Source organism: Neisseria zalophi, assembly GCF_008807015.1.
GTDB lineage: Bacteria > Pseudomonadota > Gammaproteobacteria > Burkholderiales > Neisseriaceae > Neisseria > Neisseria zalophi.
In genome coordinates, this window is sequence record NZ_CP031700.1 from 1,902,373 (window position 1) to 2,133,058 (window position 230,686).

Below are 230,686 nucleotides of genomic sequence, written 5' to 3' on the forward strand. Positions count from 1 at the left end.
GACGGCCTCACACGCAACCGCAACGCCCTACCGATTCCCGCCCTGCGCGGTGCCTATCAACTCGGTAATGCCGCCTGTGCCTTAGCCGCTATCGAATGCTTGAACGACAAACTGCCCATCGATATCGGTTCCATCAAACGCGGGCTACTGCTCACCAGCAATCCCGGCCGTTTTCAAGTATTGCCCGGGCGACCTTTAGTCATTCTTGATGTCGGCCACAATCCTCATGCAGCCAAAGCATTAAAACAAGGCTTAATTACTCTGCCTTTCGCCGCAAAACGTACAGCTGTTTTCAGCATGTTGGCCGACAAAGATATCGATAGCGTATTAGACATTGTTAAAGACCAATTCGACCAATGGTATATTGCTCCCCTAAATCTGCCGCGCGGCATGAATAATAATCAACTGGAACAAAAACTATCGGCACACGGTATCGAAAATGTGACGACTTTTGACAATATTCAAAATGCTTACCAAGCCGCTTTGGCGGCATCTTCTGAAAATGATAGAATTACCGTTTTCGGTTCATTCCATACCGTTGCCGAAGTGATGGCAACGCTGTAATAAGGCTTTCAATTTAATATGGCAAACCACCGCAACCGCTTTCAAAGTTTAAGCGAATACGAACAATTAAAACGTAAAAACCGCCGCAGGCTCGTTGGTGCCTCCGTCTTGGTGATATGTGCAGGCTTTCTGCTGGCCAAAGTATTAAACCAAAGCAGCGATAATACCGCCGCAGAAACCATCAGTATCCATAAAGCGGACGGTTCCGTTCAGACGGCCTCATCACCCGAAACACAACAAATTGCTATTACCAACCGTGCCGCATCTGCCGACGACGCATCCGATTTATCCCCCGCCGCTGTTTTAGAACCTGCACCGGAAGATACCCAAAGCATCGAATTGGATAACCCGCTCCTTAACCCGACCCCGGCACCTAAACCATTAAAAAACGAAACCGTATCTGCTTTAGAAACCAAGCCCGCATCGGCAATCGACACCAGCGCTTCCCATGAAAAAGACAGTATTGTAAAAGCAGCAAAACCCATTCCGAGAACCGATTCCACTGCGTCTGAAACACGTCAAACCGAAACAAAAACAGCAGTAAAAAAAGCAGATACTCCCCCACCTGAAGAAACCGTCCCGCCGCCTGTTGTCGTCATCAACAATAAAGTCGAACCCGAATCTGAAGCCGAACGCAAAGCCGCCGCACAAAAAGCACAACAGGAAAAGGCAGAAAACGAACGTTTGAAACAACAGGCCATACAACGCCAACAAGCAGAAAAACAAAAAGCCGAACAATTATTGCAAAAGCAACAAGTACAAAAAGTCGAAGCCGAAAAAGAACGGCAAGCGACAGAAGCTAAAAAACAGGCTGAAAAACGTCAGGCCGAACAAAAAGCGCAGCGATTAAAAGCTGAAAAACAGGCGAAAGAAAAAGCAGCCGCACAAAAACGTGAAGCAGAAGCGGCACGCAAAAAACAAGAGGCAGCTAACCGGAAAGCAGCTGAAGATGCCTTAAATAATAAATCGGCTGGTATTGCCGATAAAGTTGATCCACAGTCTATTTTAGAAGCCAAACCTTCAACCAAAGCCAGTATTCAACTAGGAGCGTACAGTAGCCGTCAGCAAGCCCAGCAAATGCAGCAAAAACTGGCTGATGAAGGTATCAGCACCCATATCAGTGAAGCCGATACGGGTAAAGGTAAAACTTTCCGTGTCCGTACCGGCAGTTACCCTTCCAGAGAAGCAGCAGATAAAGCCTTAGATAATATCCATAAAAAAGGCCTTGACGGCATTATTATCGGACAACCCTAATGGCCATGTTTGATATTTTGGCTTTCGGCCTCATTTTGATATCGGCCATCATTTCCATGATGCGCGGAATGATTGCCGAAATCACCTCGTTACTGATTTGGATTGTGGCATTTATTGTTGCCAAACTTTATGCCGCACCTTTTTCGGAAATGGCCTTTTCAACCGTCGAACCACAGGCATTTGGTGTCGCCATCGCTTTTATCGTTCTTTTTATTGCAGCATGGCTGGTACAACATTTATTACGTTCGCTGCTCACTTCGGCTGTTAAAGCAGTCGGACTGGGCGGCATTAACCGTTTGCTCGGCGGTGTCGTCGGGGCGCTGAAAGGTATTATATTGGTTACCTTGGCCGTTATTGTTTGCTTATTTACCGATCTTCCCCAAAGCGAAGGTTGGCAACAATCTTTTAGCGCAGTTTATTTTGAAGCATTGGCCAGAGTGGCCGTTCCCTATTTATCGTCTGTACTCACGGACCAAATACACTATCCAACCCCTTAAATCCCGGAGAATAAATAATGTGTGGCGTATTAGGTATGGTAGCCTCCCAACCCGTTAATCAAAGCCTCTACGACGGCTTACAAATGCTGCAACACCGCGGCCAAGATGCCGCCGGTATCGTAACCGTAGAAGGTAGCGTGTTCCACATGCACAAAGGCAAAGGCATGGTGCGTGATGTTTTCCGCACTCGCAATATGCGCAGCCTGCCCGGACACGCCGGAATCGCCCATGTCCGCTATCCGACTGCCGGCGATGCTGGCAGCACAGCAGAAGCCCAGCCTTTTTATGTCAGCTCACCTTTCGGGATTGTTTTAGCCCACAACGGCAACCTAACCAATACAACCGAATTATACGAAAACGTATGCAACAAACACTTGCGCCATATCAATACCCGCTCCGACTCGGAAGTATTACTAAACGTATTGGCTCATGAATTGCGCCGTGAAGTGACCGATAACGATTCGTTCCTACTTAGCGTAGACAATATTTTCAATGCGGTTTCCCAACTACACGAACGGGTACGTGGCGCCTATGGAGTTGTGGCCATGATTGCCGGATATGGCCTGTTGGCATTCCGTGATCCTTTCGGCATTCGCCCGTTGGTTTTAGGTTCGCAAACCGATGAAAACGGCCATAAATCCTATGCTGTTGCTTCCGAATCGGTTGCGTTCAATGGTATTGCCTATGATCTTGAGCGCGATATTGCACCGGGTGAAGCGGTATTTATCAGTCTTGATGGCCAATTCTTCTCCCGCAAGTGCGGCGGCAACGACCAGCCCAGCCCCTGCCTGTTTGAATATGTTTATTTTGCTCGTCCAGACTCCGTTATCGACAACGTATCTGTATATCAGTCTCGCCTCAATATGGGCATTACTTTGGCGGAAAAAGTGAAACGCGAGCTGCCTATCGACGATATCGATGTGGTAATGCCGATTCCCGACACCAGCCGCCCCAGCGCCATGGAACTGGCACACCATCTGGGCAAACCTTACCGCGAAGGCTTAATCAAAAACCGTTATATCGGCCGCACCTTTATTATGCCCGGCCAGGCCACACGTAAAAAATCGGTACGTCAGAAACTTAGTCCGATGGAAACCGAATTCAAAGGAAAAAGCGTGTTATTGGTTGACGATTCCATTGTACGCGGCACAACGAGCCGTGAAATTGTCGAAATGGTACGCGCATCGGGCGCACGCAAAGTTTATTTTGCCTCCGCCGCTCCCGAAGTTCGCTTTCCCAATGTTTACGGTATCGACATGCCGACCCGTGAAGAATTAATCGCCAATAACCGCACCACCGAAGAAATTGCTCAAGAAATTGGTGCCGACGGCTGCGTATTCCAAGAATTATCGGAATTAGAACAAGTAATTAAAGATCTGAATCCGAATATCACTACTTTTGATACCTCTTGCTTCAGCGGCATTTATCTCACCGGTGATATTGATGAAGCCTACCTGCAAAAACTATCTGCTGATAAAGCTTCCCTACATCAAGTTACCGCAGGTCAAATTCATATGTCTATCGGCATTGACAACAATTCTGAAGATGATGACTAAATACGAATCAACCTAAAGCAATAAAACCGGATAATGTCCTATTATCCGGTTTTATTATGTGAAGGCCGTCTGAAAAAGTAATATAGCGTTTTATCGGTTATGATTATCCAACCAAATAATACTGGCCATACGTCCTGTTGCTTTATCACGGCGGTAGGAAAAAAAGGTATCACGCCCCAATACGGTACAGTCCTCACCGCCATAAATCATGGTTACACCTTCACGCTGTAGACTCATTCTCGCCAAAGCATAAATATCGGCCAGATATTTGCCACCGCCTATCGGTTCGAACGCATTGGCCATCGAGGGGTTTTGTGCATAAAAAATATCATATACATCCTGCCCCACTTCAAAAGCTTCCGGGCCAATCGCCGGACCAAGATAAACCATAATGTCTTCCGGCGGCACTGCCATAGCGGTAATGGTATTTTTCAACACCCCGCCTGCCAAACCGCGCCAACCGGCATGAGCGGCCGCCACCACGCTGCCGCCACGATCACAAAATAACACTGGTAAGCAGTCTGCCGTTAACACCGCACAAGCTGCAGTAGCGGTTCTGTCTACAGATGCATCGGCATCCGGCACGGTTCCGATATGAGACGCTGCCTCAACCACAACCGTACCATGTACCTGATTAAGATATACCACAGGCAGGTTGATTTGCTGCTGAATAATCATACGGTTTTGGCGCACATGTTCGGGGTTATCACCCACATGCACACCAAGGTTCAAACTGCGATAGCTGCCTTCACTCACCCCACCTTGGCGGGTCGTGATTAATGTTTTCACATTTGCCGGAGCCGGCCATTCGGCATGGAAGAACGGCACCTGCCGATTTTTAATCCCTGCAGCAGCATTCAAATCAAACAAATGATTCATCTTTCATTCTTCCTTTATGCTTTCAGACGGCCTCTTATTAAATGATACTTATTTTATCGATAGAAGCTTCTATTAATAAGCTTCTATTATTAAGCCTTCCCGCAGCAGGTTTTATATTTTTTACCGCTGCCGCATGGACAAGGATCATTGCGCCCGACTTTTTCTTCTGTTCTACGTACCGTAGTCGGTTTGTTTTTAATGCTGTGCCAATAATAATAAATATCCAGCAATACATGCGGCAATTCGGATTCAAGCTGAGTTAGCTCTTTATCGGTCAGGTGCAGCAATATTTCACCGTTTTCTTCTTCATCGTAAATACCGCCCAATGCCATAATCGGGTAAAACAAATCTTCAAACTCTTCATCATTAACCGCTTCAAACCAATCGGTCGGCACCACATCCAAAGCATAAAGATAGGCATTACACCATGTATGGAAATCGGGATGCTCCGCCTCATCTTCATAAAGCCATAAATCGGGCAACATGCGTTCTGAAAATTTTTCCCGCATATCCATCACCAAAGCCAGCACCAACGATTCAATTTCTTTTTGTTCTGCTGGCTTAAATAGTTTTTCATCCCCCATCACTTCTGGCAACCATTCCCCCGTTTTTAATTCATCGGGGCCGGTTAGCAAAGCCATCATATAGGCTTGTACTTCATCGCAACGCATGGCGGCAGTGGTTTCGGCCTTGTTATCCAACAATGCCGATAGTCGCTGACGGGAAGATTCGTCAAACATAGATATTCCTTTTCAACAGAGCATATAAAGTCATCATTATTTTACAGCTTGACATAATATGCCAATATATTTTTTGCTATTTATTTTCCGGTTGTGATGCAGAAGCCCACTGCTGTTTGGCCTTTAAACTCACCGCATTACCCTGATTAACTAGCCATTTATCTTCAACCCGCCATTTACCATCGGCATCCTCTACCCGTACATACCAATGCTGGGTCGGCGGCAGGGTTTTAAAAACCGCCTTGTATTCGGTTTTATCGCCCGAATTCGGCATCTCCGAATCCGCTATCAATTTGACGGTTTGATCGTATGACTGTTTAGCCGGATGCATAAAAACCAGATTTAAGCTTTCATCACGGTTAAAATCACCGCTCACAAAAACTTTAGCGGCATTTTTATCAGGATTAATTAAAACCTGTGCATTGATATCTCTTTTTACTGCTTCTTCATCACGATGCAGTTCAATGTTGATATGCTTGCCATCCTTATAATAATCATCACTTACCAAATCTACCGAATTGGTTTGGGCAAGATAATAAGTATAAATGGCCGCAACCACCACAATTGCGGGGCCGGCCATTAGAAACCAAGGCCATGGTTCTTTATACCAAGCTTTGGATTTTTTAGAACGGGTCAATTTTATTCTCCGATAAATGATGCTTTTTCAACAATCGTATTGGTTTCATTACTATCTGCTTCCCGATAAGTAAAACGAAACTCAATCGGATGGCTGCCCTTATCTGCGTATTCGGGAATCGTCGATACTTGAACCGGAATGGTTATTGTTTCTCTAGCCGGAACCTTCAAGCCTTCTGAGGGCAGGCCGGTTAACATGATTTCATCAAAACCACTCACTTCGGCCGTCAATACCTGTTCTCGTTCGCTATCATTGATAATGCGCAGATTATAGGCATTTTCCAACCAGCCGCGGTTATTTTCGCGCAACATCACACCACGGTCTTTAATAATATCGACTTCCAATGTCTGCCGAAATGCAATACTGGTAATCATCGCAATCACAGCCACCAGCAATACCGCACCATAACCTAACACACGCGGACGCAATAAACGTTTTTTAATATCCGCATCGGTATATTCGTGCTCCAACACACTTTCCGTAGTATAACGGATAAGGCCGCGCGGATAGTTCATTTTATCCATGATTTCATCACAGGCATCAATACAGGCGGCACAACCAATACATTGATATTGCAAACCATCGCGGATATCGATACCGACCGGGCAAACCTGTACACACATCGTGCAATTGATACAGTCACCCAGCGGAAGGTCTTCTTTTTTGGCATTTTTCTTACGCGCACCACGTGGCTCGCCACGCTCTTCATCATAAGAAATAATCAAGGTATCCTTATCAAACATAGCACTTTGGAAACGTGCATAAGGACACATATATTTACACACTTGCTCGCGCATTTGGTGTGCCATCAACCAGGTCATAAAACCATAAAACGCCGCTGCGAATAATGAGCCGCCACCGGCTTGGAAGGTAAACAATGCCGGCACAAACTCACGAATCGGCGTAAACCAACCGGCAAAAGTAATCCCCGTCCATGCGCAAACTGCAAAAATAATCAGATATTTAGTAAACTTAATACGGATTTTACGGAAATTCCAAGGCTCTTTATCCAACTTCAAGCGCTTATTGCGATCCCCTTCTACAAAATGGTCGATCCACAACATAATCTCGGTATAAATTGTTTGCGGACAAGAATATCCGCACCACAAACGTCCCGCTATGGTTGTCCACCAAAACAAACCGAACGCCGAAATAATCAGCAGCATAGTTAAATAAATCAAATCACCCGCACCAAGCGACAATCCGAAAATATAAAAATGCCGCTCGGGAATATCAAACAAAACCGCCTGCCGCCCACTCCAGTTAAACCAAGGAATCACATAAAAAACAAACTGTGTCGCCAAAATAGCCAATATCCTAAGATTGGCAAAACGGCCTTTTGCCATCTTCGGATGAATACGTTTGGCACCTTGGTAAAGTTGGATAACCTGCTCTTTAGGCTGCTTTGATGTTTTGTCCTTCTTATCGTTAGACATCACAGTGTTCCTTACTTAATATTTATAATTTTTGATAGCGAATAATTATAACAGCTTCACGGTTTTCAGACGGCCTTATCTATTTAAAAACAAGGCCGTCTGAAATATTTACCACATCATTTATTTTATCCATTCTGCTTTTGAATCAGAATATTAGATTTATTCAAAATACACATAACAATTAAATGCCTTCAGAAAACTCAACTTGTTTTGAAGCCTTCTTCAACATTGTTTTATTGTGAAGCACAAAAGCAAAATACTATATGGCAAGGCTTGCCAATTATTATAAAATCCATTAAATTATTTGCATTAGTACAAAATGGACTTTGTATTGTGGAATTAAAACCTAAAGGCAGCACAGCTGTCAATATTGCCCAATCTATCAGTAGCCTGATACGCGAAGAAGTGTGGCCTGCAGGCCACCGACTGCCAACTGTACGCCATCTGGCATCAGAACTTGGCGTCAATCCCAATACGGTATCTGCCGCATATAAACAACTACGCGATGCCGGCATCATCGCCACCGATGGTAGACGAGGCAGTTTCGTCCCTGAAAAAACCGAAATTCTACATACCGAAAGCGCCATACCTCAGGGGCTAACCGATCTGGCTTCAGGTAATGTAGACAAACGTCTGCTACCCGAACTACTACCTGATTTACTAGACGGATACCACCTTGCCGCCGATGTCGGCAATCATGGTGACAATCCCGAACTCATGGCTTTTATCCGAAACTGGTTGGCAGAGAATATCGGTATTCGCGATAAAGACGTTATGCTGCTTTCCGGTAGCCTAGATATTATCGAGCGGGCGCTCAACCAACGCTGTATGCCAGGCGACCGCGTGCTGGTAGAAACCCCGTGTTGGCTGCCGCTTTTGGCTTTATTGGAAAACCTGCGTTTAGAAGCCGTACCCGTGGAAATGGATGAAGACGGCGCCATTATTGCAAGCCAAGTTGATTTCAGTCGCATTGCCGCCGCCGTACTCACCGCACGCGCACACAGCCCGACCGGAATTTGCTACAGCAAAACCCGCTGGCAGGCATGGCAACGAACCCTTTCACCCCACAACACTCTATTGATTGTCGATGATCACTGGGGACCGCTCAGCCGTCACCCGTTTCACGGAATGGACGGCTTTCAAAACGAATGGATTTACAGCACCTCCACCAGTAAATTTCTAGGCACAGATGCCCGTATCGCCATTGCTACGGGAAACGGCAACACTCTGAAAGCCATGAAAAAGCGCTTCTCACTCGGCCCCCGCTGGATAAGCAAACTATTGCAACACATCACCCTAAAACTCTGGCGGCAACTCGGTTCAGACGGCCTCAATGCTATATCGGAAAGCTATCAAGCCCGACGGGACCACCTAATCAACTGCCTGCTACAACACGGCATCCATATTCCTGGCAAACACGGCGAAGGCCAGCATATTTGGCTGCCTGTTCGCAACGAATCACAAGCTGTTCAGTTTTTAGCCGCTCGCGGCTGGGCTGTTCAAAGCGGCGCCTCTTTCAACCTTACCAAACAACCGGCTGTACGGATTACTATCGGCAACCTTGACTTTGAAGACTGTGCTGTCTTGGCCGACGATATTGCCTACACATTAAACGCAGTCGGCAAAACCTTTTATTAAGGCTTATATCCCATATTATGCCATTTGCACAAACACCTTACTGCAACAGCAGAATTAAATAATATCAAGCCGCTTATTTTTTGATAAAATAACCGCTTTAATGAATGGAATAATCGGTAACGGAGATTTTGCACCTCACACTATTATTCCCAAACCTGACAGTTCGGCTGTTTGACAGGCCGTCTGAAAACTTAAGGAGTTTACATGTCAAACAAATTGATTTTAGTATTAAACTGCGGCAGTTCATCTTTAAAAGGCGCCGTTTTAGATAACGACAGCGGCGATGTATTGTTGAGCTGCCTCGCAGAAAAACTGAGTCTTTCAGATGCTTATATTACTTTTAAAGTAAATGGCGAAAAACATAAAGTCGAACTGGCCGACAATCCTAACCATACAGGTGCCGTAGCCGCCTTGATGGAAGAGTTGAAAAAACACGGCTTAGACAGCCGTATCGGCGCTATCGGACACCGTGTCGTCAGCGGCGGCGAATTGTATAGCGACTCTATCGTGATTACCGAAGAAGTGGTTGCCGGTATTGAAAAATGTATTCCTTTGGCACCGTTGCACAACCCTGCCAACCTGCTCGGTATCCGTGCCGCACAAGATATTTTCAAAGGCCTGCCCAATGTAGCCGTATTCGACACCGCATTCCACCACAGTCTGCCCCAACATGCCTATACTTATGCCCTGCCGCGCGAGCTTTACCGTAAATACGGCTTGCGCCGCTACGGTTTCCACGGCACCAGCTACCGTTATGTAGCCGATGAAGCCGCCCGCTTCTTAGGCAAAGACAAAAACCAATTGCGTATGGTGATTGCCCACTTGGGTAACGGCGCCTCAATCGCCGCCGTAGCCAACGGCAAATGCCAAGACACCAGCATGGGCCTAACCCCGCTTGAAGGCTTGGTGATGGGTACCCGCAGCGGTGACGTCGACCCCAGCGTATTCTCATTCTTGGCTGAAAATGCCGGCATGGATATCAAACAAGTGACCGACATGCTGAATAAAAAATCAGGTCTGCTGGGTATTTCCGAATTATCCAGCGACTGCCGCGTTATCGAAGAAGAAGCAGGCAAAGGCCATGAAGGTGCCAAACTGGCGCTGGAAGTATTTGCTTACCGCTTGGCCAAATATGTCGGCTCTATGGCCGTCGCCGCCGGCGGCTTGGATGTTTTGGCCTTCACCGGCGGTATCGGTGAAAACTCCAATGTTATCCGTAGCAAGGTATTGGGCTATCTGAATTTCTTGGGCCTGAAAGAAGATGCGAAAGCCAATGAAGATGCGCGTTTCGGCAATTCAGGTGTGATTACTACTGCAGACAGCTCTGCCCAAGCGGTTGTAATCCCGACCAATGAAGAATTGATGATTGCACACGACACTGCCAAACTGAGCGGTCTATAATCACTGTTTGATTAAAAAGTATTAGCACAAAGGCAGCCTAAGGCTGCCTTTTATAATTTTCGGTTCACTACACAACCTTACCCAGCCACTATTCGACACTGATAAACGGTTTTATAAATGTTTATCCCTCTATACATTTAATCTATATACCACAAATACTTATCAGGCAGACAGATGACAGCCCCGTTTATGCGCGGTAACATCTTCGCTTTCATTCATTTGCTTTGTGATTTTTTCTTTTATGACGACCCCCAACATACTCGCCTCTGTCGACTTAGGCTCCAACAGTTTCCGCCTGCAAATTTGCGAAGTTCACCCAAACAGCCAGCTTAAAGTAATCGATTCATTCAAAGAAATGGTTCGATTCGCCGGCGGCTTGGATGAGCAGAAAAATCTCGATGAAGCCTCACAGAAACGGGCATTGGAATGTTTGGCCAGATTTGGCGAACGGTTGAAAGGTTTTCAGCCCGAACAAGTACGCGCGGTTGCCACCAATACTTTCCGTGTAGCCAAGAATATTACTGATTTTGTTCCCCGTGCCGAAGCCGCTTTGGGGTTTCCTATCGAAATCATTGCCGGCCGCGAAGAAGCTCGTTTGATCTATACCGGTGTCGTACATACCCTGCCGCCCAAAGGCGACAAAATGTTAGTTATCGATATCGGCGGTGGTTCAACCGAATTTGTTATCGGTTCAGAACTACAGCCCGCACTCACCGAAAGCCTACCCCTAGGTTGCGTTACCTACAGCATGCGCTTTTTCTCAAATAAAATCAGCCAAAAAGATTTTCAGGCGGCCATCACGGCCGCGCGCAACGAAATCCAGCGTATCGGTAAAATGATGAAGCGCAGCGGCTGGGATATTGCCATCGGCACTTCCGGCTCGGCGAAAGCCATCCGCGACGTACTTGCTGCCGAAAATCCGCAAACACACGATATTACCTATGAGGGTATGAAAAAGATTGCTGATAAAATTATTCAGGCAGGCAGCGTAAAAAAAGCACGTTTTTCCGGCATGAAATCCGACCGTATTGAAGTATTCGCCGGCGGACTGTCAGTGATGATGGCAGCCTTTGAAGAGCTCGGTATCGAAAAAATGACCGTCACCGATGCAGCACTGCGCGATGGCGTATTTTATGATTTAATCGGCCGTCAAATTAATGAAGATATGCGCGATCAGACTACCAAAGAATTTCAACAGCGCTATCACGCAAGCCCCAATCAGGGTAAACGTGTTGCTGCCGCAGCGCAAAAATTTATGGAAAGCATCTGCCATGCACTGAATGCGCCGGTACAAGAATTATCCTATTGGCAGCAATATATTAACTGGGCAGGCATGTTGCACGAAATCGGCATTGATATCGCCCACACCGGCTATCACAAACATTCCGCCTATATTCTCGAGCATGCCGATATGCCCGGATTCTCGCGCAAAGAACAGCATACTTTATCTCTATTGGTACTCGGCCACCGTGGTGATATCCGAAAAATGGTGGATTTGGTAGACGATCAAATGATGTGGTTTGCCATTTTATCCTTACGCCTCGCCACTTTATTCTGCCGTGCCCGTATGCCCCTAGAATTGCCACCTTATACCCAACTGCGGAGTGACAATGGCAACGGCTTTATTCTGCGTATCAGCCAAAATTGGCTCAACGAACACCCACTGATTAACGGCGCACTCGGTTATGAAAGCGAACAGTGGCAAAAAGTCGATATTCCCTTTAGCGTACAACCGCAATAAATTCTAATTGGTTTCCAATGCTTATACAGCGATTTCCGTAACTGAAAGATATTTCTTCATTTCATTAACCATTAAGGCCGCCTGAACACTTTCAGACGGCCTTAAATCTTGCTATGCTTAATATATACATATTCATTTATCTACCTTATCACAAGCTAGGAATTGGTTATGGACTTACACGATATTCGCGAAGATTACAGCAAACAGGAATTATCAGAAGCCGAATGCGATGCCGACCCCATTATTCAATTCGAGCGCTGGCTGAATGAAGCCATCCGCTCCGAAGTAAACGAGCCAACTGCAGTAAACGTGGCTACAGTCAATTCAGATGGCCGCCCTGAAAACCGGCAAGTGCTATTGAAAGAAGTGAATCGGCAGGGTTTTGTGTTTTTCACCAATTATAAAAGCCGAAAAGGACGCGCATTAGCGGCTGTACCTTTTGCTGCCCTTACTTTCTTTTGGCCGGAATTGGAGCGGCAGGTACGAATAGAAGGCAGAGTTGAAAAACTTGATGAAACTGCCTCCGACGAATATTTTGAAAGCCGCCCTTACACCAGCCGTATCGGTGCATGGGCAAGCGAACAAAGCGAAGTGATCAGCAGCAAAGCGGTATTGGTTACCCGTGCTGCAGCAATCGGCCTCAAGCACCCGTTACATGTTCCCCGCCCACCGCATTGGGGCGGCTATGTAGTGATACCCGACAGAATAGAGTTTTGGCAGGGCAGACCCAGCCGCCTGCATGACCGCATCCAATACCGTCTGGATGGCAACCAATGGATTAAAGAGCGGCTTTCACCTTAAAATATTTGGGGCTATCCTAGATAACTAGAGTTGTTCATAAGCATATAAAATAATTCTTATGAAGAAAAGCTGTTTAGGCCAGTATGAGCAATACAAACTAATCGAACTGTTTGTTGCAGGCGTAACCACCAGAACAGCAGCACAATTCGGCGTTCATAGAAATACTGCAGCTTGAGACCTTGGCAAAATAGTCTTTTAACAGAAAGCCGAACTTTAAGCACAAGATTTCGGCTATTTGGGAAAGTGCTATTCAGCAAAAGCCTCAGGCCGTCTGAATATTTCAGACGGCCTTCCTTTATATTTTAAGAAACAACTTAGTATGGTTTAAACACTAAACCTATGTACCAATTTTTTTACACTTACCCTGAGTAGTATATCTTTTAGCAGAAGCGGCATCTTCACACTTATAAGCATCACCTGTGCTATTCATCCATACCGCCATTTTATAACCTGATGACGATTTGGGTATTGCAGTCAAGTTGTAACCAATACTATTTTTAGCATCAGGCATTGCTATAGAAATAACATATTTTGATGAAACATCAGGATCTATATTAAAATTTTTTAAAAACTCTGTCAGCTCTGCCTCACTCCTTAATTTTGAAGGCTCTTTAATACGTTTGAGTTTAATTAAATTATTAATATCAACCAGCTCGATATGTGCATTCATTAAATGACCGCGCTCAATATAATGCATATACGATGGATATGCGATAGTTGCCAAAATCCCGATAATAGCTACCACAATCATCATTTCTAACAAAGAGAAGCCTTTTTGTTTTAAAGATATTTCCATTAAAGTACCTTCTTAGTTTGCTGAAACATAAGATTGAAGTGTTACCGTTGTATTGGCATTTTTCCCCCAGGCCTTAGCTGTTACACGATATATCATTGAACTATCTTCCTGCGTGTTGATATATTCAATAATATAACGTGGTTTTTTCCTAACACCCGAATTATTTAACTCTTTACCATTCAATTCCAAACATGTTTGCTTATCACACAATCGGTGCCAAGCCACTTCTCCGGTAGAATCGGCTTCTATACGAACGTCACCAACGTTTTTTTGCGTAGCATTTGCCGAAGAACAAAGCCCTTCTTCACAGTTTTGCTTAAATGTAATGATATTTCCATAAAAGCCGGCAATTCTACGCTCTCCGGCACGCAATGCTGCCTCTGCCAACGCAGAAGCAAACTTATGGTCGGCATCATTGGTACTGATACGCTGTTCGGTATTATAAGACTGGGTAACGCTTACCACGAAAAATGCAACCACAATCATCACCATCAACACAATAAAGAGTGAAAACCCTTGTTGTGATGATTTATGCATAAAATTTAAAGAGTACGGTTTGCGCATGCATTGCCTCCCCTTACAGCCGCATCAATAGTATAAATTTGATTTGCATCCTGAACACCACCACTTAAAGTCATTCGTATCAATGTCGGCACTCTAGATAAACTATCGGAATATTGAAATTTCTCAAAGTCATCCGAACTCTCAGGTACTACAACTTCAGGACAGTCATTAATATAGAGGTACTTCAATTTAGCATCAGTGATACCTTTTACCAAAAGCTGTGGATTGCCCCACTTATTATCACTGGTTAACTGAAAGCGATATAAGCCCTGCTGCCCACCAATATTACCAACAACATAAGCATTAACTATATAATTCATTACTGTTATTTCATTATCGTCAGAGGAGGTTCCCAATGCATTTCTCACTGTTTCGTTTGTCGGCATTGTGTCATCAGCCGGTCGAACCAAAGTATCACAAGAACTAAAAATTAAAGGTGCGCCATTATCAACTTCATTACTCACTCCTCCAATACGCCCATTGCCTGTGCCATACATAAAAATCAGCGCATCCGATCCGGTATTAAAGTCTGAAGGTTTAAAATTACCACGAGAAATAGAACGGATAGCAAGCAAATTATCACTGTCATTGATCAACTTAAATGCATCTGAGACAGCGGTAGCAGAATTATTATCTTTAATTTTCCGCCCCCCTACTTTAGCTTGAACGGTGGCCATAGTTTTCCCACCAATTGTTTTTTGTACAATCTCAGTTTCTGCTGTCATATTAAAGCAACCGAAGTTTCCGGCCATCCGGGCATCACGGACAATCATATTGGCAGCATTACGCAAATCTTGTTGTACAGTAAGTCTTTCATTAGCCGCCGTATTCAATTGACGTGCAGTAAAATACCCCTTGCTCACTGCCATCAATACAATCATACTAAGCAAACTGGCTACGGCAAACTCTATCAGACTAAAGCCTTTAGGCTTGGATGCCGCCGTAATGTAAAAATTATTGTTATTTGTTTTCATCATTATTCCGTCAATTGTGCTTGATAGGTATAAGTAATTTTCTGTTTATTTTTCTGATTGGTTTGTAAAGAAGAAGTATTCTTTTCTGCTTTTTCAACATCCATTTCCCAAATTACTTTGATTACCATTGGATCATCTCCCCTTGTGCCTGAACAGTTTCCATCGGCAGTTGTCATATCGCGCCCGGTATTATCCACACAAATAATATAATAGATATCGGTATTTGGCAGTGCGGCCAACAGGGTATTTTCAAACCTACCCAACTGGTCTTCCAATATTTCCCGTTTATTCAATACTGTTCCATCACTGTCAGACTTAGACCAATTTTTAATTCCCCCACCTGCTTTTACAGGCTTACTTAAAAAATAACTGACCGCTTTGCCCACAATAATATTGTTATTATCATAGCTTTTAATCACCCATCCTTCAGGAGTATTGTCTTTTACCGTATCTGCACACTCTTTTCTATCCTTATCATCTTTACTGCACAAAGTCGGGTTGATCATCATGCCTTCAGTCAAATTTTGAACAGCTTGGGCAACAATGGTTTGGCTCTCTGCTTCACGAACACTCGCTACCGTTCTGAGTTGTGTAGCTAATAAAGCCAACACGCCCACCGCTAACACAAACATCGCAACCAAAACTTCCAACAAAGTCATCCCGCTTTGCCTTGCTATCAAACCGCCCCGACGGTTATGAATCGTTTTAAATACTTTCATTTTTCAATCTTTTTTATTAATTAACCAAGTAAGCTAACAGTATCTGATTTTATTAGCTTTTATTCAGCTGTTTTATATTCACACAAAGTAGCAGCCATACTATTTTCATTATCATCTTTAACGATTGAATCGCCCGAACACTCGTTTACCCTGCCACTACTGTCTAACCAAACAATACGGGAACGCGATTTTTTAGTACGCTCATCTCTGGCTACACTGTCCGTTAAAGAAATCTTAACGAACCCGCTGGCAATACTCAGCTTATCACCTGCATTTTTGGCGTGACCAAACATACCGTTGGGCAAGAATCCCCATACTTTATTGTTCCCTGTTTTGGTATATTTAAAATCATAAGTTTCAAATTGATAGCTAACCCGTTTCTGATCCTGCATATTCAAGATCACCGTACGTAAATTAGTATCATTATTACGTGTATAGCTACCATCTTTGTTGTTATCGGCAAATGCGGCAAGACCTTCACCTGCATAGCTATGATCACAATATTTATCCGGATTGCCGTCTTTTCTAATAGCAACCGGACAAACATAAACGGGAACATTCAAACGAACTGCTTCACTACGCGCGAAGCGTAAAAGATTAACGACCTGCTCGGCCTGACTCGCTGTACGGCGGGAGGCTATCCAGTCGCTCATATTAGGGAGGGCGATAGTTGCCATAATCGCTACAATAGCGATGACAATCAACAATTCAGTTAATGTAAAACCTTGATTTTTTAAACGCATGAGTTTGCCTGATAACGTTATTCGGGTAATGTGCTTCCGAGCGTTTCAGACGGCCTGCCCTATAAGGACACTCGCCCGAAATACGGTATTTTTACTGCCTGATATTTGGCAATTTTGTTTAATTTGGTTTTATATTGTAAACGATAACGCGATGGCATACCTAATAAAATATGAAGAAGGCTTATAAATCAACAATAATCTGTATCAATCTTCCATCATTGCAGCATCGGGAATATAGGCTGCATTTTCAAATTTGGTAAATTGCCCGATAAAGGTTAAGAAGACTTTTCCAGTCGGGCCGTTACGGTGTTTACCGATAATACATTCGGCCAACCCTTTAAACTGGGTTTCGGCATTATAGTATTCATCTCGATACATAAACATAATTAAATCAGCATCTTGCTCGATCGCCCCTGACTCACGCAAGTCAGACATCATTGGGCGTTTGTCCGTACGCTGCTCTACGGTACGGCTCAATTGTGATAAAGCAATCACCGGTACCTGCAACTCTTTAGCCAGTGCTTTAAGCGAACGTGAAATTTCACCCAATTCAGAGGCACGGTTGTCGCTGCGTCCCGAACCGGACATTAATTGCAAATAGTCAATCACAATCAAGCCCAACTTACCACCAAACTGACGGGCAAGGCGGCGGGCGCGGGCGCGCAGTTCGAGTGCAGTCAGCCCCGGTGTTTCATCGATAAACATCGGCGCATCGGATAATTTGACCACTGCCTCGTTCAGACGGCCCCAATGTTCATCTTCCAGACGGCCCGTTTTTAAAATATGCTGATCCAAACGCCCCACCGACCCAAGCATACGCATCACCAGTTGTGCGCCACCCATTTCCATAGAAAAAACGGCAACCGGTAGCTTAGACTCAATCGCTACATGCTCGGCAATATTAATCGAAAAAGCAGTTTTACCCATCGAAGGCCGACCTGCTACGATAATCAGATCACCAGGCTGTAAGCCTGAAGTTTTCTTATCCAAATCGATAAAACCGGTAGCGATGCCCGTTACCTCATCAGGGTTATCGCGCGAATAAAGCATATCAATACGCTCTACCACTTCTTTTAATAAAACCGGCATTTCCAAAAAGCCCTGCTTTGATTTAGCCGTACTCTCTGCGATTTGGAATACTTTGTTTTCCGCTTCGTCCAATAATTGCCCCGCATCACGCCCTTGCGGGTTATAAGCACTGCGGGCAATGTCCGTACCTACCTCGGCCAATTGCCGCATAATCGAGCGTTCACGTACAATTTCCGCGTATCGCCGTATATTGGCTGCGGAAGGCGTATTTTGCGCCAATGTAATCAAATAATTGAATCCGCCTGCGGCTTCAAGTTCTTCATTTCGCTCCAAAGCTTCTTGCACGGTAATCACATCAGCAGGACGGCTTTCATTAATCAGCGCCGAAATACTGCGAAAAATCACACGGTGCTCATGACGGTAGAAATCTTCCGTGCCGACCACATCTGCGATTCTGTCCCATGCGGCATTTTCAAGTAAAAGCCCACCCAATACCGACTGCTCCGCCTCCATAGAGTGCGGCGGCAGTGACAATGCACTGATTTCACGGTCTTCAGACGGCATCATATCGGTATAATCATTCATGGAATATCTTTCTTGGCAGGCTTTTTCTTACAGAGCAGGCATTATAGCCGAATAAGTTTTATTGGTCTTTTAAAAGAGGAAAGGGTAAAATTGTATAACGCATCTTAAAATTTTAGTCTTGAATTTGTAGGATGCTTCCGCCCCGTATAGCAGAAAAACAGTGAAAAATCAGCAATACGGTTAAACCATTACCATTAACCAAAAAACACAACAGGAGCACTTTAATGGAACACAAACTACCTCAACTGCCTTATGAATTAAATGGTCTGGAACCACATATTTCTAAAGAAACTTTAGAATATCACTACGGCAAACACCATCAAACCTACATCAACAACTTAAACAACCAAATCAAAGATACCGAATTTGAAAATGCTTCTTTAGAAGATATCGTGAAAAAATCTTCAGGCGGCCTTTTTAACAATGCAGCTCAAACATGGAACCATACCTTTTATTGGATGGGTTTCACACCCAAAGGCCAAGGCAAGCCTTCAGGCGAACTGGCCGCTGCCATTGATGCCAAATGGGGCAGCTTTGAGAAGTTCCAAGAAGCCTTTAACGCTTGCGCTGCCGGTACTTTCGGTTCAGGTTGGGCTTGGTTGGTAAAAACACCTGCCGGCGAATTGGATCTGGTATCCACTTCTAATGCGGGAACACCTTTAACCACCGAGAACACACCTTTGTTAACTTGCGACGTATGGGAACACGCTTATTACATCGACTACCGTAACAGCCGCCCCAACTACCTGAAAGGTTTCTGGGAAATCGTTAACTGGGACGAAGTTGCCAAACGTTTTGCAGCTTAATGACACAATCAGGTCATCATGGCCTGATATCACAAAACAGCACTTTCTTTTTTGAGAATGTGCTGTTTTTTTATATTTTACCCATCCGGCTCATCAACCAGCTTAATCATCTGTTATTTTCCCCGCTATTTGCTGTAAAATTGCCGACACCGAGCCTAAAGGATAAAAAGAGTATGAGCAAACTAACCGCCCCTGCCGAACTGCCCGACGAAGCCGATTTACGCGCCGTACTGGCCTACAATATGCGCTTATTCCGTGTCAACAAAGGATGGTCGCAAGAAGAACTCGCCCGTCAATGCGGTCTGGATCGGACTTATGTTTCCGCGGTAGAGCGCAAACGTTGGAATATCGCTTTATCCAATATTGAGAAAATGGCTTCAGCACTGGGTATACCGGCTTATCAGCTTTTACTTCCCCCGCAAGCGCGTTTGGCCATGAGCGTTTCGTAAAAACCATCTTGCTAATATACGAATTTATCAAAGGCCGTCTGAAAACCATTTCAGACGGCCTTATTCATACCTTATCAATAAAACAACCGATAGATATTTTATGGATTTGCCGGATCCACCAGCAATACCCTGGCATTTTGCGATGACCACAATAATTTTGCCGTTTGACGCAAACGCGTTTGGATAATGGTACGGTGCAGTTGTGGCAAACGGCTTAAATAACGTGCATCGCCATAATGTTTATGGCTGGCCGCTAACCGTTCTAACCATACTTCAGGATCTTTCTGACGTTTGGCTTCCTGCTCGATAAAAAGTCTTTGCAGGTTATCGGCTTCGGCTTTAGTAATATTTTCAGGTAGGTGTTGTAATATTTGCTGTGCCTGTTCCCAAGCTTCCGATGCTTTTTCAGGGGCGGTACTGAAAAATAAATTACTTTCCACCCGGTTATAAGACTGCTTGGGCATGGCAGTAAATTTTACGCTGTATGTGCTCTGACTGCGACGGCGTAAAGCCTCTTTTAAACGAGCATTGGCCAGATTCACCAAAAGCGGAATTTGCTCCGACGTATCCGGCGTCCAATCGTAAAAAGGCTGCCACGACCATGCGTTAATGTCAGTACTATGGGTATCGTTAATCGCCGCACGGCGTAATGTGGTACCCTCCAGTAAATTTCTATAGCTATTGCCGATATTTTGACGCGGTATATCGGCAAGATATTGCACCAGTAACGGTTTGATTTTTTCAGACGGCATATTGCTAACAATATAATAGCGCACCGGCTTAGACACCAACTGTCGCCATTGTTTGATAAAATCTTGTTCTGTTAACGCACGGATGTCGTTACTACTCTGCGCCCTACTCTCCGGCTTACCATAACGCAGAAGTTCTAATTCCAACTCTTGTTTGCCGGGTACCGAACGTAAATAAATCGGCAACCGTACCGCTGCTCTTTCCACGGCGTCGCGCCAGTGTTTGGCCGTCGGTGCCGTTTGTTGTTGTCGATATAGCTGTAACAATGAAGCCAGTTCGGCTTGTGCGACACGGGCATCGGTTATCTGGCTATCGTGTGTCAAATGATAGCGGTATTCGATACCATGCTGCCGCTGCCATCGCTGAAAATCTGCATCGCTCGCACCTTCGGGCGCCGAAACGGAAACCACCTTTCCTGCCAATTGCGCCTGCCATGCAGCATCACCGGCCTGTAAATAACCCGTATCCGATACGGCTTTAAAATAAACCTGCCCACGTGCCACATCTTTTTGTAATAACACAATTTGGTCGCCGTTATTTAAATTCAAATAAGCAACTTTATTTTCGTTATCATAGTTTTCCGAAACGACTGTCCCTGTTCCATTATGGATAGGAAAAGCAAATGCCTGCATAGCAGATTGTACTGTTTTGGGTTTCTTAACATCATGTTCTACCAATACGGGCATGGTTTTCTTGCTTGGGTTTTGTCCCTTAGGCATCACGGATTGTTCGGTAAGATGGTTAGTAGGTAATTTTTCAGGTAAGTCTTCGGGTACTTGGATAATCACTAAGCTATCGGCAGCCGCCAGCCACTCCGAAATACGTTTATTGACCGCGGCCGCATCAATACGGTAAAGCTGACTGCGTTCGGCTGCACGCACTTCTTTAGTCGGTGCCGGTTTGTCTGCCAAAACCGACTCTTCCGCCAATTTAACCGTTGCAATCAAATCGTCCGGTAAATCACTAACAGCAAGCAAATGGTTATAAAGCGTTTTACGGTAAGCTGCCGTTTCCTCAGCTGTTACCGGCTGTTGTTTTAATGTTGCCACTAAGTTTTTTAGCCGCTTTAAGCCTGCTTCATCATCACCAGGTACAAAATCGGTATGTAAACTCAATGACCCGGTACGACTACCGATATTCCCTGCTTTCAACGATACGGCCTCACCGCTGGCTTGAATACGTTGATGCAGCATATACGCTGCGAAGTTATCCAATAAGCGGTGATAATGCCCTTGCACACCATTGCTTTGAGACAAAGCATTATCAAAACGATAAACCAATGCCAGCTTACTGTCGGCATTGTCTTTATCCTTTACATAACCCGTATGCTCGCCGGCAGACAGTTTAGGCTCATATTCTGCCAGATTCCGTTGCGGCAAAACCACCGGATTCAGACGGCCTAAAGCCTCTTCAATCGTGGCTGCTGTTTTTTTAAGATTAAGATCGCCGATAACAACTAAAACGGCGTTATTACTGCCATACCATTTATGATGGAAACGGTTGGCCGTATCCGCCTTAGCCCGTTCGATAGCGGCTAATCGGCCAATCGGCGCATAACGGGCACTGCGTGCACCTTGATGCAGCAAAGCATCGTATTGCCTGTTGAGGCGGTCTTGTAATGTCTGTTGCTGCCGCCATTCGGCAAAAATAACCTGCCGCTCTTGCGCCCAATCACGCTCTGAAAAGTTTTGCGGTGAAAGTATTTGCCGATAAACGGCCAATGCTTCATCCAACTGCCTGCGCCCTCTGGGCGGAATCAGTAAATAGCGCGTGTAGCGGTAGCCTGTTTGGGCATTAAAATGGCGCCCCATTTGCCAACCGTCCGCACTTAAATGACTGCTCAAGCCTTGAGGAAAGGTGGCAGAACTTTGAAAGACCATATGTTCGGTGATATGCGCTATGCCCTCTTCGCTGTCTTCTTCATCTGCCGCACCGACATTCACCTGCAAACGCAATACCAACTGCCGACCGGCAGAAGGTACGTTAAAGATATGATAGACCAAGCCATTATCTAGCCTGCCTTCAAAGTACTCAGGCCGGCCGGCTTGTACGGCAATAGAAAAAAGCAGGGCGATGCCAAGCAATAAGAAGCGTATTAATAACATAAAGGAGTAATGTGTTTGGTAATATTCTGCCCGTTCAAATAAAACAAGATAAACGGTCTTTTTTTTAATTCAACTGGTATTATGCCTGCTTTTACGCCGAATGAATATAGTCTTTATATTGAATAATGAATTTTGTGATTAAATAGACAATAATAATTTTTAATGCATATTAAATAAGAAGCAGCTTGAAAAATAATGAGCCGTCTGAAATATTCAGACGGCTCATTATTTTAAATTAATACATACTTATTATTAACGAGTAAACGAAAAATGCCTGCTACGTTTATTGCTACAAGATGCGGCCAATCGTACCGGCGTACCAGTTTTACCCGTCGCCTCCAAGCATCTGCCGTTTAATCTGCTGCGTATGGTTTGGCCTTCACGATACCATTGTTGTGCCACACTAGGTCTACACTGCTGTACCGATAATCGGCGCCCTTTGTTTTTACCGGTTCCGCTGGTTGTAAGGCACATACCCTCAATGCGGATATCATTACCCGATATGGCAAACCGTTGGCTACTTTTATCACCACAATTTGCCGTAACGATTTGTTGACGATTATCTCTCAACTCAAGACACTTTCCAGCTGCCGTACGGATATGGTAATCATAAGATATTGCTTGAGAACCTTTAGCAGAAGACTGAGTTTGATTCATATCTGACGCGCAACCACCAAGAATAAAGGCGGGAATAAGCAGAAAAATAGCTGCCGGTTTCATAATTACTCCTTTTCATCTATAAAGAATATAACGTTCATAAATAAGCTCCTTATCCAAACAAACCATCAAAAATCATATAACACCCGAGATAACTTGCGACAACGACACAATGCCAAGCCACATGATATAAGCTGTTTAAATTAACGATATTAGTATTGGTTGTATTGGTATCGGTAAATAGGTACTACTGGCTGTGCTTCCTGGTAAATAACCGTTGTTCCCGGAGGAGCATTAATGGTAATGTTTTTATTAGTAGTTGTATGCGATTGAGCTGGTAAGTCGATAGTAACTATTCTCCCATCCGGTGTTTCCGCATAAAAACAACCACCCAACAACAGTATATTTAGCATAAAAAATGCATTTTTCATTATAATTTCTCTCGAGCGGCATAAAACAGAAGTAAACGGCAACATAATAATTATCTATATTCAAATAGTTATTTATTATAAAATTCCATATAAATATTTATAATAATGTTATTTTTTAAACTTAATACCATGTTATTTCCCAGCATTGATGGATTTTTTTATTACGGAAATCTTCAGGCACCGATTGTTTAGAAATATCTTTTACCGCAAACTTATCCATCAATTCAGCATCCAATTCGAAGCTGCGCAAATTATTGGAAAAAAACATCAGGCCGTCTGAAGCCAGCAAACGCATCGCACCATTTATTAATTTACCGTGATCGCGCTGAATATCTAAAATATCCGGCATTTTTTTACTATTAGAAAAGCTCGGCGGATCCATCACAATCAAATCAAACTGTTTACCTTCCGAATAGGCCGTCTGAAGATATTGGAACACATCGGCACGAATAATTTCGTGCTTGGCCTCATCAATATGATTCAATGCAAAATTACGCCGCGCCCAATCCAAATAGGTATTCGATAAATCCACCGTTTCACTGCTTACTGCACCACCGGTTGCCGCATATACGGTGAAGCTGCCGGTATAAGAAAATAGATTTAAGAAACGCTTACCGGCTGCTATCTCACCCACTTTACGGCGTGTGTTGCGGTGATCGAGAAAAAGGCCGGTATCCAGATATTTATCCAGATTAATCCAAAATTTCCGCCCATTTTCAGTGATTGTAAAATCCGCTCCCACTTTGCCCGTTTTCAAATATTGCTTCGTGCCTTTTTGGCGCTCGCGGCGTTTGAAATGGATATGATCCGGCGGGAAACCGGTCACAAACGAAATAGCCTCCAAAACTTCTGCCAGCCATGCTTCATATTCTTCAGGCTGCATCTGCCAACCGGTATCATATTCCTGCAAGTGGATATGGCTGCCATATACATCGATAGCGAAAGGAAATTGCGGAATATCACGGTCATACATACGCCATGCCTCTATATTCTGACGGCGTGCCCATTTCAGATAATGTTTGATATTTTTGCCCAACCGGTTGGCAAAAGAAGTAATGTCGGTCATATTCAGCTTTCAGACGGCCTTTAGGCTTATTTTTTCAACGTAAATAGAAAAAGACTTTGTAATAGATAGGGTAATTTTACCGTAAAGCTTCCCCCTTTGCTTTGAATAAAAATATTTTTAATATATTTCAAATGGTTAATATTTAAATTTCATGCCACAAAAAATACCATCCATCAATAATCACTATCGCCCCAACATTTTTATTAATTGAAATTTAAGCTATAATAGCAAGCTATATATCTGTTTTCCTATACATCAAATGCAACTTACCGCAGTCGGTCTCAACCATCAAACCGCTCCCCTCAGCATACGCGAAAAGCTGGCGTTTACCGCCGACGGCCTTCCGAATGCCGTGAGCGCATTGGTTGACGGTCAAAATGTTCAAGAAGCAGTTATTCTCTCCACCTGCAACCGCACCGAAGTTTATGGCGTGGGTGATGCGGAAAATATTATCAAATGGCTTGCTGATTATCACAAACTCAATATCGAAGAAATCCGCCCTTATCTTTATACACTCGACAGCAATGATGCCGTACGCCATGCTTTCCGAGTTGCCTGTGGTTTGGACTCTATGGTCTTGGGCGAACCGCAAATTCTCGGCCAAATTAAAGATGCTGTACGTGTTGCGCAAGAGCAGCATACGATAGATACTTGGTTAAATGCCTTATTTCAAAAAACCTTTTCCGTGGCCAAAGAAGTGCGTACCGGCACGGCCGTTGGTGAAAACTCCGTTTCTATGGCGGCTGCATCCGTTAAAATGGCGGAACAGATTTTTCCCTCTATTGCTGATTTGAATGTTTTATTTATCGGTGCCGGCGAAATGATTGAATTGGTTGCGACCTATTTTGCTGCCAAAAACCCCCGCCTTATCGGCGTGGCCAATCGAACTTTACCGCGTGCGCAAGAATTATGCGAAAAACTCGGTGTTAATGCGGAACCACATCTTTTATCCGAGTTACCCGATATTCTTTACGAATATGATGTTATCGTTTCTTCAACCGCCAGCCAACTGCCTATTGTGGGGAAAGGCATGGTAGAACGTGCACTCAAACAACGCCAAAATATGCCGGTATTTATGCTTGATTTGGCTGTTCCACGCGACATTGAAGCAGAAGTTAGCCAGCTGAACGATGCCTATCTTTATAGTGTAGATGATATTGCCAATATTGTTCAAAGCGGCCAGCAAGCGCGTAAAAAAGCAGCTCTTGAAGCTGAAACCATGGTCGAGCAGAAAGTTTCCGAATTTGCCGAATGGCAACGCAGCCGACAAAGTGTTCCGCTTATCCGCGCTTTACGTGATGAGGGTGAACGGGCACGCCGTTATGTTTTGGAAAATGCCATGAAACAACTGGCCAAAGGTGCGCCGCCGGAAGAAGTATTAGAACGTTTGTCGGTTCAACTCACCAACAAACTATTACACTCGCCAACGCGAACACTCAACAAAGCCGGTGCTAAAAGCAGCGAGTTAGTCGAAGCAGTTGCACAAATATATGCTTTAGAACAACCTAAACAAAATAAATAATCATCCTCCACTCCGCCATAAATAATACGGCCGTCTGAAAACTTTCAGACGGCCGTATATTGATTTTCCTAGGCCAGCAGCTTATTGATCAACGAATGCACGTTCAATCAAATAATCACCACGCTGCCCCATTTTCGGAGAAACGGTTAAACCAAACTCATTCAATACTTCGCTGGTATCTTTCAACATGACAGGGCTGCCACACAACATAGCGCGGTCATGTTCGGGATTCATCATCGGCAGCCCGATATCTTCAAATAATTTACCACTGCGCATCAAATCAGTAATGTGGCCACGGTGAATAAATTCTTCACGCGAAACTACCGGATAATAAATCAATTTTTCTTTAACGATTTCACCCAAATATTCGTGTTCGGGTAATTCTTTAGTAAAGCGGTCGTAGTAGGCCAAGTCGTTTTTGTAGCGCACGCCGTGTACTAAAATTACTTTCTCGAACTGCTCATAAACTTCTGGATCTTTGGTAATACTTAAGAAAGGGGCGATACCGGTACCGGTAGACAGCAAATACAGGTTTTTACCCGGATTCAAATCACCGCAAATCAACGTACCGGTAGGTTTTTTACTGATCAACACTTCATCGCCTACTTTCAAGTGCTGCAAACGGCTGGTCAAAGGGCCGTCTTGTACTTTAATACTAAAAAACTCCAAATGTTCTTCCCAGTTGGCACTGGCGACGCTGTATGCACGCATCAGCGGTTTACCGTCCACCATCAAACCAACCATGACAAACTGGCCGTTTTCAAAGCGTAGCGACTCATCGCGTGTGCAAGTAAAAGTGAAGTAAGCGTCCGTCCAGTGGTGTACGGATAAAACTTTCTGAGTATTGAATGCTGCCATTATCGGTTCCTAACATAATTGGAAATAGAAAGGCCGTCTGAACAAGCAGAAAGCCGTCTGAAAACATGAATCAGGTGGCCGCTGCCGTTGCCGCACGGTCGGGATCTTCCTGATCAAAAGCAAATTGTAAATTGTGCAAATCGGCATAGCGCCCGCCTTTAGCCAGTAATTCGGCATGAGTACCCTGCTCGATAATACGCCCTTCATGCATCACCACGATATTATCGGCTTTTTCTATAGTAGAAAGGCGGTGTGCAATCACAATAGTGGTGCGGTTATGCATCAGATTTTCCAATGCAGCCTGCACCAAACGTTCGGATTCATTGTCCAAAGCACTGGTTGCTTCATCCAAAATCAATACCGGTGCATCTTTTAAAATCGCCCGTGCAATCGCCAAGCGCTGACGTTGGCCGCCGGAAAGCTTCAAACCGTTTTCACCAATTTCTGTTTGTAAGCCTTCAGGCATATCTTGGATAAAAGACCAAGCATTGGCCGCTTTTGCCGCTCGGATAATATCGGCTTCGCTGGCCTTATTTATTCTGCCATAAGCAATATTGCTGGCAACCGTGCCGTTAAACAGTACAACATCCTGACTCACCAAAGCCATCTGCTCGCGCAGGCTGTCAACAGTAAACTCCCGTATATCGGTGCCCCCGATACGGATTTGCCCCTCGGTAGGATCAAAAAAGCGCGGCAACATATTGGCCAGAGTGGTTTTACCGCTACCGGATGCCCCGACCAATGCCACTACTTTACCTGTCGGCACAGTCAAATTAATACCGTTGAGACTATAGCGCTCGGCACCTTCATATTGATAGACAACATTATCAAATTCTATATTTGCAGGCTTTTCTGTTAACACCTGCAAACCACTATCGGTTTCTTCAGGTTCATCCAAAAACGCAAATACACTTTCTGCTGCAGCCATACCACGTTGAAGCGACTGCACAACGCCGGTCATCCGTTTGATGGGATCAAACAACATAATCATGCTGGATAAAAATGCCATAAAATCACCGGCACTAAAACTTGAAGATGCTGCCTGCTTTGCAGCTATATAGATAATCAGAGCCAGTGCAACCGAAGCCATCAACTGGGTAAAACCTGTGCCGATGGCGCTGGCTGCGGCCTGTTTGACACTGTTTCGGCGCACACTGGAAGAAGTATTTTGAAAACGTATGGTTTCATACTGTTTACCGCCGTACACCTTCACCACCCGCACACCATTGATGGTTTCATTGAGCACCTGCATCATTTTGCCCAAATAAGTCTGATTTATTTGAGAAAGATGACGCAAGCGGCGGCTGACCAAGCGGATACTAACAGCCAATATCGGTAGAATTGCAAACGTAATTAATGTCAGCTTCCAATCCAAATAAAATAACAGGCCAAGCAGGCCGAGCACACTGACGCCGTCTTTTGCAATTACCGTAATCACATTAAAGCCGGCTTCAGTAATCAAACCCGCATCATTTAAAATACGCGATAAAATCCGCCCGCTACTGTGACTGCTGAAATAATTTGACGGCAGATGCATCATCTTCTCAAACATTTCACTGCGGATGCGGTGTACTAAATGCCCGGAAAGATAGGTTGTACAATACTCGTTCACAAAATTAAATATGCCGCGAACCAAAAACAGGCCGACAATCGCCAGCGGCAGCCAGGTCATCCTCTGCATGTTTTTATCAACAAAGCCTTCATTAATCAAAGGCTTGAGAAGATAACCAAACGCAGGCATCGTTGCAGCCACAATCAACATGGACACAACGGCAATTGCGAAAATTTTTAAATAATCTTTAAGATAGCCGAGCAAACGCTTATAAAGCATCCAATTCGTTTTATCTTGTGATGGGTTTTGCATATTATTCCGCAAATGAGCGTAAACGTGCGATTGTAAACAAAAATACTTCTCATCACAATGTTTACAGAAAACGACAAACCATAAAAGGCCGTCTGAATATTTTTCAGACGGCCTAATATACCTTTTATTTCTCTAGAGTTTCACGAATAAGCAATTTGACAACATCTGCATTATTCGGCACAACATTAACCCGCTGAGGCAATGTTTCCAGACTTTCCAAAGAGGCCGGACGCGGTATATTGACCTCGCCAACGGCTTCCTTGATAGTATTTTCAAACTTGGCGGCTAATGCCGTTTCCAAACAAACAATCAATTCCCCCGGCTGGCGCACCTCACGGGCTACTTTTACACTGTCCGCAGTATGCGGGTCGATTAATTCATTATCGGCAGCATACACATCGGCAATCATTTGCAAACGGTCTGCATGCAGGCTTTTACCGGATATAAAGCCATATTGCTCGTGTATTTTCTCTAACAACAAGCTTAAATCGAAACCGTTACCGGCCGCCACTTCCGCCCATAGAACCCTAATCTGATCAGTATCTCTATCGGTAACATCAAAAATAAAACGCTCGAAATTGGAGGCTTTGGAAATATCCATCGACGGGCTGGACGTAACCATCGTGTGCTCGGCCGTACGCGGGCGGTATATACCTGTTTTGAAAAACTCATCTAATACATCGTTTTCATTGGTTGCCACAATCAGGCGGTGAATAGGCAGCCCCATCATCCGTGCAATATGGCCGGCACAAACATTACCGAAATTACCGCTGGGTACACAGAAACTGATTTTCTGTTCATTGTGTTCCGTCGCACGGAAATAGCCGGCGAAGTAATACACCACTTGTGCCACAATGCGCCCCCAGTTGATGGAATTCACAGTGCCGATATGATATTGCTCTTTAAAAGACATATCACTCTGTACGGCTTTCACAATATCCTGACAGTCATCAAACATGCCTTTTACCGCAATATTGTGAATATTTTCATCTTGCAGGCTATACATCTGCGCACGCTGAAACGCACTCATTTTGCCTTCGGGCGACAGCATAAACACCTGAATACCTTTTTTGCCGCGTAAAGCATATTCAGCCGCCGAACCGGTATCGCCGCTGGTGGCACCGAGAATGTTCAACTGTTTACCTTCTTTACCCAACACATATTCAAACATATTGCCCAAAAACTGCATCGCCATATCTTTAAAGGCCAAAGTCGGGCCGTTGGACAAGGCTTGGATTTTGAGGCCGTCTGAAAGTGTACGCACCGGTGTGATATCGGCACTACCGAATACTTCTGCTGTATAAGTGCGATTAATAATATCGCGCAAATCATCGGCCGGAATATCGCTGATAAACAAGCTCATAATTTCAAAGGCCAACTCCGGATAACTCAGGCCGCGCCATTGTGCCAACGTTTCCCCGCTGATTTGCGGATAACTTTCCGGCAGCATCAAACCACCGTCGGGTGCCAAGCCCATCAACAAAACTTCGCTAAATGTTTTATGTGCGGTCGCGCCGCGTGTGCTGATATATTTCATGGTTATTCTTCTTAATACTTAATAAGTTGTTCGGATAATATTTTCAGACGGCCTGTTATCAACACAGGCCGTCTGAAAGAAAATCAATTAAATAAACGCTTCACGCAAGCATTCACGGTTTTTGTTGTCACAGAAGCGACTGCCTGAGGGCGTGTGGCCGGGTTCAATGCTTGCAACAATTCGTTGGCGGTTACCTGATTAGGTACTTCCTCGCTGGCACAACCGCAAATTTTATTTTCCCAATCGCGCTGTTGCTCCGCCGACATAGCCAAAGCGGCCAAACGCCATTCGTTGCGGTTATTCAACTCCGTACGGCATTGGTTATCAACCGCCGCTTTAATCAGCGACTGCCCCATTCCGCCGGCACCCGTATTCAAGCCGCCATCGGCCGCACATGCTGCCAATAATAACGTTAAAGCAGCTGTTGTCATTTTTTTCATATTCTATTTCATCCTTTAATAAACACAATAAAAAATGTGTATTCGGCATCTTCGTGACATTGCTATCTACCCGAGAGGCCGTCTGAAACAAGTGGGTATCATTGTACAACATAACCCCCAACTGACACATTATCATCAATAAACTTCTTTAACCTTATCATCTAAACAAAAAACACCATATTCGGCAATACGATATATACCGACGATTCATTCACTATATAATATAGGCCGTCTGAAACGAAAGCCACCGCCATGCCTGATTTGTTTACCCGCGAACCCGACGCACCACTGGCCGAACGCCTGCGCCCCCACACGCTTGATGAAGTGGTCGGACAACAGCATTTAATCGGCGCAGGCAAGCCGCTGCGTGTTGCCGTTGACGGCGGCAAACCCCATTCCATGCTGTTGTGGGGGCCGCCGGGCGTTGGCAAAACCACCTTGGCAAGAATTCTTGCCCAAAGTTTCAATGCCCAATTCCTGCCCGTTTCCGCTGTTTTTTCAGGCGTGAAAGATATTCGTGAAGCAGTTGATAAAGCCCAAATCGCCTTACAACAGGGGCGCGCCACGATTTTATTTGTCGATGAAGTCCACCGTTTCAACAAAGCGCAACAAGATGCGTTCTTACCCTATGTTGAAAGCGGCCTGCTCACCTTTATCGGCGCCACCACCGAAAACCCTTCGTTTGAAGTCAATCCCGCCCTACTCAGCCGTGCCCAAGTTTATGTTTTACAACCCTTAAGCAACGAAGACCTAAAAACGCTGATAAACAAAGTATTCGCCCTACCCGAATACAACGGCTTCAGCCTGACCGACGACGCGCAAACACTACTCATCAATACCGCCGATGGCGATGCCCGCCGCCTGTTGAACCTGCTTGAACAATTATTGCGTGCGGCCGACACCCAAAACACAAAAACACTTACCCCCGAATTTTTAGCCGAAAGCCTAGGCACCCAAATCCGCCGTTTCGATAAGGGTGGCGAAAGTTTTTACAACCAGATTTCCGCGCTGCACAAATCCGTTCGCGGCTCCCATCCCAATGCCGCCTTATACTGGCTCTGCCGCATGCTCGACGGCGGCGCCGATCCGCATTATCTTTCCCGCCGTATCGTACGCATGGCTTGGGAAGACATCGGCTTGGCCGACCCCCGTGCCATGCAAATCGCCAACGATGCCGCCACCACATACGAACGCCTCGGTTCACCCGAAGGCGAGCTGGCACTCGCCCAAGCCGTGCTTTATCTAGCTGCGGCAGCAAAATCCAATGCCGGATACCGTGCCTACAATGAAATGCGTGCATTTGTTAAAGAACACGCCAGCGACGAAGTGCCCGTACATTTACGCAACGCCCCCACCAAACTCATGAAAGAATTGGGCTATGGCAAAGCCTATCGCTATGCCCATGACGAGCCCAACGCCTATGCCGCCGGCGAAACCTATATGCCGGACGGTCTGCCCGAACCCGATTTTTACCGGCCCGTTCCACGCGGCTTAGAAATCAAAATCGGTGAAAAACTGGCATGGCTGAAACAGCTTGATGATGAATCGTCAACATCGTAAATCACACAAAGCCGTCTGAAAAACTTTCAGACGGCCTCATAGATTATATTCACTATTCAACACTTTAAAATGATTTCAATAAAATATCCCAATCTATTCGGCCTTGCCAAACCACGCACGGCAAACTAAAGTAATCATATTCCCAACATTCCACCAATCAACCGATATGTTATTTATTCTATCCCCCGCCAAAAACCTCAACGAAAAAGACCCCGCACCTGTTTCCGAATACACTCTGCCCGATTTACTCGATCAAGCGGAAAAGCTGATGGAAGAAGTGCGTTTATTATCGCCGCAGCAGCTTGCCGAGCTTATGCACGTTTCCGATAAAATCGCCCTACTCAATGCCGAACGCAATGCCGTCTGGCATACGCCTTTCACACCGGAAAATGCCAAACAGGCGGTGTATATGTTTAACGGCGATGTTTACGAAGGCTTGGATGCGCCCTCATTAAACCAGCAGGCTGTAAACTATCTACAAACCCATGTGCGCCTGCTTTCCGGCCTCTACGGCCTACTCCGCCCGCTAGATCTGATGCAGCCCTACCGCTTGGAAATGGGCACCGCTTTTGCCAATGCCCGCGGTAAAAACCTGTATGAATTTTGGGATAACCGCATCACCGATCTGCTGAATAAAACCTTAGCCGATTTAGGGGACAACACATTAATCAACCTGGCTTCCCAAGAATATTTTAAAGCCGTCCGCCCCAATAAACTCAATGCCCGTTTGATTACCCCTGTTTTCAAAGATGAAAAAAACGGCAAATATAAAATTATCAGCTTTTATGCCAAAAGAGCGCGCGGCCTGATGGTGCGTTATGCTGCCGAACACAATATTAGCGAAGCCGAACAGCTCAAAGATTTTGATTATGAAGGTTATGTTTTTAACGATGCAGCATCCAATGAAAACGAATGGGTATTTTTACGTCAAGAACAATCCAAGTAAAAACAAAAAATTAATCTGCCAATCTGCTAAAAAGCTTGGCAATCGGCTATTTTTCCGTTACTATCCCCGCTTTCAAGAAACGGAAGCGTGGCAGAGCGGTTTAATGCAACGGTCTTGAAAACCGTCGAGGGTTGATAGCCCTCCGTGAGTTCGAATCTCACCGCTTCCGCCAATCTTGATTGCTGTTATTTTATGTTATGGAAGCGTGGCAGAGCGGTTTAATGCAACGGTCTTGAAAACCGTCGAGGGTTGATAGCCCTCCGTGAGTTCGAATCTCACCGCTTCCGCCAGATATCAAAAAATCCCAAGAAATTAAATCTTGGGATTTTTCTTTCCTGCTTAAAATTTTCAAAATCAATGCTTTTCCTATAAAAAGCAGCCGGACTGCTATATAAACGCCCGGCTGTTTTAATATAAATATTAGCGTTTTCCGCAAGAAACAAAGTGGCGGACTTTCGGCGGCGTATCGCCACGATGAAAACGCTTAACCGCTTCTTGAATATCCGCATCACTTTTCGAAACGCGATGATGCTGGCGCATATGCTCCGCCCAAGATTCAACCAAAAACCATTCCAACATTAAGGAAGTATCGGAAGTATCCTCGCTCACACCCCATTGGTATGCACCATCACGACGACGCTCCGCAGAAAGCATTTTAATCGTTTCCAAAAATGCTTCCCGCTCTTCAGGATCAATACGGTATTCGATTTGAACGAGCACGGGGCCGCGGTCATGAGCCACCGGAGTAACAGTCAAAGGTATATCCCAATGATTGGAAGGAGAAAGGTCATCTTCACCTTTCGGCAATTTAACACGATGTGCCATCAATGCCACTACAATTAATAATACGGCACCGACAATCAACGTCATCGAAATACCGATAAAAGAAGCCACACTGCCCCACACCAAGCTGCCTATAGTCATCGCACCATTAAAAACGGTTAAATAAACAGCCAGCGATCGCCCCCGCACCCAATTGGGCAGAATACTTTGTGCTACGCTGTTTAAAGTTGTTAGGGCTGTAATCCAAGCCACACCTAAAGCCAATGATGCAACAATGCCAACCCATTGTGGTGGATATACCGCAAACACAACCATAGTCAATGAAACAATAACCGCCGATGCAACCATCAGGCCGTCTGAATCCAAACGACGACGAATATGAGGCATAATAACGGCACCGATAATGGCACCAACACCAATGGCACCCAACACAATACCGTAGAAACCTGCACCACCATTCAAAAGCTCTTTTGCTATCAAAGGCAATAACGACCATCCCGAACTGACAATCGCAAAAAATATAAATGTTCTAAACAATACAATATGAAGTTCACGGCTGGCACGAACATACCGCAACCCTGCTCTAAATGCACCGCCAAACTGCTCCGACAACTCATCCCGTTCAACTTTCGGCCGCTTCCACCATAACAAAGCACTGATTACAAAAACATAACTTAATACATCAGCACCATAAGCAAAAGCAGCGCCCGCTCCTGCCAAAATCAAACCACCAAGCGCAGGGCCGATAGCACGCGCAATATTAATACCGAGTGAATTTAATGCAACAGCTCCCTTTAAATCTTTTCTATCCACCAATTCGGGAACAATAGCCTGCCATGTCGGGCCCATTAATGCTGCACCGATACCACCTAAAAAAGTAAATAAAATTAATGAGGTGACTGACTGCATACCACTGGCTGAGAGCAACATCAAACTAACGCTGACGCCTGCCAACAATAATTGGATACCGATTAAAAATTTACGGCGATCCAAAATATCCGAAAGTACGCCTGCGGGAATAGCGAGCAAAAATATCGGTAAAGTTGCGGCAGCCTGCACCATGGCTACTGCCGCAGGTGAGGGAGAAAGGTCTGTCATTAACCATGAGCTGGCCACATCACGGATAAAACTACCGGTATTCCCCATAATGGTAGCTATCCACAAGACAAGAAACAGCTTTTGCCGTAACGGCGCAAAACTACCTACATTTTTATTTTGAGATGTATTTTCAGTCATAAGTTTGAGATTAAAAATAATTTATTGAAAGACGCCTATATCATTAAGCTTAAGCTGCAATATGTTAAATGCTAAAAATACATTTCTTATTGATACATTGATTAATTTCAAGCCGTCTGAAAAGTTTGAATATAGTGTGCGTATATAAAATATTTAAAATAATATTTACTTATTCATCAAGCAAATATAGTTTTCATATAATGAACCGCTAAAAATTTTAGCGGTTCATATTAGTCTAATATTATGATCGTAAAGAATCAGGTGCTTCGGGTGAAACCAAACGTGTTAATGGAGTACCTGTTAAGTCGATATCGCCAAAGCGCGGATGTTTATTATTCCAATCGGCAACCCCTTTTCTTAAAGACTCAGGGTTGTCACCGATAAAATTCCACCAGAATATCGTTTTATGAGGCAATGGCTCGCCACCAATTAAAATAATATGCGAACCAGCTTCAGCCTGAATACGAATCACATCACCCTCTTGGGTTTCACTAAATACCAATAATTCTTCAGGGGCTACTTGCTCATCATTACCTTGAACCTGCCCTTTAATCACGAAAATGCCATATTCCCAACCGGAGTGAACAGGCACTTCGATGGTTTGAGCATCATTAAAATTAATATCCACCCCAACCAACGGGCTATGCTGTTTCGTAGGTGCGGTATGACCGTCAAAAGTACCGGTTGTCACAATATAATCGACACCATCTTTGCTCCACTGCGGCAATTCCTCATAATGATCGAAGCCCGGCTCAATTTCTTTATTCAGCGGCAAAGCAATCCAAAATTGCACCGCATGCATTGATTTTTCACCTTCAACAGATTGTTCGGTATGGCTGATGCCCCGATTGTCGCCGGTTCCGGCAGTCATCAGGCTAACCTGTTTTGGCGATACCATCTGACGGTGACCCAAACTGTCCTGATGCCACTGATGACCATCTAACATCCAAGTAAATGTTTGCAGGTTGATATGTGGGTGCGCGCCTACTTGCATACCTGCATCATCGGGACCGAATTCGGCAGGGCCGATATGGTCAAGAAAACACCAAGCGCCAACAGTACGGCGACTTCTTTGTGGTAGCAAACGAGTAACCGGAATACCACCGACATCTTTTACCTGAGCAGCAAATTTTTCAATATTCATGATTTGAATTCCTTATTATTTATTATTAATAATTAAAAGTATTAATGAGTTATCGGGTTTATAAAGGCCGCTTGAACATACATTCAGACGGCCGCTGAACATTATCCTATAAGCTTTTACACGGCCCAGCAAGAACAGCCTAAAGCACCAAAAAATCCTTGTAAATCAGATACCGGTGCATTAGAAGCCCAAGCACGAGCATGGTCATGGCCGTGTAATCCGCATGCACTGGCACAGCCACAAGAGGCAATCGCCTGCTGACGCATCGGCGCAAGTGAGTTTTTACCTGCACCTTTAGGATCGCCCCAAGCAGCATACCCACGGTATTTATTAACCGGAGACCAGTCAGGCATAGCAGGTGGCAACGGCGTATCAAAGTCGGCAAAAATACCGGCCCCGTATACAATACGACCGCCAACCACTGTTAAATCCGAAGTCATGAAAGGAATTTCATCTTCCGGAACGCTGAAAAAGTCTTTATTCGGCACAATCATATCTGCCAAATGTCCGACCTCAATACGGCCGCGGCTACCTTCTTCATTTGAGAACCAGGTTACATTCTCAGTCCACATACGTAAAGCAGTTTCACGGTCAAGCAGATTGGCTTGCGGATAAAGCTTCATCCCGCCCACGGTTTTACCGCTAATCAACCATGCCAAGGATACCCACGGATTATAGGAAGCTACACGTGTCGCATCCGTACCGGCAGAAACTTTTACACCACTCTCTAAAATTCGTTTCACGGGCGGCGTATTGGCTGCAGCGGCAGTACCATAACGCTCAGCAAAATATTCACCTTGATAAGCCATACGGTGCTGAACCGCAACGCCGCCACCTAAAGCGGCAATACGGTCAATCGATTTTTGCGAAATGGTTTCCGCATGGTCAAAGAACCAGTTAATACCTTCCAACGGAATATCACGGTTAACTTTTTCAAACACATCCAATGAGCGGCTAATGGTTTCATCATAAGTGGCATGTAAACGCCAAGGCCATTTATTTTCCGCCAGAATACGGACAACCTCTTCCAACTCACCTTCCATTTGCGGCGGCATTTCAGGACGCGGTTGGCGGAAATCTTCAAAATCGGCAGCAGAATACACCAACATTTCACCGGCACCGTTATGTCTGAAATAATCATCGCCTTGTTTATACTTAACCGAAGAAGTCCAATTTAGAAAATCCTCTTTCTCTTCTTTTGGTTTTTGTGTAAACAAGTTATAAGCAATGCGCACGGTTAATTGATTTTCATCGGCCAATTTTTGAATCACTTCATAATCATCCGGGTAGTTTTGAGAACCACCACCCGCATCAATAATACCCGTCACACCCAAGCGGTTTAACTCCCGCATGAAATGACGGGTTGAATTCACCTGATAGTCAAACGGTAGTTTCGGGCCTTTGGCCAAAGTTGCATATAAAATAGAAGCATTTGGTTTGGCCAACAATAAACCTATCGGGTTGCCGTTGCTATCCCGTTTAATCTCACCGCCCGGAGGTTCGGGGGTATCTTTCGTGTAGCCGACCACACGTAAAGCAGCAGCATTCAATAAGGCACGATCATACAAATGGAGGATAAAAACCGGTGTATCCGGAGCAATCGCATTGATTTCTTCCAATGTAGGCAATCGTTTCTCAATAAACTGATGCTCAGTAAAACCGCCGACGACACGAACCCATTGCGGTGCAGGTGTCATATCCACTTGCGCTTTGAGCATAGCCATTGCATCCGCCAAAGAGCGCACGCCATCCCAACGCAATTCCATATTATAGTTAAGACCACCCCGAATAACATGGGTATGGTTATCAAACAAACCAGGTAAAACACTGCGACCTTGTAGGTTTACAATACGCGTCGCATCTCCGGCTAAAGGCAAAATATCCTGATCGGTGCCAACAGCAGTAAAACGGCCGTCTTTAATAGCAACTGCCGTAGCCGTAGGCTGACCGCGGTTTAATGTTGTGATATCAGCATTATGAAAAATAATATCGGGCGCTGTCATAAATATTCCTTTCTAGTCTGAACGACTTTAACAATGGTAGCGGCCATGGTTAAATAACTTACATCAATATCTAGACACCACAGCCCTAGCAGTCTATTACCTATAAATAATAGGCAAAATCCAAACCCATTTATATTTAATGCTCTTCGGTAGATTGAGCTTTATTTTGTTCTTGACCACTCTCTACCATAGTTCCACTAACTACAGCAGTAGTCTCTTGCTTAGAAAACAATTGTTTTGCAAAAGGAACAGCCTGTTCACCAATCAACATACCCAAAAGCCCAATCAATGCTACTACCGGTGGTGCAGGTGAACGTACATTCAATAATCCGTAAAGTATGCCTGCCAATATGCCGACAGCCAGTGAAACCAAATAGAGTTTCATAATCTTTCCTACTCATTGAAATGTGTAATATTTAAATTATTTTTTAATAAAATTAAAATATTATCGTTTCAATTACAAACCTCAAAATTACAGATTGGCAATATCCGAAATATAAACTTTATTAAAAAATAAACCCAACCGCCTATTTAACTTTATATAGGTAAGTTAAATCATGCCAAGTTGGGTTTATCACTATATGCTAATTTTTACAGCTTATTTATTGGCAGGATTCGGGCCAATTCGTTCTCCATGTTGTACACGTTCCGGTGCTTTATGTACCATAGTATAAGCATAGTCCACACCCATACCGTATGCACCTGAATGTTCTCTTACAACATCCATGACTGCATCATAAGTGCCTTTACGCGCCCAGTCACGTTGCCATTCGAGCAATACTTGTTGCCAAGTAACTGGAACAACACCCGCTTGAACCATACGGTCCATTGCATATTTGTGTGCTTCTACAGAAGTGCCGCCTGATGCATCAGCAACCATATAAATTTCATAGTCACCTTCCAACATTGCGCACAACGCAAAAGAAAGATTACATACTTCAGTCCATAAACCGGCAACAACTACTTTTTTGCGGCCATTTTTTGCTAAAGCATCGCGTACATTTTGATCATCCCAAGAATTCATTGAAGTACGCTCAAGAATTTTGTGCTCAGGGAAAACAGCAAGCAATTCAGGATAAGTATGGCCTGAGAAGCCTTCTGTTTCTACGGTAGTGATGGTAGTCGGAATATTGAAAATTTTAGCTGATTTCGCCAAAGCAACCACATTATTTTTCAATACCTGACGATCGATGGATTGAACACCAAATGCCATTTGAGGTTGATGATCAATAATGATCAATTGACTGTTTTCTGGTGTTAAAAGCTCTAGATATTTTTTTGACATTATAAAACTCCTTAATATGATGTGAGCATAAGTATTAAAAACAAAAACAGCAATAATAATGTAAGCTTAGTTACTCCTTAACATATATTATTGCTGTTTTGGCCGGACCGCCTTATGTCAGCCCTAATATAAAAAATAGATTACAGACCGTAAACTTTTAAACGTTCTTCTACAGGAGCAAATGCTTTTTCACCTGCAGGGGCACTAATACCACCGAATACCAGTTGTGCACGTAATGTCCAGTTTGCAGGAACATTCCAAGCTTTAGCTACTTCTTCATCGATTACCGGATTGTAGTGTTGCAAGTTACCACCGATATTAGCAGCAGCTAATGTTGACCATACGGCATATTGATGCATTGCATTGGTATGCTCAGACCAAATCGGGAAGTTGGCAGCATAAGCAGCAAATTGTTCTTGCAAGCCTTCAACAACGTTTTTATCTTCGAAAAATAATACGCTACCGGCAGCAGCCTTAAACATATTCAATTTATCTTCAGTAGGTTGAAAGTTTTCAGCAGGTACGATTTTACGCAATTCTGAAATAGCGATATCCCATAGCTTTTCATGTTCTGCACCAAACAATACGACAACACGAGTTGATTGTGAGTTGAAAGCAGAAGGTGTATGTTTTACTGCATGCTCAATAACTTGTGCTACCTCTTGCTTGCTTACAGGCAAGTTTTTATTCAAAGCATAAACGGAGCGACGAGTTTCTGCAGCTTGTTGTAATGTTTGTACTAAAGACATCTTTGTTTCCTTTATTTCAGTTGTTTCAGGTTGAGTAGAATTTTGTCCGAGATTTCTCAGACAGTTTAAAATTTTTGAAAACATTTTATTTCATAATTCCTATTGTAAATTTAATTACTTGTTTTCTTTTTAATGATAATGGTAAAAATATCAACACCATTACCTACATAATTTCGAGTCATAACATTTTTGATTGTTATCTAAATTTTAATAAATTAGATTGACCATGGGTTGCATTATAAATATGTTTTACCACCCGTCAAAGCGCAAACAAGAAAATCAGTATCAACTACAACGAAATAATGATGATAAATTATAACAAATTATAAAACAGGAATTGAAACAAGTAACTACCCTACTCTAAATTAGGGTAGTTAGAAATTATTAAAGTAGTTAGACATTCTTATAAAAGCAGAACATCAGTTTATAATATTTATAAATTTTTTTGAAAAATCATATAGTAAACAAATTTTGATCATTAATACCCCAAATAAGTAAAAAATTATAGGGATAAAAAATTAATATATTTAACAAACAGTTAAACTATATTCTAATCAAATAAGAAAATAGTATATATTAGGTCATCAGCCAAATCTAACGTGCAAAAAGCATCCAAGCTACTTTATTAGCAGTCTCCAAATCTAGGGCAAACGTTCTTTGTCCATGACTATGCGTGCCTTGCCAAGCATCTAACTGCTCAGTGCAGGAGAAAAAATGCATCAGATTGCAGCAACTGCAAGACCAATCATGATTATTTTCCAAATCTGTATGTAATACATGAATATCACTACCACCTTCTAATACTTCAACACATCCAGCATGCATAGAAAGTACTATTTTATCGCCACATGATTCACATTCGCTTTCAATACGGATATCTTCACCAAAAGCATAATGAAATCCTAAAGCATCAATTGCACACATAGCATAAGCTTCACGACCATCGGAAAAAATAACCCTTTTGTTAGTAGCAAGCCCAGAAACCGGATAAGCTGCTACCACAGAATCATTAGATAAAGCCAATATATTACGTGCAGCCAAATTATGAAGTATTTCACGATCAGGTGCATTGGCAAGCGGATAGGCATTGCGGCTGGCAATCATCGCCTGCATCACGTTTTCCCGCACAATATTTTCTTCTGCCGATAATCGTACCACCATAGGACGCGTAAAATAGTCACGGATAGAAACAGCTTGTTGCATCATAACCCTCTAAAAATGAAATGTTATAACAATAACACTATTATATTTCATTGAGGTATCAAAATAAACAATATTATTTGCACTAACTATTTTAAAAACAATGCTATATCTATTTTAGTTAAGTTCAACTTTTCATCCTTCTCCATCTTTTTCCTTGTTTTTTGCTGTTTTGGAAGGTTTTTTCATCTCGTATTTCCATTTTTTCTTTTTTATAAGTTTTATTTTTTAATAGTACTAGTAGGGTTAATTAAATCAATAATCTCGCTTGTATACGAACCAACATCATATAATAAAGATCCATCATCTATATTTTCACCTATACCAAAACAGTCTCGTATAGCTTTTGTTGTTCCTATAAACATATTATCACTTAGAGCCGCACCATAATTGATAATATCCTCCCTGACTTATCCATCAATTAAACAACCTCACATAAATTCTGAAAAGGTATCATCATTACCTCTAGGTAAATTAGGTAAATCAAATAACCCTAAAACATCAGTATAACCATTTATATTAAATATAAATTGATAAAAATTATTCCCCCATTTAATTTACCAAACCACAATAAATTCCCGTCTTTATTAGTCATCTCGCACAGAATACCGATTTGATTGCAGTGGAAGTAGTTAATATCTTGGTAGCTTTCTCCTTCTTCGTTTGTCTAATTGCGGATTTGTGCTAAGGGCTCGTAAGAATTTTAGTCGGTGTAGACATAGGTATAGCTTCCGTTTGCGTCAACTTTCTGTAATAGGTGACTGCCATCCCAAATAAATTCGGTTTTCAGACAGGCATTATTTTCGGTATGCCTGTCTGAGACGTCCGCCCGCTCTTTGCCAATTCTTTTACCAAGGCGTCGTAGCTATAAACCCAAGTCTCTTTTTCCTGTTTGGGTTTGAAGATTTCCACTTTCACCAGTTGGTCATGCAGATCATAGAAATAGTCCTATATTTCGCTGTCGGCTAGTTCGTGCTGGATTAGATTATCTAAGTCGTCGTAGTAATAGCTGATGCCGTTGTAGGTTTTGAGGCGGTTGTCGGTAATCTTATCTTTGAGGCCGTCAAAGGATATTGTGGGTAGGGTCGAAAGCAAAAGTTTCTTTGTCGGCTTAGGTGATTCGGCCGAGTCGGTCGTATTCGAATTGTGTTACGCCGCTTCTTTGGTCGCTGCTATGAATGAGGCTGCCGGTTTTATCATAGCCGTAACTGCGTTGGACGGCAGTATGACCCGCAGCGGTTTTTCCTTTGCCTTTGGGTCGGGTAACGGCATTTAATTCGGCGATTTGTTTTTTCAGACGGCCGGATGAGTGCTAAGAAAAGCGTACGTGCCATTTGGGCGCGTACGCTACTCTTTGGATAGATATTTCTATGTAGGCTACGGCTTATTACTTAGTTAGCTTCTGCTTTATTTTTTAAAACCGGAAAATACTTTGTATTCCAATAAAATATAACAATATCATCAGTATTGACAGATCTCCCCATCATAATAATAACCCCGTTATTCTTAAATAAGGCTATTTCATTTTTATGCTTTTCCATAAATTCCCTTTGATTTTCAAAGGTAGTTTTTCCATTATTCAAAGCTTCAAATTCAGCCAGATCAAATGCTTCATAAGGTGAATAGTGACTATTCAACTCTTTCTTTATTTGATCAAATAAATCATATTTCAGCCCGAAAATCGAAACATTTTGCAGAATATCGGTTGAATCATCAAACTGTAAAGCAGCTATTAACTTATTAGGCAAATTTAATGCATATGCATTAGGCATTTGTACTACTTTATTGCCATAAGTAATATAAGAACTCTCTGCCTTTATTAATTCAGGGTATTTGGATAATGCTTCTTTGACAGTAGCTTTGCCTATAACCAATCCAAAAGGGGCGACTTCTTCCTGAGAAGACCGGATAACATCTGCCAAAATCGCACGAGCTTTAGCTCCGGCTATATTAGCTTCTGCTTTATTTTTTAAAACCGGAAAATACTTTGTATTCCTATAAGAAATAATAATATCATCAGTATTGACAGATTTCCCAATTATAATAATAACCCCATTATTCTTAAATAATGCTATTTCATTTTTATGCTTTTCCAGAAATTCCCTTTGGTTTTCAAAAGTAGTTTCTTCATTACCTAAAGCTTCAAATTCAGCCAGATTAAATGTTTTATAAGGTAAATATTGACTATTCAATTCTTTCTTTATTTGATCAAATGAATCATATTTCAGCCCGAAAATCGAAACATTTTGTAGAATATCGGTTGAATCATCAAACTGTAAAGCAGCTATTAACTTATCAGAAAGGCGTAATGCATATGTGTTAGGCATTTGTACTACTTCATTGCCATAAGTAACATAAGAACTCTCTGCTTTTATTAATTCAGGGTGTTTGGATAATGCTTCTTTGACAGTAGCTTTGCCTATAACCAATCCAAAAGGGGTGACTTCTTCCTGAGAAGACCGGATAACATCTGCTAAAATCGCACGATCTTTATTAGCTCCGGCTATCATTTTGGTATCTATATTGCCATCTGTAGGCTGACAAGCCATTGTTGTCAATAACAACGTTAAAGCCATTAACTTTTTTGTGTAGATATAAATCATCAAACCCATTTCTTTCTTTGTTACAAACAGAATATGTTGCACACCGTCCCAAGCTAACTCCACCACCGCCACCAATTAAACCATTTACATTATAGGTATTACTTGCCTTTATATTTTTGGTTGATGTGGCAATTCATTTTTTATACGGCCTAATGAGTGCCAAGGAAAGCGTATATACCCAAAAGATATGATACCCTACGCATTGAATAAATATTTTTATGTAGACTACAGCTTGCTAAGTATATATTCTTTAAAAAAGATATATATCTCAGCTAAAATTAACAACCAAAAAGAAAATCTTAATGAATATAAGATAAAATCTTTTTCTGGTTTATATTTTGTTGGTAAGCAAAATAAAACACTAATAGAATAAATAATAAATTCATAATTTATTTTAATAAAATTACCAGATACTTTATTTTTATCATAGAAAAAATAAAGTAATATCAAATATGCAATTACTGCTTCAAATAATCTGATTGTTTTCTCATCCATATTAATATTTCTTGTTATGCTTTTTATTTTGCCTTCTGTGAGTATTATTCTTTTTATTTAAGTCAAGTTGAATATGTAAAATAAAAGAGGCCAATAGTAAAGATTCAAAGATGATATTGAAAATTAAGTACATAAATCTACCAATACCAAACTCTTCAATAAAAATATCTCTTTTCCAACCACAATTACCATTAATTAAGCAATCGTAAGAATCATAGAAATTCCATAAAGTCCCTACAATGAATATGATAGTTTCTTTAGTTAATAAAAATTTAAGCATATATATCTCTTTATTTGATCCCAATAAACTAGTTTGCTTCATGGAGCATATAATCGATTGCTTTATCTCTGACCTTACCTTTGGTAAGATTTTTAGTTTCTTGGGATATAACTTTCTTAAGATTAGCTTTTGATTTTTTAACCCTTTGAGCCCTTGTCTTCTTAGTTGTTTTTGATAATTTTTTCATCTTAAATTTCAAATATTTAGCTTTTTATACACATTTATAAGCAGTAGAAACTTTTTTGCGAGGATTATTAATTAAGTCGGACATTTCTTCTAATTAGTGCCGACGTCATAAGCAGTGGACTTAGTCACACCTCCATCAATATGAAAAAAGAATGTGTTTTTTTAGTCATCTCCAGTGAAATATTGTTACTAAATCCAGCGGCATCATCTACTAGCCATTATGGTAAAGAATTTTTCTGATACTTTATTCGATAATATTGAGTTCGCTCTTTTTTAGATTACTTATAAAAAATAGTGGTTTAATGTATACATATTTTATATGAAATATATAAAAATATATTAAGAATCCAAAAACCTAATAAAAAATAATTTACAAATATGTATGTAAATATAAGTTTAAATTCCAAACCATTAAAACCGTTGATTAAAAAAACTATTAAATAAGAAACAAGAAATAAAGCAAAAGGATATATATATAAATATATTTTTTTATTTCCTATAAAAACTACCCTCGTTAACCAAAATAATATGGTGAATAATCCATAAAGCATATAAAAACTTGAGTGAGATACTGTTTTAGAATATAAATTAAACCAACCGGGATATGCGTATAGTATAATAAAAATAATATAAAAAATTAAATCATACTTAGTTTGTTTGTTAAAAAATCTCATTATTTTTTTCTTAACTTTATCAAGGAATTTCCTAAAGATTTAGGATTGTAATAAGTATAAATATTTAAATATACCAGTTAATCTTCTTAATACATTACTTGCACTAATAATACATAAATTTCCCATGGTACCTCCTATATTTATCATTATTCTTCCTGCTTCACTATCAGACAGAGGAAATCGATGTAAAATACCTTAGAACCAATCCAAGAGGATCAATAAACTTCATTGGTTGGGTTGTATAGTTATATAAAGCAATCCCTCCCTGCCAACCCAATCGGATCCTGATGCACAAACTGCCCACAATCCAGCTCATAATACCTAAAAAAGTTGTAATATAACTCCGTTTCAGTATCACAATACTGATTCTGTAGTCTAAACGGTTGATGGATATTAATGATATTGGTTTCGCTCTTCAACTTACCCAAACCGTAATAATCACCAAATCAAAGCAATCTGCCGTCTTTATCTGTCATCTCTCGCGAAATACTGATTTGGTCTCAATGGAACCAGTTGATTTCTTGGTTTGGTAGCTTTTCCCCTTTTTCATTTGTCCAATTGCAGATTTGTGCCAAGGACCCATAGCTGTCCATATCAGTAAGATATAAGTATAGGTATAGGCCTTCCCTTTGCATAAACTTTCTGTATCAGTCAGCTGCAGTCCCAAATAAAGTCGGTTTTATCTTCGAAGCCGTCTGAAAGAATATTGTGGTACTACTTCGTTGGTCACTGCTGTAAATGAGATTACCGGTTTTGTCTTAGCCGTAGCTGCGTTTAACAGCAGTATAACCCGCATCAGTTTTGTTTTTACCTTTAGGTTGGGTAACAGCATCTAATTCGGTGATTTGTTTTTTTCAGACGGCCTAGGAGCCAAGTTCATAAAGCCTGATGAGCTTGCCCTATTTGATATTAGTTTGAAAGATGGCAGATAAAATTTTCTTAAATCATCATAACTTACCATTATTTTTTCATGACTAGCAATAAATGATTTTAGTTAATTAGATATTATGGCGCATTATAGTTTCTGTACATTCTACTCCAGAATCTATAGAACTTCTTATGAATATATATTTTATGGTATTTTTGTTATATGTTTTATAAACCAAATAGTGATTACCTTCTTTATCAAAAAAACAAAATATCTTTATATTCTTATCATTTACCTTAATTTTTAATGGTATTTTGTATTTAAAAAAATTATTTCTTCCCAATTCTGTTGTATTGAATAATGGATATATATTTTTATTGGTCTCAAATATTAATATCATCTCATTAGTTTCCACATTGGTTATTAATTTTATATTATGACTATCAATTGGCAATTCATCAAAAAACCATGAGAATGCTTCTGAGTTCTCAAAATCATGAAATGATGAAAATTGATAATCTTTAGTTGATGAAAAATTTAAAAATAAAATGGAACCAAACAAAATAAATATAAACAATAAAATAATTTTTGAATATTTCACAGATATCCTTTTTTCTTAAGAAACTTTTTTATTTCAATATGTTTTGGACTTAAAAATCTTTCACATCTCCGTGCATATGTCTGATTACTAAGATATTTAAAGCCATACTCATTAACAGCTAAATATTTTTCTGAATCAGCTTTCATATCTGATATTGATAATTTTTTTACTCTATATAATCCAATAATTCAAATATATTTTTTTGAAGTATCTCCATACTCTTTTCTTTTTCCCGAATCTATAATTTTTATTTAGTTAGTCTTATTTTATTAATTAGCAATGCAATTAATTCATCTAGATTATTATTATTTTTATCTACATTTAAACCTGAATTAATACAAAAATTCATAAGCAATTTAGAAATATAATCTTTTTTATTGACAATAGGGAAATGCAACGATATTTCTACTGTTTCTTGTATGTATGGAAAATAGAAAAAAAACTTTTTTATTTTTTTTCTATTTAATTTTAATAACCTCCCACTAGCATCAAATGCCTCATATGAATCAATATCGTCTGGTTCCAAATATGATTCCGCATCAGAAACATTCGCAAAAAAACTAATATCACCATTATCATTTATAATAATTGGTACTTTCATCAAAACCTATCCCTCCAAGTTTTATCTGTTATTTTTTCTCCCAAAGACGGGCGCGATCTATTCTTTGCCTCAGACGTGCCTGGCCATTAGATTGAATACCACCCCTATGATAATGAGGAAATTTTCCTATCGGATGTTTCTTCATTACAATACTGGTTTTGCAATCTAAACGGCTGATGTACTCCGGCAATATTGGTTTCACTCTTTAGCTTACCCCAACCGTAATAATCCCCAAACCAAAGCAGCTTGCCGCCTTTATCTGTCATCTCATGAGGAATGCCGATTTGGTCGCAGTGGAAATAGTTGGTTTCTTGGTGGCTTTCCCCTTCTTCGTTTGTCCAATTACGGATTTGAGCCAAAGGTTCATAAGCATCTTTGTCGGTATAGATATAGGTGTACAGGCCGTCTGAACGGGTTTCCTGTATTAGATGACTGCCGTCCCAAGTGAAGTCGGTTTTATCTTCTAAGCCGTCTGAAACTTCGCCTTTGTTTTTCAGACGGCCTTTGCCAACTCTTCTGCCTAGTGCGTCGTAGTTATAAGCCCAAGTCTTTTTTTCCTGTTCGGGTTTAAAGATTTCCACTTTAACCAGTTGGTCGTGCAAATCATAGAAATAGTTCGGCACTTCGCCGTCGGTCAGTTCCCTATGAATCAGATTGCCTAAGTCGTCGTAATAGCTGATGCCGTTATAGGTTTTAAGGCGGTTGTCGGTTACAGGGGTGAAGCCATCTGAAACGGTTTGGCCATTGGTGGACAGGATATTGTTCGCAGGGTCGAAAGCGAACAGTTCGTTGCCCTTGTCAGATTTTCCTCTTTTATTTATTTTGCTTAAAATATTTTTGGTTTAAAATTTTCATATATTTTTCTCCATAAATACACTTTATAGATTTGTTGGGGTTTAATTTTATTTATACTTTATATATTTTAAAATATATTATTTTATTTCTTTATTTTTTCTAGTTCATTTTCTAAAAACTTTTTACTATTGGGAGATAAGTCATAATATTCTAAAGCCAATTTAATCATTTTTTCTTTTTCAATATTATTGAAACTATTTAAATATGAATATGCTTTTCAGGAGAATCTATATTAAATTTTTATCTAAATATATTTCAAATAACATTTTTTTTGATTTAGGGAAAATGCCTTTATATTTTCTAATTTATTAATTGAATTTTCAATGTTTCCATATTTTAACTCAACGATAGCCTGTTCATATTTATTATTTAAACAAATTAAAAGCCGGTTAAAATATAAAACATATAATCAAAAGAAAAGAAATGATTAATAAAATCTTTTTCATTATTCTATAACCTTTAAAATATTATCATAACCTGAAGCGATTTCTTGATTCAAAAAATTTATCATATTATTAAATTGATTTTGGCACTTTCCTTCATCTTTAGCTACTGTTATACAGCCATGAGAAACCGTTCTTAAATGCAAATTTGCCCACGCTCTTTTAATACCTAAATAATGAGCCAAAGAATCTAATTTACTCCAATTAAGTTCTTGAAATGCATACCATCCAGGTCTATTATCATTAGGTTTCATGGTAAATATTCCCGGCCAAATAGGTCCGTAATCTTGGACATCGGCTGAAGCGGGGTTATTCTTATGTTCATTGCGCCCAGAATGAATACAATCGGCATCAATAAAATTACTAAGATTGGGTGTATTCGAACTTTGTTACGCCGCTTCTTTGATCGCTGCTGTGAATCAGATTGCGGGTTTTATCATAGCCGTAGCTGCGTTGGACGGCGATTTGGACAGATGTATAACCCACCCCTACTTTTTTACCTTTGGGCTGAGTAACAGCATCTAATTCGGCGATTTGATTTTTCAGACGGCCTGATGAGTGCAAAAAAAGCGTGCGTGCCCAAAAGGCACACACCTCACGCTTTGAATAGAAATTCCATCAAAATACAATTATTTAATTTTCGTTATATAAAAAGAAAAATCTTTTAATTTTAGAGCCAAATTGGTCAGTCCAACTTTCAAGGTAAACATCCATAATTTGAATGAGATTTAAATCCGTTAGCGTTTTTTTTATGATAGGATAGTTTTCCAAATTAATAATAGCTTTCTTTTTAATTTTATTTTTAATGTCAAATTGCTTCTCTTTTCTTGTAACCCAAAAAGATGGCATATAAAAACCAAACTCACTTACACCTGAATATACCTCATCATTTTCATCGTCAGTATAAGTTAAACAAATAAAAAAATTAGCAAACTCTTCCGGGGTTAGTTTATTTTTTGCATATAACACCACACTGTTTAAATGTGCCAAAGCCAAATTAAATAAAAAAGTATTTAAATCTTCTCTATTTATATTATTTTTTAATATTTTTTTTACTGTAGGGTATCCGTGTATCAAAGGTGGTTCTTCAAATGTCTCATAATCAAAAAGAAGTTCTTCAAACTGAATGGATGAATCTTTAAAAATTTTCGCAATTTTTTTGGTTAACATTTATTTCACTTTCTATATATTTCAATTACTTACCATCTATGTATTCCAGCCATGACAAAATAAAAAATCTTTTAGCCTAACTTGTTTGCTAATCTACGTCAGCCCCTAAAAGATAAATACTAATATTTACTAATCTACATCACTCCCAAATAATTTTAGCTATCAAACCAAATACAAACATATGTAATATAAAATAATGTAATCCATATTTTACTACATAAAATCGAAAATCTTTTTCTATATTTATAGTAGATTTATTACTTATAATCCCCCAAAGAAACTTGTTTACTTCTTTCTTTTTAAAAATGAAAAAATCTGTAATAGAATTAATAATTTTATACTTTTTACAAAGATAAAAAGCACAATACCAATTAAAAAATACATAGGGCATATAAGACCAATATATTATGTTATCTATTAACGTAAAATCTTTTATATTCATATAATTATTCTGTAAATTAAACTTATGCAATTTGATTATTGGTGTTTTTCTGTATGTTGTAAAGCAGAACCCATAAGATCAAAAGTTTTTTGATATCCAATATTGGCAGTTACCCCTCCGCCCAAACCGCCTCCTATTTTTGTCGTAGTATAAGGTTTTTGATTTTTCTTTAAAGTGGAGCCAAAACATGCTCCACCCGATCCAAAGAACTTGGCTGTCCCACATACTTCGCTGTAGAAACCGTCATCTTTTTTACCCGCTAAAGGTACAGATTTACTAACTCCAATTTCAGCTCCCGCTCCTGCTGTTAGCGCAATACTACAGCTTAATTTTCCTTCCCCTGCATATTCTAAACTACCATTAAAACCAAATCCCAGAGCTATAGTTCCTTCTACATTTATTCCTGCAAATTTTTCATCCAATTTTTGGAGGAAAATTTTACCCTCTAAGCCTAATGGGTCTGTCCAAGTTTGTATTGCATACCCTAGTCTGTATACATTATTTCCACCCCATAACCCAATCGGATCCTGATTCACAAACCGACCACAGTCCGGCTCTTAATACCTAAAGAAGTTATAATGCAACCCCGTTTCGGTATCGCAATACTGGTTTTGCAACCTAAACGGCTGATGCGTTCCGGTAATATTGGTTTCACTCTTTAGCTTACCCCAACCAAAGTAATCACCAAACCACAATAAATTCCCGTCTTTATCGGTCATCTCACGTGGAATGCCGATTTGGTCGCAGTGGAAATAATTGGTTTCTTGGTGGCTTTCCCCTTCTTCGTTTGTCCAATTACGAATCTGTGCCAAAGGTTCGTAAGAATCTTTATCGGTATAGATATAAGTGTACAGGCCGTCTGAACGGGTTTCCTGTATCAGGTGGCTGCCGTCCCAAATAAAGTCGGTTTTATCTTCTAAGCCGTCTGAAACTTCTTGGCCGTTTTTCAGACGGCCTTTGCCGGTTCTTCTGCCTAGTGCGTCATAGCTATAAACCCAAGTCTCTTTTTCCGGTTCGCGGTGAATCAGGTTGCCTAAGTCGTCGTAGTAATAGCTGATGCCGTTGTAGGTTTTGAGGCGGTTGCCGGCAACCTTATCTGTTTGGCCGTCCGAAAGAATATTGTGAACGGGGGTCGAAGGCAAAGGTTTCTTTGTCGGCTGGGGTGATTCGACCGAGTCGATCGTATTCGAATTGTGTTACGCCGCTTCTTTGGTCGCTGCTGTGAATCAGATTACTGGTTTTGTCATAGCCGTAACTGCGTTTGACGGCGGTATAACCAGCAGCGGTTTTGTTTTTGCCTTACAGAAAATACAGAGTTTGGGCGGTAACCGCTTTTTAAACTTGCCGTTCATATGGAACATATCGCCAGTACGGATAATATAGCGCTTGCGGATTTTAACCGAAGAAGAATGTATCATCGGCCAGGCTGTTTTGCGGACGGTGCGGGAAACAACACCTTTACGGATACCGGGCCGGTCGCCGTAGGTATTAGGAGGCTTTGCTAGTATTGAAAACAAAAGTGGGTTTACGGTTGATTTTAACGTCTTTAGTAATGGTTTTATCTCAGCCCAAATCGGCAATATCGGCAGCCAAACGTGCTGTTACTTCCAGTACAAAATATTCAAGCAGTTTTCTTTGGATACTCTTTATCTAATTTACAGCAGATTATCTTCATTTTAGAAGTCTATTATGACTGCTAACTCTATATTATTTTCTAAATTTGTATTTAAGATGTTGTGGAACTCACTTTGCAACTAGGGTTTCTTACTAGGTTATTGTGTTATTTATGTTTTTTTCTTTTAAAATTATTTAGTAGTTTTACTATCATATCTTTATTTTCACTTGATGAGTTAATTGCAATTTTAATGGCATTTTCTCCAAATTCATTTTGGATATTTTTGTTAGCGCCATTATCAAGGAGTAATCTCACCATTTCTATATTTCCAAACATGCATGCATAATGTAGTGGCGTATATCCTAAATCACCCTTAATATCAATCAATGCTCCATTTTGAAGAAATATAAGAGCATCGTTTAAATAATTATTTCTGGCTGCAATATGTAAGACTGTGTCATCCATGCCTCCTACTTGATTGATATCTTCAATAGATACACCCAAAAAATCAGGATGTATTTCATATCTTTTTAAAATATTTGATAGTTCTTTTTCCATTTATAGCACCTATAACTGTAAATTTATAAATTGAATATTTTAGATTTTATTTCTTACTAGTGGCGCAATTTTTCTTATGCTCATTTTTTAGATTATTTAATCTGTTTTTATATTCTTGTATTTTTTGAGTATGCCTACCAGGTAGCCATTTTTTATCCCATTCTTCATAAAGATTAATACATTTTTTCGCATGTTCAATTTGATTGTGCAAAAAGGATATTGTGAGCGGAGTCAAAGGTTTCTTTGTCGGCTTTGGTGATTCGGCCGAGTTTGTCGTATTCGAATTGTGTTATGTCGCTTCTTTAGTCTCTGCTGTGAATGAGGTTACCGGTTTTATCGTAGCCGTAGCTGCGTTTGACGGCGGTTTGGGCGGATGTATAACCCGTCCAAACTGTTTTGCCTTTGGGTTGGGCAACGGCATTTAATGCAGCGATTTGTTTTTTCAGACGGCCGGATGAATGCTAAGAAAAGCATGCGTACCCAAAGGGCACAACACCCTACACTTGAATAGATATATTTATGCAGGTTACGGCTTGCTTTAAAGTTTATTGAAAAATAATTTAATATTCTCTTGTATTGAACTTGGTAATCTTTTAAATTCATTACTATTTTGATAACTTAATAGGGCAAAATATATCATATCCATACATTTATCATTTGATATATTTTTTGTAAGTATATTTTTTTCTAAACTTTCTATAAAATGTAAACGTTCATCTTTATTTATTAATAAATGATTAATAATAAATCTTCCTACTTCACAAGCTGGAGAAATATGGTAATCATTAATACTTGAGAGAATAATATTTACTAATTCATTTCTTTTAGTTTTATGTATATTTGAAAAATCTAGTTCTGATACTTCTAGATTTAGTATGAAATCAAAAAATCCTTTATTTTTTATAAAAAATTTATTATTAAACATATTTCTTATAAAGGAAAAAGATTTACTATTCACTAAATAAGGAAGTTTTTCTGTAGTTAAATTAACTGCAACATATTCAAGTAAACTTTCTAAGTCATCTAAATGTTGCTCTAAATATTCAATAATAACATCATCACTTAGTTTATTGAATGATATAACATCAAGTTTTTTAATATCTTGCATTATATTCTCCGTAACAAAATAATATTTTCTAATTTACTAGCATTAATTTTTTAATTTTACATATAAGTCATATAATTACATTGCAGCTGCTCCAGCCAAGCCTCCGCCACCAAGCTCAACACTACACAACCCTGCAGTTGCATATATGCAGACCCCCAACTAATGCAGCGGTACCAACTACTCCTATAACCATTAGTGTATTAAATGAATTTGAATTATTTGAACACTTTGTATTAGGCAAAGGTGGGGGTGGCGGTTGATCTTCACAATTATCTTGAAGCCACTTTTGATGCTTCTGTAATGCTAGTTTAATATCTTCAATTGCTTTCAAGTGCCCTTCTACTGATTCTCTGTGAGCCATTCCAGGCTCATGCTTAAAAGGCAAATTCTGTCTATTAATTCTAACCTCATCTAGTTTTCCTTTTAATTCTCTTTTTACCGAATTAAATTTTCTTCTTTTTTGAACACACACTTGATGATTATAAGGTAATTTCTTTTTTGCTAATCCGAATAAATCAACCCATCTCATAACATTCAAAGCAAATTGATAGAAATTATTTCTCCCACTTAATTTAATCGGATCCTAATTCAAAAGTCGCCCAAAATTCGGTTCATAATAATGGAAGAAATTTTAATGCAAGTCCCTTTCAGTAGCACAATACTGGTTTTGCAACCTAAACGGCTGATGAGCATTAGTGATATTGGTCTCTTCCTCATATGTATAAACCCAAGTCTCTTTTTCCTGTTCGGGTTTAAAGATTTCCACTTTAACCAATTGATCATACAGATCATAGAAATAGTTCTGTATTTCGCTGTCGGTCAGTTTGCGCTGGATCAGGTTGCCTAAGTCGTCGTAGTAATAGCTGATACTGTTGTTGGCAGGTATTACCAAAGAGACAACCGTTTATGCGGATAAAGGTTACGACAGTGCGGAAAACAGAAAACATTTGGAAGAACATGAGTAGAACAGAGTTTCGGTACGCTGCACCGTAAATTCCGCTATGCCCGGACAGCTTACTTCGGGCTGGATAAAGTAGCGCAAAGCCATCTGAAAGCGATATGTCTGAACTTATTGAAAGCGGCCAACAGGCTACGTGCGCCTATTGCTGCCTAAAAGGCGGCCGGATGCCTATTAATTAGGCATCTGAGGAGTAATAAAGGGGATATTGCGGTTTAAAACAGTCGAAATCTTGTGTTTGGAGTTCGGCTTTCTGTTAAAGGACTATTTCACAAAGGCCTCTTACTGTTTTGCCTTTAATACGGTTTAACTCTACCCAAGCATCTCTAGGACAATCGTTATACATATGTTTTAAATTTTCCCATTGTTCTACATTGCACCTTCCTGTTTCAAAATATTTGCTTGCTTCTATATGAAATGCCATATTGGTGCGAATGGATACCAAAAACGAACAAGATGGGCGGATATCTAATCCACCCCTACACTTTAAATCATTATGCTATACAGATTCCGGTTTGATTTTACTAAAACGATAAATAATTTTGATGAATAACCATGCCAATAAGAACTCTCCTACCTGAATTATCCAATAAGGCCATTCGGGGTAGACATGAGCTAAGCATACTTCAACAAAAAAATGATAAAATATCACTATCAATATAGATAATATTGAGAAGAATTTAATAAAGAAACCTTTTTGCTCATAAAAAATACTATTGACCTTATATGTATAAATAAGTGGTACCAATCCGGGGGATAAAATAAGAAAAATAATGAGTTGTAAAATCAAGGGTACTTTTTGATTAGATAAGTTAGTATCGAAATAAGCTGATGCAGACATTATTAAAAAAAAAGTATAAACAATCAATGCCGATAAAAATGGCATCCATCTGATAGAATATTTTATTTTGATATGCATTGTCTAAAAAAACTCTTTGGAAACATTTATCGGTGTATAATCTTTAGGAACGGGGTTAGGCAATTTTTCTTGAGGCCGTAAATTACCCTAGGTCGGGCAAAGGTCTCATTCTTTGAAAAAGATATATCTCTCAGCTAAAATTAATAACCAAAAAGAAAATCTTAATGAATATAAAATAAATTTTTTCATATGGATATTTTGTTGGGAGGCCAAGTAATACTTTAATAGAATAAATAATAAATTCATAATTTATTTTAACAAAACTACCAAGTAATTTATTTGTATCATAGAAAAAAATAAAGTTATATTGGATATAATATAATTACTCCAAATAGTTCAGTTATTTTTTGTATTTATCCATATTAATTTTTCATATTTTTGTTTTCATATTTTTGTTTTCTTATATTTATTTTTTTATGAATATTTTTGTTTTCCTCTAAGTCATATTTTATATGAATAATAAAAAAAGTTAAAAGCATAGCTTGAAAAATAATATTAAAAATAAAATACATTAATCTTAAAATATTAAATTCTTCAATATAAATCTCTCTCCTCCAACCACAGTTACCATTAATCAAGCAATCATAAGAATCATATAAATTCCATAAAGTCCCTAAAATAAACATGATTGTTTCTTTGGTTAGTAAAAATTTAAGCATATATACCTTATTAGGTGGCTGCCGTCCCAAATAAAGTCGGTTTTATTCTCTAGGCCGTCTGAAACTTCTTGGCTATCTGAAAATTCGCCATTGTTTTTCAGGCGGCCTTTGCCGATTCTTTTTTTGTATATGAAGCCTGTTAATCCAATATTAATTCTTCTTCGACTTCTTCACCCAATAAAATACGTCTGACACCATCAATCGCTATATGAACGAGGTTTTCTAATGCCGTATTGGTATGAAAAGCCACATGCGGAGAATAAAGAATCCGATTATGTTTCAGCAGTCTCAAAAACACCTTATCAGTAATATCTTCAAGTGCTACTTTTTTATTGATATACGGACCTTCAAACTCGTAAGTGTCAATCGCTGCTGCCCTGATTTGATTGTTATCAAGGGCATCTAATAAGGCTTCCGTATCTACCAAACTTCCTCTCGCTGTATTGATTAAAATAAGATTATTTTTAGCCCGTTCAAATAATGCTTTGTTAAACAAATGATAATTTTCTTCTGTTGCCGGAGCATGAAGGGAAATAATATCTGATTGTTCCACTAATTCTTCAACGCTTGAAACGTAAGTTAAAATATTTTCTGCTTCCTTATTGGGGTATAAATCATAACCGATCACGTTAGCGCCCGTATTTTTGAATAACTGGGCGGTTTGACGGCCTATATGGCCTGTCCCGATAATACCGACTGTTTTATCTCTAATTTCTGTACTGGTAATAGATTTTTTTAGAACAAAGTCTCCTTCTTTAACATTGTTTTGAATAATATCGATATCTCTTGAAAAATACATACTGCTGGCAAAAGCAAATTCCGAAATAGCAAACGGGGAATAAACGGGCACTCTGACAAAGCGAATGCCTAATTCTTTTAACAACTTCAAGTTATACATATCAAAACCGGCCGAGCGTGTGGCAAAAACTTTAATGCCCTCCTCTTTCATTAAACGATAAGCTGCTTCGGGAATCTCTGCCACTTGGACAACGATAATACCGTCATAGCCCTCTTTGATATAGGACATGGTTTCTTCCGTTATATCATCATTATAGATATCCAATTCGATTTCCGGATGTTGCTTTTGATAGGAGGCAATCGCTTCTTTTTCATCTTCTCTTGCATTAAATAAAATAAATTTCATTTCATTACTCCTTTTTATTATTTACATTAGGAAACTTTCTGATTGCTACCAACCAAGCCCTCTAAAATCGGGCATTCGGGGCAGCCGTCGCCCTTGCAGGCATCGTGCCAGCGTTGTAGTTCGAGTACCATATTCTGTAAACTCTGAATCTGTGTATTCAAGGCTTCGATATGCTTGGCGGTGAGGGCTTTCACTTCACTGCTGTTACGGTGCGGATTGTCTTGCAGTTTTAATAATTCCGCCGTTTGTTGCAGTGAAAAACCGACTTCGCGGGCATGGCGGATAAACTTTAACCGTATCAGATCATTTTCGTTATAGTGGCGGTAGCCGTTGTTGTGGCGTTGGGCGGGGGCAAGTAATCCGTGTTTTTCATAATCGCGGATTTGTTTGGCGGAAAGCCCGGTTTGGCGGGCGGCTTCACTGATATTCATCACGGCTTGACCTTAACCTATGGTAAAGGTTTATAGTAATGTTTAATAGGCCAAACCGGCAAGCAGCCGATCGTTTTTATGCCTCATTCGAAATCGTATTTGTATTTATATTTAAGGGGATAGCCCCCATTTAAACCGATAGAAAGCAGCAAACAATAGAAAGGAAAATATTATGGAAACCGTTAAAATCAATGTCGGCGGTATGACTTGCGGCGGCTGCGTGAAAAGCGTCACCACTGTTTTGGAACAATTAGAAGGCGTGAATAAAGCCGATGTCGATTTAGACTCTGCCTCTGCCAAAGTCACTTTCGACCCGGCAAAAGTACAAACGGCTGCTTTATTGGAAGCAGTTGAAGATGCCGGTTTTGATGCTTCTTTGTGATGGCATCAAAATATGGATGAGCTAAAAAAACTAAAACGTATTCTGCCGTTAACGCCGTGGTCTGCTCGTTCATTTTGGTCGTTTGAAACCAAACCGATATTGGTGCTGTGTATTTCCCTGATGTTTTTCGGCATTGGTGACGGCATGTTGGTTACGGCGGGTCTCGGCTCGGCACCGTGGACGGTTTTGGCGCAAGGTATTTCCCTACAAAGCGGCCTGAATATCGGCATGGTTACTTTTCTGATTAGTGCGGTGTTGTTGGTATTGTGGATACCTTTGCGGCAGCGGTTCGGATTGGGTACGGTGCTGAATATGCTGGTGATTGCCGTTGTATTGGGGCTGTATGTACGCTATATGCCGCATCCTACCCACATTGCCATACGGATATTGCTGTGTATCGGCGGTATTCTCGTTATCGGTACGGCTTCAGCATTTTATCTGACCTGCCATTTGGGTGCCGGTGCCCGTGATGGTTTGATGGTGGGTTTGTGCAGCCTGAGCGGTTGGCGTATTGGTTGGGTTCGCACCGCCCTTGAAGGCAGCGTCTGCCTTGCCGGTTGGTTATTAGGGGGAACGGTCGGTATCGGCACTTTATTGTTTGCGTTCGGTGTCGGCTGGGTGGTTCAAACTGCCTTAGGACTAATAGAAAAACTACCGGTTCGGCAGGCCGTCTGAAATCTTGGCAACATGGCAGCAATGCCAAGCTTGCTTCACTGATATTTTCTCTGCCGCCCACATGCTTTGGAGGAATAAAGATTATGCAACAAAAAGCCCGTTTCCAAATCGAAGGCATGACTTGCCAAGCTTGTGCCAGCCGTATTGAAAAAGTGTTGAACAAAAAAGACTTTGTTGCTGAAGCCGGGGTTAACTTTGCCGGCGAAGAGGCGCAAGTGGTATTTGACGACAGCCAAACCGATATAGAAAGCCTGATTCGAATTATTGAAAAAGCAGGTTTTAAAGCAGCATTAAAAACCGACGATTTTTCCATGCCCGACAGCGAAGTGCACATTGGTTGGCGGCTGTGGCTGCTGTTGGTTTTGAATATCCCGTTTATTATCGGCATGGCCGGCATGATGGTGGGGCGGCATAATTGGATGATGCCGCCGATATGGCAGTTTGTCTTGGCCAGCATTGTGCAACTGTGGCTCGCCATACCTTTTTATAAAAGCGCGTGGGCGAGCATTAAAGGCGGGCTGGCGAATATGGATGTATTGGTGACTATCGGTACGGTATCCATTTATCTTTATTCGGTTTTTATGCTGTTTTTCCACCAACATACCGCGCATGACGGCATGGTACATGTGTATTTTGAAGCGGGCGTGATGGTGATCGGCTTTGTGAGCTTGGGCAAATTTCTCGAACACCGTACCAAACGCAGCAGCCTCAACAGTCTCGGCTTGCTGCTCAAACTCACCCCGCAGCAAGTCAATGTACAGCGCGACGGACAATGGCAGCGCCTCCCGCTGGATCAAATCCGAATCGGTGATATCATCCGCGCCAGCCATGGCGAACGCATCGCGGCAGACGGCACAGTAGAAAGTGGCGACGGTTGGGCAGATGAAAGCCACCTTACCGGCGAATCCAATCCAGAAACCAAAACGGCGGGCAGTAAAGTATTGGCCGGTGCGTTAATGACCGACGGCAGCATCGTTTATCGTGCCGAACAGCTCGGCAGCCATACCCTATTGGGCGACATGATGGCAGCCTTATCGGAAGCTCAGGGCAGCAAAGCACCGATTGCGCGGATTGCCGACAAAGCGGCAAGTATTTTTGTGCCGGTAGTCGTCAGCATCGCCCTGCTTACATTCTTCATTACTTGGTATGTAAAAGCCGACTGGGTTTCCGCACTCATTAATGCCGTTGCCGTATTGGTGATTGCCTGCCCTTGTGCGCTCGGCTTGGCGACACCGGCCGCGATTATGGTCGGCATGGGCAAAGCGGTTAAACACGGCATTTGGTTTAAAGATGCCGCCGCAATGGAAGAAGCCGCCCATGTGGATGCGGTGGTGCTTGATAAAACCGGCACCCTCACCGAAGGCAGGCCGCAAGTTGCCGCCGCGCATATTGCCGCCGAGAGCGGTTTTAGCGAAGACGATTTATACCGTATCACCGCCGCCGTCGAACAACATGCCACCCACCCGCTGGCCACCGCCATTGTTCAGACGGCCTCAGCACGCGGCCTGACCATTCCCGAAGCCGCCGACGTACAATCGGAAGTCGGTGCCGGGGTTGCAGCTGAAATCGACGGTATCGGCACAGTAAAAGTCGGCAAACCCGATTATGCCGGCTGGACCATGCCCGAACAGATGGCGAAAGTATGGCGCATTGCCAGCATTGTTGCCGTGGCGGTTAACGGCAAAGCCATCGGTGCGTTTGCACTGGCCGACACCCTGAAAACCGATACTCAGGAAGCCATAGGCCGTCTGAAAGCGCACGGTATCGATGTTTATATTATGAGCGGCGACAATCAGAATGTGGTCGGTTATATTGCCGATAAGCTCGGCATCACCCATGCATACGGCAATATGAACCCGCGCGATAAAGCCGCCGAAGTGCAAAAACTGAAAGACAGCGGTAAAGTGGTTGCCATGGTGGGCGACGGCGTGAACGATGCCCCCGCCCTTGCCGCCGCCAATATGAGTTTTGCCATGAAAGGCGGGGCGGATGTGGCGGAACACACCGCTTCGGCCACCCTGATGCAGCACTCCGTCAATCAAATGGTTGATGCGCTGTTGGTATCCCGCGCCACGCTGAAAAATATCAAGCAAAACCTATTCTTTGCGCTGATTTATAATACTTTGGGTATCCCGTTGGCCGCATTGGGTTTTCTAAGCCCCGTACTCGCCGGTGCGGCCATGGCGTTAAGCTCGATTTCGGTATTGAGTAACGCTTTGCGGTTAAAACGGGTGAGCATCCAATAAAACTTTTCCGCGTGATAATGCATGATAAACAAAGCCGTCTGAACAAATCTTTTCAGACGGCCTTTTACTATTCACCTTTAAATCTGGGCTTTACCCACCATATTAAAACAACATTCTTTTAAAACAAACTGATTAAACAGCAAACCTACTTCACCACCAATATGTAGGATAGCGCCTATCTTTTCCGATATTATTGTGAATAAGTGCTATAAGAACGACGACAATTGATCCCAATAATGTTGGCGTAATAAGGAAATCCCAATGAGCTCCCGCCATCATAACTATAAATGGATTAGACCCCGCAGGAGCATGAGGAACACGAAGAATCAGCATTAGAGCAATGGCAGTTGCTACAGCTGCCGCCATACTCCACCAATAAACGCCTATAAAATTTAGGAATACCAATCCGGTTAAGCTTGCAACAAAATGTCCGCCTATAACATTTCTTGGCTGTGATAGTGGGCTATTAGGGTACGCAAAAATCAATAAACAACTTGCTCCAAAGGATCCAACTATCATCGGAAATCCCGATAAGTCCTGAGTGATACCAAGCATTGCAGCCGCGAAAAATCCACCTAACCATGCCCAATAAATATTTTTCCAAGGGAGGCGAGGAGGGAGGGAGTCCGTTGGCTTAGGCCATTTGCTTCTTGTCTCTGTATTCATTGAAACTTCCTTTCTGATATAATTTGGATCACTTTGATTAGAAAGGTAAACATGTCCAGCCCGATCCAAGCTGATTACAATAGTATACCGTTCATGAACACAATAGTATACCGACCGGTATACTTTTTCAAGAGAAAATAATTTATGTCTATCAAGCAAGATATTTTGGTTTCGGCATATACAGATTTCTACAAATACGGTTTTAACGCGTGTGGCGTAGAATTTTTGGCAAAACAAGCAGGAGTTACTAAGAGAACGTTATATGCACATTTTGGTAATAAGGAAGAATTGATCAAATCGGTTCTTGAATATAGGGATCAGCAATTCATTCAAAAATTAGAAGCTTTTTTTCTAGAAAACAAAGATCTACCCGTTATCCATTCTTATTTGATGTTTATCTCAAATTGGATTACCGAAGAAGATTTCCACGGATGCTTATTTATTAATGCAAGTGCCGAATTTCACAATGAATTAAAAAGTCTGGAAAAACAAATTACCGACCATAAAACTAAAATTAGGCTTATTCTCCTTGAAAAAATGAAACAAGAAGGTATAGAAAACGCTGAATTTTTATCCAACTTCCTATTTCTGGTTGGTGAAGGAATGATAGTTTCACAACAAACAGGACAAAGCGATATCAGCAAAATCTGGAATAAAATTTCTGACTATATAAGCCTTTTTGAAACGAAAGCATGAAAACCAAAATAAACGAAATGGATTAGACATATTACTGAACATCGAGCAGTAATACCCAATAATACAAACGGCCGTCGCCTGATTTTTTTAGGCCGTCTGAAAAAATATCTGCTATAAATATAAAATAGAACCATACGACACATACACAACAAAGGCACAAGCATTATCAAGGTTTGCAAGGCCGAAAGGCAGCCCAAACTTCCGCTACCTGCCCGACCGGACTTTTAACCCGATACCGAACTTATGAATCTTTTTAAACGCACTTCTTTCCGTAAAAAACTGCCCAAACGCGAACAGATTTTTGCATCCCGTTTTACCAAACCGTTTGCACCGATGTTCGACAAGCATTATTTTTGGACACTCAACCGCCGCCAAGCAGCCGTTTCCGCTTCTGTCGGCTTATTCTGCGGCCTCATGCCCGGCCCGACCCAAATGCTCAGCGCGCTGATTGTCGCCTATTTCCTGCGCACCAACCTACCGGTCGCCCTGTTTACCACGCTCTACACCAACCCGCTCACCTACATGCCGCTTTATTACCTCGCCTATAAAATCGGCGCCTTAATACTCGGCCTTGATCAAAATGCCGCTTTGGTTTTTCCATCGTGGGACGGCGGTCATTTCTTATCCGAATCATGGACATGGCTGGTCGGTGCGGGCAAACCCCTGCTGGTCGGCGTGCCCGTTTTAGGCACGATACTCGCCGTTGCCGGCTATTTTGCCGTACTCGGTTTATGGCGCCTGCGGACAACCCGTTTATGGCATAAACGCAAGGCCGACCGTGCGCAATAGCCCCACATACCGCCGCTTAAGCACGGCAGAAACCGCCATCGCCCGTCGGATATTTTCAGACGGCCTCGACTATACCCGCATTAAAATTTACCGCGGCATCCCCTACCTGCCCACCCTCAAAGCCGCCGTTTCGCCCAACGGCCATATTTACTTTCCCCGCAACAACTGCCCGCACGACTTCACCGAATGCCCGCAACACTACCAAATATGGCTGATACACGAACTCACACACGTTTGGCAATATCAACACGGCTATCAAACATGGTACGGCGGCCTACTGCTCGGCGCCTGCGGCGGCTATATCGGCCGTAGTGCCTATGCCTATCCGCCGCTAGCCGAAATTGCCCACTTCGGCAGCTTGAATATGGAACAACAGGCCGACTTATTGGCACACTACTACGCCGCCCGTTATTTAAACCACTCTGCCTATAAAAACGATTTGCCCTTGTTTGAAAAAATCCTCCAACCCTTTTTCAACAACCCGCACGATAAATCGCTACTGCCCAAATACCGCAACCATCTCAAAGCGTTTTACCCAATCGGCAACAAACAACCAAGCAGGTAAAAGCATTTGAAAAGGCCGTCTGAAAGCAATATTTCAGACGGCCTTAAGTTTGAATAGCCGGCTTTAGATAATAAATACCTGTTTTATTTATGAGCAAACGCCAATTTTTTGGTTTTCAATGTGTAATAGTCTATCCAGTCTTGCAAATATTCATACGGATACGACAAATCATATTGCTTCATAAAATCAAACATATCCTGATATTCGCTTTCCGGCAGCGGGTCGTACACAATCAAATCACGCGGGGCGATTTCATGATCGATACCCAAATCAAAACCGTGCATAGAAGCAATCTTGGCATACATCACTATTTGCGGCTGAAGAAAGAAATCGAAATAAGTTATAGTTTCCTTAGCTGCCGCACGGGCATTTTTTTTAATAAATAATGGTGCTAATGCCTGTTTCATGGCTTCGATATCCTGCTCGGCAAAAGCAAGGAAAAAGTGGTAGTCATCCACCCGCTTTTGCATCCATTTGGTAGGCGTAGAATACTCTAATACTTTTAAGCTACGCTCTTTTAATCTTGCCAATTGTTTGCCTTCTATCATCAGCAAGGTGTTGTAAATCATATGTCGGTTGAGGTCATAGCTATCAATAAATTGCTCGGTATCATTAGCAATAGTGTCCATATTGCGTACCAAAAACTCCCGTAATTGGGGGCTGTCGCTCATAATCATCGGGAATAACAACCTACTAACATTCAACATATTAGCTGGCAAAAAGAATGGGGGCGGATCTTCGTAATAACCCATACTGCCAATAATAACCAACTTGCCGTGTACATAAGCATATTGTTTGAATTTTTTTAGATTGTGTTCAAACAAATAGGCATGAGCGGTTGCAGCATAAACATCTCTTATAATATTACCTATCGCCCCAAAGGGGGAGCCTTTCCTTTTATTAATATATTCTAGGTCATCACGACCTTTTTCCCTGTTAAATCGTTCAGTGGTTCCAATGATTACATTGGTAATATGTTCATACCATTTCGGCGTTGTCATCATATTGGCAGCCATTTTTATTCTCCAAGCATCAATTTTTATTTGGCAAACGGTAATTTATCGATTTTCAATGTGTAATAGTCTACCCAGTCTTGCAAATATTCATACGGATACGACAAATCATATTGCTTCATAAAATCAAATATATCCTGATATTCGCTTTCCGGCAGTGGGTCGTACACAATCAAATCACGCGGGGCGATTTCGTGGTCGATACCCAAATCAAAACCGTGCATAGAAGCAATTTTGGCATACATCACTATTTGCGGCTGAAGAAAGAAATCGAAATAAGGCACAGTTTCCTTAGCTGCCGCACGGGCATTTTTCTTAATAAACAACGGTGCTAATGCCTGTTTCATTGCTTCGATATCCTGCTCGGCAAAAGCAAGGAAAAAGCGGTAATCATCCACCCGCTTTTTTATCCATTTGGTAGGCGTGGGATATTCCAATACTTTTAAGCTACGCTCTTTTAATCTTGCCAATTGTTTGCCTTCTATCATCAATAGAGTGTTGTAAATCATATGGCGTTGAAGGTCATAGCAGTCAACAAATTGCTCCGTGTCGTTAGCAATATTATCAATATTGCGTATTAAAAAATCCCGTAATTGAGGACTGTCGCTCATAATCATATGAAACATAGGATCTTGTATATTCAACATCTCACACGAGAAAAAAAATGGTTGGGGCGCAGACCATCCCATACTCTCTAGTATGGCAAGTTTGCCTTGTATATAAGCATATTGCTTAAATTTCTTAAGATTATGTTCAAAAAAATAAGCATGAGCAGAAACTGCATTAATAGAAATAGCAATACTAACCATCGCTCCGAAAGGAGACCCCTCTCTTGTATTAATATACTTTAATGCATAAGAAGCTTTTTCCCTGTTAAATCGTTCAGTGGTTCCAATAATTACATTGGTAATATGTTCATACCATTTCGGCGTTGTCATCATATTGGCAGCCATTTTTATTCTCCAAGCATCAATTTTTATTTGGCAAACGGTAATTTATCGATTTTCAATGTGTAATAGTCTATCCAGTCTTGTAAATATTCATACGGATACGACAAATCATATTGCTTCATAAAATCAAACATATCCTGATATTCGCTTTCCGGCAGTGGGTCGTACACAATCAAATCACGCGGGGCGATTTCGTGGTCGATACCCAAATCAAAACCGTGCATAGAAGCAATTTTGGCATACATCACTATTTGCGGTTGAAGAAAGGAATCATAATAGTCAACCGTTTGCTTAGCCGCCGCGCGGGCATTCTTTTTAATAAATAATGGCGCTAATGCCTGTTTCATGGCTTCGATATCCTGTTCGGCAAAGGCAAGGAAGAAGTGGTAGTCATCCACCCGCTTTTGCATCCATTTGGTAGGCGTAGGATATTCCAATACTTTTAAGCTACGCTCTTTTAATCTTGCCAATTGTTTGCCTTCTATCATCAACAAGGTGTTGTAAACCATATGGCGATTAAGGTCATAGCGGTCAACAAATTGCTCAGTATCGTTAGCAATAGTATCCATATTGCGTACTAAAAACTCCCGTAGTTGAGAGCTGTCACTCATAAGTATCGGAAATAACAACCAACTAACATTCAGTTCAGTGCTCGGCAAAAAGAAAGGCAGTGGCTTACTAGAAAGACCCATACAGCCAATAATAACCAATTTACCGTGTACATAAGCATATTGTTTGAATTTTTTTATATTATGTTCAAATAGATAGGCATGAGCGGTTGCAGCGTAAACATCCATTATAATATTACTCATCGCCCCAAAGGGAGAGCCTTTCCTTTCATCAATATATTCTAGGTCATCACGACCTTTTTCCCTGTTAAATCGTTCAGTGGTTCCAATGATTACATTGGTAATATGTTCATACCATTTCGGCGTTGTCATCATATTGGCAGCCATTTTTATCTCCTTATTCGTCATAGCTCATGCCCAATTGTTGCTATTAAGCCAATCCGTGAATCAGCTCCAACGGATTGGCTTAAAGGCCGTCTGAAACAGCAACCTGCTTAAAATGTATAACCGGTTTCCAATTCTTCATCACCCACCAAGTCCACCAATAAGGCATAAAGCGGTGCCAAATCAATGTAGCGGCGGCTGGCGCGGCGCAGGTAGTTTAAAAAGCGCGGAATTTCTGGGCGGTATTTGTCTTTGCCGTCGCGGTAGTAGAGCCGTGCAAAAATACCGGCCACTTTCAGATGGCGCTGAACGCCCATCCATTCAAACCAGCGGTAAAAGTCATCAAACTGCTCCGGCACGGGCAATCCGGCGGCGCGGGCTTTTTCCCAATAACGAACCACCAAATCCAAGACAAATTCTTCTTCCCACTCGATAAAGGCATCGCGCAACAGGGAAACCAAATCGTAAGAAATCGGGCCGTATAGTGCGTCTTGGAAATCCAACACGCCGGGGCGGCCTTCGGCCAACATCAAATTGCGTACAATAAAATCACGGTGCACATACACTTGCGGCTGTGCCAGCAGCGGCGGCAATAAGGTGGCAACGGTTTGATCCCATAGCTGGCGTTGTTTGAAATTTAGCGGCTTGCCCAATTCTTTGGCGACAAACCATTCGGGAAACAGGTTGATTTCTCGTAACATTACTTCGCGGTTATATTCGGGCAACACATCTGGGCGGCTGTTTTGCTGCAAAATAATCAGTTCGTCAATCGCTTCCAGCAAGAGCACTTTATGGGCGGCTTCGGTTTGCTCGTGCTGCATGGCGGTTAAAAATGTGGTATTACCCAAATCGTTTAAAACGATAAAACCCTGTTCGCGATTAACGTGCAATACTTGCGGCACGTTGACCATATTGAATATTTGCTGAACCTTCAGATAAGGTTCGATACTCATTTTTTCAGGCGGCGCATCCATACAGATAACGGTGTGGCCGTCTGAAAAAATCGCGCGGAAATAACGGCGGAAATCCGCATCGGCAGCGGCGAAAGCCAGTTCGAAAGATGCTTGGGGATAAACTTTTTGAAGCCAATTTTTGAGTTCTATTTGTCGTTGCATAGTCGTTTGGTGTTTTTTCAGGTTAAAATAACCGCTATTCTAACTGGCAAACCCGATTTAAGGTGAGACTTTGGCTCGTTTATTTTCATACAAACCGCTGGTGCTGGCATTAAGTGTCGGCTTTAGCGCAGCAACGGCACATGCCGAAGAACTGTCTTTAGGCGATACCAGCCTGACCTGTTCGCCCGCAAAACTGAAAACTTATGCGGAATTAGCCGCCATGCCTGAAGTGAAACGCAGTGGCGGCAGCCCTCTGCCCACCGACTACACCCGCATCACAGCCGATAAAGTGGAAGGGCAAACCGGGGTAAAGGTTCGGGCGGAAGGTGATGTGATTATCGAGCGCAACAGCGACGTACTCAATGCGCAGTGGGTCGATTATGATCAAACGCGCGATGTGGTTACTGCAGGCGACAAGTTTACTCTGTATCAAAACGGCGCAACTGTAAACGGTGAAAATGTCGAATACAATCTTTCAGACGGCACTGGTATTTCCCACAACGCCCGCGTGGAAGCCGAGCATGAAGGCCGCCGCCTGCAAAGTGTCAGCGAAACTGCAGAAATGCAGGGCGACGGCCGCTACCGCTTAACCAATACCCAATTCAACACTTGCCAACCGGGTGATGCCAGCTGGTTTATTAAAGCGAAAAGTATTGAAACCGATGAGAATACCGGTATCGGCGTAGCCAAAGGCGCTTCCCTTGTATTCGGCGGTGTACCCGTTCTTTATCTGCCGTGGGTAGATTTCCCCATCAACGGCAACCGTAAAAGCGGCCTGCTGGTACCGACATTATCCGGCGGTTCCGACGGTTTGGAACTTGATATCCCCTATTATCTGAACCTTGCCCCCAACTATGATGCCACCATTGCACCGGGGATTATCAGCAGCCGCGGGGTGCGTGTAGGCGGCCAATTCCGTTACCTTAACGAGAAATTTGGCGGACAGGTAGAGGGCAACTGGATGCCGCACGACCGCAAAAGCGAACATAACAACCGTTATCAAATCAAGCTTGATCACCGCCAACAGCTTTCCGAAAAACTCAAAGGCGGTATCGAATACAATCAAGTTTCCGACGATGACTACTACCGCGATTTCTACGACCGCGAAGACATCGCCCGTAACGTCAACTTAAACCGACAGGCTTGGTTGAATTATAACGACCGCCTATGGGGCGGCTCGTTCAGCGGTTATTTAAGCGCACAAAAATACCAAACACTGGCCAATGCCGACGGCTATAAAGACGAGCCTTATGCCATTCTGCCGCGCCTCTCCGCCCAGTGGGAGAAAAATGCCGGTAACGCCCAGATTAATGTATTCGGCCAATTCACCCGTTTCGAACACGATGAAAAACAAGATGGCAGCCGCCTTGTGCTCTACCCCAGCATTAAATGGGATTTCCATAACCAATGGGGTTATATACGGCCGAAAGTCGGCGTACATGCCACTTATTACGACTTAAACCGTTTTGATGCGACACCTTCGCGTAAAGTGTCTCGTACACTGCCGATTATCAATATCGACAGCGGCATGACATTCGAACGTAAAACGTCGTTCTTCAACAACGATTACGTCCAAACCATTGAGCCGCGCTTATTCTACAACTATATTCCGACCAAATCGCAAAACGACCTACCCAACTTCGATACCTCTGAAAACAGTTTCACCTATGCGCAGCTTTTCAGGGAAAACCTCTACTCGGGTAACGACCGTATCAACTCGGCCAACAGCATCTCCGCTGCTGTACAAACCCGACTGCTCAACCCGAATAACGGCTCAGAGCTATTCCGTGCCGGTATCGGACAAAAATTCTATCTGACCAATGATAACGTTTTGGCCGACGGCACCATCAGCAGCTATCCGCGCCACCGTTCTGATATCGTAGCCTTTGCCAATGGCAATGTCAGCGACAGCGTGCGTGTTGATTTTGACATCCACTATAATGAAAACGAAAAAAGAGCCGAGAGTTATTCGGCCGGCATCCGCTACAACCCAGAGCCCGGTAAAACATTAAGCGCACGTTATAAATACGGCCGTAATGAAAAAATTTATCTGCAAAAAAACGGTGAGTATTTTTATGACCAGCTCAGCCAGATCGACTTAGCCGCCCAATGGCCGATTAAGAAAAACTGGTATGCCGTTGCCCGTTATAACTACGAAATTAAGGCAAAAAAACCACTTGAAATGCTTGCCGGTATTGAATATAAAAATGATTGCGGCTGCTGGAGTGCCAGTGTGGTCGGCCAACGTTATGTAACCGGCCTAAACACTAAGAAAAATGCCGTATTCTTTAATCTCCAACTCAAGGATTTAAGCAATCTGGGCAAAAATCCTTTTGAAAAACTCCGCTTAGCCATCCCCGGTTACAGCAAAACAAATGAGGTAGTCAGACCATGAAATTTAAACCCTTAATACTTGCCGCAACCTTAGGCCTTGCTTTTCAGAGCATACACGCTGCTGAAGTCAAACAAGTAGACGGCATTGCAGCCATCGCCGGTAATGAAGTTATTACTCAACGCGATGTACGTCAGGCTATGGCCGAAGCCCGAAGACAGCTAGGCAAAACCAATATCAATGAAGAAGAATTACGCGCCCAAGTTATGCGGCAGTTAATCGACCAAGCCATTGTTTTGCAAGCCGGCAAACGCCGTAATATCACTGCAACCGAAATAGAAATAGATGATGCATTGGCCAATATCGCCCGTGCACAAAAAACCACGGTCGACAATCTCTATGCCCAAGGTGCTAAAAACGGAGCCAGCAAAGCCGCTATCCGCCGCAGTATTGCCGATAGCATCATTATCAATAAAGTACAGCAACAGGCCATTCTGCAATATAGCCGTGTCAGCGATGCTGAAATTAACGAAACCATTGCCAGAGCACGTGAACAAGGCATAACCCTCCCTGCAGGCGAACCGTTGCGTCAATACCATGCCCAACATATTTTGTTGAAAGCGGAAAGCGACAATGCCTTTAAAGCCGCCGAAAGCAGCATCCGTAAAATTCACAAACAAGCCGCCGACGGTGCCGATTTCTCTGCATTGGCACGTCAATACTCACAAGACGGCAGCGCCCAAAACGGTGGTGATTTAGGCTGGTTTTCAGACGGCCAAATGGTGCCTGAGTTTGAAACCGCCGTACACGGCCTGCAACCGGGACAAGTCAGCCGCCCAATCCGTACACAATATGGTTGGCACATTATCAAACTAAACGATATCCGCGACAGCGGCACACCCGAAGAACGCCAGCGTGAAGCCGTCCGCCAATATATTGCCCAGCAAAAAGCTGCCCAAGCAGCAGATAATCTGATGAAAGAGTTATACGAAAGCACTCATGTTGAAATCCGTTAAATCAGGTTGAATATAAATCACTACCTGATAACAATATGGCATGATTAATCAATAAAGGCCGTCTGAAATATTTTCAGACGGCCTTTTATAATGAATTACCAAACCGCATAACTTTACTTTTCATATAGCATATCCCCCGCTTTTCAGACGGCCTTCGGGAACATATTCAAATAATTATCATCATAATACGGCGGAGTCGGCCGGTCTGCTGCAATTACACCTTGACTACATCTCGCTACACCGCGTTATAATTCGTTTTTGTCAGCAGATGCCGTGATTCGGACGGCCTGCATATTGTCTAATCTCAAACCACAAAAAGGAACGAAAAAATGGGCATTAAGATTGCCATCAACGGTTATGGCCGTATCGGACGTCAGGTATTAAGAGCAATCTACGATTACAAACTAGACAACCAACTTGAAGTTGTCGCCATCAATGCCAGCGGCAGCTTAGAAACCAATGCCCATATCACCAAATTCGACACTGTTCACGGCCAATTTGCCGCCGATATTTCCCACGATGAAAACCATTTGATTATCAACGGTAAAAAAATCCCGTTTTTCTCTACCCGCAATCCCGCCGAGCTGCCTTGGGAAATGTTGGGCGTTGATTTGGTGATGGAATGTACCGGCGCATTTACCAGTAAGGCCGCGGCTAAAGTCCACTTGGAAGCAGGCGCCAAAAAAGTATTGATTTCTTCACCCGGCGGCGACGATGTCGATGCCACCATTGTTTACGGCGTGAACCACGATGTTTTAACCCCTGAAATGACTGTTGTTTCCAATGCATCCTGCACCACCAACTGCTTAGCTCCCGTTGCCAAAGCTCTGCATGAAGGTATCGGTATCAATAAAGGCCTGATGACTACTATCCACGCCTTAACCAACGACCAAAACATTACCGACGTACGCCACAAAGATTTGCGCCGTGCCCGCAGTGGTATGGAAAACATGATTCCCACTAAAACAGGTGCCGCCAAAGCCGTCGGCTTGGTATTGCCCGAGCTCAAAGGCCGCTTAGACGGTTTAGCCATCCGCGTACCGACCATCAATGTTTCTTTGGTTGACCTGAGCTTCGAAGCTGCCCGCGATACTACCGTGGAAGAAATTAACGGCATTCTGAAAGCCGCTTCCGAAAACGGAATGAAAAATATCCTCAAATACAATACCTTGCCACTGGTGTCTATGGACTTCAACCACACCACCCAAGCCAGCACCTTCGACAGTACACTCACCAAAGTGACTGACGGCAATATGGTGAAAGTATTCTCTTGGTATGACAACGAATGGGGCTTTAGCTGCCAAATGCTGAACACGGCACGCGCTATGTTCGGTCTTGAAGTTACCCCGTTTAAATAAGCGTTTCCGCTTTATCAAAAAAAGCCGTCTGAAAACATTTCAGACGGCTTTTTTATAGGCCTTTCAGACGGCCTTTTAGCCAATTATCCAATAAAACCGTTAAATTTTCATTTTGCTTTCATAATGCCCTGCTCTTTAAGCTATTTGATAAATTTGGTAAACTGTTTTTTCCTATGCCTTATAGAAACGAATTCCCCATGAAAAAAAACGCCATTATCGCCCTTTCTGCCGCTGCGTTAGCTTTGGTTGCATGCAGTACTCAGGAAAATAAAGCCTCCGAACCGAAAGAAACACCGATTAAGCCTACCGTGCAACGCCCTGCTTTCGACCCTAATGCCGAATCGGTTGCTATCAGTGGTTTTAACGGCAATACCAATGTACAGCGTTTTATCAGCCACGAAGCGGCCAACGGGCAATTCAGCCGCACGGAACTACAAAGCTTTTTCGACGGTGTGATCTATAAAGGCAATATTATTAATATTATGAACCGCCCCGGCACCTCACGCCCGTGGTATGAGTTCCGCAACGGCAATGCTAGTGCCAGCAAAATCAATAAAGGCAAAAGCTTCTACGCACAACATAAAAACACCATCGACTCAGCCGCCCGCAGCTACGGCGTCCCCCCTGAAATCATTGTGGCCATTCTCGGCATCGAAACCAACTACGGCACCAACACCGGCAGCTTCCGTGTGGCCGACTCTTTAAGCACACTGGCTTTCGACTACCCCCGCCGTGCCGATTTTTTCCAAAAAGAATTACACGAATTTTTGCTAATGGCCAAAGAAGAAAAAAAAGACATATACAGCTTTAAAGGCAGCTATGCCGGCGCCATGGGTATGCCGCAGTTTATGCCCTCCAGCTTCCGCAAATATGCGGTCGATTTCGATGGCGACGGCTACCACGATATCTGGAATAATATCGGCGATGTGGCCGCATCGGTGGCCAATTATATGAAAGCACACGGTTGGAAACCTAACGGTAAAATGATTGTACCGGTCAGCCTGAATATCACCCAAGAACTGCAAAATATTATCGACGAAAAAACCGCCCTCACCCGCACCGTCGGCGAACTCAAACGCTTAGGTGTACGACCGCAGGAAGTGGTCGACGACAATGAAAAAGCCATTCTCTACCGTTTGGAAACCGCACCGGGCGTTTATGAATACTTTATCGGCCTCCATAATTTCTATACGGTTTGGCAATACAACCACAGCCGCATGTATGTAACTGCCGTGCGCGATATTGCCAACGGCGTCGGCGGCGGCTACCGTTTATAAACGCAGCCCGATGTCTAGCCCAAGCACAGCCGCTGTCTGACCGCAGCGGCTTTCATCTGTTCGGCAAGCGCACTGACAACGGCAAAAAATGTTAGAATAAGCTGCCGTAAAAAGCACCAACCGCCGTCTCCCTATTTCACGGAAATAAAACGAATCTATGGCTTATCAAGTTCTCGCCCGCAAGTGGCGGCCTAAAACCTTTGCCGATTTGGTCGGACAGGAACACGTTGTCAAAGCATTGCGCAATGCCTTAGACAAAGGCCGTCTGCATCATGCCTATCTGCTCACCGGTACACGCGGCGTGGGCAAAACCACCATCGCCCGTATTCTGGCCAAAAGCTTAAACTGCGAAAACGCAAGCCATGGCGAACCCTGCGGCGTATGCCAGAGTTGCACCCAAATCGATGCCGGCCGTTATGTTGATCTGCTTGAAATCGATGCGGCTTCCAATACCGGTATCGACAATATCCGCGAAGTATTGGAAAACGCCCAATACGCCCCCACCGCCGGCAAATACAAAGTCTATATTATCGATGAAGTGCACATGCTTTCCAAAAGCGCGTTTAACGCCATGCTAAAAACATTGGAAGAGCCGCCCGAGCATGTGAAATTTATCTTAGCCACCACCGACCCGCACAAGGTTCCGATTACCGTTTTAAGCCGTTGCCTACAATTCGTATTACGCAATATGACTTCGCAACAGGTTGCCGACCATCTCGCCCATGTGCTGACCGTAGAAAACATTCCGTTCGAACAGCCCGCGCTGCAACTGCTCGGGCGCGCCGCCATGGGTTCGATGCGCGATGCCTTAAGCCTGCTCGACCAAGCGATTGCTATGGGCTCCGGCAGCGTAACCGAACAAGACATCCGCCAAATGATAGGTGCGGTTGACAAACATTATCTCTACGAACTGCTGCAAGGCATTGTCAATCAAGATGGCGAAGCCCTGTTGCGCACCGCACAAGATATGGCCGCCCGCGCCATCGGTTTCGACAGCGCCTTGAGCGAATTGGCCATGCTGTTGCAACGGCTGGCACTCATCAAAACCGTTCCCGCCGCGCTAGCCGACGACCCCGAACGCGATGCCCTGCTGCGCTTTGCCCAATATCTCGGCGACGAACAAATCCAGCTTTACTATCAATGTGCCATTCACGGCAAACAAGATTTAAGCTTGGCGCCCGACGAATATGCCGGTTTTGTGATGACGTTGCTGCGTATGCTGGCTTTCGCCCCCATCGCCGCCAAAGCCCATGCCCCCGACGGCGTTATCGAAGGCACCCAACTGCATGCTCCGGTTTACCAACAACCTGCCACCCCAATGCCAGTAGTATCCGAAGCTCAGCCTGAAGAACCCCATACCGCGCCGCACAACCAGCCAATCGACGGCGACGAAGACGATACCCCGCCATGGCAAGACGAGCCGGAAACCGCCGTTGCCGACAACCATACGCTTGAAAATATTCAGACGGCCGAATCACAACCGGCACCGCAATCAGACAATATAGAACCTGTAACGCCCGATAATGCTGTTGAAGCAACAACTGCGGAACCCTTGCTGACCGAGCCGTCGCAACCGGAAACACAATCCGTTTCCGAAATCGTCAGCCATAATACAGCAACACCTATTCAGACGGCCTCGATACAAGAAACACGCACGCCAGAACCAGAAAATAACCTTATAGAAGCCGATAACGAGCCGCCTTATATTGCTGAAACCGAGCCAGAGCCTGACAACTATTCCGATGCCGATGATAGCGATGAATACGCTCCGCAACAGCCGTCTGAAATACCATTACCCGCTGCCCTAACAAACAGCGAAGAAAGCGAAGAGCCCGAAGACACGGAAGAACATGCTTTTATTCCGTTACCTGAATTCGCCCCCGAAAACTGGGCGGGCATCAGCAAACGGCTTGCCCCGAAACTCGGTGCCGCCCAAATGCTGACCCAACACGCCGCATGGACGCGCTATGATGCCGAAAACCATCTGATGATATTGGCACTCACCGACGAAGCACGCGCCACCACCAATAAAGACCGCTTGGAAAAAGTCCGCAGCACGTTGGCCGATGCCTACGGCATCACTCTGAAATTGCAAACCGAACCATGGCGCGACGATGCCGGCTGGGAAACCCCGACAATGCGCCATAAACGCTTGCAGCAGGAAGGCCGCCGACAAGCGCAGGATTTACTCGAAGCAGACCCTGCCGCACAGCAGATTCTCAGCTTATTTGAAGCAGAATGGCTGCCCGAAACATTAGAATTAACCGACTCGCAGGAATAAAGACTTAGGCCGTCTGAAAGCCATTCGATTATTTCAGACGGCCTGCACAAAAAACACGGAAACAGCGGCAGCTTGTGATGCCGCCTTTCCAACTGTATCATCCAACCTTTTATTGAAAACAGGAGTATCAAACCATGTTCGGAAAAGCCGGATTAGGCGGCCTGATGAAGCAGGCGCAACAAATGCAGGAAAACATGAAAAAAGCCCAAGCCAAACTGGCGGAAACCGAAGTGAACGGTGAAGCAGGCAACGGCTTGGTGAAAGTCACCATGACATGCAATCATGTACTCCGCAAAATCGACATTAACGAAGAGCTAATTCAGGAAGCCGCCGACGATAAAGAAATGCTGGAAGATTTAATTCTGGCCGCCATCAATGATGCCAGCGCACAGGCCGAAGAAACCACCAATAAAACCATGGGCGCCTTCACGCAAGGCCTACCCGCCGGTATGGGCGACTTTTTCCGTTAATACACCCCGCACATCATATAAACAATCAACCGGTTTACCAATATCGGTTTTCACACCATATAAGAAAGGACACTTATGGGTTTAATGGATTCTCTCATCGGCGCCGCCACTTCAGCAATCGGTGGCAACAGCCAACAAAGCACCGCTATTCAAATGGTTTTGGACTTAGTACAGCGCAGCGGCGGCGTAGGCAGCCTGATCAGCAAATTGCAACAAGGCGGTTTGGGCGATGCCTTACAAAGCTGGATTTCTACCGGCAGCAACCAAAGCGTATCAGGTAGCGAAGTCCAATCCGCACTCGGCAGCGGTATGGTTCAGGAAGTGGCTTCTAAATTCGGCATGGATGGCAATCAGGCCGGTGATTTGCTGGCACAATATCTGCCCAATCTGGTCGACAGTACCACGCCGAACGGCTCCGCCCAAGATGCCGATGGTTTCGGCTTGGATGATATCGCTTCGTTATTGATGAAAAACTTTATCAAATAATTTTTTATCATATTTGTAAAGCATTCGTATACTTCATCAATATTAAACCAAATATAAAACGAGGCCGTCTGAAACTTTTCAGACGGCCTCGTTTATTCAAAACGCCAATTATAAAGAACGGGCTACTTCTACAATTTCAAACACTTCAAGCTGGTCGCCTTCCATGATTTCATTATAGTTTTTCAACATCAAGCCGCACTCGTAACCCATGCGTACTTCTTTCACATCGTCTTTAAAGCGTTTCAATGATGACAACTCACCGGTATGAATCACTACATTATTACGGATCAGGCGGATATGCGCATCACGTTTCACCACACCGTCGGTAACCATACAGCCGGCAATATTGCCCACTTTAGAAACACTGATTACCTGACGAATTTCCACCATGCCGATTACCTGTTCTTTTTCTTCAGGTGCCAACATACCGCTCATGGCTGCTTTCACATCATCAATGGCATCATAAATAATGTTGTAGTAACGGATTTCGACGTCTTCGGCTTCAGCCAGTTTACGCGCCGATCCGTCTGCACGCACATTAAAGCCGATAATAAAGGCACCGGATGCAATCGCAAGGTTTACATCGGATTCGGTAATACCGCCGACACCGCTATGTAATACATTCACTTTCACTTCATCGGTAGACAGTTTTCTCAAGCTGCCTGCCAAGGCTTCGTAAGAACCTTGAACGTCTGCCTTGATAATCACCGACAATGATTGGGCTTGGTTTTCGCCCATATTGTTGAACATATTTTCCAGTTTGGCCGCTTGTTGTTTAGCCAAGCGTACATCACGATATTTACCCTGACGGAACAAGGCAATCTCACGCGCTTTTTTCTCATCGGCCAATACCATAGCATCTTCACCGGCATTCGGTACATCAGACAAGCCCAGAATTTCGACCGGAATCGACGGGCCAGCTTCTTCGATAGGTTTGCCGTTTTCATCTGCCATCGCACGAACTTTACCAAAAGCCGTACCGGCCAGCAGCATATCACCTTTTTTCAAGGTACCGCTTTGTACCAATAAGGTAGCAACCGCACCGCGGCCTTTATCCAAACGGGCTTCGACAATAATACCTTTGGCGGGTGCATCAACTGGCGCTTTCAGTTCTAATACTTCCGCCTCAAGCGATACGGCTTCCAATAAAGCATCAATATTTAAGCCCTGTTTGGCAGACACATCGACAAATTGCACATCGCCGCCCCACTCATCCGGCACCACTTCATGTGCCGTCAATTCTTGACGGATACGCTCCGGGTTAGCGGCTTCTTTATCAATTTTATTCACAGCCACCACAATCGGTACATTGGCCGCTTTCGCATGAGCAATCGCTTCAATGGTTTGCGGCATTACACCATCATCGGCAGCCACCACCAAAATTACAATATCGGTTGCTTTCGCACCACGTGCACGCATAGCAGTAAACGCTTCATGACCCGGCGTATCCAGGAAAGTAATTACACCTCTAGGTGTTTGCACATGATAAGCACCGATATGCTGGGTAATACCACCGGCCTCACCCTGCACTACTTTGGCTCGTCGGATATAGTCGAGCAATGAAGTTTTACCGTGGTCAACGTGCCCCATCACCGTTACCACAGGTGGGCGTGGTAACTCTTCGGCAGTAACAACTTGCTCTTCATCGCCCAAAAATGCTTCGGGATCATCGGCTGCCGCCGGTTTGCCGATATGGCCTAATTCCTCAACCACAATCAAGGCTGTATCTTGGTCGATAGATTGGTTAATCGTGACCATCATGCCCATTTTCATCAGGGCTTTAACCACTTCTACGCCCTTAATCGCCATTTTATGTGCTAAATCAGCAACGGTAATGGTTTCAGGCACCAAAACTTCATGAATTACCGGTTCGGTCGGCGCTTGGAAAGCATGTTGGTTAGGCTCAAGTTTCAGCTTCTTACCTTTTTTACCACCACGAACACGATCTTCGGCATTGGCATTCTGACGACCTCTGCCTTTATCTTTGCCACCGCGTCTGCGGCTCTCCATATCTTCCCTACTATAACGATCTTCTTTTTTCGAACGGGAAGGAGTAGCTTCTTTAGCAGGAGCGGCCGAGGTTAAAGGCGCTTTATCAGAAGGCTTGGCTGTACGTTGTGCTGCACCTTCTTTGGCGGCCTTAGCTTCCTGTTGTGCTTGAAGCTTCATGGCCTCACGACGCGCCTGACGTTCTTGTTTTTCACGTAACAAAGCTTCCTGGTGAGCACGCATTGCTGCAGCACGACGCGCTTCTTCATCTCGCTGCGCCTGTTCTTCCGCACTAACAATAGGCTTCACTTCAGCCGGTGCTACTGGTTTTTTAGGCTCTTTATTTTTAGGGGCTTTTGCTGCTTTTTCTACTTTTGCCGGTTTTTCTTTTTTAGCATCAGTTGCCGGTTTTTCTTTAGCATTTGTTTTGTTTTCAGTTTGTGTAGGTTTTTTCTCAACCTTTTCTTCCGATGTGGAATCTACTGTTTTTTGCTCGTCGGCTTTTACTTTTTCCGCTTCAGCAGCTAAACGTTCGCTTTCCGCTTTTTCTGCTGCTTCACGTTCGGCTTGTGCAGCCGCCTCGGCAGCTTTTTGTGCTTCCAATTTTTCAGCTTCGGCTTTTGCCTGCGCTTCAGCGGCTTTTTCTGCTTCTGCTTTTGCCTGTGCCTCAGCTTTGGCGCGGGCTTCTGCTGCTAATTCATCAGCCTGCGGAACAATCACTTTGCGGGTGCGGCGACGCGTTTCTACCTGCACACCACCCACCGTGCTGACTTCAGCTTTTTTGCGGCTGATACTGATGGTGCCGTTTTCACTACCATGTGCCTTTTTCAAGTATGCTAATAGTAATTGTTTGTCATCAGATGTAATACTATCCCCGGCACTGCTTTTCTCCACACCGGCACTTTTTAATTGTTGCAATAAAACATCCACGGGTTTTTTCAGCTCGGCAGCAAATTTTTCTACTGTTTCATTACTCATGCTTCACCCCCTTCATTTTCTTCTTCGGTAAACCAATGTTCACGGGCAGCCAAAATCACTTTCTTAGCGGTTTCTTCATTCACACCGGTAATTTCAATCAACTCATCTACTGCCAGCTCTGCCAAATCATCACGCGTGGTAATACCTATTTGCGCCAAATCACGCAACATATCCTGATCGACACCCTCCAGATTACGCATGCTTTCTTCCACATCGCCAAACTTCTCTTCGGAAGCAATCGCCAAAGTCAACATGGCATCACGGGCACGGGCACGAAGAAGCTCCACAGTCTCTTCATCAAAACCTTCAATTTCTAAAAGCTCTGCCGCAGGTACATAGCCTACTTCTTCTAATGTAGAAAAACCTTCTTGTACTAAAATATCAGCAGTCTCTTCATCAAGGTTCATATGCTTCATAAATAAATCACGGATAGCCGCATCTTCAGCCTGATGGCGTTCATCTGCTTCTTCTACCGTCATAATATTTAGCTGCCAGCCGGTTAAATCGGCAGCCAGTCGAACATTTTGGCCGCCACGTCCGATAGCCAGAGCAAGTTGATCTTCTGCCACAATCACATCAACGGAATGACTGTCTTCATCAATCAGAATACGTGTCACTTCGGCGGGAGAAAGTGCATTAATGACAAACTGAGCCGTTTCTGGCGACCATAAAACCACATCGATACGCTCGCCGGAAAGCTCATTGGTTACCGCATTAACACGGGAACCGCGAACACCGATGCAGGTACCTTGCGGATCAATACGTTGGTCGTTGGCTTTTACGGCAATTTTGGCTCGGTGGCCGGGATCACGGGCTGCTTCTTTGATTTCCAACAAGCCGTCTTCAATTTCGGGCACTTCCATAGCAAACAGCTTCACCAAGAAATCACGGGATGTACGGCTCAAAATCACCTGTTTGCGGCCTGAAGCACCGATTTCGTCCACGCGCAAAAACAAAGCGCGTACACGGTCGCCGGTGCGGAAATTTTCGCGCGGAATCATTTGATCACGCGGTAATAAAGCATCCAGCTTACCAATTTCGATAATGACACCGTGACGCTCGACACGTTTAACCGTGCCCATCACAATATCTTCTTTACGTCCTAAAAAGGCTTCTAAAATCTGTTCGCGCTCGGCATCGCGGATACGTTGCAAAATAATTTGCTTGGCCGTTTGTGCGGCCTGACGGCCAAAGCCTTCATTTTCAAGCGGCTCTTCATAATACTCACCGATTTGTATGGTTGTACCCGGAATCTCTTCTTGAATTTCTTCGATGGTTTTTTCCACATCCGGATAGGTATAATCTTCATCAGCCACAATCAACCAACGGCGGAACGTTTTATATTCGCCGTTATCTCGGTTGATTTCCACACGAACATCCATATGCTCGCGGTTTGCTTTTTTCTTGGCAGCCGTACTCAAGGCAAACTCCAAGGCACTAAATACTACTTCGGGGTCTACGTTTTTTTCACTGGCTAATGCTTCGGCCAGTTGTAACATTTCGCGACTCATTCTTTACATTCTCCGTTCGATATCACTGTTTTTTCATTTTAAAAATTAAATTCCGGGCGCAAGCGTGCTTTATCGATGTTACTGATTTCGATATCAACCGTTTTGCCGTCGAAAGTTATGCGTACGCAATCGTTTTCAAAACCTTCAATGCGCCCTATAAAATTTTTCTGGCCATCTATCGGCAGGCGTGTTTTTATTTTGGCCTGCTGACCGGAAAAACGTATAAAATCCGCTGCTTTTTTCAGCGGACGGTCCAAACCGGGGCTGGAAATTTCCAAGCGTTTGTAGTCAATATCTTCAACTAAAAACAAGCGGCTCAAATGATTGCTTACTGTTGCGCAATCTTCTACGGTAATCCCACCTTCTTTATCAATAAAGACGCGCAGGTCTCCCTGAGCGGTTAATTCAAAATCAACCAACTCATAGCCCAATCCGGGCAAGGTCTTATCAAGAATATTCTGAATATCCATGTTGCTCCAAAAACAAAAAAATGGCCCTGTGGCCATTTTTCGTAAAAACTGAAAAATTTATTGATTATAACACAAATTTCCTATATTTGAGAAGATAAATATAGGTTTAGCTTAGGTTATTCAAGGCTTTTTTCAAGATTTGTTCATTTTTTCTTTAAATGAGTCTTTAAAAATAGAAACGACAACCGATTAACGGCCGATTAGTACCATTTCCTCTAACAGCCAACAATCCAAATTTATCTGATGCTTTCAGCCTCTTTCAGACGGCCTCATATTATCCCGCAAATACCGCCACCGTATTACATCCTACCCAGTTCACGTTGCAAAGCTTGAATATTTTGCTGCCTATCCAATACGTTGCCTTGCAACTGTGTAATCTGTTGCTGATTAATACTGCCGTTTTTTGCCGTACGTGCCAAGTTTAATGACTGCTGTGCTTCTGAAAGTGCTTTACGCTCATTCGCCAATTCTTGTTCGAGAATATTGCGGCGGCTGTTGGCAGATGATGTTTTGGGCACGGCAGAGCCGGAAGGTGGTGAAAATTTTACCGGCGCGGCAGCGGCACGTTTTACTTTCGGAGTATGCGCTTTGGCTGTCTGATGCTCCTTCGGCTCTTGTACTGTCTTACGGCTATAGTTTCGAGGCTCATCATAACGGCTGCTGCTGTAATTACCGATAGGCGGGAGATCTGCCGTAGTACAATTACCGGCATTACGCGAAGTATAGATAACCTCCCCATTGACTACACAGGTATAAATTTTGGCTGATGCTACTTGAATGCCTTGTAAATTCAACAACACCAGCACACCGATTGTCATTAGTTTTTTCATACGCATTTCTTTAAAGCCGCACGGCCTCATGCATCCACACCCTGCTGTTTGTTTTTCAGCAATTATCTTAGCCAAATAAAATTGAGTGTTTATACCCTGCCGTCTTGCTTTAATAAGTATCTGTAATAATGACATTGTAAGATTTTATTACTTTCAAATAAAGTCTTAGCTACTTAAAAACACGACTACATTGTCATTATTCGTTAAAAGAGTAATTTATAAAACCAAACTTAATGAAGGTAGTGCAACCAACCATATTTCACACAAAACCATCGGGCCGACCTATCATCTAAAACCTGAATAAACAGGCATGACGAATACATCTTCCCGAGTGATTATGTTTGACAGTAATTAAATTTACTTACTATTTATTAGAGATATTTTAAATACCGGTTTGTGAAGCTTCGATATCGGCTACTTTATCCGATTCATAATCGGCTTGGGTATCCATATAATCCTGTAAGCCTTTAAGATCAGAGAGATTGGCACCGCTTGCTGCGAGCAATAGAATAGCTTGTTTGAATGATGTATAAGACATAATAGAACCCCGTAGTAGTTTGAATAATAGTTTTTTAATTTAAATTGCCTATCCGATATTACAAATATTACAAATCGGCAAAATACACTTTAAGATCGCTTTCAATCTGCTCCAACTCCTCTTGCCAAAGCAACCAACTCTCTTCAAGTTTACTTAATTTTAACTTAACTTCAGATAATTTAGCGAGTGTTTTCTGTAACTTTACTTTATTTTCTTCCGAATAGGCTTCTTCTTGTGCCAAAAATGATTCACACTCTGCCTGAATTTCATTTAATTCAGCCATTTCTTTTTCCGCCTGATTAATCTTCTGCTGTATGGGTTTGGTGCGTTTTGCACGCTCTTGGCGCATTTGTGCTTCCATACGTTTCACATCTTTACGGTTTTGTGTAGACGCAGATGCCGGCGGCGCATCGGTTTCGTTTTCTTGCGCCAGCCGCCATAAGCGGTAATCGTTCAAATCGCCTTCAAATGTTTTCAGACGGCCTTTATCTATTAACAAGAAGTTATCGGTTGTAGCCTCCAATAAACTTCTATCGTGCGACACCACAATCAATGCACCTTGGAAACTTTGTAAAGCAACCGTTAACGCATGGCGCATATCCAAATCCAAGTGGTTGGTCGGCTCGTCAAGTAATAATAAATTAGGTTTTTGCCAAACAATCATCGCCAATGCCAAGCGTGCTTTTTCACCGCCTGAAAACGGTTCGATTTTTTGCAACGCCATATCGCCGACAAAATTAAATCCACCCAAAAAGTTTCTGATTTCCTGTTCGCGTACATCAGGTGAAAGCTGCTGGATATGCCATACCGGGCTTTGATCCGAGCGCAGCGTATCCAATTGGTGTTGGGCAAAATAACCGATATTCAGCTTCTCCGATTTCACCACCTGCCCGGCAAGCACATCCAATTCGCCTGCCAACAACTTAATAAACGTTGATTTACCACTACCGTTCACCCCCAGCAAGCCATAGCGCGCACCACTTTCCAACGACAATGAAATATCGTGCAACACCGCCTTGCCACCATAGCCTAGATCCACTTTATCCAGTTTTAGCAAAGGATTCGGCAAATGTGCCGGGCTTTCAAATTCGAAACTGAATTCGCTATCCAAATGAGCAGGCGCGATGCGTTCCAGTTTGGCCAATGCTTTCATCCGGCTTTGCGCCTGTACGGCTTTGGTGGCTTTGGCTTTAAAGCGGTCGATAAAAGATTGCAGATGTTTGATATGCGCCTGTTGCTTCACATACGCCGCCTGCTGTTGCGCCAAGCGCATGGCGCGTTCATTTTGATAGAAGTCGTAATTACCGCCATATTGTGTGAGCTTTTGATTAGATAATTCAACAGTTTGGTTGGTGGCAGCATTTAAGAAATCGCGGTCATGCGAAATAATGATTTGAGTACACTGAAGCTGGGCAAGATGATTTTCCAACCACAACACGGTTTCCAAATCCAGATGGTTGGTCGGCTCATCGAGCAGCAGCAAATCGGCACGGCACATTAAAGCCTGCGCCAGATTCAGACGCATCCGCCAGCCGCCGGAAAAATCTTTCACCGGTTTCGCCGATTCTTCTTGTGAAAAGCCCAAACCATGCAATAATTTTGCCGCCCGCGCCGGCGCGGTATAAGCTTCGATTTCTTCTAACTTGGCATGATATTCGGCCATTTTCATACCGTCGTTTTCCTTCTCAGCCTGAGCCAAGGCCGTCTGAAGCTGTTGCAGTTCGGCATCGCCCTGCAAAACATACTCCGAAGCAGAAACCGCCAATGCCGGTGTTTCCTGTGCCACTGCCGCTATTTTCCAGTGTTTCGGAATCAGCACATCCCCGCCATCCTGCATGATTTCGCCTTTGATTAAGGCAAACAAGCTGGATTTTCCCGTGCCGTTTTTTCCGATTAAACCGACGCGCTGATTAGGGTTAATCGTTAGATTGGCTTGGTCAAGCAGCACTTTCATACCGCGTTGCAGAGTAAGATTTTTGAATTCGATCATGGAAAACAGCCGATAAATAGAAAAGGCGGCTATTTTATATCTTTTTATCTCACCACACCAAAACCCAATAATAAAAAGCCGTCTGAAAACTTTTCAGACGGCTTTTTATTAAGAAATACGAACTTATCGGTTTTAGTTAAAACAATCTACCCGCCTACCTTTAACTGTTGCCATTCCCGCACCATTTCTTTTAAAGCATCCGGCGCCAGCGGTACCATAATAAAGCTGTTGGCTAAATCTTCATCACTAGGAAAAATCGAATGGTCACTGCTGAATTGTTTGTCCATCAGCGCTTTTGCCGGCAATGAAGAAGGTGCATAAGTGACAAAATCACCATTCTTCGCCGCCACTTCGGGCGTAAGAAAATAATTAATATAACGATGGGCATTTAATACATTATTCGCATCTTTCGGAATGGCAAACGAATCCACCCAAATACCCACACCTTCTTTCGGCATCATCACCTCGATTTTTTCTTTACCGCCTGCCTCTTCCGCCCGCCGCTTGGCAATATTCAAATCACCACCGAAACCGATAGCCGCACACACATCCCCACGCGCCAACGCATTAATAAATCCCGAAGAAGTAAAACGTTTGATATTGGGACGGTTGGCCTTTAACACTTCTGTTGCCGCACGAATATCTTCAGGCTTATCGCTATGAGGATTTTTACCAAGATAATTCAAAACCATAGGATAAACCTCTACCGCACTATCCAAATAGCTGATACCGCACTGTTTCAATTTGGCGGTATAGGCAGGGTTAAAAATCAAATCCCATTGATTATCAGGCAGTTTATCGCTACCCAATGCTTTTTTTACCCGTTCCGTATTGATGGCAAATGTATTGGTTCCCCAGAAAAACGGCACCGCATATTCATTGCCCGGGTCAACCTCACGCATCAATTCGAGCAATTTAGGATTAATATATTGATAATTCGGAATCAGGCTTTTATCAATGCGCTGATAAGCCCCCGTTTGAATCTGCCGCCCGACAAAAGTATTCGAAGGGCCGACCACATCATAGCCCGATTGCCCCGTGAGCACTTTTGCTTCAAGTGTTTCATCGCTGTCATACACATCATAAGTCACATCAATACCAAACTTTTTTTCAAAATCGCGTACGGTTTGCGGATCAACATAATCAGACCAATTATAAATTTTCAATCCATTGGTTTGCGGTAGCGGTCCGGTATAGGGCAAATCTTGTTCGGCGGTATTTTGTGCCGGAGCAGGCGTTTCCGTGGTGGAGCCGCCGCAAGCAGCCAAAACAAACGAAGCAAACGCAATAAGAAAATATTTATTAGTCATTATTCATCCTCTATAAAAATAGTTTGTACCACCCGACTCACAAGCCGAAACACCGACAAAACAACCAAACCCGGCCAATCACCCCCATGCTTTCAAACACTTGTGTACAAAATACCATAAAATCCGACTATGCCGTTTATAGCCGGCCCGTCACCCTAGCCGCCTATACAAACAAACCAAACCGCAGCAATCCCCGCCAAACAAGGCACAAACACATTTAGCCGACATACTCAAACCACGCCACCGCCTTATCCAGTATAGAACAGCCCGCTTCCTTTGAGTAGGCGGATGATGAAATCTACGGTAAGATACACCACTATTTTATTGCATTTTTTCAGACGGCCTGCTCAATCGTTCAGAAGGCCGTCTGAACCCGTTTAATATATTAAAGAAAACATTATGAAAACTTCCGAACTACGCCAAAAATTTCTCAAGTTCTTTGAAAGCAAAGGACATCAGATTGTGCCATCATCATCGCTGGTACCGCACGACGACCCCACCCTGCTGTTTACCAACGCCGGCATGAACCAATTTAAAGACGTTTTTCTCGGCTTCGACAAGCGCGCCTACACCCGCGCCACCACCGCACAAAAATGTGTGCGCGCCGGCGGCAAACACAACGACCTTGAAAACGTCGGCTACACCGCCCGCCACCATACCTTTTTCGAAATGATGGGTAATTTCTCATTCGGCGACTATTTCAAACAAGACGCGATTAAATTCGCATGGGAATTTCTCACCTCCCCTCAATGGCTGAACATACCCGCCGAAAAACTATTGGCCACCGTTTATGCCGATGACGACGAAGCCTACAATATCTGGCTCAACGAAATCGGCCTGCCGCCTGAAAAAATTATCCGTATCGGCGACAACAAAGGCAGCCGCTATGCATCCGACAACTTCTGGCAAATGGGCGACACCGGCCCCTGCGGCCCCTGCTCCGAAATCTTCTACGATCACGGCGACCACATCTGGGGCGGCCCTCCGGGAAGCCCCGAAGAAGACGGCGACCGCTTTATCGAAATCTGGAACTGCGTATTTATGCAGTTCAACCGCGACGAATCCGGCACCATGAACCCGCTGCCCAAGCCTTCGGTCGATACCGGCATGGGCTTGGAGCGCATGGCCGCCGTGATGCAACACGTTCACGCCAACTATGAAATCGACCTCTTCCAAAACCTGCTGAAAGCCGCCGCCCGCGAAACCGGCACCGAATTCAGCATGGAAGTGCCCAGCCTGAAAGTGATTGCCGACCACATCCGCGCCTGCGCCTTCCTTGTTGCCGACGGCGTATTGCCGAGCAATGAAGGCCGCGGCTATGTATTGCGCCGCATTATCCGCCGCGCCGTACGTCACGGCTACAAACTCGGCCAAAAACAAGCCTTTTTCTACAAACTCGTGCCCGATTTAGTCAAAGAAATGGGCGACGCCTACCCCGAATTAAAAGAGCGTCAAAGCCAAATCGAAGAAGCCTTGAAAAACGAAGAAACCCGTTTTGCCCAAACCCTTGAAACCGGCATGGCCTTATTGGAAAACGCCCTTTCAGACGGCCGCAAAGTATTAGACGGCGAAATCATCTTCAAACTCTACGACACCTACGGCTTCCCCTACGACCTCACCGCCGACATCTGCCGCGAGCGCGGTATCGACATGGACGAAGCAGGCTTTAACCGCGAAATGGAAGCCCAACGCGCCCGCGCCCGTGCCGCCCAAAGCTTTAAGGCCGACACCCAACTGGCATACGATGGCCAAGACACCCAATTCAAAGGCTATACCGAGCGCCAAACCCAAGCCAAAATCCTCGCCCTCTATAAAGACAGCGAGCCGGTAAATGAATTAAACGAAGGCGACAACGGCGCCATCGTATTAGACAATACCCCGTTTTATGCCGAAAGCGGCGGCCAAGTCGGCGACGTCGGCTATATTTCCGCCGATGGCAACCGCTTTGAAGTGCGCGATACCCAAAAAATCAAAGCCGCCGTATTCGGCCAATTCGGCGTATTGGTTGCAGGCCGTCTGAAAGTGGGCGACAGCGTTACCGCCGCCATCGACAACGACATCCGCGATGCCAATATGCGCAATCACAGCGCCACCCACCTCATGCACCGCGCCCTACGCGAAGTGCTCGGTACCCACGTCGAACAAAAAGGCTCGTTGGTAACCGCCGAAGTGACCCGTTTCGACATTTCCCACCCGCAGCCGATTACCGCCGAAGAAATCGCCGAAGTCGAGCGCCGCGTTAACCGTGCCATTCTCGCCAACGTCGAAGTCAGCGCCGAAATCATGAGCATGGAAGATGCCCAAAAAGCCGGCGCCATGATGCTGTTTGGCGAAAAATACGGCGACGAAGTGCGCGTACTCAAAATGGGCGACTTTTCAACCGAATTATGCGGCGGCACCCACGTTCACCGCACCGGCGACATCGGCCTGTTTAAAATCATCTCCGAAAGCGGCATTGCCGCCGGCATCCGCCGCGTAGAAGCCATCACCGGCATGAACGCCCTGCAATGGGCGCAAAACCAAGAACGCTTGGTGAAAGACATTATCGCCGAAGTCAAAGCCCAAACCGAGCGCGACGTATTAGCCAAAATCCAAGCCAACGCCGCCCACAGCAAACAGCTTGAAAAAGCCCTCAGCCAAGCCAAAGGCGAACTGGCCAAACACGCAGGCGCACAACTTCTAGACAACGCCAAAGACTTAGGCCAAGCCAAGCTCGTGGTTGCCCAAATCGAAGCCGAAGCCGGCGCCCTACGCGACATAGTCACCGACCTCACCGGCAAATCCGATCAAGCCGTTGTATTGCTCGCGGCCGTAAACGACGGCAAAATCGCCCTTTGCGCCGGCGTATCCAAACCTTTAACCGCCAAAGTAAAAGCCGGCGACTTAGTGAAATTTGTGGCCGAACAAGTCGGCGGCAAAGGCGGCGGCCGCCCGGACTTAGCACAGGCAGGCGGTAGCGACACCGACAAACTACCGCAAGCATTAAACAGCGTAGAAGATTGGCTCGGCAGCAAATTGGCCTAATATCCAAATCAACAGCAGGCTGCCACCTCTTAGGCAGCCTGTTTTTTATTACCCAACCCTAATCAGAAAATAAATAATGATGAAAAAATACTTTTGGTTAACCACATTATATTTAACGGCCACTTTTGCCCAAGCCGCCACACCCTCTGCCGATGAAAACCAAGCGGCTAATCAAACCCAACGTTTTCAAATGGAAACCAAGACTGATCCGGAACAACAAAATCAGTTACTGGGACAAAATGATCGGCGTGAAAATATGGCTTTATATGCCCAAAGTTTAAATGACAAAGGCAAAATTTTATTTAAACAAAAACAATATAAAGAAGCCATGAATACTTTCAACCAAATAATAAAAGAATTCGGCTCTAACACCGAACCGGCTATACAAAGCCAAGTAGCTAGGGCTTTGCTTAATAAAGGAGTAGTTTTAGAAGCACTCGATCGTCGTGAAGAAGCAATAGAAAACTTTAACCAAATAATAGATAAATTCGGTTCCAATACCGAACCGGCTATACAAGAACACGTGACTAGTGCTTTCCTTTATAAAGGAATAACTTTAGGAAAACTGAATCATAGTAAACAAGAAATAGAAATCTATGACAAAATAATAGATAAATTTGGTTCCAGCACCGAACCGGCCATACAAGAAATAGTGGCGAACGCTCTCGTTAATAAAGGGATGACTTTAGGAGATCTGAATCGTCGCGAAGAAGCAATAGAAATCTATAACCAAACAATAGATAAATTCGGTTCCAGTACCGAACTGGCTATACAAGAACACGTGACTAGTGCCCTAATTAATAAAGGAATAACTTTAGGAGAACTGAATCGTCATGAACAAGAAATAGAATCCTATGACAAAATAATAGATAAATTTGGTTCCAGTACCGAGCCGGTCATACAAGAAGCAGTGGCTAGCGCTCTCGTTAATAAAGGGGTAACTTTAAAGCAACTAAATCGTATTGAAGAAGCAATAAAAATATATGACAAAGTAATAAATAAATTTAGTTCCAGTACTGAGCCATTCATACAAGAACAAGTGGCTAAAGCTCTAGTTTATACAGGGATAGCTTTAGAAAAACGAAATCGTAGTGAAGAGGAAGTAGAAATCTATAACAAAATGCTAGACAAATTCGATTCCAGTACCGAACCGGCCATACAAGAACAAGTGGCTAGTGCTTTAATTAATAAAGGGGTCGCTTTAAACAGACTGAATCGTAAAAAAGAAGCAATAATAACCTTTGACAAAATAATAAAAAAATTTAGTTCTAATTCAGAACCAGCCATACAAGAAACAGTGGCTAAAGCTATGGTTAATAAAGGGTTAGCCTTAGGAATAATGAATCGTAGAGAAGAAGCAATGGAATCCTTTGACAAAGCAATAGATACATTCAGTTCCAGCACCCAATCATCAATACAATATGAGGTAGCCAAGGCCTTACTAGGAAAAACAGTAATGTTAACAGAATTAAAACGCTATAATGAGGCAATCATTATTTATGATGAAATCATAAATCGCTTTGAAAATCATACAGATCCTGATATTCAATATATTGTTTCTAATACAAGGGAACTCAAAGAAAGCTTCTCTAACCCCTAACCCTTTTTCAGACGGCCATCCAATATTTTCAGATGGCCGTCTGAAATAAAATATTATCCTTCAAAAGGTCTCAACTTCCCTTATCCCAATAAAATAAACACCACCATCTATTGCCAAATATACAACATTTCAAAGACATAAAATTTAAACCAAAACCATTTAAATAATTAAAAAAATCAGAAAACTATCAATATTAAAATCAAAAAATATACTCCTGCTATCTACCGATAAAATCGCTTTATTCAAAGCCCGATTATTAAACACTATAATCTCCTCTTTTATCTTTTCTCAGACGGCCTTGCAGCCGTTTTAGCGACAGGAAACCTCTATGAACCCATACGCCAAACTCATACAAAGATTTTCAACCGTAACCCTGCCCACCTCCCCCAACCCCGATCAGGCCGAAGCGGAAAAACTGGCTGATTTCGAACAAGCCAAAGAAATGATGATTGCTGCTATGAAACTAGGGGAAGCGCAGCAATATGACGAAGCGTTAGCTGACTATTACATAATAGAGGAATTGCTAGGCCGCAGCATCGAGCCGATTTCTTATGAGCTTTATTTATGGGCAGAAATAGGCTGCGGTATGCTGTTGAGGGATAAGGGCGACTTTAATCTAACCCGCGAAGTTCTCGAAAACGAGCAGATGAATATCAAGCTTAACTATAGAGATGAAACCAAAGCCGCCATACAAGTGCCGTGGGCTTATCTAATAATGGAAATAGGCAATACTCTATATCGAATTGAGTGGTATCCGGATGCTTTAGATGCTTATGGCGAAACCATAGACCGCTTTGGCAGCAGCGACAACCCCGAAATTCAAGAAGTTATCGCAAAAGTGTTGCTTAACAAAGCATACACCTTGAAAGAAATGGAAAAGTTCGAAGAAGAAATCGACGCATACAGCCAATTAATCGAACGATTCGGCACCGACACCAACCCCGAAATTCAAGAACAAGTAGCCACTGCTTTAATAAATAAAGCGGCACGGCTTTCGCAACTTAAACGCAATGAAGAAGCGATTGCCGTGAATAATCAGGCCATAGAACAATTCGGCAACCATACCAACCCGGATATTCAAGCCATTATTGCCCACGCCTTTAATAATAAAGAAGCTTTCTTAAATCAACTTGCTCAAAATAAAGAAGAATCAACCGCTGATCAGCAAGTCGTTGAAAAAGTTGATTCCAGCCCCGATGCCCAAGTTCAAGAAGATGCAGCTATTGCCTTAAACGATCAGGCCAGAGACTTGGAAAAGCTCGGACATGAAGCAGAAGCCATTCAAATTTATGACCAAGTTATCAATAAATTCGGCACTTCTATTAATATTGATGTGCAGCGACAAGTTAGCAATGCCTTATCCAATAAAGCCGTTATATTAGAACAGCTTCGTTGCTGGGAAGAAGTCATTCCCGTTTATGATCAAATAGTCGAACGCCTCAACTTAAGCGTGGATGATGAAGCCCAAGAAAAAATGGCAACCATGCTGTTCAATAAAGGCTTAGCCTTAGCAGAACTCGAACGCAACGAAGAGGCCGTAGCCACATACGACCAACTAATCGAAAAATTTGCCACCTACACCAACCCCAATATACAAGAGCTAGTCGGCGGTGCTTTTATCAACAAAGCCAACGCACTCCTCGAACTCGAATGCTATGAAGAACACATTACCACTTATACCCAATTGGTAGAAACATTCAGCGGCCACTCCAGCCCCTATATGCAAGAGCGGGTTGCCTATGCCGAATCAGTTGTGGTAACCGAATGGCTTGATGAAGCATTCTATTTAAAAGAGCAGCAGCACCATGAAGAAGCCATCGCCATTTATAATCAAGTGATAGAACGCTTCGGCAACAGCACCAACCTTGCCACGCAAGAGCGTATAGCAGCCTCTTTAACCAGCAAATCCCTATCATTAACAGCACTCAAGCGTGGCGAAGAAGCCATGGCTGCTGCCGAGCAAACAATCGAACAATTCGGAAACCACCCCAACCCACAAATACAAACATGGGTAGCCGCAAGCTTGATAAATAAAGGCGTTATTTTAGGAGAACTCTATAACCGCCGCAGCGATACCATTGCCCTTTATGAACAATTTATCAAACAATTCGGCGAAAACCCCGACCCCTCTATTCAAGCGCTGGTTAATCAGGCGAAAAACTATATTCACCCGCCAAAGTTCGGCTGGTTAAAAAACATACTACACGCCATTCTGAGCAAGCCGTTTTAACATTCTAAAATATTAAATCGCAATGTCATGCCTTATATCAAAGGCCGTCTGAAAACTTTTTTCAGACGGCCTTTTATCAAACCCAATCATCAAACCCCAAGCGCCGGATTAATCCCAATCTTGCGCCACAAAACGGGCTTCTTTGCCTGCCTCATTACGCAATATCAGCGTATGCCCCTCGATACGATAATTTTTCGTACCCGCAATATAGTTCATAAACGTTTGCTCCAGCCGCATCGTTTCCTCGCAATACATACGGGTAGACGCGCCGCCGCCAAAGACTATCCGGTCGCCACCCTCCTGCTTCGCCTCCATCATCAACTGATTGCAACCCATATAAGCATAAACACGCGGCAGCCGAGTCCAATCCATTCTCGCCTCCGCCGCTACCAATTGCTCACGGCTGAAGCCCTCAAAATCTGCCAACATCCACACCCGTTTAAGATTCGGCTGCGGCGTATTCTCAGCCGAAGGCAACGCCCCCGCCGAACAAGCCGCCAGCCCTGCCGCCGCAAACACCCAAGCAAACCGTTTTATCATCATATCCTCCCTAATTCGTTTTGAAATTCAAACCATTGTACACACCCCACCGCCCCACACCAAGCCCAAACCCTTTTCAGACGGCCTGATTGATGATTTAGCCAGCCGCCAGCCAAACGCATTTAAAGTAGATTTTCCGTTATAATTTTGGGATGGATTTTTTATAAGATGATTGAAATATTGTTAGGTGATGAGTTTTTTAGAGGGATAGGGTTATGGAAGAGCAGATTAGAGAATTAGCTTTAGAAGGTATAAATCTATTTGAGAGTAAAGAATATCAGGAAGCCATAAAAAAATTCAATGAGGCTTTAAATCTGATTAAAGATAAAGAAACCTTTATTCGAGAACAAGTTTGCATCCAATATTATTTGGGAAATTGTTATTTTGAACAAGCTTTCAAAGAACATACAACAAAGCAACGACAAAAAAAATATCTTAACAATGCAAAGGAAAACTTTCAGAACTACTTAATTCTACCTAAACAAACAATGTCAGAAGATAATTCAATAAAAGATTTACTAATTCTTAGTTATATGCAACTGGCTTTAATTACCTATAATGAACAAACTTGTCATAATATTCATGAAGCTAAAAAATATATAAAAGAATTATTAGCTTCTTGGCAAAAATCACAAAAAGAGCAAGATGAGGAAAATAAAGAGCAAAAGTGTTATGCCTACTTTTGGCTAGCGCTATGCTACATACTTCTAACTTCCAAAACCAATCATCCACAATATAAATATCTATATTTCAAGCAATCTAGAAAATATTTAAAAAATTGCTTAGCCTTAACTAAACAACTTAATAGATTGCAACATAAAATTCGGATACAAATTTACTGCTTGAATCTTTTAGGCGACTATTATCTTCGATACTCTTTTAAAAATAATCAAAAAGCATATTTTAAAGCTGCTAGAAAAATATTCCAAAAATCATTAGACTTATCTCAGGATATTGAAAACAAAAAAGAAAAAATTCAACAACAAATTGATACTCAATATTATAAATCTTTTTGTGATTTTAAATTAAACAACCTTGATATGTATTTCCAATGGAAAACAAAAATTATCAAAAAAAACCTTAATCATATTAAAAATAAGACACTAAAAGAATATATTACAGATATTCAAGCTGCACTCAGTGTAACTGTTATAGAAATAGAAAATATGTGTTTTGCACATTATACGAACCCAAAAGTCTGTGATTTGCTATTTGGTACGAATCCATCAAAAGGTAAAGATCAACTTTTAAGTACAATGCGTATGAATAGCTGTACCTATATGAATGACCCAACCGAAGGCAAAAGCCTACTCGACTTTTTAGGCTATCAGGAATTATCTTTAGAAAATAAAACTAGCTTTAAAAGCCATAATGCTTTTGCCACTTGTTTTTCAGCAAGAGTTAACGATTTAAACCAATTCCGCCTATACGGTAAAGTAGACAATATTGAAGCCTCTGGCTGCTGTTTGGTGTTTAATAAAAATGGTGACTGGGTAAAGCTGCCTGATATGGGTTCTGCATTCCGCTTAGCCAATAATGAAAAGAAAAAGTTTACTGATATAAATGATTTTAAACTATTTAATATTGAATCTAATCTAAATGATCTGCCATTATTCCAAGTAGCTTATATCTATAAAAAAGATGAATATATTCAGAATGATGAAGATAATACTCTTGATAATACTAATAAATTTGGCATCCGCTTAAAGTCTATCGGTAAAAATGCAAATTGGAACAAGCTAAGGAAAGAAAAATTAAGTAAAGCATTAATGGGATTACAAGATCTATTAAATAAAAGAGATTTAAAAGATAACGACTCAAAAGAACCATTGGAAGAATCCGATATCCAAAACGCCTTGGAATATGTCCGCTATCTTTTTAAAGACTATGCTTTTAGAGATGAAGAAGAATTCCGCCGGTTACGGATTGAATCTATTGATAGTGAAAATATTCAATTCTGCGAAGATACCAATAACATTTATTTAGAATATGATGATATTACCAGTATGGTAAATGAAGTGATTTTAGGTACCAATTATGAGCACACGGAAGAAAAACGGAAAACCGAAACCTTCCGATATTTATTAAAACAGCAAGATATAGATATTAAAGTTAGCCATAGTACGCTGCCGATTAATCATTAAGCGTTAGTGAATGCCCTATTCGGTTCAAAGCCAATATCAAATTATTAGGCCGTCTGAAATATTTTCAGACGGCTTATTTATTACCTTTTGTTTCCCTTGCGGTAGGGTGTGTGGCATAGCCACGCACGCGGTTTTTATTCCTCCAACCAATGCGTGCGTGCCGGCGGCACACACCCTACCTATGCCGATTACTTTATATGGTTTTGATTGTTTAAGGCCGTCTGAAACACAATATTTTATTTTCAGACGGCCTAATTTATTACCTTTCGTTTCCCTTGCCGTAGGGTGTGTGGCATAGCCACGCACGCGGTTTTATCCCCCCAACCAACGCGTGCGTGCCGGCGGCACACACCCTACTCATGCCGATTACTTTATATGGTTTAATTATTTAAGGCCGTCTGAAACACAATATTTTTTCAGACGGCCTAATGATTATCTTTGTTTCTCTTGCGGTAGGGTGTATGCACGCGGTTTTATTCCTCCAACCAATGCGTGCGTGCCGGTGGCACACACCCTACCCGTGCCGATTACTTTATATGGTTTTGATTATTTAAGGCCGTCTGAAACATTCTCTTTCAGACGGCCTTTATATGGTGTTTAAACCGTTAATCCAATCTTTAATACTTAGCGCACTTTGCTAATCAAATCGCCATAACCTTCGGCTTCCATTTGTTCCAGCGGAATAAAGCGCAGGCTGGCGCCGTTGATGCAGTAGCGCAATCCGCCTTTGTCTGCCGGGCCGTCGGGGAACACATGGCCTAAGTGTGAATCGGCGGCATGGCTGCGTACTTCTACGCGCTGCATATTGTAGCTGTAATCGTTGCGGCGGGTAATGGCGGAATCTTGAATCGGTTTGGTAAAGCTCGGCCAGCCGCATTGCGAATCGTATTTGTCGGCCGAACTAAACAGGGGCTCGCCGCTCACCACGTCTACATAAATACCGGGCGCAAACAGATGATCGTAATCATGGCTGAATGCGTATTCGGTGCCGCTTTGTTGGGTTACGCGGTATTGCTCTTCGGTGAGGATGCGTTTTAATTCGGCATCGTCGGGCTTTTTGTATGTGGCGGCATCGAAGCCTTTGGCTTTCGGTTTTTCTTTGCCGGGCAGCGGTTCGTCGGCTTTGCGGATGTCGATATGGCAATAGCCGTTCGGGTTTTTAATCAGATAATCCTGATGATATTCTTCGGCTTCGGCAAATTGTTTCAGGGGCTGGTTTTCCACCACAATCGGCAGTTTGTATTTGGCCTGCTCTCTTTTGAGGGCGGCGGCAATCACGGGCTGCTCGGCGGCATCGGTAAAGTAAATGCCGGTGCGGTATTGTGTGCCGCGGTCGTTGCCTTGTTTGTTGAGGCTGGTCGGGTCTACCACGCGGAAATAGTATTGGAGGATGTCGTCGAGGCTGAGTTTGTCGGCATCGTAGGTTACGCGCACGGTTTCGGCGTGGCCGGTGTCGCGGTAAACCACGTCTTCATAAGAGGGATGCTCGGTTTTGCCGTTGGCATAGCCGGAAACGGCATCAACCACGCCGTCGATACGTTGGAAATAGGCTTCCAAACCCCAGAAGCAACCGCCGGCCAAATAGATGGTTTTGGTATTCATCACAGCAGATTCCTTTTTCTGTTTGTCTACTTTATAAAATGTGTGTTGCAAGCGGCTGATTTCGGCTTCGGGATTATCGATCAACGCCTGCGCCTGCGCTTCGTTAATGCTGCCTTTGACCACCCGCGCCAAATCGCCTCTTTTGTCTAACACGGCCCAAGAGGGATAAACCGCTATATTGAGGCTTTTGGCAATATTGCCACCCTTATCGACAATCACGGGCAGCTTCGGATAGTTTAATCCGGCATACCATTGCTGAAATTCGCCGTCTTTTTTCTCGCCGAGAAAGCCGGGGGAGGCCACGGTAATCAAATTGGCTTTTTGTTGAAAACGTTGGTCTTTCGCCCAGCCTTCGGTGTGTTCAAGCTCGGATAAACACAGCGGGCACCAGCTCGCCCAGAATTTAATCAGGGTCGGCTTGCCCTCTTGCAAATAAGAGGCTGCCGGCTTGCCCTGTGTATCTTTCAGCTTGCTCAAAGCCGTAGGAATGGGCGCCGCCGATACTTTCTGCATCTGCGGCAGCAATAATGCCGCGCCTACAATCACACCGCCCACCAGCAAGGCCGCTTTCAGGCCAAAGTTTGTTTTCTTAGTCATTATCTTTTCCAAAGTTTGGGTTGGTATGGTTTAGACGAAGCAGTGAAACAATTCTTACAGCCTTCACCGTAAAGATTCAGGTGGTTATCGTAAAGGCAACACCATCTTTTCTTTTCAGACGGCCTTTATTCAATATTTAAGGCAATATAAACATATAGTAATATTAACTATATTAAGTAATAATTAGGCTTTTTAAAACGGGCATTAATAAACGTTTTATTCCACTACATTACAGGATATTGCCGCTCAGGAAAAATTAAAACAGTTTTATGCTTCGGTTTCTTTTCTATCATTTATAATAAAACATACTCAACCACAAAACAGTAAAAACCGAGTTTGTTATCACATTTGGGATAACGGTTGTATTGAATATCGCCGCTGCGATTTATTTTACCACCCATCCGCAATTATTAACCGATACCTTACCTTTTCTGAAAAACCTACTGAAAACCCTATTATGAATATTACCCAACTGATTGCCAAAGAACTTTCCGTTTCCGCTTCGCAAATCCAAGCCGCGGTCGACCTGCTCGACGACGGCGCCACCGTGCCTTTTGTCGCGCGCTACCGCAAAGAAGCCACCGGCGGATTGGACGACACCCAATTAAGAACCTTATCCGAACGCCTGCAATATCTGCGCGAGCTTGAAGACCGCAAACAAACCGTGCTCAAAAGCATTGAAGAACAAGGCAAGCTCACCCCCGAACTGGCCGCAGCCATTGCCGAAACCGACAATAAAACCGCACTCGAAGACCTTTACCTGCCCTACAAACCCAAACGCCGCACCAAGGCCCAAATCGCGCGCGAAAACGGTTTGCAGCCCTTAGCCGATTTACTGCTGAACACACCATCCGACCAGCCCGAAAAAGAAGCCGAAGCCTATCTCGGCGACAATGTGCCCGACACCAAAGCCGCACTCGACGGCGCACGCGCCATTTTGATGGAACAATTCGCCGAAGAAGCCGAACTCATCGGCCGCCTGCGCGAAAAACTATGGGCAGAAGCCGAAGTACACGCGCAAGTTGTTGCCGGAAAAGAAAGCGAAGGCGAAAAATTCAAAGATTATTTCGACCACCGCGAAGCCATCCGCACCATGCCCAGCCACCGCGCCCTTGCCGTTTTGCGCGGCCGCAATGAAGGCATTTTGCACGTTGCCCTCAAATACCAGCCCGACGAAACCCCGATTACCGAGCAAAGCGATTATGAAAAAATCATTGCCGCCCATTTCCATATCGGCGACAACAAATGGCTGAAAGACACCGTGCGCCTCACATGGCGCGCCAAAATCTTCCTCTCGCTGGAGCTCGACGCCTTTAACCGCCTCAAAGAAGCCGCCGACACCGACGCCATCACCGTATTCGCACGCAACCTCAAAGATTTATTACTCGCCGCTCCCGCCGGCCGCTTAGCGACAATGGGCTTAGACCCCGGTTTCCGCACCGGCATTAAAGTGGCCGTGGTCGACGATACCGGCAAATTAATCGACACCGCCGTCGCCTATCTGCACCAAGAAAGCAACGCCTTAGCCACCCTTGCCCGCCTGATTAAACAGCACGGCGTTAAACTGATTGCCATCGGCAACGGCACCGCCAGCCGCGAAACCGACAAACTGGCGGGCGAATTGGTGAAAGGCCTGCCCGAAGCCAAGCTGCACAAAATCGTAGTCAGCGAAGCGGGTGCATCGGTATATTCCGCTTCCGAATTGGCGGCCAAAGAGTTTCCCGAGCTTGATGTTTCCCTGCGCGGCGCGGTATCCATTGCCCGCCGCCTGCAAGACCCATTGGCCGAACTGGTGAAAATCGACCCCAAATCGATCGGTGTCGGCCAATATCAGCACGATGTTAACCAAAGCCAATTGGCCAAGTCGCTCGATGCCGTGGTCGAAGATTGCGTAAACGCCGTCGGCGTAGATGTGAACATCGCTTCCGCGCCCCTACTCGCGCGCATTTCCGGCCTCAATCAAACACTGGCGCAAAATATCGTCGCATGGCGCGATGAAAACGGCGCTTTCGACAGCCGCCGTAAACTCTTGAAAGTACCGCGCTTGGGCGAAAAAACCTACGAACAAGCCGCCGGATTCCTGCGCATTAACGGCGGCAAAGAACCGCTCGACGCTTCCGCCGTACACCCCGAAGCCTACCCCATTGTCGCCAAAATGCTCGACGACCTGCACATCAAAGCCGCCGACCTTATCGGCAACCGCGAAAAAATCAAACAAATCAAACCCACCGCCTACACCACCGAACAATTCGGCCTGCCCACCATTATGGATATCCTCGCCGAACTGGAAAAGCCCAGCCGCGACCCGCGCGGCGAGTTTCAGACGGCCACATTTGCCGAAGGTGTAAACGAAATCAGCGATTTAGAAATCGGCATGATTCTCGAAGGCGTAGTCAGCAACGTCGCCAACTTCGGCGCATTCGTCGATATCGGCGTCCACCAAGACGGCCTCGTGCATATTTCCGCCCTATCCGACAAATTCGTCCAAGACCCGCGCGAAGTCGTCAAAGCCGGCGACGTGGTAAAAGTAAAAGTGCTCGAAGTAGACCCCGCCCGCAAACGCATCGCCCTCACCATGCGCCTAGACGACGAACCCGGCAGCAGTTCCGCCAGAAACAGGCCGTCTGAACGCAAAAATCGCCCGGGCAATCCACGCGGGAATGGCAATAAAACCAATAGCAAACCACGCGATAAACAGCCGGGCAATACCGCAATGGCGGATGCATTTGCGAAGTTAAAGCGGTAGAAAGCTAAAAACCCATCTATAAACTGAATAATTTGAAAAGAGCTTATGATTAAAAAAGATACCTTTGCTGATTTACTAAATGCCCTTGATTTTATCCAAGATGGAGAAATCTATACTAAAAATATCAATGGCCACGAGATGAAAGTTGACTTTGCTAATCAAAAATTGATTTATCCGCAAGGTGTAACCACTATCCGCAAAACTACTTTAAATTTTAGCCAAAATGAAAACTTTGTAGTTTTCGAATGCATTCATAATCTACTACAAAGCGGTTATAAACCGGAACATATCACCTTAGAGCCTGAAATGACAGGTGGTCGCGAAAGCACCAGCTTCTATTGTGATATCTTGTTGAAAGACAACAATGGTGCAGAATATCTTTTGATCGAATGTAAAACGACCGACAACAAAGACAGTGAATTCGAAAAAGCATGGAAAAGAATGCAGAAAGATGGCGGACAGTTATTCAATTATTTCAACAGTTATCGTAAGGCTCAATATCTGTGTCTTTATACTGCCGATTTTTCAGAAGGAAAAATAGAGCAAAGCTATCATCTCGTTTCCATGAAAGATAATGAAAAATATCTAGAAAGCGATGATAAACTTAGAAGTTATCAAAGTGTACGTGATGAAAGTGGTAGCAAAAGCGATTTCTTCCAAGTGTGGAAACAAACCTATCAACTTGACTCTACTGAACACAATTTATTTGAGTCCGCCCCATTCGATATAGGTACTCGTCCTTTTTCTATCAATGATTTAAAGGAGTTGGATAATAATGGTATACAGAAAAAATATCACCAATTTGCCACTATCATGCGTCAGCATAATGTATCCGGACGTGAAAATGCCTTTGATAAATTGGTAAATTTATTTTTAGCAAAAATTAAAGACGAAAGCGAAAATCCAAATGCATTAAAAGTTTATTGGAGAGGTGCTGCGCAAGATAATTATTTCGATCTACAAGATCGCTTACAAGAGCTCTATAAAAAAGGAATGGATGAGTTTCTAGATGAAGAAATTACTCATATAACTAATGATGAAATAGAAGATGCTTTTGTCTTATTTAAAAATAAAACAGATGAAACCAAAAAAACTATTTTAGAGAAATTCAAGCAAATTAAATATTACACCAGTAATGATTTTGCTTTTCTAGATGTACACAATCACACACTCTTTTTCAAAAATGGTGCGATTTTGAAAGAAGTCGTACAAATGCTACAAGACATTCGCCTTAAAACCGATAATAGTGGTGAAAACCAATTTTTAGGTGATTTATTTGAAGGCTTTCTAGATCAGGGTGTCAAGCAGTCCGAAGGGCAATTTTTCACACCGCTGCCTATTGTGCGCTTTCTCGTTTCCTCTCTACCCTTAGAGCACATCATTTCAAATAGCGAAAGTGTCCCTCAAATGATTGATTACGCCTGTGGTGCAGGACATTTCTTAAATGAATACGCTAAACAAATTCGTCCTTTCATACAAAAATATAAAAATACCGATACAGCTCCGTATTACCAAGCGATTTACGGTATAGAGAAAGAGTATCGTTTATCCAAGGTAGCTAAGGTTTCTGCCTTTATGTATGGGCAAGACGGTATCAATATTATTTATGGTGACGGATTAACTGAACACGACGATATCAAGAAAGGTACATTTTCTGTATTAGTTGCTAACCCTCCGTATAGCGTAAAGGGTTTCTTAGAAACACTTTCCGAAGAAGAACGCAACGCTTTTGCTTTATATCAAAGCGTAGATAAAACCGACACATTCAATTCAATAGAAACCTTTTTTATTGAACGTGCTGCACAATTACTCACACCAGGTGGAGTTGCTGCCATTATTCTGCCATCATCAGTACTCAGTAATGGCGGTATTTACATCAAAACCCGTGAAATTCTTTTGCAGCACTTTGATATTGTTGCCATTGCTGAATTTGGTTCAGGTACATTCGGTAAAACCAATACCAATACGGCTACATTGTTCCTACGTCGAAAAGCAGATACTCCAAACCTTTCCATCCACTATAAAAACCGTGTAAATTATTGGTTCAATAATGATCACAGTACAGACAGTTTATTCGAAGATGGCCATCTACTTGCTCAATACTGTCAGGATTGCGATATAGACGAAACGGATTATCATGCTTTTATTTTCAATAAAAGATTGCCTGAGAATGGTATTTTTGCTGATTATCGAGCCGAATATCAAAAAAGTAATGACTGGAAAGCACATCAAAAGATGAGAGCTTTTCAAAGAAAAAGTGCTGATGAACAACAACAGGAGTTTGAAATCGCAGCCTTTAAATTTGCCTCTGATATAGAGCGTGACAAATTACACTATTATCTACTTGCTTCTGCCAACCCCCAACCTGTACTACTGATTAAAAGCCCTGCCAACAATAAAGCAGCCAAAACCTTTCTTGGCTATGAATGGAGTACACGTAAAGGAAACGAAGGTATTAAATATATTGGCAGTACTGAAATAGGGGATGAAGATAACCCCAATCGTAATCAGGGTATTTTTAAAATAAATACTCCTTTATTTAATCCTAATGATTTATCAGATACAGGCAAAATTAACCACCTTATCTGTCAGAATTTTCAGACGGCCTCAAATAATTTTCCAACAACTATTCCTGAAAAATTACGCCCTTATGCTAGTCTGAACTTATTAAATAAAATGCTAGATTTTTCACGAATCAGCTTTGACAAAGCTATTCAGACTAGTTTAACGGAGAAAGTAGAAATTATTAGTAAGTATCCTCTAATCAGACTAAAAGATTTAGCAAGCATTATTCGTGGTGTAACCTATTCAAAAAATGAACAAGCACAAAAAATAACAAATAAAATTATTTTACCAGCCGACAATATTACACTTGATGGCCATTTAAATATTAGTAAAGAAATTTATTTAGATGAAAATAAAGAACTTGATGACGAAAAAAGATTAAAAAAAGATGATATTTTTATCTGTTTCTCAAGTGGTAGTGAAAAGCATGTGGGTAAACTATGCTTAATTACTCAGGATACAAATTATTTTGCTGGTGGATTCATGGGAATTTTACGTTCTAATAAAGAAGTATTAGCATCTTATTTATTTAATGTTTTAAATTTAGATAATATGAGAAACAAAGTTCGACAATTAAGTAATGGAAATAATATCAAAAATTTATCTAGTTCTATCGGTGAGTTAAAAGTCCCGCTCCCCCCCAAAAATATTCAAGAACAAATTGTCATTGAATGTCAAAAAATAGACCAAGAATACGAAACCAGTCGTATGGAAATTGAAACCTACCGTACTAAAATTGCTAAAATATTTAGTGATTTAGAAGTTTTAGCAGAAACTCAATCTGACAAGACACGGGGGGGGGGGTAAAATCATTTAAAATCAAAGACTTGATAGATATAAATAAAATTAATATCAATCCTACAGACGCTCCTGATAAAGAGTTTATATATATTGATATTGATGCAGTTGAAAATGGAACAGGTAAATATAGTATAGAAAAAACTTTTTTAGGCAAACGGGCTCCGTCTAGAGCTAGACGAATTGCTAATAAAGGCTCTACTATTATTTCAACTGTTCGCCCCAACCTAAAAGGATTCGCCTATATAGCAGAAACTATTGAAAATAGTGTTTTTTCAACAGGCTTTGCCGTTTTAAATAGTAAAGACGAAAAAATTCTAATTAATTTAATGATTTATTATCTATTTATGTATTCAGAAGGATTAATGAAACAAATGATTGCCGCGATGCCTAAAGGCCAATATCCAAGTATTAACAAAGGAGATATTGATAACTTTATTTTAGTAATTCCGCCACGAACAGAGCAAGAAAAGATTCTTTCTGACATAGCCGAATACGAGGCTAAAATTGCTATTTGCGAACAAAAAATCCAATCTTTACCTACTCAAAAACAAGCTATCTTAGAAAAATATTTACATTAATTTTTTTCAGATGGCCTAAAACTTATCTACGAATTTAAATCATAGTAAGAGATGTGTATAAAGCAGTAGTTAAAACACTATTCCTTGTCTCAATCTTAGATTTAAGTTGTAGGATTATTAAGGAAAATTTTAATAATTAGGTCATTTAGGCATCTGAAACTTAACCATATTCCAATTAATCCTCTATCTTTTCACCATGAATCACAACACTATCGAAACCCACCCCCTACCCCCATTCGCGCCGCCAAACGCCAAGCTGCTGATGCTCGGTTCTTTTCCGCCGCCGCGTGCGCGTTGGAAAATGGATTTTTATTATCCGAATTTCCAAAACGATATGTGGCGGATTTTCGGCTTGGTGTTTTTCGGTGATAAAGATTATTTTGTCGAAGCGGGCGGTAAGGCGTTTAAAGAAGAGTTAATCCGTGCTTTTCTGGCGGAAAAAGGGATTGCCATCAGTGATACAGCCTATCAGGTGCAGCGCTTGCAGGGGAATGCGGCGGATAAGTTTTTGCAGATTGTAAAGCCGTTGGATTTAGCGGCTTTATTAGCCACCATGCCGCATTGCCAAACGGTAATGACAACGGGCGAACTGGCTACCGATACCCTGCTTTCGCTAATGCCGTCTGAAACGGCGAAACCGAAAATCGGCCATTATGCGCAAGCCGAGTTTGGCGGGCGCTTGTTGTATCTTTACCGTATGCCCTCTTCATCCCGCGCCTATCCGCTGGCCTTGGATAAAAAAGCCGCGATATATGAACGGTTTTTTAAGGAAATCGGTTTATTGTAATCCGAATAGGATTGAATCTAATCATATTAATCATATCAAGCAACGCGTGCGTGCTACGGGCACGCACCCTACCGCAAAACTAACCATCCCATGCGTAGGGTGTATGGCATAGCCACGCACACGGCTTTGTGAAAACCAACCATCGCGGGCATTCCGTCAGCACGCACGCTACACATGGTTTACACAATAAAAGGCCGTCTGAAAGATGAACTGCACCCCAAAAGTTGGACACTTCTCCAATCCATTAAGGTGCAGTTTTCTTATGAGCAAATATACATTAGACTTTAAATACCAAGCCGTACAATATTACCGGCACGTACGCAGCCAACAGCGTACCGCCGATCATTTTAATATTTCCCGTACCCATTTACGCCGTTGGATAGCCGCATACAACCAAGGCGGCATCCGCGCACTTGAGCATCCGCAGGCCATTATGACCATCAAACGTAAAAACCCCTTTATCGTCGATAAACCCGACCACGAAAAAACACAGGCGGAACTAATCGAAGAGTTGCGCTATATGCGGGCGGAGAACGACTATCTAAAGGAATTAAAAGCCCTCAGGCAGAAAGAAGCGGTCGCCAAAAAAGCGAAGCCGTCCAAGCACTGAGGGCAAAACATCCGCTTAAATACCTGCTGCACAGTGCTGCACTGCCCAAAAGCAGCTTTTATTACCACCACGGCCGTCCCGACCCGGACGAACAGGACAAAGCCGCCGTTGCCGAAGTTTATGCCCGCCATCAAGGGCGTTACGGATACAGGCGGATTGCCGCCACTTTGTCATGGAATAAGAAAAAGGTTGCCCGTTTGATGAAACTGTTGCAATTGAAAGCCAAAGTGCGTCCGAAAAAAGCCTACCGCCATCCGGCAATGGGGGAACCGTCGGATAATATTCTGAACCGCCGCTTTGAGGCGCAAAAACCTAATGAGAAATGGCTGACGGATGCCACCGAATTCAAGTGCAGCAATGGTAAACTGTATCTGTCACCGATATTGGATGTATTTAACCGCGAAATCGTCGCTTATGCGATGAGCCGTCGCCCGAACAGCGAGATGGTGGAAAGAATGCTGAATGATGCGGTCTGCAAACTGACAAAGGCAGATAAAGTGCTGCTGCATTCCGATCAAGGTGTGCTGTACCGTACGGAAGCCTACCGCCGCACGTTGGCGGAACACGGCATAGTGAAGAGTATGTCGCGTAAAGGCAATTGTTGGGACAATGCACCGATGGAAAGCTTCTTTGCGATACTGAAGACGGAATGCTTTTATCAAGAAGGCAAACTTTCGACAACAGAGCTGATGCAGACAATAGATGACTATATACGATACTACAATCATAACAGATGTAGTTTGAAATTGAAAAAGCTGAGTCCTGTGGCATACAGAACCCAGCTCGAAAAGGCAGCCTGAAAAGGCTTTTATGTTTGTCCAAGATTTGGGGGGCAGATCAAGATAATGTTTCAGACGGCCTTTTATAACTCAAAAGCAATATATGATTAGGCTTCTTTGTTTTCAGTTTTCACACGCAAACGCAAGCCTAATTCGCGCAATTGTTTGTCGTCTACCGCATTAGGTGCGTTGGTGAGCAAGCATTGTGCCCGTTGTGTTTTCGGGAATGCAATCACATCGCGGATAGATTCCGCACCGGCCATCAGAGTAACCAAGCGGTCTAAACCGAATGCCAAACCACCATGCGGTGGCGCGCCGAATTTCAGGTTATCCAGCAGGAAGCCGAATTTGTTTTGTTGCTCTTCCGGTGTGATTTTCAGGGCGGCAAATACTTTTTCCTGAATATCGGCACGGTGGATACGGATAGAGCCGCCGCCGATTTCCCAACCGTTGAGCACCATATCGTAAGCGCGTGCCAAGCAGTTTTCCGGATCAGATTCCATTAAGTCTTCATGGCCGGGTTTCGGTGAAGTAAACGGATGGTGCATAGCGGCATAGCGGTTATTTTCCTCGTCGTATTCAAACATCGGAAAATCAACCACCCACAAGGGTTTCCACTCGTCAACAAAATAGCCGTTTTCCGCACCGTGTTCATGGCCGATTTTAATACGCAGGGCGCCGATTGCTTCGTTCACCACTTTGGCTTTATCGGCACCGAAGAAAATAATATCGCCGTTTTGCGCGCCGGTTTTGGCAATAATTTCTTTCAAGGCGGTTTCAGACAAGAATTTCACAATCGGCGATTGCAAGCCGCTGTCTTCGCCGTTGCTGATATTGTTTACATCGTTCACTTTGATGTAGGCCAAGCCTTTGGCGCCGTAGATGCCGACAAATTTGGTGTATTCGTCGATGTCTTTACGGCTCAGTTTGGCACCGTTGGGCACGCGCAAGGCTACCACACGGCCGCCTTTCATATCGGCTGCGCCACGGAATACTTTGAATTCTTCCGTTTTCATTAGTTCGGTCAGCTCGGTGAATTGCAACGATACGCGCATATCGGGCTTATCCGAACCGTAGTAGAACATGGCATCGGCAAAAGTCATGCGCGGGAAGTCGCCAAGTTCTACGTTTAAGGTGTCTTTGAATACCTGCTTGGCCATACCCTCGGTGATATCCATAATTTCGTTTTCATCTAAAAATGAAGTTTCCAAGTCGATTTGGGTAAATTCGGGCTGGCGGTCGGCGCGCAAGTCTTCATCGCGGAAGCATTTGGTGATTTGGTAGTAGCGGTCGAAACCGGCCACCATCAATAATTGTTTGAACAATTGCGGCGACTGCGGCAAGGCGAAAAACTCACCCGGATGCACGCGGCTGGGCACCAGATAATCGCGCGCGCCTTCGGGGGTAGAACGGGTCAACATCGGGGTTTCAATGTCGATAAAACCTTGTGTATCCAAATAACGGCGCACACCCATCGCCACTTTATAACGCAGTTTCAAATTATTCTGCATTTGCGGACGGCGCAAGTCGATAACGCGGTTGGTTAGGCGTACATTTTCGCTGATGTTTTCATCGTCGATTTGGAACGGCGGCGTCGCGGCGGCATTCAAGATTTCGATTTCTTTGGCCAGAATCTCAATTTTGCCGGAAATCATTTTATCGTTGGCCGTGCCCTCGGGGCGGTGGCGTACTTTGCCGGTAATGCTCAAAACGTATTCGTTACGGGCGGAATCGGCGGTTTGGAAAGCTTCGGGGGTATCCGGATCAATCACCACTTGAACCACGCCCTCGCGATCGCGCAAATCGATAAAAATCACACCGCCATGGTCGCGACGGCGGTGCACCCAGCCTTTCACCGTAACAGTTTGGTCTAAATATTGTTCGCTGATTAAGCCGCAATAGTTGGTACGCATAAAATCCACCTTATTTGTTTCGTTTATTTTCAATTGTATTCAATTTAACTGATTGATTTAATAACAACTGCCTACTGCTTAATCAAGCATAGGCCGTCTGAAATACTATATTCTATTCGTTTATGGCTTATTGTGTTTTTTCAATCGGTATATTATGTTCGGGTAATGTTTTTACACCCAATTCATCCGGTAAAACCATACCCAGTGAAATCACATATTTCAATGCATCATCCACGCTCATATCCAGCTCGCGTATATCACTTTTTTTTACCATTACATAATAACCGCCAGTCGGGTTAGGCGTAGTAGGAACATAAACAGACACATATTCCTCATCATCCAAACTGCGCCGGATAGCATCGGATATATGGCCGGACACGAATGCAATAGTCCAAATTCCCGGCTGCGGAAACGGAACCAAAACTGGTGTTTTAAAAGAACGGCTGTTATCCGACAAAAGTGATTCCGATACTTTTTTTACACTCGAATAAATCGACTTAACAACAGGAATCCGGCCGAGTAATTGATCCCAAAAACCAATCAGGCGCTTGCCAATCATATTGGCACCGAAAAGCCCTGTAACAAATAAAGCCAATACTGTAATAATCACACCCAGCCCGGGAATATTGAAACCCAGCAAATATCTCGGCTGCCACCGCATAGGTAAAAGATTGAGCAGTTGGTCTGAAGCGGAAATAATATATGTCACCACCCATAGCGTAACCACTATCGGCAGCCACACCAAAACACCTGTAATCAGGTATTTCCTTAATGCTTTGGCTATGCCGCCGCTTTCAACCGGTTCGCTGGCCATATATATGTGTTCCTTTCATAAGGGCAATTGCCCAAACGCGACATTATACGTGTTCAGGTGACAATAGACGAGTATCACGCTGTTAAAAACAGCCGTCTGAATAATATCGGCGGCCATTTAAAACAGCCTGATGCTCAAAAACAATCAAACCTTATTAAAATCCGTCCCAATCGTTCAACATAATACCGAAACCAATGCTGTTGTGTTTATGATTATAATCCAGAAGGCTTTCACCATAACCGTGCACGCCTTGAATATAACCTTTCAGCTTGCCTTTCAATGGGAAAGTATAATCGGCCTGAATACCGCCTTTACCTGTTTTCGGATTGTAGCGCATGGTGGTGGCAATGGTTTGCTTATCACTAAAGCGGTATTGCACTTTTAAATCACCATAACCCATATATTTCATTAGATCGGGATTGTCGTCTTTCTCTCCTTTCTGATCGAAAGCCCGCACCCAAACGCGTGGAATCACCGTTAATTTACCCCACTCCATACCGGCCATACCATAAATCCTATTCCAAGAGCGGGATAACGGACGGCTTTGTCCGTTCGACTGATGCACCAAACCCAAACCCAACACGCGCAGCTTACCGCCACCGGGTAAATCAGCCTTCACCGGCTGGGTAATAAATACTTCAGGCGTATAGTCATTATTGCGGAACGGTGCCGATTGCTCACCCTGATTCCAAAGCTGCCAATGAGCTGTTTGCGTATAGCCGAACCAAATATCGGCACGGCTCTTAAACACATCTTCCATCAACTTGGTTTTGAAAGATATCTGCATTTTGGTTTCAAGTCGTTTTTGGTCTCTGGCTCGTGAAGCATCAGTGACACCACGTGTCGGCGACTCAGGGTAATAGTTAGGCGTGCTGTTGTACCATGCCGGCAACAAATATATAGGATTGTGTTCGCGAACCGATAAAATGCCGCGCACATCATTTCTATCCAAGTCATACATTAGGCTTAACGGCGTGTAGGCATCGGCCGCATCCAATAATGCTTCCGAAGGCTCCACACCTGCTTTATCATCGCTGAATACAACGGTTGCTTTTTTATTAGACAAACTTTCATCAACCGTTTTGACCAAATCTACTGCTTTAGACGGTTGAACAGGGGCCACCGGCGGCGCCTGTGGCGGAAGCTGCGCCGCATAAATTTTGTCAAAACACGCCAAACGTAGTGAATTGTCTTTGATTAAAGTACATTGCAAAGCTTGAGCATCAGCACCATCCGTAGCAAAAGCAGGTAGTGATATCCCAGCAGTAACACCAAAAATAAAAATACGCTTCAACATGGTTAAAAATCCATTTGATTCAATTAAATTATCTGCCTTTAATGATAATATAAAATGCTTACTATATGCCGATTATCCAGCATAAAATACTCAAATGGTATACATTATTTATATTACTCAAGATCAGATTGACGACCATCTGAATATCACAATTTCAAAATATAAATAAAATCCGCCCCGTATTGTGCCAATTTTATTATTAAAACAGTAATTACTGATCGTATCGGAAAATGAAACAATTCCCTTACTGCTGCCTAATAGGCTGCATATAATTTATTATGTTTCATTTAAAAAATTAATGCCCCGAAGGCTTTTATCTACACTTCGGGGCACTGACTATTTACTAAACCATACAGCCGGCAACATCTCTATACTTCCTGTTTAACCGACAGATGCCAAACAGCCTGTACAAAAATTAAGCCAAAGCTTTGATTTTGGCAGATAAACGGCTTTTATGGCGGGCTGCTTTGTTTTTATGGTAAACGCCTTTATCGGCAAGACGGTCAATCACTTTTACCGCTTCTTGATAAACTGCTTGAGCAGCTGCTTTATCACCTGTTTCAACTACTTTCAGAACCTTTTTCACTGCAGAACGGAAAGCAGTACGCTGGCTGGCGTTGTGAGCACGTTGTTTAACCGACTGGCGGGCACGCTTACGGGCTTGTGCGCTATTTGCCATATTTAATATCTCCTGATAAAAATCAAATTTCGTAAACGCTCAATTTTAAAGACTTACCCCATTATGCGCAAGTGTTTTAATTAAAATCTGTTTTTCAAATCCTTGCTTATTTGTTTTTAAGAAAATATTCACACCAGCCACCGCCTTTTTCAGACGGCCTGTCTATTTCACCTGTCTTATCCAAAGTGATATATCAACTTTGATATCACTTTGATTTTTCATAAGCATTACTTTACAATACGCGCACCGCCGCCGGGGTGTATATGGGGTGGCGGTTTTTTATTTTAACCTTTCATCAGGAAACCAACCCGTATGAAAAAATCAGTATTAGCCGTTATGGCTGCCTTATCTTTGGCGGCTTGCGGCGGACAAAGTGAACAAAATACCGCCCAACCTCAAGCAGATGCAAGTTCTGCCTCTGCTGCCACCGGCGGTCTGCCCGTAACCGACACGCTTAATATCTACAACTGGTCTAACTATGTAGATGAAAGCACGGTTGAAGACTTTAAAAAAGCCAACAATTTAAACCTGACATACGATTTGTATGAAAACAACGAAACATTGGAAGCCAAAGTCTTAACCGGTAAATCAGGCTATGACTTGGTCGTGCCCGGTATTGCTTTCCTACCACGCCAGATCCAAGCGGGTGCATACCAAAAAATCAATAAAGACTTGATTCCCAATTATAAGAATCTTGACCCTGAAATGATGAAAATGATGGAAGCAGCCGACCCGGGTAATGAATATGCCGTGCCCTATTTCTCAGGCGTTAATACTTTGGCGATTACTGCCAAAGGTAAAGAAGCTTTAGGCGGCGAACTACCTGAAAATGGTTGGGATTTATTATTCAAACCTGAATATACCAACAAACTGAAATCATGCGGTATTGCTTTATGGGATACCCCGAGCGAAATGTTCCCAATTGTATTGAACTACTTGGGCAAAGACCCGAAAGGCAGTAATACGGAAGACATCAAGGCCGCCGCAGCCGTATTGCAAGCCATACGCCCCGATGTAAAACGTTTCAGCCCTTCAGTTATCGACGAATTGGCACGCGGCGATGTTTGCTTGGCAGCCGGTAACGGTGGTGATTTGAATATGGCCAAAGCCCGTTCCGAAGAAGTGAAAAACAATGTCGGTATTGATGTGTTAACGCCAAAAGGCATGGGCTTCTGGATTGAATCTTGGCTGATTCCCGCCGATGCGAAAAATGTGGCCAATGCACATAAATACATTAACTACACTTTGGATCCGGAAATTGCCGCGAAAAACGGCAACGCCGTAACCTTCGCTCCGGCCAGCCTGCCGGCACGTGAAAAAATGGATCCGGCACTGGTTGCCACCCGCTCTATCTTCCCAAATGAAGAAGATGTGAAAAACGGCTTCCTGATGCCGCAAATGGATAACGATGCCAAAAAGCTGACTGTCAATCTGTGGCAGAAAATCAAAGTCGGCACTAACTAATCTTCCCATACTTTCATATTAGGCAATATCAAACAACGGCTTTTATACAGCCGTTGTTTTTTATTTTACAGTCGGCAAGATAAAAAACTGAGGCCGTCTGAAAAATCAAGCATATCTCTTATTTCTAAAATTTCTATCTTTTTTAAAAACAAAGATATAGCCTACTATTTTTAAAAAAACTGAGTTTTCTCTTTCGTATAAACAACCAACTTATATACCAATATCAGCTTGATAGCGGCTATAATTTCCTATTAGGAAACGAATGTTAAATAAAATTGGTATTTATCAAACATCAGGCATTCCATACAATACACACATCAACAAAACAGGCAGCCGATAAAAATATTGCCTGATGTTTAAAACCCAATAAAAAATACACCATGAGGACAATTATCATGAAAAAAACTATGCTTACTTTCGCCGCTTTAGCTACCTTAGCCACTTCTTTCGCTTCTGCCCGCGGTGCCCACATGCCTAAATATGATCATGCCAATGATTCAGGCCCTATCGCAGGCTTGCAAGCAACCAATGATGATTATGAAGACAGCATCCAATTCATCGCTCCGCGCACCGGTATTGATGAAAATGCTTTCCAATATCAATATGAACATTTAGGCCGCACTGACCGCCATTAAATATAAGTTTGCCATGAGGGTTGACAGGCCGTCTGAAAAATTTCAGACGGCCTGTTTTTTATAGTCATTATTATTTTTAATACCGAGTATATTAAAACCGGTTGATGCAATATATTTACTTGGACTCCAAAACAATTCCATCAAAATATCCACGCATACCACAATATAATTCTCGATATTTATTATTAATATCTTTCAATAAAAGCTGGCTTCTGCCTTTTTGTGTGGCGGGGTATAGGCGTAATTCATAAGTTTCCCCTTGCTGATCAGTATTTAAAACCCAATGATTTTTTGACCAGAATGCCAAATGGTCACTAATATTGCATAAATGCAAATTGGTAAAAATTAATTCCGCGTCAACGATAGCCAGATAAGGCTTGCCGGGAATACGGTGAATAGAAATACGATTAGTGGCGGCTTGCTTATCAGACCATTGCCTATTAGCCGGGTTATAGGTAGAAATATTTGTGGGTTGATAGAAATCACCAAATGCTGTTCGGCCGGGTAGTTCGGAATCTTTAAAATCAACCGGATAACTCCACGCGGTACCTAAAGTAGCTCTGCCACCCATGCGTTCTCTATATTCTTGAATAAGACAGCTTTCATCTTTACAGGTATTGCGCTGAAATTTCAGCCATTGCGACTGCTCTTGACGTATATTATTTTTATTTGCCGCATCGTTGGTTAGTTGTGCTTGGTATTTTTTAGCCAAAGCACCATCCAGAGTGGAGAGTTCTGTGTTAGCACACACTGTTTTTTCCACCCAACTTTGCGCTTGAGTGCAATCAAAACCTGCTGAATGGGCAAAATTGAAGCTGATTGTGAAAGCGAAAAGCCCAATAATGGTAAAAATTGATTTTTTCATACAATATTCGCTCTATAAAAATAAATGCCATTATTGATATATTGCATGACTGAGTGAAAAATATCTAGTTATTGATATTAATAGATTTGCCATTATAGGGTTGGCATTCTTCGTGTCTGATAGATGAAACCCAGAATAATAAGGATATAAAGAATATTCAAATATCAAAAAGTTAAGGGCTGCCCTATCATATCGGGCAGCCCTTACTTTATATATCAAGATGGCTTTTTACGGCTTGAAGGTGTAGCTATCAATTTTGCCTTCAGGCATCACCGGCACCAACAAATTATCGCCATAGCTTGCAATATCGGCAGAGCCTTTTCCACTGTCAAACAATGGTTTGGTTTGCCCGTTGCTATATTGCATAATTTTTCCGGCCAACATATCGCTAACAATAATATTACCGCGTATTTTGGTAATACCGTCCAGATTGCCGATTTGTTGCGCACCGGGAAGCGGTTCGACTTTTTTAGTGGCAATATCAACAGCATAGATGCCGCCTAAGGTATCGGTTGAAAAATCCTCCCGCATGCCTTCGCCCCAGTTGGCAACCAATAAACGGTTACCGTCGACAAATAAACCGTTAGGATGTGAAAAAGCATTACTTTCCACCCATTTTGACAACGTTTGCCCTTGTAAACGGAAAATGCCACCACCGACAACATCACTGACATAGACATTACCTTGTTTATCAACGCTGACATCATTGAGCATTTTGCTATCTTCTGCGGTGATGGTTTGCGTAACCTTGCCACTGGGAATATCTACAATACGCAATTGTTGAATGTCTGCAATGTATAGTGAATCTTCATATTGGGCGATACCTTTAGGGGCATTGAGCCCGCGCACCCAACTTTTTTCCAGTAGTTCACCATTTTTACCTAAGCGGCTGATATAGGCTTTACCATCTTGTGCCATCGGGCCGCCGTCATTATTGGTTACATAAAAATTGTCACGCTTACTGTCATAGGCCACCGATTCCGGATGTACAAAACCGCTACTCGACCACTGTAATGCCGGTTTTGCCAATTCTTCGGCATGGGCGGCGTGCATCAATATGGCAGCACTACCTAAAATGAGGCTTCGCTTGATTCGATTCATTGGTTTTCTCCATTATCATTACTTATACTTAGCAAATTCAATATCGGTATCAAATTTGAAAAGTAAATATTGGTTTGATTGAGGCTTACGGTAAGTCTAAATCCGACCTTGCCGGTTTTGCCTTATAAATGCTAGCTACGGGTCATAACTCCGTTTTTAATCCTAATTTTAGACATGGCCGAACCTACTATTTTACTGGTTTCAATGGCTTTATTAATTCTTGAAATATCGCTTTCAGTCAGTTGTATATTAAGACTTTCTACCGACTCTAATAATTGGGAAACCTTTCTTGCCCCTGTTAGCGGAATAATATCTTGCCCTTTGTTAAATATCCAAGCATGGGCTAATTGTGCGATCGAAATATTTTTTTCAGCGGCAATTTCATTCATCACATCAGTTAAAGGGTCTTTTTGCGTACCAAAAAATTTGCCTAGTCTTAATAATCCGAAAGCGACAACCCCAATACCGAACGCTCTGGCCACCGGCAGTATGTCTTTTTCAATGCTGTTATTGGTAATCGAATATTCTAATTCCACCAAACTAATAGGATGCACTTCATTGGCTTTTCTCAACACATCCGCATCAACTTCCGACAAACCAATGTATTTGACATAACCTTCTTTGACTAAATCGGCAATAGCGCCAATGGTATCCTCAATCGGAATCCCCATATCCACCCGGGCGGGTTGGTATAAATCGATATAATCAAGATTAAGGTTTTTGAGTGCCGAAGTAATGTATTTTTTTACATTTTTAGGGCCTACATCTACAATATTTTCTTTCTTTTCTTTTTCAGCCAAATTGCCGAAAGTACCGTATTTCACGGAAATAAAAGCCTTATCTCTATCTTGGTTTTTTAGCGCTTCACCGATTAATTTTTCATTATGCCCGTCGACACCATAGAAATCGCCTGTATTCAAAAAGTTAATTCCTAAATCCAATGCCTTATGAATGGTAGCGATACCCTCTTCTCTAGTAGAACCGGGCAAGGACATTCTCATGCAACCTAAGCCTAATCTTGAAATGCTAAAGTCTTTATTTTGATATTTTTCGATAGTCATATCTCTAACCTCCAGTGAAGTTAATCATGATTCCATCCGATTAAGATAATCATAAAGGCTATTCAGATTTTCAATATAACGCCATGATTATAAATAAAAGCCTTTAATAATCTATAAGTTTAAACAGATATGCAAATTAACCATAAATGCCATAATACCGTTTACTACTAAAAGCGGGCTATTATCCATATCTATTTCAACATTATGAATATAATAATATATTTTATAATCTAACATATTCATTAGAAAATAATTCCTCAAATTCAGCAAATACAAAGTAAATAGCTGTTATCCCTATTTAATGATTTCTTACCAATCCATGATTTCCTATTAAGAAACGAATGTTAAATAAAATTGGTATTTATCAAACATCGGGCATTCCATACAATACACACATCAACAAAACAGGCAGCCGATAAAAATATTGCCTGATGTTTAAAACCCAATAAAAAATACACCATGAGGACAATTATCATGAAAAAAACTATGCTTACTTTCGCCGCTTTAGCTACCTTAGCCACTTCTTTCGCTTCTGCCCGCGGTGCCCACATGCCTAAATATGATCATGCCAATGATTCAGGCCCTATCGCAGGCTTACAAGCAACCAATAATGATTATGAAGACAGCATCCAATTCATCGCTCCGCGTACCGGTATTGATGAAAATGCTTTCCAATATCAATATGAACATTTAGGCCGCACTGATCGCCATTAATATCTTATTAAATTCCAGTTATATAAAAAGGCCGTCTGAAATTGAACTGCACCCCAAAAGTTGGACACTCCTCCAACCCATTAAGGTGCAGTTTTCTTATGAGCAAATATACATTAGACTTTAAATACCAAGCCGTACAATATTATCAGCGCGTACGCAGCCAACAGCGTACTGCCGATCACTTTAATATTTCCCGTACCCATTTACGCCGTTGGATAGCCGCATACAACCAAGGCGGCATCCGCGCACTTGAGCATCCGCAGGCCATTATGATCATCAAACGCAAAAACCCCTTTATCGTCGATAAACCCGACCACGAAAAAACACAGGCGGAACTAATCGAAGAGTTGCGCTATATGCGGGCGGAGAACGACTATCTAAAGGAATTAAAAGCCCTCAGGCAGAAAGAAGCGGTCGCCAAAAAAGCGAAGCCGTCCAAGCACTGAGGGCAAAACATCCGCTTAAATACCTGCTGCACAGTGCTGCACTGCCCAAAAGCAGCTTTTATTACCACCACGGCCGACCCGATCCGGACGAACAGGACAAAGCTACCGTTGCCGAAGTTTATGCCCGCCATCAAGGGCGTTACGGATACAGGCGGATTGCCGCCACTTTGTCATGGAATAAGAAAAAGGTTGCCCGTTTGATGAAACTGCTGCAATTGAAAGCCAAAGTGCGTCCGAAAAAAGCCTACCGCCATCCGGCAATGGGAGAACCGTCGGATAATATTCTGAACCGCCGCTTTGAGGCGCAAAAACCCAATGAGAAATGGCTGACAGATGCCACCGAATTCAAGTGCAGCAATGGTAAACTGTATCTGTCACCGATATTGGATGTATTTAACCGCGAAATCGTCGCTTATGCGATGAGCCGTCGCCCGAACAGCGAGATGGTGGAAAGAATGCTGAATGATGCGGTCTGCAAACTGACAAAGGCAGATAAAGTGCTGCTGCATTCCGATCAAGGTGTGCTATACCGTACGGAAGCTTACCGCCGCACGTTGGCGGAACACGGCATAGTGAAGAGTATGTCGCGTAAAGGCAATTGTTGGGACAATGCACCGATGGAAAGCTTCTTTGCGATACTGAAGACGGAATGCTTTTATCAAGAAGGCAAACTTTCGACAACAGAGCTGATGCAGACAATAGATGACTATATACGATACTACAATCATGACAGATGTAGTTTGAAATTGAAAAAGCTGAGTCCTGTGGCATACAGAACCCAGCTCGAAAAGGCAGCCTGAAAAGGCTTTTATGTTTGTCCAAGATTTGGGGGTCAGATCAAATTTCAGACGGCCTTTTCCTTGATTTATCATCCAATAATCAAGACAAATATCAACGCAAACCCAAACGCCGCTTTAAAAGCAAATACATCAAAGCCACATTAATCGAATCATTCAAAGCATCATGGCGGGGCAAATCGTTTAGCCCGAGTTTTTTACACATCGAATCCAAGCGCAAATCCACATAGCTGTCGTGTATGTTTTCTTTGCCCTGCCAACGGTGGTAGAGCGAAGATACATCGGTTTGTTTATTGGGCAGTTTGATGCCGATCATAGGCTTGAGAAACTTATTTATCATCGCCACATCATATTCCAAATAATAGCCGACTAACTCGCGTCCGCCGATAAATGCCAACAACTGCTTAACGGCTTCTTCCACCGGAATGCCGTCTGAAAGATCTTTCGGTCGCAATCCGTGCACACTGATATTGGCTGCCTCCATCGGGTTTTCAGGCTTCACCAACACATAAAACGATTCGCTTGCCAGCACTTGGTTATCACGGATTTTTACCGCACCAATCGACAATATTTCGGCTTCTTTTACATCCAAACTGGTGGTTTCGCAATCGAAGCTGACCAACTCGTCATGTACATCGTCGAATAAAAAATCATAATCGGGATTGGTGAGTTTTTTGCGTTCCCTGCCGCGTAAAAAGCGTTTAAACATACTCTTGCTCCTTTACGAGGTAATATGGAAATGGTGGCGGATAACGTTTTTAAAGCGCTTCACCACTTGCAACGCATCTTTCAACAAATCACGCTCCAGAGTAGAAAGACTGTCGAAATCCAATTGATTGGGTGCCTCTCCCGTTTTCCCTCCATCTAACACAGCCAGATTGGCAGTGAGGCGTAAATCCATAATATAATTCAACGCTTCGGCCACATCTTTGCCTAATGATTCATCGATCACCTTTAAGCGCACCAAATGATGAATACGTTCGAACGTATTGGTTTCTTCAATACGCGCTTCCAAACTCAAGGCGCGGATACCGTGCACCACCGGAAACTGCCCCATCTTTTTAATATCCATTTTTTCAGATTGTCCGCGCTTGAGCAGTTGCGGGAAAAAGCCTTTGCTTTGGCTATCGAACTGATCAACCGCACGGGCAAACGACATCAACATGCCAACATCGTTAATCATCACTTTCTGCAAATGCGCTTTCACTTCGGCAAGCATGGATATATCGCCGGCAACCGCTTTGGCATCGATAAAAATCGCCAGATTCATCATGCTTTCCCCACTGGGCGAAACACACCAGCCGCTAACCATTTTTTTGAATTCCGGCAAGGTCTTGCGCCATTGCGGGTTATTCACCATAATTTTGCCGGGACAAGGCGGATAGCCCAGTTTTGTTAGCGTTTCGGAGAATTTCTCAGCCGTTTCAGTGGCCAAATCGATATCCACCCCCTCACCTAAAATCAGCGCATTGTCTTGGTCGGTTTTTAAAATCTGTTCGCCGCGCCCCTCCGACCCCATCACAATCAAGCACGAATTTTCATACAGATCGGTCGGTGCCAGAATCCGCCAAGCTTTTTCAAACAGGCTAGTGTTCAATACCTGCATCAACTGCGCCAACTGCGGAGCGCGCACACCGTTGCTGCGCAAGAGGCGGATAGAATCGGTCATCTGCCCGGCAATATCCACCAATTCATCAATGGTTTTCGCCCGCTCCAAACGTTGTGCCACCAAATGACTGTGATTGGAAAGATAGGCCAATACATCAATCTGCTCCAAAGTGCCGACCGGCGTGCCGTTTTCGGTAACGACCACACGCTGAATGCGATAGCTCATCATTTTCAGCAAGGCATTAAACACAAAATCATCAATATCGGCAGCAATCAAATCAAAGGCCGACCATTTATATACCGGCTCATCAGATGAAGCACCTGCGATCACCATGTCGCGAAAAGCCGATTCGGTAAACACGCCGACTTTATCTTCATGGCGTACCAAAGCGGATTTTGTTTTGCGCTCTTTCAACACTTCGGCAGCATGGAAAACCTTATCGGAGCCTTCCAGCCAAGTCGGGTTATTGCGGTAGGCATCGCGCACTTTCGCCGTAAACAGGCTTTCGAACTCACTTTCGTTTTTGGTATTCGACAAGCTGGCAAATTTATCGGCCACGCTCGCATAACAATAAGCACCGAAGCGCGGATTGGCATCGATAATTTCCAGCACCACCGCTTTCGGAATCGTATAAACCAAGGCTTCTTCTTCGACAATAAACTGATGATGGCTGATGCCCTCAATCAAACCGCGCGCTTCAAAAGTATCGTGCGTGCGGTAGAGCGACACCATTTCGCCATCGGCACCGATTTCTTTCACCAAGCCTTTCATCACCACATATAAAAACTCAATCGGTTCTTCCGGTTTGATAATGGTTTCGTCGTCGTGGAAAAAGGCGATATTGACAGACTTCTGCAACAAAATCCGCTCGGAATTGTTGAGATAATCAAAAGGGGCGTAGTTAAAATCGAACCGTTCCATAGTTTATTTCTTCCTTTGTTTTGTTGTTTTATTTTATTTATTGTCAAACAATTATGCCATGCTTTCAAGGAAGCAGGGAAATAGGCCGTCTGAAAACATTTAAACCACCTGCACAATATCGGCTCTTCTGCCGCCGCCAAACCTAAAAACAATACCCGCCCGAATCAGCTTCGGGCGGGCATCTCAAACCAATATCAAACCGGTTCAAACCAAATTTTGAAACTTATAAACCGACATCTTCAGGCAAAGACGGCACCAAGTGGCGGTCGCCATAAACATCATCGACACGGTTCACACTCGGCCAGAATTTGTTTTCACGCACATAAGGCAGCGGGAAAACGGCTTCTTCACGGGTGTACGGACGATCCCACTCGCCGGTGATATCGGCAGCCGTGTGCGGTGCGTTTACCAACGGGTTATTGTCTTTCGGCCAAACACCTTTCTCTACATTCAACACTTCCTGCTTGATTTGTTTCAATGCAGCGATAAAGCGGTCGAGTTCGGCTTTGCTTTCGCTTTCGGTCGGCTCGATCATTAAAGTGCCGGCCACGGGGAACGACACCGTCGGCGCGTGGAAACCATAGTCCATCAGGCGTTTGGCAATATCGGTTTCGGTGATGCCGCTTTCGGCTTTCAGCGGACGCAAATCAACAATACATTCATGTGCGACACGGCCGTTTTTGCCGGTATAGAGAATCGGATAATCTTCACTCAATGCTTTGGCCACATAGTTGGCATTCAGCAACGCCCATTGCGAAGTTTGCACCATGCCTTGTTTGCCCATCATGGTGATGTACATCCATGTAATCGGCAGAATACCGGCAGAGCCGTAAGGCGCGGCGGAAACGGCGCTCATGCCTTTGCCCGCACCTTCAACAGGTGATACGGTATGGTTCGGGGCAAACGGGGCAAGGTGGGCTTTCAAGCCAATCGGACCCATACCCGGACCGCCGCCGCCATGCGGGATACAGAACGTTTTATGCAGGTTCATGTGCAACACGTCTGCGCCGACTTCGGCCGGCTGCATAATACCGATTTGGGCGTTCATATTGGCGCCGTCCATATACACTTGGCCGCCATGCTCATGAATAATGTTACAAATATCGCGAATACCCTCTTCATACACGCCGTGGGTAGAAGGATAAGTAATCATCAATGCGCCCAAATGCTCGCTATGTTCGGCGGCTTTGGCTTTTAAGTCTTCGATATTGACATTACCGTGTTCATCGGTATCGACCGTTACCACTTTCATGCCCATCATGGTGGCGGTGGCCGGATTGGTGCCGTGTGCGGAACGCGGAATCAGGCAGACATTGCGCTCGGATTGGCCGTTTGCTTCGTGATAGCGGCGGATAGACAGCAGGCCGGTATATTCGCCTTGTGCGCCTGAGTTCGGCTGCATCGAAATGGCATCGAAACCGGTAATCGCTTTTAGTTGGGTTTGCAAATCATCCAACATCTGCATATAGCCGCCCACTTGGTCGCGCGGGGCAAACGGGTGGATATGGCTGAATTCCGGCCAAGTAATCGGCAGCATTTCGCTGGTGGCATTGAGTTTCATGGTGCAGCTGCCCAATGAAATCATGCTGCGGTTCATCGCCAAATCGCGCTCTTCCAGTTTTTTCAGGTAGCGCAACATTTCGTGTTCGGTGTGATAACGGTTAAAGACCGGATGCTGCAAAATCGCATCGGTACGCAACAGGCCGTCTGAAAGTTTGCCGCCTGCCTGTTCGGGCAGGGCTTGTGCTTTGCCGGTGAAGATTTCGGTTAAATCGGCAAAATCTTGTGCGGAAGATTCTTCATGGAATGCCGCTGCTAAAACGTTGTCGCTAATACGGCGCAAGTTGTAGCCCGCATTTAAAGCGGCCTGATAAACCGCATCGGCTTTGGCTTTATCACCGCAATCAACGGCAACGGTATCGAAGAAAACGGCATGCGCCACTTTCAGGCCGTCTGAACCGTTTACCGCATCGGCAAACGCCGACGCCAGCGCATGAATACGGTTGGCAATGCGTTTCACGCCTTCGGGGCCGTGATAAACCGCATACATACCGGCCAGATTAGCCAACAATGCCTGCGCGGTACAAATATTCGACGTGGCTTTTTCGCGGCGGATATGTTGTTCGCGCGTAGACAATGCCATACGCAATGCCGGTTTGCCCGCAGCATCTTTAGACACGCCGATAATCCGGCCGGGCGACGAACGTTTGAATTCGTCTTTAAACGCAAAATAAGCCGCATGCGGGCCGCCGAAGCCCATCGGCACACCGAAACGCTGGGTATTGCCCAAAGCAATATCCGCGCCCAAAGCCGCCGGCGATTTCAACAACACCAAGCTCATAATATCGGCCGCAACCGCCACTACCGCACCTTGTGCTTTCAGACGGCCTATAACATCTTCCAAAGCCACCACATCGCCGTCTTTACCGACATATTGCAACAGCGCACCGAAGAAGTCGCCCTCATCGGCCGTCTGAAAATCGCCTACCACCAATTCAAAGCCGAAATATCCGGCGCGGGTTTTCATTACGTCTAAGGTTTGCGGATATACCCGTTCGTCTACAAAAAAGCGGTTGGATTTCGATTTGCTCACGCGCTTGGCCATCGACATCGCTTCCGCCGCTGCGGTGGCTTCGTCGAGCAGCGACGCACCGGCCACTTCAAAGCCGGTTAAATCGATACACACCTGTTGGAAATTCAACAAAGCCTGCAAACGCCCTTGTGCAATCTCGGCCTGATAAGGCGTATAAGCCGTATACCAACCCGGATTTTCCAATACATTGCGCAAAATCACATTCGGCAAACGGGTCGGATAATAGCCCAAGCCGATATAGCTTTTATTCACCTTGTTTTTCACCGCCATGCCCTTCAGCTTGGCCAAAGCATCGGCTTCGGTTAACGCTTGCGGCAGATTCAGTTCGGACGGCATACGGATACTTTGCGGCACGGTATGATCGATAAAACCGGCCATATCTTTTTCGCCCAAAGCGCCCAAAAGCGCCGCCTCGTCTTTAAAGCTGATATGACGGGCGGCAAATTCATTTTGATTGAACAAATCGTTGAAGTTCATTTTTTTCCTTAGTAAATTAAGACCTGCAAAGATAGAGATTTTAATAAAAAACTTTATTTATTGAGCTTATATAGCACCATACATATTAAGAAACAACATAATTAATAACAATGGGAAACACTTTGACCATTTTATTATTCTTCTCCAGATTGTTGTTGTGTGGTCGCATTATTCTGTTCCGGCAGAATAAGAAGTTCCTTCCAACTCAATGTAGCATGATTCTTTTTTAACTGTTTACATTCTTTTAGTTTATTCTGAAAATTCAAGAATGGAACTTCGACAATTAAAATTAATATAGCTAAGAAAAAGAAGAATATTACAGTATTAATAATATCCTCCATATCCACTTTCAATGCCATACAAAAAATTAGACCCACATATATAGCAAAACCAAGCCAACTAAAAATTCTTTTCCACCAAAGATAATTTACAAAAGCTTTAAATTTCTTATTGGTAGAATCCCATTCTATCACTCCATTTTTTTTCAAGTAGCCAATCTTTCGTATATCTGCTAACTTAATGGCTTCTACCTCTAAAAGCATTTCTATTTCTTCGAAACTAATTGTTCTAAAATAAGATACTGTTTCACAAGCCGCATCCTTTATCAAGCTAGGAAATTGTTTTAATTCAGCCAATCCTTCTCCTGAAAAATATTTTTGCATCCGTTCAAAATCTTGCATAGTTGTTTTATCGGACATTTCTTTTTTAAATTTATAAAATGAAAAAAAATACCCTACTATTAAACTAACTACAGGTAAAAATTGCTTTACTAAACTAGCAATATCCATACTTTCAGCAACTTGAGTCATATACTTTCCTTTTTTACATCACATTAAAAATTAATAATATCCAACATTTCCATCACCACACCCTTTTCCGACACCGACACATACCCGCCCTTGCCATCATGCCAATCGGGCAGCACATAACGCTTAATGGTGCGGCCGTTAACAATATGCTCATGAACAGCGGGGCGGTGGGTATGGCCGTGAATAATCGCCTGCGCCTGCGGATAATGATTTAAGGCCGTCTGAACGCCTTGTTCGGTAACATCGGAAATTGAGCTTTGCCCCACACGGCTTTTTTTCTGTTTGCTGGTAGCGCGGATACGGGCGGCAATTTTTCGGCGGTAGTTTTGCGGCAGTGCCAACAGCAATTTTTGCAGCCACTTTTGGCGGATAATCCGGCGGAAACGTTGATAAGAAATATCGTCGGTACACATTTCATCGCCGTGGCTAATCAGATAATGGGTTCCGTAGAGCGTAACCACTTGGCTTTCGGGCAACAGCGTCATACCGGCTTGTTCGGCGTATTGTTTGCCCAATAAAAAATCACGGTTGCCGCAGATAAAATAAACGGGGGCTTCGCGGCTAAAGGCTTTTAGGGCGGCGGCGGCTTCGCGGGCAATGTCGCTCAAAACATCATCGCCAAACCAGACTTCAAAAAAATCCCCCAAGATATACAGCGCGTCCACCCTGCCCTGCCAACGCTGCACCGCATTTAAAAATAAACGGTTCAGGTCGGGGGTGTCGTCGGAAAGGTGTAAATCGGCAATAAAAACGGTTTCGCGCATGGGCTTTATCTGTATGGGGGTTTTCAGACGGCATCATAACGGATTTTGCTTAATGGGCAAGTGCTTTTGTGACGGATTCGGATAAAACGCGCCGCACCAAACAAACAAGCCGCCCGAATGATTCAGACGGCCTGTTGTAGACTTTGTTCACAACAAGTCTTTCAGCATGGCTTCATAAATAGCAGACAGCTTGGGAATATCCTCTAAAGCTACGTTTTCGTTCACTTGGTGGATGCTGGCATTTGAGGGGCCCAGTTCAATTAATTCGCTGGCAATGGCTTTGATGAAACGGCCGTCTGAAGTGCCGCCGCTGGTGGATAACTCGGCTTCCACACCGCACACCTGCGCAATTGCTTGGCGCGCCACTTCGGTGAGTCGGCCGGCTTCGGTGAGAAACGGCTGCCCCGAAAGCAACCAGTCCAAATCGTAGCTAATGCCATGGTTATCGAGAATATCGTGAACATGCTGTTTCAGGCCGATGTCGGTGGAAGCGGTGGAAAAGCGGAAATTGAATTTCACGTTTAAGGTGCCGGGAATCACATTGGTGGCGCCGGTGCCGCCGTTGATATTGGAAACTTGAAAACCGGTCGGCGGGAAATATTGGTTGCCTTTATCCCACTCGGTTGCCACCATTTCCGCTAAGGCAGGCGCGAAAGTATGAACGGGGTTTAAGGCCAGATGCGGATAGGCAATATGCCCCTGTTTGCCTTTAATGGTGAGATTGCCCGATAGGGAACCGCGGCGGCCGTTTTTAATGGTGTCGCCCAAGGTTTCGACGGCGGTCGGCTCGCCGACAATACAATAATCAATCTGCTCGCCGCGCGCTTTTAAGGCATCGACCACTTTGGTGGTGCCGTCGTGCGCGTCGCCCTCTTCATCAGACGTAATCAATAATGCGATACTGCCCTGATAATTGGGATTTTCAGCCACAAAACGCTCGCAGGCGGTGACAAAACAGGCAATGCTGGTTTTCATATCCGCCGCCCCGCGACCATATAAACGGCCGTCGCGCTCGGTAGGCTCGAACGGCGGCGAATCCCATTTTTCAAGCGGCCCGGTCGGCACCACATCGGTATGGCCGGCAAAGCAAAATAACGGCGCACTATCACCGCGCCGCAGCCAAATATTTTTCGTGTCGCCGAAATTCATTTCTTCGGCAATAAAACCGATTTTACCCAAACGTTCGGCCAAAAGCTGTTGGCAACCTTTATCATCGGGGGTAACAGACGGGCGGGCAATGAGTTGTTTGGCAAGGTTTAATGATTCGGTTTCGTTCATAATGTTTCCTATCGGTTTCAGACGGCCTGTAGGGGCGGATTATATATCCGCCCGTTGTTTGCGACGCATAAACGATTAAATTATAACAATATGGCCGGATTCAAACAGTAGTATTTTTATAAACATTATCGGAAAATACCCATGCGGGCGGATATATAATCCGCCCCTACCAAATAGCACCCCTTGCCATTACCGTATCCAAAATATAATAGCGAACCACACATGCGGTTAATCAAAAGCCCGACCAATACATGCGTACCGACGCGGCATATACCCTAAGTGCCATATTATCAAAGGCCGTCTGAAACCCTTTCAGACGGCCTTGCATGTGAATTTTCAGGGTAAGCAACGAATACCTACCCTACTGCTTACTGCGTTCTATTCATTATCAAATTGTGGCCATTGGAAATCAGTTGTTTGATGCTCACCTGCTAGGAGTTTATCCATATCTTTTTCGATACTCTCAAAAAAACTTCTAAGACTACCAGCACAGATCACAGCTAAGAGGAAGGAATGACTGGCAGATTTAATATCTTCTTTGGCCATTGTATCTTGGTAGTCCCTCATATTCTCAAAAAAATCATGAAGACGTTCTTCCAGTTTTTCATTCCAGTCATCCGCATAGTAGCAAATCCATCGTGAATCAAAAGGAACTTCATCATTGAATTTGTTGATTGCCTCTTCGTCGCCAAGCTCAAATCCTTGTTTAAGGCCCAGTTCTCTAAGTGCGTCTCTTACTGCATTAAAATCGTTTAACTCCATCATCTTATCCTGTTTAATATTAAATTTTCTACCTCACCCCGAAATAGCCAAAAAGTGCCTAATCATAGGGCGGCACAATCTTTATGATTATATTCTAAAAGCCGTCTGAAAAGCTTTCAGACGGCCTTGCATTTAAATTTTTAGGGTAAGCAACAAATGCCCCTACGGCTTACGGCGTTCTATTCATCATCAAATTGTGGCCATTGGAAATCATTTGTTTTATCCTCACCTTTTAGGAGTTTAATCATATCTTTTTCAATACTACTAAAGAAACTTCTGAGACTACCCATAAGGCTCATTGCTGAAAAGAAGGAACTACTGGCAAATTTAATATCTTTTTTGGCCATTGCATCTTGGTAGTCCCTCATACTCTCAAAAAAATAATAAAGGCGTTCTTCCAGCTCTTCATTCCAGTCATCCGCATAGTAGCAAAACCATTGTGAATCAAAAGGAACTTCATCATTGAATTTTGCGATTGCCTTTTCGTCGCCAAGGTCAATTCCTTGCTTGCGACCTAATTCTCTAAGTGCGTCTCTTACTGAATTTAAATCGTTTAATTCCATCATCTTATCCTGTTTAATATTAAATTTTCTACCTCGCCCCAAAATAGCCGATAAGCACCTAATAATATGACGGGCACAATGTATCATCTTTATGATTATATTTTAAAAGCCGTCTGAAAAGCTTTCAGACGGCCTGAAACAATATGTAGGGGCGGGGATTATATATCTGCCTGTTGTTTAATGCCCACGCGGGCGGATATATAATCCGCGCCCACAAAATAGTTTACTCATAATAAGTAAACTTCGCCCGTTTTACATTACACAATAATTCATAAGCAATGGTTCCGGCGGCTTTGGCGGTTTCGTTCACATTCACAATATCGCCCCACAATTCGACTTCATTACCGATACCCTCATGAGAGGGATCAAGTTCTATCGTCATCATATCCATAGAAACACGCCCGATAACGCGGGTGCGGTGTGTGCCAATGGCGACGGGGGCTCCGGTGGTAGCATTGCGCGGATAACCGTCGGCATAGCCGCAGGCCAAAAGGCCGACGCGGGTGGATTTTTGAGTGTAGAAAATGGCACCGTAGCCTACCGGTGAATGCGGTTGCAAAACGCGTTCACCGAATACGCGCGTGCTCAAACGCATCACCGGTTTTAAGTCGGGATGGGTACCGCCGAAAGGATTGACGCCATACAACGCAATCCCCACCCTGCCCCAATCACGGCGGGCTTCGGGGCAGTTCATCAGAGCGGCGGAATTGCATAAGCTTTCTTCGCCTTCCAATCCGGCGCAGGCGGCATCGAAAGCCTCTATCTGCATATCGGTCATGCCGCTTTCGGGGTCATCGGCACTGGCAAAATGGCTGAATTTCACAATATCGGCAACCAAGCCGCTTTGTTTCAATGCGGTATAAGCGGCGGCATAATCATGCGGGAAAAAGCCGGTACGGTGCATACCCGAATCCATTTTCAACCACACTTTTACAGGCTTCTGCCACGGATGTCGCACCAAAGCTTCAAGCTGCCACTGGCTGCACACGGCCGGCCATAAACCATATTGTTCGACTGTGGCATATTCTTTGGCATCGAAAACGCCTTCCAATAATACAATCGGGTGATCGATACCGTTTTCACGCAACTCGACCGCCTCGGCCAAACAGGCAACCGCAAAACCGTCGGCACTATCGGCCAAGGCATGGGCGCAACGTACCGCCCCATGTCCGTAAGCATTGGCTTTTACGACGGCCAATAGTTTGCCGCCATGGATATTTTTCAGGGCTTGGTAATTATGGCGCAGATTGTCGAGCCTGATTTGGGCATTCAGCGGGCGCATCAATAAAATCCTTTTTACATTTTGAGGCCGTCTGAAAAATGCTTAAAGTAGGTTTTCAGACGGCCTGTTCACAATCAATACAATCTATTTCAATCTATCCGGCATCTGTTTGGATACCGTTTTATTTAGGGTGGCAGACTGCTCTACCTGATAAGGCCGTCTGAAAACTTTCAGACGGCATGCTTGTTTTTTATATGACTATGCGCTGTATCGCGCCAAGCCCAAATCATCGCTACGGACTTCGGTTGGAACATCGCACACAATATCGGCGGCGATTTTGGCAGAACCGAGCGACATCGTCCAGCCGAGTGTGCCGTGGCCGGTATTGAGGAATAAATTATCAAAACGGGTTTTGCCGACAATCGGTGTGCTGTCCGGCGTCATCGGGCGCAGGCCGCTCCAAAACAATGCACGGCTCAAATTGCCGCCGTTCGGATAAAGGTCGTTCACCACCATTTCCAAGGTTTCGCGGTGTTCGGGTTTAAGCGTGATCTGATAGCCCGATAATTCGGCCATACCGCCGACGCGGATTCTTTGGTCGAAACGGGTAATCGCCACTTTATAGGTTTCATCGATAATAGTGGAAACCGGTGAGGCGGCTTCATCGACAATCGGAACGGTGAGCGAATAACCTTTCACCGGATAAATCGGCACATCCAAGCCCAATTCGGCTAAGGCAGGGCGGCTGAAACTGCCGAGCGCGCAAACAAAACGGTCGGCTTCGAAACGCTGCCCGCTGGCATAAACGGCATGAACGTGGCCGTTGGTATGTTCGATGCGTTCGATGGTGTGGTTAAATTGAAAATCTGCCCCTCTTTCCACGCATAAGGCAGCCAATTTTTGGGTAAACAAATGGCAATCGCCTGTGCCGTCGTTCGGCAGATGCAGGGCACCGGCGATTTTAGGCAGCGCGCCTTTTAAGGCCGGTTCGTATTGCAGGCATTCTTCCGCTTTCAGCCGCTGATACGGTACGCCGTAAGCAGCCAATACTTCGATATCTTTTTCGGCGGCGCCTACTTCGTGCGGTTGGCGGAAAATCTGCAAAGTGCCTTTTTGCCTTCCTTCGAAATTCAACCCGGTTTGGTCTTCAAAACGGCGGAACATTTCGCGGCTGTATTCCGAAATCCGCACCATGCGCTCTTTATTGAGGTTATAGCGGTCGTGATTACAGTTGGCCAGCATCTGTTTGAGCCATTGCAATTGAAACAAGCTGCCGTCAGGTCTGAAAATCAGCGGCGAATGTTTTTTCAACAACCACTTGGCGGCTTTTTTCGGAATCCCCGGTGCCGCCCACGGTGTGGTATAGCCATAAGAAAGCTGCCCGGCATTACCAAAGCTGGTTTCTTCCGCTGCCGCACCGGCACGGTCGATAATCGTAACTTCATGCCCTGCTTCTAAAAGATACCAAGCGGTGCACACGCCGGCAACGCCGGCACCCAAAACAATAACCCGCACGGCTTCTCCTTTTTTGTAATGTTATGTAGTAAAGTGAAGATAGATAGTCTAAACAATTTTCATCAGCGTTTTTCACTTTATTTTAGCAGTAAAAAAGGCTATTATTCTTTAATAATAAAAAATAACAGTGAAAATTTTAAGATGAAAGAATTAGATAAAACCGATCTCAAAATTTTAAAATTATTGCAACAAAATGCCCGAATGCCGATGACCGAACTGGCGGAAAAAGTCGGCCTTTCCACCACTCCCGTTACCGAACGTGTACGCCGTTTGGAACGGGAAAATATGATTACCGGCTACCATGCGCGTTTAAACCCGCATGCACTTGGGCAGGGGCTGCTGGTGTTTGTGGAAATCAAACTGCGCTCGAAATCGGGCAATATTTTCGAAGACTTCCGCCGCGAAGTATCGATGATTCCGCAAATTCTCGAATGCCATCTGGTATCGGGCGAATATGACTATTTGATTAAAGTGCGCCTACCTGATATGTCGGCCTACCGCGATATGCTCGGCAATATCCTGCTGCATCTGCCTGCCGCAGCCGAAAGCCGCAGTTATGTGGTGATGGAAGAAGTAAAAGAAGACATTATGCTGAATCTGGACGGATAACAGGCCGTCTGAAAGCTTTCAGACGGCCTATAACAACCCAAACATACCGCTGTTTTACTTGAATATCCAATCATTCCGTATATAAAATGAACATAAAATGATTTACCCGATTCAGGTAAAATCACCCCATAAGGTTTGCATGGCCGCGATGGCCGCCAATGAAGCGGTTTCGGTGCGTAATACGCGCGGCCCCAACGTAACGGATTGGAACCCCGCTGCAAACGCCTGCTCTTCCTCCTGCGGTGTCCAGCCGCCTTCAGGGCCGATCATCAATACAATGCCTTGCGGCGACGGCACCACATCTTTCAAACAGCGGGCACGGTTCAGACTCATTAATAAGCGGGTATTTTCCGGTGGCAATGCGGCCAAAGCAGCATGATAATCCGCCACCGGCAACACTTTAGGCACCACATTGCGGCCGCTTTGTTCGCAGGCGGCAATAACAATATCCTGCCAGCGGGCGGCACGTTTTTCGGCACGCTCGCCGCTTAAACGCACCACGCAACGCTCGCTTAATATAGGGCGGATTTCGGTAACACCTAACTCCACGCTTTTTTGCAGGGTGAAATCCATACGGTCGCCGCCGGATATTGCCTGAACCAAGGTGATGCTGAGTGCGGATTCGTTGTCGGCTGTTTGTTCGGACAAAACTTCCGCCGAAGCACGGCGTTTTTCCAACGCCAGCAAACGGGCGGGATAAGCGCGACCGTTGCCGTTGAATAAAACGATGTCTTCGTTCGGCCGTATACGCAGCACATGCAGATGACGGACAACATTATCGGGCAAATCAATGATTTGCCCCTGATGAAGGGCTTCGGAAAGATAAAAACGCGGCATACAGGTTGGTATCGTTTACAGAAAAAAGTTAATATTGTCGTTTTCAAATCAAAATAGCAAGTATTGTTCATATCTAAGGATAAACTGTGTTAGATAAACTGCATTCATTGGTACGCCAAATAGCCATGGCCGAAGTGATGCCGCGTTTTCTCAATGCCAGCATCAGCCGTAAAGCCGACGGTTCGCTGTTGACTGAAGCAGACCTTGCAGCACAGGCAGCCTTTGCGGCGACACTGCCCGAACTTATCGACTGCCCGATGCTCGGCGAAGAAATGACCGCACAGCGCCAACAGGAATTATGGCAGCACAGCCAAAACGGTTTGTGGGTGGTCGATCCTATCGACGGTACCAATAATTTTATCAACGGCCTGCCGCATTTTGCCCTTTCATGCGCCTTTATCCAAAACGGCCGCGCCCAATTAGGCGTGGTGTATAACCCCGTCAGCGACGAATGTTTTTATGCCAAGCACGGCAAAGGTGCTTATCTAAACGGCCGCCCGTTGCCCTTGCGCAGTGTTGAGAAAAATTTACACGAAGCGATTGCCGGCGTAGAAATCAAATACCTGCGTTCCGGAAAATTATCCAGCCGTATGAATACCCTCGCCCCATTCGGCAGCCTGCGCAGTATGGGCAGCAGTACTTTAGACTGGTGTTATCTAGCCGCTGGAAGATATGACATTTATGTACACGGCGGCCAAAAATTATGGGACTATGCAGCAGGCGCGCTGATTTTTGAAGAAGCCGGCGGGCATTTGGCCACTTTGGAAGGCGATGAATTCTGGAGCGGCATGCACGTTTTCAAACGCTCCGTGATTGCCGGTACACAACCGGCACTGTTTGAAAAATGGCTGAAATGGATTCGTGAAAACCAATAATCATTTATGACATTTGCAAACATACAACATTGAACGTAAAAAATGAAAATAATTGCACAGATTAACGCTATTTAAAGCTAACTCGGTTAAAATGCAAAGCACTGGCAGCGGTTGCTTTTCCTCCCTTAAAGCAACCGGTACAGTAAGACGTTTTCCCGCAATGTATTGACCATTCATACTTCTCCCTTGGTATGAATGGTTTTTTTTATCTTTAGAAAATCCATTTTGAATAGCAAAAAATATTCACTCATTGAATATTACCTGCATACTTTAAAATACAATGGCATTTACGAAAACCAACCGGTTAATAACAAAATTATGATTATTTCATAGTATTAATACCAATAAATAAAAGGCCGTCTGAAATTTTTTTCAGACGGCCTTTATTCATTATACATAGAAAGCTTAGTCAAAACGTATACTGTATTTTACCTCGCCACCCCATGACACACTGCTGACTCTGGCAACAGCTTGCAGCGCCCGTGTTAACTGATAAATCAGTTTAACTGCTTGGGTACTGGTGTTCAGGCCGTATTCATAGCCGAAATACAAATCATTAGTCAACTGTTTGCCGACCGTTAATACCTGTTCGGCAGGGTTCATCTCACCGGTTTGTGCATTGCGGCTGCGCTTGCTAGTGAACCCAATTTCGTCCACCAAACCAAGTCTGTCGTTCACACTACCGGCCAAGAATGCACCTGCTGCTGCCGAAAGTGCTGCATTATCACCGTCACTGCCGCTGCTGGCACGATTCAGAATCAACCAAGATAATTTGTCTTTTTCACTCATGGCTTCATTGGCCACCAATGAAACGCGCGGGTTACCAAGGTTACCCAATACTTCTACACCGGCACCTACCGGCGATTGGCGGCGTTCGGCACGAATATTCAAGTTCGGCTGATCCAACGGGCCGACAAACGAAATACTGCCTTTAGTAATATCCAAATCTTGACCATAGGCTTTATAACCACCTTTCACCACCGTGACCGTACCAATACCTTGTATGGATTCGCCCGGCTTGGAAACCAATTGTAGTTTGCCGCCAAGTGTCACATCCAAACCCACACCGCTGAAACGCACACTGTTGTTCAAATCTACAGTCAGGTTCATATTAATGGCCAACGGCGTCGATACCGGTTTCTCCACCTCACCCAATACCACCACGTCTTCATCCAAAGTTGGCATGGATGATTTCTGCAAGCCGAAACGCCCCGAATCTGCTTTAAGTGCTCCGGTTAGCGTAATCCCCTGCGCCTGGCTATAAAGCATTTTGGCATTACCGCTGATGGTTAAACGGCGGTTAACTTTATCCAAAGCATGATATTTATCCAAGACAATATCCACATCCACATCGGGTGCGGCATTGCTCATATTAACCGTACCTTTCAGTTCGACCGATCCGCCGCGGTGGAAGCGCAATTGGTCTATCACCCAAGTCTGCCCCTGCAAACGCGAACGCAATACACCGTTATCCAATATCAAACCCAAATCTTGATTACGGTAATATAAATTATCGCCGTTTAACGTACCGTTCAACTGCGGATCACCAACGCGTCCGCCGATAGTCGCCACACCCAGCAGATTACCGCGCAACGATTGGCCAATCGGCATAAAATAGCGGAAACGTTCCAAATCAGGCGCACTGATACGGACTTGACCGCTCATGGGTGCCAAGCTGATATCGTTACCAAACTGCTGGTTAATCACCAGATTACCATCAATATTGCCATAACCGGTCACACCGTTAAGCGTTGTATCGATACGGCCATTTTGAAAACGGGTATTCAGCGACAATGCTCCCAATCCAAGCATTTGTTTGCGGTACGGCAATTCAATATCACCACTTTGGCGGCGAATATTCAAATAACCGCGTGCATTGTTGCTATAAGACAAATCCCAATCAGCCGATAAAACCAAATTATGCTGCACCGGCGGCTCATAGAAATTATGTAGCTGTGCCATCGCAAGGTTACTGGCACTGCCTTTGGTGGTAATACCGCTGCGGCTGTCCCAAACAAAGTTTTCCATATTCAGGCTGCCGCCCATCGCCGCCCAACGTGCCGCACTCATTACTACCCGTTCGCTTCCTGCTTCAAGACGCATACGGTTTTGTAGGGTCAGATTAAATGCACCGCTGATATCAAGTGTACTGAGCGTACCCTTCCATTGCTGCTTCTCATCCAAACCGCCTTCGGCATTGATATTGAGCTGATAGGGCTTACCGGCTAACGACATATTGCCTCTGCCGCGGATACGGTGGTTGCGCCCTGTTCCGTTTACGGCCAAATCAACCGTATCGATAACCGTTGGGGCCCCTTCGCCTGCTATGGCGATATTATTACCCCTCAATTCGATATTTAACGGACGGGTGTAATCGGGCGAGCCTTGTAAATTGAAATCCAAATCGTTAACACGAATACTGTTGCCCACACGCAGATTGCGTGCCTGCCCGTTTAAATTAGCTTCGGGTGTTTTCATATCACCGGCAATAAAACCTCTGGCCGTCACCAATCCGTTCAGACCGAAGCCGAACCGTGCCAAATCGGGCGCATTAATATCCACATTCAGACGGTCGCCCTGCTTACCGAAGCTGCCGTTGGTTTTAATGCTGTTATTGCCAAGCAAAATATCGGTCAGCGCGCGTGATAAGTGGGCTTTTTCATAAACCACATCAGCACTGCCCCTGAGCGGCACGCCGGAAAGTGTACTGGGGCCAAAAGCCATTTTGCCGCTGTATTTCTGATTAGCCAGCTCACCGGCAAAGTTAATAGTGCCGTTGACACTACCGGCCGGAAATTGGGGATTCAATCTGTTTGGGTTAAAGTCGTTACTGGTGACTACCAGTTGCAAAATCTGATCTTTAAATAATTCCAATGAACCTTCGGCTTGGATAACACCGCCGTTTTCAGGACGAATACGGGCATTCTTAAACAATAAGGTTTGCTGCCCGTTTTGCTTATCGGTTTGCATTTGAACCAGGCCGTCTGAAACGGCATTGCCGGTATTCAACATCCAGCCTGTTTCCAGGTTTTGGAAATTACCGCCAACGGTAATGGTGCCGTTCAAACTGCCTTCTAATGATTGTTCAACCACATCGGCGGCGGTAATATTTTTTAAAGCAAGCCCCAAAGCCAGCTTCTGCCCTGCCGTATCAATATCACCGGCAAGAGCAACCACGCCTTTTTGCAAGAGTTGTGCTGCGGCATTGTCTATATTGACCAACCCGTTTTGATCAACAAAAAAAGCACTTTTCAATTCGCGCACGGGAATCCCGCCTGCGTCTGCCGCAGCCGCACCCGGGTTTAGTAAATCAATCGAACCCTGCAAAGCCAATCCTTCTTCGAAAGAGGGCTTAACGGCGGCCTCAAATTGCAACAATGCTTTGGGCAAAGAAGGCAGGAACGCTTTCGGGTTGATATTAAAACCTACTACCTGAACCAGTTCGACTTTGTCATTTAACTTTTCGGCAAACGGATGTAAAACTGAATCAACGTGAAGACGGACATTATCGCCATCAATACGGATATCGGTTTGAACATCTTGCAAACTGCCCCAAAAACGGTTGGCTGCTACAATCGGCTCGTTATCCAGCATACCGTCGCCATTAATAATGGCATTCAGTGAAAAGGGGCTTTTCGTACCTAAAGTGGCACTACCCGACAAAGTTGTCCAAGGTGTTTGCAAGGCAGTCAATTTGAGATTATGCAATTGGTGGTTATAAACATAAGACGCACCGATTTTTTCTAAATAAACGGTTTGCTTATCCACACTCGAGCCGACACTGATTTTACCGGTCTCCAAACGATCAACCATCACTTCCAACGGCAGGCTCACGCTTTGGGGGAAACCCGAAGCAGGCTGCTCTTCACGCGGCGGAGTCGGTTTGGTCACCACTTGAATATCACCGGCCAAAATATGCTCGATATGCAGTTTCTTCTGCATCAGTTCGTTCGGCTGCCAATCAAAGTCAAAACGGCTAATATCGACATCGGCACCTTCGGTTTCAATACGCCAGTCGTCGCCTTTGAAGCCATCCCACAATGTGCCCTGTAAGGTTTTGGATTGGATACTGACACCGAACCAAGAAGGAATCTTATATAAACCGAACCGCAAGCCGGATTCGGTTGTCGCCAACCACACCAACGCGGCAGCTACTGCTACAAAAAAAACAAACAACGTCGCCGCCAGCCCGGCAAATACTTTAAATTTGCGGCTTTTTTTGCCCTTCTTTTTCTCAGGCGGTTCCGAACCGGCAGTCTGCTCTACAGCCTGAACAGTTTGTTCAGATGGTGTGGATTCGGCCGTATCGTGATGTTCTGTCATATTTTATTAACCTGTTTACATCCTATAAAACAGCACTTGTGCTGTCTGCTATCTATATTGAGGGAATCGAGGCCGTCTGAAAGCCATTGCTCAGGCTTTCAGACGGCCGAATCAGCGGTATACATCAGAACCGTGTACCCAAGCTGATATGCCATCTTAGTTTTTTATCGTGATGGCCGTAGGCAATATCAAAAGAGAAAGGTGCAACGGGGCTAAACCAACGCACCCCAAGGCCTGTACCGTGCTTTAATGTCATCTTCTTAAAATTGGGGGCTACGTCACCCACATCATGAAATACTGCGGCAGAAAAACTTTTTGTAATCGGATATTGGTATTCGAAACTGGCCACCGCCAAAGCACGTTCAGGCAATACCGAACCGTTAGGCCCGTCTAAACCAATACTGTCAAGGTCATAACCCCGGATAGATGTGGCACCACCCGTACGGAACTGCAATACTGAAGGTACTGATTCATCTTCACTGGCACGGACATAACCCACCTGCCCCCGTGCAATAAACGTACCGATTTTTTTGTTTTCAGGTGTGAAGTAATAACCTGCATTGGCTTTGGCATGTACCACAGAAGTGGATGACAATAACGACCCTAAAGTGGCACCGATTTTACCGTCGAGGTAATACCCGTTTTCAGGCCGTAATGTTGTTTCTATTTCTTGTCGCCGCCAAGACGCTGTCAGCATAGTTGCATGGCTACGACCGAAATCAAGGTTTGTATCAGGAACACGACGGCCTTCGGTAATGTATTCCACACCAAGTCGCGACTCGATATTATTACGATCACGAACATACCAAACACCGGTTGTTAAAGTATTCCTTTCCAACTTTTGTGTGGTAGAACGGGTGTAGGCAACGTTAGAAGTCCAATAATGGCCATTACTTTTTCTTGGCTGGCTGATACCGGCCGCTAAAGTCGTTTCATATTTATCAATATCTGCCACTACCGAACCGATATAACCACGATTAAATAAATTATAATAATCGTAATTGATACGTCCGCCCGGGCCGTATTCTGAATCATAGCGGATACCGGCTTCAAATTTATGCCGTTTAACTTCGGAAACAACTACCTTCACAGGAACACGGTCGTCACTTAAATTATCAAAATCTGCCTGCACCGAAGCTCCGGAATAATGACCGTCTTGCTCCAACGCCTGCTGATAATCCAAAATCTGATCTAAATCGTAAGGTGAGCCGGGTTGGAATTTTGCCATTCCCCGCACAACACTTTCAGGATAACGTTTAATCCCATCTACCTGAATATCACCGAAGTAAATCGGTCTATCACTTTCCACCACCACATTCAAATCAGCAGTATTGTTTTCCGGATTAATGGTTGCCTGAGTTTGTGATAATTTGGCCAAAGGATATTTTTTACGTGTGACAGCAGTCAGCACAGAAGCTTTACTTTGGCTCCATCCGCTTTGGTCAAAATAATCGTCTACCGGCAATGCCCAGTTTTCTAAAGCATTTTTATAATAAAGTGCCAAGTCGCCATCTTGCAGCACATCGCCGACAATTGCCACGCCCACATTCTCTACCTTGGTGCGCGGACCCGGTGTCACATTAACGATATATCCGTTACCGGAAGGCTCCACCGTAACCTTACCGTTAAAATAGCCTTTTGTTTTCAACATAGTCAGAACATTATCCGGAGCCTCCTCCGCTAAAAAGCCGACCTGTTCTTTATCCAGCTCTTCTTCTTTCTGCTGAGTAATCAACGGTAGATATTCCTCCAGCATCTCCCTTACTTCCTTGTCAGCTACACGAATTTCAACCGGATATTTGATAGGTAAATTACCTTCTTTTGATTTGTTATCCGCTTTATCCGTTTCCGTCTGCTTAATCGGGACATAATCTTCGGGTACCGCAACAAATGCCCAGGCCTGCATACAGGCCAGAGAAAGAGTAGAAAATAAAAACAGGGAGGCAGTACGCTTTTTCATCATGTTCAAACCAAAAATCAAGTCTGCTTGTTGGAGGAAAGGCGATTTTAGCACTATTTTTACCATTTTCAGCAGTTTGCATACCAAGCATCGGTAACCAATACCGTTATCTTAGGAAAAAAGCGTTAAAACATAAAGGCCGTCTGAAATCATTGGCCAATAGTATGAGTAAAATAAAACCAAGCCATTATATTATTTATCTGTCTATTTAATTAGCGTTTTGAATACCTGAATTTTCTCTAATCGCTCTACCGCAAACTGATTTATTCATAAACAAGCCAAATTAAAATTACAAAAAATTATCGTTTTCTTAAAATTTTTACCAAAAAATAAGAATTAAATTCTAAATAATTACCTTATTTAAAATTTAAATGCTGTATTTTCTGAAGTACATTACGGGAAAGGCGTTTTATTTTAAAATGTTATCCTTTCTTAACCTTATCTAAAGGAGCCTTCATGGCAAGCGGAAACCCTGTTATTGATGCCGTTAATCGTGTCAGTTTGGTAAAACAAATCATTGTCGGCCTGATCTTAGGCGTTATTTTGGCTTGGCTTTCGCCCTCTGCGGGGCTTGCAGCAGGGCTGCTCGGTAGTTTGTTTGTCGGCGCATTGAAAGCCGTCGCACCTATCTTAATTTTTGTCTTAGTGATCAGTGCGATTGCCCGTCACCAAAAAGGCAGCGAAGCTTATATCAAACCGATTGTCGTACTTTATGCCATCGGCACGTTTTCTGCTGCATTTGTTGCGGTATTGGCCGGCTTTATTTTTCCTACCGAAATGATCTTGGTTAATGCGGATGCGGTCACCACCACACCCCCTTCAGGCATTACCGAAGTGATGAAAACATTATTGATGAATCTGGTAGCCAACCCGATTAACGCTATTGCCAATGCCAACTATATCGGTATTTTAGCTTGGGCATTATTATTGGGCTTCGCACTCAGACACGCATCCGAAACCACCCGCACCATGATTGCCGACTTATCCGATGCGGTATCTTCTATTGTGAAATGGGTTATCCGCTTTGCGCCGCTGGGTATTTTCGGTTTGGTAGCAGCTACTATTGCCGAAACCGGCTTTAGCGCCCTATCCAGCTATGCTCATTTGTTGGTAGTGTTACTGGGCTGTATGCTGTTTATCGCCCTAGTGGTCAACCCCATATTGGTTTGGTGGAAAATCCGCCGCAATCCTTATCCGCTGGTGTTGACTTGCCTGCGTGAAAGCGGTATCACCGCATTTTTCACCCGTTCATCTGCGGCCAATATTCCGGTGAATATGGCATTGGCGAAAAAACTCGGCCTGCATGAAGACACTTATTCCATCTCAATTCCTCTGGGCGCTACCATTAATATGGCCGGAGCCGCGATTACGATTACTGTATTGGCTATGGCCGCGGCCTACACCCAAAATATTCAAGTAGACTTTGCTACCGCCCTATTGCTAAGCTTAGTGGCTACCGTGAGTGCCGCCGGAGCATCAGGTGTAGCAGGCGGTTCATTGCTACTGATTCCGTTGGCTTGCAGCTTATTCGGCATTTCCAATGATATTGCCATGCAGGTTGTTGCCGTCGGCTTTATTATCGGTGTGGTACAAGATTCGGCAGAAACCGCACTAAACTCTTCTACTGATGTATTGTTTACTGCCGCAGCCGATTTAGGCCGCCAACGTAAAGAAAATATGTAAAATAAACAGGCCGTCTGAAACTTTCAGACGGCCTGTTGTCTTACTATGCGATTACCTGTTTGTTATATTATTCAATCATTGATAATAAGGATACCGAACGTGCGCCCATTGATATTTATTCTTGCCCTATCCTGCCTGCCTGCCGCCGTATCCGCAGCAGATCAGGAAGAAAAAAGACTGATTAACCTAGTTGAACCGTTTGAGCTCGGCAAGCCGGAACAGCGTATCCGGAAAATCGTCTATCAGGTTGCCGAGCAAAGCAACACACAAGACAATGTCCGTATATACCGACAAACCGACAAATTCTCTGGTTTAGGCTGGTTTTCTTCTGCCCCCGGTATACTCAAGCGTAAAAACTCGGCTTCCACCGACCGCCCCGATACACAAAGCCTGATTCTACTCAACCATTGGGATTTACAATGGAAAATGAATGAAGCAGGATTTGCCATCCGAGATATTCAAATTGTACCGCCACCTCCCCAATGGTCGTTACACGGAACCACTTTTGAGAGCGCCGCTACTCTGGCAGACGATAATGGTATGTTAAATGTGCAAGAAAAATGTACGCTTTCGGCCGCAGAAAATGCCCAGGCCATCCATACCAAACTAAAAGGGAATGCCCAGCGTGCCAACTGCACATTGACGATGAATAATCCTGCCGGAACGGTTAGCTTTACCCAGAATTTCGAAGGTTATTACCTCAACGATTATCAAATGTTTATCCCCCGTATTTTGGTGCAAACCAACCATCAAACCAATAAAACCGACAGATTGGATTATCAAATCGAATCCATCCGCTAACTATATCCCTAATAACTTAAAAGCCCTTGATTGAACCACATCAATCAAGGGCTTTTATATTCGGACGTGCATATCTCAAACTTTACCATGCAACACATCCCGATATTGTTCGGTTTATTACCTTATACATATTTTCCACTCAAAGACAGCATATTAAACCGCTGTAATTTATTCTTTATAAATCAAACAATAATTTATAAAATCATTTTTTCTTTATTAAGATGAAAGTTTTTATCTTGATTTAAGCATTAAGTTTAGGTTATTGTTCCCATTCCTTTTATCAATAAAACGCTCAAGCGTCTGGGCTCAATTGCTCGGGTAGTTTGGTTGTCGCTGTTTTTTTGTAATGCGCGTACCCTAAATCGTTGCTTACAAAAATTGCATTACAGGTGCTGTGGCGAAACGAATTACTCCTTTTGGCTTACACGCAGAAAAAATAGAGGCAGATATGCAATTATCAGGTGCACAAATACTCGTGCAAAGTCTTAAAGCCGAGGGCGTAGAATACGTTTTCGGTTATCCCGGAGGCGCAGTCCTCGAAATCTACGATGCACTGTTCCAATTTAATAAACTCAAACATATTCTGGTACGCCACGAACAAGCTGCTGTTCATGCGGCCGATGCCTATTCCCGCACCAGCGGTAAAGTAGGTGTCGCACTGGTGACTTCCGGCCCTGGAGCGACCAATGCGGTAACCGGCATTGCCACCGCCTATTCCGACTCTATCCCGCTTGTAGTTATTACCGGACAAGTCGCTACGCCCGCTATCGGTACCGACGCGTTCCAAGAAGTCGATACCGTAGGTATTACCCGACCGTGTGTCAAACATAATTTCTTGGTAACCGATATCAATGATCTGGCGGTAACGATTAAAAAAGCCTTTCAGATTGCCGCTACCGGCCGTCCCGGCCCGGTGGTTGTCGACATCCCTAAAGATGTGACGCAGGCTATGGCAAAGTTCAGCTATCCGCAGGAAGATGTTTTTATCCGCTCATACCAACCGGTCACACAAGGCCATGCCGGCCAAATCAAAAAAGCCGTACAGATGTTTGCATCGGCCAAACGTCCTTTGGTTTATTTCGGTGGCGGCGTGGTATTGGGTAACGCTCATCAAGAATTAATTGATTTCATCCACTTAACCGGCGTTCCCTGTACCGGTACATTAATGGGCCTGGGTGCATTCCCTTCAAGCGACCGCCAGTTCCTCGGTATGCTCGGTATGCACGGCACCTATGAAGCCAATTTGGCTATGCAGGATGCCGACGTTGTGCTTGCCATCGGTGCGCGCTTTGACGACCGTGTAGTTTCCGTACCTTCTAAGTTTTTGGAAAAGCCCAAAAAAATCATTCATATCGATATTGACCCTTCCAGTATTGCCAAACGCGTGAAAGTCGATATTCCAATTGTCGGCGATGTTAAAAACGTTTTAGCAGATATGGCGGCATTGTGGAAAAAGCAAGAATTATTGCTTTCACCTACTTCACTGGAAAAATGGTGGCAATCTTTGGAAAGCTGGCGCAAACGCGACTGCCTGTGGTTTGACAATGACAATGACGGTGACATTATCAAACCTCAATATGTGCTGCAAAAATTAGCAGAAATTACCCGAAATTCAGCCATTATCACCTCCGATGTCGGCCAGCACCAAATGTTTACCGCGCAATATTATCCTTTCGAGCGCCCCCGCCAATGGCTGAATTCAGGCGGCCTCGGCACTATGGGCGTCGGCCTGCCCTATGCCATGGGTGCCAAATTGGCAGCACCCGACCAAGATGTATTCTGTATTACGGGCGAAGGTTCGATTCAGATGAATATCCAAGAGTTGTCGACCTGTTTCCAATACAAGATTCCGATTAATGTAGTGACCTTAAACAACGGTTATCTGGGCATGGTTCGCCAATGGCAGGAGCTGTATTACAGCAACCGCGAATCCGAAACCTACTTTGACTCGCTACCCGACTTTGTGAAACTGGCCGAAGCATACGGCCACATCGGTATCCGTATCGATAAAAAAGGCGATGTGGAAGGTGCCCTGCTTGAAGCCATCAAGCAAAAAGACCGCTTGGTATTCATGGACTTTATTACTGATAAAAAACAAAACGTGTTCCCTATGGTCGGCAACGGCAAAGGCTTAGATGAAATGGTATTGCCGCCGCACATGCGCGAAACGCCGAAAGATTCGGATGTCAACGATGTGAAAGACCGTGATTACGATACAAGGAGCGTGCCATAATGCGACATATTTTATCTATCCTGATGGAAAACGAATCAGGCGCGATGAGCCGTGTGGTAGGCTTGTTTTCCGCCCGTGATTACAATATCGACTCATTAGCCGTTGCTGCCACCGAAGACAAAACCTTATCGCGGATGACCATTGTCACCCACGGTGACGACACGGTTTTAGAACAAATCACCAAACAGCTTAATAAGTTGGTCGAAGTGGTTAAAGTGGTCGATTTAAACGAAAGCCGTTTTGTCGAACGGGAATTGATGTTGGTTAAAGTCCGTGCTGTCGGCAAAGACCGTGACGAATTCCTCCGTCTCGCTGAAATCTACCGTGGGCGCGTTGTCGATGTCACCGATAAAACCTATACCATAGAAGTTACCGGCTCATCCGACAAACTGGATTCATTCTTGGAAACGCTAGGCAAAACTTCAATTCTCGAAACCGTACGCACCGGTGCGGCCGGAATAGGTCGCGGCGAGCGGATTTTAAAAATTTAAGTATATTTTTTTATTTGGAAAGAAACGGAAAGGAACGGATATGAGTAATATTAAAGTTACTGCCATAATTATCGTGAAACCCGAGTATCGCCACGAGCTACTTGAAGTATTCCGCCAATTGGTCGCCGCCAGCCGCGGCGAAGAAGGCAATATCCGTTACGATCTGCATCAAGACACAGAAAACGAAAACCGTTTTATCTTTTTTGAAAATTGGCAAAACCAAGCTGCTTTGGAAAAACACGGCACAACCGCCCATTTTCAAAACTTTTTAAAAGCTGCCGAAGGTAAAACCGATGGTTTGGAAGTCGTCACGATGGCAGACATATCCGAAAACACCGATTAATACCCGCTATTATCAATAATTCAATTTTAAGGAAATCCAAAATGCAAGTTTTTTACGATAAAGATGCTGACCTATCATTAATCAAAGGCAAAACCGTTGCGATTATCGGCTATGGCTCGCAAGGCCATGCACACGCAGCCAACCTGAAAGATTCAGGCGTAAACGTTGTCATCGGTTTGCGTCAAGGCGGTTCATGGAAAAAAGCCGAAGCGGCCGGCCACAAAGTCTACAACGTAGCCGATGCCACCAAAGCCGCCGATGTTGTGATGATTCTGCTGCCGGATGAAAACCAACCTGTCGTTTACAAAAACGAAATCGAGCCCAACCTGAAAGACGGCGCGGTATTGGCATTTGCCCACGGCTTTAACGTACATTACAACCAAATCGTGCCACGCGCCGATTTAGACGTAATTATGGTTGCCCCCAAAGGCCCCGGCCACACCGTACGCAGCGAATACCTGAAAGGCGGCGGTGTTCCGACGCTTATCGCCGTTTATCAAGACAAATCCGGCAAAGCACGTGATATCGCCCTTTCTTATGCAGCTGCCAACGGCGGTACCAAAGGCGGCGTGATTGAAACCAACTTCCGCGAAGAAACCGAAACCGACTTATTCGGCGAACAAGCCGTATTGTGCGGCGGTGCGGTAGAGCTGGTGAAATGCGGTTTCGAAACTTTGGTTGAAGCCGGCTACGCCCCTGAAATGGCCTATTTCGAATGTTTGCACGAATTGAAATTGATTGTAGATTTGATGTATGAAGGCGGTATTGCCAATATGAACTACTCAATTTCCAACAATGCCGAATATGGCGAATATGTTACCGGCCCCGAAGTGGTTACTCCGGCAACCAAAGAAGCCATGAAAAAAGCGTTGTACCGCATCCAATCCGGCGAATATGCCAAAATGTTTATCCAAGAAGGTGCCACCAACTATGCCAGCATGACCGCACGCCGCCGCTTGAATGCCGATCATCAAATTGAAAAAGTCGGCGCCCAACTGCGCAGCATGATGCCTTGGATTGCTAAAAACAAATTGGTTGATTTAGATAAAAACTAATCTGCCGCATAACTTGGTTTTATAACCATTCAAGAGGCCGTCTGAAACTATTCAGACGGCCTCATCATGCAAGAATCTTGCATAGCTTCAAACAATACAAATCAAACAATCTTTTTCCAACCTTTTAATTGTCGATAAATATTGCCACTTCCCTCCAAATATTTTATTGCCAACTTATGATGTGATATACTTTCGGACTGAATTTTATCTTTCCATCTGACAACATCAGACAGGGTGCATAACCCCGTTTTATTAACCATCAAGTAATTTATATAAAGTAAGGGCTTACGATGAGCGTAACTGTAGAAAACTTAGAAAATCTCGAGCGTAAAGTAGTATTGTCTCTGGCGTGGAACGAAATCAACGCCGAAACCGACAAACGCTTGAAACAAACCCAACGCCGCGTAAAAATCGACGGCTTCCGCCCCGGTAAGGCACCGTTGAAAATGGTATCTTCCATGTATGGCGCAAGCATTCAAAACGACGTTTTGAACGAAATGGTTCAAAAAGCATTCTATGATGTAGCTGTTGCTCAAGATTTAAAAGTAGCCGGTTTTCCCAGCTTCGAAGGCGTTGAAGAGCAAGACGACAAAGAGTCTTTCAAAGTGGCTGCCGTATTCGAAGTATTCCCCGAAGTGAAAATCGGCGACTTATCCGCACAAGAAGTAGAAAAAGTTACTGCCGAAGTGGGCGATACCGAAGTGGATAAAACCATCGAAATCCTCCGCAAACAACGTACCAGCTTCCAACATGTTGAGCGCGAAGCCCAAAACGGCGACCGTGTTATTATTGATTTTGAAGGCAAAATCGACGGCACACCGTTTGAAGGCGGCAGCTCGCAAAACTATCCTTTCATTTTGGGCAACGGCCAAATGCTGCCTGAATTCGAAGCCGGTATTTTGGGCTTGAAAGAAGGCGAAAGCAAAGACGTCGAAGTTCACTTCCCCGAAGATTATCATGGCAAAGATGTGGCCGGTAAAACCGCCGTATTCACCATCAGCCTGAAAAACGTATCCGAAGCCGTTTTACCTGAAGTAGACGAACAATTTGCCAAAGCATTGGGCATTGAAGACGGCGATGTGGCCAAAATGCGCGAAGAAGTGCGCAAAAACGTTGCCCGCGAAGTAGCCCGCCGCACCGAAAGCCAAACCAAAGAAGCGGTTATGGAAGCCTTGCTCAAAGCAACCGATATCCAAGTACCTAAAGCACTGGTTAACGATGAAGCAACCCGCTTGGCCGATGAAATGAAACAAAACTTCATTAATCAAGGCATGGCCGATGCCGCTGATCTTAATCTTTCTAACGACTTGTTTAAAGACCAAGCAGAACGCCGCGTTGCTTTAGGCCTGATCTTGGCGCAATTGGTTGACGAACACAAACTGGAACCGACTCAAGAACAAATCAAAGCAGTGGTAAGCGACTTTGCCGAAAGCTATGAAGACCCTGAAGAAGTGATCGAATGGTATTTTGCCGACAAACAACGTTTGCAAGGCCCGACTTCTTTGGCCACTGAATCGAATGTTGTCGAATTTGTTTTGGGTAAAGCCAAAGTAAACGAAAAAGTATTGTCGTTTGACGAAGTTATGGGTGCACAAGCCTAATCGGGCCGTCTGAACCTATGAACCCACACAAGCACCGAAGCTGCCTTCCGCGCTTTGGTGCTTTTTAACGAATATCCTGACAAGGAGCGTAATATGATTCCTGAAATCAACAACGGCTATTTGGTGCCGACCGTTATCGAGCAAAGCGGCCGTGGCGAGCGTGCTTTCGATATTTATTCACGCCTGCTGAAAGAACGTATTATTTTTCTGGTCGGCCCGGTAAACGACGACAGCGCCAATCTGGTGGTTGCCCAACTTTTATTCTTAGAAAGCGAAAACCCCGACAAAGATATTTTCCTGTATATCAACTCTCCGGGCGGCTCGGTAACCGCGGGTATGTCGATTTTCGATACCATGAACTTTATTAAACCCGACGTATCCACTTTATGCTTGGGTCAGGCTGCCAGCATGGGCGCATTCTTATTGTCTGCCGGCGCCAAAGGCAAACGTTTTGCCCTACCCAACAGCCGCGTGATGATTCACCAACCCCTCATTAGCGGCGGTTTGGGCGGACAGGCTTCCGATATTGAAATTCATGCCCGCGAATTATTGAAATTGAAAGACAAACTCAACCGTTTGCTGGCCAAACATACCGGTCAGGAATTGGAAAAAATAGAACGCGATACCGACCGCGATAATTATATGTCTGCCGAAGAAGCCCAACAATACGGCTTAATCGACCAAGTCATTGAAAACCGCGACAGCATCAGCTTGTAAACCAACGCTATCATTTTTCAGACGGCCTCTTTAAACAGGCCGTCTGAAAAATATGGTCGTCGTATCTATTGTTTTTGCTTTATTTAAAGAAGTCTTATCATGAATCTACTGGGCGCATTGGCAAAAGTCGGCAGTTTAACCATGGTATCGCGCATACTCGGCTTTGTCCGCGACACCATTATTGCACGCATGTTTGGCGCGGGAATGGCCACCGATGCTTTTTTTGTCGCATTCAAACTGCCTAATCTATTGCGCCGTATTTTCGCCGAAGGGGCGTTTGCCCAAGCTTTTGTGCCGATTCTGGCCGAATACAAACAAACCCGCTCCGAAGAAGCTACCCGCGAATTTATCCGCCATGTGGCAGGCATGTTGTCTTTTGCTTTGGTGATTGTGACCGCCATCGGTATTTTAGCGGCACCTTGGGTGATTTATGTGTCCGCTCCGGGCTTTGCCAAAAATGCGGACAAATTCCAACTTTCGGCCGATCTTTTAAGGATTACCTTTCCCTATATCCTGCTGATTTCACTCTCTTCCTTTATCAGCTCTATTCTCAACACTTATCATAAATTCAGCATTCCCGCCGTTACACCGACCTTATTAAACATCTCGTTTATTGTTTTCGCACTATTTTTCGTGCCCTATTTCGACCCACCCGTTATGGCTTTGGCATGGGCGGTTTTTGTAGGCGGATTATTGCAACTGGGCTTCCAACTGCCATGGCTGGCCAAGCTGGGTTTTCTCAAACTGCCCAAACTCAATTTCAAAGATGCCGCTGTTAACCGCGTAATGAAGCAAATGGCACCGGCCATTCTCGGTGTGAGCGTGGCGCAAATATCTTTGGTGATTAACACCATTTTTGCTTCGTTCCTGCAATCGGGCAGCGTATCGTGGATGTATTATGCCGACCGCCTGATGGAACTGCCTACTGGCGTACTCGGTGCGGCCTTAGGTACCATTCTGCTGCCGACACTTTCCAAATATGCCGCCGGAAAAGATACGCAGGAATTCTCCGCCCTACTCGACTGGGGACTGCGTTTATGCATGTTGCTCGCCCTACCGGCAGCAGTCGGCCTGGCTACCTTGTCGTTTCCCCTGATTGCCACTTTGTTTATGTATCGCGAGTTTTCACTCAATGATGCCCTGATGACGCAAAGCGCCCTCATTGCTTATTCTTTCGGCTTAATCGGCCTAATCATGATTAAAGTTTTGGCACCCGGCTTTTATGCCCGCCAAAATATCAAAACGCCGGTAAAAATCGCTATTTTCACGCTTGTCTGCACCCAACTGATGAACATCGCATTTATCGGCCCGTTGCAACACGTCGGTTTGGCATTGGCTATCGGATTAGGGGCTTGTTTGAATGCCGGATTACTTTATTTTCTACTGCGAAAACACAAAATCTACCAACCTAAACAAGGCTGGCTGGCATTTATTATCAAATTATTTATCGCGCTGGTGGTTATGGGTGGCGGCCTATGGTTGGCTCAGGCACAAACTTATTTCCCGCTACAATGGGTGCAAGTACCCGGCTGGCAGAAAGCAATTCAACTTTCCGGATTAGTGGTTTTCGGCGCCGCCTTATATTTTCTATCGCTTGCTCTGCTCGGTTTCCGCCCCCGTCATTTCAAACGTTCGGAATCTTAAGCAGTCAGGCAAACAGCATCGCACAGCGTTCAAAAGCCCGAAACGGGCTTTTGTTATTTTAGGTATTCACAGGCCGTCTGAAACTACCATATTTCAACACTTTTTATCATAACTTTGCTTATTTCATAAGCTTTTCCAATCGACTTGTTTTTATAAACACAAGCCGCTGTTGGCCTGCTTGCGCCCTGCCATGTATTTTGTTAAGGTAGTTCACGTTTTTATTTTTAATAACAAAAAGGAGTCAACCGATGACTGAAGAAACTCAAAAAACACCCCTCGAATATGCACGCGATATTATTAATCAGCTCAAAGAAATGCAGCACTACGCGCAAACCAATGCAGAAAAATTGTCTTCCCAGTGGCTGGCCTTTTCAGAAGGTGAATTTAAAAACAAACTGTTTGCCGAAAAAGTGGGCGACCTGCTCAACAAACAAGGTGCTTATGTAGAAGAATTGCAAGGCGTGATTAACGATATGGAACTCGAATGCAACCGTATTGAAAACGAAGCATAAACATCAATAAATCAAGAGGCCGTCTGAATCGCTATTTCAGACGGCCTCTTTTTAAAAAATACCTAATCCGTTACTACATCGCTCCATAATTCGGCCCACCGCCCCCTTCAGGGCAAGTCCAAACAATATTTTGGGTCGGGTCTTTAATATCGCAGGTTTTGCAGTGTACGCAGTTGGCGGCATTAATCTGCAATACCTGTTTACCCTCTTTTTCTACGATTTCATACACCCCTGCCGGGCAATAACGGGTTTCCGGCGAAGCATAATCTTTTAGGTTTACATCCAACATCACCTGCTGATTTTTCAAAACAAGATGGGCAGGCTGGTTTTCTTCATGGCTCACATTGGCGAGAAACACACTGCTTAAACGGTCGAAAGTCAGTTTGCCGTCGGGTTTCGGATAATCAATCGGGCGGCTAACGGCGGCTTTTTGCAACGAATCATTGTCCGCACCGTGATGCTTCAATGTCCACGGAGCCTTACCCTTGAAAACATACAATTCCAAACCGGTATAGGCCATCGCCGGAAACAATCCCCACTTAAACGCCGGGCGGATATTGCGCACCGCATGCAGCTCTTGATACAGCCAACTTTCTCTAAACAACCGATCATAAGCCACGGCTTCTTTACCGCTTTGCACCGCTTCGATTTCTTCCAAATTATCCAACAACGGGAAAACAGCCTCTGCCGCCAGCATTGCCGATTTCATCGCCGTATGAATGCCTTTGATGCGCGGTACATTTAAAAATCCTGCCGTATCGCCGATCAAAACGCCACCGGCAAAAGTCAGTTTCGGCAGGCTTTGCAAACCGCCTTCGCTGATGGCGCGCGCACCATAAGCAATGCGGCGGCCGCCCTCGAATATTTTGCGGATTTCGGGATGGGTTTTAAACCGCTGAAACTCTTCAAATGGAGAAAGATAAGGGTTTTGATAATCCAAACCGACCACAAAGCCGACGGCAATCTGATTGTTATCCAGATGGTAAATAAAAGAGCCGCCATAGGTTTTGCTATCCAACGGCCAGCCTGTACTATGTATCACCAAGCCCGGTTGGCATTGGCTTTCGGGCACTTCCCAAATTTCTTTAATGCCGAGACCATAAGTTTGCGGCTGGCAATCCCTATCCAAAGCATATTGGCGGATAAGCTGTTTGGTTAGCGAACCACGACAGCCTTCGGCAAAAATGGTTTGCTGCGCCCATAATTCCATGCCCGGTTGGAATTGGTCGGTCGGTTCACCGTCTTTACCCACACCCATATTACCGGTAGCAATGCCTTTTACCGAACCGTCGGGGTGATACAGCACTTCGGCGGCGGCAAATCCGGGATAGATTTCCACACCGAGATTTTCCGCCTGCTCCGCCAGCCAGCGGCACAATTCGCCTAAGCTGATGATATGGTAGCCTTTATTGTCAAAATTGGGGGTAACCGGTAGGCGGACGGCTTTTTTTTGCGTGAGAAACAAAACCTGATCTTCGGTGACACTGCGGTTAAGCGGCGCTCCCAATTCCCGCCAATCGGGCAGCAGTTCGTCTAAAGCATGCGGGTCAATCACGGCGCCGGCCAGAATATGTGCGCCGACTTCCGAGCCTTTTTCCACCACGCATACACTAATCTCACGCTCTTGCTGTTGGGCAAGCTGTTTCAGCCGGATGGCGGCCGACAAGCCCGACGGCCCCGCGCCGACAATCACAACATCATATTGCATGCTGTCGCGTTCTATGGTTTCGCTTTCGCTCATGGTGGCGTTCCTATTTTCTATATGGTAGTTGTTTGCGCGCCCGATAATGTTTTCAGACGGCCTTTTATGGTTTTTAAAAACAGATAATTATACAGTATCGGCTTCATGAGAAACAGCCGTTTGGCTATATCCGCCCACCATAACCGTTTCAATCAAACCGAAACCACCATCAACAATCAGGCCGTCTGAAATATTTTCAGACGGCCTGTATCTTATTCAATCATCTTGTTATTTTATTCCGGCGCGTGCATTTCCAAGCGGCCGCCTGCGGCAACCAATTGGTCTAATACTTCTTCCCAAGCATTGGCGGCATTGGCACAAGCTTCACCCTCCGCTTTAATGCCGAACTCAATATAAGGCGGTATTTTCTCACCGTTTTCTTTTATCCTGCCGACACTGGGCAGGCTGAATGTGCGGATGCCGTGATAAGTCTCTTCGATATAACGCATCACCGGCGCCACATGAGATTCCGGAATCCCATACACCCACACCGAATGCTGGACACTTTCCACCGCATGAAAACGGTCGGCATAATAAGTATCCAACACCCATTCCGCCATCGGGTGCGCCATCACGGGGAAGCCCGGAAAAAAATAATGTTCGCGAATCGAAAAACCGGCAATCGAGTTATAGCTATTCGGTACCAAATCGGCACCTTGCGGAAAATCGGCCATCAGCAGGCGTTGGCGGTGAGCGGCGGAATCAAGCGCATCGCCGCGTTTTAGCGAAACCTCATCAATCAACTTAGCAGCTTCCGGATGGCGAGCCAAAGGCAAATCCAAAGCTTCGGCAGCGGCCTGACGGGTATGGTCGTCGGGAGTTGCCCCGATACCGCCGGTCACAAACGTCGGCAGGCCGTCTGAAAAACTGCGCCGCAGTTGTTTAACCAATAAATCATAATCATCGGGCAAATATTGCACCTGCCCCAGCTTCAACCCGTGCGAACCGAGCAAATCTTTAAAAAAAGCAAAATGTTTGTCGATACGGCTGCCGTGTAGAATTTCATCACCGATAATAATTAAATTAAAATAGTTCATTGCGTATACTTTCCATCAAACAAGCAGCAAACAGGCTGCCGGAAAACACGTTCAGGCTGGACGAATCAGCCGATTCATACAATAATAACCTGTTTTCAGGCCGTCTGAAACGGCATTTCCATATATTCACAGGATTCCCCATGAGCCAAAATAACCATACGATTCTACAAAGTCTGCCCGTCGGGCAAAAAGTCGGCATCGCCTTTTCAGGCGGCCTTGATACTTCCGCCGCATTATTATGGATGAAACTCAAAGGCGCCCTGCCCTACGCCTATACCGCCAACCTAGGCCAGCCCGATGAAGACGATTACAACGCCATCCCCAAAAAAGCCAAAGAATACGGCGCCATCGAAGCGCGTTTGGTTGACTGCCGCAGCCAATTGGCACACGAAGGCATCGCCGCCATCCAATGCGGCGCATTCCACGTTTCCACCGGCGGCATTGCCTATTTCAACACCACGCCTTTAGGCCGCGCCGTAACCGGTACCATGCTGGTTTCAGCCATGAAAGAAGACGATGTCAATATCTGGGGCGACGGCTCGACCTATAAAGGCAACGATATCGAACGCTTCTACCGCTACGGCCTGCTCACCAACCCCAGCCTGCGTATCTACAAACCTTGGCTCGACCAAGCCTTTATCGACGAACTCGGCGGCCGTCAGGAAATGAGCGAGTTTCTGATTGCCAACGGCTTCGACTACAAAATGTCGGTTGAAAAAGCCTACTCTACCGATTCCAATATGCTTGGCGCCACCCACGAAGCCAAAGATTTAGAGTTTCTCAACAGCGGCATCAAAATCGTGAAACCGATTATGGGCGTGGCCTTTTGGGATGAAAACGTTGCCGTGAAAGCCGAAGAAGTCAGCGTACGTTTTGAAGAAGGCGTGCCTGTTGCGCTCAACGGCCAAGAGTTTGCCGATCCCGTCGCTTTATTCCTAGAAGCCAACCGCATCGGCGGCCGTCATGGTTTGGGCATGAGCGACCAAATCGAAAACCGTATTATCGAAGCCAAATCACGCGGTATCTACGAAGCCCCGGGCATGGCGCTGCTTCATATCGCTTACGAGCGTTTGGTTACCGGTATCCACAATGAAGACACCATCGAACAATACCGCATCAACGGCCTGCGCTTGGGCAGGCTGCTGTATCAAGGCCGCTGGTTCGACTCGCAAGCACTGATGTTGCGCGAAACCGCACAACGCTGGGTAGCCCGCGCCATCACCGGCGAAGTCACACTCGAATTGCGCCGTGGTAACGACTATTCGATTCTCAACACCGAATCGCCCAACCTCACCTACCAACCCGAACGCTTGAGCATGGAAAAAGTGGAAAATGCCGCCTTTACCCCGCTCGACCGTATCGGCCAATTGACTATGCGTAACCTCGATATCACCGACACCCGCACCAAACTGAACCTCTATTCGCAAAGCGGCTTATTGCAACTGGGCGAAGGTTCCGTATTACCGCAATTGGAAAACAAATCGAAATAAGCCTTTATCTTGAATTCGATAAAGCCACAAGCCGTCTGAAACCATTTCAGACGGCTTGTTTTTACAATCATCGCACTATAAGTTTCAGGCGGCCTCTAATAAAGCTAAGGCCGTCTGAAATACTGTTTTAGCGGTTCACTATTGTTTTATACAACTCAAGCCGCCGTACCTTCTAAAAAGTCTTGTGCAAAACGTTGCAACACACCGCCCGCTTCGTAAATCAACACTTCTTCGGCGGTATCCAAACGGCAGATAACGGGCACTTCCACCGTTTCGCCGTTTTTACGGTGAACCAACAGGGTCAACTCGGCACGCGGTTTGCGCCCGCCGACCACGTCATAAGTTTCCGTGCCGTCTAATTGTAGCGTATGACGGTTTACCCCTTCTTTAAATTGCAGCGGCAATACACCCATACCAATCAAATTGGTGCGGTGGATACGCTCGAAACCTTCGGCCACAATCGCTTCCACACCGGCCAGCCGCACGCCTTTGGCCGCCCAGTCGCGGCTGGAACCTTGGCCGTAATCGGCGCCGGCAATAATAATCAGCGGCTGTTTGCGGTTCATATAGGTTTCAATCGCCTCCCACATCCGCATCACTTGGCCTTCCGGCTCCACACGCGCCAACGAGCCTTGCTTGGTGGTGCCGTCTTCGTTTTTCACCATTTCGTTGAAGAGTTTCGGGTTGGCAAAAGTCGCCCGCTGCGCGGTGAGGTGGTCGCCGCGGTGGGTGGCATAAGAGTTAAAGTCCTCTTCCGGCAACCCCATCTTGGCCAGATATTCGCCCGCCGCACTGGTCGGCAAAATGGCATTTGAGGGCGAAAGGTGGTCGGTGGTGATATTGTCGGGCAGAATCGCCAGCGGCCGCATGCCTTTCAGCGTGCGTTCGCCTGCCAATGCGCCTTCCCAATACGGCGGACGGCGGATATAGGTCGACATCGGGCGCCAATCATATAGCGGGCTGGGGGCTTTTTCCGCCGTTCCGGTGTCGAACATAGGAATATACACATCGCGGAACTGCTGCGGTTTCACATATTCGGCCACAATCGCGTCGATTTCTTCATCGCTCGGCCAGATATCCTGTAAGCGGATTTCTTTGCCGTCGACCACACCCAATACATCGTTTTCAATATCGAAGCGGATGCTGCCCGCAATAGCATAGGCCACCACCAACGGCGGCGAAGCGAGAAACGCCTGTTTGGCATAAGGATGGATACGGCCGTCGAAATTGCGGTTGCCCGACAATACGGCGGTGGCATACAAATCGCGGTCGATAATTTCCTGCTGTATTTTCGGATCAAGCGCACCGCTCATGCCGTTGCAGGTGGTGCAGGCAAATGCCACAATGCCGAAACCAAGTTTTTCCAATTCGGGCAGCAGGCCTGCTTCTTTCAAATACAGTTCGGCCACTTTCGAGCCCGGCGCGAACGAAGATTTTACCCACGGTTTACGGGTCAGCCCCAATTCATTGGCTTTACGCGCCAATAAAGCGGCCGCCACTACATTGCGCGGATTGGAAGTATTGGTACAGCTGGTAATCGCGGCAATAATCACCGCACCGTCGGGCATGTGGCCGTCGGTCGGCTCTTCATAAGGTGCGGCAATGCCTTTTTTCGCCAAATCGGCCGTTGCAACGCGGGCATGCGGGTTGCTCGGGCCGGCCATATTGCGGCCGACATTGGATAAATCAAACTTCAATACGCGCGGATAAACGGCGTTTTTCAAAGTATCCGCCCATAAACCGGCGGTTTTGGCATAGTTTTCCACCAATTTAACCTGCTCGTCGTCACGGCCGGTCAGTTTTAAATAATCAATGGTTTGCTGATCAATGGCAAACATCGCCGCCGTAGCACCATACTCCGGCGTCATATTGGAAATCGTGGCACGGTCGCCAACCGATAAGCTGGCTACCCCTTCACCGAAAAATTCCACAAACGCCCCGACCACACGCTCTTTACGCAAAAACTCGGTTAAGGCCAACACAATATCGGTTGCGGTAATGCCCGGATGGCGTTTGCCCGTCAGCTCCACACCGACAATATCGGGCAGGCGCATCATCGAAGCACGACCGAGCATCACCGTTTCCGCTTCCAAACCGCCCACGCCGACGGAAATCACGCCCAAAGAATCCACATGCGGCGTATGGCTGTCGGTGCCGACGCAGGTATCGGGAAAGGCCACACCGTCTTTCACTTGAACCACGGGCGACATTTTTTCCAAATTAATCTGGTGCATAATGCCGTTGCCCGCCGGAATCACGTCTACATTTTCAAAAGCGGTTTTTGTCCAGTTGATAAAGTGGAAGCGGTCTTCATTGCGTCGGTCTTCAATCGCACGGTTTTTGGCAAACGCATCCGGGTCAAAACCGCCGCACTCCACTGCCAAAGAGTGGTCGACAATCAATTGGGTTTGTACAACCGGATTCACTTTGGCCGGATCTCCGCCTTTTTCGGCAATCGCATCGCGCAGCCCCGCCAAATCCACCAACGCCGTCTGCCCCAAAATATCATGGCACACCACCCGCGCCGGAAACCAAGGAAAATCGATTTCCTGTTTGCGCTCGATTAATTGCGACAGCCAGCTGTTCAAAGTGGCCAAGTCGGTTGTTTCCGCACGGTTCACCAGATTTTCAGCCAGAATGCGCGAGGTATAGGGCAAGGTATCGTATGAACCCGGCTTGATGGCTTCGCAGGCCGCGCGGGCATCGTAATATTCCAGATTAGACCCGGGCAGGGGTTTACGGTAGATTTGGTTGGTTTTCATAAGTTGCTCCTTAAATATTTTTCTTTTATTAAATCAGGCACTCAAGATGCCGTTTTGGGTTTTCAGACGGCCTAATGCCGTCTGAAAAAATCCTATTGTCTGTTTGTATATGGCTTTATTTAGTGCGCCAACGGCCGCCGGATACATGCCATAACAAACCGCTGATAACGGTAATAATACCGAGCCAATGCCACAGCCCCAAGCGTTCGTTTAATACCCAATAGCCGGCCAATAAAGCCACCACCGGCACCAATAAAGCAAACGGCGTAACCTTCCCTGCCGGATGTTTTGCCAACAACGCCCCCCAGCCGGTATAGCCGACCAAGCTGGACACATAGGCGATAAACAAAACCCCCGATATGCCTTTCCAAGTCAGGTTGGCAAGGTGCTGCACCACGCCGCCGAAGCCATACGCCAGCAGCGCAACCGAAGCAAAGGCGGCAAAAGCGGGAATCCCGCCCCACACCACCAACGACAAAGCATTCACCCTGCCGATGCGTTTCACAATAATATTACCGCAAGCCCAAGATGCCGCCGCCCCGAAAACCGGCCAGATGGCCGCCAACGGCAAATGCCCCTGATACTGGCCGACACCGATTAACACCAAACCGACCGCCGCAGTACACATGCCGCCGAGATGATGAGCCAGCACCGGCTCATGCAGCAACACACCTGCAATCAACACGGTAAAAAACACCTGCACCTGCAACATCAAAGCCGCCAAGCCCGTCGGCAAACCCCAATCCAATGCGGTAAACACCAAAGCAAACTGGCCGAAATTAATGGTGAGGCCGTAAGCAACCAGCAGATACCACGGCACCGCCGGACGTTTAATCAAAAACAGCGCGGGAAACACCACACATAAAAAGCGCAATGCCCCCAATACCAACGGCGGTACTTCGTTCAGGGCAAACTTCATAAACAGGAAATTCACGCCCCATATACTGATAACCAGCAATATCAGCAGGTAGTCTTTGGGTTTCATAGCCGTATTTCCCCGCCATTCCAGATAATGTGCGTTGCCCCACAACCGTTTAAATATTTTTAAACTTCCTAAAGTTGGCAGGATACAAACCATTCATCAACACGATGCCTGCCACAATGCAAACCGCACCTGCCAAAAAAGCGGCAGACGGCATCTCACTCAATACCAGCCATGCGAGAAAAGCGGCAAATAACGGCTCGGAAAGCTCCGTTACCTGAACATTGGCCGCACTCATCAACCCCAATGCTTTGGTTGTGCAGTAAAAACCCAATACGGTAGGCAGTAGCGCCAAAGCCAAAACGCTTAAAACTATTTTTCCATTCCAATCAATCGGGTGCATCATGTTCAAAAAGGGCAGTAATAAAAACAGGCTGCCAAACAACATCAACAATCTGGTCAGGAAAAGCCCGCCCTTCAAGCCCGTTTTTTTCACCATCACCGAAAACACACCGTATCCGGTTCCTGCCAAAGCAGCGTTTCCGACCAAGCGTATATTGCCTCCGGTCGCGCCTTCAGACCAAGCGATAATGCCGATACCGACCACTGCCGCCGCCGTTCCTAAAAGTGCCGTCCATGCAATAGATTCGCCAAGAAGTATTCTGCCGAACACCAAAGCGGATACGGCTGCCGAAGCCATCAATACGGCTACCACATCGGCTGCGTTGCCATATCGGTAAGCAGCGGTTTCAAAGAAAAACAAAACGAAAATGCCCAAAAATGCACACAACGCAACACTGCCCCAAAATCTGCCCGCACTATATGCTGCCGTATCGGTTATGCTGCGCTTTTGCTCTGCAAACGGTTTACGAATCAGCATCAAACTCAACAGCAAAAACGCTGCAAAAGTTTTGAAAAACGCAATATCCTGTATATTAAGGCCTTCTTCAATCAATATCTTGCTAAAAATACCGATAGAAGCATTTAAAGCCGCTGCCGCAGTAGCGAAAATCAAACCTTTTATCAGGTCAGACATCCTGCTTCCTTTCCCCACGCTGGCGTTAATAAAACCATTCTATCTTTCAATCACGACGATTTCGGCACCACAAAACGCCATTGCGAATGCGATAACGGGGCTTGTTCGCAATGCTGCATAAACAGCGTACGCCAACGGTGATTGGGGTCGAAGGTCGAATCCGATTCGTTGCCGACGGTTAAACACAAACCCGAACCGCGCAATTCGACGCGGCCGTCCGGACGGTGGACAAAATGCTGCAAGTGTTGCGCTTCTAAAAACGGGCTGCGTTCGCCGCATCCTTTCGGCATCACGGCGGCGCCGGCCAAGATGGTGTTATTGATGCCGGCTGCGGTTGCGCATACGCCGTAAGCAGGAAAATGAATCATGCCGTTGTCTTCCATCACCACCGCTTCATCGGCATAAAGGCCGGGTTTGCAATTGTGGGCGGTCATCGGCATATCGAAGCGGACATAATCGCCGGAACCAACCACATCCAAGCAATAGCCGTCTTGCGGGCGGTCGAGGTCGTTCACCAAGCGCAGATGGCCGGGCTGTTTTTGCGTGGCGGCTGCGGCGGTTGCAGCCTGTTTCGGTGCGGCGTCTTGTGCCGGTTTCGCCCTGCTTTGTTCGACGCAAGCGGATAAGAGAAGGCTGCCGACAAGGGCGGTTAATAGTGTTGTGGAATAAGTTGTTTGGGTTGTTTGTTTCATTTTGCTCACCGTATTCACTGAGAAAATAGGCATCTATGCCTTTATAAGGGCGCTATTGTACTGTCTGCCGCCTATTCGGGTGAATATTTCCAAACGGTTTTCTGCGGTTCCAACTTAGTCGTCATCAGGGATTATGCTTTTTTCAGACGGCCTCTATTTATTTTATAGGCCGTCTGAAAAGAACATAATAAAAAGGTACGTCTGGCGAATGCCGGCCGTACCTTTTTTATATAGATTAGCGGTCGTCCATATATTGGAAAGCCAAATCATCGGGGCCGGTGTAGTTGGCACTCGGACGGATAATTTTGCCGTCTTGGCGTTGCTCGATAACGTGTGCACTCCAGCCGGTGGTGCGCGAAATCACAAACAGTGGTGTGAACATGGCGGTCGGCACGCCGAGTTTTTGATAGGAAACGGCTGAGAACCAATCCAGATTGGGGAACATTTTTTTCTCGTTCCACATCAGGGTTTCCAAGCGTTCGGCAATGTCGAACAAACGCATATCGCCCGCTTCTTCGCTTAATTGGCGTGCCACTTCTTTAATCACCACATTGCGCGGGTCGGAAACGGTATAAACGGGATGGCCGAAACCGATCACAATCTCTTTGCGGGCAATGCGTTCGCGGATATCGGCTTCTGCTTCATCGGCGTTGCGGTAGCGTTTTTGAATATCGTAAGCCACTTCGTTGGCACCGCCGTGTTTCGGCCCTTTCAAGGCGCCGATGGCGCCGGTAATGCACGAATACATATCCGAGCCTGTACCCGCAATCACACGTGCGGTAAAGGTTGAAGCGTTAAACTCGTGTTCCGCATAGAGAATCAGCGAAATATGCATGGCTTTGACTTGGGACTCGGTCGGGCGTTTGCCGTGTAGCAAGTGAAGGAAATGGCCGCCGACACTTTCTTCTTCACTTTCCACACTGATGGATTTGCCGTTATGCGAATATTGATACCAATAAAGCAGCATACTGCCGAATGAAGCCACTAATTTGTCGGCCACATCACGCGCTTCGCTAACGGGCTGGCTTTCACGCTCCGGACGGATGCAACCGAGCATGGAAGCGCCGGTACGCAATACATCCATCGGATGGGTATGTGCAGGCAAACTTTCCAGCACTTGAATCACGCGGATAGGCAGGCCGCGCATGGATTGCAGTTTTTTCTTATAGGCGGCCAGTTCGAAACGGTTGGGCAGGTGGCCGTGGATTAGCAAATAAGCAACTTCTTCAAATTCGCAATGCTTGGCCAAATCCAAAATATCATAACCGCGGTAGCTCAAATCGTTGCCGCTGCGGCCAACGGTACACAATGCGGTATTGCCTGCGGCTACGCCTGAAAGGGCAACCGATTTTTTGGGTTTGAAAGTCGGGGTTTCGGTAGTCATAGGGGGGTCTCCTTTGTAGATTTGGTTTTATATGCTTTAAAACGGCGATATCAATAAGTAAAGGCCGTCTGAAATACGCGCCGGACAATCGGGCGTATTACCTGCGGCCGTATGGGTTCGGCATACGGCAGCGGTTGATTTTTCATTATGTTTTTTTATTTGGTGAACAGCTCGTCAAGCTTTTGCTCAAACGCATAATAGTTCAAATGGTCATACAATTCGGCACGGGTTTGCATGGTATCGAGAACATTGGCTTGAGTACCGTCGCGCATAATTGCTTCATAAACATTTAATGCGGCTTTGCTGGCGGCGCGGAAAGTAGACAACGGATATAAAACGATTTTCACGCCGTTATCAGCCAATTCTTTTTGGTTATAAAGCGGGGTCGAGCCGAATTCGGTAATATTCGCCAATACGGGTACGCTCACGGCTTCGGCAAATTTTTGATACATGCTCAATTCGGTCATCGCTTCGGGGAAAATCATATCGGCACCGGCTTCCACACAGGCTTGGGCGCGGTCGATAGCAGCATTCAAACCTTCCACCGCCAACGCATCGGTACGCGCCATAATGACGAAGTTTTCATCAACGCGGGCATCTACGGCTGCTTTAATACGGTCAACCATTTCGGCTTGCTGAACAATGGCTTTGTTCGGACGGTGTCCGCAACGCTTTTGCGCCACTTGGTCTTCAATATGCACGGCAGCCACCCCGGCACGCTCGAAACTGCGGATGGTGCGGGCAATATTGAACGCCCCGCCCCAACCGACATCAATATCCACCAATAAGGGGGTGTCGACATTATCGGTTATGCGGCGCGCATCAATCAGCACATCTTCCATGGTGGTAATGCCCAAATCGGGAATGCCGCAAGAACAGGCAGCCACACCGCCGCCGGAAAGATAGATGGCTTTAAAGCCACTCTGAGTGGCTAAACGGGCGAAATAGGCATTAACGCAGCCGACAACGGCTAAGGGATTGGATTCTTGAACAGCCTGACGGAAGCGCAGGCCGGCAGAGTGAATACTCATGAAATGCTCCTTGGTTTGTTTTCTTCTTGTGTAGTTGAATGTAGTAATTTTTAAAATCGCTGTAAAATCAAAATTTTTGATGGAACCCATCACTTTTTCCGATAGACTGCCGATATCACTTGGCAAATCACACTTTCCGCCCCAAAGGATTAATTTTTATTTGAGTCCGAATAAATATAAAATCTGTCGAAAGCAGATTATTTATATCGACATGCTATGGGAAAGGCCGTCTGAAAATTCAGACGGCCTTTTGTTTTGATAGCGCATTTTACTAATAGTTTCATTCATTATTATGATTAAAATAATCTGCCTTTAAAAACATAACCGACAATAATTAATAGTCATCAATATTACTGCTATCCGATTTATGGCTATCGGTTTTTTATACTTTTACACTTTGCATAGGCAATGTTAATATATAACGCATAATTAAACCAAAATCTTCATTACTTTACGTCTTACCGCATCGTTTTTCATTCCCCTCAAGAAAAAGGTTGCGTATGTCTACTCAAGAAACCCCGCCCGCTAAGCGCCCCAATTATTTTTTATGGACGTTTATCTTAGTCGGCCTGATGGCAGCAACTGCTGTTGCCGACCCTACTTTACTCACCAATACCATTGCCACCATCAGTCAGTTTTTCTATCTTAAATTCGACTGGCTGATCATGTGGTTGCCGCTGTTGGCTTTCGGCGTCGGTCTATCCGTCGCTTTATCGCCCCGTTTCGGCAATATCCGTTTGGGCGGCAAAGATGCCGTGCCCGAATTTTCTTTTTTATCATGGATGAACATGCTGTTCACCGCCGGTATCGGTGTGGGTATTGTTTTTTTCGGCCCTATCGAGGCTTTATGGCATTATTTCCAATCGCCCATCGGCATTAAAGCGGAAGGGTTGACCGAATATGAAAAAGTAGAAAACGCCATGAGCTTGGCCTTACACGTTTGGGGGATTCCCGCTTGGTCGCTATATATGATTGCCGGCTTGGTCATGGCTTATTTCGCCTACCAACACCAAACCGAATGCACTCCGGCCGCTCCGCTGCAATATTCGTTTCGCAATAAAAAATGGGCCAAACCGCTTGGTATTATCGTTACCGGCATGGCCATTCTTTCGATAGCTATGTCGGTATCTTCTTCTATTGCGATGGCATCAGTACAAATCGCCTCAGGGCTGAAAATCATCACCGGTATCACTTTCGATTCTATCACCGGGAAAGCACTTATCTTGGCCGCACTCGCCGCACTTTATACTTTAGGCGCGATACTGCCTATTAATAAAGGGATGAAATTCTTAGGCGACTGGACGGTTTATTTTTCTATTGTGTTATTGCTGTTTGTGTTTTCTGTTGGCCCTACCCATTATTTTTTAAGCACTATGGCGGTTTCCGTCGGCAATATCTTTACCAAAACCATTCATCATTCATTCGAACTGTATATGTTTCACAACCGCGATTGGGTGGTATGGTATCCGATGGCATACTGGGTTTGGTGGGTTACATGGGCACCGTTTGTGGGCGTGTTTTTGGCCAAAATTTCCAGAGGGCGGACATTACGCCAATTTGTATTGGCTTCGGTGATGGTACCGGCCGGCTTCATTGTGATTTGGTTTTCGGTATTTTCAGGCTTTAGCCTGCTGGATACGGTTGAAGGCAGCGGGCGCTTGGCAGAAATTGCTAATAAAGGCGACTACGAAGGTACGTTTTATTATTTACTCAATATGCTGCCCTTATCCGGCCTAACCAAACCGCTAACCGTTATGCTGTTTCTCGGCTTTATCGTCACCACTGTCACCAGTGCCGCCATTTCTCTAGGGATTATGACCAGCAATAACGGCCGTAGCGAAAACAAATTCCGTGCGGTGGTGTGGAGTATCTTAATGACACTCATCAGCTACGCGGTGATTTTCACCGGAAAAATGGAAGGGATTAAAGCGGTCGGTTCTTTTTCAGGCTTTCCGTTTGTGTTTGTGATGTATTTATGGTTTGCCGCCTTATGGCGCCAGCTCAACCGCGACGTGCCGCGTGTGAAAAAGGAGCAGTAAAAAATGAAACAGGAAATTTTCTATTGGAATCAAGGACTGCATGACAATATTATTGAAACAATAATGATGTTGTTAACCGTATTGTTTCTATGTTATGTAGTAAAGCTCGCTTTTTTTGATAAAGACGACGAACCCAAATAAACCATCAGACAGGCCGTCTGAAAGTTTTCAGACGGCCTGTCTAATTTAAATGCATATATATAAGGGTTATCAATCTCTTGACTTTCCGATACAATTAACTAATTCAAATTTAAATAAATAAAATATAAACCAACTTCTCAAAGGAGCATCGAATGCCCCAGCAACCTCTTCTGCCCGTACCCGATCTTAACGAAACCTGCACCCTCTATTTAAAACAGGTTCGGCCGCTTCTCGAAGATGAAGAATATAAAAAAACAGCCGCTGCCACACGAAACTTCCAAGCGCGTACAGGCCGCAAACTGCAAGAAGCATTACAACAATTTGCCGAAAAATCGGAAACCAGCTGGCTGCTTGATGCGTGGTTAAAAAGCTATTTAAACGGCCGTACGCCTTTGCCGTTAAGCAGCAATGTCGGCTTCGGTATTCAAACACAAAACAAATCATTAAGTGACTGGGCCGCTGCATTGGCCGCCGTTTGTGCCGATTATTATCACAACCGTATTCCCACACCGCAAACTCCACAAGGAACACCGATTTCCATGGACCAATGGCAGATTCTACGCGGTGCGGCACGTATTCCTCAAACAAGTTGCGACGGCTACCGTATTGCAGAAACCACCAGCCGACATATCGGTGTTATCCACAAAGGTTTCTACTACCGCATTACCGCTCTTGACGAACAATACGAAGCTTATCACCCTGATACATTCCGTCAGGCATTCGAGCAAATTTTATCTGACAATGCTGCAAACCCCTATCCTATTGCCGTCCCCTGCTATTTAGGCGGCAACCAGACTGCACGTATTTATAAAGTACTGAAACTAAAAGAAGACAATACCGATCTGATTGAATGTATAGAAACTGATCTTTTCCATATCAGTATCAATCATAAAGAATTCAACGCTGAAAATGATTTGGCATGGGCTACATTTGTACCGGAGCAAAATGTCTGGTGCTATAAACCGATGACTTTCTGCTACAACACTCAAACCGAACGCCTATTCCTACATTGCGAACACACTTGGGAAGACGGCGGCGCTCTGAAAGGCATTGTGACCCATGCCGCCGAAAAATTAAACACTCTGAAAGGCAAAAAAACCGCCCCCGCTATCAGCCGCCATCAATGGACACTCACCCCGACACAAAAGAAAAACTGGCTGCGATGGCAACAAGATTACGCGGAAAAAGCTAAAAAAATGCATGTCCGCACCATCACGGTTGACTTTGAAAATAGAATAATACCGAAAGGTATCAGTCACGACGCTTTAATACAATTCCTGTTTCAATACGCACAATTAACCACCTACGGCAATATCCGCAATACTTATGAAGCAGTTGATGCCAGCCATTTCCGTAGCGGCAGAACCGAATGCGTCCGTCCGATTTCAGACGAATCACTCGCTTTCGTTGCCACTCTTTTACAAAATAAACCCGATCAAAGCCTGCTTGAAGCCGCCCTACTCGAGCACAAAGCCCGTATTAAAAATGCCAAATTCGGCAAAGGTGCCAACCGCCATCTACTTGGACTACAACTGATGGCAAAACAAGCAAAAATTCGTACGCCTGCTTTTTTCACAGATAACGGCTATCGGGTGTTTACTACGGATTTTCTTTCGACATCCACATTGGGCGACAACCGCTTTACCATTAACTTTGCCTTCGCCCCCACTTCTCAAGGCGGCTTGGGTGTGAATTACACACTCACTGATTCGGGTTGGTTGTTTACGGTCAGCTATCCCGAACACCAGCAAAATGAAGTGGCTATTTTCTTGGCTGCAATTAAACAAGGCGGAGAAAAATTATTAACCTTTTTTAATGACGGCGTAGATTAATAGCCCTATTCTGTTTTTTCTGACCAAGAAGAAAAGTATCTTGTATTTTTATATTTTTATTATTTATACTTGATGCCTTAAAAATATGATTATGTTTAAATTTAAATTATAGTATTTCTGCTGTTAATTTATCAAAATACTATCATCTTTGTTTAAAAAATCATTAAGCTAGTCCATTTATCGGTAAAATATACCAAAAGAATAAATTTTTTGTTAACGACAACGTTAATGGCTAAAATAAAATCCTTAAACTTATTTTCCTCCCCTCTTATTTTTTAAAAGGACTTTTTATGAAAAATACATATAAATTAGGTGTGTTATGTTTAGCAGTTTCCCTAGGCTTAAGCGCTTGTGGCGGCAATAATAAAGATGCTGAATCATCACAAGCTGAAGCCGCCTTAGAGAAAATTGGGCAAGCAGTTGGCATTGAAAACATAGTAGTAAATGAAAAAGTACTTCAGGCAGCCGAAGATAGTTTAAAAGCGCTGCCACAGTTTAATGGTAAACCATTAAATGTATTCCAAAATGTTCGATTTTATTCAAACCGTATTGAGATTGATATCCAAGACCCTAACAATCCGGAAAATATTGATAGCTATATTTATTCAGGCGGAAAATGGAGCGAACCGACACCGGTACAAATTTCCGGTGGAGGCGATTTAAAAGATAACACAACACCGTTAGATCAAATTAAATTTGCTACGGTTGCAAAAATTGCAAAAATTTGGCATGAAAAAGCCGTAGAAGTAAAAGCAGAGGAAACCGAACTTGACTTTGCCTCTTTCTCCCTTTTCGTTCCCATGCAACAACGTCGTTGGATAGTCAGTGATATTGAAACAGACCGTGCCAAATATGATTTCGAATTTGATGCCGATGGAAATTTAAAAGAATTTAAAAAAGAATAAGAATCACGATACACTAAAAGTAGTTTTTCTCTTTAATTAATAAGAGCAATTCAAAATAAAAAACCATTCAATTTTTTATTTAATTGAATGGTTTTTTTAAGTCTTATCCAAGAGTATGCAAATTAAATCTAAAACGCCATACACAAAAAACGGCATACCCGAAAGTATGCCGTTTGCTTTACGTTGCTCAAAAAGACTGCTGTATTTGGCAGTGGTTTGTGTTTTAGTCCTCTTGCGCCCCGGATTGAAGATAATTGGCTACGCCCATAGCGGCTACCAATTCTTGTTGCGTCTCCAACCAATCTGTATGTTCCTCATTGGTGTCTTTTAATTTTGACAACAAATCACGGGAAACATAATCCTGTTTTTCTTCACACACTGCGATTGCTTCAACCAACGCAGTATGTTTTTCCCGCTCTTTTGCCAAATCACAGCTGATAATTTCCTCAGCCGTTTCACCAATAAATAATTTACCTAATTCCTGAAGATTCGGTAAACCCTCAAGCAATAATACCCGTTCGATAATATCGTCGGCGGCTTTCATCTCAACAATCGATTGTTTGAAGAAATATTCGCCTAATTCTTCCAAGCCCCAGTTTTTTAAAATACGGGCATGAAGAAAATATTGGTTAATTGTTACCAACAGCAAGCCTAAATTCTTATTTAGCTCGCGGATAACCATACGGTCGCCTTGCATATCAGTTCCTTTTATTTAATGAAAAATTCTTTAATTTATTGGGATAACTGTTACTGCTGGCTTTGCAGATAATTTTGAAGACCGATCAAGTCAATTAAGCGTAATTGTTTTTCCAACCAGTGCGCATGATCCTCTTCAGTATCTTTCAACTGTTCAACCATCAATTCACGTGTCACATAGTCTTGTTTTTCTTCGCACAATTTAATACCTTTTTTCAACGCAGCTTGTACTTCAAGCTCGGTATTCAAATCGGCTTTCAACATAGAGAGCACATCGGTACCGATATTGACTTTAGCCGGAACCATCTGTGGTGTGCCGCCAAGCATTAAAATACGACGGATAAAAGCTTCAGCGTGGCCGGTTTCATCTTCCATCTCATGGCCGATACGGTCAAACAATTTAGTGTAGCCCCATTCGGCATACATGCGTGAATGAATAAAATATTGATCACGGGCAGCCAACTCGCCTGCTAACAATTCGTTCATATAGTCAATTACTGCTTTATCACCTTGCATGGTATTGTGTCCTTTCATCATTATCATGTAGCGTGCTGTTTTTCTAGTAGCACTATTTGATGTAAATTGTATTGAATAAAATACCAAAGTACAAATTTTCTATTTAAAATACAAACAATTATCAAAAAGCTCTAGCACTCAAAAACAGTGCTTAAAAAGTTATTTTATTGTTAATATTGATGTTTTGTTGCATACAATATTGATAAATATTCGCAAGAAAAATATATGTTTTCATAATTTAACATAAAATAACATACAACCAATCGACTTTATGACAACTTCTAACCATTTACCCATCCACTTTTATATTTTTCCTTTAATTTCAGCAATATTATTTAAAGTTATCATCCTAACCCGACAGAAAGTCATCAACAGCAAGCGATGTAAGGTTTTTAAAGAAACGCTGATAAACGTGCTACAATACACGGTTATTTTTAGTTAGTAAGATATAAACTCATCTATGAAAAAAATCAGAAATATTGCCATTATCGCCCACGTTGACCACGGCAAAACCACTTTGGTCGACCAACTTCTGCGCCAATCCGGCACATTTCGTGCCAACCAGCAAGTTGACGAACGGGTAATGGACAGCAACGACCTCGAAAAAGAACGCGGCATTACCATTCTGGCGAAAAATACTGCCATTGAATATGAAGGCTATCACATCAATATCGTCGACACGCCCGGACACGCCGACTTCGGTGGCGAAGTGGAGCGCGTTCTCGGCATGGTCGATTGCGTTGTATTACTTGTTGATGCCCAAGAAGGCCCGATGCCGCAAACCCGTTTCGTAACCAAAAAAGCCTTGGCTTTAGGTTTACGCCCGATTGTTGTTGTGAATAAAATCGACAAACCAAGCGCACGCCCGAGCTGGGTTATCGACCAAACATTCGAATTATTCGATAACTTGGGTGCAACAGACGAACAACTCGACTTCCCGATTGTTTACGCTTCAGGCTTGAGCGGTTTCGCCAAATTGGAAGAAAGCGACGAAAGCACCGACATGCGCCCGTTGTTTGACACCATTCTGAAATACACCCCTGCCCCCTCCGGCAATGCCGACGAAACCTTGCAACTGCAAATTTCCCAACTTGATTATGACAACTACACCGGCCGTCTCGGTATCGGCCGTATTCTCAATGGCCGCATCAAACCCGGCCAAGTCGTTGCCGTGATGAATCATGAGAAACAGGTTGCCCAAGGCCGTATTAACCAATTGCTTGGTTTTAAAGGTTTGGAACGTGTGCCCTTAGAAGAAGCAGAAGCCGGTGATATCGTGATTATTTCCGGTATTGAAGACATCGGTATCGGAGTAACCATCAGCGACAAAGAAAACCCCAAAGGCCTGCCCATGCTCAGCGTCGACGAACCGACCCTGACTATGGACTTTATGGTCAACACTTCCCCGTTGGCGGGCACCGAAGGCAAATTTGTGACATCACGACAAATCCGCGACCGTTTGCAAAAAGAATTGCTCACCAATGTGGCCTTGCGTGTTGAAGATACTGACGACGCCGATATTTTCCGTGTATCCGGCCGTGGCGAACTGCATCTGACTATTTTGTTGGAAAATATGCGCCGCGAAGGCTATGAACTGGCAGTCGGTAAACCACGCGTTGTATTCCGCGAAATCGACGGTCAAAAATGCGAACCTTATGAAAATCTGACGGTTGACGTGCCAGATGACAACCAAGGTGCGGTAATGGAAGAACTCGGTCGCCGCCGTGGCGAGCTGACCAATATGGAAAGTGACGGCAACGGCCGTACCCGATTGGAATACCATATTCCCGCACGCGGTCTTATCGGTTTCCAAGGTGAATTTATGACCCTGACCCGCGGCGTTGGCCTGATGAGCCACGTGTTTGACGATTATGCACCCGTTAAACCCGATATGCCCGGCCGTCACAACGGCGTACTGATTTCGCAAGAGCAAGGCGAAGCGGTTGCTTATGCACTATGGAACTTGGAAGATCGTGGCCGCATGTTTGTTTCCCCCGGCGACAAACTCTACGAAGGCATGATTATCGGGATCCACAGCCGTGATAACGACTTAGTTGTAAACCCGCTGAAAGGCAAAAAACTGACTAACGTCCGCGCCAGCGGTACCGACGAAGCCGTACGCCTGACTACACCGGTTAAGCTGACTTTGGAAAATGCCGTAGAGTTTATTGATGATGACGAACTTGTCGAAATCACACCGAAGTCTATCCGCTTGCGCAAACGCTATCTGCAAGAAAGCGAACGCCGCAAACACTTTAAAAAACCGGAATAACAATCAATAATCAATTATTGATATGTTTATCAAAAGGCCGTCTGAATATTTTCAGACGGCCTTTTGATTATTGTATTGGCATTTTTAATCATAACGGTTTACAAACCAGTTTAAACACCATCTTGAAGCCTTTTCCGCCGCAAGCGTGCATATCTGCGGTAAAACCATAATGCCAACAGCATCAACAGCAATGCTGCCAACACCGGTACAAAAATACTGAGCACACTCATTACCACCGCCACACCGGTTTCTAAGATTGAAAAAATCGGATTGGCCAAGCCTCCGGTTGTTGTCGTACCCACAACACGGGTAACCGCATTGGTGCTTTTTACCGTGGCCGCCGCACCACCGCCGGCAATCACTGCCAAAGTCCATGTAACGGCAGGGCTTAAATCGGCAGCAGTGGACGCCATCACGGCCGTACCCGCTACCGCCGCCAACGGTACGGCAATGGTATCCAACAGGTTATCCACAAAAGGAATCAAATAACCCAAAGCTTCGGTTATTGCGGCTATTCCGAGAATCATCAGCGCATGACCGCTACCGAGCCATTGCCAATTTTCATTGAGCGGCCACATACCGCTGTATGCGGCCATGCTTAACGCAAATAACGGTAGAAATACGCGGAAACCGGAGCTGGCCGCCAAACCAATGCCGAGTGCAATACTGATAACGGTATCAAAATTCATGATGTCAATCATAAGGCAAAAGATACGTTTATCTTACTAGTAAAACCAAAACAACGGCAGCTATTTTGCATGAATTCTAAATTTAAGCGATTTTCACCACACGGCTTTTTTGACATAAGGGATAACTGTCAAGAAACGGTTTGATACATGCATGCATTTCATCAAAACTTTTACCATATAAATACAAAGCAGTTTCCGAACCTTCCCAATAGCTCGCTACCATCCCTTTTTTGTCTTCTCCCAACAAACGTTCGAGTTCTTTATAAACATGGTTGACATCGCAATTTTGATAAACTTCGGCATCTAAATCCGAACCGTTCAGATACAAACCCAAGCCTTCCCAAATACCGAATGGAATCCGTTTCACTTCTTTTTTTAAAAATTTAGAATAAACAATAATATAAGAACCGATAGGCGCCAATACACCCTCTAGAAAACTGATGATTTTCCGAATCGTTTCATCCGAACTATCGGAAATGTTTAAATCAATATCACAAGACGATATTTCACCGTTCTGTTCTAATGCCGTGCCACCGCCGATGAGTTTTGTTTTAATACCGGCTTGCGGTAAAAACTCTTCCAAAAGATCTTCTATATCATGGCGGTGCATTGGTTGCAATCTGGCATTCAAATGAATTGTAATTTTCATAATAGTTGTCCTCACTATTAAATCAAGTGGTTAAAAATACATCATTATTACTTCAGGCCGTCTGAAAACATTTCAGACAGCCACTTTTCTCATACCTTTTGCCGCAATCAACAATGCGGCTGCCTGAACTCCCAACAACACCCAAACCACGCCCTGCCAACCGTTTCCTGTATAAGCAAGGCCGCACAACCACGAACCCAATGTTCCACCGCCATAATAAGCCATGTAATACAGCCCAGAAGCCAGCGAACGCCCTTCCTTCACATTGGCGGCAATATAACTAATGGTCGCCGCCTGAGTAATAAAAACGCCGGATGACATCAATGCTAAGCCAATAATCACCACCGGCAGGGATACGGCAAAGGTTATCAGCACACCGGCAGCCGATAAACAAACCGCCATCATAATGGTATTACCGCTGCCGAAACGGTTAATCAGTCTGGCCGATAACGGTGTAATCACCATGCCAATCAAATAAACAGCAAACAAGTTTGCCAATCCGCCACTATCCAGCGCATAGGGTTCTTCAGCCAAATATAGGTTGATATACGTAAAACACCCTACCAGCGAACACAATACACACGCGCCCAACATACAGGCTGCCACCACACGGCGGTTGTGCAAATGCCCGACCAGCGTATTCAAGGCCGTCTGAAAATGTGGCTTGGCTTCAAACTTACGCGAAGCAGGAAGCTGCTTCCATACAAAAAACGCACCGCCTACCGTTAATGCCGACATCACATAAAACGAGCTGCGCCAGCCAATCATTTCACTTAAATGCCCTAAAATAAACCGCCCTAAAAAACCACCCAATACCGTGCCGGAAACATACAGCGACATCAGCCGCGTCATCGCTTTACCGCCGAACTCCTCACCCACATACGCAATCAGCACCACCGTAATGCCCGGCACGGCCACACCTTGCAAAAAGCGCCACAACATCACTTGTTCAATCGTTGATGTACCGGCCAAAAGTAAAGTCGGTATAGCTAAAAACAATAAAGAACCGACAATAAAGACCTTACGCCCGAGCGCATCCGACAACATACCCATAAACGGCGACATCAACGCCACACCCAAAACAGTTGCACCTACCGCTAAACCGGCCTGCACATCGGTCGCCCGTAAATCATCTATCAATACCGGCAAAATTGCCTGCACCGAATAAACCTGCAAAAAAGCAAAAAGACCGGTTAGGAATACGGCCAGCTGTAACAACCGCGATGCTTCCTCAAGCACCGCCTGCTCATTTCTACTTTGTATCATCGGAAAAACCTATTATTTTTTTAAAGACATTACATTTAAAAAATGATTCCCTTATCTCTTATCAGAGTTCTAATATAAATTTCAATATGTAGCCTTGTATATTTTTCAAGTAAACCTTATATTACAGACTCCATTAACGATCTTATAAGGAATCTACCATGCACACTTTCCGTAAAACCATCACCGCCCTATTAACGGCTACCGTGGTTCTTGCCGCTGCTCCTGCTATGGCAGATAGAGACCAAGAACATCTATGGAGCAATCAAGACAAATATATTACCCACCAAGCAGCGGGCCAAGCCGCTTTAAAACAATTTCCCGGCGCACATTTGCTTGAAGTCGAATTTGATATGAGCCGCAGATATAATGCACACTATGATGTTGAATTACGTGCAGCAGATGGTAGAGAATATGAGGTGATCGTTGACGCTGTTAGCGGTAAAGTTGTATCTTCAAAATTAGACTAATATTTATTCTCCATCTATTACCATACAGGCTGATGTAGCCATAAACCAACTTTTCCATTTATGAAATATGGGCGCGTGTGCATTATGACCGCGCCCATTTTGGTTTGGCTGCCAATATGTTCGGATAAACCGGGCAATCGGTATCATGTGCCCCGGCCAAATAGCCGGTACTCATCAAAAACTCATTCACAATCTCACCACCGACAAACTTAAAATGCCGTTTAAACAGCTTCACCCATTGCGCCAACTCAAGCGGGTGATGCGCATCCAACCAGTTTTTAAACGAACCATATTGCTGCTGTAATATTAAAATCTGTTGCGCATTATAAATCGCCGCATTGATTTTCAAACGGTTGCGAATAATGCCTTTATCGTTCAACAGCCGTTCACGGTCGGCATCGGTATAAGCGGCAACGGTTGCAATATCAAAATCAGAATAAGCCGCCTGAAAAGCCTGCTGCTTTTTTAATATCAACGTCCAACTCAAACCGGCCTGGTTGATTTCCAACACCAGCCGTTCGAATAAAACATTATCGCTATCTACAGGAAAGCCATAGACACAATCATGATAATGTTTATTCGGATTATCATCATTATCCGGCAAGGCATTGGCAAACACACAATAACTCATTTCAGACGGCCTTCTCATCAATACCATACACATAAATCGACGGCACTCTATATGCCGTTACAGATAAGGCCGTCTGAAAAATATTTCAGACGGCCTTATGCAAGATTCAAACCAATATCAAAACATCACGCTTGGTCGGCTGCTTTATTTTCCGTTTCATCTTTAACATCAACATCTGTTGCAGCGGCATCACTGCCCTGCTCAACTTGTTTTTCTTTAGCCGCTTTGCGTTCGGCTTGTGCTGCCAATGCCTGTTGAACAGCAGGATGTTGCTGTGCAATCGCCTGCTCTTCTGCACTCACTTCACCTTTGAAACGGTTGTTCAAATCAAAGCGTTTGCCGCCACGTGCCAACGCTTTTAAATAGCGCGGACGGCGGCAGTGATTGGCCAACACGCGGGCAATCAATGCCGGATCAAACTGGGGCAACGCAGTTACCAAATCTTGGTCGATACCGAGCGCCAACGGTTTGAAACGTTTAAATACATCATATTTATTATAGATATAATCTGCAATCATATCCGTTTGTTTCTTTTTGCTCATGGTTTGCACTGCGGTTTTCAGTGCAGCGCCCAAAGCGGTTTCCTTCGTCATGTCATGTTTTCCTGTGGTAAAGCTTATGGCCTGAGTGCGTTCGCAATAACATGGCTGAAAACAAATCGCATGCTATGCAATACTGTTTATTTTCAGACGGCCTGAGCGCCGTTATCAACAGGTATACCACCTGTTTTATTGTTTGATTTCACACTATGGATATGGGATTTAAAACATTTTAGTATAAAGTCGGTGTTTTGGCTAAGGTTTTATAGCGTGAAAACGCCCCTTGCCCCAACCTTACCCACTGTTTCGCGACAATACCGCCCCATATTTAAGGTTCGGTTACGGCTAAATAATTTGGCAGGCCGTCTGCAAACTTATTCAGGCAGCCTGAATATTTTGTTTTAACGGCGGGCAATATTAGGTGTATCCACCCGAACATCGGCATTCTGGGCACGGTGACGCAAAGCATGATCTATCAACACCAAGGCCAACATCGCTTCCGCTATCGGCGCGGCACGCAACCCGACGCAAGGATCATGGCGGCCGTGCGTCGCCAGCTCGACCGGCTGCCCGTCGATATCAATGGAACGGCGCGGTGTGGCAATACTGCTGGTCGGTTTCACGGCGATATTCACCAAAATATCCTGCCCCGTGCTGATGCCGCCTAACACACCACCGGCATGATTGGATAGAAAACCTTCAGGGGTAAGTTCATCGCCATGTTCGCTGCCACGCTGGGCAATGCTGCGAAATCCAGCACCGATTTCCACCCCTTTCACTGCATTAATACTCATCATGGCATGGGCGATATCGGCATCGAGCCGGTCGAAAACCGGTTCGCCCAAACCGACCGGCACGCCGTGTGCTTCAATACTCAAACCTGCGCCAACCGAATCCAATGATTTGCGGATGCTGTCCATATAGCTTTCTAACTCGGCAATCTGGCTGTGATTGGCGGCAAAAAACGGATTTTGGCCGATATATTCATAGCCCTCGAAACGGATTTCCTGCGTGCCGATTTGGGTAACATAAGCGGTAATCTCTGTGCCGAACTGTTGTTTCAACCATTTTTTGGCCACGGCACCGGCGGCAACACGCGCAGCGGTTTCCCGTGCCGAAGAGCGGCCGCCGCCGCGATAATCGCGCGTGCCGTATTTGTGCCAATAAGTATAGTCTGCATGGCCGGGGCGGAAGCTGCGGGCGATATTGCCATAATCTTTACTGCGTTGGTCGGTATTGCGAATCAATAAGGCAATTGGCGTGCCGGTGGTTTTGCCTTCAAATACGCCGGAAAGAATTTCCACTTCGTCCGCTTCCCTACGTTGGGTCACATGGCGGCTGGTACCGGGTTTGCGGCGGTCGAGATCAGTTTGAATATCTTGTTCACTCAAGGCCAGCCCCGGCGGGCAGCCGTCGATAATACAGCCCAATGCGGGGCCGTGGCTTTCGCCAAAAGTGGTTACGGTGAAGAGTTGTCCGAATGTATTGCCTGCCATGATTTTATACTGAGTAAAGAAAAACAAGCGTTCAGTTTAGCATAAAGGCCGTCTGAACAATATCTTTCAGACGGCCTCGATTACTACAATCGCAAATGGTTATTTGGCGGCACGATAGGATTTATCAGCTTCATCAAATGTGTTTTCCACTGCTTCTGTGGTTTTACCCATCAACGATACGGCTACAATAGCAATCAAACAGGCGATAAAGCCGGGAACGATTTCATACAAGCTGCTGTTGGCTTGCTCTTTCCATAATACCACCACAACAGCACCGACAATCATACCGGCCAAAGCACCAGCAGATGTCATCCGTTTCCAGAATACCGACAGAATCACCACCGGACCAAACGCAGCACCGAAGCCTGCCCATGCATAAGACACCAAGCCCAACACTTTGCTATCGGGATCGGAAGCGATAATAATGGCAATCACAGACACCGCCAACACCATCAAACGACCAATCCACACCAATTCACCTTGGGTAGCATCAGGGCGTAAAAAGCCTTTGTAGAAGTCTTCGGTAATCGCACTGGAACACACCAACAATTGGCAGGATAAGGTTGACATTACCGCAGCCAAAATAGCGGAAAGAATCACACCGGCCACCCAAGGGTTAAATAAAATGGTTGTCAGCGCAATAAAGATACGTTCATTGTTGCCGCCTAATTCTGCAACTTGGTCGGGGTTGCTGCCGAAGTAAGCAATACCGAAATAACCAACCATACATGCGCCCAACAAACACAACACCATCCAAGTCATACCGATACGGCGTGCCGAAATCAACGACTTAACACTTTCAGCCGCCATAAAACGTGCCAAGATATGCGGTTGGCCAAAATAGCCCAATCCCCACGCCAGCAACGAAACAACACCTATAAACGTCGTATTGGCCCAAAAGTTGCCATATTCTTTGCCCGCGCTAACGGATGCACTTTGAATCGCCATCGACATTTCATCGGCACCGCCCAAAGCCAGATAAACCATAACGGGGGTCAGGATTAAGGCAAAAATCATCAATGTGGCCTGAATGGTATCCGTCCAACTTACCGCCAAGAAACCGCCGATAAAGGTATAGGCAATAGTCGCACCCGCGCCCAACCACATGGCTTGGCTATAAGTGACATCAAACAGACTTTGAAACAGGCGCGCCCCGGCCACAACGCCCGATGCACAATAAATGGTGAAGAACAACAAAATAATCGCTGCCGAAATAACTTTTATAACAGCACTGCGCGCACCGAAACGATGGAAAAAATAATCCGGCAATGTTAAGGCGTTATTATTGTATTCGGTATGCACACGTAAACGCCCCGCCACCAACCGCCAGTTCAGATAAGCACCGACACTCAAACCGATGGCAATCCAACCTTGATTCAAACCGCTGGCATAAAGCGCACCGGGCAAACCCATCAACAACCAGCCCGACATATCGGAAGCACCGGCCGACATCGCCGTAACAAAACTGCCCAAACTACGCCCGCCGAGAATGTAATCATCAAAACTGCGGGTGGAATAGTACGCTGCCATGCCAATCAGCAACACGGCAACCAGATAGATGCCGAAAGTAACGTACATCGGATTAAATTGGCCCATATAAACCTCGATTTCTGACTAAAAAACCGCATGGTTAAGATGCGGTATCAAATGTTTTTCTATTGATAACCAAGCCATCATAAACGGCTTGTAACCGCATTTAACCTGACGCATTGATTTAAGTCAAGATTTGTTAATCATCGGCCCCCCGCTACCAATACCCGCTTATACAGGCCGTCTGAAACCCGATTGCCGGCTATTTTGGCCGCCCGCTTCCCCGAATAGGCCGTCTGAAAAACCGTATCCCTAAGCCTGCCGCCTACTGCTATAATGTCGGCCTTAAAAAACATCAAGGCGACCATGATTATGATGATCCATCCGCAATTCAGCCCCGAAATATTCAGCATCGGCCCGCTCGCCGTACGCTGGTATGCACTCAGCTATATTTTGGCCTTTGTCTTGTTTATCGCATTGGGCCGCCGCCGTATTGCGCAGGGCAATTCGGTGTTCACCAAAGAAATGCTGGACGACTTGCTGACCTACGGCGTATTCGGTGTGATTTTGGGCGGCCGCATCGGTTATGTTTTGTTTTACAAACTCTCATACTATATGGAAAACCCCGGCGATATTTTGAAAGTATGGGAAGGCGGAATGTCGTTTCACGGCGGTTTTCTCGGTGTATTGGCTGCTATGTGGTTGTTCGGGCGAAGAAAGCATATCGGTTTCTGGCGCGTGGCCGACTTTGTCGCCCCGTTAGTGCCATTAGGATTGGCATCCGGCCGTATCGGCAACTTTATCAATGGCGAATTATGGGGACGCATCACCGACATCAATGCCTTTTGGGCAATGGGTTTCCCGCAAGCGCATTATGAAGATGCCGCCGCTGCCGCCAACAATCCGCAATGGTCGGAATGGCTGCTGCAATACGGCATGCTGCCGCGCCACCCCTCGCAGCTATACCAATTCGCCCTCGAAGGAGTTTGCCTATTTGTGATTGTGTGGCTTTTTTCAAAAAAACCGCGCCCGGTCGGACAAGTTTCCATGGTATTCTTGGCCGGATACGGTATATTCCGCTTTATTGCCGAATTTGCACGCCAACCCGATGACTACCTCGGCCTGTTAACACTGGGCTTATCTATGGGACAATGGCTGAGCACACCTATGATTCTCTTGGGGATTATCGGTTTTGTTTACTTCGGCAAACGCAACCAACCGCTGCATTCCGCCTAATACCGCACAACGTTTCAGACGGCCTCAGAAAGCCCAAACATCATGCTTTTAATGATAGATAACTACGACAGCTTTACTTACAATATCGTGCAGTATTTTGCCGAACTCGGTCAGGATGTGCTGGTGCGCCGCAACGATGATATTACTTTAGAAGAAATCGCCGCACTCAACCCGCAATATCTGGTTATCGGCCCCGGCCCCTGTTCGCCGAAAGAGGCCGGTATTTCCATTGCCGCCATGCAGCATTTTGCCGGCAAACTGCCGATTATGGGGGTTTGTCTCGGCCATCAGACCATAGGCCAAGCTTTCGGCGGCAATATTGTTCGCGCACAAACGCTGATGCACGGCAAAGTATCGCCGGTGCATCATCAAAACCGCGGCATGTTCCGCAACCTGCCCAACCCCGTTAGCTGCACGCGTTATCACAGCTTGGTTATCGACCGCGCCACCTTACCCGACTGCCTCGATATTACGGCATGGACCGACGACGGCGAAATCATGGGCGTACGCCATAAAACCTTAGCCATCGAGGGCGTACAATTCCATCCCGAAGCCCTGCTCACCGAATATGGTCATGAAATGTTAGATAATTTTTTAAAAGAATTTCAAACATTCTCTACTACCAACACCACAACAGAAGCCGTCTGAACAACCCAGCATACAGCTGCCCCAAGCAGCCGCACCGATTTAACCGCAGCACCCCTCCGAAAGATACTCTTTTTATGATTACACCCCAGCAAGCCATCCTCCGCCTTATCGACAACAACGAACTTTTCTATGATGAAATGACCGATTTGATGCGGCAGATTATGAGCGGGCAAGTCCCCCCCGAACAGATTGCCGCCATCCTCACCGGCTTGCGTATCAAAGTGGAAACCGTTTCGGAAATCAGTGCGGCGGCTGCCGTTTTGCGTGAATTTGCCACCCCCGTGCATGTACAAGATACCACCCACCTTGTGGATATTGTCGGTACCGGCGGTGATGGGGCGAAAACTTTTAATATTTCAACCACTGCTATGTTTGTTGCCGCAGCAGCCGGTGCCAAAATTGCCAAGCACGGCGGACGTTCTGTTTCCTCCGCCAGCGGCGCCGCCGATGTAATGGAATACTTGGGCGTTAACCTCAGCCTGTCGCCCGACCAAGTCGGCCAATGTATCGACCACACCGGCGTCGGCTTTATGTTTGCGCCCAACCATCACAACGCCATGCGTTATGTCGCCCCTGTGCGCAGATCACTCGGGTTCCGCAGTATTTTCAATATTCTCGGCCCCCTCACCAATCCTGCCGGTGCACCCAACCAGCTTTTAGGCGTTTTCCATATCGACTTATGCGGTATTCTTTCACGGGTATTGAAACAGCTCGGTTCCGAGCATGTTTTGGTGGTGCACGGTAGCGACGGATTAGATGAAATCACCATCACCGGCTCCTCTCGTATTGCCGAACTCCACAACGGCAGCATTAGCGAATATGATGTTGACCCCGAACAATTCGGCCTACCCGTGTATAAAAACCTCGACGATATCCGCGTTGCCGACAGCCATGAATCTTTAAATATGATGAACCGCGTACTTGCCGGCGAAAAAGGTGCGCCGCGCGATATTGTCTTATTAAACGCTGCCGCCGGATTATATGCCGCTAACGTTGTTTCTTCCTTTTCAGACGGCCTGGAAGCTGCCATTGATTCCATCGATTCTGGCAAAGCCAAGGCCAAACAAACCGAATTTACGGCTTATACGCAAAAAATTGCTGCTTAAATTCAATAGCCCCGCTCGGATAATCCATAAAACAAAAGGCCGTCTGAATATTCAGACGGCCTTTTTGATATAAAATCTTTAAGCTTGCACGTTAATTCCGGCAGTAACCATATTGCTGTTTTGTGCATTATGACCATTTAAAAAAGAAGTTGCCAATTCGCTGCAACTACCGCAACAGGTAGCTACACCTAATTGTGCCTGCAAATCGCCCAAGCTGTTAGCACCGGCGGCTACGGTCTCTTGAATTTCACGGTCGGTTACCGCGTTACAGATACATACAAACATTTTGCGCTCCTTAATCCGTAATCTAAATGAGATTTAGTTTTATTATTAACTGATAATATAAATACAAATTGTTTGCATTGCAAGATAGAGAATGTAAATTATATCAATAAAAAAATTTATCAAAAATATATTTATGTTTTAAAATTTAAATAACAATCTATTTTTTAATACTAATAGGGCTGAAATAGATTAGCGATTACCAATCTATTTCAGCCCCAAACTCATACATTCTTACCAATTATTATAAGCTTTGAAAAGCAAAAAAAAGGGGTGGCATATAGCCACACCCAAACACACACACATCAAGAGGAAAAGAGATGAAAAAATCTTCATTTGGCTTCTCCCAAGTCTCTGCTCACTTGCTTCTGACCCAGAAGAATAAAACCGTTGCAATAATGATTACAAAAACAATCGTAGTTAATGACAAAAAACTATCTGAGATTTAAAAATTTATTTAAAAGTGTCATTACATGTCGCTTAAATAAAAATAAATCGTTTTTGTTTTTAGTAATTGGGTGTAATTATAAAGAAAATTTGTTATTTGTTTTTGATTCAGGTCAAGCTTCTGCCGAATCATTCAAATTTAATCATAAAAAATGCAAAATTTTTCATAAATCTCAGTATAACTGTTCAAACAGCCTCATCAATATACCCGTGTTATCTGATCTAATCTAGTATTTGCAAATGTTCGTACAGCTTCAAGTAATGACCGGCAATTTAAATCAATCACTGCTGTTAAACAAAAAAATTATCAATAACTTTAAAGGCCGCCTGAATAAAAATTCAGGCGGCCTTGTTATATTAACATTATAAAAACTTATTGGTTCACGATTTCAACCGGCCCATGATCATCGCAATGATCGCCGTGTTGATGGTGTAAGCGTCCGTTAACGATATAGTCAATATGATCACCATGTGGAACAGCTTCATGTCCACAACCTTCTCCGTGTACATGCCCTGCACAATCGTGCACAGGATGGCAGCCGTCGGGATTGGTTGCATTCACTTCTAAGCTGTGTTCGTCGTAATGACCGTTATGTTCGTGGTGCAGGTGGCCATCGTGTATATAATCAATATGATCATTGTGTTTGATAGCAGTATGGCCACAGCCCTTGCCGTGAACATGGTCATGATGCGGGTGGGTGGTGCAATGGCTCATTTTAGTTTCCTTATTGGGTTGTAAAGTGGCTACATCATACTAAGAACTGCTCAATTTGTAAATAACTTATTGTTTATAATAAACTTTATTTCGATATATCATAACATCGGGCATTACGGCAAAATAACTGCCGCCATCATAAGCAGCTGAAACAAACACACGGAAGAAAAAAGGATTCGGTTATAATTCACCGTTTTCCGTGTTTATTAAAACCTGCCTTAAATGCGATTAAAACACCTGCATGCTATTAATTATTTAAATTCAGACGGCCTTATATTAAAGGCCGTCTGAAAAGATTTCTAAAGATTATTATGAATAGTTTGATAACTTTGGTTTCTATTCTGATTCCGCTTTTTCTCGGCTTCTTTATCAGCGTCCCCAAGCCTTACCTGCATTTGATTGATAAGGCTTTATCGCTATTGGTCTATCTGATTCTGCTACTTATCGGCGTATCATTGTCGCAAGTCGAAAATCTGCATACTCGGATTGATACGATTATCGGCTCGACGGCATTATTATTTGTCTGCGTTATCGGCATGAATCTACTGGTGCTTATTTGGTTCGACCGCCGTTATCCTTGGCAGGCTCACGGTAGCGGTAAAAAAGTACATATCGGTATTGCCGGCAGCTTAAAGCAGCTCGGTTGTGTGGTAGCAGGTTTCTTAGCCGGATATGTACTAACTGGGTACTGGTTGCCACCGGAAAATACCGGCAACTATTGCCTGATGCTGCTGGTATTTTTAGTCGGCGTACAACTACGCAGCAGCGGCATTACCCTTAGGCAGGTGTTGCTCAACCGCCGCGGTGTCCAAACCGCTATCTGGATTACCGCATCTTCGCTGGCAGGCGGCATATTGTTTGCATTGTTGATGCCAGAAGTCTCATGGAGCAAGGGCTTGGCATTGGCTTCAGGATTCGGTTGGTATTCGCTTTCCGGCATTGTGATGACCGAAGCCTACGGGCCGGTTTGGGGCAGCATCACACTATTAAACGATTTATTACGCGAATTTTTTGCTTTGGTTTTTATCCCCATCTTAATGCGGCGTTATCCGAGCACTGCTGTCGGCATCGGCGGCGCGACCAGCTTGGATTTCACCTTACCCGTTATTCAAAGTGCCGGCGGTTTGCAGGCAGTGCCGCTGGCCATTAGTTTTGGCTTTATTATCAACGTTGCCGCACCTTTTTTAATGGTTATTTTTTCTAGTTTGAACTTTTAAAACAAGCTTGCACCGCAGCCTGTAATTTGGCAAAATCGCACCATAACTTTATGATATAGCAATTATTTAGAAGAAAAAAATAAATCATGCCGCCACGTATCCAACGACACGAAAAAATCATCGCTCTCGTACGCGAACACAATTTTATGCCGATTGAACAATTGGCACGCGAACTGGATGTAACCCCGCAAACCATCCGCCGCGATATCAACCAACTTTGTGAAGAAAATATCCTACGCCGATACCACGGCGGTGCCACTTTAGGCGAAGGCTTGGAAAACGAAGAATTAACGACTGCCAAAGCACGACGGCAAAATGAAAAGCTCCATATTGCCGATTTGATTGTTGAACATATTCCCGATAACGCTTCCTTATTTTTAAGTATCGGCTCCACCATTGAAGCCGTTGCCATGTCGTTAGTGAAAAAACGCAAGGGATTACGCATTATTACCAATAATATCCACGTTGCCGCGATTGTATCCGGCCGCACCGACTATACTGTTATCATCACTTCCGGTGTCGTCCGCCCGATTGACGGCGGCGTAACCGGCGTGGCAACAGTGGATTTTATTAATCAGTTTAAAACCGACTATGCCATCTTAAGCGCTGCCGACGTTGATGAAGATGGCTCTTTATTGGATTTCGACTATAAAGAAGTGAGCGTGATGCAGGCCATGATGGAAAATGCCCGCCGATGCTATTTGGGCGTAGACCGCCACAAATTCGGCCGTAAAGCTTTGGTGCGTATGAGTAGTATCACCGAATTCGATGCGGTATTCACAGATCGGCAACCCAGCGAATCAATGCGCAAACGTTTACAAGATGCCGGTGTGAAATGGTTTATAGCAGAAAGTGAAGAATCCAATTCGGATTAAAACCACCTAGCAATACGTATATCTTAAACCCAAATATAAAATATAAGGCCGTCTGAAAAAACTTTTCAGACGGCCTCTATTTATACTCACTCAATCCAAACAGTAAATCTATAAAATAGCTGCCCAATATTACATTACAGCCAATTCAGACAAAGCCTCTCTCAAATCATCCAAGCCCAAATTCTCGGTAACCGAAATATTCACGGCCACCGCCCTACCCTGTGCATCACGCAAAATACCGGCTACACGTTTATCTTCACCCGATAACAAATCGATTTTATTGTATACAATCAATTGGGGTACTTCATGGGCACCGATTTCCTCCAATACCGTATTCACGTCATCCATCTGACGTTCAAAATCGGCATGGCTCACATCCACTATATGCAGCAATATATCGGCCATGGCGGTTTCTTCCAGCGTTGCCGAAAAAGCCGACACCAATTTATGCGGCAAATCACGCACGAAACCAACCGTATCAGTCAAAATAATGCTGGCTTCGGGCGACAAATACAAACGGCGGGCTGTCGTATCCAAGGTGGCAAACAATTGGTCTTTTGCCAACACATCGGCTTTTGTCAAACGGTTAAACAGGCTCGATTTCCCCGCATTGGTATAGCCGACCAGTGCAAATGTTTTCAGACGGCCTGAAAGCCGTGCTTTACGCCTTGTGGCGCGCTGTTTCTTAACCTGCTGCAATTGCTTTTTCAAAGCGGTTATTTTTTGGTTGATTAAGCGGCGGTCTGTTTCAAGTTGCGTTTCGCCCGGCCCTTTCAAACCGATACCGCCCTTCTGGCTCTGCATATGGCCGTAACCACGCACCAGCCGCCCACTTAAATGCGACAATTGCGCCAACTCCACTTGCAGCTTACCTTCTTGAGATTGCGCCCGTTTGGCAAAAATCGCCAAAATCAATCCGACACGGTCCAATACGCGGCATTGCAGCACCCGCTCCAAGTTCCGCTCTTGCGTGGGCGTTAACTCGTGATTCAACACCACCAGCTCGATACCGTGTTGTTGCACGATAACGGCCAACTCCTCCGCCTTGCCGGTGCCTACAAATAAGGCCGCATGGGCTTTATCGCGTTTGGCGGTTTCCGTACAAATCAGATCACCGCCCGCTGCCGCGATTAAGTCTTCCGCTTCGTTTAAGGCCGTCTGAAAATCTTGTTCCCGCCCTTCGTTCGAGCCCGAATAATCCGCCCGCAACATCACCCCGACCAACATAACCCGCTCGCGTGTTTCCAGAGACTTATCAACTTGGAACATATTAGATTGAGTACGCATAGATATTCCTTTGCGGTTGCGGATAGTGGCGATAAATCATTTTCACACGTTTATTATTCATACTGATTGCGGTGTTTCTGCCAAACGCGGCACTTTATTGAACAGACGGTAGAAATTATCGGTGGTTATCTCGGCGATATGTTCCACCGTGTCCCCGCGCAGTCCGGCCACAAACTCAGCCGTATATTTCACATACGCCGGCTCATTGGGTTTACCGCGCTTCGGCACAGGGGCGAGAAACGGTGAATCCGTTTCGATTAATATACGGTCTTGCGGCACATATTTGGCAGCGGCCTGAATATCCGGTGCATTTTTAAAAGTTACAATGCCTGAAAACGAAATATAAAACCCCAAATCCAAGGCTTCTTTGGCTACCGCCACATCTTCGGTAAAACAGTGAATCACCCCTGCATGCGCCTGATGTTCCCGTAACAGACGCATAGTATCCGCCGCCGCATCACGGGTATGCACCACCAAAGGCAAACCGCTTTGATTCGCCGCTTCAATATGGTCGGCAAAGCGCTGATGCTGCCAACCCAAATCGCCTTTACACCAATAATAATCCAACCCGGTTTCACCAATACCCACCACTTTAGGATGTTGTGCATGGGCGACCAATTCTTCAACCGTGAATTCAGGTGTATCTTTATCATCGGGGTGAATACCGACCGTTGCAAAAATATGTTCATTCGCTTCGGCAATCGCTAAAACTTCGCTAAAACTCTGCCTGCTGACGCTAATCGCTAAAGCCTGCTTCACATGGTTCGCCTCCATATTGGCAAACACTTCCGGCAAACGGCTGCTTAAACCGTCAAAATTCAAATGGCAGTGTGAATCAATCAAATACATAATCAAACTTATAAAATAATGGTTAGTCGCTAAAGATACCATATTTAAAGCCTGAAATTACTAAAGAAAGGCAATCGATATCATAAGGCCTTACCAAATTTATGATTCTTGTTTCAACAAACAGCCCCATTACCCATGCCATATAATAAGGCCGTCTGAAATTTCAGACGGCCTACGCTTTATTCACAAAACACTTCATATCAATAAAAAATAAGGAAACCGAAAAGTTTCCTTATTTTAAATAATGTTCAAGCGTTTTTGCGATTAAGCTAAAGCGGCTTTGGCTTTTTCAACCAATTGGGCAAATGCGGCTTTATCAAATACAGCCAAATCAGCCAATACTTTACGGTCGATTTCAATCGCAGCGCGTTTCAAACCGTTCATGAATTTGCTGTAAGACAAACCGTTTTCACGGGCGCCTGCATTAATACGCACAATCCACAATTGACGGAATTGGCGTTTGCGTTGGCGACGGTCGCGATAAGCATATTGACCGGCTTTCATTACCGCTTGTTTGGCAACACGGTAGACGTTTTTACGGCGACCACGATAGCCTTTGGCTAACGCTAATACTTTTTTATGACGGGCACGTGCGGTTACACCGCGTTTTACGCGTGGCATATTCTAACTCCTTAAGCGTAGGGTAACATTTTAGAAACAGAAGCCAAATCGCGTTCGTTCACCATAGAAGTGCCGCGCAATTGACGTTTGTTTTTGGTGGTTTTCTTGGTCAGAATGTGGCGTTTGAATGCATGCGCACGTTTTACACCACCATTACCCAGTACTTTAAAGCGCTTTTTAGCACCCGACTTGGTTTTCATTTTAGGCATGGGATACTCCATATCATTTATTAGATAAGGTATAAGGAGGCCGATGATTTATATTTGAAAACAAACATCAACACTTGGAACCCTAATACCACGGTTTTTGCCGTTTGAAACTTAAAAAACCTGCCTCGGTCGGCAATCCGAGGCAAGCTTTGCATTATAACTTTATTTCTTTTTCGGGGCAATCATCATAACCATCTGGCGGCCTTCCATTTTCGGAAATTGCTCGACGGTACCGATTTCAACCAACTCTTCTTTTACACGCTCCAAAAGTTGGGCACCCAATTGTTGGTGGGCCATTTCCCGTCCGCGGAAACGCAAAGTCACTTTTACTTTATCGCCATCTTCCAGAAAGCGGTTGATATTACGCATTTTAATTTGGTAATCACCTTCATCCGTTCCCGGACGGAATTTGATTTCCTTAATCTGAACCTGTTTCTGATTTTTCTTGGCTTCGTCGCGCTTTTTGGCTTGTTGGTATTTGTATTTACCATAATCCATAAGCTTACATACGGGCGGTTTGGCAGTAGGTGAAATCTCTACCAAATCAACCTCTTGCTCCTCAGCCATAGATAAAGCTTCTTTAAGTGATACCACACCGAGCTGTTCGCCGGTTCCACTGAGTAAACGCACTTCTTTAGCGGTAATTTCGCCGTTGATTCGTGCTTCACGTTCTTGTGCGATGATGATGTCTCCTATAAAAAATGATTCATTAATATGCTTATCATTCGAACACATTCAAACCAAGCATATCGCTGATTTTTAAATACTGCTTTCAATATATGTCTATTTTAATCAGACCACGCCATATTCTCAACCACTATATGCCTGCCTGATTGATTTTAAAATTTATCTTCTGATCAGATTCATAAAATTTTAAAACTCTGCCTGTAATTCTTCTTGCAGTTGGGCAATAAAATCTTCTATTTTTAGACTGCCCAAATCTTCTGCCTTACGACGTACGGCAATCTGGCCGTTTTCTTTTTCGTTTTCACCGACTACGATCTGATAGGGATAGCGGTGTTGGCTGTTATCACGGATTTTGTAGCCGATTTTTTCATTGCGCAAATCCAGCTCGACACGCAAACCGGCCGCACGCAGTTTCTCTGCCACTTCACGGCAATAATCAGCTTGTTTTTCGGTAATATTCATAATCACCATTTGCACCGGCGCAAGCCATAACGGGAAAGAACCAGCATGGTTTTCAATCAGAATACCGATAAACCGTTCCATAGACCCCAAAATCGCACGGTGCAACATCACCGGGCGGGCACGGCCGTTATCTTCGGTTACATATTCTGCACCCAAGCGTTCGGGCAACACAAAATCAAGCTGTATGGTTCCGCACTGCCAAGAACGGCCAATCGCATCTTTAATATGATATTCCACTTTAGGGCCATAGAAAGCACCCTCACCGGGCAATTCTTCCCATTCCACACCGCAAGCAGCCAAGGCATCGCGCAAGCCTTGCTCGGCTTTATCCCAAACTTCATCGGAACCGGCTCGTTTTTCGGGGCGCAACGACAGTTTCACGCTGACATGCTCAAAGCCAAACTGCTTATAAACTTTCATCACCAAATCGTTGAAGGCTTTGGCTTCGGAAGTAATTTGCTCTTCGGTACAAAAAATATGGGCATCATCCTGCACAAAACCACGTACCCGCATTAAGCCGTGTAAAGCGCCCGAAGGTTCGTTTCGGTGGCAAGAGCCGAATTCCGCCAACCGCATCGGTAAATCACGGTAAGAGCGCAAACCGTGGTTGAAAATCTGAACATGCCCCGGGCAGTTCATCGGTTTCACGGCATATTCGCGTTTTTCCGATTGGGTCACAAACATATTGTCTTTATAGTTTTCCCAATGGCCGGATTTTTCCCAGAATGTTTTATCGAGAATTTGCGGTGTTTTTACTTCTTTATAACCGGCCGCATCCAATTCTTTGCGCATATGCTGCTCGATAATCTGCCATAACGTCCAACCGCGCGGATGCCAGAACACCATGCCCGGCGCTTCGTCTTGAAGATGGAACAAATCAAGCTGTTTGCCCAGTTTGCGGTGGTCACGTTTTTCGGCTTCTTCAATACGGGCAATATAGGCTTTTAAATCCTCTTTACTTGCCCAAGCGGTACCATAGATGCGTTGCAACATTTCATTATTGCTGTCGCCCCGCCAATAAGCACCGGCCAGCTTGGTTAATTTGAAATTTTTCAAGAAACGCGTATTCGGCACATGCGGGCCGCGGCACATATCCACATATTCCTGATGATGATATAAACCCATTTCTTGCACATCGGGCATATCTTCGATCAGGAGCAGCTTGTAGTCTTCCCCACGCTCGGTAAATGTTTTGATGGTTTCAGCACGCGGCGTCATTACCTTGACCACATCATAATTCTGCGCAATCAATTCTTTCATCCGCGCTTCAATTTTTGCCACATCTTCGGGCGTAAACGGTTTTTCAGTGGCGATGTCATAATAAAAACCATCTTCAATCACCGGGCCGATAACCATTTTGGCATCCGGATAAAGCTGTTTTACCGCATGGCCGACTAAATGTGCGCACGAATGGCGGATAATCTCCACACCCTCGGCATCTTTGGGCGTGATAATTTGTACATTTGCATCAGATGTAATTTTATCCGAGGCATCGACTAAAACACCGTTGACCTTACCTGCCACCGTTGCTTTTGCCAAACCCGCTCCAATCGAAGCGGCCACTTCGGCTACCGAAACAGGTTGTTCAAACTGACGGACGGAACCGTCGGGCAAGGTAATATTGATCATTAAGTGCTCCGTAATTATCAAAGGCCTTTCAGACGGCCTCGATTTCATTATATTTCTTGATTACTCATCGTTATAAATAATAATGTAACGGTATCACCCGCTATATTGTGCGGGTTTCTTACCGTTACATTCAATGTCTGGTAGGCACGATTGGATTCGAACCAACGACCCCCACCATGTCAAGGTGGTGCTCTAACCAACTGAGCTACGTGCCTGAAAACCTACGAATTGTATTGGACTTTGCATGTTTTTACAAGCACTGCAACACATGCCTTGTAAATACTTTAAATATAGTCAAATCATTAGATAATCCGGCTCATCTAAACCGGAAAATACAAGATACCGTTATTTGCATTAAGGATAATATCCCGCCCCTAAGACACACGGCTTTCTCGCACCTGTTGCCCGATAAGGATTAGAGGCAACCCGATTTACCCAACAAGAAGCCAACCATGCAAAAGCTGCCGCCTCAACCCATTGCGGATTCAAATGCAACTCATCGGTGCTGTGTACTTGAATGCCCCGCTCCAAAAAGCGGTGTGACAACCCTTTCATCAAGGTTTGATTGCGGATACCGCCGCCGCAAACATAGAGTTCTTGCGTATCCGGTGCGGCAGATACCACCGCATCAAAAACGGTTTGCACTGTATACTCTGACAATGTTCGTAATACATCATTCGGGTTGAGGCCGTCTGAAAGCTGTGGCAACAGCCATGACAACGAAAACAGCTCCCGCCCGGTGCTTTTCGGATAAGGGCGGGCAAAATAAGGATCACTAAGCAGTTTTTCTAAAAGTTCCGGCAATACCATGCCCGCCTCAGCTTTTTTACCGCCTTCGTCATAGGGCTGTTGCCAAATATAATTCACCCATGAATCCATCAACATATTACCCGGACCGGTATCAAAGCCGAAAGCGGCCCCATCCGGCGGTAATACACTAATATTGGCAATTCCGCCTAAATTTAAAACTACTCTTGCTTTTGAAGAATGCTGAAATAATGCCTGATGAAAAGATGGCACCAAAGGCGCGCCCTGCCCCCCTGCCGCCAAATCGCGGCTACGGAAATCCCCGATAGTCAGAATACCGCTTAATTCCGCCAATAAAGATAAATCGGCCAACTGGATACTGTATCTCGACTCCGGCGCATGGCGGATGGTTTGACCATGACAGCCAATTGCCGTAATGTTGTCGGCCGAAAGGTTCTGTTCCGCCAGCAATTGCCTAACCACTCTTCCATACAGATAGCTTAGCTCTTGAGAAAGCATCATACTGCGGTGCAACTCATTATGACCGACATTTTGCAATTCAAGTAAATCGGCTTTCAGACGGCCTGAATAGGGTATAAAAGAATGGGCTTCAGCAGCCAGCCATTCAACCCCGTGCATGCGTATCAATACCGCATCGACACCATCCATACTGGTACCGGACATCAGGCCGATATAAAACTGGTCACCGTTATGCATATTAAAAAGGCCGTCTGAAATGAAAATAAAGTAAAGATTTTAACGCTTTTGTCCAAAGAGATAAATATTACCATGCAAGCATTTACCAACTACTTCATGACGGTTTAACCGAATATCTTTATAATATTAAAAAAACGGTTATACAATAAACCCCAAGCTTAACCTTAAATAACATAATATTTCAGCCCGCGGCAGTTTATTTTTATTCTTCTCCATATAAAAGGTTCACATTAAACATGAACGCTCCATATATCCAGAAAATCAATTTTGCCTTTGCGGCTCTTCTTCTTTGTATGATCGGTTATTTTATTATATGGGGATTAGGCTACACCAATGGCAACCACACAACCTTATTTCTACTGGCTACGGGCTTTGGCGTCTTTATGGCGTTCAATATCGGAGGAAATGACGTAGCCAACTCTTTTGGCACCAGCGTTGGCGCCGGAACGTTAACCATCCCGCAAGCTTTAATTATTGCTGCCATTTTTGAAGTCAGCGGCGCAGTGATTGCCGGTGGAGAAGTAACCGATACAATCAGAAAAGGCATTATCGATTTAAACCAAATGCATGTAGAACCTATGCAGTTTGTTTATATTATGATGTCGGCACTATTGGCCGCTGCATTATGGCTGTTGTTCGCCAGCAAAAAAGGCCTACCGGTCTCGACTACCCACGCCATTATCGGCGGCATTGTCGGCAGTGCCTTATGCTTAGGCATTGTCAGCGGCAGTTCAAACACTATCGAACTCATACAATGGAATAAATTAGCTGAAATTGTTGCCTCTTGGGTACTTTCACCCGTATTAGGCGGCTTGGTTTCCTACTTCCTTTTCTTCCAAATCAAAAAGCATGTTTTAGACTACAACAAAGAAGTAGAAGAAAACCTGAAAAATATCAAGCAAGAGAAAAAAGCCTATAAAGCCCAACACCGCTTATATTTTGAAAGTCTTGATGAAGCCACCAAAATAGAATGCGCTACTGCCATGGCACGCGACGCCCAAATTTACGGCGAGTCGGATTTAGATCCAACCGAACTGGAATCCACGTATTATCAGGGGCTTTATGATATTGATAACCGTAAAAACAATATTGACGCCTATAAAGCCTTACATTCATGGGTGCCGGTCATCGCTTCACTGGGCGGTATGATAATAGCAGCTATGTTGCTATTTAAAGGCCTCAAAAACCTTGAACTCGGCATGAGTAATGTCGGTAGTTTTCTGATTATTTTCATGATTGGCGCAGCCATTTGGATGGCGACATTTGTTTATGCCAAAACATTAAAACGCAAAGACTTAGGCAAGTCCACCTTCTTGGTTTTCAGTTGGATGCAGGTATTTACTGCCGCCGGATTCGCATTCAGCCACGGCGCCAACGACATCGCTAACGCCATCGGCCCTTTTGCTGCCATTATGGATGTATTACGCACAGGTGACATCAACTCTCAATCCCCCGTTCCTCCCGTTGCCATGCTCACTTTCGGTATCGCATTAATTGTCGGTTTATGGTTTATCGGTAAAGAGGTGATCAAAACTGTCGGTACCAGTTTGGCTGAAATGCATCCGTCTTCAGGCTTTGCCGCCGAACTTTCCGCAGCTTCTGTTGTAATGATGGCCTCATTAATGGGCTTACCCGTATCCAGCACACATATCCTGGTCGGTGCTGTTTTAGGCATCGGTTTGGTAAACCGTAATGCAAACTGGGCATTAATGAAACCGATTGGTATGGCATGGGTGATTACCCTACCTGCCGCCGCCTTTTTATCAATTGTTTGTTTCTTATTGCTGCGCGCTGCTTTTTAATCGACACATATCACTTCAAACCAATAAAGCCATCCCATACCATACAATATGGTAATTAAGATGGCTTTTTTCTTAATAGAAACAAATTGCCCCTAATCTTTCAGACGGCCTTGAAGTAAACAGTAGCCGCCATTATGCAATAAAAAATAAACCTTCGAAATCTATATCAGAGTTTCGAAGGTTTATTTTTTAATCTGGTGCCCAGGGTCGGACTCGAACCGACACACCTTTCGGCGGGGGATTTTGAGTCCCCTGCGTCTACCAATTTCGCCACCTGGGCAGGTGGAAGAGAACGCTATTATAGTCATAAAAATAATCTTGTAAAGCCTATCTATATAAATATTTCCACTATTTTTAACAAATACATGAAAAATATAAAAATTAAATCTAAAATTATCTTCAAAATCCTTCATAAAATCGAGCATTATTTATTGCAATCACTAATAAGATAAAATCCCCCCTACATGAAATCAGCCAAACACGTTAATATAGATACATTCTTGCTATTTGGAGAACCACTTATGAACCGGAATACAATCACGCTATTATCAGCTGCTTTCACATTAGCAACTTTATCCGCCTGCCAACCTCAAGAAAAAGCAGAATCCGAACAACCTGCTACTGTTACTGCTACTTCAGCGGTTTCTCCGTCTGTAAACAACACCGGCAGTTTTCATGGTTCGGATATACGTCAGGAAAATATTGGTGGTGATTTCACCATGACCGATGGCAATGGTAAGCCCTTTAATATTGGCGACCTGAAAGGTAAGATTGTACTGTTATCATTTGGCTACACACATTGCCCCGATGTTTGCCCGACCGAGCTGTTAACCTATAATGACGTGTTGACCCAGCTCGGCGATCAGGCCAAAGATGTTGCCGTAGTATTCGCCAGTGTCGATCCAGAACGAGATACCCCGGAGTTAGTCGGTAAATATGTGCAACAGTTTCATCCCGACTTTATCGGACTCACCACCACCGGAGACCAGAATCTAGCCGTTATCAAACAACAATACCGTATCGTTTCGGCTAAAACAGAACAACAGTCCGATACGGTTTATTTGGTTGATCATACGGCCGGTGCTTATTTATTGGATAAAAACGGCGAGGTGGTGGTTTTTGAACCTTATGGCAATACCGCCCAACAACTTGCAGACGATATCCGGCTTTTACTCAAATCATAAGCCGGTTTTATCGGATAAAAAACTTTACAGGCCATCTGAAAACACACTATATACTTTTCAGACGGCTCAAACGGAATCAATATGACAGACAATACTTTAACCATCGCGCTTTCCAAAGGCCGTATTTTTGATGAAACCCTACCGCTTTTGGCCGCTGCAGGCATAGTACCGACTGAAGAACCGGGCAGTTCGCGCAAACTAATCATCGGCACCAATTTACCCAATGTACGCTTAGTGATTGTTCGCGCCAGCGATGTGCCAACTTATGTGCAATACGGTGCGGCGGATTTCGGTATTGCCGGTAAAGATGTTCTAATCGAACACGGCGGCGAAGGCCTTTACCAACCCTTAGACTTGCAAATTGCCAAATGCCGCATGATGGTTGCCGTACCTGCCGGTTTTGATTATGCCGCCGCATCACAACCAGGCAACCGCTTGCGTGTCGCAACCAAATATCCCGATATTGCCGCCGAGCATTTTGCCAATAAAGGCGTGCATGTCGACATTATCAAACTATATGGTTCAATGGAGCTTGCCCCATTGGTAGGGCTGAGTGATGCCATTGTCGACTTAGTATCCACCGGCGGCACCTTAAAAGCCAATAACCTTGAAGCAGTCGAGCATATTTGCGATATTTCCAGCCGTTTGGTAGTTAATAAAGCAGCGCTTAAAGTGAAGCACCGCTTAATCCAACCGGTCATCGAAGCGTTTGCCAACGCTGTAAACAATCAACAAGAAGCCGCCTGAAACGGCTTCTTAGAATCCACCGAACTCATCCATGAACATTACTTCAGACAAAAAACTCGCCGTCCTTATTGATGCCGACAACGCCCCTGCCGATATTATCGACCGCCTCTTGGCGGAAATTGCCAAATACGGCATCGCCAGCGTGAAAAGAATTTACGGCGACTGGAGCCACGGCCTATCCAAATGGAAAGCGGCACTACTGCCTCATGCCATTATTCCCGTGCAACAATTTGCCTATACCAAAGGCAAGAACGCCACCGACATGGCCTTAGTCATAGATGCTATGGATTTGCTGTATAGCGGTAATTTCGACGGCTTTTGTATTGTTTCTAGCGACAGCGACTTTACCCGCCTTGCCAGCCGCCTGCGTGAAAGCGGTTTAACGGTTTACGGATTTGGCGAAAAGAAAACCCCCGAAGCCTTCCGCAAAGCTTGCGATAAATTTATCTTCACGGAAATTTTCCGCCCTGAGAAAAACACTCAAGCGAAAAACCGTACCAATAAAAATAAAACCACTGCCGAAGCAGAAACGGAAACAGCGTCCAATCAAACTGATGTATCCAAGCTTATCCTTCGTGCCGTTAAAGAAAATGCCGATGATTTCGGCTGGGCCAATCTCGGCCCCATCGGTAGCTATATCAATAAAACCAACCCTGATTTCGACCCACGGCTTTATGGTTTCGGCAAACTTTCCGACCTGATTAAATCTTTAGACTTATTCGAATACCGTACCGACAATAATCAAGCCCAAGTGCGTCGGTGCCAAAACGGCAACGATAAAAACAGGCCGTCTGAAAACAAAACGCCACAGGCCTCAGCCCAAACACCCAAACCATCCGACAGCAACGAACCCAAATCGACAGAAAAAAGCAGCAAGCCCGCAACGAAACGAAATTCAAAACGTGTATCTAGCAGCGAAAGCAGCAAGGCGGAAACACCTCAAAAACCCATTGCAACACCTGTATCGGCAGAAATGAAGCCCGAAGCAACAGAACAACCGGTCACACCCAAACCCAAAAACGGTAAAGCCAAGTTCACCAAACTCATTCCTCTGGTACAACAAGCCGTAGATGCCGTCGCCGATCAAGACGGTTGGGCTCGCTTGAGCGATGTATTAAAACAGCTTGCTCCCACTCTCAATCCGCATGATTACGGTTTTGATACCGACCGCACACTAATCCATGCGATCTATAGCGATTGGTTGGAAATTAAAAAGGCCGGACGCGGCGAACGGTTGCGGGTGAATAAACGTTTTGTCAGCAAAGACTAATCAATAACCATTTCCGTACTCTAAACAATGCAGTCAATAGGAAATGGTTATTGCTTATTATCTAGGAACTTAAAAAGTAAAATAACAACCGGATAAAGCCGTCTTCAATATAAACATCCAAGAAGTAATGACATTTCTTGGATAAAAATAACACCATATCTTTAGGTAGCTTCAATATGAAATATCTCAATACACAATCCTCCGACTTCCAATCCGAACTCAAAGCCCTACTGGCCTTTGAAACCGCACAAGATCCCAAGGTTGATCAAGTCGTAGCCGATATTTGCACCGATGTTCAAAAGCGCGGCGATGCCGCAGTTATCGAATACACCAATCAATTTGATGGTACTGATGCCCAGTCCATGCAGGATTTAATGCTGAGCCAAGCCGACTTAAAAGCTGCATTCGAACGCCTACCCGAAACCACTCAAACTGCTTTGCAAACCGCTGCCGCACGTGTGGAAAGCTACCACCGCCATCAGAAAATGGAATCATGGTCTTATACCGATGAAGACGGCACCCTACTCGGCCAGCAAATCACCCCGCTCGACCGCGTCGGTATTTATGTACCCGGCGGTAAAGCAGCCTATCCCAGCTCGGTTATTATGAACGCCATGCCTGCGCATGTAGCCGGCGTGCCGGAAATCATAATGGTTGTGCCGACCCCCAAAGGCGAGCGCAACGATATTGTTTTGGCTGCGGCCTACGTTGCCGGTGTAACCAATGTTTTCACAATTGGCGGTGCCCAAGCAGTCGCGGCTTTGGCGTATGGCACCGAAACCATTCCGCAAGTCGATAAAATCACAGGGCCGGGTAATGCTTTTGTAGCCGCGGCCAAACGCCGTGTATTCGGGGTTGTCGGCATTGATATGGTTGCCGGGCCGTCTGAAATTTTGGTGATTGCCGACGGTACCACGCCTGCCGAATGGGTGGCTATGGATTTATTCAGCCAAGCGGAACACGATGAAATTGCCCAAGCCATTTTAATTTCGACTTCACAACAGTATCTCGATGATGTTCAGACGGCCATGGACAAACTGATTGAAGAAATGCCGCGCCGCGATATTATCGAAGCGTCTTTAGGCAATCGGGGCATTATGATTCTGGCTAAAGATTTGAAAGATGCCTGCGCAGTAGCCAACTATATTGCTCCCGAACACTTGGAGTTGTCGATTGCCGATCCGCAAGAATGGGTTACTGAAATACGCCATGCCGGTGCGATTTTTATGGGGCCTTACACCAGCGAAAGCCTGGGCGATTACTGTGCCGGCCCCAACCATGTATTGCCGACCAGCCGCACAGCCCGCTTCTCTTCTCCCCTCGGCACTTACGACTTCCAAAAACGCTCCAGCCTGATTCAGGTTTCCAAAGAAGGTGCGCAAAAACTAGGAAAAACCGCCAGTATTTTGGCACACGGAGAAAGACTCACCGCCCACGCGCGGGCAGCAGAGCTTCGTTTGCAAGATGAGTAAGCCCTTAATTTATATTCATTGAAAAAAGCCGTCTGAAAGTTTTCAGACGGCTTTTTATTAAAATATTTTAATCATCTTGTTTGGCTAAAAATGCTTCTAATGCATCTAAAGTCGGCATTCCACTTTGAGCGCCGGCTTTGGTTACCGATAGTGCCGCAGCCGCATTAGCTTTTCTTACCGCAGCTTCCATACCTAAAGATGAGAACACGGCAAACGCACCGTTAAACGTATCACCCGCGCCAGTCGTATCCACTGCTTCAACGGTAAACCCGTGTTGACGATGAATATTGCCGTTTTCATCGTTATACATCACCCCTTCTTTACCACAAGTCATCAACACCGCACTGCCCGACTTACGGATAAGACTTTCGGCCGGCGTATCTTCCGGCAATCCCAAACTAATGGCCAATTCGTAAGCATTGGGGGTGAGCAGGGTTACCAGCTCGAGCAATTCCGTAGGCAGTTTTTGTGCCGGAGCCGGATTAAGTATAAAAGGCTTATTGTGTTTGCGTGCCAACTTGGCTGCTGCAATCACACACTCCATCGGAATTTCAAGTTGGCTTAATATCACATCAGATGCGGCAATTTGCGCTTCACAGGCTTCAATATCGGCAGGGGTAATACCGAAATTGGCGCCGGAAACCACAATAATATGGTTATCCCCGTTTGCCACAGTAATATTGGCCATACCCGTCGGCAAATCGGGCAGAACTTTAATATGGGTGGTATCTATACCCTCATTACGCAAATGAGCAATCGCTTCTTTTCCGAAACCATCATCACCAACCGCCCCAATCATACAAACATCTGCACCCAGCCGGGCAGCAGCAACCGCCTGATTTGCGCCTTTTCCGCCCATAAATCGTTCAAAAGATGTACCAAGCAGCGTTTCACCCGGCTGCGGAAAACGAGGGGAGCCGGTAACCAAGTCGATATTAATGCTGCCGATTACGGTGATTTTAGATGTTTGCATGATATGTCCTTTATTGACAGATAAAGCTCAGACTATTTATTTCAATACGGTATTATTTCCTATAATAGGTTTGCAAGCATCACTTGGCAATGAACACAAACCATCCTTTCTTAAAATATTCTACCGATTCGTTTTTCAGACGGCCTTTAATTGATGTTTACGTAATACACTTTCAGCATAATCACAATGAGCAATCAGGCGGATATGGTTTTGCTCGGCGTATTCAATAACGGCATCGACCAAAATACGCGCCAGGCCTTGACCGCGGAATGCCGGGTCAACCACCGTATGAGTAATATCCCAAGTATTGTTATCTGCCAAATAGTCGATAAAGCCCGCTTCTTTACCTTCTACCGATAAAATAAATTTTTGTTGCTCGGGAATATGTTGAATAACGTGGCTCATATTGAATTTTCCTTTAGAAAGTTGCACAGGCATTAACTTCTCTGATTATGGAATTATAGAAGCTAATTTTGAAAAAAGAGATATACAGAAAGGCTAAAAGTTTAGCTAAACATTGTTAATAAAAACTTATTGCTTTGACTTAAGATTGTTACCGTCTTTTGGATGTAATCTTCTAAATACCATAGAGGATAAAATAGTAAACACCCCTAAAAAGATAAAAGTATATTGAAAAGCCATGTGGATATTATTATGTGAAATCCACTTGGTATTTTCTGTAAATCTTAAAATACTCAACCCGATAGCGATGCCGAACCCAATAGCAAGCTGTTGATTTACACTAATTAAACTATTCCCACTACTGGTTTGGTTATCTCTTAAATTAGCAACTGTAATGGAATTCATTGTAGTAAATTGAATAGAGTTTAAACTCCCCATAATTAACATAACAGGCAGAAACCAGTAAATAGACATATTCTCACTGGGAATAGCAAGAGAACCAATTAAAATACCTAAAAATATAGTGTTAAATATTAATATATTTCGATATCCAAATTTATTAATAATGGGAATAACAAATGGTTTTGTAAACATGGCAGCTAATGCCATTGGCGCAACAATCCAACCGGATACAGAGGGGGATTGACCATAAGCCAATTGAATAAGCAAAGGAACGAGCAAGGGGATAGAACCGATTCCTAAACGTGTAATCAAGTTTCCAATCACACCGACTCTAAATGTTCTGATTAAAAATAAGCTAGGAGGGAATAATGGATCCTTTACTTTTTTAGCATATAAATAATAACAAAACATGATGAAAAAACCTAAGACCATCAAGATAGATACAAGCGTGTAATCCCCTGAATGCCCGGTAAGTTCTAAGCCAACAGATAATAAAATAGAAGAAATACCAAAAATTAAAAATCCGATGACATCTAGTTTTGAGGAGTCAGATGAATAATCCGGCATATATTTAAAACTGAATAAAATACCCAACAATCCCATCGGAATATTAATTAAGAATATCCAGTGCCAACTCATTATTTCTACCAAATAACCACCGACTAAAGGCCCTAAAATCGGGCCAATCAATGCCGGAATGATGGCATAGTTCATCGCACCAACCAATTCATTTTTAGGATAGGTTTTTATCATAGCTAATCTGGCTACAGGCGTCATAAGCGCTCCGCCCATTCCTTGTATCACCCTTGATATATCTAATTGGATTAAACTACCGGATAAGGCACAAAATAAAGAACCCAGACTAAAAATAAAAATAGATATGATAAAAACCTTTTTGGTACCAAATTTATCCGCCAAATACCCACTAATCGGAATAAATATAGCCAAAGTAAGCGCATAACTCACAATGGCGGACTGCATGTTTAAAGCAGATTCATTCAAATCTTTTGCAATAGCAGGTAATGCAGTGTTTAAAATGGTCGCATCTAACATCTGCATAAAAATAGCAGTTGCTAGAAGATAAGGCATATATTTTTTTATCGAATGATGATCAGTTGTGGTATTCCAACTCATATTAGGTGTGCTTTTAGGCTATTGATTTATTTTTAATAATTAAATTACCAGTTAAATAAAGATTTATAATTTAATATTTCAACTCATTATTTAAATGATTTAATCCATTCTATTGGATCAATATTAGAAGAGATTTTCATCTTATTTTATAATAACAAAACCATTCTCTTTAGAAAAAGCCCGATGCAATGATCGGGCTTTTTTTATGACTGCTATTTAATGTTTACTGGTTTCGACTTGAATCAATGGAACATTGTCGGCTTCTACTTCCACTTTTTTTGGAACATCCGAACGGCGCAAAACTGCTGTTTGTTCAGGCTGTTTCCATAAAGCAGCGGCTTCCAATGCATCCGCACGGGTTTGCACCAAAATCAGCCCGCCAAGATCAAGGCCGTCTGAAACCAAATTATGGGTTTCTTCAACAGCAACCACATTATTCTCCATGTGTTTTACATTTTCAGCATAGGCGGGGTTATCTGTACTTTCAAGCACATCAATACCGACCACTTTTTGCAAAGCCTGCTCGGCATTGGATACGGCCAATTCAATAATGGCCTGTTCATCCATGGATACCAATGGTTTAACATTGGCTGCCGATTCTTCTTCAATAGCAAACAAAACCGGTTTGGTTTCAGATACTTCAGCCGTATCCATAGCCGGCAATACCACTACTAAGGGCTCGTTATTGGTATCGTTCGACATTTCAGCCACCGGTACAGGTACAGCAATGGCAACAGGCTTCTCATCTGCCTCTCCGAATACATGTGCTACTGCAAAACGTACTTTTTCCGCTGCTTCGCCAATATTTAAATAATGCTCAATCTTAGCGGCAGAGGGAATATTGCGTTTTTTATTGCTGTTGCGGCGGTCACGTTGATCCCGATTGCGGTTGCGATCTTTTTCACGCCGATTTCCACGGTTTTCTTTACGCTCCGAGGTATCCGTTTGTGTAGATGCTTCCGATACAGTAGTGTTTACCACTGTTTTTTCCGCTTCAGTCACACTACTTGCAGCCGCAGCAGCTACTGCGGAAACCTTTTCCTGACGGTTGCCATTACGACGGTTATCCTGCTGCACACCGTTTTCTTTTCCGTTTTCACGGGCAGCCGTATCCGCATTGCGCTCCATTTTACCTGATTCAGTATTCGACTGACGGCTATTGCGTTCGCGGTTTTCATTACGACGGTTGTTATGCTGTTCGCGGTTGCCTGTATTGCCTTTACCACTGCTGCCATCTTTAATAACTTCAGACTGCTCGGCAGGCATATTTTCTTTAGTATTGTTTTCCTGATTTTTACGATTTGGATTGCGGCGCTGTGTTCTACGGCGTTTAGGCTGACGATTACCATTTTGAGTATTACCGTTACCATTATTATTCCGTTTTTCTACCGGTTTCGAATCCGTCGCCTTCTCTACAGCTGCCGAACCACCAAAAGCTTTACTTAGCCATGCTTTGACATTGTTCCACCAAGAACCATGCTCGGCAACTTTGCTGACAACCGGAGCCGGCTCCGCATGTTTTACACCTTTTACGGCAGGTTCGGGACGAGTAGCTTTAACCTTCTCGCTACCAAAAGGTTTTTCCGCTTCATCCTCTTCCGGTGTCGCAACGCGCTTATAGCTCGGATCAGCATTTTCATCAACATCATCATTGCGGATACGGTTTATTTCATAATGAGGATTTTCAAGATGAATATTCGGAATCAAGAATACCGACACATCCAAACGTTCTTCAAGGCCGAAGAGTTCGGCACGCTTCTCATTCAGCAAGAAAGTTGCCACATCAACCGGCACTTGCGCATGCACTTCGCCGGTATTGTCTTTCATAGCCTCTTCTTGAATGATACGCAACACATGCAAAGCGGTAGATTCGATACTGCGGATAACACCCGTTCCGCCGCAACGCGGGCAAGTATGATGGCTGCTTTCGCCCAAGGCAGGTTTCAGGCGCTGACGAGACAACTCCAGCAGGCCAAAGCGGCTGAGCTTACCCATTTGTACACGAGCACGGTCTTTTTTCAGTGCTTCGCGTAAAGTGGCTTCTACATCGCGTTGGTGCTTGTTGTTTTCCATATCGATAAAATCAATCACCACCAAGCCGCCCAAGTCACGCAAACGCATTTGGCGCGCCACTTCTTCTGCCGCTTCCATATTGGTTTTAAAGGCAGTTTCTTCGATATCGGCACCACGTGTGGCACGGGCAGAGTTCACATCAATCGACACCAAAGCTTCGGTGTGATCAATCACAATCGCCCCGCCGGACGGCAGGGAAACGCTGCGCGAGAATGCGCTTTCGATTTGATGTTCGATTTGAAAGCGGGAAAATAGCGGCGTATGGTCTTGATATAGTTTCAGACGGCCTATGCTGTTGGGCATCACATAGCTCATAAACTCTGAAATCTGATCAAAAACCTCTTGATTATCGACCAGAATTTCGCCGATATCCGGACGATAATAATCGCGGATAGCACGGATAAGCAGCGAGCTTTCCATAAATAGCAGATAAGGTTCGTTATGCGCATTACCGGCTTCTTCAATAGCATGCCAGAGTTGTTGCAAATAATTGAAATCCCATTGCAACTCTTCTACGCTACGACCGATGCCGGCAGTACGGGCAATCAGGCTCATGCCGCGCGGAACGTCCAATTCGGCCATAGCCGCTTTCAATTCCTGACGGTCTTCACCTTCGATACGGCGCGAAACACCGCCGCCACGTGGATTATTGGGCATTAAAACCAAATAGCGGCCTGCCAGGCTGATAAACGTGGTTAAAGCGGCGCCTTTATTGCCGCGTTCGTCTTTTTCAACCTGAACGATAACCTCCATACCCTCTTTCAAAACGTCTTGAATACGGGCGCGGCCGCCTTCATAGTCTTGAAAATAGGAACGGGAAACTTCTTTGAACGGGAGGAAACCGTGGCGGTCGGTGCCGTAATCCACAAAGCACGCTTCGAGCGACGGTTCGATACGGGTGATAATACCCTTATAGATATTACCTTTACGCTGTTCTTTACCCAGCGTTTCGATATCCAAATCCAATAGGTTTTGTCCATCGACAATCGCCACGCGCAGTTCTTCTGCTTGCGTGGCATTAAATAGCATACGTTTCATGACAACCTCGTTATTATTGCGCACCCACGAGGCGTGTAATCAGTATTCAACGCTTATAAGCCGCCAATTGGTCAGGCCGTCTGAAACGGCGTGTGGGGCATTATCTGAACGAGAAGGAAAGTAAAGAACATAAGGCATACTTGGTTTTATATTACTTATTAACGTTGTTTGCCGCAGAAACGGAATCAGTCTTTTTATAGTCTGATAGCGGTATCGGTTTGCATCTAAAATACAGGGCGGACAAACAGGCGTTGTATACCTGTGCGGCTTCGTGCCATTGGCACAAAGCCCGATAAAATCTGAGCCGTCTTCTTCATTACCGTCCGACAGTGGTTTTACCGATGGCTGCGCGGGCATTTTGCACCTGATGCGTCTTACTGCTTGTCGGTAAGCCTGCCGGAAAAGGTCAAACTTAATTACATCTTTACCTGCCTGGCTTGGCGGCAGACAAAGGAAATGCTTTATGGCGTGCTTTTTAGTATAAAATTCCAGTTTACAGTAAATTTTCAGATGCTCCGATTTCGGATAACACAACACCTGAAAACGTAATGGATTATAGAGAAAATGCCGACAATTAGCAAAGACTTGGTTAACCATATCCGTATTTCCGACGAAGAAGCCGGACAGCGGTTGGATAACTTCTTAATCAAAACCTTAAAAGGCGTGCCTAAAAGCCATATCCACCGCATTATCCGTGCCGGTGAAGTACGTTTGAATAAAAAACGTTGCAAGCCAACCGACCGTATTGTTTCGGGTGATATATTGCGTATTCCGCCGGTTCGCATTGCCGAAAAAGAAAGGCCGTCTGAAAAACAACAGTCCATTCCCGCGCGGGTATTCGATATTGTTTATGAGGATGATGCATTATTGGTCATCAACAAACCCAGCGGTGTGGCCGTTCATGGCGGCAGCGGGGTGAGTTTCGGCGTTATCGAACAATTACGGCGGGCACGCCCTGAAGCACGCTATTTAGAATTGGTTCACCGTTTGGATAAAGACACCAGCGGATTATTGATGGTAGCGAAAAAACGCAGCGCACTGGTGAAACTGCATGAAGCCATTCGCAACGACCATCCGAAAAAAGTTTATTTGGCTTTAGGCGTCGGTGAAATCAAAGACGATATCCGACATGTAAAATTACCATTATTCAAATACACAGGGGCACAAGGTGAAAAAATGGTTCGGGTGAGCAATGAGGGGCAGACTGCCCATACCATTTTTAAAGTTTTAAAACGGTTTTCAGGCGGTGTTTTATATCAAATCGGGCTTTCACACCTCACTTTGGTAGAAGCGACTTTAAAAACCGGCCGCACCCACCAGATACGGGTTCATATGCAATCGCAACACTGCCCGATTGCAGGTGATGAACGCTACGGCGATTATCAAGCTAATAAGCGACTGCAAAAATTGGGCTTGAAACGAATGTTTCTACACGCCTCGGAATTACATTTACAACATCCGTTAACCGGCGAGCCTTTACATTTAAAAGCTGCTTTACCGCAGGAATTGGAAAGCTTAATAGTCATGTTATCGCATCAACAATAAATCACTATAAAATAGTAAATCAATGATACTATTTCATGTCATTGTTGTATATTTGTGCCAAATTTTTTCAAGTTACGCCGAATTTCTTTTATTTTATGAAAATAAATGCAAGCCTGCCTTAATCAGTATTAAGCACTGTGTATGATGGTATAACTTTTTTGTTCGGTGCTATTCCTTATCAGTATTGGCCTTTAAAGATACCAAGGGTAGTCGGGCAACTAAGTTTTTTTAATTCATAATTTTTTATTGAATAATAAGAGAGGAATATTATGGGTTGGTTAGTAACCATTATCGTAGGTTTTATCGTAGGTGTTTTGGCTAAAATCCTACATCCGGGTAAAGACAATCTCGGCTTTATTATGACGACTCTGTTGGGTATTGGCGGTTCGCTACTAGCCGGATGGGTCGGCCAGTCTGCAGGCTGGTATGAAGTGGGTCAACCTGCCGGCTGGATTGCTTCTACTATCTTTGCCGTGATTATTTTGGTGATTTATACCCGCGTATTCAAAAAATAATCTGCAATACTTTATCTAACATAATAAAGGCCGTCTGAATTTTCAGACGGCCTTTTTGCATTTAAGCCGATTGGATTATGCCGGCACACACGCAATCATATAGTTAACATCGGTGTTATCCGTTAAGGCATAAGTTTGGGTTAGCAAATTATAGCCCAATCCTTTGGTGCCGATAATATCCAATCCCGCGGCACGGCTCATACGCGCCAGCTCTGCCGGGGTAATAAACTTCTGCCAATCATGAGTGCCGCGCGGCACCAGACCCAAAATACATTCCGCTCCCAAAATAGCGTGTACATAAGATTTGGGATTACGATTGATGGTCGAAAAAAATACCACTCCGTCCGGCTTCACCAATTTGGCACAAGAGGCAATAACTGACGCAGGATCGGGAACATGCTCCATCATTTCCATGCATGTCACCACATCGAAACTGTGCGGCTGTTCCGCGGCCAAGTCTTCCACGCTGACACAACGATAGGCAATATTCGACACCCCTTCGCTTAAGGCGTGTATCTCAGCGGTTTTCAACGACTTTTCCGCCATATCGATACCCATTGCATGCGCCGCACCATGTTTGGCCATGCTCTCGGTGAGGATACCGCCGCCGCAACCGACATCCAATACGTTTTTTCCGGCAATATGCCCGAATTGGTCGATATAACTCAGGCGCAAGGGGTTAATATCGTGCAGCGGTTTGAATTCACCGTTTTTATCCCACCATTTATGGGCAAGGCGGCTGAATTTGTCGATTTCGCTGTGATCAACATTGGTTGGTATGTCGGTATTCATAAGATTTATCCGTATTAAACGTGTGGCAATTTTATCTCAAACTCAGGCCGTCTGAAAATCTATAAGCGATGCCCAAAGCATGCGCTTCTGCTCTGCTTTGAGTTTTTTGACCTGATTCTCAGCACGCAAGGCCATACGATAAGATATATCCGTACACACCAAACGCATCAGTAAGGGTTTGTGCATACGCGTATATTTAGCGCCTTTACCGGCTTGATGCGCAGCAAAACGGGCTTGCGGACGGTTGCTGATGCCGCAATAAAATGAACCGTTATCGCACAAAATCAGGTAAACACACCAATCGCCACCTTCATCATGCGGCAACCCGTTTAAAATCGTAGAAGCTTCGGCAAGCACCATAAACTTATTTTTCAGACGGCCTCAGTAAAAAAACCATTGTACCGCAAAGCACCGCATTATCTTGATAAAACACTTTGCCAGACAGTGTAATTCTTTTAATATAAGTACTTCGTCTTTATTTCATTATGCCGCCCGCACATGGACTCCATTATCGAATTGCGCCATCTGAAAACCTTACTGGCACTTGAAGAAACAGGCAGCGTATCTTTAGCTGCCAAACGCGTTTTCCTGACCCAATCCGCACTTTCCCACCAAATCCGCACTTTGGAAAATTATTACGAAACGCCATTGTTCGAGCGAAAATCCTCCCCCGTTCGTTTTACACCCGCAGGCGAACGCCTATTGCAGCTTGCCCGCGACCTAATGCCCCAAGTTGCCGCCGCCGAGCGCGATATGGCACAAATTATCGAAGGCAAAGCAGGCGAATTGCGGTTGGCCGTGGAATGCCATACCTGCTTTGACTGGTTGATGCCGGCCATGGGCGAGTTCCGCCCGCTATGGCCGCAAGTCGAATTGGATATTGTTTCCGGCTTTCAGGCTGATCCGGTCGGGCTGTTATTACAACACCGTGCCGATTTAGCGATTGTTTCCGAAGCCGAACCCCATCCCGGCATTATTTACCAACCACTGTTTACTTACGGCATGGTCGGCATTTGTGCCAAAGATCACCCGCTTGCCGCCAAAAAAATATGGGAAGCCGAAGATTTCGCCGATGAAACCCTCATCACCTACCCCGTGCCCGACGATATGCTGGACTTGCTGCGCAAAGTATTATTACCCAAAGGCATTAATCCACCGCGCCGTCATAGCGAGCTGACTATTGCCATTATCCAACTGGTTGCCAGCCGGCGCGGCATTTCCGCCCTACCTTATTGGACGGTGATGCCTTATTTGGAAAAAGGCTATGTGGTGTCGCGACAGATTACCGAAAACGGTTTGCAAAGCAACCTATACACCGCTATGCGTACAGAAGACCAAGACAAAACCTATCTGGATAATTTCTGCCGGATTGTACGCGAACTCGGTTTTGCCGAACTGCCCGGCTTAAGTGTATTGGAAATGCCTGCCAAATAATCCGCCACATAACCAACAGGCCGTCTGAATAATTTCAGACGGCCTCTGTATCGACTATAAAAAATCGACTATAAAAAACTATAAGTTATTTTTTCCAATAAGGCGGTGAAAACAGTATCAATACGGTAAAAATCTCCAAACGCCCCAACAGCATCACAATGGTACACAACCACTTTTGTACATCACTCAAACCGGCATAATTCGATGCAGGGCCGACCACACCCAAGCCCGGGCCGGCATTGGTAATACAGGCAACCGTCGCACTAAAGGCCGAGAGAAAATCCAAACCGGTTCCCATCATCACAAAAGTAAACAGCACCACCGTCATAAAATAAACGAAGATAAAAGCCATCACCGTCAACGCGGTTCGCTCTGGAATCGTCCGCCCGTTTACCTTGACATTTCTCACAGCATTAGGATGCAGCAAAATCAGCATTTCCCGCAAGCTGAATTTAGCCAAAACAATCGCACGTGCATTTTTCACGCCGCCGCCCATCGAGCCCGAACTGGCCAAAACATTGGCAAGAAAATACATCCATAGCGAAGTAATCAGCGGCCACTGTCCATAATCTGCATTGGCAAACCCGCTTGATAAGCCAATCGATACGTAGTTAAACGAAGTAAACCGTAATGACTCTCCAAAAGACGGATAATATTGCTGCTGCCACAAATAAATACTCACCACCAATATACTGATACTCAATACGGCAAGTAGAATACGACTTTCCTCATCCCGCCAATAACGGGCGGGTGAACGTTCGCTAAAAGCACTCATGTGCGTCACAAAACTGATGGCACCGAATACTGTAATACCGATCACAATCAACTCTATGGTCTGCGAATTAAAATAAGCAATACTGTCGTCGTGTGAAGAAAATCCACCCAAAGAAATCGTCGACATCGCATGGCAAAGTGCATCAAACCAACTCATACCGGCCCAATAAAGCGCGATAAAGGCTACGCAAGTACTAATGGCATAAGTAAACCAAAGTTTTTTAGCCACTTGCGAAATACGCGGTGCAATTTTGCTGTCTTTATCCAATCCCGGAATTTCTGCTTTAAAAAGTTGCGTTCCCCCTACACCCAACATCGGCAAAATGGCGACCGCCAACACAATAATACCCATACCGCCGAGCCAGTTAAGCATATGCCGCCAAAAGTTAATTGAGGGCGCAAGCGTATCCAAACTGGTAATTACCGTCGCCCCCGTTGTGGTCAGCCCCGACATCGCTTCAAAGAATGCGTCGATATAGCTCATTTGCGGGAAATACAGATAAATCGGCATGGCTGCCACAACGGCAAATCCGAGCCAAAGCATAAAAACCAGAGTAAATCCGTCGCGCACCCGTAATTCACGCTGATAGCGGCGGGTCAACAACCAAGTAATACAAGAGCCGACAATTGTCACCAACGCAGTATGACTGAACGCATCGAACGCATCATCCAAGAAAATATACGACACAAAAGTTGGCGCAAGCAGCAGTACTGAAAAAAATACGCCCAACTTGGAAAGAATGTGAATAATGGGAATGATTTTTTGCATAAAGAAGTTTTAAACTTTCAGACGGCCTTAATGACTTAATCGGCATAATATTTATGATGTAGCAACAAACCAGGCCGTCTGAAAATTATTTAAGGTATTGTGTTTCAAAAAATGAAGGCTTGTTCAGCTTTAAATAAAAGTATTATATTGGATTTTTTACTCGTCCGATGCAGAAGTTGCTGTCTGAGCATCGGCCTCAAACCACTTTCCGACCACCTCACCCACTTCTTCCATGCCCTGTTTTTTCAAACTGGAAAAAAGCTGCACACTAACAGTTTGGCGTTCGGCATAAGGTTTTAATGCTTTTTTAACGGCAGCCAATGTTTTAATCTGATCATTTTTAGAAAGCTTATCGGCTTTGGAAAGTAAAATATGCACCGGCCGGCCTGTAGTATGAAAAAAATCCAACATGCGCAAATCCAACGCTTTCAAAGGATGGCGTGCGTCCATAATCAACACCAACCCGATAAGCTGTTTGCGGTGTTGCAAATAATCGCCAAGCAATCCGACCCAATGCGCGCGCACTGCCTCGGGAACCTGTGCATAGCCATAACCGGGCAAATCCACCATAAAACCACCGCCTGCCAATTCAAAAAAATTGATATGCTGGGTACGGCCGGGTGTTTTGGACACATACGCCAGCCGCACATGATTGGTCAAGGTATTAATCGCACTTGACTTGCCCGCATTACTGCGTCCGACAAAGGCAATTTCGGCCGGTGTATCGGGTAAATCTTTCAAATGATTGACCGTGGTAAAGAATTTGGCATTTTGAAATAGGTTCATAAGTGGTAAAATTGTGTGAATTTGTTATAGAATACCACGATTATAGAATTATCGGTTCAGTCGGGTGAGGACAAACCCGTCATTGAGTATAGTAAAGGGCATCACGGCAGCGTTCTGTGGTGCTGTTATTAGGAGCACTGCCATGAAACGTTTTACCTTATTCGCCCTGGCCATAGCAGCAGGAGCGGTTACTGCTGCGCCAAAAGCGGATATTGCCAAAGGCAAAGAAATTGTCACCAACATCTGTGCTGCCTGCCACGCCGCAGACGGTAACAGCGGTATCGCCATGTATCCGAAGTTGGCTGCACAACACGAATATTATATTTTCACCCAAACCAAAGACATTAAAGAAGGTAAACGGACAACCGGTGCGTCAGCAGCTATGGCGCCGATGGTAGCGGCGCTTTCCGATCAGGATATCCGTAACGTTGCCGCTTTTTATTCGACACAATTCCCCAAAGAGGGCGAAACCAATCCGAAAGACAACGCCGAATTGGGTACAAAAATTTATCGCGGCGGATTGGCTGCTAAAAATATTCCTGCCTGTATGTCGTGCCACGGCCCCAGCGGTGCAGGTATGCCGGGCGGCGGTACCGATATTATTGCCTATCCACGTTTAGGCGGCCAACACAAAGCTTATATTGTCGAACAAATGAAAGCTTATCGTTCCGGCCAGCGCCAAAACCCCATTATGGTCGATATTGCCAGCCGTTTGAGCGATGATGAATTAGATGCAGTAGCCAACTTTATTCAAGGCCTGCATTAATCTGACTTTTTTGCTTGATTGTTGAGGCCGTCTGAAAGAATTTCTTTCAGACGGCCTTCGGTCGAAAGCTATTTTTAGTTTTAACCATCAGATAAGCACAAACCAAATGAATATCATCACACCCGACCAATCTTACCCGGTAATGTGAATATATTCGGAAAAACTTATGACCCGAACCAAACATATCCCGCTGATTAAAAGACCATGGTTTGCTTTTTTAAGCTCCATGCGCTTTGCCGTGGCCTTACTCAGCCTATTGGGTGTGGCTTCGATTATCGGCACGGTACTCCAACAAAACCAGCCCCAAGTCAACTATGTGGTTAAATTCGGCCCGTTTTGGACGGAGATTTTCGGCTACTTAGGTTTATTTGATGTTTATGCATCAGGATGGTTTGTGCTGATTATGCTGTTTCTGGTGATTTCTACCGGATTGTGCCTGTGGCGCAACATTCCCCCTTTTATAAGGGAAATGAAGTCTTATCGCTTAAATGCCGCTAAAAAATCACTGGCAGCCATGAAGCATAGTACTTTACTTTCAGGTGGACTGACTCCTGAAATCGCAGAACGTTACCTGAAAGTTCAAGGCTTCAATACCAAAAAAGCCGAAAGAGAAGACGGTTCTACCTTGATTGCTGCCAAAAAAGGCGCTATGAACAAATGGGGCTATATTTTCGCCCATGCCGCCATTATCGTTATCTGCCTTGGTGGGTTGATAGACAGCAATCTTTTACTGAAAGTCGGCATGCTCACCGGCAGCATCGTTCCGGATAACGACAGCCTTTATGCCAAAGATTTCAAACCGGAAAGCACATTAGGCAGCAATAATATTTCTTTCCGCGGCAACGTCAATATTGCCGAAGGCCAAAAAACCAACGTGGTTTTTCTGAATGCAGACAAAGGCATGCTCATTCAAGATTTGCCTTTTGATGTCCAATTAAAACGCTTCCACATCGACTACTACGATACCGGCATGCCTAAAGATTTTGCCAGCGATTTGATTGTCACCGACAGTAAAACAGGCAAAAAAACCGAACATACCATCCGCGTTAACCACCCGCTGACCGTTGACGGCATCACCATTTATCAGGCTAGCTTTGCCGACGGCGGCTCCGATTTAAAACTCAAAGCCTGGAATCTTGCCGGCAACAGCCGCACACCCGCCCTGATGGACGCCGTTTCCATGCAAGCTTTCCCTCTTGATATCGGTGAAGAAGAATATAAGCTGGAATTCGACCAATTTACCGCCATGAACGTACAAGATACCAGCATGCCGTCTGAAGACAAACCTTTACAGATTCAGACAGCCATCAATGATGTACGCAGCGTAAAACAAAACAAAAAATTTACCAACATCGGCCCTTCTATTGTTTACCGCATCCGCGACAAAGCCGGCCAAGCCGTTGAATATAAAAACTATATGCTGCCTATCCGGCAGGATGATGACTATTTTTACCTGACCGGCACCAGAACCGGTTTGGAACAGCAATACCGCTGGCTGCGTATCCCCACCGATTCAAACGGCAGTATCGATACTTTCATGGCCATACGCGAACTGATCAACGATCCGGCTGTGTTAAAACGCATTATCGGCAACGCAGCCCAAGCCGCACCCGCGAATATCCGTGGAACGTTTGCTCAAGGAGCGGAACACACATTAAACACCTTTAGAAACGGCGGCCTGGTCGCACTGGGTGACGACATCAATGCACGCACCCCCGAAGCCGATCGAGAAACCGTATGGAATTTTTCTTCAAGAATTGTTTACAGCACTTTGAATACCGTTTTAGACGAAGCAATTCGAACTTATAACCTGCCCGAATGGCAAGATCCGGAAGCACGCAACCGCTTTCTAATTCACAGTATGGAAGCCTATACCGGCCTCACCGCCTACCCTGCTCCAGTCTTGTTACAATTAAGCGGCTATAAAGAAGTACGCTCGTCCGGCCTACAAATGACCCGTTCTCCGGGCGCATCATTGGTTTATTTAGGTTCGGTATTGTTGGTATTAGGTACTATCTTTATGTTTTACATTCGTGAAAAACGCGCATGGCTGCTATTTGACCAAACCGGAATACGCTTTTCCATGTCGTCCTCACGCAACGAACGCGATTTACAAAAAGAATTTCCCAAACATACTGCCGATTTAGAAACACTGGCCAAAGATTTAAATCACTAATAACCGTTCTGATATTTTTCAGACGGCCATTGAAAAATAACGACCCGCATCCAACGAGGTATGCAAACATGAACCCAACCATCAAAAGTACGGATAAAGCAGCACAACATATCCTACTGGAACAAAAAACCTTTCTACGCCGCCTCAATAGCTGGGACTGGGGCTTCGCCTTGATTATGACCATGGTGGCTGTATTCTCACAGCTTCACGTCGGCCATAATATGGATATCTACGAAATCGCCATTTTATGGATTAGTTGCGCGGCCTCTATTCTATTGGGTTGGTTTTTCAAACCACTACGTGTTTTTATTATTGCCAGCGTCTTTTTAGCTTATATCGGTGTGACCTTCTATAACGGAGACATCGCACAAGCCGACCGTTTCGTTCTGAAATATTTCCTCAGCAGCCAATCGGCGATTATGTGGCAGTGCGCCAGCATATTTCTGGCCCTACTCTGTTATATAGCAGGCGCGCTACTCACCCGTAAGAACCAAGCACCGACCAACACCCTATTGGGTATCGCCTCAAACCTCACTTGGATTTCGGCGCTGGCCGGCTTTACCGGCTTGCTCGTTCGCTGGCACGAAAGTTATCTGCTGCGCCCCGATGCCGGCCACATTCCCGTTTCCAATCTTTATGAAGTCTTTATCTTGTTTTTGGTGATTACCGCGCTGATGTATCTCTATTACGAAAGCAAATTCGCCATCCAAAAACTCGGCGGCTTCGTATTGTCGTTTATGGCCGTCGTGGTGATATTTGTTTTATGGTACAGCCTGTCACGCGAGGCGCATGCCATCCAACCGCTGATTCCCGCCCTACAATCTTGGTGGATGAAAATACACGTACCTGCCAACTTTATCGGCTACGGCGCATTCTGTATGTCTGCCATGCTCGGTATTGCCGAACTATTGGCTATCCGTAGTGAAACCGCCGGTAAAAAATCATGGCTACCCGAATCTCAAGCCATTGAAGAAGTGATGTATAAAGCAATTGCTGTCGGCTTTTTATTCTTCACCATCGCCACCATTCTCGGCGCACTCTGGGCAGCAGACGCATGGGGACGCTATTGGAGTTGGGATCCGAAAGAAACTTGGGCCTTTATCGTTTGGCTGAACTATGCCATTTGGCTGCACTTACGCCTGGTTGCCGGCTGGCGCGGCAAAGTATTGGCATGGTGGGCAGTTATCGGCCTATTTATTACCGCTTTCGCCTTTATCGGCGTGAATATGTTTTTAAGCGGTTTGCATTCTTACGGCGAACTCTAATCATCCACTTAACTCATTAAAAGAGGCCGTCTGAAAGAATTTTCAGACGGCCTGTTTACTTTCCCTATAAATATAAAATATCTCCACCATACACCGGTAATATCTGATATATTTAAACAATTATCTGTACGGTTTGTTATTTTGAACCTTATAAAACAACCAAGCCGTCTGAAAATACTCATTCCGCGTTACAATAAATAATACCTTTACCGCCCGCCCTGCTTTTTATGTCTGTCAAAATCCGTACCCGTACTATCGATCAAACTGCCTGCCAAACCCTGATTCAAGCAGGTGCCGATCCGCTACTGGCGCGTTTATGCGCCGCCCGCCATATCACCACACCGGCAGAGTTAGACGACAAACTTAACGCCCTACTGCCCTATCAAACCCTGAAAAACTGTACCCAAGCCGCCGAAAGGCTGGCCGACGCCATTGAGCGCAAAGAAAAAATCCTGATTGTGGCCGACTATGATGCCGACGGCGCAACAGCCTGTACTGTCGGTGTAAAGGGCTTAAGCGCTATGGGTGCCAGGGTGGATTTTCTCGTTCCCAACCGTTTCGAACACGGTTACGGCCTCACCCCCGAACTGGCCGAAATGGCCGCCGAACAAAATACCCAACTGCTGATTACGGTTGATAACGGTATTGCCAGCATAGCCGGCGTAGAACGGGCGCAACAGCTCGGTATTGATGTGATCATTACCGACCACCATCTGCCCGCCGATACCGTACCAAGCTGTATTATTGTCAATCCCAACCAACAGGGCTGTACCTTTGCCAGTAAAAGCATGGCAGGGGTCGGTGTGATTTTTTATGTATTGATGGCATTGCGCGCCGAATTGAGACAACGCAGTTATTTCACCACCGCCCAAAATCCGCAACCCGGCCATCCCCAAGAACCCAATCTGGCCGAATATCTGGACTTGGTCGCCCTCGGCACCATTGCCGATGTTGTTTCTCTCGACCACAATAACCGCATTCTGGTGTCGCAAGGCCTCAAACGCATCCGTGCCGGCAAAATGCGCCCCGGTATCCGCGCTCTGTTTGAAATCGCACGGCGCGACTGGCGTAAAGCGCAACCGTTCGATATGGGCTTTGCCCTCGGCCCGCGCATCAATGCCGCCGGCAGGTTGGATGATATGTCGGTCGGCATTGCCTGCCTGTTGGCAGACAATATTGAAGAGGGTCAAAGCCTTGCCGCCCGTTTGAACGATTTAAATATCGAGCGGCGTGAAATCGAGCAATCCATGTTGCAAGACGCCATCAATGGTTTTCCGGACACCCTGCCGCCGGAACAAACCACTCTAGTGGCTTACCGCAATGATTTCCATCAGGGGGTGGTCGGTATTGTCGCCAGCCGTCTGAAAGACCGTTTCTACCGCCCAACCATTGTCTTCGCCCCTGCCGGCGACGGTGAGGTTCGCGGTTCCGGCCGTTCCATTCCCGGACTACACCTGCGCGACGCACTTGATTTGGTATCGAAACGCCACCCCGATCTGATACTCAAATTCGGCGGACATGCCATGGCGGCCGGTTTAAGCATACATGCCGACAATATCCCTGCTTTTCAGACGGCCTTTGAACAAACAGTGAGCAGCCTACTGTGCGCGGATGATTTATCCCAAACCTACCTGACCGACGGCAGCCTGCCCGCTGCCGATATTACCCTCGCCCACGCCCAACACCTTGCCCGCCAAGTGTGGGGACAAGGATTCGCCCCCCCGAGTTTTACCGACGAATTCGCCGTTATCCGTCAACAGGCGATGGGGGTAAACCATAAAAAAGTATGGCTGCAAAAAGACGGTCATGAGTTTGAGGCTATGTTTTGGCGTTGTACAGAAGAAATCCCACCCAAAATACGCACGGTTTACCGCCCTGTCGCCAATGAATGGCGCAACAATATCGAACTGCAACTTTATATCGACTATTGGGAAGCTGCTTAAAGCATCTTGTAAAAAAGACTTATTGCCCATATAGTGGAAGAATACTTTGCACAACCCTAAAACAGGACAAGCCAATATTATGCAACACGTTAAAATGTATACCGGCCCCTACTGCCCTTATTGCACTATGGCTAAAAAACTTTTAAATCAGCAAGGTGTGACCGATATCGAAGAAATCCGTATCGACCAAAACCCTGAAGATTTCAACGAAATGCAGCAAATCACAGGCCAACGAACCGTGCCGCAAATTTTTATCGGTGAAACCCATGTCGGTGGCTTTACCGACTTACACAAGCTACACCAGCAAGGCGAACTACAAAGCCTGCTGGACGGCGAGAAAGAATAAAACTTCCCTTCCCGCTGCCCCGGCAGCACAATTTTTAGAAAGAAAGCGTAATCATGAGTGAAGAACGCCAACCTGTATTCAGCATTGAAAAACTGTATGTAAAAGATATGTCTTTAGAAGTGCCGCACGCACCTAAAGTCTTTTTGGAACAAGGCGAGCCGGAAGTCGATATGCGTGTCGCTACCGACAGCCAACAACTCGAAGAAGGCTTCCATGAAGTCACCGTGACCGTGACCGTGACCGCCAAACTGGAAAACGATCGAGTAATGTTCCTCAATGAAGTATCGCAAAGCGGCATTTTCCGTTTGGAAAATATTCCTGAAGAAGATGTGAAATTACTGTTGGCCGTAGCCTGCCCGAATATTCTCTTCCCATACGCACGCGAAGCGATTTCTTCAACCATCAGCCGCGCCGGTTTCCCGCCCGTATTGTTGGCACCGATTAACTTCGAAGCCATGTACCAGCAATCACAAGAAGGCAACGCTTAAGCCGTTGAGTTCTTTGATATATAACAGGCCGTCTGAATATTTTTCAGACGGCCTGTTTATCCATAAACATCGGCATCATTTCAATTTTATAGCGATGCGGATACACAGCCAAACCACCCATATCATCGGGCTTATTTCCAATAATTCCCCCCTGTATCACAACCTAAATCGGACTTTCCTTTAAAAAGCACCGAAACACCATTAAAATACAGCCTCTGATGATTGAATAAAACGGCATACCACGTGAAAATATTAATACTCGGCAGCGGACAAGTCGGCTCCACCGTCGCCAACAACCTCGCCTCCATTCCCGCCAACGATGTCACCATTATTGATATAGACGAACACGCCTTACACAATATGGCCAGCCGCTTGGATGTTCAAACCGTATTAGGAAACGGCGCTTCGCCTATGGTATTGGCACAAGCAGGTGCGGCCGATGCCGATTTGCTTCTGGCATTGACCCGTAACGACGAAACCAATATTGTCGCCTGCAAATTGGCGGCCGATCTATTTAATATCCCCAGCCGTATCGCCCGCGTGCGCTCTACTGACTATCTGGAATATCAAACCGAAAACCCGATTACCGACAAAGATAAAGAGCAAAACAACAGCCTGGCCTGTTTCGACATTACCGAATCCATCAGCCCCGAACAATTGGTAACCGAACGGCTTATCGGCTTAATCAACTACACCAGTGCATTGCAAGTATTACGTTTTGCCGACGATAAAGCACGCATGGTTATCGTACAGGCGCACAAAAGTGGTTTGCTGGTCGGCAAAGAAATTTCTCAGATTAACCTTCACCTCCCCGAAGGAGCCGATTGTCAGATTTGCGCAATTTACCGTAACAACCATCTGATTGTTCCTTCCGCCCAAACCGTGATTATTGAAGGCGATGAAGTATTCTTTGTTGCAGCAAGCGAAAACGTGGCCGTTATTATGCGCGAGTTGCGGCCGAAAGAGCAGCAAAACCGCCGTATTATGATCGCCGGTGGCGGTAATATCGGCTACCGTTTGGCCAAACAGCTAGAAAATCAATACGATATCAAAATCGTTGAATACAGCACCAACCGTGCCGCATGGTTAGCCGAAAATCTTGATACCTCTTTGGTGCTACAAGGTTCCGCTTCGGATGAAGCCTTGCTCGAAGCAGAATATATTGATGAAATCGACGTATTCTGCGCCCTCACCAACGACGATGAAAACAATATTATGTCGAGCCTGTTGGCCAAAAACCTTGGTGCCAAAAGGGTGATTTCGATTGTGAACCGTTCCAGCTACGTTGATTTATTGGAAGGCAATAAAATCGATATCGTTGTTTCGCCCCACTTGGTAACCATCGGCTCGATATTGGCCTATATCCGGCGCGGCGACGTAGTAGCCGTCCACCCCTTGCGCCGCGGCACGGCCGAAGCTATCGAAGCCGTTGTACACGGCGATAAAAACACCTCCGCCCTAGTCGGCAGGCGCGTTTCAGAAGTCAAATGGCCGTCCGGCTGCCATGTCACCGCCATCGTGCGGGGCGACGAAGTGATTATGGGACACAAAGAAGATGCCGTCATAGAAGCCGACGACCATATTATCTTCTTCGTTTCCCGCCGCCGTGTCGTGCGTGAATTGGAAAAACTGATTGAAGTCAAAATGGGCTTCTTCGGCTAATCCGGCTATTTAAATACTTAGGCCGTCTGAAACTTTTTCAGACGGCCTCCCCAAATATAAAAAGCGTTCCCACTCGGAACTATAGAAAGCTGAAAAATATGGTCAGAACCAAAATATGCGGTTTCACCCGCCCCGAAGATGCCCGCGCAGCAGCGGAATTAGGGGTGGATGCTATCGGTTTGGTGTTTTACGACAAAAGCAAAAGGGCTGTTAACATTCAACAAGCACAAGCCGTTGTTCAAGCCCTGCCGCCGTTTGTGAGCGTGGTCGGCTTATTTGTGAATGAAAGTGCCGAACGTATCAACGATATTCTGGCGCAAGTTCACATTGATATTATTCAGTTTCACGGCGATGAAACACCCGAATTTTGCCGTGGTTTCAGACGGCCTTATATCAAAGCCGTACGCGTACAGGATACCGCAGGTATTACCGCTGCCATCGAGCAATTTGCCGATGCCCGCGCGGTTTTATTCGATGCCTATGTCGATGGCGAATACGGCGGCACCGGACACCGCTTCGATTGGCAGATGCTGCCCGCAACCCTATCCGGGCACTGGGTGCTTTCCGGCGGGCTCACCCCCGAGAATACCGCCGCCGCAATTGCCCTCACCGGCGCAACGGCTATTGATGTTTCCAGCGGCGTAGAAAGTACCCCCGGTATCAAGTGCCCGCAAAAAATGGCTGCATTTTTACAGGCCGCCCGTGCTGCAAAATAACCGGCATTGCCCCATAAATGCCAAAGCCGTCTGAAGCAGTTTCAGACGGCCTAAACCATCAAAACAGCCGCCGTTTGACTATCAAAACAAATATAACCGACAACAGTGAAGCTGCTAAAATATAAATCTTTTCAGACGGCCTGCCGTCTCCCAACACCGCTACCCCAATCACGAAGGATTGTTTTATGCAAAATTACCACTTCCCAGACCAACAAGGCTTTTTCGGCGAACACGGCGGTATTTATGTGTCCGAAACCCTGATTCCCGCGTTAAAAGAATTAGCGCAGGCTTATCAGGAAGCCAAAAACGATCCCGCCTTTTGGGCAGCATTCCATCATGATTTAAAGCATTATGTCGGCCGTCCCAGCCCCGTTTACCACGCCGAACGCCTCAGCCAAAAACTCGGCGGCGCACAAATCTGGCTCAAGCGTGAAGACCTCAACCACACCGGTGCGCACAAAGTCAACAACACCATCGGGCAGGCGCTGTTAGCCAAACGCATGGGCAAAAAACGCGTGATTGCGGAAACCGGTGCCGGCCAGCACGGAGTCGCCACTGCCACCGTTGCCGCCCGCTTCGGTATGGAATGTCATGTTTACATGGGTGCCGACGATATCCAACGCCAAGCCCCCAATGTATTCCGTATGAAACTGCTCGGTGCCAACGTTATCGGCGTAGAAAGTGGTTCGCGCACATTGAAAGACGCCATGAATGAAGCCATGCGCGAATGGGTCGCCCGTGTGGATGACACCTTCTATATTATCGGCACCGCCGCAGGCCCCGCGCCCTACCCCGAAATGGTGCGCGACTTCCAATGCGTGATCGGCAATGAAGCCAAAACCCAAATGCTCGAAGCCATCGGCAGACAACCTGATATTGCCGTTGCCTGTGTTGGCGGCGGTTCCAACGCCATCGGCCTGTTCCACCCTTATATAGCGGAAACCGGCGTGCGCTTAGTCGGTGTAGAAGCCGGCGGACTCGGCATCGACACCACCGAACATGCCGCCCCCATCAGCAGCAAAGCCCCTATCGGCGTCCTCCACGGTTTCCGCAGCTATCTGATGCAGGATGAACACGGCCAAGTAGTCGGCACCCATTCCGTATCCGCCGGTTTGGATTATCCCGGCATCGGCCCCGAACATAGCCACCTTGCCGATATCGGCCGCGCCGAATACTACGCCGCCAATGATGATGCCGCACTGGAAGCTTTTGATTTATTGTGCCGCTACGAAGGCATTATCCCCGCCCTAGAATCCAGCCATGCTTTGGCTTGGGCTGTTGCCGAAGCGCCGAAAATGCAAAAAGACCAAGTGATTTTGGTCAACTTATCCGGCCGCGGTGATAAAGACATTAATACCGTTGCGAAACTAAAAGGTATTGAATTGTAAATAATTTCAATCAACAAGGCCGTCTGAAAATATTTTCAGACGGCCTTTTATATTGAAACTACTCAGATAACCAATTAAGCAAATGGATGTTGCAAAACAATGGTTTCTTCACGGTCGGGGCCGGTGGATACAATCGCTACCGGTGCGCCGCATACTTCTTCAATACGCTTCAGATATGCTTTAGCATTATCGGGCAGCTTATCGAATTCTTTCACCCCGAAAGTCGATTCCGTCCAACCCGGCATGGTTTCATAAATCGGTTCGCAACCGGCAACGGCATTGGCACCGAAAGGCAAAATATCGGTTTTGCTGCCGTCCGGCAATTGATAGCCGGTACAGATTTTGATTTCTTCAATGCCGTCCATCACATCCAATTTGGTAATACACATACCGGAAATGCCGTTAATCTGAATCGAGCGTTTTAAGGCCGCAGCATCAAACCAACCGCAACGGCGGGCACGACCGGTCACGGAACCGAATTCATGGCCGCGCTCGGCCAAACCGGCACCGATTTCATCGAATAATTCGGTCGGGAACGGGCCGGAACCTACACGGGTCGTATAGGCTTTCACAATACCCAATACATAATTCAACATTTGCGGCGGCACACCCGCACCGGCAGAAGCCGCACCGGCCAAGCAGTTGGATGAAGTAACGAACGGATAAGTACCATAGTCGATATCCAACAGCGTACCCTGCGCACCTTCAAACAACAGGCATTCACCTTTTTGATTTTTTTCATATAGGGTACGCGACACATCGGCAATCATCGGCTTGATGCGTGTACAGAATTTTTCAACAACCGCCAGCACATCTTCAAATTTAACCGCTTCGGCACCATGCAGATGTTTTAACTGAACATTGTAATATTCAATATTGCTTTCTAATTTGGCCTTTAATTTTTCAATATCGAATAAATCCACCATACGGATGGCGCGGCGAGCTACTTTGTCTTCATAAGCCGGGCCGATACCGCGGCCTGTCGTGCCGATTTTGCCGCTGCCGCGAGAGGCTTCACGTGCCTGATCCAAAGCAATATGGTAAGGCAGAATCAAAGTGGCGGTCGGGGCGATTTTCAGACGGCCTTCCACATTCTTTACACCTGCCTGGTTTAATTCGTCGATTTCGCCCAACAATGCTTCCGGGCTGACCACAACACCCGAGCCGATAAAGCATTCCAAATTTTCATGAAGAATCCCACTGGGAATCAGGCGCAGAATGGTTTTCTTGCCGCCCACCACCAAAGTATGACCTGCATTATGGCCGCCTTGAAAACGTACCACCCCGGAAGTTTGTTCCGCCAACCAGTCTACAATTTTACCTTTGCCTTCGTCGCCCCATTGAGCGCCGATAACTACTACGTTTTTAGCCATAATTTCCAACCTGTTATTTACACGTCAATAATGTTCCACTTACCGTCTTGCTCCACAAGACGGCGCGTCGTATTTTTGTTACCGTTATAGTCCATACCGTAATCCACAACCACACAATGCCCTTCGGCACGTAATTGTTCAATCACTTCATGCGCGGCCGCCACATCTTTGTGATCAACTGCAATCATCGGCATGCGCGGGCTATGTGGTAACCGCCCGATAAACATGCGCAAATCGAAACTGAAACCGGTCGCCGGGCGGGCACGGCCAAAATAGACACCCAATCCGTCATAACGGCCGCCACGTGCGATCGCATCATGGCAACTTGAGCCATAAGCGGCATAAAGTAACCCCGTATGATAGTTATCAACACGTAGTTCAGATAAATCGATATGGATATTTTGCTGCGGGAAAGCATCACAAACAGCCTGCAATTCGTCTAAAGCCTGCCCAACTGCGAATAAATCAGGCAGTTTCGTGCGGGCTTCGGCCACCACTTCCCGCGAGCCATACAATGTCGGCAACAGAGAAAAAGCTTTCGCCCACATACCATCGAGCTTCCACTCCTCCACCTGTGCACGCACCTCATTGGCATCTTTATCCTGCATCAGCGACAACAATTGTTCCGCCTGCTGTTCACTTAAATCAGCCGCTTTAGCCAATGCACGGAATACACCGATATGCCCGAGCGACAGCAAAATATCGCCAAACTCGGCCACGGCAACACTTTTCAGCATTAAATCAATTAGTTCGACATCGGCCGCCACATCAGCAAAGCCGTATAGTTCCGCCCCCACCTGCAAAGGTTCGCGCGTATTCAAAAAACCATCCGGACGGGCATGCAATACCGAGCCAGCATAGCACAAGCGGTTAATGCCATTATTGGCGGACAACAAATGGGCATCAATACGGGCAACCTGCGGGGTGATATCGGCACGGATACCTAACTGCCTACCGCTCAACTGATCAACCACACGGATGGTTTTTAACGACAATCCGGTATCGATACGGGTAAGCAGAGAATGGCTGTATTCCATTAAAGGAGGATGCACAAGCTCATATCCGTGCACGCGGAACAAACCTAATAATTGTTCGCGCACACTCTCCAATTCGCGTGCGGTCGAAGGTAATATATCGGCAATATGTTCGGGTAGCTGCCAAGACTGCATGAGACTCTTTCCGTAAGCATGAGGAAGGCTGCTTAACTTAAAATCGGGCAAAATTTAAACAATTCTGCGGAGAACCTGATTTTAATTCAAACAGCCCCGTACAGCAGACAAATCTGCCATGTGATGATTAAAATCAGACTTTAACATAAAACAACAAATTCGTGCAGCCTGTTTTGAACACATCAGAATAAAGGCCGTCTGAATAGTGATCTGACCCCCAAATCTTGGACAAACATAAAAGCCTTTTCAGGCTGCCTTTTCGAGCTGGGTTCTGTATGCCACAGGACTCAGCTTTTTCAATTTCAAACTACATCTGTCATGATTGTAGTATCGTATATAGTCATCTATTGTCTGCATCAGCTCTGTTGTCGAAACTTTGCCTTCCTGATAAAAGCATTCCGTCTTCAGTATCGCAAAGAAGCTTTCCATCGGTGCATTGTCCCAACAATTGCCTTTACGCGACATACTTTTCACTATGCCGTGTTCTGCCAACGTGCGGCGGTAGGCTTCCGTACGGTACAGCACACCTTGATCGGAATGCAGCAGCACTTTATCTGCCTTTGTCAGTTTGCAGACCGCATCATTCAGCATTCTTTCCACCATCTCGCTGTTCGGGCGGCGGCTCATCGCATAAGCGACGATTTCGCGGTTAAATACATCCAATATCGGTGACAGATACAGTTTGCCATTGCTGCACTTGAATTCGGTGGCATCCGTCAGCCATTTCTCATTGGGCTTTTGCGCCTCAAAGCGGCGGTTCAGAATATTATCCGACGGTTCGCCCATTGCCGGATGGCGGTAGGCTTTTTTCGGACGCACTTTGGCTTTCAATTGCAACAGTTTCATCAAACGGATAACCTTTTTCTTATTCCATGACAAAGTGGCGGCAATCCGCCTGTATCCGTAACGCCCTTGATGGCGGGCATAAACTTCGGCAACGGCGGCTTTGTCCTGTTCGTCCGGGTCGGGACGGCCGTGGTGGTAATAAAAGCTGCTTTTGGGCAGTGCAGCACTGTGCAGCAGGTATTTAAGCGGATGTTTTGCCCTCAGTGCTTGGACGGCTTCGCTTTTTTGGCGACCGCTTCTTTCTGCCTGAGGGCTTTTAATTCCTTTAGATAGTCGTTCTCCGCCCGCATATAGCGCAACTCTTCGATTAGTTCCGCCTGTGTTTTTTCGTGGTCGGGTTTATCGACGATAAAGGGGTTTTTGCGTTTGATGATCATAATGGCCTGCGGATGCTCAAGTGCGCGGATGCCGCCTTGGTTGTATGCGGCTATCCAACGGCGTAAATGGGTACGGGAAATATTAAAGTGATCGGCAGTACGCTGTTGGCTGCGTACGCGCTGATAATATTGCACGGCTTGGTATTTAAAGTCTAATGTATATTTGCTCATAAGAAAACTGCACCTTAATGGGTTGGAGGAGTGTCCAACTTTTGGGGTGCAGTTCATAGGTTTCAGACGGCCTTTTCAATATGCTTGAATCTACGATATCAATCCGTAGTAGTCGGATAAGTACCTTTTACCAAAATATCGCGGGTTACATCATGAATATTGCGGTTACCGGTAAAGGCCATAGAAACATCCATTTCTTTATAAAGGATTTCCAGCGCACGAGTAACACCTTCTTCACCGTAAGCACCCAATCCATAAAGGAAGGCACGACCGATCATAGTACCGCGCGCACCCAATGCCCAAGCTTTAAGAATATCCTGACCACTGCGGATACCGCTATCAAGCCATACTTCAATATCATTACCCACTGCGCTCACAATATCCGGCAGGGCTTTAATAGAAGAAATCGTATCGTCAAGCTGGCGTCCGCCATGATTGGAAACCACCAACGCATCGGCACCGCTTTTCACAGCCAGTTCTGCATCTTCAGGCTCCATCACACCCTTCAGAATCAGTTTGCCACCCCATAAATCTTTAATGCGGGCAACATCATCCCAACTCAATGCAGGGTCAAACTGCTCGGCTGTCCAAGACGACAGCGAAGACAAATCGGTTACATTTTTAGCATGGCCGACAATATTGCCGAATGTGCGCCGCTTGGTATTCAGCATTTTCATACACCATTCGGGTTTGGTGGCCAAATTAATCATATTAGGAATAGTCGGTTTCGGTGGCGCAGACAAACCGTTTTTAATATCTTTATGGCGTTGCCCCAAAACTTGTAAATCAACCGTCAGAATCAATGCCGAACATTGTGCCGCTTGGGCGCGCTTAACCAAATTCTCCATAAACTCACGGTCACGCATGACATAAAGCTGAAACCAAAAAGGCGCACTGGTATTTTCTGCAATATCTTCAATTGAGCAGATAGACATCGTAGAAAGCGAGAAAGGCACGCCGAATTTTTCCGCTGCACGGGCGGCTAAGATTTCACCGTCGGCATGTTGCATACCGGTAAACCCTGTCGGGGCAATCGCAACCGGCATTTTCACATCTTGGCCAATCATTTTGGTTTCCAAGCTGCGGTTTTCCATATCTACCAAAATACGTTGGCGGAATTTAATATCTTGGAAATCAGTGGTATTGTCACGATAAGTTCTTTCAGTCCACGAACCCGAATCAGCGTAGTCGTAAAACATTTTCGGTACTTTACGTTGCGCCATCAGGCGCAAATCTTCGATACAGGTCATTTTACTCAAATCACGTTTCATGTCATCTACCTTAAAAAATACATTATTTCTATTAATAAACAATAAATAAAGCCAAATAGTTTTAGATGGGCTCACTATCGGCTACTTGATAATCCCTATCAATCTATACCAAGCACAAGCATATTGCAAATGCTTTATAAGCTTAATAGATAAACTATGCCAAGACTACCTATAAATATTACCCTACATTTTCAACCCTAATCCTACTCATATTAAACTTCATAAATTATTGTTATCTACATAAAAAGAAAACTTCCATCTAACACTAACAGATTAATTATAAGCCGTCTGAAAAAATGCTATGCCTTTTATAGCGGCAGACAATGCTCCGCCAATATATACTTGACTAAATCACTCAGATATTAGACAATCGCCCTCAAGATACAACACAAACCCACCGAATAATTTTAAAACAGGCACACCATGCGACTGACCACCAAAGGCCGCTTTGCCGTCACTGCCATGATAGATTTGGCGATGAACGCCCAAAGCGGTGCGGTAAAATTAAGCGCCATTAGCGAGAGGCAGAATATTTCTCTTTCTTATTTGGAACAACTATTCAGCAAACTTCGTCGAGCCGAATTGGTAGAGAGCCTACGCGGCCCCGGAGGCGGGTATATTCTTGCAGCGCCGGCCACCCAAATCAATATTGCCCAAATCATTGCTGCCGCAGAAGACTGCCTTGATGCGACACAGTGCGGCAGTAGAGGAAACTGCAATAACGGACATGCTTGCGTTACCCACGAACTATGGGAAAGTCTGAATAAAATCATCAATGACTATCTAAGCAACGTTACCTTGCAGAATGTGGTTGACCAAAACAATGAAAACCACGGCCACGTGATTAATTTTACCCATATTCATTAAATGTATAATGATACGAACCATATAAATAAAAACGAAAGAGACCACCAACCATGACTGTTAAAACCCCGATATACCTTGACTACGCTGCCACCACACCGGTTGATCCGCGTGTTGCAGAAAAAATGATTCCCTACCTGACCGAGCAATTCGGCAACCCCGCATCCAACAGCCATAGTTTCGGCTGGACGGCAGAAGAAGCGGTTGAGAATGCCCGTTTGGAAATTGCCAAATTGATTAATGCCGATGCCAAAGAGATTGTTTTTACCAGCGGCGCAACCGAATCAGACAATCTGGCCATCAAAGGTGCGGCACACTTTTATAAAACCAGAGGCAAACACCTGATTACCGTTAAAACCGAGCATAAAGCCGTGCTCGACACTATGCGCGAATTGGAACGTCAGGGCTTTGAAGTCACTTATTTAGGTGTACAAGATAACGGCCTGATTGACTTGGAAGAGCTCAAAGCCGCCATCCGCCCCGATACCATTTTGGTTTCTGTGATGTGGGTGAACAATGAAATCGGCGTGATTCAAGATATTCCCGCAATTGGTGAAATCTGCCGCGAAAACAAAATTATTTTCCACGTCGATGCTGCTCAAGCTGCAGGGAAAACACCGATTGACGTAGAAGCCGCCAAAGTAGATTTGATGAGCTTATCCGCTCACAAAATTTACGGCCCTAAAGGTATCGGCGCTATGTATGTACGCCGCAAACCGCGCGTACGCCTTGAAGCACAAATGCACGGTGGCGGCCATGAACGCGGTTTCCGAAGCGGTACATTGCCGACACACCAAATCGTCGGCATGGGTGAAGCATTCCGCTTGGCTCGTGAAGAGTTAGACAAAGACCGCGAACACGCTTTGAAATTACGCGATATCTTCTTAAAAGGCATCGAAGGCATTGAAGAAGTTTATATCAACGGCGATTTAGACAAACGCGTGCCTACCAACCTAAATGTCAGCTTTAACTTTGTAGAAGGTGAAAGCCTGATTATGGCCGTGAAAGAATTGGCTGTTTCCAGCGGTTCGGCCTGTACGTCTGCCTCTTTGGAACCCTCGTATGTTTTACGCGCCCTAGGCCGTAACGATGAGCTGGCGCACTCTTCCCTACGTATTAGCTTCGGCCGCATGACCACCGAAGAAGAAATGGCCTATGCCGCCGATTTAATTAAATCCAAAATCGGCAAACTGCGCGAACTTTCCCCATTATGGGAAATGTTTAAAGAA

209 protein-coding genes, 4 tRNA genes and 3 pseudogenes (2 of these 216 running past the window's edge) are annotated in these 230,686 nt (G+C 44.7%); 92 read left to right on the forward strand and 124 right to left on the reverse strand.

Annotation, left to right across the window (positions count from 1 at the left end):
- The 4 genes in view from folC to purF are tightly spaced (at most 18 nt apart) and all read left to right on the forward strand, a layout consistent with a single transcriptional unit that may run on beyond the window.
- Window positions 1–564, forward strand: the 3' portion of a protein-coding gene (folC, locus tag D0T92_RS08790; RefSeq protein WP_151052070.1) for a bifunctional tetrahydrofolate synthase/dihydrofolate synthase. The gene continues 726 nt to the left of window position 1, outside the view; 564 of the gene's 1,290 nt are visible here — the last part of the coding sequence; the start codon falls outside the window, past its left edge; its stop codon occupies window positions 562–564.
- A gap of 18 nt (window positions 565–582) precedes the next feature.
- Window positions 583–1,818 (forward strand): SPOR domain-containing protein, encoded by a 1,236-nt coding sequence (locus D0T92_RS08795; RefSeq protein ID WP_151052072.1) that lies wholly within the window; start codon window positions 583–585, stop codon window positions 1,816–1,818.
- On the forward strand, window positions 1,818–2,315 hold the full coding sequence (locus D0T92_RS08800) for a CvpA family protein (protein ID WP_151052074.1): 498 nt from the start codon (window positions 1,818–1,820) through the stop codon (window positions 2,313–2,315). Before D0T92_RS08795 ends, D0T92_RS08800 begins: the two co-directional genes overlap by 1 nt.
- A 17-nt stretch (window positions 2,316–2,332) precedes the next feature.
- Window positions 2,333–3,871 (forward strand): amidophosphoribosyltransferase, encoded by a 1,539-nt coding sequence (purF, locus tag D0T92_RS08805; RefSeq protein WP_151052076.1) that lies wholly within the window; start codon window positions 2,333–2,335, stop codon window positions 3,869–3,871.
- Between the two features lie 90 nt (window positions 3,872–3,961).
- Here purF and pgeF read toward each other — a convergent pair whose 3' ends face one another.
- The 4 genes from pgeF to ccoG form a co-directional block, all read right to left on the reverse strand.
- Window positions 3,962–4,750, reverse strand: coding sequence for a peptidoglycan editing factor PgeF (gene pgeF, locus D0T92_RS08810; RefSeq protein WP_151052078.1), 789 nt, complete (start codon window positions 4,748–4,750; stop codon window positions 3,962–3,964).
- 89 nt (window positions 4,751–4,839) lie between these two features.
- The gene (locus tag D0T92_RS08815) at window positions 4,840–5,490 is read right to left on the reverse strand and encodes a YecA family protein (protein ID WP_151052080.1); all 651 of its coding nucleotides are present in this window, start codon (window positions 5,488–5,490) and stop codon (window positions 4,840–4,842) included.
- Between the two features lie 76 nt (window positions 5,491–5,566).
- Window positions 5,567–6,127, reverse strand: coding sequence for a FixH family protein (locus D0T92_RS08820; protein WP_151052082.1), 561 nt, complete (start codon window positions 6,125–6,127; stop codon window positions 5,567–5,569).
- A gap of 2 nt (window positions 6,128–6,129) precedes the next feature.
- Window positions 6,130–7,563 (reverse strand): cytochrome c oxidase accessory protein CcoG, encoded by a 1,434-nt coding sequence (ccoG, locus tag D0T92_RS08825; protein ID WP_151052084.1) that lies wholly within the window; start codon window positions 7,561–7,563, stop codon window positions 6,130–6,132.
- A gap of 333 nt (window positions 7,564–7,896) precedes the next feature.
- Here ccoG and D0T92_RS08830 point away from each other — a divergent pair, with 333 nt between their 5' ends.
- The 5 genes and pseudogenes from D0T92_RS08830 to D0T92_RS08850 form a co-directional block, all read left to right on the forward strand.
- Window positions 7,897–9,201 (forward strand): aminotransferase class I/II-fold pyridoxal phosphate-dependent enzyme, encoded by a 1,305-nt coding sequence (locus D0T92_RS08830; protein WP_225315099.1) that lies wholly within the window; start codon window positions 7,897–7,899, stop codon window positions 9,199–9,201.
- Window positions 9,202–9,405: 204 nt separating this feature from the next.
- Entirely contained in the window at window positions 9,406–10,602 is a 1,197-nt protein-coding gene (locus tag D0T92_RS08835) for an acetate kinase (RefSeq protein WP_151052087.1), read from the forward strand.
- A gap of 241 nt (window positions 10,603–10,843) precedes the next feature.
- Window positions 10,844–12,343, forward strand: coding sequence for an exopolyphosphatase (ppx, locus tag D0T92_RS08840; RefSeq protein WP_151052089.1), 1,500 nt, complete (start codon window positions 10,844–10,846; stop codon window positions 12,341–12,343).
- A 168-nt stretch (window positions 12,344–12,511) separates the two neighbouring features.
- A complete protein-coding gene (pdxH, locus tag D0T92_RS08845) occupies window positions 12,512–13,144 on the forward strand; it encodes a pyridoxamine 5'-phosphate oxidase (RefSeq protein WP_151052091.1) in 633 nt (210 codons plus the stop codon).
- Between the two features lie 58 nt (window positions 13,145–13,202).
- Window positions 13,203–13,316: pseudogene (locus D0T92_RS08850) on the forward strand (IS1595 family transposase); the annotation flags it as partial.
- 165 nt (window positions 13,317–13,481) lie between these two features.
- Here D0T92_RS08850 and D0T92_RS08855 read toward each other — a convergent pair.
- From D0T92_RS08855 to dnaB, 6 genes are all read right to left on the reverse strand, one after another.
- Complete coding sequence (locus D0T92_RS08855; RefSeq protein WP_151052093.1) at window positions 13,482–13,940, reverse strand: PilX family type IV pilin; 459 nt, start codon at window positions 13,938–13,940, stop codon at window positions 13,482–13,484.
- Between the two features lie 12 nt (window positions 13,941–13,952).
- Window positions 13,953–14,504, reverse strand: a complete 552-nt coding sequence (locus D0T92_RS08860; RefSeq protein ID WP_151052094.1) for a pilus assembly PilX family protein — start codon at window positions 14,502–14,504, stop codon at window positions 13,953–13,955.
- Window positions 14,483–15,478, reverse strand: coding sequence for a PilW family protein (locus D0T92_RS08865; RefSeq protein WP_151053043.1), 996 nt, complete (start codon window positions 15,476–15,478; stop codon window positions 14,483–14,485). The genes D0T92_RS08860 and D0T92_RS08865 overlap by 22 nt, the downstream gene beginning before the upstream one ends.
- A gap of 2 nt (window positions 15,479–15,480) precedes the next feature.
- The gene (gene pilV, locus D0T92_RS11610; RefSeq protein WP_225315101.1) at window positions 15,481–16,197 is read right to left on the reverse strand and encodes a type IV pilus modification protein PilV; all 717 of its coding nucleotides are present in this window, start codon (window positions 16,195–16,197) and stop codon (window positions 15,481–15,483) included.
- Between the two features lie 59 nt (window positions 16,198–16,256).
- Window positions 16,257–16,940, reverse strand: coding sequence for a GspH/FimT family pseudopilin (locus D0T92_RS08875; RefSeq protein ID WP_151052096.1), 684 nt, complete (start codon window positions 16,938–16,940; stop codon window positions 16,257–16,259).
- 204 nt (window positions 16,941–17,144) lie between these two features.
- Complete coding sequence (gene dnaB / locus D0T92_RS08880) at window positions 17,145–18,554, reverse strand: replicative DNA helicase (protein WP_151052098.1); 1,410 nt, start codon at window positions 18,552–18,554, stop codon at window positions 17,145–17,147.
- A gap of 224 nt (window positions 18,555–18,778) precedes the next feature.
- On the opposite strand from dnaB, the gene D0T92_RS08885 reads away from it, so the two are divergent.
- Window positions 18,779–19,360: a superoxide dismutase gene (locus tag D0T92_RS08885; RefSeq protein WP_151052101.1), complete on the forward strand. Its 582-nt coding sequence runs from the start codon at window positions 18,779–18,781 to the stop codon at window positions 19,358–19,360.
- A gap of 173 nt (window positions 19,361–19,533) precedes the next feature.
- Entirely contained in the window at window positions 19,534–19,809 is a 276-nt protein-coding gene (locus tag D0T92_RS08890; RefSeq protein WP_151052103.1) for a helix-turn-helix domain-containing protein, read from the forward strand.
- A 98-nt stretch (window positions 19,810–19,907) separates the two neighbouring features.
- Here D0T92_RS08890 and D0T92_RS08895 read toward each other — a convergent pair whose 3' ends face one another.
- The 4 genes from D0T92_RS08895 to D0T92_RS08910 form a co-directional block, all read right to left on the reverse strand.
- On the reverse strand, window positions 19,908–22,664 hold the full coding sequence (locus tag D0T92_RS08895) for a M16 family metallopeptidase (RefSeq protein WP_151052105.1): 2,757 nt from the start codon (window positions 22,662–22,664) through the stop codon (window positions 19,908–19,910).
- 252 nt (window positions 22,665–22,916) lie between these two features.
- Window positions 22,917–23,384, reverse strand: coding sequence for an RICIN domain-containing protein (locus D0T92_RS08900; RefSeq protein WP_151052107.1), 468 nt, complete (start codon window positions 23,382–23,384; stop codon window positions 22,917–22,919).
- A 149-nt stretch (window positions 23,385–23,533) separates the two neighbouring features.
- The gene (locus D0T92_RS08905) at window positions 23,534–23,752 is read right to left on the reverse strand and encodes a hypothetical protein (protein ID WP_151052109.1); all 219 of its coding nucleotides are present in this window, start codon (window positions 23,750–23,752) and stop codon (window positions 23,534–23,536) included.
- A 121-nt stretch (window positions 23,753–23,873) separates the two neighbouring features.
- Window positions 23,874–24,818, reverse strand: coding sequence for a class I SAM-dependent methyltransferase (locus D0T92_RS08910; protein ID WP_151052111.1), 945 nt, complete (start codon window positions 24,816–24,818; stop codon window positions 23,874–23,876).
- Between the two features lie 259 nt (window positions 24,819–25,077).
- On the opposite strand from D0T92_RS08910, the gene hemA reads away from it, so the two are divergent.
- Entirely contained in the window at window positions 25,078–26,340 is a 1,263-nt protein-coding gene (gene hemA / locus D0T92_RS08915; protein WP_151052112.1) for a glutamyl-tRNA reductase, read from the forward strand.
- Between the two features lie 81 nt (window positions 26,341–26,421).
- Here hemA and D0T92_RS08920 read toward each other — a convergent pair whose 3' ends face one another.
- The 4 genes from D0T92_RS08920 to D0T92_RS08935 all read right to left on the reverse strand — a co-directional run bounded on the left by D0T92_RS08920 (window position 26,422) and on the right by D0T92_RS08935 (window position 31,039).
- A complete protein-coding gene (locus D0T92_RS08920; RefSeq protein WP_151052114.1) occupies window positions 26,422–27,198 on the reverse strand; it encodes a ferredoxin--NADP reductase in 777 nt (258 codons plus the stop codon).
- 70 nt (window positions 27,199–27,268) lie between these two features.
- Complete coding sequence (msbA, locus tag D0T92_RS08925) at window positions 27,269–29,062, reverse strand: lipid A export permease/ATP-binding protein MsbA (protein ID WP_151052116.1); 1,794 nt, start codon at window positions 29,060–29,062, stop codon at window positions 27,269–27,271.
- Between the two features lie 124 nt (window positions 29,063–29,186).
- Window positions 29,187–30,599, reverse strand: a complete 1,413-nt coding sequence (gene thrC / locus D0T92_RS08930; protein ID WP_151052118.1) for a threonine synthase — start codon at window positions 30,597–30,599, stop codon at window positions 29,187–29,189.
- An 83-nt stretch (window positions 30,600–30,682) separates the two neighbouring features.
- The gene (locus D0T92_RS08935; protein ID WP_151052120.1) at window positions 30,683–31,039 is read right to left on the reverse strand and encodes a hypothetical protein; all 357 of its coding nucleotides are present in this window, start codon (window positions 31,037–31,039) and stop codon (window positions 30,683–30,685) included.
- Between the two features lie 252 nt (window positions 31,040–31,291).
- Here D0T92_RS08935 and D0T92_RS08940 point away from each other — a divergent pair, with 252 nt between their 5' ends.
- From D0T92_RS08940 to D0T92_RS08955, 4 genes are all read left to right on the forward strand, one after another.
- Window positions 31,292–32,599, forward strand: a complete 1,308-nt coding sequence (locus D0T92_RS08940) for a replication-associated recombination protein A (protein ID WP_151052122.1) — start codon at window positions 31,292–31,294, stop codon at window positions 32,597–32,599.
- Between the two features lie 166 nt (window positions 32,600–32,765).
- Window positions 32,766–33,545 (forward strand): peroxide stress protein YaaA, encoded by a 780-nt coding sequence (gene yaaA, locus D0T92_RS08945; protein WP_151052124.1) that lies wholly within the window; start codon window positions 32,766–32,768, stop codon window positions 33,543–33,545.
- Between the two features lie 81 nt (window positions 33,546–33,626).
- Window positions 33,627–33,717 (forward strand) — tRNA-Ser (locus tag D0T92_RS08950).
- A gap of 27 nt (window positions 33,718–33,744) precedes the next feature.
- A tRNA-Ser gene (locus D0T92_RS08955) sits at window positions 33,745–33,835 on the forward strand.
- A 130-nt stretch (window positions 33,836–33,965) separates the two neighbouring features.
- Here the strand turns inward: D0T92_RS08955 and D0T92_RS08960 are convergent.
- From D0T92_RS08960 to D0T92_RS11425, 8 genes are all read right to left on the reverse strand, one after another.
- Window positions 33,966–35,564: an MFS transporter gene (locus D0T92_RS08960; RefSeq protein WP_151052126.1), complete on the reverse strand. Its 1,599-nt coding sequence runs from the start codon at window positions 35,562–35,564 to the stop codon at window positions 33,966–33,968.
- 241 nt (window positions 35,565–35,805) lie between these two features.
- Window positions 35,806–36,708 carry a pirin family protein gene (locus D0T92_RS08965; protein ID WP_151052128.1) on the reverse strand — a complete coding sequence of 301 codons (903 nt, stop codon included), beginning with the start codon at window positions 36,706–36,708 and terminating at the stop codon, window positions 35,806–35,808.
- Between the two features lie 116 nt (window positions 36,709–36,824).
- The gene (locus D0T92_RS08970; protein WP_151052130.1) at window positions 36,825–38,711 is read right to left on the reverse strand and encodes an amidohydrolase; all 1,887 of its coding nucleotides are present in this window, start codon (window positions 38,709–38,711) and stop codon (window positions 36,825–36,827) included.
- Between the two features lie 136 nt (window positions 38,712–38,847).
- The gene (locus tag D0T92_RS08975; RefSeq protein WP_151052132.1) at window positions 38,848–39,096 is read right to left on the reverse strand and encodes a DUF1427 family protein; all 249 of its coding nucleotides are present in this window, start codon (window positions 39,094–39,096) and stop codon (window positions 38,848–38,850) included.
- Between the two features lie 213 nt (window positions 39,097–39,309).
- Complete coding sequence (locus D0T92_RS08980; protein ID WP_151052134.1) at window positions 39,310–39,996, reverse strand: hydrolase; 687 nt, start codon at window positions 39,994–39,996, stop codon at window positions 39,310–39,312.
- A gap of 140 nt (window positions 39,997–40,136) precedes the next feature.
- Window positions 40,137–40,745 (reverse strand): nitroreductase family protein, encoded by a 609-nt coding sequence (locus tag D0T92_RS08985; protein WP_151052136.1) that lies wholly within the window; start codon window positions 40,743–40,745, stop codon window positions 40,137–40,139.
- A gap of 594 nt (window positions 40,746–41,339) precedes the next feature.
- Window positions 41,340–41,951 carry an organomercurial lyase gene (merB, locus tag D0T92_RS08990; protein ID WP_151052138.1) on the reverse strand — a complete coding sequence of 204 codons (612 nt, stop codon included), beginning with the start codon at window positions 41,949–41,951 and terminating at the stop codon, window positions 41,340–41,342.
- A 942-nt stretch (window positions 41,952–42,893) separates the two neighbouring features.
- The gene (locus tag D0T92_RS11425) at window positions 42,894–43,040 is read right to left on the reverse strand and encodes a hypothetical protein (RefSeq protein WP_191963630.1); all 147 of its coding nucleotides are present in this window, start codon (window positions 43,038–43,040) and stop codon (window positions 42,894–42,896) included.
- Here D0T92_RS11425 and D0T92_RS11885 point away from each other — a divergent pair.
- Entirely contained in the window at window positions 43,021–43,221 is a 201-nt protein-coding gene (locus D0T92_RS11885) for a hypothetical protein (protein ID WP_191963631.1), read from the forward strand. The two genes, D0T92_RS11425 and D0T92_RS11885, sit on opposite strands and share 20 nt — an antisense overlap.
- Window positions 43,222–43,336: 115 nt before the next feature.
- Here the strand turns inward: D0T92_RS11885 and D0T92_RS09000 are convergent, their stop codons facing one another.
- From D0T92_RS09000 to D0T92_RS09070, 16 genes and pseudogenes are all read right to left on the reverse strand, one after another.
- Window positions 43,337–44,611, reverse strand: a complete 1,275-nt coding sequence (locus D0T92_RS09000; protein WP_151052140.1) for a hypothetical protein — start codon at window positions 44,609–44,611, stop codon at window positions 43,337–43,339.
- Between the two features lie 162 nt (window positions 44,612–44,773).
- On the reverse strand, window positions 44,774–45,043 hold the full coding sequence (locus D0T92_RS09005; RefSeq protein WP_151052142.1) for a hypothetical protein: 270 nt from the start codon (window positions 45,041–45,043) through the stop codon (window positions 44,774–44,776).
- A gap of 1 nt (window position 45,044) precedes the next feature.
- A complete protein-coding gene (locus D0T92_RS09010) occupies window positions 45,045–45,323 on the reverse strand; it encodes a hypothetical protein (protein WP_151052144.1) in 279 nt (92 codons plus the stop codon).
- 1,105 nt (window positions 45,324–46,428) lie between these two features.
- Complete coding sequence (locus tag D0T92_RS11615; RefSeq protein WP_225315102.1) at window positions 46,429–46,611, reverse strand: RHS repeat domain-containing protein; 183 nt, start codon at window positions 46,609–46,611, stop codon at window positions 46,429–46,431.
- A 570-nt stretch (window positions 46,612–47,181) separates the two neighbouring features.
- Window positions 47,182–47,652, reverse strand: a complete 471-nt coding sequence (locus D0T92_RS09020; protein ID WP_151052147.1) for a hypothetical protein — start codon at window positions 47,650–47,652, stop codon at window positions 47,182–47,184.
- A gap of 247 nt (window positions 47,653–47,899) precedes the next feature.
- Window positions 47,900–48,253 (reverse strand): hypothetical protein, encoded by a 354-nt coding sequence (locus tag D0T92_RS09025; RefSeq protein WP_151052149.1) that lies wholly within the window; start codon window positions 48,251–48,253, stop codon window positions 47,900–47,902.
- Between the two features lie 104 nt (window positions 48,254–48,357).
- Entirely contained in the window at window positions 48,358–48,876 is a 519-nt protein-coding gene (locus tag D0T92_RS09030) for an RHS domain-containing protein (RefSeq protein ID WP_225315103.1), read from the reverse strand.
- Window positions 48,877–49,553: 677 nt separating this feature from the next.
- Complete coding sequence (locus D0T92_RS09035; RefSeq protein ID WP_151052153.1) at window positions 49,554–49,907, reverse strand: tlde1 domain-containing protein; 354 nt, start codon at window positions 49,905–49,907, stop codon at window positions 49,554–49,556.
- Window positions 49,908–49,914: 7 nt separating this feature from the next.
- Window positions 49,915–50,145, reverse strand: a complete 231-nt coding sequence (locus tag D0T92_RS09040; RefSeq protein ID WP_151052155.1) for a hypothetical protein — start codon at window positions 50,143–50,145, stop codon at window positions 49,915–49,917.
- A 39-nt stretch (window positions 50,146–50,184) separates the two neighbouring features.
- A complete protein-coding gene (locus D0T92_RS09045; RefSeq protein WP_151052157.1) occupies window positions 50,185–50,721 on the reverse strand; it encodes an Imm15 family immunity protein in 537 nt (178 codons plus the stop codon).
- A gap of 139 nt (window positions 50,722–50,860) precedes the next feature.
- Window positions 50,861–51,163, reverse strand: coding sequence for a hypothetical protein (locus D0T92_RS09050; protein WP_151052159.1), 303 nt, complete (start codon window positions 51,161–51,163; stop codon window positions 50,861–50,863).
- Between the two features lie 35 nt (window positions 51,164–51,198).
- Window positions 51,199–51,699, reverse strand: coding sequence for a hypothetical protein (locus tag D0T92_RS11440; RefSeq protein ID WP_191963632.1), 501 nt, complete (start codon window positions 51,697–51,699; stop codon window positions 51,199–51,201).
- Between the two features lie 21 nt (window positions 51,700–51,720).
- Entirely contained in the window at window positions 51,721–52,305 is a 585-nt protein-coding gene (locus D0T92_RS11445; RefSeq protein WP_225315104.1) for an RHS domain-containing protein, read from the reverse strand.
- Between the two features lie 84 nt (window positions 52,306–52,389).
- On the reverse strand, window positions 52,390–52,743 hold the full coding sequence (locus tag D0T92_RS09060) for a PAAR-like domain-containing protein (protein WP_225315105.1): 354 nt from the start codon (window positions 52,741–52,743) through the stop codon (window positions 52,390–52,392).
- A pseudogene (locus D0T92_RS11620) lies at window positions 52,742–52,838 on the reverse strand (IS1595 family transposase); the annotation flags it as partial. The gene D0T92_RS09060 and the pseudogene D0T92_RS11620, both read right to left, overlap by 2 nt.
- Before the next feature lie 105 nt (window positions 52,839–52,943).
- The gene (locus D0T92_RS09070) at window positions 52,944–53,336 is read right to left on the reverse strand and encodes an ankyrin repeat domain-containing protein (protein ID WP_151049489.1); all 393 of its coding nucleotides are present in this window, start codon (window positions 53,334–53,336) and stop codon (window positions 52,944–52,946) included.
- A gap of 221 nt (window positions 53,337–53,557) precedes the next feature.
- Here D0T92_RS09070 and D0T92_RS11450 point away from each other — a divergent pair, with 221 nt between their 5' ends.
- Window positions 53,558–53,761 carry a hypothetical protein gene (locus D0T92_RS11450; protein WP_191963633.1) on the forward strand — a complete coding sequence of 68 codons (204 nt, stop codon included), beginning with the start codon at window positions 53,558–53,560 and terminating at the stop codon, window positions 53,759–53,761.
- A 113-nt stretch (window positions 53,762–53,874) separates the two neighbouring features.
- Here the strand turns inward: D0T92_RS11450 and D0T92_RS09085 are convergent, their stop codons facing one another.
- The 3 genes from D0T92_RS09085 to D0T92_RS11630 all read right to left on the reverse strand — a co-directional run bounded on the left by D0T92_RS09085 (window position 53,875) and on the right by D0T92_RS11630 (window position 55,336).
- Window positions 53,875–54,444 (reverse strand): hypothetical protein, encoded by a 570-nt coding sequence (locus D0T92_RS09085; protein ID WP_151052163.1) that lies wholly within the window; start codon window positions 54,442–54,444, stop codon window positions 53,875–53,877.
- Between the two features lie 121 nt (window positions 54,445–54,565).
- Window positions 54,566–54,973, reverse strand: a complete 408-nt coding sequence (locus D0T92_RS11625; RefSeq protein ID WP_225315106.1) for a hypothetical protein — start codon at window positions 54,971–54,973, stop codon at window positions 54,566–54,568.
- A 102-nt stretch (window positions 54,974–55,075) separates the two neighbouring features.
- On the reverse strand, window positions 55,076–55,336 hold the full coding sequence (locus D0T92_RS11630; protein WP_225315107.1) for a hypothetical protein: 261 nt from the start codon (window positions 55,334–55,336) through the stop codon (window positions 55,076–55,078).
- Between D0T92_RS11630 and D0T92_RS09095 the strand changes: the two are divergent.
- Window positions 55,317–55,558: pseudogene (locus D0T92_RS09095) on the forward strand (IS5/IS1182 family transposase); the annotation flags it as partial. The gene D0T92_RS11630 and the pseudogene D0T92_RS09095 overlap by 20 nt on opposite strands.
- A gap of 1,125 nt (window positions 55,559–56,683) precedes the next feature.
- Here the strand turns inward: D0T92_RS09095 and D0T92_RS09100 are convergent.
- The 3 genes from D0T92_RS09100 to cueR form a co-directional block, all read right to left on the reverse strand.
- Window positions 56,684–56,980 carry a hypothetical protein gene (locus tag D0T92_RS09100; RefSeq protein ID WP_151052165.1) on the reverse strand — a complete coding sequence of 99 codons (297 nt, stop codon included), beginning with the start codon at window positions 56,978–56,980 and terminating at the stop codon, window positions 56,684–56,686.
- Between the two features lie 139 nt (window positions 56,981–57,119).
- Window positions 57,120–58,124 carry an NAD(P)-dependent oxidoreductase gene (locus tag D0T92_RS09105; RefSeq protein WP_151052167.1) on the reverse strand — a complete coding sequence of 335 codons (1,005 nt, stop codon included), beginning with the start codon at window positions 58,122–58,124 and terminating at the stop codon, window positions 57,120–57,122.
- A gap of 26 nt (window positions 58,125–58,150) precedes the next feature.
- Window positions 58,151–58,555: a Cu(I)-responsive transcriptional regulator gene (gene cueR, locus D0T92_RS09110; RefSeq protein ID WP_151052169.1), complete on the reverse strand. Its 405-nt coding sequence runs from the start codon at window positions 58,553–58,555 to the stop codon at window positions 58,151–58,153.
- 172 nt (window positions 58,556–58,727) lie between these two features.
- Here cueR and D0T92_RS09115 point away from each other — a divergent pair, with 172 nt between their 5' ends.
- The 3 genes from D0T92_RS09115 (at window position 58,728) to D0T92_RS09125 (ending at window position 61,858) form a co-directional block, all read left to right on the forward strand.
- The gene (locus tag D0T92_RS09115; RefSeq protein WP_151052171.1) at window positions 58,728–58,937 is read left to right on the forward strand and encodes a heavy-metal-associated domain-containing protein; all 210 of its coding nucleotides are present in this window, start codon (window positions 58,728–58,730) and stop codon (window positions 58,935–58,937) included.
- Between the two features lie 12 nt (window positions 58,938–58,949).
- Window positions 58,950–59,612 carry a membrane protein YczE gene (gene yczE / locus D0T92_RS09120; protein WP_151052173.1) on the forward strand — a complete coding sequence of 221 codons (663 nt, stop codon included), beginning with the start codon at window positions 58,950–58,952 and terminating at the stop codon, window positions 59,610–59,612.
- Window positions 59,613–59,695: 83 nt separating this feature from the next.
- A complete protein-coding gene (locus D0T92_RS09125; RefSeq protein ID WP_151052175.1) occupies window positions 59,696–61,858 on the forward strand; it encodes a heavy metal translocating P-type ATPase in 2,163 nt (720 codons plus the stop codon).
- Window positions 61,859–62,008: 150 nt separating this feature from the next.
- Here D0T92_RS09125 and D0T92_RS09130 read toward each other — a convergent pair whose 3' ends face one another.
- Window positions 62,009–62,524, reverse strand: a complete 516-nt coding sequence (locus D0T92_RS09130) for an HPP family protein (RefSeq protein ID WP_151052177.1) — start codon at window positions 62,522–62,524, stop codon at window positions 62,009–62,011.
- Window positions 62,525–62,668: 144 nt separating this feature from the next.
- On the opposite strand from D0T92_RS09130, the gene D0T92_RS09135 reads away from it, so the two are divergent.
- From D0T92_RS09135 to D0T92_RS09145, 3 genes are all read left to right on the forward strand, one after another.
- Window positions 62,669–63,220, forward strand: a complete 552-nt coding sequence (locus tag D0T92_RS09135; RefSeq protein ID WP_151052179.1) for a TetR/AcrR family transcriptional regulator — start codon at window positions 62,669–62,671, stop codon at window positions 63,218–63,220.
- Window positions 63,221–63,463: 243 nt separating this feature from the next.
- Window positions 63,464–64,009 (forward strand): DUF2062 domain-containing protein, encoded by a 546-nt coding sequence (locus D0T92_RS09140; RefSeq protein WP_151052181.1) that lies wholly within the window; start codon window positions 63,464–63,466, stop codon window positions 64,007–64,009.
- On the forward strand, window positions 63,999–64,574 hold the full coding sequence (locus D0T92_RS09145; protein ID WP_151052183.1) for a type IV secretion protein Rhs: 576 nt from the start codon (window positions 63,999–64,001) through the stop codon (window positions 64,572–64,574). The genes D0T92_RS09140 and D0T92_RS09145 overlap by 11 nt, the downstream gene beginning before the upstream one ends.
- An 83-nt stretch (window positions 64,575–64,657) precedes the next feature.
- Here D0T92_RS09145 and D0T92_RS09150 read toward each other — a convergent pair whose 3' ends face one another.
- The 4 genes from D0T92_RS09150 to amgK form a co-directional block, all read right to left on the reverse strand.
- Entirely contained in the window at window positions 64,658–65,590 is a 933-nt protein-coding gene (locus D0T92_RS09150; protein WP_151052185.1) for an immunity 49 family protein, read from the reverse strand.
- A gap of 23 nt (window positions 65,591–65,613) precedes the next feature.
- Window positions 65,614–66,540 carry an immunity 49 family protein gene (locus D0T92_RS09155; protein WP_151052187.1) on the reverse strand — a complete coding sequence of 309 codons (927 nt, stop codon included), beginning with the start codon at window positions 66,538–66,540 and terminating at the stop codon, window positions 65,614–65,616.
- Window positions 66,541–66,563: 23 nt separating this feature from the next.
- A complete protein-coding gene (locus D0T92_RS09160; RefSeq protein WP_151052189.1) occupies window positions 66,564–67,493 on the reverse strand; it encodes an immunity 49 family protein in 930 nt (309 codons plus the stop codon).
- Between the two features lie 107 nt (window positions 67,494–67,600).
- The gene (amgK, locus tag D0T92_RS09165; RefSeq protein ID WP_151052191.1) at window positions 67,601–68,605 is read right to left on the reverse strand and encodes an N-acetylmuramate/N-acetylglucosamine kinase AmgK; all 1,005 of its coding nucleotides are present in this window, start codon (window positions 68,603–68,605) and stop codon (window positions 67,601–67,603) included.
- 70 nt (window positions 68,606–68,675) lie between these two features.
- Between amgK and D0T92_RS09170 the strand changes: the two genes are divergently transcribed.
- The 7 genes from D0T92_RS09170 (at window position 68,676) to D0T92_RS09200 (ending at window position 77,825) form a co-directional block, all read left to right on the forward strand.
- Window positions 68,676–71,000, forward strand: a complete 2,325-nt coding sequence (locus tag D0T92_RS09170) for an LPS-assembly protein LptD (protein ID WP_151052193.1) — start codon at window positions 68,676–68,678, stop codon at window positions 70,998–71,000.
- A complete protein-coding gene (locus D0T92_RS09175; protein ID WP_151052195.1) occupies window positions 70,997–71,953 on the forward strand; it encodes a peptidylprolyl isomerase in 957 nt (318 codons plus the stop codon). The genes D0T92_RS09170 and D0T92_RS09175 overlap by 4 nt, the downstream gene beginning before the upstream one ends.
- A 329-nt stretch (window positions 71,954–72,282) precedes the next feature.
- A complete protein-coding gene (gap, locus tag D0T92_RS09180; protein ID WP_151052197.1) occupies window positions 72,283–73,311 on the forward strand; it encodes a type I glyceraldehyde-3-phosphate dehydrogenase in 1,029 nt (342 codons plus the stop codon).
- Between the two features lie 197 nt (window positions 73,312–73,508).
- Window positions 73,509–74,588: a lytic murein transglycosylase B gene (gene mltB, locus D0T92_RS09185; RefSeq protein WP_151052199.1), complete on the forward strand. Its 1,080-nt coding sequence runs from the start codon at window positions 73,509–73,511 to the stop codon at window positions 74,586–74,588.
- 157 nt (window positions 74,589–74,745) lie between these two features.
- A complete protein-coding gene (dnaX, locus tag D0T92_RS09190) occupies window positions 74,746–76,869 on the forward strand; it encodes a DNA polymerase III subunit gamma/tau (protein ID WP_151052201.1) in 2,124 nt (707 codons plus the stop codon).
- 134 nt (window positions 76,870–77,003) lie between these two features.
- Complete coding sequence (locus tag D0T92_RS09195) at window positions 77,004–77,339, forward strand: YbaB/EbfC family nucleoid-associated protein (RefSeq protein WP_151052203.1); 336 nt, start codon at window positions 77,004–77,006, stop codon at window positions 77,337–77,339.
- A 75-nt stretch (window positions 77,340–77,414) separates the two neighbouring features.
- Window positions 77,415–77,825 carry a YidB family protein gene (locus D0T92_RS09200; protein WP_151052205.1) on the forward strand — a complete coding sequence of 137 codons (411 nt, stop codon included), beginning with the start codon at window positions 77,415–77,417 and terminating at the stop codon, window positions 77,823–77,825.
- A 108-nt stretch (window positions 77,826–77,933) separates the two neighbouring features.
- Here the strand turns inward: D0T92_RS09200 and infB are convergent, their stop codons facing one another.
- From infB to D0T92_RS09230, 7 genes are all read right to left on the reverse strand, one after another.
- Window positions 77,934–80,792 carry a translation initiation factor IF-2 gene (gene infB / locus D0T92_RS09205; RefSeq protein ID WP_151052207.1) on the reverse strand — a complete coding sequence of 953 codons (2,859 nt, stop codon included), beginning with the start codon at window positions 80,790–80,792 and terminating at the stop codon, window positions 77,934–77,936.
- Window positions 80,789–82,303 carry a transcription termination factor NusA gene (gene nusA, locus D0T92_RS09210; protein ID WP_151052209.1) on the reverse strand — a complete coding sequence of 505 codons (1,515 nt, stop codon included), beginning with the start codon at window positions 82,301–82,303 and terminating at the stop codon, window positions 80,789–80,791. The genes infB and nusA overlap by 4 nt, the downstream gene beginning before the upstream one ends.
- Before the next feature lie 38 nt (window positions 82,304–82,341).
- On the reverse strand, window positions 82,342–82,773 hold the full coding sequence (rimP, locus tag D0T92_RS09215) for a ribosome maturation factor RimP (protein WP_151052211.1): 432 nt from the start codon (window positions 82,771–82,773) through the stop codon (window positions 82,342–82,344).
- A 299-nt stretch (window positions 82,774–83,072) separates the two neighbouring features.
- Window positions 83,073–83,603 (reverse strand): hypothetical protein, encoded by a 531-nt coding sequence (locus D0T92_RS09220; RefSeq protein ID WP_151052213.1) that lies wholly within the window; start codon window positions 83,601–83,603, stop codon window positions 83,073–83,075.
- 382 nt (window positions 83,604–83,985) lie between these two features.
- A complete protein-coding gene (locus tag D0T92_RS11455; protein WP_191963634.1) occupies window positions 83,986–84,141 on the reverse strand; it encodes a hypothetical protein in 156 nt (51 codons plus the stop codon).
- Between the two features lie 67 nt (window positions 84,142–84,208).
- Window positions 84,209–86,095 carry an ATP-binding cassette domain-containing protein gene (locus D0T92_RS09225; RefSeq protein WP_449866983.1) on the reverse strand — a complete coding sequence of 629 codons (1,887 nt, stop codon included), beginning with the start codon at window positions 86,093–86,095 and terminating at the stop codon, window positions 84,209–84,211.
- Window positions 86,096–86,277: 182 nt separating this feature from the next.
- Complete coding sequence (locus D0T92_RS09230; protein ID WP_151052217.1) at window positions 86,278–87,441, reverse strand: polyamine ABC transporter substrate-binding protein; 1,164 nt, start codon at window positions 87,439–87,441, stop codon at window positions 86,278–86,280.
- Between the two features lie 399 nt (window positions 87,442–87,840).
- Between D0T92_RS09230 and alaS the strand changes: the two genes are divergently transcribed.
- From alaS to D0T92_RS09245, 3 genes are all read left to right on the forward strand, one after another.
- Window positions 87,841–90,465: an alanine--tRNA ligase gene (alaS, locus tag D0T92_RS09235; RefSeq protein WP_151052219.1), complete on the forward strand. Its 2,625-nt coding sequence runs from the start codon at window positions 87,841–87,843 to the stop codon at window positions 90,463–90,465.
- 76 nt (window positions 90,466–90,541) lie between these two features.
- The gene (locus D0T92_RS09240; protein WP_151052221.1) at window positions 90,542–92,065 is read left to right on the forward strand and encodes a tetratricopeptide repeat protein; all 1,524 of its coding nucleotides are present in this window, start codon (window positions 90,542–90,544) and stop codon (window positions 92,063–92,065) included.
- Between the two features lie 328 nt (window positions 92,066–92,393).
- Window positions 92,394–94,295, forward strand: coding sequence for a tetratricopeptide repeat protein (locus tag D0T92_RS09245; protein ID WP_151052223.1), 1,902 nt, complete (start codon window positions 92,394–92,396; stop codon window positions 94,293–94,295).
- Between the two features lie 108 nt (window positions 94,296–94,403).
- On the opposite strand, the gene D0T92_RS09250 is transcribed toward D0T92_RS09245, so the two are convergent.
- On the reverse strand, window positions 94,404–94,838 hold the full coding sequence (locus D0T92_RS09250) for an META domain-containing protein (protein WP_151052225.1): 435 nt from the start codon (window positions 94,836–94,838) through the stop codon (window positions 94,404–94,406).
- Between the two features lie 212 nt (window positions 94,839–95,050).
- Here D0T92_RS09250 and D0T92_RS09255 point away from each other — a divergent pair, with 212 nt between their 5' ends.
- Genes D0T92_RS09255 through D0T92_RS09265 form a run of 3 tightly spaced genes read left to right on the forward strand, consistent with a single transcriptional unit; the run spans window position 95,051 to window position 97,580 of the window.
- Window positions 95,051–96,979: a hypothetical protein gene (locus D0T92_RS09255; protein ID WP_151052227.1), complete on the forward strand. Its 1,929-nt coding sequence runs from the start codon at window positions 95,051–95,053 to the stop codon at window positions 96,977–96,979.
- A 10-nt stretch (window positions 96,980–96,989) separates the two neighbouring features.
- Window positions 96,990–97,277 (forward strand): hypothetical protein, encoded by a 288-nt coding sequence (locus tag D0T92_RS09260; RefSeq protein ID WP_151052229.1) that lies wholly within the window; start codon window positions 96,990–96,992, stop codon window positions 97,275–97,277.
- 33 nt (window positions 97,278–97,310) lie between these two features.
- A complete protein-coding gene (locus tag D0T92_RS09265) occupies window positions 97,311–97,580 on the forward strand; it encodes a hypothetical protein (RefSeq protein WP_151052231.1) in 270 nt (89 codons plus the stop codon).
- 23 nt (window positions 97,581–97,603) lie between these two features.
- Here the strand turns inward: D0T92_RS09265 and msrAB are convergent, their stop codons facing one another.
- Window positions 97,604–99,178, reverse strand: coding sequence for a bifunctional peptide-methionine (S)-S-oxide reductase MsrA/peptide-methionine (R)-S-oxide reductase MsrB (msrAB, locus tag D0T92_RS09270; protein WP_191963635.1), 1,575 nt, complete (start codon window positions 99,176–99,178; stop codon window positions 97,604–97,606).
- 457 nt (window positions 99,179–99,635) lie between these two features.
- Between msrAB and D0T92_RS09275 the strand changes: the two genes are divergently transcribed.
- From D0T92_RS09275 to D0T92_RS09300, 6 genes are all read left to right on the forward strand, one after another.
- Complete coding sequence (locus D0T92_RS09275) at window positions 99,636–101,924, forward strand: Tex family protein (protein ID WP_151052233.1); 2,289 nt, start codon at window positions 99,636–99,638, stop codon at window positions 101,922–101,924.
- Between the two features lie 45 nt (window positions 101,925–101,969).
- Window positions 101,970–105,296 (forward strand): N-6 DNA methylase, encoded by a 3,327-nt coding sequence (locus D0T92_RS09280; protein ID WP_151052235.1) that lies wholly within the window; start codon window positions 101,970–101,972, stop codon window positions 105,294–105,296.
- A gap of 20 nt (window positions 105,297–105,316) precedes the next feature.
- Window positions 105,317–105,868 carry a restriction endonuclease subunit S gene (locus D0T92_RS09285; protein ID WP_191963636.1) on the forward strand — a complete coding sequence of 184 codons (552 nt, stop codon included), beginning with the start codon at window positions 105,317–105,319 and terminating at the stop codon, window positions 105,866–105,868.
- Window positions 105,869–106,064: 196 nt separating this feature from the next.
- Window positions 106,065–106,655: a uracil-DNA glycosylase family protein gene (locus D0T92_RS09290; protein WP_151052239.1), complete on the forward strand. Its 591-nt coding sequence runs from the start codon at window positions 106,065–106,067 to the stop codon at window positions 106,653–106,655.
- A gap of 262 nt (window positions 106,656–106,917) precedes the next feature.
- Complete coding sequence (locus D0T92_RS09295; protein ID WP_151052241.1) at window positions 106,918–107,265, forward strand: helix-turn-helix domain-containing protein; 348 nt, start codon at window positions 106,918–106,920, stop codon at window positions 107,263–107,265.
- Window positions 107,266–107,291: 26 nt separating this feature from the next.
- Window positions 107,292–108,065, forward strand: a complete 774-nt coding sequence (locus D0T92_RS09300) for an IS3 family transposase (protein ID WP_263641713.1) — start codon at window positions 107,292–107,294, stop codon at window positions 108,063–108,065.
- 86 nt (window positions 108,066–108,151) lie between these two features.
- On the opposite strand, the gene aspS is transcribed toward D0T92_RS09300, so the two are convergent.
- The 4 genes from aspS to rpsT form a co-directional block, all read right to left on the reverse strand.
- Complete coding sequence (gene aspS / locus D0T92_RS09305; protein ID WP_151052245.1) at window positions 108,152–109,957, reverse strand: aspartate--tRNA ligase; 1,806 nt, start codon at window positions 109,955–109,957, stop codon at window positions 108,152–108,154.
- A gap of 127 nt (window positions 109,958–110,084) precedes the next feature.
- Window positions 110,085–110,771 carry a DUF502 domain-containing protein gene (locus D0T92_RS09310; protein WP_151052247.1) on the reverse strand — a complete coding sequence of 229 codons (687 nt, stop codon included), beginning with the start codon at window positions 110,769–110,771 and terminating at the stop codon, window positions 110,085–110,087.
- A 154-nt stretch (window positions 110,772–110,925) separates the two neighbouring features.
- Window positions 110,926–112,068: a phospholipase A gene (locus D0T92_RS09315; RefSeq protein WP_151052249.1), complete on the reverse strand. Its 1,143-nt coding sequence runs from the start codon at window positions 112,066–112,068 to the stop codon at window positions 110,926–110,928.
- Window positions 112,069–112,483: 415 nt separating this feature from the next.
- A complete protein-coding gene (gene rpsT / locus D0T92_RS09320) occupies window positions 112,484–112,747 on the reverse strand; it encodes a 30S ribosomal protein S20 (protein WP_151052251.1) in 264 nt (87 codons plus the stop codon).
- Between the two features lie 312 nt (window positions 112,748–113,059).
- Between rpsT and D0T92_RS09325 the strand changes: the two genes are divergently transcribed.
- Complete coding sequence (locus tag D0T92_RS09325; protein WP_151052253.1) at window positions 113,060–114,211, forward strand: extracellular solute-binding protein; 1,152 nt, start codon at window positions 113,060–113,062, stop codon at window positions 114,209–114,211.
- A 395-nt stretch (window positions 114,212–114,606) separates the two neighbouring features.
- Window positions 114,607–114,846, forward strand: coding sequence for a hypothetical protein (locus tag D0T92_RS09330; protein WP_151052255.1), 240 nt, complete (start codon window positions 114,607–114,609; stop codon window positions 114,844–114,846).
- A gap of 115 nt (window positions 114,847–114,961) precedes the next feature.
- Here D0T92_RS09330 and D0T92_RS09335 read toward each other — a convergent pair whose 3' ends face one another.
- The 3 genes from D0T92_RS09335 to D0T92_RS09345 form a co-directional block, all read right to left on the reverse strand.
- Entirely contained in the window at window positions 114,962–115,711 is a 750-nt protein-coding gene (locus D0T92_RS09335; protein ID WP_151052257.1) for a lysozyme inhibitor LprI family protein, read from the reverse strand.
- A 228-nt stretch (window positions 115,712–115,939) separates the two neighbouring features.
- Entirely contained in the window at window positions 115,940–116,812 is an 873-nt protein-coding gene (locus tag D0T92_RS09340; protein ID WP_151052259.1) for an SMP-30/gluconolactonase/LRE family protein, read from the reverse strand.
- A 131-nt stretch (window positions 116,813–116,943) separates the two neighbouring features.
- The gene (locus tag D0T92_RS09345; RefSeq protein WP_151052261.1) at window positions 116,944–117,873 is read right to left on the reverse strand and encodes an aldo/keto reductase; all 930 of its coding nucleotides are present in this window, start codon (window positions 117,871–117,873) and stop codon (window positions 116,944–116,946) included.
- Between the two features lie 474 nt (window positions 117,874–118,347).
- Here D0T92_RS09345 and D0T92_RS09350 point away from each other — a divergent pair, with 474 nt between their 5' ends.
- The 3 genes from D0T92_RS09350 (at window position 118,348) to D0T92_RS09360 (ending at window position 119,833) form a co-directional block, all read left to right on the forward strand.
- On the forward strand, window positions 118,348–118,587 hold the full coding sequence (locus D0T92_RS09350) for a hypothetical protein (RefSeq protein ID WP_151052263.1): 240 nt from the start codon (window positions 118,348–118,350) through the stop codon (window positions 118,585–118,587).
- 98 nt (window positions 118,588–118,685) lie between these two features.
- A complete protein-coding gene (locus D0T92_RS09355) occupies window positions 118,686–119,033 on the forward strand; it encodes a helix-turn-helix domain-containing protein (protein WP_151049971.1) in 348 nt (115 codons plus the stop codon).
- 26 nt (window positions 119,034–119,059) lie between these two features.
- Window positions 119,060–119,833: an IS3 family transposase gene (locus tag D0T92_RS09360; protein ID WP_263641704.1), complete on the forward strand. Its 774-nt coding sequence runs from the start codon at window positions 119,060–119,062 to the stop codon at window positions 119,831–119,833.
- Between the two features lie 91 nt (window positions 119,834–119,924).
- Here the strand turns inward: D0T92_RS09360 and D0T92_RS09365 are convergent, their stop codons facing one another.
- The 10 genes from D0T92_RS09365 to D0T92_RS09410 form a co-directional block, all read right to left on the reverse strand.
- A complete protein-coding gene (locus tag D0T92_RS09365) occupies window positions 119,925–120,539 on the reverse strand; it encodes a 3'-5' exonuclease (protein WP_151052265.1) in 615 nt (204 codons plus the stop codon).
- A 12-nt stretch (window positions 120,540–120,551) separates the two neighbouring features.
- The gene (locus D0T92_RS09370) at window positions 120,552–122,360 is read right to left on the reverse strand and encodes a DUF294 nucleotidyltransferase-like domain-containing protein (protein ID WP_151052267.1); all 1,809 of its coding nucleotides are present in this window, start codon (window positions 122,358–122,360) and stop codon (window positions 120,552–120,554) included.
- A 223-nt stretch (window positions 122,361–122,583) separates the two neighbouring features.
- Window positions 122,584–125,430 carry an aminomethyl-transferring glycine dehydrogenase gene (gcvP, locus tag D0T92_RS09375; protein WP_151052269.1) on the reverse strand — a complete coding sequence of 949 codons (2,847 nt, stop codon included), beginning with the start codon at window positions 125,428–125,430 and terminating at the stop codon, window positions 122,584–122,586.
- A 134-nt stretch (window positions 125,431–125,564) separates the two neighbouring features.
- On the reverse strand, window positions 125,565–126,239 hold the full coding sequence (locus D0T92_RS09380; protein WP_151052271.1) for a hypothetical protein: 675 nt from the start codon (window positions 126,237–126,239) through the stop codon (window positions 125,565–125,567).
- A gap of 23 nt (window positions 126,240–126,262) precedes the next feature.
- Window positions 126,263–127,003, reverse strand: a complete 741-nt coding sequence (locus tag D0T92_RS09385) for a UDP-2,3-diacylglucosamine diphosphatase (RefSeq protein WP_151052273.1) — start codon at window positions 127,001–127,003, stop codon at window positions 126,263–126,265.
- Window positions 127,004–127,150: 147 nt separating this feature from the next.
- Window positions 127,151–128,281 carry a succinyl-diaminopimelate desuccinylase gene (gene dapE / locus D0T92_RS09390; protein ID WP_151052275.1) on the reverse strand — a complete coding sequence of 377 codons (1,131 nt, stop codon included), beginning with the start codon at window positions 128,279–128,281 and terminating at the stop codon, window positions 127,151–127,153.
- Window positions 128,282–128,659: 378 nt separating this feature from the next.
- Entirely contained in the window at window positions 128,660–129,046 is a 387-nt protein-coding gene (locus D0T92_RS09395) for a DUF6853 family protein (RefSeq protein ID WP_151052277.1), read from the reverse strand.
- Window positions 129,047–129,222: 176 nt separating this feature from the next.
- A complete protein-coding gene (locus tag D0T92_RS09400; RefSeq protein WP_151052279.1) occupies window positions 129,223–129,609 on the reverse strand; it encodes a DUF6853 family protein in 387 nt (128 codons plus the stop codon).
- A 220-nt stretch (window positions 129,610–129,829) separates the two neighbouring features.
- Window positions 129,830–130,888 (reverse strand): alanine racemase, encoded by a 1,059-nt coding sequence (gene alr / locus D0T92_RS09405; protein ID WP_151052281.1) that lies wholly within the window; start codon window positions 130,886–130,888, stop codon window positions 129,830–129,832.
- Window positions 130,889–131,086: 198 nt separating this feature from the next.
- Window positions 131,087–132,343: a D-amino acid dehydrogenase gene (locus tag D0T92_RS09410; protein ID WP_151052283.1), complete on the reverse strand. Its 1,257-nt coding sequence runs from the start codon at window positions 132,341–132,343 to the stop codon at window positions 131,087–131,089.
- Window positions 132,344–132,484: 141 nt separating this feature from the next.
- On the opposite strand from D0T92_RS09410, the gene D0T92_RS09415 reads away from it, so the two are divergent.
- Window positions 132,485–132,952, forward strand: a complete 468-nt coding sequence (locus D0T92_RS09415) for an Lrp/AsnC ligand binding domain-containing protein (RefSeq protein ID WP_151052285.1) — start codon at window positions 132,485–132,487, stop codon at window positions 132,950–132,952.
- Window positions 132,953–133,063: 111 nt separating this feature from the next.
- Here D0T92_RS09415 and D0T92_RS09420 read toward each other — a convergent pair whose 3' ends face one another.
- The gene (locus tag D0T92_RS09420; protein WP_151052287.1) at window positions 133,064–133,789 is read right to left on the reverse strand and encodes a 16S rRNA (uracil(1498)-N(3))-methyltransferase; all 726 of its coding nucleotides are present in this window, start codon (window positions 133,787–133,789) and stop codon (window positions 133,064–133,066) included.
- Between the two features lie 86 nt (window positions 133,790–133,875).
- Here D0T92_RS09420 and D0T92_RS09425 point away from each other — a divergent pair, with 86 nt between their 5' ends.
- The gene (locus D0T92_RS09425) at window positions 133,876–134,664 is read left to right on the forward strand and encodes an inositol monophosphatase family protein (protein WP_151052289.1); all 789 of its coding nucleotides are present in this window, start codon (window positions 133,876–133,878) and stop codon (window positions 134,662–134,664) included.
- A gap of 405 nt (window positions 134,665–135,069) precedes the next feature.
- Here D0T92_RS09425 and D0T92_RS09430 read toward each other — a convergent pair whose 3' ends face one another.
- Window positions 135,070–138,987, reverse strand: coding sequence for a translocation/assembly module TamB domain-containing protein (locus D0T92_RS09430; RefSeq protein ID WP_151052291.1), 3,918 nt, complete (start codon window positions 138,985–138,987; stop codon window positions 135,070–135,072).
- 124 nt (window positions 138,988–139,111) lie between these two features.
- Window positions 139,112–140,893, reverse strand: a complete 1,782-nt coding sequence (locus D0T92_RS09435) for an autotransporter assembly complex protein TamA (RefSeq protein WP_404821676.1) — start codon at window positions 140,891–140,893, stop codon at window positions 139,112–139,114.
- Between the two features lie 510 nt (window positions 140,894–141,403).
- Between D0T92_RS09435 and sstT the strand changes: the two genes are divergently transcribed.
- From sstT to D0T92_RS09485, 10 genes are all read left to right on the forward strand, one after another.
- Entirely contained in the window at window positions 141,404–142,630 is a 1,227-nt protein-coding gene (sstT, locus tag D0T92_RS09440) for a serine/threonine transporter SstT (protein ID WP_151052293.1), read from the forward strand.
- A gap of 99 nt (window positions 142,631–142,729) precedes the next feature.
- Complete coding sequence (locus D0T92_RS09445; RefSeq protein WP_151052295.1) at window positions 142,730–143,431, forward strand: hypothetical protein; 702 nt, start codon at window positions 142,730–142,732, stop codon at window positions 143,429–143,431.
- 448 nt (window positions 143,432–143,879) lie between these two features.
- Complete coding sequence (gene ilvB, locus D0T92_RS09450) at window positions 143,880–145,664, forward strand: biosynthetic-type acetolactate synthase large subunit (RefSeq protein WP_151052297.1); 1,785 nt, start codon at window positions 143,880–143,882, stop codon at window positions 145,662–145,664.
- Complete coding sequence (gene ilvN, locus D0T92_RS09455) at window positions 145,664–146,155, forward strand: acetolactate synthase small subunit (RefSeq protein ID WP_151052299.1); 492 nt, start codon at window positions 145,664–145,666, stop codon at window positions 146,153–146,155. Before ilvB ends, ilvN begins: the two co-directional genes overlap by 1 nt.
- Window positions 146,156–146,195: 40 nt before the next feature.
- Window positions 146,196–146,498 carry a putative quinol monooxygenase gene (locus D0T92_RS09460; RefSeq protein ID WP_151052301.1) on the forward strand — a complete coding sequence of 101 codons (303 nt, stop codon included), beginning with the start codon at window positions 146,196–146,198 and terminating at the stop codon, window positions 146,496–146,498.
- Between the two features lie 41 nt (window positions 146,499–146,539).
- Window positions 146,540–147,553 carry a ketol-acid reductoisomerase gene (ilvC, locus tag D0T92_RS09465; RefSeq protein ID WP_151052303.1) on the forward strand — a complete coding sequence of 338 codons (1,014 nt, stop codon included), beginning with the start codon at window positions 146,540–146,542 and terminating at the stop codon, window positions 147,551–147,553.
- 290 nt (window positions 147,554–147,843) lie between these two features.
- Window positions 147,844–149,154: a trigger factor gene (gene tig, locus D0T92_RS09470; RefSeq protein ID WP_151052305.1), complete on the forward strand. Its 1,311-nt coding sequence runs from the start codon at window positions 147,844–147,846 to the stop codon at window positions 149,152–149,154.
- A 93-nt stretch (window positions 149,155–149,247) separates the two neighbouring features.
- Window positions 149,248–149,871 (forward strand): ATP-dependent Clp endopeptidase proteolytic subunit ClpP, encoded by a 624-nt coding sequence (gene clpP, locus D0T92_RS09475; protein WP_151052307.1) that lies wholly within the window; start codon window positions 149,248–149,250, stop codon window positions 149,869–149,871.
- 99 nt (window positions 149,872–149,970) lie between these two features.
- Entirely contained in the window at window positions 149,971–151,515 is a 1,545-nt protein-coding gene (murJ, locus tag D0T92_RS09480) for a murein biosynthesis integral membrane protein MurJ (protein WP_151052309.1), read from the forward strand.
- Between the two features lie 248 nt (window positions 151,516–151,763).
- Window positions 151,764–152,027: a hypothetical protein gene (locus D0T92_RS09485; RefSeq protein WP_151052311.1), complete on the forward strand. Its 264-nt coding sequence runs from the start codon at window positions 151,764–151,766 to the stop codon at window positions 152,025–152,027.
- Window positions 152,028–152,100: 73 nt separating this feature from the next.
- On the opposite strand, the gene D0T92_RS09490 is transcribed toward D0T92_RS09485, so the two are convergent.
- Together D0T92_RS09490 and D0T92_RS09495 are read right to left on the reverse strand one after the other, a co-directional pair.
- The gene (locus D0T92_RS09490) at window positions 152,101–153,768 is read right to left on the reverse strand and encodes an electron transfer flavoprotein-ubiquinone oxidoreductase (protein ID WP_151052313.1); all 1,668 of its coding nucleotides are present in this window, start codon (window positions 153,766–153,768) and stop codon (window positions 152,101–152,103) included.
- Between the two features lie 233 nt (window positions 153,769–154,001).
- Complete coding sequence (locus D0T92_RS09495; protein ID WP_151052315.1) at window positions 154,002–154,805, reverse strand: competence/damage-inducible protein A; 804 nt, start codon at window positions 154,803–154,805, stop codon at window positions 154,002–154,004.
- 140 nt (window positions 154,806–154,945) lie between these two features.
- Here D0T92_RS09495 and argG point away from each other — a divergent pair, with 140 nt between their 5' ends.
- Entirely contained in the window at window positions 154,946–156,295 is a 1,350-nt protein-coding gene (gene argG / locus D0T92_RS09500; protein ID WP_151052317.1) for an argininosuccinate synthase, read from the forward strand.
- A gap of 155 nt (window positions 156,296–156,450) precedes the next feature.
- Here the strand turns inward: argG and acnD are convergent, their stop codons facing one another.
- The 6 genes from acnD to prpB all read right to left on the reverse strand — a co-directional run bounded on the left by acnD (window position 156,451) and on the right by prpB (window position 164,122).
- The gene (gene acnD / locus D0T92_RS09505) at window positions 156,451–159,057 is read right to left on the reverse strand and encodes a Fe/S-dependent 2-methylisocitrate dehydratase AcnD (RefSeq protein ID WP_151052319.1); all 2,607 of its coding nucleotides are present in this window, start codon (window positions 159,055–159,057) and stop codon (window positions 156,451–156,453) included.
- A 115-nt stretch (window positions 159,058–159,172) separates the two neighbouring features.
- A complete protein-coding gene (locus D0T92_RS09510; protein ID WP_191963637.1) occupies window positions 159,173–160,042 on the reverse strand; it encodes an EamA family transporter in 870 nt (289 codons plus the stop codon).
- A 49-nt stretch (window positions 160,043–160,091) separates the two neighbouring features.
- A complete protein-coding gene (locus D0T92_RS09515) occupies window positions 160,092–161,015 on the reverse strand; it encodes a DMT family transporter (RefSeq protein WP_151052323.1) in 924 nt (307 codons plus the stop codon).
- A 50-nt stretch (window positions 161,016–161,065) separates the two neighbouring features.
- Window positions 161,066–161,707 carry an RICIN domain-containing protein gene (locus D0T92_RS09520; RefSeq protein ID WP_151052325.1) on the reverse strand — a complete coding sequence of 214 codons (642 nt, stop codon included), beginning with the start codon at window positions 161,705–161,707 and terminating at the stop codon, window positions 161,066–161,068.
- Between the two features lie 235 nt (window positions 161,708–161,942).
- The gene (prpC, locus tag D0T92_RS09525; RefSeq protein ID WP_151052327.1) at window positions 161,943–163,091 is read right to left on the reverse strand and encodes a bifunctional 2-methylcitrate synthase/citrate synthase; all 1,149 of its coding nucleotides are present in this window, start codon (window positions 163,089–163,091) and stop codon (window positions 161,943–161,945) included.
- Window positions 163,092–163,246: 155 nt separating this feature from the next.
- Window positions 163,247–164,122 carry a methylisocitrate lyase gene (prpB, locus tag D0T92_RS09530; protein WP_151052329.1) on the reverse strand — a complete coding sequence of 292 codons (876 nt, stop codon included), beginning with the start codon at window positions 164,120–164,122 and terminating at the stop codon, window positions 163,247–163,249.
- 500 nt (window positions 164,123–164,622) lie between these two features.
- Between prpB and D0T92_RS09535 the strand changes: the two genes are divergently transcribed.
- From D0T92_RS09535 to D0T92_RS09545, 4 genes are all read left to right on the forward strand, one after another.
- Window positions 164,623–166,161, forward strand: coding sequence for a BCCT family transporter (locus D0T92_RS09535; RefSeq protein ID WP_151052331.1), 1,539 nt, complete (start codon window positions 164,623–164,625; stop codon window positions 166,159–166,161).
- Window positions 166,162–166,164: 3 nt separating this feature from the next.
- A complete protein-coding gene (locus D0T92_RS11460) occupies window positions 166,165–166,302 on the forward strand; it encodes a hypothetical protein (protein WP_191963638.1) in 138 nt (45 codons plus the stop codon).
- A 152-nt stretch (window positions 166,303–166,454) separates the two neighbouring features.
- Window positions 166,455–168,134, forward strand: a complete 1,680-nt coding sequence (locus tag D0T92_RS09540; RefSeq protein ID WP_151052333.1) for a choline/carnitine O-acyltransferase — start codon at window positions 166,455–166,457, stop codon at window positions 168,132–168,134.
- Between the two features lie 290 nt (window positions 168,135–168,424).
- Complete coding sequence (locus D0T92_RS09545) at window positions 168,425–169,039, forward strand: hypothetical protein (protein WP_151052335.1); 615 nt, start codon at window positions 168,425–168,427, stop codon at window positions 169,037–169,039.
- A gap of 223 nt (window positions 169,040–169,262) precedes the next feature.
- Here D0T92_RS09545 and bfr (D0T92_RS09550) read toward each other — a convergent pair whose 3' ends face one another.
- A complete protein-coding gene (gene bfr, locus D0T92_RS09550) occupies window positions 169,263–169,736 on the reverse strand; it encodes a bacterioferritin (RefSeq protein ID WP_151052337.1) in 474 nt (157 codons plus the stop codon).
- Window positions 169,737–169,786: 50 nt separating this feature from the next.
- Window positions 169,787–170,251 (reverse strand): bacterioferritin, encoded by a 465-nt coding sequence (bfr, locus tag D0T92_RS09555; RefSeq protein WP_151053047.1) that lies wholly within the window; start codon window positions 170,249–170,251, stop codon window positions 169,787–169,789.
- A gap of 460 nt (window positions 170,252–170,711) precedes the next feature.
- On the opposite strand from bfr (D0T92_RS09555), the gene typA reads away from it, so the two are divergent.
- The gene (gene typA / locus D0T92_RS09560) at window positions 170,712–172,523 is read left to right on the forward strand and encodes a translational GTPase TypA (RefSeq protein WP_151052339.1); all 1,812 of its coding nucleotides are present in this window, start codon (window positions 170,712–170,714) and stop codon (window positions 172,521–172,523) included.
- A gap of 110 nt (window positions 172,524–172,633) precedes the next feature.
- Here typA and D0T92_RS09565 read toward each other — a convergent pair whose 3' ends face one another.
- The 3 genes from D0T92_RS09565 to D0T92_RS09575 all read right to left on the reverse strand — a co-directional run bounded on the left by D0T92_RS09565 (window position 172,634) and on the right by D0T92_RS09575 (window position 175,127).
- Window positions 172,634–173,212, reverse strand: coding sequence for a DUF4126 domain-containing protein (locus D0T92_RS09565; protein WP_151052341.1), 579 nt, complete (start codon window positions 173,210–173,212; stop codon window positions 172,634–172,636).
- A gap of 82 nt (window positions 173,213–173,294) precedes the next feature.
- The gene (locus tag D0T92_RS09570; RefSeq protein WP_151052342.1) at window positions 173,295–173,861 is read right to left on the reverse strand and encodes a hypothetical protein; all 567 of its coding nucleotides are present in this window, start codon (window positions 173,859–173,861) and stop codon (window positions 173,295–173,297) included.
- A 72-nt stretch (window positions 173,862–173,933) separates the two neighbouring features.
- Complete coding sequence (locus D0T92_RS09575; RefSeq protein WP_151052344.1) at window positions 173,934–175,127, reverse strand: MFS transporter; 1,194 nt, start codon at window positions 175,125–175,127, stop codon at window positions 173,934–173,936.
- Between the two features lie 158 nt (window positions 175,128–175,285).
- Between D0T92_RS09575 and D0T92_RS09580 the strand changes: the two genes are divergently transcribed.
- Entirely contained in the window at window positions 175,286–175,594 is a 309-nt protein-coding gene (locus D0T92_RS09580; RefSeq protein ID WP_151052347.1) for a PepSY domain-containing protein, read from the forward strand.
- Between the two features lie 82 nt (window positions 175,595–175,676).
- Here the strand turns inward: D0T92_RS09580 and D0T92_RS09585 are convergent, their stop codons facing one another.
- The 4 genes from D0T92_RS09585 to putP all read right to left on the reverse strand — a co-directional run bounded on the left by D0T92_RS09585 (window position 175,677) and on the right by putP (window position 179,856).
- On the reverse strand, window positions 175,677–176,225 hold the full coding sequence (locus D0T92_RS09585; protein ID WP_151052349.1) for a DNA-3-methyladenine glycosylase I: 549 nt from the start codon (window positions 176,223–176,225) through the stop codon (window positions 175,677–175,679).
- Window positions 176,226–176,350: 125 nt separating this feature from the next.
- The gene (locus D0T92_RS09590; RefSeq protein WP_151052351.1) at window positions 176,351–176,818 is read right to left on the reverse strand and encodes a ProQ/FINO family protein; all 468 of its coding nucleotides are present in this window, start codon (window positions 176,816–176,818) and stop codon (window positions 176,351–176,353) included.
- A gap of 347 nt (window positions 176,819–177,165) precedes the next feature.
- Entirely contained in the window at window positions 177,166–178,260 is a 1,095-nt protein-coding gene (gene aroC / locus D0T92_RS09595; protein WP_151052353.1) for a chorismate synthase, read from the reverse strand.
- A 99-nt stretch (window positions 178,261–178,359) separates the two neighbouring features.
- Window positions 178,360–179,856: a sodium/proline symporter PutP gene (putP, locus tag D0T92_RS09600; RefSeq protein WP_151052355.1), complete on the reverse strand. Its 1,497-nt coding sequence runs from the start codon at window positions 179,854–179,856 to the stop codon at window positions 178,360–178,362.
- 306 nt (window positions 179,857–180,162) lie between these two features.
- Here putP and lgt point away from each other — a divergent pair, with 306 nt between their 5' ends.
- The 3 genes from lgt (at window position 180,163) to trpD (ending at window position 182,780) form a co-directional block, all read left to right on the forward strand.
- Complete coding sequence (lgt, locus tag D0T92_RS09605) at window positions 180,163–181,026, forward strand: prolipoprotein diacylglyceryl transferase (RefSeq protein ID WP_151052357.1); 864 nt, start codon at window positions 180,163–180,165, stop codon at window positions 181,024–181,026.
- Between the two features lie 42 nt (window positions 181,027–181,068).
- Window positions 181,069–181,674, forward strand: a complete 606-nt coding sequence (locus D0T92_RS09610; protein WP_151052359.1) for an aminodeoxychorismate/anthranilate synthase component II — start codon at window positions 181,069–181,071, stop codon at window positions 181,672–181,674.
- 74 nt (window positions 181,675–181,748) lie between these two features.
- Window positions 181,749–182,780: an anthranilate phosphoribosyltransferase gene (trpD, locus tag D0T92_RS09615; protein ID WP_151052361.1), complete on the forward strand. Its 1,032-nt coding sequence runs from the start codon at window positions 181,749–181,751 to the stop codon at window positions 182,778–182,780.
- A 78-nt stretch (window positions 182,781–182,858) separates the two neighbouring features.
- Here trpD and D0T92_RS09620 read toward each other — a convergent pair whose 3' ends face one another.
- Window positions 182,859–183,065 carry a (2Fe-2S)-binding protein gene (locus D0T92_RS09620; protein WP_151052363.1) on the reverse strand — a complete coding sequence of 69 codons (207 nt, stop codon included), beginning with the start codon at window positions 183,063–183,065 and terminating at the stop codon, window positions 182,859–182,861.
- 817 nt (window positions 183,066–183,882) lie between these two features.
- Entirely contained in the window at window positions 183,883–184,224 is a 342-nt protein-coding gene (locus tag D0T92_RS09625; RefSeq protein ID WP_151052365.1) for a hypothetical protein, read from the reverse strand.
- A 311-nt stretch (window positions 184,225–184,535) separates the two neighbouring features.
- Between D0T92_RS09625 and D0T92_RS09630 the strand changes: the two genes are divergently transcribed.
- Together D0T92_RS09630 and D0T92_RS09635 are read left to right on the forward strand one after the other, a co-directional pair.
- Window positions 184,536–185,441: a lysine exporter LysO family protein gene (locus tag D0T92_RS09630; RefSeq protein WP_151052367.1), complete on the forward strand. Its 906-nt coding sequence runs from the start codon at window positions 184,536–184,538 to the stop codon at window positions 185,439–185,441.
- Between the two features lie 86 nt (window positions 185,442–185,527).
- The gene (locus D0T92_RS09635; RefSeq protein WP_151052369.1) at window positions 185,528–186,316 is read left to right on the forward strand and encodes a DeoR/GlpR family DNA-binding transcription regulator; all 789 of its coding nucleotides are present in this window, start codon (window positions 185,528–185,530) and stop codon (window positions 186,314–186,316) included.
- A gap of 129 nt (window positions 186,317–186,445) precedes the next feature.
- On the opposite strand, the gene hflX is transcribed toward D0T92_RS09635, so the two are convergent.
- The 8 genes from hflX to D0T92_RS09675 form a co-directional block, all read right to left on the reverse strand.
- On the reverse strand, window positions 186,446–187,603 hold the full coding sequence (hflX, locus tag D0T92_RS09640) for a GTPase HflX (RefSeq protein ID WP_151052371.1): 1,158 nt from the start codon (window positions 187,601–187,603) through the stop codon (window positions 186,446–186,448).
- Between the two features lie 57 nt (window positions 187,604–187,660).
- Complete coding sequence (locus D0T92_RS09645) at window positions 187,661–188,452, reverse strand: TatD family hydrolase (RefSeq protein WP_151053048.1); 792 nt, start codon at window positions 188,450–188,452, stop codon at window positions 187,661–187,663.
- Window positions 188,453–188,716: 264 nt separating this feature from the next.
- Window positions 188,717–189,073 carry a 50S ribosomal protein L20 gene (rplT, locus tag D0T92_RS09650; protein WP_085366087.1) on the reverse strand — a complete coding sequence of 119 codons (357 nt, stop codon included), beginning with the start codon at window positions 189,071–189,073 and terminating at the stop codon, window positions 188,717–188,719.
- Window positions 189,074–189,084: 11 nt separating this feature from the next.
- Window positions 189,085–189,282 (reverse strand): 50S ribosomal protein L35, encoded by a 198-nt coding sequence (rpmI, locus tag D0T92_RS09655; protein ID WP_151052373.1) that lies wholly within the window; start codon window positions 189,280–189,282, stop codon window positions 189,085–189,087.
- Window positions 189,283–189,444: 162 nt separating this feature from the next.
- The gene (infC, locus tag D0T92_RS09660; RefSeq protein ID WP_151053049.1) at window positions 189,445–189,966 is read right to left on the reverse strand and encodes a translation initiation factor IF-3; all 522 of its coding nucleotides are present in this window, start codon (window positions 189,964–189,966) and stop codon (window positions 189,445–189,447) included.
- A gap of 189 nt (window positions 189,967–190,155) precedes the next feature.
- Window positions 190,156–192,060, reverse strand: a complete 1,905-nt coding sequence (gene thrS / locus D0T92_RS09665) for a threonine--tRNA ligase (protein ID WP_151052375.1) — start codon at window positions 192,058–192,060, stop codon at window positions 190,156–190,158.
- A 138-nt stretch (window positions 192,061–192,198) separates the two neighbouring features.
- A tRNA-Val gene (locus D0T92_RS09670) sits at window positions 192,199–192,275 on the reverse strand.
- A gap of 139 nt (window positions 192,276–192,414) precedes the next feature.
- Window positions 192,415–193,524, reverse strand: a complete 1,110-nt coding sequence (locus tag D0T92_RS09675) for an anhydro-N-acetylmuramic acid kinase (protein ID WP_151052377.1) — start codon at window positions 193,522–193,524, stop codon at window positions 192,415–192,417.
- Between the two features lie 236 nt (window positions 193,525–193,760).
- Here D0T92_RS09675 and D0T92_RS09680 point away from each other — a divergent pair, with 236 nt between their 5' ends.
- Window positions 193,761–195,326, forward strand: coding sequence for an inorganic phosphate transporter (locus D0T92_RS09680; RefSeq protein ID WP_151052379.1), 1,566 nt, complete (start codon window positions 193,761–193,763; stop codon window positions 195,324–195,326).
- 195 nt (window positions 195,327–195,521) lie between these two features.
- Here the strand turns inward: D0T92_RS09680 and D0T92_RS09685 are convergent.
- A tRNA-Leu gene (locus D0T92_RS09685) sits at window positions 195,522–195,606 on the reverse strand.
- A 241-nt stretch (window positions 195,607–195,847) separates the two neighbouring features.
- Here D0T92_RS09685 and D0T92_RS09690 point away from each other — a divergent pair.
- The 4 genes from D0T92_RS09690 to hisD all read left to right on the forward strand — a co-directional run bounded on the left by D0T92_RS09690 (window position 195,848) and on the right by hisD (window position 199,999).
- The gene (locus D0T92_RS09690; RefSeq protein ID WP_151052381.1) at window positions 195,848–196,510 is read left to right on the forward strand and encodes an SCO family protein; all 663 of its coding nucleotides are present in this window, start codon (window positions 195,848–195,850) and stop codon (window positions 196,508–196,510) included.
- An 81-nt stretch (window positions 196,511–196,591) separates the two neighbouring features.
- Window positions 196,592–197,257, forward strand: a complete 666-nt coding sequence (gene hisG, locus D0T92_RS09695) for an ATP phosphoribosyltransferase (RefSeq protein ID WP_151052383.1) — start codon at window positions 196,592–196,594, stop codon at window positions 197,255–197,257.
- A gap of 31 nt (window positions 197,258–197,288) precedes the next feature.
- Window positions 197,289–198,527, forward strand: a complete 1,239-nt coding sequence (locus D0T92_RS09700) for an NYN domain-containing protein (RefSeq protein ID WP_151052385.1) — start codon at window positions 197,289–197,291, stop codon at window positions 198,525–198,527.
- Window positions 198,528–198,703: 176 nt separating this feature from the next.
- Window positions 198,704–199,999, forward strand: coding sequence for a histidinol dehydrogenase (gene hisD / locus D0T92_RS09705; protein ID WP_151052387.1), 1,296 nt, complete (start codon window positions 198,704–198,706; stop codon window positions 199,997–199,999).
- A 67-nt stretch (window positions 200,000–200,066) separates the two neighbouring features.
- Here the strand turns inward: hisD and rbsK are convergent, their stop codons facing one another.
- From rbsK to D0T92_RS09730, 5 genes are all read right to left on the reverse strand, one after another.
- The gene (gene rbsK, locus D0T92_RS09710) at window positions 200,067–200,972 is read right to left on the reverse strand and encodes a ribokinase (RefSeq protein WP_151052389.1); all 906 of its coding nucleotides are present in this window, start codon (window positions 200,970–200,972) and stop codon (window positions 200,067–200,069) included.
- A gap of 135 nt (window positions 200,973–201,107) precedes the next feature.
- A complete protein-coding gene (locus D0T92_RS09715; RefSeq protein WP_151052391.1) occupies window positions 201,108–201,377 on the reverse strand; it encodes a GNAT family N-acetyltransferase in 270 nt (89 codons plus the stop codon).
- A 126-nt stretch (window positions 201,378–201,503) separates the two neighbouring features.
- Entirely contained in the window at window positions 201,504–202,910 is a 1,407-nt protein-coding gene (locus tag D0T92_RS09720) for a DHA2 family efflux MFS transporter permease subunit (RefSeq protein ID WP_151052394.1), read from the reverse strand.
- Window positions 202,911–203,126: 216 nt separating this feature from the next.
- Window positions 203,127–206,012: an Rne/Rng family ribonuclease gene (locus tag D0T92_RS09725; RefSeq protein ID WP_151053050.1), complete on the reverse strand. Its 2,886-nt coding sequence runs from the start codon at window positions 206,010–206,012 to the stop codon at window positions 203,127–203,129.
- A gap of 48 nt (window positions 206,013–206,060) precedes the next feature.
- Complete coding sequence (locus tag D0T92_RS09730; RefSeq protein WP_151052396.1) at window positions 206,061–206,618, reverse strand: hypothetical protein; 558 nt, start codon at window positions 206,616–206,618, stop codon at window positions 206,061–206,063.
- Between D0T92_RS09730 and D0T92_RS09735 the strand changes: the two genes are divergently transcribed.
- Both D0T92_RS09735 and D0T92_RS09740 read left to right on the forward strand, forming a co-directional pair.
- Window positions 206,586–207,566, forward strand: coding sequence for an RluA family pseudouridine synthase (locus D0T92_RS09735; RefSeq protein ID WP_151052398.1), 981 nt, complete (start codon window positions 206,586–206,588; stop codon window positions 207,564–207,566). The genes D0T92_RS09730 and D0T92_RS09735 overlap by 33 nt on opposite strands.
- A 269-nt stretch (window positions 207,567–207,835) precedes the next feature.
- Complete coding sequence (locus D0T92_RS09740) at window positions 207,836–208,081, forward strand: GlsB/YeaQ/YmgE family stress response membrane protein (protein ID WP_151052400.1); 246 nt, start codon at window positions 207,836–207,838, stop codon at window positions 208,079–208,081.
- Window positions 208,082–208,156: 75 nt separating this feature from the next.
- Here D0T92_RS09740 and ubiG read toward each other — a convergent pair whose 3' ends face one another.
- The gene (ubiG, locus tag D0T92_RS09745; RefSeq protein WP_151052402.1) at window positions 208,157–208,873 is read right to left on the reverse strand and encodes a bifunctional 2-polyprenyl-6-hydroxyphenol methylase/3-demethylubiquinol 3-O-methyltransferase UbiG; all 717 of its coding nucleotides are present in this window, start codon (window positions 208,871–208,873) and stop codon (window positions 208,157–208,159) included.
- A 42-nt stretch (window positions 208,874–208,915) separates the two neighbouring features.
- Window positions 208,916–209,233, reverse strand: a complete 318-nt coding sequence (locus D0T92_RS09750) for a GIY-YIG nuclease family protein (RefSeq protein WP_151052404.1) — start codon at window positions 209,231–209,233, stop codon at window positions 208,916–208,918.
- Between the two features lie 138 nt (window positions 209,234–209,371).
- Here D0T92_RS09750 and D0T92_RS09755 point away from each other — a divergent pair, with 138 nt between their 5' ends.
- On the forward strand, window positions 209,372–210,307 hold the full coding sequence (locus tag D0T92_RS09755) for a LysR family transcriptional regulator (RefSeq protein ID WP_151052406.1): 936 nt from the start codon (window positions 209,372–209,374) through the stop codon (window positions 210,305–210,307).
- An 85-nt stretch (window positions 210,308–210,392) separates the two neighbouring features.
- On the opposite strand, the gene D0T92_RS09760 is transcribed toward D0T92_RS09755, so the two are convergent.
- Window positions 210,393–211,850: a TrkH family potassium uptake protein gene (locus D0T92_RS09760; protein ID WP_151052408.1), complete on the reverse strand. Its 1,458-nt coding sequence runs from the start codon at window positions 211,848–211,850 to the stop codon at window positions 210,393–210,395.
- Window positions 211,851–212,006: 156 nt separating this feature from the next.
- Window positions 212,007–212,636, reverse strand: coding sequence for a ribosome biogenesis GTP-binding protein YihA/YsxC (gene yihA / locus D0T92_RS09765; protein WP_151052410.1), 630 nt, complete (start codon window positions 212,634–212,636; stop codon window positions 212,007–212,009).
- 142 nt (window positions 212,637–212,778) lie between these two features.
- Here yihA and D0T92_RS09770 point away from each other — a divergent pair, with 142 nt between their 5' ends.
- The 9 genes from D0T92_RS09770 to trpB all read left to right on the forward strand — a co-directional run bounded on the left by D0T92_RS09770 (window position 212,779) and on the right by trpB (window position 223,386).
- Window positions 212,779–213,402: a c-type cytochrome gene (locus D0T92_RS09770; RefSeq protein WP_151052413.1), complete on the forward strand. Its 624-nt coding sequence runs from the start codon at window positions 212,779–212,781 to the stop codon at window positions 213,400–213,402.
- A gap of 166 nt (window positions 213,403–213,568) precedes the next feature.
- On the forward strand, window positions 213,569–215,578 hold the full coding sequence (locus tag D0T92_RS09775) for a cytochrome c biogenesis protein ResB (RefSeq protein WP_151052415.1): 2,010 nt from the start codon (window positions 213,569–213,571) through the stop codon (window positions 215,576–215,578).
- Between the two features lie 68 nt (window positions 215,579–215,646).
- A complete protein-coding gene (ccsB, locus tag D0T92_RS09780) occupies window positions 215,647–216,843 on the forward strand; it encodes a c-type cytochrome biogenesis protein CcsB (RefSeq protein WP_151052417.1) in 1,197 nt (398 codons plus the stop codon).
- A 227-nt stretch (window positions 216,844–217,070) separates the two neighbouring features.
- The gene (recJ, locus tag D0T92_RS09785; RefSeq protein WP_151052419.1) at window positions 217,071–218,786 is read left to right on the forward strand and encodes a single-stranded-DNA-specific exonuclease RecJ; all 1,716 of its coding nucleotides are present in this window, start codon (window positions 217,071–217,073) and stop codon (window positions 218,784–218,786) included.
- A 79-nt stretch (window positions 218,787–218,865) separates the two neighbouring features.
- On the forward strand, window positions 218,866–219,132 hold the full coding sequence (grxC, locus tag D0T92_RS09790; RefSeq protein ID WP_151052420.1) for a glutaredoxin 3: 267 nt from the start codon (window positions 218,866–218,868) through the stop codon (window positions 219,130–219,132).
- A gap of 53 nt (window positions 219,133–219,185) precedes the next feature.
- Window positions 219,186–219,620 (forward strand): protein-export chaperone SecB, encoded by a 435-nt coding sequence (secB, locus tag D0T92_RS09795; protein ID WP_151052422.1) that lies wholly within the window; start codon window positions 219,186–219,188, stop codon window positions 219,618–219,620.
- A 243-nt stretch (window positions 219,621–219,863) separates the two neighbouring features.
- A complete protein-coding gene (trkA, locus tag D0T92_RS09800; protein WP_151052424.1) occupies window positions 219,864–221,282 on the forward strand; it encodes a Trk system potassium transporter TrkA in 1,419 nt (472 codons plus the stop codon).
- A gap of 98 nt (window positions 221,283–221,380) precedes the next feature.
- Window positions 221,381–221,998, forward strand: a complete 618-nt coding sequence (locus D0T92_RS09805; RefSeq protein WP_151052426.1) for a phosphoribosylanthranilate isomerase — start codon at window positions 221,381–221,383, stop codon at window positions 221,996–221,998.
- Window positions 221,999–222,183: 185 nt separating this feature from the next.
- Window positions 222,184–223,386 (forward strand): tryptophan synthase subunit beta, encoded by a 1,203-nt coding sequence (trpB, locus tag D0T92_RS09810; protein WP_151052428.1) that lies wholly within the window; start codon window positions 222,184–222,186, stop codon window positions 223,384–223,386.
- Between the two features lie 74 nt (window positions 223,387–223,460).
- Here the strand turns inward: trpB and D0T92_RS09815 are convergent, their stop codons facing one another.
- From D0T92_RS09815 to D0T92_RS09835, 5 genes are all read right to left on the reverse strand, one after another.
- Window positions 223,461–224,759: an adenylosuccinate synthase gene (locus D0T92_RS09815; protein ID WP_151052430.1), complete on the reverse strand. Its 1,299-nt coding sequence runs from the start codon at window positions 224,757–224,759 to the stop codon at window positions 223,461–223,463.
- 17 nt (window positions 224,760–224,776) lie between these two features.
- Window positions 224,777–225,928, reverse strand: coding sequence for an ATP phosphoribosyltransferase regulatory subunit (locus D0T92_RS09820; protein WP_151052431.1), 1,152 nt, complete (start codon window positions 225,926–225,928; stop codon window positions 224,777–224,779).
- Between the two features lie 246 nt (window positions 225,929–226,174).
- Window positions 226,175–227,035: an IS3 family transposase gene (locus D0T92_RS09825; protein ID WP_151050639.1), complete on the reverse strand. Its 861-nt coding sequence runs from the start codon at window positions 227,033–227,035 to the stop codon at window positions 226,175–226,177.
- Window positions 226,975–227,322 (reverse strand): helix-turn-helix domain-containing protein, encoded by a 348-nt coding sequence (locus tag D0T92_RS09830; RefSeq protein WP_151049971.1) that lies wholly within the window; start codon window positions 227,320–227,322, stop codon window positions 226,975–226,977. The genes D0T92_RS09825 and D0T92_RS09830 overlap by 61 nt, the downstream gene beginning before the upstream one ends.
- Window positions 227,323–227,420: 98 nt before the next feature.
- On the reverse strand, window positions 227,421–228,593 hold the full coding sequence (locus D0T92_RS09835) for an alpha-hydroxy acid oxidase (protein WP_151052433.1): 1,173 nt from the start codon (window positions 228,591–228,593) through the stop codon (window positions 227,421–227,423).
- A gap of 423 nt (window positions 228,594–229,016) precedes the next feature.
- Here D0T92_RS09835 and iscR point away from each other — a divergent pair, with 423 nt between their 5' ends.
- Both iscR and D0T92_RS09845 read left to right on the forward strand, forming a co-directional pair.
- Window positions 229,017–229,460 carry a Fe-S cluster assembly transcriptional regulator IscR gene (gene iscR, locus D0T92_RS09840; RefSeq protein ID WP_151052435.1) on the forward strand — a complete coding sequence of 148 codons (444 nt, stop codon included), beginning with the start codon at window positions 229,017–229,019 and terminating at the stop codon, window positions 229,458–229,460.
- A 50-nt stretch (window positions 229,461–229,510) separates the two neighbouring features.
- A protein-coding gene (locus D0T92_RS09845) for an IscS subfamily cysteine desulfurase (RefSeq protein ID WP_151052437.1) crosses the window boundary here: on the forward strand, window positions 229,511–230,686 show its 5' portion. The gene runs 39 nt beyond the window's last position; the window shows 1,176 of its 1,215 coding nt (coding positions 1–1,176); its start codon is at window positions 229,511–229,513; its stop codon lies off the right edge, out of view.

What these genes read in the sequence shown, in the direction of transcription:
- D0T92_RS09675 (WP_151052377.1), bottom strand. Translation starts at nt 193,524, where the DNA reads ATGCATAACGGTGACCAGTTTTATATCGGCCTGATGTCCGGTACCAGT.
- D0T92_RS09460 (WP_151052301.1), top strand. Translation starts at nt 146,196, where the DNA reads ATGAGTAATATTAAAGTTACTGCCATAATTATCGTGAAACCCGAGTAT.
- D0T92_RS09515 (WP_151052323.1), bottom strand. Translation starts at nt 161,015, where the DNA reads ATGTCTGACCTGATAAAAGGTTTGATTTTCGCTACTGCGGCAGCGGCT.
- D0T92_RS09740 (WP_151052400.1), top strand. Translation starts at nt 207,836, where the DNA reads ATGGGTTGGTTAGTAACCATTATCGTAGGTTTTATCGTAGGTGTTTTG.
- yihA (WP_151052410.1), bottom strand. Translation starts at nt 212,636, where the DNA reads ATGAACCTATTTCAAAATGCCAAATTCTTTACCACGGTCAATCATTTG.
- D0T92_RS09175 (WP_151052195.1), top strand. Translation starts at nt 70,997, where the DNA reads ATGAAATTTAAACCCTTAATACTTGCCGCAACCTTAGGCCTTGCTTTT.
- D0T92_RS09610 (WP_151052359.1), top strand. Translation starts at nt 181,069, where the DNA reads ATGCTTTTAATGATAGATAACTACGACAGCTTTACTTACAATATCGTG.
- D0T92_RS08960 (WP_151052126.1), bottom strand. Translation starts at nt 35,564, where the DNA reads ATGACTGAAAATACATCTCAAAATAAAAATGTAGGTAGTTTTGCGCCG.
- D0T92_RS09585 (WP_151052349.1), bottom strand. Translation starts at nt 176,225, where the DNA reads ATGAGTTATTGTGTGTTTGCCAATGCCTTGCCGGATAATGATGATAAT.
- D0T92_RS09115 (WP_151052171.1), top strand. Translation starts at nt 58,728, where the DNA reads ATGGAAACCGTTAAAATCAATGTCGGCGGTATGACTTGCGGCGGCTGC.
- D0T92_RS08875 (WP_151052096.1), bottom strand. Translation starts at nt 16,940, where the DNA reads ATGCGTTTAAAAAATCAAGGTTTTACATTAACTGAATTGTTGATTGTC.
- D0T92_RS09335 (WP_151052257.1), bottom strand. Translation starts at nt 115,711, where the DNA reads ATGAAAAAATCAATTTTTACCATTATTGGGCTTTTCGCTTTCACAATC.
- cueR (WP_151052169.1), bottom strand. Translation starts at nt 58,555, where the DNA reads ATGAATATCAGTGAAGCCGCCCGCCAAACCGGGCTTTCCGCCAAACAA.
- D0T92_RS09815 (WP_151052430.1), bottom strand. Translation starts at nt 224,759, where the DNA reads ATGGCTAAAAACGTAGTAGTTATCGGCGCTCAATGGGGCGACGAAGGC.
- D0T92_RS09240 (WP_151052221.1), top strand. Translation starts at nt 90,542, where the DNA reads ATGATGAAAAAATACTTTTGGTTAACCACATTATATTTAACGGCCACT.
- D0T92_RS09520 (WP_151052325.1), bottom strand. Translation starts at nt 161,707, where the DNA reads ATGAAACAAACAACCCAAACAACTTATTCCACAACACTATTAACCGCC.
- D0T92_RS09330 (WP_151052255.1), top strand. Translation starts at nt 114,607, where the DNA reads ATGAAAAAAACTATGCTTACTTTCGCCGCTTTAGCTACCTTAGCCACT.
- D0T92_RS09690 (WP_151052381.1), top strand. Translation starts at nt 195,848, where the DNA reads ATGAACCGGAATACAATCACGCTATTATCAGCTGCTTTCACATTAGCA.
- pilV (WP_225315101.1), bottom strand. Translation starts at nt 16,197, where the DNA reads ATGAAAGTATTTAAAACGATTCATAACCGTCGGGGCGGTTTGATAGCA.
- D0T92_RS09100 (WP_151052165.1), bottom strand. Translation starts at nt 56,980, where the DNA reads ATGCTTAAATTTTTACTAACCAAAGAAACAATCATGTTTATTTTAGGG.
- D0T92_RS09225 (WP_449866983.1), bottom strand. Translation starts at nt 86,095, where the DNA reads ATGAAAGTGCTGCTTGACCAAGCCAATCTAACGATTAACCCTAATCAG.
- msbA (WP_151052116.1), bottom strand. Translation starts at nt 29,062, where the DNA reads ATGCAAAACCCATCACAAGATAAAACGAATTGGATGCTTTATAAGCGT.
- D0T92_RS09295 (WP_151052241.1), top strand. Translation starts at nt 106,918, where the DNA reads ATGAGCAAATATACATTAGACTTTAAATACCAAGCCGTACAATATTAC.
- D0T92_RS08895 (WP_151052105.1), bottom strand. Translation starts at nt 22,664, where the DNA reads ATGTTATTAATACGCTTCTTATTGCTTGGCATCGCCCTGCTTTTTTCT.
- D0T92_RS09130 (WP_151052177.1), bottom strand. Translation starts at nt 62,524, where the DNA reads ATGAATACAGAGACAAGAAGCAAATGGCCTAAGCCAACGGACTCCCTC.
- D0T92_RS09760 (WP_151052408.1), bottom strand. Translation starts at nt 211,850, where the DNA reads ATGCAAAAAATCATTCCCATTATTCACATTCTTTCCAAGTTGGGCGTA.
- D0T92_RS09150 (WP_151052185.1), bottom strand. Translation starts at nt 65,590, where the DNA reads ATGGCTGCCAATATGATGACAACGCCGAAATGGTATGAACATATTACC.
- D0T92_RS09830 (WP_151049971.1), bottom strand. Translation starts at nt 227,322, where the DNA reads ATGAGCAAATATACATTAGACTTTAAATACCAAGCCGTGCAATATTAT.
- D0T92_RS08885 (WP_151052101.1), top strand. Translation starts at nt 18,779, where the DNA reads ATGGAACACAAACTACCTCAACTGCCTTATGAATTAAATGGTCTGGAA.
- D0T92_RS08795 (WP_151052072.1), top strand. Translation starts at nt 583, where the DNA reads ATGGCAAACCACCGCAACCGCTTTCAAAGTTTAAGCGAATACGAACAA.
- D0T92_RS09645 (WP_151053048.1), bottom strand. Translation starts at nt 188,452, where the DNA reads ATGTATTTGATTGATTCACACTGCCATTTGAATTTTGACGGTTTAAGC.
- D0T92_RS09395 (WP_151052277.1), bottom strand. Translation starts at nt 129,046, where the DNA reads ATGATGGAGTTAAACGATTTTAATGCAGTAAGAGACGCACTTAGAGAA.
- D0T92_RS08920 (WP_151052114.1), bottom strand. Translation starts at nt 27,198, where the DNA reads ATGGCAGCATTCAATACTCAGAAAGTTTTATCCGTACACCACTGGACG.
- D0T92_RS08835 (WP_151052087.1), top strand. Translation starts at nt 9,406, where the DNA reads ATGTCAAACAAATTGATTTTAGTATTAAACTGCGGCAGTTCATCTTTA.
- argG (WP_151052317.1), top strand. Translation starts at nt 154,946, where the DNA reads ATGAGCCAAAATAACCATACGATTCTACAAAGTCTGCCCGTCGGGCAA.
- D0T92_RS09220 (WP_151052213.1), bottom strand. Translation starts at nt 83,603, where the DNA reads ATGAAAAAACTAATGACAATCGGTGTGCTGGTGTTGTTGAATTTACAA.
- alaS (WP_151052219.1), top strand. Translation starts at nt 87,841, where the DNA reads ATGAAAACTTCCGAACTACGCCAAAAATTTCTCAAGTTCTTTGAAAGC.
- ubiG (WP_151052402.1), bottom strand. Translation starts at nt 208,873, where the DNA reads ATGAATACCGACATACCAACCAATGTTGATCACAGCGAAATCGACAAA.
- D0T92_RS09365 (WP_151052265.1), bottom strand. Translation starts at nt 120,539, where the DNA reads ATGTTTAAACGCTTTTTACGCGGCAGGGAACGCAAAAAACTCACCAAT.
- D0T92_RS11455 (WP_191963634.1), bottom strand. Translation starts at nt 84,141, where the DNA reads ATGTCTTATACATCATTCAAACAAGCTATTCTATTGCTCGCAGCAAGC.
- tig (WP_151052305.1), top strand. Translation starts at nt 147,844, where the DNA reads ATGAGCGTAACTGTAGAAAACTTAGAAAATCTCGAGCGTAAAGTAGTA.
- ccsB (WP_151052417.1), top strand. Translation starts at nt 215,647, where the DNA reads ATGAACCCAACCATCAAAAGTACGGATAAAGCAGCACAACATATCCTA.
- ilvB (WP_151052297.1), top strand. Translation starts at nt 143,880, where the DNA reads ATGCAATTATCAGGTGCACAAATACTCGTGCAAAGTCTTAAAGCCGAG.
- D0T92_RS09105 (WP_151052167.1), bottom strand. Translation starts at nt 58,124, where the DNA reads ATGAAATTTATTTTATTTAATGCAAGAGAAGATGAAAAAGAAGCGATT.
- hisD (WP_151052387.1), top strand. Translation starts at nt 198,704, where the DNA reads ATGAAATATCTCAATACACAATCCTCCGACTTCCAATCCGAACTCAAA.
- D0T92_RS09135 (WP_151052179.1), top strand. Translation starts at nt 62,669, where the DNA reads ATGTCTATCAAGCAAGATATTTTGGTTTCGGCATATACAGATTTCTAC.
- msrAB (WP_191963635.1), bottom strand. Translation starts at nt 99,178, where the DNA reads ATGACTAAGAAAACAAACTTTGGCCTGAAAGCGGCCTTGCTGGTGGGC.
- D0T92_RS09715 (WP_151052391.1), bottom strand. Translation starts at nt 201,377, where the DNA reads ATGAGCCACGTTATTCAACATATTCCCGAGCAACAAAAATTTATTTTA.
- infB (WP_151052207.1), bottom strand. Translation starts at nt 80,792, where the DNA reads ATGAGTAATGAAACAGTAGAAAAATTTGCTGCCGAGCTGAAAAAACCC.
- D0T92_RS08815 (WP_151052080.1), bottom strand. Translation starts at nt 5,490, where the DNA reads ATGTTTGACGAATCTTCCCGTCAGCGACTATCGGCATTGTTGGATAAC.
- dnaX (WP_151052201.1), top strand. Translation starts at nt 74,746, where the DNA reads ATGGCTTATCAAGTTCTCGCCCGCAAGTGGCGGCCTAAAACCTTTGCC.
- D0T92_RS09430 (WP_151052291.1), bottom strand. Translation starts at nt 138,987, where the DNA reads ATGACAGAACATCACGATACGGCCGAATCCACACCATCTGAACAAACT.
- bfr (WP_151052337.1), bottom strand. Translation starts at nt 169,736, where the DNA reads ATGCAAGGCGACCGTATGGTTATCCGCGAGCTAAATAAGAATTTAGGC.
- rbsK (WP_151052389.1), bottom strand. Translation starts at nt 200,972, where the DNA reads ATGCAAACATCTAAAATCACCGTAATCGGCAGCATTAATATCGACTTG.
- amgK (WP_151052191.1), bottom strand. Translation starts at nt 68,605, where the DNA reads ATGCAACGACAAATAGAACTCAAAAATTGGCTTCAAAAAGTTTATCCC.
- clpP (WP_151052307.1), top strand. Translation starts at nt 149,248, where the DNA reads ATGATTCCTGAAATCAACAACGGCTATTTGGTGCCGACCGTTATCGAG.
- D0T92_RS09420 (WP_151052287.1), bottom strand. Translation starts at nt 133,789, where the DNA reads ATGCCGCGTTTTTATCTTTCCGAAGCCCTTCATCAGGGGCAAATCATT.
- gap (WP_151052197.1), top strand. Translation starts at nt 72,283, where the DNA reads ATGGGCATTAAGATTGCCATCAACGGTTATGGCCGTATCGGACGTCAG.
- D0T92_RS09140 (WP_151052181.1), top strand. Translation starts at nt 63,464, where the DNA reads ATGAATCTTTTTAAACGCACTTCTTTCCGTAAAAAACTGCCCAAACGC.
- D0T92_RS09325 (WP_151052253.1), top strand. Translation starts at nt 113,060, where the DNA reads ATGAAAAAATCAGTATTAGCCGTTATGGCTGCCTTATCTTTGGCGGCT.
- D0T92_RS09755 (WP_151052406.1), top strand. Translation starts at nt 209,372, where the DNA reads ATGGACTCCATTATCGAATTGCGCCATCTGAAAACCTTACTGGCACTT.
- D0T92_RS09620 (WP_151052363.1), bottom strand. Translation starts at nt 183,065, where the DNA reads ATGTTTGTATGTATCTGTAACGCGGTAACCGACCGTGAAATTCAAGAG.
- D0T92_RS09310 (WP_151052247.1), bottom strand. Translation starts at nt 110,771, where the DNA reads ATGGCCAGCGAACCGGTTGAAAGCGGCGGCATAGCCAAAGCATTAAGG.
- acnD (WP_151052319.1), bottom strand. Translation starts at nt 159,057, where the DNA reads ATGAAAACCAACCAAATCTACCGTAAACCCCTGCCCGGGTCTAATCTG.
- aspS (WP_151052245.1), bottom strand. Translation starts at nt 109,957, where the DNA reads ATGCGTACCAACTATTGCGGCTTAATCAGCGAACAATATTTAGACCAA.
- ppx (WP_151052089.1), top strand. Translation starts at nt 10,844, where the DNA reads ATGACGACCCCCAACATACTCGCCTCTGTCGACTTAGGCTCCAACAGT.
- D0T92_RS09820 (WP_151052431.1), bottom strand. Translation starts at nt 225,928, where the DNA reads ATGCAGTCTTGGCAGCTACCCGAACATATTGCCGATATATTACCTTCG.
- thrC (WP_151052118.1), bottom strand. Translation starts at nt 30,599, where the DNA reads ATGAAATATATCAGCACACGCGGCGCGACCGCACATAAAACATTTAGC.
- D0T92_RS09540 (WP_151052333.1), top strand. Translation starts at nt 166,455, where the DNA reads ATGCCCCAGCAACCTCTTCTGCCCGTACCCGATCTTAACGAAACCTGC.
- iscR (WP_151052435.1), top strand. Translation starts at nt 229,017, where the DNA reads ATGCGACTGACCACCAAAGGCCGCTTTGCCGTCACTGCCATGATAGAT.
- D0T92_RS09160 (WP_151052189.1), bottom strand. Translation starts at nt 67,493, where the DNA reads ATGGCTGCCAATATGATGACAACGCCGAAATGGTATGAACATATTACC.
- D0T92_RS08965 (WP_151052128.1), bottom strand. Translation starts at nt 36,708, where the DNA reads ATGAATATTGAAAAATTTGCTGCTCAGGTAAAAGATGTCGGTGGTATT.
- murJ (WP_151052309.1), top strand. Translation starts at nt 149,971, where the DNA reads ATGAATCTACTGGGCGCATTGGCAAAAGTCGGCAGTTTAACCATGGTA.
- D0T92_RS09770 (WP_151052413.1), top strand. Translation starts at nt 212,779, where the DNA reads ATGAAACGTTTTACCTTATTCGCCCTGGCCATAGCAGCAGGAGCGGTT.
- ilvN (WP_151052299.1), top strand. Translation starts at nt 145,664, where the DNA reads ATGCGACATATTTTATCTATCCTGATGGAAAACGAATCAGGCGCGATG.
- D0T92_RS09340 (WP_151052259.1), bottom strand. Translation starts at nt 116,812, where the DNA reads ATGAATCGAATCAAGCGAAGCCTCATTTTAGGTAGTGCTGCCATATTG.
- D0T92_RS09490 (WP_151052313.1), bottom strand. Translation starts at nt 153,768, where the DNA reads ATGAGCGAAAGCGAAACCATAGAACGCGACAGCATGCAATATGATGTT.
- D0T92_RS09435 (WP_404821676.1), bottom strand. Translation starts at nt 140,893, where the DNA reads ATGCAGGCCTGGGCATTTGTTGCGGTACCCGAAGATTATGTCCCGATT.
- D0T92_RS09250 (WP_151052225.1), bottom strand. Translation starts at nt 94,838, where the DNA reads ATGATGATAAAACGGTTTGCTTGGGTGTTTGCGGCGGCAGGGCTGGCG.
- sstT (WP_151052293.1), top strand. Translation starts at nt 141,404, where the DNA reads ATGGCAAGCGGAAACCCTGTTATTGATGCCGTTAATCGTGTCAGTTTG.
- D0T92_RS08910 (WP_151052111.1), bottom strand. Translation starts at nt 24,818, where the DNA reads ATGACCGACATTACTTCTTTTGCCAACCGGTTGGGCAAAAATATCAAA.
- D0T92_RS09195 (WP_151052203.1), top strand. Translation starts at nt 77,004, where the DNA reads ATGTTCGGAAAAGCCGGATTAGGCGGCCTGATGAAGCAGGCGCAACAA.
- D0T92_RS09380 (WP_151052271.1), bottom strand. Translation starts at nt 126,239, where the DNA reads ATGACTCAAGTTGCTGAAAGTATGGATATTGCTAGTTTAGTAAAGCAA.
- grxC (WP_151052420.1), top strand. Translation starts at nt 218,866, where the DNA reads ATGCAACACGTTAAAATGTATACCGGCCCCTACTGCCCTTATTGCACT.
- D0T92_RS09085 (WP_151052163.1), bottom strand. Translation starts at nt 54,444, where the DNA reads ATGCAAGATATTAAAAAACTTGATGTTATATCATTCAATAAACTAAGT.
- D0T92_RS09070 (WP_151049489.1), bottom strand. Translation starts at nt 53,336, where the DNA reads ATGGAAAAAGAACTATCAAATATTTTAAAAAGATATGAAATACATCCT.
- D0T92_RS09350 (WP_151052263.1), top strand. Translation starts at nt 118,348, where the DNA reads ATGAAAAAAACTATGCTTACTTTCGCCGCTTTAGCTACCTTAGCCACT.
- D0T92_RS09570 (WP_151052342.1), bottom strand. Translation starts at nt 173,861, where the DNA reads ATGAAAATTACAATTCATTTGAATGCCAGATTGCAACCAATGCACCGC.
- rplT (WP_085366087.1), bottom strand. Translation starts at nt 189,073, where the DNA reads ATGCCACGCGTAAAACGCGGTGTAACCGCACGTGCCCGTCATAAAAAA.
- D0T92_RS09625 (WP_151052365.1), bottom strand. Translation starts at nt 184,224, where the DNA reads ATGAGCCATTGCACCACCCACCCGCATCATGACCATGTTCACGGCAAG.
- merB (WP_151052138.1), bottom strand. Translation starts at nt 41,951, where the DNA reads ATGATGCAACAAGCTGTTTCTATCCGTGACTATTTTACGCGTCCTATG.
- D0T92_RS09415 (WP_151052285.1), top strand. Translation starts at nt 132,485, where the DNA reads ATGAAAGAATTAGATAAAACCGATCTCAAAATTTTAAAATTATTGCAA.
- D0T92_RS09835 (WP_151052433.1), bottom strand. Translation starts at nt 228,593, where the DNA reads ATGAAACGTGATTTGAGTAAAATGACCTGTATCGAAGATTTGCGCCTG.
- ccoG (WP_151052084.1), bottom strand. Translation starts at nt 7,563, where the DNA reads ATGTCTAACGATAAGAAGGACAAAACATCAAAGCAGCCTAAAGAGCAG.
- D0T92_RS08890 (WP_151052103.1), top strand. Translation starts at nt 19,534, where the DNA reads ATGAGCAAACTAACCGCCCCTGCCGAACTGCCCGACGAAGCCGATTTA.
- hisG (WP_151052383.1), top strand. Translation starts at nt 196,592, where the DNA reads ATGACAGACAATACTTTAACCATCGCGCTTTCCAAAGGCCGTATTTTT.
- nusA (WP_151052209.1), bottom strand. Translation starts at nt 82,303, where the DNA reads ATGAGTCGCGAAATGTTACAACTGGCCGAAGCATTAGCCAGTGAAAAA.
- D0T92_RS09260 (WP_151052229.1), top strand. Translation starts at nt 96,990, where the DNA reads ATGCCCTATTCGGTTCAAAGCCAATATCAAATTATTAGGCCGTCTGAA.
- D0T92_RS09750 (WP_151052404.1), bottom strand. Translation starts at nt 209,233, where the DNA reads ATGGTGCTTGCCGAAGCTTCTACGATTTTAAACGGGTTGCCGCATGAT.
- prpC (WP_151052327.1), bottom strand. Translation starts at nt 163,091, where the DNA reads ATGACTACCGAAACCCCGACTTTCAAACCCAAAAAATCGGTTGCCCTT.
- putP (WP_151052355.1), bottom strand. Translation starts at nt 179,856, where the DNA reads ATGGGCCAATTTAATCCGATGTACGTTACTTTCGGCATCTATCTGGTT.
- D0T92_RS09385 (WP_151052273.1), bottom strand. Translation starts at nt 127,003, where the DNA reads ATGCGCGAAACCGTTTTTATTGCCGATTTACACCTTTCCGACGACACC.
- gcvP (WP_151052269.1), bottom strand. Translation starts at nt 125,430, where the DNA reads ATGAACTTCAACGATTTGTTCAATCAAAATGAATTTGCCGCCCGTCAT.
- D0T92_RS09290 (WP_151052239.1), top strand. Translation starts at nt 106,065, where the DNA reads ATGAATCACAACACTATCGAAACCCACCCCCTACCCCCATTCGCGCCG.
- D0T92_RS09045 (WP_151052157.1), bottom strand. Translation starts at nt 50,721, where the DNA reads ATGTTAACCAAAAAAATTGCGAAAATTTTTAAAGATTCATCCATTCAG.
- thrS (WP_151052375.1), bottom strand. Translation starts at nt 192,060, where the DNA reads ATGATCAATATTACCTTGCCCGACGGTTCCGTCCGTCAGTTTGAACAA.
- D0T92_RS09730 (WP_151052396.1), bottom strand. Translation starts at nt 206,618, where the DNA reads ATGGTTAACCAAGTCTTTGCTAATTGTCGGCATTTTCTCTATAATCCA.
- D0T92_RS09775 (WP_151052415.1), top strand. Translation starts at nt 213,569, where the DNA reads ATGACCCGAACCAAACATATCCCGCTGATTAAAAGACCATGGTTTGCT.
- D0T92_RS09580 (WP_151052347.1), top strand. Translation starts at nt 175,286, where the DNA reads ATGCACACTTTCCGTAAAACCATCACCGCCCTATTAACGGCTACCGTG.
- D0T92_RS09565 (WP_151052341.1), bottom strand. Translation starts at nt 173,212, where the DNA reads ATGAATTTTGATACCGTTATCAGTATTGCACTCGGCATTGGTTTGGCG.
- trpD (WP_151052361.1), top strand. Translation starts at nt 181,749, where the DNA reads ATGATTACACCCCAGCAAGCCATCCTCCGCCTTATCGACAACAACGAA.
- D0T92_RS09200 (WP_151052205.1), top strand. Translation starts at nt 77,415, where the DNA reads ATGGGTTTAATGGATTCTCTCATCGGCGCCGCCACTTCAGCAATCGGT.
- D0T92_RS09485 (WP_151052311.1), top strand. Translation starts at nt 151,764, where the DNA reads ATGACTGAAGAAACTCAAAAAACACCCCTCGAATATGCACGCGATATT.
- D0T92_RS11460 (WP_191963638.1), top strand. Translation starts at nt 166,165, where the DNA reads ATGAAACAGGAAATTTTCTATTGGAATCAAGGACTGCATGACAATATT.
- D0T92_RS09005 (WP_151052142.1), bottom strand. Translation starts at nt 45,043, where the DNA reads ATGGATGAGAAAACAATCAGATTATTTGAAGCAGTAATTGCATATTTG.
- D0T92_RS08975 (WP_151052132.1), bottom strand. Translation starts at nt 39,096, where the DNA reads ATGAAACTCTATTTGGTTTCACTGGCTGTCGGCATATTGGCAGGCATA.
- hflX (WP_151052371.1), bottom strand. Translation starts at nt 187,603, where the DNA reads ATGCGTACTCAATCTAATATGTTCCAAGTTGATAAGTCTCTGGAAACA.
- D0T92_RS09355 (WP_151049971.1), top strand. Translation starts at nt 118,686, where the DNA reads ATGAGCAAATATACATTAGACTTTAAATACCAAGCCGTACAATATTAT.
- D0T92_RS09370 (WP_151052267.1), bottom strand. Translation starts at nt 122,360, where the DNA reads ATGGAACGGTTCGATTTTAACTACGCCCCTTTTGATTATCTCAACAAT.
- D0T92_RS08905 (WP_151052109.1), bottom strand. Translation starts at nt 23,752, where the DNA reads ATGAAAAATGCATTTTTTATGCTAAATATACTGTTGTTGGGTGGTTGT.
- rpmI (WP_151052373.1), bottom strand. Translation starts at nt 189,282, where the DNA reads ATGCCTAAAATGAAAACCAAGTCGGGTGCTAAAAAGCGCTTTAAAGTA.
- D0T92_RS09245 (WP_151052223.1), top strand. Translation starts at nt 92,394, where the DNA reads ATGAACCCATACGCCAAACTCATACAAAGATTTTCAACCGTAACCCTG.
- aroC (WP_151052353.1), bottom strand. Translation starts at nt 178,260, where the DNA reads ATGGCAGGCAATACATTCGGACAACTCTTCACCGTAACCACTTTTGGC.
- yczE (WP_151052173.1), top strand. Translation starts at nt 58,950, where the DNA reads ATGGATGAGCTAAAAAAACTAAAACGTATTCTGCCGTTAACGCCGTGG.
- mltB (WP_151052199.1), top strand. Translation starts at nt 73,509, where the DNA reads ATGAAAAAAAACGCCATTATCGCCCTTTCTGCCGCTGCGTTAGCTTTG.
- D0T92_RS08985 (WP_151052136.1), bottom strand. Translation starts at nt 40,745, where the DNA reads ATGTCTTTAGTACAAACATTACAACAAGCTGCAGAAACTCGTCGCTCC.
- rpsT (WP_151052251.1), bottom strand. Translation starts at nt 112,747, where the DNA reads ATGGCAAATAGCGCACAAGCCCGTAAGCGTGCCCGCCAGTCGGTTAAA.
- D0T92_RS09345 (WP_151052261.1), bottom strand. Translation starts at nt 117,873, where the DNA reads ATGACTATCGAAAAATATCAAAATAAAGACTTTAGCATTTCAAGATTA.
- D0T92_RS09680 (WP_151052379.1), top strand. Translation starts at nt 193,761, where the DNA reads ATGAACGCTCCATATATCCAGAAAATCAATTTTGCCTTTGCGGCTCTT.
- D0T92_RS08865 (WP_151053043.1), bottom strand. Translation starts at nt 15,478, where the DNA reads ATGAAAACAAATAACAATAATTTTTACATTACGGCGGCATCCAAGCCT.
- D0T92_RS09125 (WP_151052175.1), top strand. Translation starts at nt 59,696, where the DNA reads ATGCAACAAAAAGCCCGTTTCCAAATCGAAGGCATGACTTGCCAAGCT.
- D0T92_RS08940 (WP_151052122.1), top strand. Translation starts at nt 31,292, where the DNA reads ATGCCTGATTTGTTTACCCGCGAACCCGACGCACCACTGGCCGAACGC.
- prpB (WP_151052329.1), bottom strand. Translation starts at nt 164,122, where the DNA reads ATGAGTATTCACTCTGCCGGCCTGCGCTTCCGTCAGGCTGTTCAAGAA.
- D0T92_RS09590 (WP_151052351.1), bottom strand. Translation starts at nt 176,818, where the DNA reads ATGACGAAGGAAACCGCTTTGGGCGCTGCACTGAAAACCGCAGTGCAA.
- D0T92_RS08900 (WP_151052107.1), bottom strand. Translation starts at nt 23,384, where the DNA reads ATGAAACCGGCAGCTATTTTTCTGCTTATTCCCGCCTTTATTCTTGGT.
- dapE (WP_151052275.1), bottom strand. Translation starts at nt 128,281, where the DNA reads ATGAACGAAACCGAATCATTAAACCTTGCCAAACAACTCATTGCCCGC.
- D0T92_RS09315 (WP_151052249.1), bottom strand. Translation starts at nt 112,068, where the DNA reads ATGTTGAAGCGTATTTTTATTTTTGGTGTTACTGCTGGGATATCACTA.
- rimP (WP_151052211.1), bottom strand. Translation starts at nt 82,773, where the DNA reads ATGGATATTCAGAATATTCTTGATAAGACCTTGCCCGGATTGGGCTAT.
- dnaB (WP_151052098.1), bottom strand. Translation starts at nt 18,554, where the DNA reads ATGAATGATTATACCGATATGATGCCGTCTGAAGACCGTGAAATCAGT.
- lgt (WP_151052357.1), top strand. Translation starts at nt 180,163, where the DNA reads ATGATGATCCATCCGCAATTCAGCCCCGAAATATTCAGCATCGGCCCG.
- alr (WP_151052281.1), bottom strand. Translation starts at nt 130,888, where the DNA reads ATGCGCCCGCTGAATGCCCAAATCAGGCTCGACAATCTGCGCCATAAT.
- ilvC (WP_151052303.1), top strand. Translation starts at nt 146,540, where the DNA reads ATGCAAGTTTTTTACGATAAAGATGCTGACCTATCATTAATCAAAGGC.
- D0T92_RS09010 (WP_151052144.1), bottom strand. Translation starts at nt 45,323, where the DNA reads ATGCTTAAATTTTTATTAACTAAAGAAACTATCATATTCATTGTAGGG.
- D0T92_RS09635 (WP_151052369.1), top strand. Translation starts at nt 185,528, where the DNA reads ATGCCGCCACGTATCCAACGACACGAAAAAATCATCGCTCTCGTACGC.
- D0T92_RS09050 (WP_151052159.1), bottom strand. Translation starts at nt 51,163, where the DNA reads ATGAATATAAAAGATTTTACGTTAATAGATAACATAATATATTGGTCT.
- pgeF (WP_151052078.1), bottom strand. Translation starts at nt 4,750, where the DNA reads ATGAATCATTTGTTTGATTTGAATGCTGCTGCAGGGATTAAAAATCGG.
- D0T92_RS08860 (WP_151052094.1), bottom strand. Translation starts at nt 14,504, where the DNA reads ATGCGCAAACCGTACTCTTTAAATTTTATGCATAAATCATCACAACAA.
- hemA (WP_151052112.1), top strand. Translation starts at nt 25,078, where the DNA reads ATGCAACTTACCGCAGTCGGTCTCAACCATCAAACCGCTCCCCTCAGC.
- D0T92_RS08980 (WP_151052134.1), bottom strand. Translation starts at nt 39,996, where the DNA reads ATGTCAAAAAAATATCTAGAGCTTTTAACACCAGAAAACAGTCAATTG.
- D0T92_RS08855 (WP_151052093.1), bottom strand. Translation starts at nt 13,940, where the DNA reads ATGGAAATATCTTTAAAACAAAAAGGCTTCTCTTTGTTAGAAATGATG.
- trpB (WP_151052428.1), top strand. Translation starts at nt 222,184, where the DNA reads ATGCAAAATTACCACTTCCCAGACCAACAAGGCTTTTTCGGCGAACAC.
- D0T92_RS08935 (WP_151052120.1), bottom strand. Translation starts at nt 31,039, where the DNA reads ATGAAAAAAATGACAACAGCTGCTTTAACGTTATTATTGGCAGCATGT.
- D0T92_RS09280 (WP_151052235.1), top strand. Translation starts at nt 101,970, where the DNA reads ATGATTAAAAAAGATACCTTTGCTGATTTACTAAATGCCCTTGATTTT.
- D0T92_RS09495 (WP_151052315.1), bottom strand. Translation starts at nt 154,805, where the DNA reads ATGAACTATTTTAATTTAATTATTATCGGTGATGAAATTCTACACGGC.
- D0T92_RS09510 (WP_191963637.1), bottom strand. Translation starts at nt 160,042, where the DNA reads ATGAAACCCAAAGACTACCTGCTGATATTGCTGGTTATCAGTATATGG.
- D0T92_RS09155 (WP_151052187.1), bottom strand. Translation starts at nt 66,540, where the DNA reads ATGGCTGCCAATATGATGACAACGCCGAAATGGTATGAACATATTACC.
- D0T92_RS09230 (WP_151052217.1), bottom strand. Translation starts at nt 87,441, where the DNA reads ATGACTAATAAATATTTTCTTATTGCGTTTGCTTCGTTTGTTTTGGCT.
- D0T92_RS08970 (WP_151052130.1), bottom strand. Translation starts at nt 38,711, where the DNA reads ATGACAGCGCCCGATATTATTTTTCATAATGCTGATATCACAACATTA.
- D0T92_RS08800 (WP_151052074.1), top strand. Translation starts at nt 1,818, where the DNA reads ATGGCCATGTTTGATATTTTGGCTTTCGGCCTCATTTTGATATCGGCC.
- D0T92_RS09630 (WP_151052367.1), top strand. Translation starts at nt 184,536, where the DNA reads ATGAATAGTTTGATAACTTTGGTTTCTATTCTGATTCCGCTTTTTCTC.
- D0T92_RS11625 (WP_225315106.1), bottom strand. Translation starts at nt 54,973, where the DNA reads ATGAGATGGGTTGATTTATTCGGATTAGCAAAAAAGAAATTACCTTAT.
- bfr (WP_151053047.1), bottom strand. Translation starts at nt 170,251, where the DNA reads ATGCAAGGTGATAAAGCAGTAATTGACTATATGAACGAATTGTTAGCA.
- pdxH (WP_151052091.1), top strand. Translation starts at nt 12,512, where the DNA reads ATGGACTTACACGATATTCGCGAAGATTACAGCAAACAGGAATTATCA.
- purF (WP_151052076.1), top strand. Translation starts at nt 2,333, where the DNA reads ATGTGTGGCGTATTAGGTATGGTAGCCTCCCAACCCGTTAATCAAAGC.
- D0T92_RS09255 (WP_151052227.1), top strand. Translation starts at nt 95,051, where the DNA reads ATGGAAGAGCAGATTAGAGAATTAGCTTTAGAAGGTATAAATCTATTT.
- D0T92_RS09400 (WP_151052279.1), bottom strand. Translation starts at nt 129,609, where the DNA reads ATGATGGAATTAAACGATTTAAATTCAGTAAGAGACGCACTTAGAGAA.
- typA (WP_151052339.1), top strand. Translation starts at nt 170,712, where the DNA reads ATGAAAAAAATCAGAAATATTGCCATTATCGCCCACGTTGACCACGGC.
- D0T92_RS09275 (WP_151052233.1), top strand. Translation starts at nt 99,636, where the DNA reads ATGAATATTACCCAACTGATTGCCAAAGAACTTTCCGTTTCCGCTTCG.
- yaaA (WP_151052124.1), top strand. Translation starts at nt 32,766, where the DNA reads ATGTTATTTATTCTATCCCCCGCCAAAAACCTCAACGAAAAAGACCCC.
- D0T92_RS09025 (WP_151052149.1), bottom strand. Translation starts at nt 48,253, where the DNA reads ATGAAAGTACCAATTATTATAAATGATAATGGTGATATTAGTTTTTTT.
- D0T92_RS09575 (WP_151052344.1), bottom strand. Translation starts at nt 175,127, where the DNA reads ATGATACAAAGTAGAAATGAGCAGGCGGTGCTTGAGGAAGCATCGCGG.
- D0T92_RS09545 (WP_151052335.1), top strand. Translation starts at nt 168,425, where the DNA reads ATGAAAAATACATATAAATTAGGTGTGTTATGTTTAGCAGTTTCCCTA.
- recJ (WP_151052419.1), top strand. Translation starts at nt 217,071, where the DNA reads ATGTCTGTCAAAATCCGTACCCGTACTATCGATCAAACTGCCTGCCAA.
- D0T92_RS09700 (WP_151052385.1), top strand. Translation starts at nt 197,289, where the DNA reads ATGAACATTACTTCAGACAAAAAACTCGCCGTCCTTATTGATGCCGAC.
- D0T92_RS09725 (WP_151053050.1), bottom strand. Translation starts at nt 206,012, where the DNA reads ATGCTATTTAATGCCACGCAAGCAGAAGAACTGCGCGTGGCGATTGTC.
- D0T92_RS09735 (WP_151052398.1), top strand. Translation starts at nt 206,586, where the DNA reads ATGCCGACAATTAGCAAAGACTTGGTTAACCATATCCGTATTTCCGAC.
- secB (WP_151052422.1), top strand. Translation starts at nt 219,186, where the DNA reads ATGAGTGAAGAACGCCAACCTGTATTCAGCATTGAAAAACTGTATGTA.
- D0T92_RS09535 (WP_151052331.1), top strand. Translation starts at nt 164,623, where the DNA reads ATGTCTACTCAAGAAACCCCGCCCGCTAAGCGCCCCAATTATTTTTTA.
- D0T92_RS09805 (WP_151052426.1), top strand. Translation starts at nt 221,381, where the DNA reads ATGGTCAGAACCAAAATATGCGGTTTCACCCGCCCCGAAGATGCCCGC.
- D0T92_RS09720 (WP_151052394.1), bottom strand. Translation starts at nt 202,910, where the DNA reads ATGAGTTGGAATACCACAACTGATCATCATTCGATAAAAAAATATATG.